This window comes from Bacillus sp. BF2-3 (genome assembly GCF_008368795.1).
Classification (GTDB): domain Bacteria; phylum Bacillota; class Bacilli; order Bacillales; family Bacillaceae_G; genus Bacillus_A; species Bacillus_A cereus.
In genome coordinates, this window is sequence record NZ_QOSA01000001.1 from 57,672 (window position 1) to 288,357 (window position 230,686).

The window sequence follows — 230,686 nt, forward strand, 5'->3', positions numbered from 1 at the left end:
TCAGAGTCTATATTACGTGTTTCATAATTGGATTTCAATCTTTTTGATTGGTCAAAAATTTGATGTGTTAATTGATGAAATAAGTGAATCAAAACGTAAAAAAATTATGATTAAAGCTAATAGAAAGTAAGGATACATATAAAAAAGCAAGAACGTATAACTACGCCTCGCTTTTCTCAAGTACAAAATTAAATATTAGATTCACTTAGCAACATTTACGCTCTTGTCCAATAGCTAAAGCGCTAAAAGATAGTGGGCCAACAACTTCTGCGCTTGCACCACTAGTAAGGTTTTCTACAGTTAATGAATATTCGTGTGTTCCACTGCTAACGTTTTGATCTATAGCTTGAAATGTTTGTACGTAGAATTGTTCAGAATCTGTAGATTCAATACCTACTTGCGCATTAAAAATTTCAATGTTATCACGGAAAATTCGGAATAAAACTTGTGAAGTCTCAGTTATACCTTCTACACCAATTGTAGCGATTAATTCTACTCGATTATTACGTGAATCTCTACTTGAAATTCTCAATTTCAAATTTGCTAAAATTGCTTTATTTGGAGAAGCTGGGATTGCAAAAGTTGTTTCACCAGTTTTACTAATAGGTTGAGTAGCTTGGTAATCAATGATATGAGTCATATTCTTCACCTCCTCATATACTAGAATATGAAAATAGTGAAGAATTAGCTTGGACAAATACTAGATTATTTAATAGAGTCAACAACAATTATTGAAAAGAAGAAATTCACATAAAAGCATTAAGAATATATCACAATAAGATGATATTTTTCTTAATGCTTTTTGTAATTAAGCAGAGTATTCTTCTTTACGTACTTCAAAAAATTCATTACGTCGTAAGTAATTATAAATTTTCTCTGAAACCTCTTCTTCTTCAGACACCAAGAAACGATGGTCAAAAGCGTAGAAAGATTGACCTTTAATTAATTTTACGTAATACATATTAAACGCCTCCTGACACTAGATTATTACTTGCTTCATATTTATGATGGCCTATATGTCTGCTAAAAATACTTGGAGTTTCAAAGGGGATAAGCAGAGGGATGAAAGAGCTTACAATTCTGTAAGGTTTATGTCACCTTTTTCGATAGTTTACATTCGCTAATTTCTTCTATACTACAAATAAGTTACATAAAATAAGGGGGTAAAAAGATGGATGAAGTAATTGGAGAAGTTGTAGCAGGTATTTGTGAATTTGTAGTAGAAGTAACAGCGGATGCTATAGGAAATTTAGTTTCCGGAAATGATGAGGAAAAAGAAACATTATAATAATTTGTAAAAGAATAAAGTTGATCGAATTATAAAGGCTGATTTCTAAAGGGGATTCAGCTTTTTTATTTTTTACATTATATTAACTTAATTTGAATATTCATCTGTTATCATATTTAAGAAGCCTATATAAGGAGGTGAATAAACAAATATGTCGAATTCAGGGCCTGATTTATCTGTTTCTCGTTTGATTGTGGTAAATATAGAGGAAAAAGAATATCATTTTATTGTTCGTGAACATCCGATTGTAGGGAAATTTATATCGCTATTTGAAAATGGAAAAGAATATGGTTTAATAGATAAACAAATCGCTAATAAAGATAAATTTATTACATCGGAGCTTACTAAGTTAGATTATTTTAATATAGATGTTTTATATCTTACACCTGGGTGGATATGGATTGGTATGGATCAATTTGGTTTACATGCTCGTGAGGCTACTTATAACGAAGTAGATGTTATTATGAAGTTGAAAGAGGATTTATATTATATAGATATATATGAAGAAATAAAAATGTAGTAAATATTTAGTCAGGTTAGGGGGCAAGTTCCCGTAGCCTTTTTTGTTTAATGGAAGAACGTATAATCATATTATTTTGATTATAAGGGAACGTGATGAGAAGTGAGATGAAAAGAGGATTTGAAAATACATGAAGAGAATTGTAATAATTATATGAGTCGTATATGTAAATAACAATAGAAAGAAGATGATAATATGAGTAAAGAAGAGCTTGTGAAAAAACAGTTTGGCAGTAATGCAGATAAATATGTAAATAGTAAAATACATGCTAAAGGACTGGATTTACAATATGTAGTTCAACAAGTTGAGTCTCGTCATAATAATCGTCTTCTTGATGTTGCTACTGGTGGCGGACATGTGGCAAATATGTTAGCACCCATGTTTGAAGAAGTAGTTGCACTTGATTTAACAGAACAGATGTTAGAAAAAGCAAAAGTTTTTATAAAGCAGAATGGGCATGAACATGTATCTTTTGTAGCAGGAAACGCAGAGGATTTACCATTTGCAGACCATTTTTTTGATACAATCACATGTCGGATTGCAGCCCATCATTTTACGAATCCGGCTCAATTTATTTATGAAGTAAATCGTACATTGAAGGATAATGGATTATTCATCTTAATAGATAATGTTTCGCCAGAAAATAATGAATATGATACATTTTATAATTTTATAGAAAAAAAGCGAGACCCAAGTCATGAACGAGCTCTAAAAAAGACAGAATGGCTTACTTTATTAGAAAAAAACGGTTTGCAAATGCAGTCATGTCTTACTTTTGATAAGAAATTTGATTTTGACTGGTGGTGTAATATGATGGATGTCCCTTTACAAAAGCGTGAAAAATTAACAGAATGTATGATGAAAGCACCAAACGAAATGAAGGGATATTTTAATATTCAATTTAAAAATAATAAAGTAGAATCGTTCTATACTGAAATGGCTATGTTTATATGTAAAAAAAGTACAACGTTAAAAAGATAAATGTGTTGCAGTCTTTCTGAAGTACGATATACTTAGTACAGAGAAACTGAGAATTGAGGAATAGTTATAATGATTCGTGTACGCATTGAAGGTTCTGAGGAAGAAATGCTTGAATTTATGGGGAAAATGCCAGACATTCCTGGATTTGAAAAGACACATATGAGAGAGCCGAGAAAAGGAAATAACCCGAAATACGATTCAAGTAAAAATGTACTTGCATATTTGTCTTATAAAAAGATTGAAGTCGCCAATAAATAGGCGACTTTTTTAGTTTGCGCTGTTTCACCGCCTTGTCTTTTTCACATAATAATAATAGTAGATTATGCTGAAGAGGGGTGAGAATAGTTAATAAGAAAATTATCTTTTTTGGAGACTTTGGTATTGATGACGCCGTAGCGTTAATTTATGCAAATAAAACATGTAAATTAGATATTCTAGGTATTGTTGCTGAGTACGGGAATGTATCACGAGATATCGTTACGGAAAATGTTTATTTTTTAGAAAGGTACTATGCTACACAAGTGAAAATTATTGAAGGTGCGAGTAGACCGATGACAGCTGAAGAGCCTTTGTTTTTCCCTGAAATCCACGGGGATCACGGTTTAGGTCCTATTATTCCACCTGAGATGAGAATTTGTAAACGAGAAAATTTTTGTGAATTAATCAAATTAATCGAACCTTGTCCAGAAGATATTATAATTGTGGCGACAGGGAGACTAACGACGCTTGCTACGTTATTTTTATTGTATCCAAATATAATGGATCGTATTTGTTCGTATTATATAATGGGCGGCGCTTTCCTATTTCCAGGTAATGTTACACCAGTATCTGAAGCGAATTTTTATGGTGATCCAATTGCAGCAAATATTGTTATGAAATATGCGAAAAACGCTAGCATATACCCGTTAAATGTAACACAGGGCGCGCTTATTACGCCTGAAATGGCCAATATAATAGATAAACAAGGAACTGGACAGGCGAAACTCATTAAACCAATGATTGATTTTTATTATGAGAATTTCTATAAAAAAGAATATCCGGGTATTGGTGGAAGTCCTATACACGATTTACTACCGTTTATCTCGTTTATAAATGACAGTATTTTCGAATATAAAAAATCGGCAGTGTGGATTAGTACGACAAATGATGTGACTAGGGGCCAAAGTGTAGCAGACTTTAGAAAAATAGCTGAGCCAACAAGGTTTGATGATCGGCCGATTCAAAGAATTGCTGTTGGTTTTAACTATGCAGCTTTTAAAGAAGAGTTTATGCGAACAATATTGAAGCCAGATTGTTCTTAATGTGTGTAATAATAAGTCGGATAAATCGTTAGTTCAAAAAAAGGTTTAATCTGTGTGTATTATTCTCAAAAATCTTAAAGTTGAACAACATGAATAACTTATGAAAAATGTCACATAACTAATGGTAAGCAATTGTTTCTAATTATATTTTGATTGGTGAAATGTAAAGGAGGTTATTATATGATTTGGTCTTTAATCGTCGGTGGTATATTAGGATGGCTTGCGAGCTTAATTACTGGAAAGGACGTACCTGGTGGTGTAATTGGTAATATTATTGCTGGTATTATCGGTTCTTGGGTTGGTTCGAAATTACTTGGTAGTTTTGGTCCAGTCATTGGCGGATATGCAATTATTCCAGCTTTAATCGGTGCGATCATTTTAATTTTCATCGTAAGCTTCTTATTACGAGCAATGCGAAAATGAATGTAAGGACTGTTTACATTTGTAAGCAGTCCTTTTTATATGTTATGCTAGTATTATACAATCAGGAGGTGTCAGCATTGAAATCATTTACAGTAAATTTCCATCAAGAAGATAATGCAAAAGCGACAACAGTACATAAATTAAGTGAAGAGGACTTCAATAAAGCAACTGAAAAAGGTACTCGTCATTTATTTGATTTAGATACAAACGTTGGCTTCTTCGTATTCTTTGATGCAGAAGATGCAGAAGGAAATGATCAATACTTAATGTTACAATATGAAGGGGATCATGAGGAACCAACTGCATGCTACGGATTTGATTTAAAACTATACTATCAATTTTTAGCACTATACTTAAACGATCTTGAATTCCAAGGCGAAACAGATGAGGAAGAGGAAGAATACGGTCCAATTCATCATTTAGCGCATTTACTTTATCATATTGTTGAAGATGGTAAATCAATTGAAGTGTAATATACATATTTGAAGCTGCTCTTTTTGGGCAGCTTTTTTATATGACATTGAAATGGTGTACTGTAAGCTAAATAAGGTGAAATTTTAATCAGTGGGGGTTTTGTTCATTCCCACTGATTATCAGCCCTCACTAATTTAGCTTTTACGGGCAGCAGGGCCCCCACCTAACTTCTTTGTTTCCGCTGAATTTTGAGGTGGGATCTTACTGCCCGGCAAATAGCGGGATAAATTAATAATAGAAATTTATTTATTACTTTCATGTTAGCGTCGTAAAACACCTGTTATAATGATTGTAATTAAATTCTTGGAGGCTAATTCTATGCTTGTAGATGTAAAAGCTTTTATTAAAGCTGCAGGTTTAACATGTATTTCATCATTAAGTGGAGATAACACGTTTGCTTATAATTTTGAAACAGTAAAAAACACTATCGCTACATTTTTTAAGAAGCTAAGATTTACCGTTTAATTTCATTTCAACCAGTAGGAAAAGAGTAATCACTTCCTACTGGTTTTTTTGTTTCAAGGAGCTGTTGTGACAGCATGTTTTAAGTTATAGATAGAGGATATTATCATCGAGAAGAGAAGGTTTAAAGAAGGAGATGAATACGATGATTAACAATATAATTCCAAGTTTTTTAAAATTATGGGAAAGTGACGATTTAGAATTAGAAGTCCTTAATTAATACTATACTTCGCATCCGGTTGATTATCGAAATGAATAAAATACAATAGGGGGTAAAAATGATGAAAGTATATTTCAAAATAGTTATGTTATTTCTTGCTTTTACATGCACATTTGCATTAGCAGCATGTAAAGGGACAGACGAAAAAAAGGAAGCAAATCCAGCCTCGGAAAATCATAAAAATGAACAAAGCAATTCTTCAGAAGAAAAGAAAAATCTTGAAGCAAAACCAAGTAATGAAAAAACAACAAAACCATCAGCTGAGCAAGATTCGAAAGATAGAACACTTAATCAAAAATCAATTAACCACGTTAAAGATTTGTTTGAACTAGCAAAAGAAGGAAAGGTACCTAATGTGCCATTTGGAGCCCATACAGGGGATGTTGAAGAAATTGAAAAAGCGTGGGGGAAAGCAAATAAAACCGAATATGCAGGGAATGGAATGTACGCAACTTTTACAAATAAAAATGTTGTTTTCGGATTTAATAAAGGGTCACAAGTTTTTGATGTACGCTCATATCATGCAGAACTAAAATTGATTACATTACAAGAAATTGAAAAAGCATTAGGAAAACCATCTTCAGTTAAAGAGAATGGTGAAGATAAAATATATGTATACAAAGTAAATAACCAGTATGAATTGAAATTTGTCATTCCAAAATCGACTGGTAAGGTCGATCATATTTCCGTATTTTCGCCAGAGGATAGTATTAATAAAATGGCAGGATAAGAAATTAAGTGATTTCAAAAACACCTCACTTTCTTGAAGTGAGGTGTTTTTAGTTGTAAACAAGGAACGTCTCCTGTCATATAAAACATACTTTCATATGCGAAATACTTCACTTTTATTTTTTAGCATTTATCCAATAAGAAATGTTGATCTACTGAAAAAGTAGTAACCTATAAATTATGTGTAGGATGGTTCACGATTTTTTTACGTTCCAAACTTTGAACAAATAGCGCTTGAACAATACCTCCAACTAATAAGAAGCTAGCACAAATATAAAACAGCATACTTCCATTTAACTTACTTAATATAACTGCACCAATAACTGGTCCACACGTTCGAGATATATCCCAGTGTATACCGTAAATTGAAAAATATAAACCACGTTTATCATGAGGTGCAATTTCTGAAACGAATCGTAATAAATGGTTTAGAGCAATACTTTCTCCAATGACTAAAAAGAGTAAGGTGAAGAATAACGACAATATCGTCGTTGAATAACTAAAGCCAACTGCAGCTATTGTATAGCAGGCGTAAGAAATAAGGATGATTTTCGCCATAGAAAATCGTTCAGACCATTTTACGAGGAAGATTTGTAGAATGATTTCCAAAATGGCTTTGCATGTTGAAATAAATGCGAGTATGAATACGAGATTAGGAAATACATGTTCTGCAAAAATACGATAATTCGTCTCAGTTTGTGCATAAAAAAAGCTAATAGGAAGTGTAGAAACCATAAGACCGAATATGGCGTAATGTTTAAAAACAAATTGCTTTGGTGAACTTGCCTCAACTGTTTGTTTCGACTTACTTATAGGTGGAACAGTTTCTGGGAGCTGGGTCCAAACAACAACAGCATATATCGTAAGAGTTACACTTTGCACGATAAATAAATATTCTGGGTGAGTATTATAAAAACTTGCACCGATTAAAGGGCCGACTACGGATCCGATTGCTCCCATCGTTTGTAGGAGAGCAAAAATCTCTGCTTGCTGCTCTTGTTTTGTTAAATCAGCAATTTGTGCACGCTGAGCTGGAATGTATAAGGAACGGCCAATACCATTAATAACATATAACAGTGCAAATATAAAAACGGATTGAGCGAAAACGAAACTACCGATTGCAACACCTTGTAGTAATAATCCGAGTAACATAATCTTTTTTCGGCCATATTTATCAGTAATTCCTCCAGCAATAAGTGTAAATAAAATGTCTGAAAGTGGCTGCAGTCCGAAAATCAGCATAGTTATTATTACATTGCCGTTTAACATTTTATTGACGTAAATAATCATAATGAGAGCTAACATAGATTCAGTCGTTCGGGTTAATAATTCACCACACAATCTAATAAAAATAGGTTTATTGTAACGAAGTAAGAGATAATTCAATATTAATTCCTCCTTTCTATATTGAAATGATAAGATGAAAGGAGAGTTGGAAAAAGGGTAGAAACTATAGGGAGGATTTTTCACCTTTTAGGGGGAGTATGATGTTTATTTTAGATCAATACATTGAACTATGGATTGCTTATGGAAAAGGAAAAAAAGAGGGAGAACGATTGGAAGTAACAGTGCAAAATATATCTGGTACATTATTTTGTACAGAGCGCAATAGTAAATTAATTATAAAAAAATTAGATGAGTTAAATTGGATTAAGTGGTTTCCAGGTCGCGGCAGAGGAAATCGGTCTAAGTTAATATTTCAAAAGCACCCGATATCTTTAATTTTAGATAGAGGAAAAGAAATAACGAAAAAAGGGGATGTGAAAAGCGGAAGTATATTTGTGGAACGCTATAGCTCACATTTTCCATCGATAAAGGGAGAATATCATTCCTGGGTGGATTCAATATTTGGTCATAAGGTTGAAATGACATCTGAAGGGAGAAGAGATGTACTCCGGTTGCAAGTACAAATGAATTTAGATATCACATTAGATCCTGTATACGCTACAATGCGTTCAGAATGCCATATGGTAAAACATATATTCGACACACTCGTGTATGTAGACGGTAATACAAACATTATAGAGCCAAGACTTGCATTTCACTGGGAATATAATGACGCTGAAAAAATATGGACGTTTTACTTACGAAAAGGAGTTCACTTTCATAATGGAAAACAACTTACTGCACATGATGTTATATACTCGTTGAATCGATTTATGAAGCTGGAAAATAATGCACACGCATGGATGTTACAACACGTTGAAAATATCCGTTCAGTGGATGACTACGTTTTCGAAATTCAATTACATACGGAAAATCGAATGTTTTTACATATGCTAAGTGCAGAACAGTGTTCTATCGTGAATGAAGATGAAGCAGGAGGGTTAATTGGAACAGGGCCTTTTCAATTATATAAAAGTAATGAAAATCTGTTCATTTTAGAAGGACATCCTTTATATTTTCGTGAAAGACCTTTTTTAGATCGTATTGAGTTGTGGAATGTAGAACAAGGTGTAAGTACATACGATGTTTTAGTAAAGGCGCAGTATAAAGATAAAGAAAAACATAATAAAGAATTGTCTCGGCTTGAGTCGAACGTGACATATATAACATGTAATCTTACGAAAGAAGGACCAATGCAAGATGCGTTATTTCGGAAAGCGTTATATCAAATCATTCATGGTTATACAATCGTTCAAGAACTCGGCGGAGAACGTGGAGAAGTGGCAAAGAAACTAATATTAGCAAATGAAAGCATAGTAGATATTGACGAAGATATCGAAAGTTTAATTAAAAGGAGTACTTATCATAGTGAAGTGCTACAACTCTACACATTTACAGGACGAGATCATGTTGAAGATGCACAATGGATACAAAAAGAGTGTGCGAAGTACGGGATTCGTGTAGAAAATAATTTTCTTGAGATAGAAGAGCTATTGGAAGTAAGTACGATACAAAAGGCCGATATGATGCATGATAGTGCCACAATAAGTGAACGAATAGAAGATAGTTTATTATATATGTTTCTTACAAAAAATAGTTTTATTCATGGACAAAGCAGCATGGACTTTCATGAAAAGTTGTCTCCTTATTTTAGACAAGAAGAATTAGAGAAAAGAGTTACACTGTTACGCGATATCGAGGATACTTTGTTACGTCAAATTCATATTATTCCTTTATATCGTAATAAACAAGAGGTAAGTACACATGAAAAAGTTCAAAATATAATGATTAATTCACAAGGTTGGATTGATTTTTATAATATTTGGTTTAAATCTTGATATATAAGGGCTTTTGCACATTTTCATAAGATGTGTAAGAGCCTTTTTGTATGTGAGAATAGGTTTGTTTTACACATTGTTACGCTACTTGTGATAAAAGTCTATTTACAGCGTAACAGTGTTATGTTACATTGTTATCAGGAAGGAGTGTTATACAGTTGAGTACAGATTTAATTTCAAAAAAAGATTTATTAGAACTAACTGGTATTTCATACGGACAGTTATATAGGTGGAAAAGAAAAAATTTAATTCCGGAAGATTGGTTTGTACGAAAATCAACGTTTACAGGTCAAGAGACATTTTTTCCGAAAGAAAAGATATTAGAGCGTATCGATAAAATCCAAACGATGAAAGAGGATTTATCACTTGATGAACTAGCGAACATGTTTTCACCGAGTGCGAGAGAAATTCTTTTAACAAAGGAAGAGATTTTACGCAAGGGGATTGCATCAGAACCAGTTTTACAATTTTTCATAGAACAAACGAATAAAACAGCAGAGTTTCAATTTGTAGACATTCTTTATGTGTACATGTTAGAAGAATTACTACAATCAGGAGAGATTAGTTTAGAAGAAGGAAAAATGGTCTTGCAAGTTTTACGTGAAAATTATGAAGCAATGAAACATAAAACTTGTGACTTAATCATTGTCCGAAAGTTAGGTATTTCTACATGTTTATTAGTTTCAAACGTGGACGATTTAATTTTTGAAAAAGGCACCAAAATCGTTTTACGCGAAGCGATTATGAAATATACCGAAGCATTAAAAACTAAATTGTTGTAGTGGAGGAGAAAGTATGCGTACAGATAATTTGATTATAAATGGTTACGGTTCATCGAATGGTGGCGAGTTTCATAAAGTGCAATTAAACGGAAAAGGAACTGTGAATGGAAATGTTGAATGTGAGCAATTTGAATGTAACGGTTACGGTGCAGTTACTGGCGATTTGAAAAGTAGCAGTGCACGAATTAGCGGATCTGGTAAAGTTGATGGCACAGTTCATGCTGAAACGATGCGAATTGATGGAAAAGCAACAATTACGCAAAATGTAAAAGCAAACAGTTTGAAAATTGCAGGAAAAGGTGCGATAGGTGGAAATGTTACTGGTGAAGAATTTAAAGTCAATGGTCAAGCTACAATTGACGGTAATTGTGAAGTGGATACTTTTTCTTCAGAAGGACAATTTACAATCGGTGGTTTATTAAGCGCAGATGAAATTAATATAAATATTCACGGTACATGTCGAGCGAAAGAAATTGGTGGTCAAACGATTAAAGTAAGACATAGATCAGGTACATTTAGTAGGCTATTTAAAACAGTATTTGGCTTGCAGTTAGAAGCTGAACTATTAGAAGGTGACAATATCGATATTGATTATGCTCACATAAGAACGGTAAGAGGAAACAATGTTACAGTAGGAGCAAACTGTGAGATTGAACTGATTGAATATACGGGTGTTCTTACTGTTGATAAAAATGCAAATGTAAAAGAAATTAAGCAGGTTTAACGGAAGGGAGAAATCAATATGGAACATCCACATAGTCTCACAGTAAATGGTTCTGGTAATTCAGCAGGCGGAGATTATAATAAAGTGAAGATTCGCGGTGAAGGAACAATTACGAATGATATGAGTTGCAATGAGTTTAAAACGTACGGAACGAGTGATGTACGCGGTAATGTGAAAGTGAAAAACTATGTCGTGTATGGAGATAACGAAGTACAAGGAAATGTAGATGCGGAATATGTAAAAGTATATGGTAATACACAAATTCATGGTGATGCTCATATTGAAAAAACAAAAGTTAGAGGTATGATAGATATTGCAGGAAAGTTTTTAGGTGATTTCGTAGATGTAAAAGGTGCTTTAAATGTGAAGGGAGATATTGAAATAGAAGATTTATCATTAACTGGTGGTCTTGAAAGTGCTGGATTACTTAATGCTGAAAATATTCAAATCTCACTTCGTTATGAAGGCAGTAAGGTAAGAGAAATTGGTGGCAAAAAGATTACTGTTCGTAAAAAAACGAGATTTATTCCTTTTACTAGTCATGCTGGAAACCTCCAAACTTCGATTGTTGAAGGAGATGATATCTATTTAGAACATACGATTGCTGAAGTTGTAAGAGGGAACAACGTCACAATTGGTCCTGGATGTGAAATTAGTGTTGTAGAATATCATACTAGTTTTAATCAAAAAGGTAATGCAGTCGTAAAAGAACATAAACAAATATAAGTAGTATGAGGGAGAGCAAGAGATATGGTTGAGAAGAATAATAAGCTCGGCTTTGTTGTGGCGGGCTTATTGCTAGGTATTTTAATGGCATCGATGGATAATACCATTGTCGTAACGGCGATGGGAACAATCGTTGGTGACTTAGGAGGCCTCGAAAACTTTGTATGGGTCGTTTCTGCCTATATGGTCGCAGAAATGGCAGGCATGCCGATTTTCGGTAAGCTATCAGATATGTATGGTAGAAAGAGATTCTTTATTTTCGGTTTAATTGTCTTTATGATTGGTTCGGCACTTTGTGGTACTGCTGAAAATATTACACAGTTAGGTATTTATCGTGCCATTCAAGGTATTGGCGGCGGGGCATTAGTGCCAATTGCGTTTACTATCGTTTTTGATATTTTCCCACCTGAAAAACGCGGGAAAATGGGTGGCTTATTCGGAGCGGTATTTGGATTATCTAGTATTTTCGGGCCATTACTTGGCGCATATATTACCGATTACATTAGCTGGCACTGGGTATTTTATATTAACTTACCACTTGGCATTTTAGCACTTATTTTTATTACATTCTTTTATAAAGAATCACGCGTTCATAGAAAGCAAAAGATTGATTGGTTTGGTGCAATTACTTTAGTTGGTGCAGTAATTTGTTTAATGTTTGCTTTAGAACTAGGTGGACAAAAATATGATTGGGATTCTAGCTTTATTTTAAGCTTATTTGGTGGATTCGCCATTTTAATCATCGCATTCATTTTTATTGAACGAAAAGTAGAAGAACCAATTATTTCATTTGAGATGTTTAAGCAGCGCTTATTCGGAATGAGTACAATTATTGCTTTATGTTACGGTGCTGCATTTATGTCAGCAACTGTGTACATTCCATTATTTATTCAAGGTGTATACGGTGGTACCGCAACAAACTCAGGATTATTACTTTTACCGATGATGTTAGGATCAGTCGTAACAGCGCAGTTAGGTGGATTTTTAACAACTAAACTTAGCTACCGAAACATTATGATTATTTCTGCGGTTATTATGCTAATTGGACTATTCTTATTAAGCACGTTAACACCAGAAACAAGTCGTGTATTATTAACAGTTTATATGATTATTATCGGATTTGGAGTCGGTTTCTCATTCTCTGTACTAAGTATGGCAGCTATTCACAACTTCGGTATGGAACAGCGCGGGTCTGCGACTTCAACGAGTAACTTCATTCGTTCGTTAGGAATGACACTAGGCATTACAATCTTCGGAATGATCCAAAGAACAGGTTTCCAAGATCAATTAGAAGAAGCATTTAAAGGGATGAGCGGGGGAATGAATACAAACGCTTTAGGGGATTCAAGAGCTATTCTATCAGAATCGGCAAGATCTCAAATCCCTCCGCAAATATTAGATAAGATTATTGACGCTCTTTCTAGTTCAATTGTTCAAACATTCATGTGGGCATTGGTACCAGCTGGATTAGCATTCATATTCATTTTCTTTATGGGAAATGAGCGCATGGTAATTAAGAAACAACAAACGAATAAAAAGAGTGAAACATCAAAAGCGTAATGAAAAAGCTCCTTTCTAATTGGAAAGGAGCTTTTTCGTATGTACAGATTTAGATTAGCCTTCGATAATTTCGTATTCTTCGTCTGCTAATAGTAAAATTTGTGTTTTCTTACCTTTGTTTTGAACTTCGATTACATCGTAAGCACCTAAGTCTCTTACTTTGCTTTGAGAAGCGTTAACCATAACTTCAATAGAATCAATTAAGATATCTTCTTCAATGTATGATTCAGGCAATGCCATATCTTCAGTATCTAATACACATGCGTATAGATTTTGTAAGTTTTCAGCAGTTGGGTTTTGTTCCTCAACATCAATGATGTTTTTTACTGCTTCCATATTTTCCTCTTTTGCTTGGTATACTTTAATTTTAGCCATTGTTTTAATCTCCTTTATAACGTAATCGTAGAGGCTACACCTTATTATAACGTTTTTTTTATGAAAGATGAAATTGTTATATGTATTTATAGTAAAAATTATGTGTCCTTACTCAAAAATGGTGTGATTTCCATATAAATGTACGAGTAGGTAACGATATTACTACGTTAACGTTATATTGTCCAAGCTTTTCTTATTTTCTTCTCATATATATGTAGTAGCAATTCTATATAGAGAAGGGATGGAGTGTAAGTGGGGTGTGAACCGAAACGTGATTGTGGGTGTTGCCAAAATAGTATATGTGAGTTTTTACAGAGTCTAGAACCGTATACAAAAGTTGAAAGTATCATAATAGCAGGAAACGAAATTGCTGTATCTTATTTTCTTTCATTTAATAAGAAAACAGGTATCGTATCATTCGTACAAGAAGACAATGAGGTTATATTTGTCGATTGTTCAAAGATTGATGCAATTCGAATAGGGAAAGTATGTAGTTGCAAAACAAAAGTTAAATATATTGAAGAGGACTTTAGCTTGCTAGGAAATGTTTGCCCGCATTGTTTAACGGAGGGGAGTACAATCTTTTTCGATTTTAACAATCCTGAATTAAATGTGTCTTTCCAAGCAACAACAATTAATCCACCTAGATGTACTGAATTTACAGATGATCTCGGGAATGTAGTAAAGCAAATTACTATAGTAGGTGAGGCGAGAGTTTCTAGAGATTTTGTTCAAGTACCTGAACTGGTGATGCCGAAATAGAAGAGATGAAAAAAATGATAGAGGATGACGTTAACACGTACAAATCAGTTGTTAAATTGACTAAAGTATATAAGAACGGTGAGACGGAATCTTTTATTTATAAAAATGAGTTATAACACATGTATTTAAATGCACCCTCAAACTATTGTTGAGGGTTGTTACATAATTAATTATGTTGGTCCTTCAAACCGTTTGTTAACGGGTAAGAAATATATTTATTGTTGACTTATTTTATATGTTGATCATTTCATAGTTAGTAGATGTTATAATCATTTTATGTTTACTGATATTTTATAAATATTCGAAGTTTTAATTTAATAGTCAATTGCTTTTATGATGAACAGGTGGGTATGTATATGAATACGAATTATGGAGCGCTCATGAAAATGTTAAGAGTAGTTGATTCTAAAGAAGGCGGGAATGTAAATGATATATGAAGCGAATATACATACAAGAAAAAAACTAGTTTCTATGTTTGAGGATTTCAATAACGTTGTTTTACTTTCTTATTTACAAGGGCATATGGGTACTGCTTGGGTAAATGATCTTGAAAATCCAAAAGTAGCACAAGTTACGGTAGGGATTTTTACATTTTACGCTGGAGACCCAAATACGAAAGAAACAGAAGAGTTATTACGTAATATTCCAGAAAGAATTTTAGTTATCGTAAATAGTGAAGAGTGGAAACAACGCTTAGAAACATTCCATGAAAGAAAAATAGATAAGTTTTTACGTTATAAATTCAAACGAAATCCAGAAGTTTTTAATCGTTCAAAATTAAAATCTTTTATATCAGCACTTCCAAAAGAATATGAGTTAAGAAGAATAGACGAGCATATCGCAAATAGCCCTACATTACATAAGATATCTGAAGATTTCACAAGTCAATTTCATTCGGTAGAAGATTATATAAACCGTGGTATAGGTTATAGCATTTTATATAACGAAGAAGTTGTATGCGGTGCATCCTCGTATAGTATTTATAATGATGGGATTGAAATTGAAGTTGCGACTGATCACAATCATAGAAGAGAGGGCTTGGCAACTGTAGTAAGTGCAGCTCTTATATTGGATTGCTTAGAAAATGGAAAGTATCCAAACTGGGACGCAGCGAATACTACATCTGCTAAACTAGCAGAAAAGTTAGGATATGAATTTGATAAGGCATATGATACTTATTTTGTGGATAATAGATGAGTGAAGGAGTTACATACTAAAAAATAAATGCGCCCTAGTACGTAAGTCTAGGGCGCATTTATTAGTTGGTAAATATCTTCATAACAATCATATCATATTTTATCTTTTGAATGTTTGGAATTAAAGATATTTATGTGACTTTTTGAAAAAATAAAAGAGCAGCTAGCAAAAGCCAACTGCTCCTCTCCAAGGGGAAATGGAGAAGTACAATCATCTTATCTATAGTATTGACGGAACATAGAGTTTTAATCAAAGCCCGATTGGTGAGGGATTTGATTAAAACTCCCACTGATTAAAGTTTCACTTTATTACATTTACAATTTAAATAGTAGAACGTGTTTATCGTAGTTCTCCAAACACCAATTATATTTTTTTAGAATAATTGGATGGACTGCTTCTGTCGTAGTATCGACTTCAGTATATCCATATTTCTTATAAAAGTTTTCTAATTCCTCAAAAGGAAGACAATATACATTTTGTATTTGTGATTTTTTCGCAGTTTCTACTAAAAATGAAACAAGCTCACCAGCTAATTGAAGCCCTCTAAATTGAGGCAGAATAAAAATCCCGCCCATTTCTAAAGTATCTTCATCTATTTGGACTAATCGGCCAACACCTGCATACTCGTTGTTATATGTAATAATTGCAACTTTATCTCTCTTTAAATCACTTCGTACAAATCCTATTGAGTCATATTGACTATTAATCCATTTTAAATCGTTAGATGTGGCCAATTGAATACTCATATATATCCTCCTTCGGAATACTAGCGCTCTCTTCATTATATAGAACATAAGATACTATATCAAAGGAACCTTGAGGTAGCCTATTTGTTTAAGTTATTAGTTAAAAGTGTGGGGTTGCTGGCATTGAATTGATGGCTTCACCAAACATAGGATAATAATCTTGTGAATTTAGTGTTACATAGTCAAAATAAAAATTAATTCATGCGTTCGGTAACGCATGATGGTTTAAGTGTAGAGAAGATCATAGGGGTATTTTAATTAGTAGCTACTATATTCATTGAAGTTATTAAGGAAATGTCGTAATCCCTAGCCTTAGTGATACAAATCATATTAGGGTTTAGTAAAAAAACTCTTCCTGAAAAAGAGGGGGATTAAAGATAAGAGCACTTCGAAAAGTGCCCTTCAGTAAACGACTACTTATTCTAAAAAGAAAGGATGCAATATATTATATGAAGTTTAGTGTATTTAAGTATGGGTCTTTTATATAAAAGTTTTATTTTGTTCCGAATAAAAAGGCGGTTGTTTCCGCAACCACCTTTCAGTAAAACAAAGCACTTTTTATGAAATAAATTATGGATGGTCCCTAAAAAGGTATAGGATATACCCACATTTTTATAACTAAAGTGACGAACTCAGGTTATAAGGAAGGAACAATTATATTGTATGAAATCTATTCTAGAGTAGTCACAAAGAAAGTTGTCTTCTTATTAGAAGGCAGCTTTTTTTATTAGAAAAAGAAGTAGAAGATTAAGTTACTTGTCCAAACAAATTTTAAAAAAATACATAAAATGCTATTAGTTAGTCAATATTTTAATATTGCTAATTTTTAAGACTAAAAGGGGTGATTTTATGTGTGAATGTGAAGTTTGTAGACGAAAGAAAAATCGGGATCCATTAAACCGGGAGTTTGAGCCGAAAAAACGAGTTCCTGAGCCAAAAAAAGAGGATTGTGAGCCAAAAAAAGAGGATTGTGAGCCAAAAAAAGAGGATTGTGAGCTAAAAAAAGAGGATTGTGAGCCAAAAAAAGAAGATTGCGAATCATTAAATGATTATTCGTTTAGTAAAAATGCAAATTTTTTAGAGGAAGCTATACAAACAGATGAAATCGATCAAATTTCTGAGGAATATATTGAAATAGTTGATTCAGCAGATGTACAAGTTACTACTACAGATACAAAAGCTGCGCTATCTATCCAAGCGGCATTACAAGCAGCTATCGTAGTTGTAGTAAGTATTTCTATAGCAGATAGTGAAAAGGCAGATAAAATAACACAAGAATTATTTCAAAAATCAGCTATTAAACAAATTAATAGACAAAAAACATTTATTAAAAATTCTAGAAACGTAACCGTAACAACTACTGATACAGATATTGCAGTGAATATTCAAATTCTTCTTCAAATTTTATTAGCTTTATTAGTTAAACTAAACATTTTATAAAGTGTCTATCCTATTGATATTTAGCTATAAGTTTTCACTCTAAGTAAATGTTTTTTGTTGTAATACGTGGTACAAGCTTGGACTTTTTATTATGACTGAATTAATATTCAAGATTAATGGTAAAGCAAGTGTGGAAAACTACAAATAAAGATAAAATACATGATTTAACAGTAATGAAACTTATATTTATGTGAAGTGAAGGAAAGCTGTCTTCTTATTAGAAGTCAGCTTTTGATTTTATTAGCAAAAAGAAGTGAAAATAGAAGATTAAGTTACTTGTCCAAGCAATTTTTATTTCATTACATATAATGCTCGTAGATATTTAAAATTTTTATAGAAAATTGATTGGAGTGAATATTGTAAATGGATGATTTAAATAAATTTTCTTCCTTTAAGTTTGATAAGGATCAAAAGAATATAATTATAGACCTTTTACTCTCAGATATTTTTAATAGGCATGGGATAAATGAAGAAAAACTAAAAAATTTATCACCAGAAAAAAAGCAGCAAATTAAAAGTATTGTTTCTGAAATACAATCACAAGTTAATAATTATTTAGATTGAAAGGGGGTGAACACATGGACAAAACATGTCATTCAGATGAAAATAAAAAGTGGAGTGCATTAGATTCCTCAAATCCTCATCCATCTTTTAAAAATGCTAGCGTTTCAGAAGCAGCTGCGCAAGAAAGTAAAACGTATCAAATTTCTGAAGAATCTATTACAATTGTAGATTCCGCAGATGTAGAAGTTACTACTACAGATACAAAAGCTGCTTTATCTATTCAAGCAGCATTACAAGCAGCTATCGTGGTTATAATAAGTATTTCTATAGCAGATAGTGAAAAAGCTGACCGTGTAGCACAAGAATTGTTTCAAAAATCATCTATTAAACAAATTAATAAACAAGAAACTGTTATTAGAAATTCTAGAAATGTTACAGTTACGACTACGGATACAGACATAGCAGTAAATGTTCAAATTCTTCTCCAAATTTTATTAGCTTTACTAGTAAAATTAAATATTTTATAAAATGTTTAACTTGTTTTTATCTAGTGATTCTTACAGGTGAATATTCACTGTTTTAATTATAGTACAGGCTATAAATATTTATCATAACTGGACTAATATTCAACATCACCAAAGTATGAATGTAAACAAACAATTTGATGGAAAATAAAGTTTGGTTATTTTATGAAAATGTAAAAGCCATTTCCTTTATTGGATTTGGCTTTTACATTTTAAACAGTATGAATTTGAAAAGATTATATTAAGATAAAGAATTAAAATATAATGATACAAAATACTTATAAAATTATTCGTGTTTTAGAAAAATAATAAGAAAAAGGTGTTTAAAATAGAATCATTTTCATTAATAGTTCAAGTTTTGAAGAATAGTGCATACAATATAAAGTGTTTTCCTTTCTTCATTTAAGTTTTACGTATATAATTTAAAAGTACTATTTTTATTTTATTATTTTATATTTATAACAGAATAGAGGTTTAAAAATGGGTGTTAAAATCATTACGGATAGTGCGGCGGATTTACCAGTAGAATTGCTGCAAGCATATGATATTGATTTAATTCCACTCCGTGTATATGATGAAGCAGAAACAGAGTATTTAGATGGAGTAACATTAGAGTCAGTTACATTATTGCAAAAAATGAGAGAAGGCGCTGTTTATAGAACGTCATTGCCTTCACTTGAAACGTTCCAAGAAAAATTTGTTTCTTATGCAAAAGAAGGTAATCCTTGTATATATTTAGCTTTTTCATCTGAACTGTCTGGTACATATCAATCATCAGTTGTCATTAAAGAGGAAGTAAAAGAAACATATGCTAACTTAGATTTAGAAATTATTGATACGAAATGTGCTTCGCTTGGTCAAGGTCTTGTCGTTTTAGAAGCTGCTAAAATGGCAAAAGACGGCGCATCAAAAGAAGATATTTTAAAGCGTGTTGATTTTCTAATGAGCCATATGGAACATATCTTCACTGTAGCTGACTTACAGTACTTAGTGAGAGGTGGACGTTTAAGCAAAGTCGCAGGATTTATCGGTGGTTTACTAAACATTAAACCGATCTTAAACGTGGAAGAAGGAAAACTTGTACCACTTGAAAAGGTACGAGGGAAAAAGAAAGTATTAAGCCGTATTGTTGATATTATGGAAGAACGTGGTAAAGACCTTAAAGGTCAAACAATCGGTATGACTCACGGTGACGATTTAGAAACAGCGGAAGCATTAAAATCATTAATTACGGAAAGATTTGGCTGTGAAGTATTTATCGTAAATACAATTGGTGCAGCAATCGGTGCACATACAGGACCTGGCGTTATAACGTTATTTTTCTTAAATGAAGTAGAGTAAAGGATTGATCTTTTGATCAATCCTTTTTTATTTTTTAATCTGTGATAATCGGTCGATATGGTATTGATGAAGATAAAATCTTTGAAGTTTTCCTATATCAAATGCAATCTTGTAGAGGAAGTATTTTTTATATGTGTAATGATACTTAATGGTAGAAGAAAAGAGTATAAATAAGAATATATTTATAGGAATTTAAATATTTGAAGATATCAAAATTTTGCCATTTCATATATAATTGTGTGGGGAGAAATATCTGTAACTATTTGTAAAAATAGGAGGCGGCTATAAAAATGCAAGAAAGTGCTAGATGGGATTTAAATCGCTTGTATTTGAATGAGGATATTCTATTTCCGATTTTGGAGTTGAAAGAGCAATATTTTGTAACAAAAGATGTAGAGATTCTTTCAAAGCTTATACAAGTTATTGAAAAAGCAGAATACTATTTGTACTGTCGATCGGTTGAAGAAAGTGTTCCATCTGACCTTACTAAATTGACCGTGAAAGTGAAGGAACTAAAAAGTGAATTACAGCAAGTAATAAAACATAATGAAGTGGAAACTTCAGATAATACTAAGTTAATAAAAGATGAACTTAATGCGTGGGAAAATATGTACATACAATTACGGGATAGGATAGAAATAGAGCACAATAATAAACTATTATCCTTTGGACAAGCAAATACTATTGCAATGAATAGTGATAATGAAAAGGAAAGATTAGAAGTATTCGAGTCATTAACATGTGCTTTACATAAGGAAAAAGAAATCTTTGCTACTGTATTAAATCAAGTAGGGAGATTGCGTAATGCAAAGAGTAATGAAATAGAAGATAGAGAGATTTTAACACAATCTTTTCATGCGAATGGCATTTCAGAAACTGTATTATTCCAAATGTGGAATGCGACAGAAGAAAACCTTGATAAATTAGTAAGTGCTTTAAACGTGTATAAGAAAGGGAAAGCTTCAATTACATGGCATGCACTTATGACGGTAAAGGAAAGTAATGAGGTCATGATTCCTTTTTCAGTAGCAATACAAAACGTTTATGATGCATGGAAGAATATTGATGAAGAATTAGCAGAATTTGCACGTAATGCGATAGAAAGTGGTTGGGTAGATGCTGAACCGAGAGAGAATAAACCACCAGGCGGGTTTTGTGCTCCATTTTTCAGTGAGAAAGAATCGCGAATTTCCATTCGTTATGATGGGAGTATAAATAGTGTAAGAGTGCTCGCTCATGAATTAGGACATGCTTGGCATTTTTATAATATGAGTTTTGAACAATCTACATCTTTTTTAGATGATTATTTGCCAATGAGTACGGCTGAATCAGCATCTATTTTCTTTGAAACGGTACTCTTAAATTATCTAATTGAAACAACGGATAGTAAAGATACGAAAAAGTCATTACTTAGCTGGAAAATAAGAAATAGTTTTAATTATGTAATGGCAATACGAGCATCGTATCAGTTTGAAAAAACATTTTATGAAAAATGTAAAGAGGGTCCTTTAAGTGCTGATGAAATTGAGAAATTATCTATAATTGCACAAAAAGAAGCTTATGGAAATGCTTTAAGTGAATACCAGCCGTTTGTATGGATGAAATATATTCAATTTTATATAGCAGATGTTCCTTTTTACAATTATCCATACACGTTTGGATATTTAGTAAGTTTTAGCTTATTAGAAATAGCTCAAGAAGGTAAAAGTACTTTTCATTTGAAATATAAAGAGTTCTTACGAGAAACAGGAAAGGCTCCAGTAGAGGAGCTTATGAAAAAACATTTTGAAATAGATATAAGAAATTATGAATTTTGGAATAAAGCTTTTATTCAAATTTCTAAAGACATTGATGAATATTTGCAGCTTATGTAAGGGGAGAGTACAGTGGATCAGCAATTTATAAAAGATATACCTTTTTCAACTTTAGAATATGCAAAAGCTATAAGTTTATTAAAAGGTTGGCTACATGAACAACAAGAGAAACCAAGGTTTGTAGTAACTGCAAATCCTGAAATTGTTATGTCTGCAAAGGAAAATACGGAAAAATCAAAGGAGTTTAAAAAGATGTTACTATCTGCGGATTTAATAACAGCGGATGGGATTGGTGTCATAATTGGCTCGAAAATATTAAAAGGAACTTTGAAAGAACGTGTTACTGGGGCGGATTTAACTCACGATTTAATAAAATATTGTAACGACAATGAATATCGTGTCTTTCTTTTTGGAGCTGTGCCAGAAAGTAATAAAAAGGAAATAGAAAAATTAAATGAGCAGTTCCCAGGAGCACAGTTTAAAGGACAGCATGGCTTTGTAAATGGTGAAGAAATAGAAGAAATAAAAATGAAAATTAAGCAATTCAAGCCGCATTTATTACTTGTAGGACTAGGTTCACCAAAACAAGAAGAGTTCATTTATGAAAACATACAAACATTAAACGTTCCGCTATCTATTGGTATCGGAGGAATGATTGATATAATATCTGGTACTGTAAAAAGAGCACCGAAAATAATGAGGGATACTGGAACTGAATGGCTGTATAGGTTACTCTCACAGCCGAAAAGATTAAAGAGACAACTTGTACTTCCGAAATTTTTATTGTCGGTTATGTCAGAGAGGATTAAAGGGATTAATTAATAAAGGGGACTACATACATGAACAGAATCGGCATTATCGGAGCAATGCAAATTGAAATAGATTTACTTTTAGAAAAGCTAGTAATACAAGAAGAACAGACAATAGCGGGAATGCCATTTTATATTGGAGAATTCATGGGAACAGAAGTAATTATTGCACGTTCTGGTGTAGGGAAAGTAAATGCAGCTGCATGTGCGCAAACATTAATTCATAAATTTAATGTAGACTCTATCATCAATACGGGCGTTGCTGGTGGATTACATCCAGATGTAAAAGTTGGTGATGTAGTTATTTCAACTAATGTTACCCATCATGATGTAAGTAAAAATCAAATGAAAAAATTATTCCCGTTTCAAGAGGAGTTTATTGCAAGTAAGGAATTGATAGAGTTAGCACGTAAAGCATGTAACAGTAATAGTTCAAATATTCAAGCTCACGAAGGAAGAATTGTAAGTGGTGAATGTTTTGTTGAAGATTCAAAGTTAAAGGCAAAATTAATAGACGAATACGCACCTCATTGTACAGAAATGGAAGGTGCAGCAATTGGACATGTTGCCTACATAAATGATATACCGTTTCTTGTTATACGATGTATTTCTGACAGTGCAGATGATGAAGCTCAAGTTTCTTATGATGATTTCGCGAAAACTGCTGCAAATTATTGCTCGGAAATTATTATTGAGATTCTTAAAAATATATCTGGTAAAACTATAGTCCAAAAGGAGAGATAAGAATGTTACAAGCATTAATTTTTGATATGGATGGAACATTATTTCAAACAGATAAAATTTTAGAATTATCGTTAGATGATACTTTTGATCACTTAAGATCACTTCAATTATGGGATACGGTAACACCGATTGAAAAATACCGTGAAATTATGGGTGTGCCGCTACCGAAAGTTTGGGAAGCTTTATTACCGGAACATTCTATTGAAATAAGAGAACAAACAGATGCATATTTTTTAGATAGACTAATTGAAAACATAAAAAGCGGAAAAGGCGCTTTATATCCAAATGTAAAAGAAATATTTACATATATAAAAGAAAATAATTGTTCAATTTACATTGCTAGTAATGGTTTGAAAGGATATTTACGAGCAATCGTAACTTATTATGCTTTAGACAAGTGGGTGACTGAAACGTTTAGTATCGAACAAATACAATCGCTAAATAAAGGTGACTTAGTTAAAAGTATTATGAACAAATATGATATAAAAGAGGCAGCCGTAGTTGGTGACCGGCTATCTGATATAAATGCAGCGAAAGACAACGGTTTACTGGCAATTGGATGCAATTTTGATTTTGCGCAAGAAGATGAACTTGCTCAGGCTGATATAGTAATAGATGATTTAATAGATTTAAAGCGGATACTGCCTGCTGTACAGAGATAAATAAAGTGTGTGCATTTTTTTCGAGTCCTATATGTCTTATTTTATGGAGGGGAATATGCTTAAAAATAATTTTAAAATTAGTAATATTCCTGCGGTTTTGTGGGGAGATAAGAGTGAAAAAATTTTTATTGCAGTACATGGAAATATGTCAAATAAGGAAGATGCAGTTATTCAAATATTAGCTGAAGAAGCCGATCGAAAAGGTTATCAAGTATTAAGCTTTGATTTACCTGAGCATGGAGAAAGAAAGAATGATAACACTCCTTGTAAAGTACAGTTTTGTGTTAATGAATTATCTATAATTATGAACTACGCAAAAGAACATTGGAAAGAAATAAACGTGTTTGCATGTAGTATGGGAGCATATTTTAGCCTTTTAGCTTTTCAAAATGATGTGATAGAAAAGGCATTATTTTTATCACCAGTAGTTAATATGGAACGAATTATAGAAAATATGATGAAATGGTTTAATGTAACACCGGAGCTTTTACAAAAAGAAATGACTATAGAGACACCTATTGGTCAAAAGTTATATTGGGATTATTTATGCTATGTAAAAGAGCATCCTATTAGTACATGGAATACAGATACATATATTATGTACGGAGCTAAGGATGAACTGTGCGAATTTGAAACTATTAACTATTTTACAAAAAAACATTGTTGTGAATTAGAAGTTATGGAGACGGGTGAACATTACCTTCATACTGAAGAACAGTTAAAAATATTTGAACAGTGGTTACACAAGCATATCAATTAACAAATTATAATTTAACTTATACCTGCTAGAGAAGAATGGTGAATTTATAAACTGATATTATATTTGAGAGACATTATAAATGTATATGTATTCATTTAAGTAAACAGGTGCTTTAGTTCAATAAGAATTACACAACTTTAAAGAGCCTTACCACATACTAGATTGTAGCAAGGCTCTTATATTTTCATAATAAAATTAATTAACTGTATTATCGATTTACATATGAAGTGAAGTATATGCATACTATGAATTAAATAAAGTAACAACCATAAAAATGCTCAGAATAAATGATTCTCGAGCATTTTTATGTATTTTCGTACTTAGGGGGAATGGACTTGAAAGATATACATATTCAACAAATAGAAAATTTAATGGAATATGAATTCAGTCATCTCGTTCAAGACAGTGAAGAAGAAGGGTTTAATTTCCTTATAAGACTAATAAATGAATATAAAAACAAAGTAAATGTATTCAATAAAACTGGAGAATGTTTATATGGTATTTTTCAAGGTGATATGTTAATTGGAGTTGGAGGTTTAAATGAGGATCCGTACACAAAAGACAATAAGATTGGGCGGTTAAGGAGATTTTATATTTCAAGGGATTATCGGCGTTTAGGGTTAGGGAACTTATTATTAAACCAACTATTATGTCATGCGGAAAAGTATTTTGAAGTGATTGTTTTACATACTGACACGAAGCAAGGGGATGTGTTTTATACTGCGAATGGATTTGTAAAAGGGGGATTATATAAGGGATCGAGTCACTACAAACTATTATAGAAATTGCTATCCAAAGAATAGCTACGAACAGGTTTTTTGTTGGTAAATCGATATATCTTAAAAATCGCTGATATATGAAGTTGCGATCCTTATATTAAAAACCAACTTTTATAATTTCATTTACTAAATTGTTATTATAAAAAAGAGCACCTTAGCTTTTAAAATTTAGCTTATAAGGTGACTCCTTTTCAGTCAATTACGTTTTAACGTTCATTTGTTTCAATAATAATCTTGGTTTACCTTTTACATAATAAAAATGCGGATTATTTTCATCATCATAAAGCATAATATAAGGCTTTTCATTTAGTGGGAGCAGTATAAGTACTTCGTCTATTGTAGTGTGTAACCATTGATTAGTAATAGAAACTGGCTTAGATAAAGGGATTTTTATCATATAGCCATCTTTTGGAACGACATTTAAGTTTTTAAATGGACCAGTTATTGCTTTAGCGTATTGAACTGCTTCTTTTTGGATTACTGGATCTAAAGATTGTTTTTGAATGACCATTTCTTTTTGACAATCAAATACTTCAATTTGTTGATTTGTATTTGCGAACGCATTTGTTGATAATAGAAATAGAAGAAGAGAAATGACCCCGATTTTTTTTATCATAGTACAACACCTCACCATTACTATCCCCTCAAAAGCTTTAAATATTTTTCTGTCACATTCATGTAACAAGGATGTTGTATGATACAATTGGTTTTTGTTTAAAAGCAATGGAGGAAAAAATATGAAAGTTTTAATTGCAGATGACGAACAAGATATGTTAAGGATTTTAAAAGCTTATTTTGAAAAAGAAGGCTTTGAAGTATTATTAGCGAAAGACGGAGAGGAAGCACTTCAAATATTTTATGATGAAAAAATTGATTTAGCTATTTTGGATTGGATGATGCCGAAACATAGTGGTATTACTGTCTGTCAGGAAATAAAAAAGAATTCAAGCGTAAAAGTATTAATGCTTACGGCGAAAAGTGAAAGTGAAGATGAATTAGCAGCGCTTCAAAGTGGGGCAGATGAGTACGTAAAAAAACCATTTCATCCAGGAGTACTAATTACGCGAGCGAAAAAACTTATTCAGCATGATGATATTATTCAAGTACAAGATGTAAAGATAAATTTTGCCAAAAATAAAGTATATAAAAATGATATAGAGTTAGAAATTACAAAAACAGAGCTCGAATTAATAAAATGCTTTTTAAATCATAAAGGAACTATTTTAACTCGTAAAAAATTGTTAGACATTGTATGGGGATTTGACTATTTTGGAGAAGAGAGAACGGTTGATACACATGTAAGAAGGCTGCGTAAAAAAATTGGAGAAAATATTATTAAGACGCATCGTGGGCTGGGTTATAGTTTGGAGGAACAAAGTGAATAAACTTGGGAAAAAGCTATTTCTCAGCATTTCTTTAACCGTTATTCTTATATTTACAATTTCTTTATTATTAATTAACTTTCTCCTGCCGAAATATAATATTTATAAAACACGTGAAAACTTAAATGAATTTACAACTCAAATACAAAATGCGCCAGTCAATGATTTAGAAGATGTTATTCATACAATTGAAAGTGAAAATAACGTTACAATTGTGTATACGCCAATTAATCAGTCAGAAGATGCTATGAACGACGCGTTACGCATGCAACTTACGAAAAAGAAAGTAACGTTAAATAAGCTTTGGATTACGAAAGACGAAGTTATGAAAGTGAAGACGGAAGGGCAATCGAATAAACTGTACGATCAAGGAAAGGTAAAAGCGAGTTTTTTTGCTAAATATATTGCGAAAGATGATACGATAATTTTAATTGGGACTTCCATTGCGAATTCAAATGAAATTATAAATACGTTAAATACATTTTACTTATATATCCTATGTTTCTCGCTCCTTCTTATTATTTTACTTGTGTGGATACTTTCAAAAATAATAACGACACCACTGAAAGAGTTAAGTGATGTGGCTCAGGATATTTCACATTTGCAGTTTAAAAGAACGAAAGTGAAAACGAATGATGAAATAGGAGAGTTGGCCAATAGTATTAATATCATGAGTGAAAAACTACATGAAGCACATCAAGACTTAACTGATCGTAATGAACATTTAAAACGATTTATGGGTGATGTAACGCATGAATTAAAGACACCGATCGCATTAGTAAAAGCATACTCTATGGGGATTAAAGATGGATTAGATGATGGGACTTATGTAGATACAATTATTAAACAAACAGATCAAATATCAAACTTAATTGAAGAACTATTACGATTTTCTAAACTAGAAAGAGATATTTTACAAAAAGAAGAATTCCCCATTGAACCACTGGTTCAGAGTATATTAGATAAGCATCAGATTGAACTGGATTCGAAAGAAATTAACTTGCAAGTAAATTGTAATGCGGGCAATACAATCGTTTATGCAGATTTAAATAAAATGAGAATGGTGTTTCAAAATTTAATTTCTAATGCGATAAAATATACAGCAAATCAAAACATAATAATTACATTAGAAGATAGAAATAAAAGTATATATTTCCAAATAAAAAATGGCATTCCTACGGATAAAATTAAGGATATCGAGAAAATCTGGGAGCCTTTTTACGTACTAGAATCTTCTCGTAGTAAAGAAAAATCAGGTACAGGATTAGGACTAGCGATAGTGAAAAGTATTTTAGAAAGGCATGGTTTTGAATATGGAGTTTCCTCTATAGATGGAGAAATTCAATTTTATATAAATGTGAAAAAGGACTAATGAAAATATTAGTCCTTTTTGCAGCTTTAGAGATTAGCGATATAGGATGAATCACCATAATTTTCGAAATTGATGTATTAAATGGAGAATTAGCAAATGTTCTACTTTCATTAAATTCACGTGAAGTTCACAGGAAAACGTTATATTTACATAGTTATATTTGAATTTAATGAAGTGAGGTATTCAGATTTGAAAAGAAAGAAATTAGTAATTGGTAGCATTTTAATGGGTATGACGTTATCTTTATCTGCATGTGGTTCATCAGATAATATTGTAACGACAAAATCAGGAAGCATTTCAGAAAGTGATTTTAACAAAAAATTAAAAGAAAACTACGGTAAACAGAATTTATCTGAAATGATAGTAGAAAAAGTATTACATGATAAATATAAAGTTACGGATGAAGAGGTAACGAAACAACTAAAAGAATTAAAAGACAAGATGGGCGATAATTTTAATACATATATGGAATCCAATGGTGTGAAAAATGAAGATCAGTTGAAAGAGAAATTAAAGCTTACTTTTGCTTTTGAAAAAGCTATTAAAGCAACCGTAACGGAAAAAGATATTAAAGATCATTATAAGCCAAAGCTTCAAGTTAGCCATATTTTAGTAAAAGATGAAAAGACAGCAAAAGAAATTAAAGAAAAATTAAATAGTGGCGAAGATTTCGCGGCATTGGCTAAACAATATTCAGAGGATCCAGGTTCTAAAGAAAAAGGTGGGGAACTATCTGAATTTGGACCTGGTATGATGGTGAAAGAATTTGAGGATGCTGCGTATAAGTTAGAAGTTGGTCAATTGAGTGAACCTGTTAAATCTTCTTTCGGATATCATATTATTAAGCTAATGGATAAAAAAGAGCTTAAACCGTATGAGGAAGAGAAAGAGAATATTCGTAAAGAATTAGAACAGCAACGTATACAAGATCCTCAATTCCATCAACAAGTTACTAGAGAACTGCTTAAAAATGCAGATATAAAGGTATCTGATAAAGACTTGAAAGATACCTTTAAAGAGTTAGAAAAATAATAAATGGAATGTAAGGCAATCGATAGAAATATCGGTTGTCTTTTTCTCTATTTATCCCGCTATTTGCCGGGCAGTAAGACCCCACCTCAAAATTCAGCGAAAGCAAAGAAGTGGCCCTGCTGATCGTAAACGCCCAATTGGTGAGGGCTGATTAAAGTTTCACGTTATAAAGAAGGAGGAAGTGGGAAAATACTTTCATACCTGCATTAAATTTTACTTAATAAGAAATCTTTGAGTTTCTCAACTTTTATATAAAATAAAACTGAATTTTCAGTTATTTTGTTATATAGTAAAAGAGAACGAATAAGGGGAGGGAACATTTTGAGTAAAAAGAAAATGGCAATTACACTGTCAGCAATGCTATCTGCAACAATTATACCTAGCTTTACTATGGATGTGCATGCAGAGAAGAAGGAAGAGACTAAAAGTACGAAAATTGAATTAGAAAATGGGATGACAAAACCGATTTATTCTCTCGATGAAGCTATTATCGAAAATTTATATGTAGAGACAGAAGTTGATAGTGATCGAGACGGTAAGAAAGACAGAGTATCGATAAAAGTTATGCGTCCAAAGACAGATCCGAATGTGAAAGTTCCTGTTATTTATGAAATGAGTCCATATCGATCTGGATTAAAAGATGTTCCTGTATATAATGTAGATGAAGAATTGTATGCGTATGAAGGAAAACCGTATGGAGCGGTTAATCTTGGTTCGTATGGGAACTATTACGTGCCAAGAGGTTATGCAGTTATTCTAGGCGAAAGTATCGGTACTGGAAAATCAGATGGATGCCCTACAACTGGAGATGAACAAGAGATACTCGGGACAAAATCTGTTATTGATTGGGTAAACGGTCGCGCGAAAGCATTTACAGAACAGGGTGAGGAAGTTCAGGCAAATTGGTCTACAGGAAATGTAGGTATGACTGGAGTTTCCTATAATGGTACATTACCAAATGCTGTTGCGACTACTGGAGTCGAAGGTTTAAAAACAATTATTCCAATCGCAGCAATTAGTAGTTGGTATGATTATTATCGTGCAAATGGTGCAGTCATTGCTCCAGGCGGATATCAAGGGGAAGATACAGATAATATGGCAGAAGCAGTACTGACAAGGGAAAACCCTGAAGTTTGCGGACAAGTTATAAAAGAGTTAACGGCTGGACAAGACCGAAAAACAGGTAATTATAATGGTTTTTGGGATAAACGTAACTATGTAAAAGATGCTAAAAATGTAAAAGCGAGTGTATTTGTTGTTCATGGTTTAAACGATTGGAATGTTAAAACAAAACAGTTCGCGCAATGGTGGGAAGCACTTGGAGAAAATAATGTTCCGCGTAAAATGTGGCTACACCAAGGTGGTCATGGTGGGACATCAAGTAATAGCTGGCAGCAAACACAAAATAAATGGTTAGATTATTGGTTATACGGGATTGAAAATGGAATTATGGATGAACCAATGGTTGATGTGCAAAGAGAAAATAAAACGTGGCAAAAGATAAAAAATTGGCCAGATCCAGCAGCTGTACCTTCAAAAATCCGTATGTATTTAAGCAATAAATCAGTCAATTTGCCACTAAGTATGGGATCGGCTAATAAAGTTTTCTCATTCTTAGATGATGCACAAATAAAATCAAACCAATTAGTAGCAAATCCAGAATTAGAAGTAGCAAATCGATTAGTATATACAATGCCTGTACTGCAAAAAGATACGCGTATAAGTGGTACACCAAAGATTTCAATTACAGGAAATATTGATCGATCTGTATCAAATTTAACAGCGTTACTTGTTGACTATGGAGGAGCGAAGCCGGAAATCGTAACGAGAGGCTGGATGGATCCACAAAACGTAAAGAGTATAGAAAATTCAACAGCGATTCAAGCGGGCAAAGATTATACATTTACATGGGATATGCAGCCAGATGATTATGTATTTAAAGTGGGGCATCAAATCGGAGTTGTTTTAATTGCAAGTGATTATGATTATACAATTAGACCGAAAGCTGGCACGAAACTTACAGTGAAATTAAGTGAAGTGACATTGCCGATTGTGAAATAAATATTTTTTCTAAAGAGCTTACTAAAGTAAGCTCTTTAATTTGTAGTCTGAATTTTTAATTTTTATATTTCAAATTGGAAGGGTATGTAATACAATATCATTATATTCTATGGAAAGTGAGTGATATATTATGATAGTCAGCTCTTTCGAAATCTCATTAAAATTAGAGGTACAGGAAGATTAGTTGAATTGAAATCTTCCGTACGTAAAAACGGAGGAGAAAATAAATGTTTAGTTTTTATAGTACACTTTGTACGGAACTGTATGATTACACAAAACCAGTCGGTTATTCTTTAAATGGTGATATTGAGTATTACAAAGAACGTTTAAAAGATTGTAGAGGAAGAATCCTCGAAGCCGCAGTAGGTTCAGGGCGTGTCATCATTCCGCTTCTAGAGGCTGGTTTTAAAGTGGATGGGATAGATTATTCACCTGAAATGCTAGATTCTTGCCGTAAGCGCTGTAAAGAGAGAGGCTTACATCCTAATTTATATGAAGGAAGCTTGCAACAATTTTCACTTCCGCATAAATATGAAGCAATTATCATTCCTACTGGATCTTTTTGTTTAATTGAAAATCGTTTGGATTCTATAAATGCATTAAAATGTTTTTATGAACATCTTAATCCAGGTGGACGATTAATCGTAGATATTATGCTCCCGCATAAATGGAAGACTGGGGAAATTCATACATCGACTTTCTCTTTGCCAAGCGGAGACGGAATCACATTAGAAAATAAATCAATTGAAATAGATTGGCTGAACCAAGTTACTGTATCATATTTGAAATATGAAAAGTGGAGTAAAGGACAGTTAGTACAAACAGAATTGCAACGCTTTGCGCTGCGCTGGTATGGAATAGAAGAGTTTATACTTCTTTTAGAAAGTATAGGTTTCTCAAACATTACTTGCTCTGCTGAATATGTTTATGAAAAAGAACCGTCAAATGCAAATCAAATGATTACTTTTGAAGCTGTGCGAAAAGAATAGAACTAAAACTATGAATAAAAAATAAGGCAATCGTTTTAAAATCGGCTGTCTTATTTTTTATTTTATGTAATGGTTTATAGAGAAAGATTGGAGGGAAATAAATGAAACTTATATTAATATTTGGCCCACAAGCAGTTGGGAAAATGACAGTGGGACAAGAATTAGCAACATTAACTGGTTTAAAACTTTTTCATAACCACATGACAATTGATTTAGTAAGTCCAATTTTTGATTACAGTACGAAAGAAGCAAAAAGACTAGTAAGTTTATTTCGTAATGAAATATTTGAAGAAGTATCTAAAAGTGATTTATCTGGAATGATTTTTACGTATATATGGGCATTTGACCTCCAAGAGGATTGGGATTATATACATCATGTAGAAAATATTTTTGAATCAAAAGGTGGGACAGTGTATTTTGTAGAGCTGGAAGCGGAATTAGATGAAAGATTAGAACGAAATAAAAGCCCGAATAGATTAGAACATAAACCGAAAAAAAGAGATATTGAGTGGTCTAAAAATAATTTGAAAGAAACGATGAAAATGCATAGATTAAACTCTCTTCATGGTGAAATTGAAAAAGAAGAGTATATAAAAATTAATAACACGTATTTGAGTGCAAAAGAAGTAGCGGAAATGATTAAAGAGAAGTTTCAATTGTAAAATTCCCGAAGTCTATTTCGTTTCTATTGTCCAAGCATTCTCCTACTAATTACATATACTATTTATGTTAAAATCGGTCACTATTTTAGATGGTGCTATTTTAATATATATAACTATGCAGGGAAGAGGGGAGAATAAATTTGGAAAACGTAGAACAAGATAGAATTGAAAATCAAGTGTATTCAAATCGTGTAGTAAGATCAGAATTTGATGCGAATTGGGAAACTTGTATATCAAAGAGTGGTTATGTAATTTATATAGCAACAAGTAATAATGCTGAAGTAATAGTGCTTCTTGCAGATGGTTCAAGTAAATTATTAATTTTCGAAAAAGGCGGTAAAGTAGTTGTAGGTGGCGGTGGAACAAGTCATTACAGTAAGCCGCATATTGCAAGAAATATTTAAGATAGAGCATGTTAATTAAGAAGAAACTAGAAAACGGTTGTCATTCATGTTTAGGGCATGATAGACGAACCGTTTTTTATTTGTTTATAAATTTAGAAGAACTTCATTGATTACCAATACATCGAGATGAGCAGCGAAATTAGAAGAAAACTTGGCGGGTAATGGTACAAAATATTATGTACATTTGCAAGAATCTTACAGCGATATAAAAAAGCATTTCCTATTTGGGGAAACACTACTTCTATGTTATAGTATAATAGTGTTTTTAGATGGTACTATTTTAATATATCTATAATTTTGTTATGTATTATTTTCATATTAAATTAGCACCTAAAGTATTTTTTTATATAAGGAGTAGTAATTAGAGAAATGAAAAATATAGACTTTATACTAGAAAGTGACGAGGCATTAAAACCGTCTGAACGATTAGTACTATTATTATTAGAGAAGCATAGAATGTTATATACGAACGATCTATTGGCATTATCAAATTTATCATATAAAACATTAACAGATGCATTAACGGCGCTAGTTTTAAAATCGTATGTGTTAAAGGAAACAGGTAAGGGAAGAAGACAGAATTGCTATAGATTAGTATGATAAGGCAGCTGTTTTAGAAACTTTCACATATGTTTTTTCAATTGTAAGGTGAAATTGTATTTTTGTTTTCGAACGAAAAACTTACTATAAGAGGGGCTAAGATAGTAGCGTTTCATTTTTGTAAATATAATTATTCTATCATTGAAAATACAAAAATAAAATAAACCGCATAAAACAGAAATAAAAAAACAATCCATTTTTAAAATGGATTGTTTTTTATTGGAATAATATTATTTGATATGTTGAAAGTATAAATAGCAGAATAAACATTACCTGTTTTAGTTCATGCAACTGAACAAATATGATGAAAACTATGTGTATAGTTTTTTGCTTGCTTTTTCAGTCACTCTAATGAAATCATGGTCTTCATTGTTTAAAGGCAGTATTTTTAACAGTATTGCTATTCAGCATTAAGCACAAAAAAGTGATATATAATATTATTATGTAAACTTAAGATTTTAAAAGAAAAATATAATAATGAATAGAACATGTAGAAGGAGATGCTTAAATATTTTGAAGGATGGGAGATTATTATGGAGCATTTACAATCAATAGCACAAGCTGTTATAAGTGGTAATAAGGAAAAAGTAGTGAAGTTTATAAAGGCGAGTCCAAGTATTGTTAACGAATGTAGTGAAGATGGATGGACACCACTTCATTTAGCAGCTTATTTTGGACAGAAAGAAATAGCGAGTTTTCTTTTAGAAAGTGGTGCAGATATACATAGTAGAGCGAAAAACGAAAATGAAAATACGCCTTTGCAAGCGGCAATTGCGAACAAGCAAAGTGAACTTGTCGATTTCTTAATTGAAAAAGGATCAGATATAAATATTATGCAAAGTGGTGGCTGGACAGGACTCCACGAAGCAGCATTATTAGGAAATGAGGAAATAATTATGTTGCTCCTTAAAAATGGAGCTAATAAGATGATTAAGAAAAGTGATGGGAAAACAGCGTATGATATTGCATTAGAAAAAGGATATGATCACCTTTTACATCATTTGAAACAGGAAGTGAACTTATGATGAATAAATGGAGTGTTGGTATATTTTTATTTAATGAAGTAAAAGTGTTAGACTTTGCAGGGCCATTTGAAGTTTTTTCTGTAACTGAGGTGAATGGAGAAAAACCATTTACTGTTTATACAGTTAGCGAGAATGGGGAAATGATTACAGCAAGGAATGGATTGAAAGTACAGTCAGATTATAGTATTGAAAATTTACCACCAGTGGATATTTTAATAATTCCGGGCGGGCTAGGTGCTAGAAAATATGAAATAAAAAATGAAATAGTAATAAAATGGATTCGCCAACAAATGAAAGAAGTAAAGCTGATGACTTCAGTTTGTACAGGAGCGCTATTACTGGCGAAAGCAGGTTTACTAGAAGGTTTAAAAGCAACAACACATTGGGCTAGTATTGAAAAGTTTAAAAATGAGTTTCAAAATGTTGAAGTTATAGAAAATGTAAAGTTTATAGATGAAGGACATATTATAACATCTGCCGGAATTTCAGCTGGAATTAATATGGCATTTCATATTGTGAAAAACTTGTTAGGTGTGCATGTTGCGGAGGACACAGCGAAGCGAATGGAGTATGATATTAGTTTCCCAAATTAAAAAGCCCGGATTGGGCTTTTTATATTGAATGAATATAGTTAAGCTCTTCATCACTCAACATAGGGCGAACAGATGCATTTGCATTTTCTTGTGCTTGTATTCCTGTTTTGGCACCAGGAATTACAACACTTACTGCCGGATGAGAGAGTACATAGCGAAGTGCAAGTTGCCCTAAGGTCTGATTTTTATTTGAGAGCAACCGAAGTTTCTCTACAGTTTGTAAGTCTTCTTGAAACCAAGTTTCATTTGGCCAATCTTTGCGTAAATCTCCATCCGGAAAAATTGTTTTATTTGTGAATTTTCCAGTTAAAATGCCCATTTTTAATGGACCACGAATAACAGCTCCTAAATTTTTCTCTTGTAAAAATGGTAATATATCTTTTTCTGGTTTTCGATTTAATATATTGTAATCAAGCTGTACGATATCAATTTCGTTGTTGTTATTGAAATGATGAATGTATTGTAAATCATGAGTCGAAACACCGACTGCTCTTACTTTGCCATCACGTTTTAATATGTCAAATGCACGTAGAAATGCTTCTGTTTCCCTACGATTATGCCACCAAATATGACAAAAATAAAGATCAATATAATCTGTTTGAAGACGTTGTAAACTTGTTTCGAATACGGCGATGATTTTTTCGGGAGTATCATATACAGGAACTCCATTAGGGTCGTAGTGATGCCCGATTAAACCACCTTTCGTTGATAGGATAATATCATTGCGATGTCCTTTAATCGCGGTAGCCACCAACTTTTCGCTATGTCCTAAACCATACACATCCGCAGTATCAATAAAATTCACACCACACTCAATTGCTTTTTTTATAGCGGTTATAGATTGTTTATCGTTAACAGGTCCCCATTCATCACCACCGATTGCCCATGCGCCAAAACCTATTTCAGAAACAGTTATTCCAGTTTTACCTAATGTGCGGTAATGCATATTCCCCCTCCTTGTAAGCATGTTATAACATGGATATGTGAGGAAGGAATTTTTTGTGTGAAAAAACTCTTCTACAATAGTAGAAAAAGAATTACAGAAACTACTATTTTATAGCAGCATGTATAAAAAAAATCGGTGTAAATATGGAAATGTCGTCGAATGCTATCTTTAATTGGTTAATTTATGGGATATTTTTGTGAAGGAGTTTATTTTATAAGAATAGAATTTAATTTAGTAAGAAAACGTGCCGATGGTAGTGAAAAATATGGGTTAGGGGGATTTGAATGAGGAAACTCGAGCGAGTAAATGTTCCTAATATACCAGAGCAATTATCACAACCTAGTGACAAGCGTAGGGTAAATAAAAAGAAGTTAAGGCGACTTATTTTAATGGTCCTTTTTATTGCGACAACTACTCTGTACGTTCAATATATTTTAACGAAACAACAAGAAGTAATTGATAAAAAGAAAGATACGATTACGGATCAAAAGAAGCAATTAGTATCTTTAAAGAAAGATAAAGATTCTTTAAAGACTAACATAGAAAATTTAACAGACGATGAGGAAGAAATTTTGAAGTTAGCGAGAAAAGAGTATCAATTTTCTAAGTCAAATGAAACTATATTTGTGATGCCAAAGTAATAAAAAACAGTTAGCCATTGAACTGCACCCCCAATTGTTATCTAACAATTGGGGGTGCAGTTTTTCATGTATGAATGTCATGGTACAAGGAACAATCACATCTATATTTGTGATGCCAAAGTAATAAAAAACAGTTAGCCATTGAACTGCACCCCCAATTGTTAGACACCGTCTAACAATTGGGGGTGCAGTTTTTCATGTATGAATGTCATGGTACAAGGAACAATCACATATTGTAGAAATGAAGAGTTTAAGCTGTTTTCATAAATATGGAATATGCACTAAAATAAATGTTGTTAAAATTCTGTCAATTATATTATAATACAAGGTAAGCGGATACATTTTTTAATCAACGTTGAGTTCCTCGCTCATATGACTATTAAGAAACCCGTTATCCTCGTATAAGAAAGGAAGATAGCTGTGTACGCTTCAAATACAATTTATATCGTAGGGGATGCGAAAGCACCTCAAAATAATCCCATTACTGAAAAGTTTAAAAGCTATTTCGTAGCATTTATACTTGTTAAGGATACAGGGGAAATTGTAGATGCAGACTGCTCAGCGACAATTGCATTAACATCTCAATTTGTTAAATATTTATTTCTACATAAAAATATAAATGACCCGGCGTTAGTAATGGAAGTAAAGAACCGATATTTCGGTTCTTCTCAAAAAGCGTTACTTGTAGCGCTAAAAGATGCACAGAAAAAATATAATCAGATTGCTGCTTTGTCTACTCAATCATAGACAAAATCCAGCCGTAAGAATCATTCTTATGGCTGGATTTTTTTATTTCACATTATCGTCCTACATCAAAAGCAAACGAAAATAAAGTAGAGAGATAGGAGAGTAAATGCCCAATGGGTTTACCTAATAATCCGTGGGTATAAATCTCCGGTGGATTAAAATTTCACTTCATTGGAGAACGAAAGGATGAACAAAATGAAAATTACAGATGTAAAAGTAAATCGTAGACGTGTAAAACTGCATACACCGTTTAAAACCGCGCTTCGTACTGTAACCGAAATTGAAAGTATAGATGTTTATATTCATACAGACGAAGGAGTGATTGGTAAGGGGGCTGCAGCCGCAACGCCAGTTATTACGGGGGATTTCACCAGTGGAATGGAAGAAGCGATTTTAGGGCCGATGCGTTCATGTTTAATTGGTCAAAATATCATTCAATTTCAGCAGTTACTACAGCGCATTCAAATGAGTTGTATTGGAAATTCAAGTGCAAAAGCAGCGGTAGATATCGCTTTATATGATGTATATTGCCAATATCAAAATGTGCCGTTATATGCATTGTTAGGCGGGAAGAAAGAAATTCATACCGATATTACAGTGAGTGTGGATGAGCCTGTATTAATGGCAAAAGAAGCGAAGAAACATATAGAAAAAGGATTTCAAACATTAAAGATTAAAGTGGGTAAAGAGGCGCATTTAGATTTGGAACGTATTGAGGCAATTCGAAATGTGGTACCAAGAAATACGACATTACGTTTAGATGCGAATCAAGGTTGGAGTCCAAAAGAAGCGGTTTCTATCATTCAAGAGATGGAAAATCGTAATTTAAATATAGAATTTATTGAACAACCAGTACACGCGAAAGATTGGGATGGGTTAAAGTACGTCAAAGATCGTGTGCAAACGCCAATTATGGCCGATGAAAGTATATTTTCAGCAAGTGACGCATTAAAGCTCGTTCAAGGAAGATATGCAGACTTCATTAATATTAAATTAATGAAATGTGGTGGCATACGTGAAGCATGGCGTATTGCTGATATCGCAGAAACAGCTGGTGTGAAGTGTATGGTGGGCAGCATGATGGAGTCTTCACTTTCCGTTAGTGCTGTTGCGCATTTAGCGGCAGCGCATCCTAATATTCATTATTTTGATCTTGATGCACCGCTTTGGTTAATGGAAGAGCCAGAAGGAATGACTTATTCTGGATCAAAAGTAAACCTTCAATCGACAGTGAATAGTAAATCTTAGGAGAAGAGACAAGTAAACTATCTTTTAAGGGGGATATATATGAAAAAAGTAGGAACTGCATTTTTAACAACTTTATTTATATTTTCATCGTTTACATCGGCAAATGCTGAAGAAAAGAAGGATAATAAAGCATTTATAGATGTATCTGCTGCAACGTTATGGACAGCACCTGATTCATTAAGACCAATCGATACACCGAGTGCAACAAATCCAGTGGATCTATGGAAATGGACGAAATCAATGACACTTGACGAGAAACTATGGTTAACAAATGCAAATAAATTAGAAACACAAGCTTTACTCGGTCAAGAAGTAACTGTTATTGATAAGAAAGGCGAATGGGTGAAGGTATTAGTGCATGGACAGCCAACACCACGAAATGAAGAAGGTTATCCGGGCTGGATGCCTGAAAAACAATTAACATATAATCAAGAATTTGCAGATAAAACAAATGAACCTTTTGTCTTAATAACTAAACCAACAGCGATTTTATATATAAATCCTTCTGAAAAACATAAATCACTTGAAGTCAGTTATAATACAAGACTGCCGCTATTAAGTGAAGACACAATTTCATACCGTGTATTGTTGCCAAATGGTCAGAAAGCATGGCTACGAAAAAATGATGGAACAGTTTACCGATCTCAAACTGATATTCCAACTCCGGCGGCCAATGATTTAATTAACACAGGGAAAATGTTTTTAGGCTTACCGTATATATGGGCTGGTACAAGTGGTTTTGGATTTGATTGCTCTGGCTTCACACATACGATCTATAAATCGCACGGCATTACAATTCCGCGAGATTCTGGACCGCAATCAAGAGCAGGGGTTGCAGTTGATAAAGAAAATCTACAAAAAGGAGATTTAATTTTCTTTGCACATGATCAAGGGAAAGGTAGTGTCCATCACGTTGCAATGTATATTGGTGATGGCAATATGATTCACTCACCAAGAGCTGAAAGGTCGGTAGAGATTATACCGCTAAATACACCAGGATATATAGAAGAATACGCTGGTGCTCGTCGTTACTTACCTTAAAAATAGAAGGGGGTTTTTAAATGAAAAAAGTTGTTCGTTACTCATTAGTTAGTACTCTATTAGTTTCTTCATTTTTAGTTGGTTGCGCAAAAGAAAAAACTGCAACAAAGCCGAAAGATGAGAAGAAAGTATTACAGTTACTAGAAACAGGTGAAATTCCGTCGTTAAATTCAGGGAAAGTAACAGATGCAGTCTCGTTTAACGTTTTGAATAACGTAATGGAAGGACTATTCCGTCTATCGAAAAATGATGAAATAATTGAAGCCGGCGCACAAAAATATGAAGTGAGTAAAGATGGAAAAACATATACATTCCAATTGCGTGATGCGAAATGGTCTAACGGAGAGCCAGTAACCGCTCATGATTACGTATACGCTTGGAAGCAATTGATAAATCCAGATACTGCTTCTCAATATGCATACATTGCGTACGATGTAAAAAATGCTGAGAAGATAAATAAAAAACAACTAGGTCTAGATGAATTAGGAGTAAAAGCGAAGGATGATAAAACATTCGTCGTAGAGCTAGAACATCCTGTACCGTATTTTACGAAATTATTAATTTTACCATCCTTCTATCCAATTAACGAAAAATATGCGAAAGAGCAAGGTGATAAATATGGATTAGAAGCAAATAAAGCGGTATATAATGGACCGTTTACATTATCAGAGTGGAAGCATGAAGCTAGCTTTACAATGAAGAAAAACGATAAGTATTGGGATAAAAAAGAAGTGAAGTTAGATGAAGTAAACTATCAAATTGTAAAAGAAATTTCAACTGCGGTAAATTTATATGAAACAGATAAAGTTGATAGAGCTGTTATTTCTACAGAATTCGTAGATAAATATAAAAATAATAAAGAGCTAAAACAATATACAGATCCAGTTATGTACTTCTTCCGATTTAATGAAAATGTACCGATTCTTAAAAATAAAAATGCACGTCTTGCGCTAAGTACAGTTTTTGATAAGAAGGGACTCGCAGATTCATTTTTAAATGATGGATCGGTTGCAGCAAACTATTACGTACCAAAAGGATTTTTAAAGGGACCAGATAAAAAAGATTTTAGAAGTACGGCAGGTGAGTTTAATAAAACTGATGTAAAAAAAGCGAAAGAATATTGGGAAAAGGCAAAGCAAGAAACAGGTACAGATGAAGTGACGTTAGAACTATTAAATTATGACTTGGAAAACTTTAAAAAAGTTGGAGAGTACATTAAAGAGCAGCTTGAGAAAAACTTACCAGGATTAAAAGTGAATGTGAAATTACAACCACATACGCAAAAATTAGCACTTGAGAAGAAGAAAGAATATGAAATGTCGTTATCACGCTGGTTACCAGATTATCCAGATCCAATGACTTACTTAGAAGTATTCCTTTCTGGAAGTAGCGTCAATAATACAGAATATGCAAACCCGGAATATGATGCGTTAATTAAGAAGATTAAAACAGAATTAGGTAATGATGAAAAGGCTCGCTGGAAAGCAATGCAAGAAGCTGAAAAAATGCTACTTGATGATGCAGTAATTGCACCGGTATTCCAGCGCGGATTATCTTACTTACAAAAACCATATGTGAAAGATTTATATGTACATCAATTTGGTCCAGCTACAAGTTTAAAATGGGCAGATGTACAAAAATAAAAGAATGGAGAAACAGACTTCATGTATGTGATAGTCTGTTTTTCTTATTTAAAGTTAGAAAAATAGTTCATGGTATAATTTATTAGTCTGTAAACAGTATTTGGAGGGGAAATGATGTCTATGTTTGAAGAAGAGAAAGTAATTTATACAAAAAGATTATTTATGAGGAAACCAATTGTAGAAGATATTAATCAGTTTTATAACATATTAAAAAAAGATACTGTTGGCAAATGGTTGGCTAAATCAAGAGGAATGTCGAAGGAAGAAACAAATGATTATATTGGGCAACTTATCTTACATTGGGAACAGTATGACTTTGGGGTATGGTTGTTATTTAATAGTGAAACAGGAAAGCTTTTAGGACATTGTGGTTTAAGAACGGTAGAGGAAACAGGTGAAATAGAAATTATGTATCTCCTTGACCCAGAACATTGGAGGAATGGGTATGCATTAGAAGCAGCAGAGGCTTCCATTAAATATGCAATAGAGACTTTGAATGTAACAAGAATAATTGCTAGAGTTAAAGTAGCAAATGAGAGCTCGAAAAAACTTTTACGAAAGCTCGGGTTTATATATACTCATGAAGTTAATCATAGCGGGCGTTTATTATCATATTTTGAACTTCATACATCATCCGAAGAATTCTAGACATTTCATATGTTTTTTTATTGTTAAAAAATAAAATTATTACTAAAATTCCAGTGTGAAATTTATGTAGAATCTTGTATAATTAACATGTTTCTATGGAAACATTTTCTTGCGCTATTTATATAGGGCTTAATAGAACAAGGAAGGAAATACATACATGTATATAATAGATAAATAGAATGGAACATGTATAGAGACAAAGGAGAGAAAAGATGACGTGTCAAAAACAAGGGTTACAATTTAATAACGATAGAAAGAGGGACAGAAGATGAAAATGAAGCATGCTTTTGGTCCTATAATTTTAGCATGTGTGCTTTTTTTCATTATCATTCTAATCCCATCGAAAAGTTTAGTATCGCTTATTAGTGATAAGAAGGTAGAAGATGCGGCAACTTCTTTACAAAAAGAGAAATTACAAAGTGTTTTCTTACAGCAAAAAATGTTAGAGAATTCACAGTATTTACCGATGTACGGTTCATCAGAATTTTTACGAATGGATGCATATCATCCGTCTAATTATTTCAAAGTAAATCCAGCTGGTTTTACACCGTTTTTAATTGGAACTGGCGGTACACAAAGTTTAGCTCATATTTTAAATATGACATCTACTATGGATGAATTAGAAGGTAAAAAAGTAGTCTTTGTTCTTTCACCACAATGGTTTACAAAGACTGGTGTCTCACAAGGGGATTTCACTAATAATTTCTCCAAACAACAAGCATATCATTTTATTTTTAATGATAAGATAAATCCAGAAATGAAAAAGCAAATCGCGAAACGGCTATTAGATTATAAAGTTGTTCAAGAAGATGATATATTAAAAAATTCATTAGAAGGTATTGTATATAATGATACGAAACATAACATAAAAGCAGGTTTAGTTAAACCACTTGCTTATATGCATCGAAATATTTTAGATCATAGAGATATATTTAACTCTTTATTTAAAATCGAACCGATGAAGGAGAAAACAAATATCGGACTTCGTTCAATTTCTTGGGAAGACGCACGTAAACACGCAGAACAAGAAGGGAAAGCTGAGTCTACTACAAATACATTCGGAATTGAAAATCCGTATTATCATAAGAATAATCTGAAGAAAAAACTAAAAGGTTTAAAAAACTTTAGAGCAAATGAAACATATGATGAATCACCAGAATACGATGATTTACAAATTATTTTAGAGTTATTTAAAGAGAAAAATGTCAAACCACTCTTTATTTCTGTACCTGTAAATGGGCCTTGGTATGATTATACTGGCTTCCCGAAAGAACGCCGTGAAGTGTATTATAAAAAAGTTCGAGAACAGGTTGAGAAAGCAGGATATCCAGTAATTGATTTCTCTGGTCATGAATATGATAAGTATTTCTTAAAAGATACGATTCATTTGGGCTGGAAAGGTTGGATTTATTTTGATGAAGCAGTGCAGAAATTTTATTCTGAGAAATAAAGTATAGAAATCGGAATGGCTATGAGCCGTTCCGATTTTTTTAGTATAGAGGATTTTGGTGAGGACAATTTGGGAATGCATGTATATCTTGAATCTGTCTATAATCATAATGTTTCATTGCAAACTGAGCTTGATAAAGGTATTCATACACATATAATTGACCATCATGCGCTGAACATAATACACCAGAAGTTCCTTGCCCATTTATGAAGGAAATGCCGATAGGGCGTCCGATTAAGTACGGTATTTTTTGCTGCCAATGCATAGGGGAATCACTCCTTTTTGAGATAATATACGAAAGAAATGATCAAATGGTTGCTTATCCATGTAAATGTAGATGGAAAGGTATTATATAATTCCTGAAGATTAATTCATATATAAATAAAAAACCGCTATAATTCCGAATGAATTTATAGCGGTTTTTATTATATTCTTAAGCGAGATTTTTACGCTTTTTTGTCCATTTTTTTATAACGAAGTATAAAAGTATAAGTACGACGCCACCAATTGCGAATGATTTCACATACGGACCAGCAATATCATTTATATTCTCCCAATTTTCACCTAGTTTTTCACCTAAATAAATGAAAATAATAGACCAAGGGATAATCGCAAGTGCTGTTAATGTAGTGAAACGTAGTAATGGCATTTTTGTAATACCAGCAGGAATTGAAATCGCATGACGCACTACTGGAATGAAGCGTGCTGTAAAAATGACGCCAGTTCCGTAACGATTAAACCAATCTTCTGCAGCATCTATTTGTTTTTTATGTATGAAAATATATTTTCCGTAACGTTCTAATATAGGGCGTCCGCCGTATCGTCCAAGCCAATAAATAAAGATTTGAGCAATAACACCGCCAATTGTACCGAATACAACAGCGCCTATAAATGAGATACTTCCATTGAATACTAAGTATCCTGCATAAGCAAGGACAATTTCACTTGGGATAATTTCAATCATAAGTCCAAGCATAATGCCCCAATAACCTAATCCTTCAAAAAACGTTAATACTGAATGAATAAAACTACTTAACATTGTTGCACCTTCTAGTTTATGAATTTTTGAGTATAAGAACCTTTTATTTAATGACGTAAAAGGTTCACTATATGTAGATTATACCTTATTTACATAGGGGATTGCTATTTCAATTCTTTTATGTCTCTCATAATTATTATAGTAAAAGATATAAGCCGCGTTTTCATGAAGAGTTAATGAAAAGATTATTAAAAATTTCTCATATATCAATGATAATAGACTGAAAATTAAGTATAATGGTATAGGTCTTTCATTTACAAAAATAGGAGGAGAACGTATGTATATTACAGATCCGATTTATGGACCAATCTCTATTCGTGATAGAGATATCCTTCGATTGATAGATACAAAAGCATTTCAAAGGTTGGCGAATATTAAACAACAAGGACATACTTATTTTTTACATGAGAACGCAATGCATACGAGGGAAGAACATTCGATAGGTGTATATGTGCTAGTAAATAAAGTGATAGAACATCTTACTGAGATTGGTGACATACATTTATCGAAATATGAACGAAAGCTAGTATCTACTGTAGCCCTTCTACACGATGTTGGACATGGGCCATATTCACATTGTTTTCAGCAAATATCGGGTGAAGATCATGGTGAGTGGACGGTACGAATCATTCAAGAGGACGAAGAAATACGTACGATTTTAAATCAAACACATAGATTATTAGATGATGTAACGAAAGCTTTAACAGAAGATGGAGTTTTTCCAATTATAGATGAGCTCTTATTTAATTCATTAGGAATGGATCAATTAGATTTTTGGAATAGAGATTTATATTACTCATCGCTTGAATTAGAAGGTTTACAGATAGAAGAATTGATTGCTAACATGCGTTTAATTGACGATAAACTTGTTATTGAAGAATCAGGAATCCCCTTCATCGAACAATTAATGAAAATGAAAGAAGAGCTTTACAATAATGGATTTGGCCACCCGTTTGTGATAGGAAAAGACATATTGCTGCAAACAATTTTAAAAATGATAGAGGAGAAAAATCTTTCGTTCTATACTCCTGAACTTCAAAACTTCTTTCATAAAGGAGAGAAGTTAGAAGTAGAAGACTTTCTTCCGTTACAAGATGAAATGATTTTAAATGAAATAAAGTACTTTGCAAAATCAGAGGACGTACAATTAGCGACGTTAATTCACCTTTATTTTTCAGAAGCCAAAAGTTTATCTTTTGAAAAAGGACTAGAGGGTGATTTTAAAAAGGAAAATAGCACCTTAGCAGTAATAACTGAGAAAAAGGCGTACAGTTCATATGTAGGTGGTATTTACGTCTATAGTGAGGGGCAGTTAGAGGACATTTTAGAGAAATCAAATTTCATTCAAGAGATAGTAAAATTGCCTAAAAAAGAATATGCCTATTCAATTTGATTTGGTTCGAAAATAAAAAATGAATGAGATGGAAACGTAAATTTAGAGGAGGGAATAAAATACATGAAACATAAAATTGCTGTACTGGCAGATGTACATGGAAATGCAACTGCTTTAAAAGCAGTTATCGAAGATTCTATGAAAGAAGGTGTGACTGATTATTGGTTTTTAGGAGATTTAATTATGCCTGGTCCTGGATCGAATGATTTATTTGAAATATTAGAAAGTATTAACGTTGATACTTATGTACAAGGAAACTGGGAAGATAGTTTTCTTGACGTTCTTAATAAAAATATTGATATTGATAACGCAACTGATATTTATGTTTCTAGATTAGTTCAGTATCAATGTGAAAACTTGGATGAAAACTATATTAAGCATGTTAAAAATTTACCATTACATATAACAAAACAGGTTAATGATTTATCAATCAGTATTAGTCATAATCTACAAAATAAAAATTACGGTGGAGATTTGTGGCCCACTAATAATCAGGGACAGTTTGATCGGTTATTTGATCGTGATTATGATATTGCGATTTACGCTCATACCCACCATCAATTATTGCGCTATAGTAGCAATGATCAATTAATTATTAACCCAGGAACAGTTGGACAACCTTTTTACAAGTGGAATAAGCTAAACTCTGACTTACGTGCTCAGTATGCAATTCTTGAAATTGATGAGGCAGGGATTACTGATGTGAGGTTTAAAAAGGTTTTTTACGATGTAGAAAAGGAATATAAAAATGCCATAAATAAAAATCTTCCTTATATTGATTTATATCGTGAGCTGTTAGAGACAGGAAAAACTCATACGCATGATATTGAATTATTACAAGAAATTAATGACAAATATAATTATAAAGATGAAGTAATTAAGTTTATTGAGAAAATCTGATGGGAATTTAATAAAAAGAAATGAACATTGTTGAATGTTAGGTTAGTCATGATTTTTACATAATCAAGAGCTATTGTAGAATGAAACTTAGATGTAAAATGATTTTTGTATTTTATATTGATTGAAAACAAGCATCCCCCTGTACTACGTATATGACGGGGGATGCTTGTTTTTTAAGGCTTCACATCTAAGTTCTGTAAAAATAAAGTTGCTGTTACGTAACGTTTTGCTAACATTTGTACATATGCGGTATGTACAGAAAGGGTCGCAATAATAATAGCGTTACGAATTGCTTCGCGTTGTTCGTTATTAATTTGATCGAACTTGCTTGCGATTTTATCAGCTTTTTCTTTTACGATGTTTTCAATTGTATGAACGGTATCTGTTGCATTTAATTGTAAGCAATTCCCTTGATTGAGTTCTTCAAATAGAGAAGAGTATGCTACATATAAATGAACAGGATTGATTAAATCATCACTTCGATCGGCTGGGTCATTTACAATAAGGCGTAATAGCTTACGAATGGATTCAAAATCAAGTGCTGTTTTTAAATCTTCGACAATAAATAGTAAGGCTGCTTGTTCAATTGAATATTTTTTCCCCTTTTGAGGAGAGCCAATCATTTCTTTTATATCTCGTTTCACCCAGTTTTGCATAGCAGTTACAGAGAAACTTGTGTTTTCAATCTGATTGCCAAGCGCAACTATTTCATTTAAAGAAAAACCGACATCAGTATCGTCAATTTTAATCAGCTTTTCAAAAATAGGTGAAAGTGCGGTAGTAATAAAAGCTGTAACGCTTTGTCCGCTTTCAATATCTTTTTTATGTGACTTTGCCCAAGCTTCTTGTAAAATACCGAGAGGCTTTTTCGTATTCCATCCTCTTAGTGATAGAAGAAGGGTAGCCATTTCGTTTCGTGTGAGATGAAATGTTTCCATCTTTTCACCTCCAAAATAATAAAAAGTTCTTATGAACTTATAATATGTTTTGTTTCATTTAAAGTCAATTCTGTTTTGCTTAATTTTTCCTTTGTGACCAAACTGTTGAAAGTAAATAATACTTGCATATTTCGACAAAAGTTCATATAATAAGTTCATAAGAACCTTTAAAATGTTCTTAAAAACAAATCTATCATTCTGAATTTACTAGAAAGATAGATTTCACATATATCTATATAAAAGGAGAATGGATATAATATGTTGAAAAAACTTGTAGCAGTAATGACAGCATTCATGGTTATCTTTGGGGCTAGCAGCTTTATGTTCGTAGATCATGCAGCAGCGAAAAGTTACAAATCTGGTAAAAAATCATTTACACCAAGTTCAGGTCAAAAGTCAAAAGTTGATTTAAACAAAAAAGACTCAAATGTAAATTCTCAAAAAACGACTCCAGATTCAAAAACGAAAGCAACAAACACGGCACCAAAAAGTAATAAAGGAAGCTTTATGAAAGGTTTATTACTAGGTGGTCTTGGTGGTTTACTAATGGGTAGCTTATTTGCAAATATGGGAGCTCTTGGTTCTGTATTAGCGTTTATGGTAAATATGTTAGTAATGGCTGGTATCGTAATGTTAGCAGTTCGTGCATTTAAATACTTCAAAGACCAACGTAAGAAGAAAGCAGATGAAGTAGCATGGAAACAATAAAAATTTCTGAACAAGAGCTTATAAATGCGCTTTGCGTATATATAGCTGAAAAAAGACAAGTGGGTCCAGAAGAAGTGTTAGTTGAACTCATGTATGATGACGACTACGGTTTCTCTGCGGAAGTAGAGGTAAATGGTCGCCAGCAAATTTTAATTCAAGCAAACTTAATCGAAGCTTTACGCTTATTGCTTGACAGAGAATATAATGTCAATCCATTCGCAGCGAGATTACAACTTGAATTAGATGATGAAGAAGGCATTTACGCATTAGCGAAATTTAATAACTCAGATGAGTAGAGAAAAGAGCTGTTGAGAATAATCTCAGCAGCTCTTTTTAGTATGTGCATATGTAGAAGAATAATCACGCCAAATTTCATTCATTTTTCGTCTACCGATATCTACCATCGGATTAAACTGAATTGCAGCTTTCTGACGAACAAAGTGAACGTTTTGCATGGCGTGAGATAATTGTTGGTCGACTATATCACGTTTTTTACTTGCATATTTTGCGATAGATAGACCTGCAACTGTTCCTTGCGCCATCGCAATTTTTCCGCTTTCAATGCCTGTAATATTGCCAGCTACAAATAAACCAGGAAGAGGAGTTTCCATTGTTTCGGAATGGAGAGGAACGTGTCCGCCTAATTCTGAAATGTAATGGAAGGGACAACCGGCTACAGCTGCAAGTTCGGCAAGTGGGTATAATCCCCCGGCAATACATACAAAATCTGCTTCATATATTTTCTCTGTTCCATTAATAACATTTCCTTTAGAGTCAATATTAGCAATACGTACACCTTCAACTTGATCTGTTCCGATAATTTCAAGAGCTGCTTTCCGAAGGTGAAGTGGCGTTCCGTTTATTTTCATTCCGTTGTTTGGATAGAATGTTAATCCAGCTTTTCGAATCCAATCAAATTTCATAAAGTGGCTACCTATTCGCAAGAAAGCAGAAGGAGCGAGGTGAGCTGCATTTAAAAGAGAGTTTAAAACTTCTTCAGGTTCACCAGATTTTTGACTTAACTCGCTTTTCTCAGGGAGTACAATATGATCCACTGTAATTCCCGCTAATTGCAATTCACTTAAAATGGCGAAAGACAAAATGTTAGCACCAATAATAATTCCTTTTTTTCCAACTTGCACGCGATGAACATTTGTCATAACTTGAGCTGCTCCAATTGACATCACTCCTGGAAGTGTCCAGCCAGGAAGGGGAATAGAATATTCCGCAGCTCCAGTAGCAAGTAGTACGAAAGGTGCTTCTAACGTACCGATATTAGTATGTACAAACCAATTGTTTTCATCTCTATCTAAATTATAGACCGAAACACCGCACCTGATATGTACTGAAAGTGATTCTGCTTCTTCATGAAGTCGCTTCGATTCTTCTATTCCGTTCCACCATTCTCCAGTAGGCTCTTGATGCAACTGTCCTAACAATCTCCCGCCCGGCTTCATAAATTCATCAATAACGAGCACTTTTAGTCCGAAACGAGCACAAGAGATAGAAGCAGATAATCCCGCTGGCCCTGCACCTATAATAATTACATCACTCATCGCTTTTTCACCATCTCTCTCACGATATTCGGATGCTGTTTCCCGCTTTCAACAACCATGTTTTCTTCTACAACAGTTAAGCATGCGCGTACATTTGTTTGATTATTTACTGTCACGCGGCATTCGGAACAGTGCCCGATATTACAATAAATACCTCGCGGTGTTCCGCTATCTTCATGAACTCTTAATGTCCGTATTCCATTTGCTAACAGGGCAGCAGCTATCGTTTCATGTTCATATGCTTCGTATTGATGACCGTTAAATTGAAAGGTAATACGCTCACTACTTTGTAAAGTACCTAAAATAGGGTGATGTGTAATTCTACTCATTTACTTTCACCTACTGATCCAAAAGTAACTGCACGTATTGGTGGTTGATATTTTAACGGTAGTTCATTAAGAGTTACGTCAGGATTCACATTTTCAATCATTCGATCTATCATTATTCTGCATGTGCGACCACCGCAAAATCCCATGCCAGCACGTGTTCTTAATTTTAATTCTCTTGCCGAGCAGTTATATTCAGCAATTGTCGATTGAAGTTGCCCATATGTAACCTCTTCACAACGACAAACGATTAAGTTGTTTTTATTTGTCATGTGTATTCCTCCTCTAGTTCGATTTTCACAAATTATATATGCAAAAATCATGCCAATATAGAGGAGGGAGAGAGGGCTACCTGTAAACGCCTGATCGGTGCATACTGATTCTTTATTGAAGTCCAAGTTTCTTTAAACGGTTATATAAAGTAGCCCTTGTTACACCAAGTTGTTTTGCGCATTCTAATTTATTCCCATCTAAAATTCGTAAAGCCCTTTCAATAACTTTTTTCTCATGCTCATCCATCTCTTCTTGTAAAGAAAGGATTGTATTATTGTTGCTGAGTAATAGGGAATGAGCTGTATGGTTGTCTAAAGTTTCAGTCGTATGAAATGGTAAATATTCTTGTTTTATAATTCCGTCTGTTGCGAATACCACAAGCCGTTCAACAACGTTTCGAAGTTCGCGAATATTACCTGGCCAATTGTAATGAAGCAGTTCATGCATAATGCTTGAAGGTAGGTCACGAATTGGTCTGTTGTAGTTGATTGAAAAATCATTTAAGAAAGAATAAGTTAATTCAATAATATCCTCGCGTCTTTCGCGCAGCGGTGGAATCTGCAAACTAACTACATTTAAGCGGTAATATAAATCTTCTCGGAAAGTTCCTTTTCTCATTTCTTCTTGTAAATCACGATTTGTAGCAGCGATAATACGGAAATCAATATTAATTTCTTTTTCACCACCAACTCGGTAATACTTTCGCTCTTGCAGTACACGTAACAGTTTTACTTGCATATCAAGTGGCATTTCACCTATTTCATCAAGAAATAAAGTACCGCCTTGCGCGAGTTCAATTTTACCTTTTTTTCCTTTACTATTTGCTCCAGAAAACGCCCCACGCTCGTAACCGAATAATTCACTTTCAAATAACGCTTCTGGAATTGCCCCGCAGTTAATCGAAATGAAAGGCGCCTTCGCTGCCTCACTTGCTTCATGAATCGCTTTCGCAAATACTTCTTTTCCAACTCCACTTTCCCCAAGTATTAAAACAGTTGATTTTACCGAACAAACTTTTCTAGCTAATTGTATCGTTCTTTGTATAACAGGACTTTTCCCATTCATCGCAAGGAATGGATCGGATTCATCTTTATACTTTGCCACTTCTTGTTCTAAACGGTGCATTTCATGTGACATATTAAATAGTTTTTCATTTAAAGCGACTTGATTTGTAACATCTGTTTCTGAAACGACTGCTCCTATAATTTCATCATTACAATAAACTGGATTTGAATTAATTAATACGAATAAATCGGGACGAGGCTGATGGAACTGAGCGACTATGCTTTTTCCATCATGTAAAGATTGTAAAATTTCCAAGTCTTTATAATCAAAAAAACGAGTAATCGGTTGCCCAATAATCTCATTATGGTTGACTGAAAATATTTTTTCAGCGCCATCTGTCCAAGTTCGAACGTATTCTTTACTATCAATGACTGTAACAGAAGAGTCAGTTGTTTGTATTACAGTGTCATAAAATGACTGTAGTTCATTGTAGGACTTATAAAGAAATGGAATCATTTGCTGAGAAGTTATACAGCATAGCGGCTCATCGTTTTCGTTAAGGATGATAACAGCTAATTCATAAGAAAAAGCGTCAATTAATGCAGTGAATGAGTCATCTACATAAATAATTGCGCAATTATATTCTTCTGTAGTAGAAGGGAGATAATAAAACCTTTCGTTTATTTTCTTAATGCGATCAAGGCTACATGTATGATTGGTTAAAGCGCTTTCCAAAAATTCTTGTATAGTCGGAAATGAAAATGCCATAATGTCCTCCTGTTATGTATAAAAATTTTGACAGTGATAAAAAAATAATACACCTATTTACTATAAATTTAAAATATTTTTACAAATAAAAATATTATTTATAAAAATTGTATATGTACAGAATTGGCACGTCAATTGCATAAAAAGAAAGTGAGAGGGCTAGGAAAGGAGGAGTATATTGTGAGGCACTGCGACGTTTTAATTATAGGTGGTGGAATAATAGGGTGTTCTATCGCTTATTACACTTCAAAATACGGAAGAGACGTAACAATCATTGAAAAAGGGGAATTTGTCAGCGGGACGTCTTCACGGTGTGATGGGAATATTTTGGCCATTGATAAAGACCCAGGATTTGATAGTCAAATGTCTTTAGTAAGTCAAAAATTAGTAACTGATTTAAGTGAAGAATTAGAGCATTCATTTGAATATAGGGCACCAGGAAGTATTCTCGTATGTGAGTCAGACGAAGAGATGGAAGCTGCGCAGCAATGGGTAAATCGGCAAAAAGAAGCTGGATTACCGTTTCGAATGCTTGATAGGCAAGATATAAGAGAAGAGTCGCCTTTTTTTGCTGATGATTTATTAGGCGGTTTAGAATGTGCGACGGATTCAACTGTGAATCCATATCTCCTTGCATTCTCGCTTCTGTCAGAGGCACAAAAGTTTGGCACAAAAGCCTTTAAACAGACCGAAGTAAAGAGTATAAACATAGATACGAATGGTTCATTTGTTGTAGAAACTACGAATGGAACTTTTACAGCACAACAAGTTGTAAATGCAGCGGGTGTGTGGGCTCCTAAGATTGGTCAGATGTTAAATGTAAATATACCAATTGAACCGAGAAAAGGGCATATTATTGTAGCATCAAGACAACAACACGTAGGGTGCCGTAAAGTAATGGAATTCGGTTATTTAATTTCTAAATTTGGCGGAAAACGAAAAGTAGATGCTTTAACTGAAAAATACGGGGTTGCGCTCGTATTTGAGCCTACTGAAAGTCAAAATTTCTTAATTGGAAGTAGCCGTGAATTTGTAGGGTTTCATACGAGAATAAACAATGAAGTCATTAAATGTATTGCAAATAGAGCGATTCGCTTTTATCCGAAAATGGCAGATATGATGGTAATTCGTTCTTACGCTGGTTTACGTCCGTGGACAGAAGATCATTTACCGATTATTTCACGAGTGGAACATATTCCAAATTATTTCATTGCCGCTGGGCATGAAGGGGATGGGATTAGTCTTGCAGCAGTTACTGGGAAAGTAATTGAAGAGTTATTAAATGAAAAAGAGACAATTATTCCTATTGAACCACTTCGTTTGAGTCGTTTTACAGAAAGGGTGTTAAACGGATGAAGTCACAAAGAGTCTTTACGACAATTGATACACATACGGGTGGGAATCCAACGAGGACATTAATTAGTGGACTTCCAAAGTTGATTGGAGAGACGATGGCAGAGAAGATGTTACATATGAAAAAGGAGTATGATTGGATTCGAAAATTGTTAATGAATGAACCGCGTGGTCATGATGTAATGTCAGGGGCATTATTAACAGACCCGTGTCATCCTGAGGCTGATATAGGTGTTATATACATAGAGACAGGTGGATATTTACCGATGTGTGGTCACGATACAATCGGTGTATGTACAGCGTTAGTTGAATCAGGTTTAATTCCGGTAGTTGAACCAATTACTTCTTTAAAACTAGATACACCGGCTGGCTTAGTTGAAGTAGATATTGCTGTTCAAGATGGAAAAGCAAAAGAAGTATCTTTCTGTAACATACCAGCTTTTTTATTAAAAAATATTACTGTACAAGTGAAAGACATTGGAACTATAGAAGCTGATATTGCGTATGGAGGGAATTTTTATGCCATTATTGATGCGAAATCAGTAGATCTAGAATTAGTACCAGAAAATGCATCTACAATCATCGATAAGGCGATTCATATAAGAAACACAATTAATGAGAAGTTTGAAATCACTCATCCAGAGTATTCGTTTATAAGAGGATTAACACATGTTGAATTTTATACAGATCCTACTCATGAATGTGCGCATGTGAAAAATACAGTTGTTGTACCACCAGGCGGAATAGATCGATCTCCATGCGGTACAGGAACATCTGCGAAGCTAGCTGTATTATACGCTCAGAAAGAAATCGAAATTGGTGAAGAGTTCATTCATGAGAGTATCGTTGGTTCTTTATTTAAAGGATATGTCATGAATACGACACATGTTGAAAATATTGAAGCTGTCATAACGAAAATTACGGGATCAGCTTGGCTTATGGGTATGCATAGATTTTTTTACAATGAAATGGATCCACTTAAAGAAGGATTTTTGCTAATTCCGCCGATGGAACATGAAACGGAGGATATAAAATGAACATTCAAAAAATGTATACAGCAGTAGACGTACATGTAAATGGCGAGGCATTTCGTGTAATGAAAGACGTACCATGCAAATACTACTACAGTTTGGAGCAATTAAATGAACAATTTTCGGGTGAATTAGCAGAAGAGATGAAGCTTTTATTAAATGAACCACGTGGTTTTATCGGTTTGAATGGGTGTATTGTCGTTCCATCTATCCATAATGAAGTGGATGCAGCTGTATTATTTTTTAATCATGAAGGTTCGATTCCGCTTCATTATGGAGGCATTGTTGCAGTAATAACGATGTTACTCGAAAGTGGGTATTTAAAAAAGAGAGAGTCCAATCAATACAAAATTGAAACGTTATCTGGAATATTTTTAGTTCATGCGTATGTAGAGAATGATGAAGTTATATCGGTTTCGTTTGAAAGCAAACTATGCTATTTGATTGAGGAAAATTTACAGGTTGGTAATGTAAGTTATTCTCTCATACAAGCAGATAAAGTATATGCAGTTGTAGAAAAAGGTGCGTATTCGCCAGAAATTCGTGTTGAAAACATTTCAGAATTGAAAAGATGGGGAGAAGCTACACTGCAGGCTATACAAAAACAGTCGCTAATAAAAAGGCTTATTTTAGTAGATCCTTCGCAAAAAGAAAAGAACCATATAAAGTCGATTACATTTCATGAAGATAACTTTATCGTACGTTCGCCAGGTTTTGTTTCTACTATCGTTTCCTATGTTCATGCGTTATTTAAAAATGATTATATGGCGGATAAACCTTTTAAAAATGAAAGTATATTTAATAGTTTTATAACTGTGGAAAAAGTGAAGAAGGAGGAACTAGGATACATTTTCCGTTTTGAAAGTAGAGGATTTATTACAGGAATGCAGACGTTTCTATTAGACCCTACGGATCCATTTCCGGCAGGTTTCTTATTAAAATAAAATGTGATAAGGAGAGATAAATATGCAAAAAATTAAAGGGGCATTTCCAGTATTAATAACACCGATGGATGAATTTCAGGAAATTAATTGGGATGGGGTAAAACAAAATGTAAATTACTTTATCGAACAAAAGGTTGCAGGTGTCATCATTAATGGAAGTACAGGAGAGTTTGTAAGTTTATCAAAAGAAGAACGATTTAAAATGGTAGAAACCGTGTTGAAAGAAATTGATGGCCGTATTCCAGTCATTGTTGGAACTGCAGCAGAGACGACGAAAGAAACAATTGAATATACGAAACATGCAGAAGCGCACGGAGCGGATTGTGCATTAATTATAAACTCTTACTATTGTAAACCGAAGGAAGAGGAGATTTATTTTCATTTTAAAGAAATCTCAAATTCTGTAAATATACCAATTATGCTATACAATAACCCATTTACTTCTGGTGTTGATATGAGTACAAAGCTAATGCTCCGTATTGGAAAAGAGTGTGAAAATGTTACACATATTAAAGAATCTAGCGGAGATATTCGAAAAGCGAGAGATTTAGTAAGACAAAGTGAAGGGGCTTTCCAAGTCTTCTGTGGTTCTGAAGATTTAGTTATGGAATCATATTTAGTTGGTGCTTCGGGATGGGTTTCAGTAGCAGGAAATATCGTTCCCGGTCTCGTTACAAAAATGTATGAGCATTTTCAAAATGGTCAATTAGAAAAGGCGTGGGAAATAAACGATGCTATTTTACCACTTTGCGAGTTTCTTGAAGGATCAGGGAAATATGTTCAAATCGTTAAACGTTCCATGGAATTACATGGGCAAGCGGGAGGACCTTCTCGCTATCCAAGACTAGGATTAACTGTTGACGAAGATCAAAAGCTTCAAACGATTTTATCAAATATTGCAGCTCATGTAGCTGTTTAAATAAGGAGGAGAACATAATGTTAAAGACAAATATTGAGCTGAAACCAAAAGTGGAAGCGTTTTTAAATGAAGAAATTAAAATGTTTATTAATGGCGAATTTGTTGCTGCTATTGGGGGAAAGACGTTTGAAACGTATAATCCAGCTACAGAAGATGTTCTAGCTGTCGTATGTGAAGCGCAAGAAGAGGATATTGATGCTGCAGTAAAAGCGGCAAGATCTGCATTTGAATCCGGTCCGTGGGCAGAAATGACTACTGCTGAAAGAGCGCATCTTATTTATAAATTAGCAGATTTAATTGAAGAACATAGAGAAGAATTGGCGCAACTAGAAGCTTTAGATAATGGAAAGCCATATCAAGTAGCACTTGATGATGATATTTCAGCAACTGTAGAAAATTATCGTTATTACGCAGGATGGGCTACAAAAATTATTGGGCAAACAATCCCAATTTCAAAAGATTACTTAAATTACACGAGACATGAACCTGTAGGTGTTGTAGGTCAGATTATTCCGTGGAATTTTCCGCTCGTTATGTCTTCTTGGAAAATGGGAGCTGCACTGGCGACAGGTTGTACGATCGTATTAAAGCCAGCAGAGCAAACGCCTTTATCTTTACTATATACAGCAAAACTCTTTAAAGAGGCTGGATTTCCAAACGGCGTTGTAAACTTTGTACCAGGCTTTGGTCCTGATGCAGGAGCGGCAATTGTAAATCATCATGACATTGATAAAGTTGCTTTTACAGGATCTACTGTTACAGGAAAGTATATTATGCGTCAGTCTGCAGAAATGATTAAGCATGTAACGTTAGAGCTTGGCGGAAAATCACCAAATATCATTTTAGAAGATGCGGACTTGGAAGAAGCAATTAATGGTGCATTCCAAGGTATTATGTATAATCACGGTCAAAATTGTAGCGCAGGATCACGTGTATTTGTTCATCGTAAACATTATGAAACTGTAGTAGATGCACTTGTGAAAATGGCGAACAACGTAAAACTTGGAGCAGGTATGGAGAAAGGAACGGAAATGGGTCCACTCGTATCTAAGAAACAACAAGAGCGTGTGTTACATTACATTGAGCAAGGGAAGAAAGAAGGCGCTACAGTTGCGGCTGGTGGTGAACGTGCACTTGAAAAGGGTTATTTCGTTAAGCCAACTGTATTCACAGATGTTACAGACGATATGACAATCGTTAAGGAAGAAATATTTGGACCAGTTGTTGTTGTACTTCCATTTGATTCGACAGAAGAAGTAATTGAACGAGCGAACAACTCATCCTATGGCCTTGCTGCGGGTGTATGGACGCAAAATATCAAAACGGGTCATCAAGTGGCAAATAAATTAAAAGCAGGAACAGTGTGGATTAATGATTATAACTTAGAAAATGCAGCTGCACCATTTGGTGGATACAAACAATCTGGTATTGGCCGCGAATTAGGTTCATATGCGCTTGATAATTATACAGAAGTGAAAAGTGTTTGGGTAAATATAAAGTAATAGGGTGTTTTACTGACAAAAATTGAGGGATGAAATAATGAAAGATGCGGACAACTAGAAAGTTTGATAATAGTTGTCCGTTTTCTTATATACAAAATTGCTTTTCCAAAGAATGATAAGGGGGATTTGGATGGAGAATTTAGTAGAATGGTTAGTAGGGCAAGTGTGGAGTATCGGTTTAGTTGTTTTTGCATTAGGGGCAGGCGTATATTTCACGATTGCAACACGCTTTTTGCAAATTCGTTATTTTAAAGAGATGATTAAACTATTATTTGAAGGAAAGAGTTCAGAGACGGGAATATCATCTTTTCAGGCATTTTGTTTAGCCTTATCGGGAAGAGTGGGAATTGGTAATATTGCAGGGGTAGCGACAGCAATTGCTTTCGGCGGGCCTGGAGCTGTATTTTGGATGTGGGTAATGGCTTTGTTAGGGGCAGCGAGCGCGTTTGTAGAATCAACATTATCTCAAGTATACAAAAGTAAAGTAGGGAATGAATATCGCGGCGGTACTCCATATTTCATTGAGAGAGGTTTAAAAATGAAATGGTTTGCAGTCATTGTAGCGGTAGTTGTAACACTTTCATATGGCGTGTTATTACCAGGTATTCAATCTAGTAGTATCGCAGTTGGATTCGAAAACTCTAATGGTATTAGCAAATATATAACTGGAATATTTTTAGTCGTGTTACTAGCAGCAATTATTTTTGGTGGTGTAAAGAGAATTGCCGGTGTTTCTCAAATGCTTGTGCCATTTATGGCAATTGGTTATGTAATTGTTACATGTATCATATTAATTGCGAATGTAACGGAGATTCCAAGTATGTTTGCTTTAATTTTCTCTAGTGCATTTGGTGTAAATGAAATGTTTGGTGGAATTGTTGGTGCAGCTATTGCATGGGGCGTAAAACGCGCTGTATTTTCAAACGTTGCTGGTGTCGGAGAAGCGACGTATAGTTCGGCGGCTGCTGAAGTATCGCATCCTGCAAAACAAGGATTAGTTCAAGCGTTTTCCGTATATATCGATACAATTGTCGTATGTACAGCGACAGCTCTTATGATTTTAATAACAGGTATGTATAATGTTATACCTGAAGGGAAAACCGCTATTGTACAAAATATAGGAAATGTGGAAGCTGGTCCAATTTATACACAACAAGCAGTTGAAACTGTGATAACAGGGTTTGGTCCAATATTTATTTCAATTGCGATTTTCTTTTTTGCATTTACAACGTTACTCGCTTATTACTATATCGCTGAAACGACACTTACTTATTTAGATCGTCAACTGAAGTATGGCTGGTTAAAACCAGTTTTAAAATTTGGATTTTTAATTATGGTTTACATTGGTAGTGTTGAATCAGCGTCGCTTTTATGGAATCTTGGAGATTTAGGAATTGGTAGTATGGCATGGTTAAACTTAATCGCAATCTTACTTTTAAGTAAAACCGCATTAAAAGTGTTAAAAGATTATGAAACGCAGAAAAAAGAAGGGAAAGATCCAGTATTTAATCCTAAAAATATAGGGATTGAAGGATTAACATTTTGGGAAGAAAGAAGTAAAGAGGTTGAAAGAAAAAGTTCTAGAGAAAAAGTTATTGTAGATGATAATTTAAAATTATAACTTAAATTAACTGAAAATTCTTAATTTAAAAGAAGGTATATTGCCTCCATTTCATCACATACTACAATAAGTATGGATAATATGACTGGAGGGAATAAGATGGAACAGGAGCAACATAGTTCGATAAATGATATTCTACATCATTATAAAGAAGGTATAGGTAGTTTTACAAATCAAATTCCTGAAATCGCTGAGACATATAATGCGTTCACGCAAGCTTGTTTTCAAGAGGGTGCTTTAACAAAAAGAGAAAAGCAACTTATTGCATTAGGAATTAGTTTAGCAACGCAAGATGAGTATTGTACAATTTATCATACAAAAGGTTGTCTTGATCAAGGATGCTCAGATAAAGAGATTCTGGAAGCATGTGGTGTTTCAGCAGCATTTGCTGGCGGAGCTGCGATGAGTCAAGCGGTAACTTTAGTGCAAGAGTGTTTAACAGAACTGAAAAATCAAAAGCATTGAATAAAAAAACGTTTTAAACTTTATGTTTAAAACGTTTTTTATTTGAAATTAAATTTGTATTCAATTCAATATTCTATATCTTCATAAATAGATTTTTCTACATCAGGAAGAACTGTGTATATACTCTTACCGATTAAAGCTTCTAATTCTTTCTTAATCGCATAAAACCCTTTCCAATGTAAAGATGTATGAGATGTTGTACCATGACGCAAACCAACAGAAATTAATCTTCTTTCCAGCGTAGTAAAGCCACCCGCATCAGCAAGAGCGTCACAAAGAGTAATTACTTTATTGTATAAGTCGTAGTTACAATGTTCATTTAATATTTCAACTAACCGGCTTCTCATATGGTCAGGAACGAGACTCCATTCCGCTGCGATATCTATATGTTCATTTTTGCATGGGAATGAGTGTGTCACACAAATAACAGCGTTTCCTGTATACCCTAAATCATTCATATACATATAACCATCATAGGAATGAATGACCGATTTGGTAAAACCTTTGTATCTTCCGATATCATGCAAAAGGGCAGCGTTATATGCTATGTCAGCATCTAGGTTATACCCATTTTTAATAAGTTCTATAATTATGTTTTCAGTTGCATGAGCAACATGTAGTGAATGTTCAAACCAGGGGCCCGGGTTTTGTTCATATGCCCATTCGAGTAATTCTTTTGCGTACGTTCTATCTAATATATATTTCATATCGTTATCCTTTCACAAAAAATCATATCTTTCTATAAATTCATCTTATTATTTCATTATTCCTTCTTTAAAAATTGTTACAATGAAACAAAAGGGGGAAAAGTAATGCGAAATTTAGTAATTGAAGAAATAAAGCAACTAGAAAATGATATGGAAGAACTTTCGAAACTTTTGAAAATGGTTGTAAATGATGGGGCATCAATTGGTTTTTTGCCTCCACTGGAACAAAAAGACGCAACAAAGTATTGGCAAACAGTATTAGCGCCAGAAGTGATATTGTATGTGGCTAAAATAAACAACGAAGTAGCAGGGAGTATTCAATTACAATTAGTTACTAAGCCTAACGGAATTCATAGAGCCGAGATTTGCAAATTAATGACTCATCCAAACTTTAGACGTAACGGTATTGGACGATCGCTTATGCAAAAAGCAGAGGAACGAGCAAAGCAAGAAAACAGGTCTCTTTTAGTGTTAGATACTAGAGAAGGAGATCCTTCCAATAAACTGTACAAATCACTAGACTACCAAGAAGTTGGAACAATACCAGGGTATGCAATTTCTCCGAATGGTAAGTTAGATGCTACGGTTATTTATTATAAAAACATTTAAGGTATAATCAAACGGGGAGAGTGCTTAATTATTAGTAAGTGAATAATAAACAACTATTTTTAACACAGTCTATATTTTTCTGGCGGTGTTAAAATAGTTAATTATAATCTAATTAACGCACTAAATGAATTTGAGAAATTTTTTAGAGGGTTCTTTTAGTAATGATTCTCGTCTTATAATAAATGTAGAGAAGATGACTAGCCAACTATAGTTATTTTCGCTTTATTATCGGAAGGGGATGAAAGTATGAAAAAGAATAGTTTACAAAAGATGAAGAAAGTTATTTTAAGTGGTGGAGTATTACTTACGGGATTATTAACATTTGGATTTTCAGAAAAGGCTTCAGCTCATGGATATGTAGAATCACCAGCGAGCCGATCTTATTTATGTAAGCAAGGGGTAAATGTAAATTGTGGACCGATTCAATATGAACCACAAAGCGTAGAAGGGATAGGTGGATTTCCGCAACTAGGACCTTCTGATGGACAAATTGCAGGGGCTGGTCATTTTCCCGCTTTAGATGTTCAAACTGTAGATAGGTGGAAGAAAGTTACGTTAAATGGCGGGACGAATACATTCAAGTGGAAACTAACGGCTCCTCATAGTACAAAAGAGTGGAAATATTATATTACGAAAAAAGGTTGGAATCCAAATAAACCTTTAACGCGATCGGATTTAGATTTAGTGCCATTCTATGTGAAAAATGACGGTGGAGCTAGACCAGGGACGACAGTAACGCACGAAGCAAATGTACCAACTGACCGTAGTGGATACCATCTTATTTTAGCTGTTTGGGAAATTGCAGACACTGGAAATGCGTTTTATCAAGTTATAGATGTAAACCTTTTGAATAATGGCTTATCCTCAAATTTCGCTTTTAACAATGTAGTGCAAGCTCCTACACTATTTTAATTGAAACATACATTTCGATCATCTAATTCATTTTAGATGATTTTTTTTATGAAAATGATGAAAAATATAGAAGAAAGTGCAATTATTTATAAAAAAATATGCTTTAAATATTGTCATATTTGCTTCTTTAAGATATCCTTTTCATGAAGAGGTGGAAAACATGGAAAAAGTACTAGTTTTCGGGCATAAAAACCCAGATACAGATGCAATTTGTTCTGCAATTGCTTATGCAGAATTGAAAAAAGAATTAGGAATGAATGCTGAGCCTGTACGTTTAGGCGAAATCAGCGGTGAAACTCAATTTGCGTTAGACTATTTTAAAGTAGAAGGACCGCGTTTTGTTGAGACAGTAGCAAGCGAAGTGGACAACGTTATTTTAGTTGACCATAACGAGCGTCAACAAAGTGCTAACGATATCGAATCAGTTCGTGTGTTAGAAGTTATTGACCATCACCGTATTGCTAACTTTGAAACAAGCGATCCTATATACTATCGTTGTGAGCCAGTTGGCTGTACAGCTACAATCTTAAACAAAATGTACAAAGAAAATGGCGTAACAATTCGTAAAGAAGTTGCAGGTTTAATGTTATCTGCAATCATTTCAGATTCTTTACTATTCAAATCTCCAACTTGCACAGAACAAGACGTAGCAGCTGCTCGTGAATTAGCGCAAATCGCTGGTGTAGATGCAGATAACTACGGCTTAGAAATGTTAAAAGCTGGTGCTGACTTAAGCGGAAAAACAATGGAGCAATTAATCTCTCTTGACGCTAAAGAATTCCAAATGGGTAATGCGAAAGTTGAAATCGCACAAGTAAACGCTGTTGATACAAACGACGTTCTTGTACACCAAGCGGAACTTGAAAAAGTAATCTCTGCAGTAGTAGAAGAAAAAGGTTTAGACCTATTCTTATTCGTTGTAACTGATATCTTAACTAATGATTCTGTCGGTCTTGCGATCGGTAAAGCAGCAAACGTTGTTGAGAAAGCATACAACGTATCACTAGAAAACAACACAGCTACTTTAAAAGGTGTTGTATCTCGTAAAAAACAAATCGTACCAGTATTAACAGAAGCATTCCAAGCTTAATCGTATTGCGTACAGATGAACAGTAAGGACAAGTAGTCAGATTGGCTACTTGTCCTTTTTTATCTCTAAAAAACAGAAAATTAAAAACGGGAGGATTGTGTATGTTTAATGATTTGGAGAGTAAATTACAGTCACTTTTAGAACGAAATATTACGTCGGTTTCAGAATTAGAGAGCTGGCTCTCGGAGGAGCTACGTTTAAACGCTGAAATACAGAAGTTGCGTTTGACTTTTTAGAAGAAAGGATATAAAGTACTGCAAGGGTCATTCTAAATTTGATTAACGAATTAAAATAAGGATAGCGTTAGCTATCCTTATAATCGTTTATTCGTAAGATTTTTTCTTGTTTATATAAAATGTAATTATAGCAGTAATGAAGAAAATAGGTATCGCATACACTTGCCCAACAAATAACTTCCAGCCGACATAATTATAGCCTTCAGATGCTGGGATGATAACGGAAATAACGCAAACAATAAAATAGACTAATAGTGCAGGGATAATATTTTTCATTTTTATGGACCTCCTTCCTAATTTAATTTATAAATCATAATATTTAAATTTAATTATAAAAATTTGAAGAAAAAAATGCAAAAATTTTTATGGTATTATAATATTTGCAATGAGAGTGATCCATAGTGCATATATGGTAAAATGTGTAATTTAAACTTTTCAGAATTATTATATAGTATTTTGAGAGAAAAATGTACAAAATAACGAATTTTATTTACCAAAGTAAAGGGAGTAGAAATATATGAAAAGGATATGTATAATTCCATGTGGAAAAAAGAAAATTTGGGATAAACATTCAGACTACGGACCGATGGAAGCAAAAGATGTGTATATTAGTCCGTTCGGAAAAGCATGTCAGGCGTACGCAACTATGTTTTTCGAAAACTGGGTTATATTATCGGCGAAACATGGATTTTTAAGACCAAATGATATTGTATTAGAAAACTATGATCTTGCATTTGATTCCAAAAGCGATGGGGTAATAAATATAGAGCAATTACAAAACCAGATGGTAGATAAAAGTTTATTACAGTTTGACGAAATCGTCTTACTAGCAGGGAAGAAGCATAAAAAAGTAGTGACAAAGTTATATCCAGAAGAAATGATTACATATCCGCTAGAGGGGTGTAAAGGGATTGGATATATGTTGCAGAGGTTGAAAGAAGCTGTGAAGGAAGGGGAGGAAATATAGGTGTAGTTTCAGTGATTTTAAACTCTATTTATTTAGGGAGCTGAAAAGTAAAATAGAGTTTTTAGGCATCGCCGAAAGGGTGATGCTTTTTTTTGTTCGTGTCGTCATTCATGTAAAAGTAATTTAGAGAATAAATCATTCGATTTATGAAGCGATAGCTTTTTTATATCGATAACAAATTGCTTCACTTCTAGAAAATGTAGGACATATGGGTACAGTTAAGATTGTAAGAGGGAATAGCAATAAGACAAGTTTTGAATAGGATATTAAGAAAGGAGATGTTGATAAATAATGGCCAGATATAGTTTGCACGGAGGACACAATAGTATTGTTCAAGGTGCTAATTTTGGGAATCGGAAAGAACACGTTTTAGATAGGCAAGTTAAAGATGCTGTGGCGGCTAAGTTAAGATCCCTAGGACACACGGTTTATGACGATACGGACGAGGTAGGGGCAACTCAATCACAAAATTTAAATAATATCATTCGGAATAGCAATTCCCATGCTGTGGATTTAGTTATTTCTTTTCATCTTAATGCAAGTGATGGAAATGGACAGGGTGTTGAGGTTTTGTATTATGATCAGAAAGATTTGGCGGCTAAAATCTCAGCTCAACTAGCAAAAGATATTGGATGGCGTGATCGAGGTGCGAAACAGCGTACAGATTTAGCGGTATTAAATGGGACGAAAGCACCTGCTATTCTTATAGAATTAGGATTTATTGACAATGAATCTGATATGGCAAAGTGGAATGTTGATAAAATCGCTAATTCTGTTGTATTTGCTCTTACAGGACAAACTGGAGGAGGTGCAGCGGATTTGCTCAAAGTAAAAACTGGTGGTGTAGCATTTAGTAATTTACAAGCTTTGGCTCAAGCTATGGTAGATGCGGGTATTGATGGACAAATTGTCGTTCAGAAAGATGGCATTGGTTATGCTATAACGAATGGCTATCCGTCCGGGAATATCGATAAATTTACAGCTTGGTTAGATGCACGTAAATGGTACTATGAGTACGTGAGATAAAACGAAAATTGGTTTGATTAAAAACTAAAAATTGTCTTATTTTTAGTTAACAAGTATATTAAGTAACTATAAAAATATGGACAATGTATATGTAAATTAGTACACAAAACCACCTGTCAGAAAGGTGGTTTTATTTATCAAGCTATTTGCGGGAAGTAAAATTCTCACCTCAAAATTCGGATGAAGCTAAGAAATTAAGTGTGAATTTCACTGCTCGTAGCCTCCTACTAATTATAGTTTCACTTTATATAGTTTAGAGCTTTGTAAATCTTTACTTGTTAAACCTGTAATAATATTTTGTTTTCTCAATACATAAGCCGAATTTTAAATTATTACCCAATAATATACTACCTCTCATACTATTTATTAGTTGATAATAGCAAAAAAACAAGCTTTGAATATAATAATGAAAAAGGAGATGTTAAATAATGGGTTATATTGTGGATATTTCGAAATGGAATGGCGACATTAACTGGGATATCGCAGCACCACAATTGGATTTCGTAATTGCACGTGTGCAAGATGGTTCAAACTATGTAGATCCTTTATATAAAAATTATGTACAAGCAATGAAAGCAAGGAATATTCCGTTTGGTAATTATGCGTTCTGTCGTTTCGTTTCAGTAGAGGATGCACGGATAGAAGCAAGAGACTTTTGGAACCGTGGTGATAAAAATGCAACAGTTTGGGTAGCTGACGTAGAAGCAAGAACAATGAACGATATGAGAGCGGGTGCACAAGCTTTTATTGATGAATTACGCAGATTAGGAGCTAAGAAGGCTAGTTTATATATTGCTCATCATATGTATGCTCCATTTGGAATGGCAAATGTCAATTCTGATTTTGTATGGATTCCTCGTTATGGTGGTAACAAACCGGCGTATTCATGTGATATTTGGCAATACACAGAAACAGGGAATGTGGCTGGTATCGGCAAGTGTGATTTAAATAAGCTGATTGGAAATAAGCCGTTAGCTTGGTTTACAAATCCAATTGTTGAGCCGATAAAAAAACAAGAAGGGGTTGGAATTATAGTGAATAAATATAACAAAGTAGTTACTTATGAATTTGGTGTAAATTTAGTTCCTGACATGATTCAAATGATGGATAAGCTTGGATATACTTCTAAAATAATATCTCGTGGAGATAACCAAGGGCTTGTGTATTTCGAAACAGATTATCGTCAAGGGAACGAACTGGACAAAGCAACTGCTTGGTTAGATACGAAAGGAATTAAATATTTTTATACAAAAGAGTAGTTTGCTAAATAAAAAGCCGTCATGTGACGTTTTTTTATTTTTATGTAATCTTTTAACTCTACTTATAATATGGAGAAAATAGACTAATAAACAAGCCTTTGTATACTTTTAAACATAGAATATGATGAATTCTATTAAGGAGGAAGCAGATTCATGGGGAATACTTGTCATTGTGGGCATTCCCAAAATTGTAATACATTTTGGGATAATTTAATGTTTGGGAGATGTAGATGTAAACGCAATGATTTTCACGAATGTTGTTGCAAAGAGAAACCGAAATGTGAATGTGAAAAATGTCATTGTAAAACAAAACCGAAATGCCATTGTATTCATGAAGAGGAAGGGTATTAATAATAAAAAAGAGTACGATACGTACTCTTTTTTTGGGTGATTATATTCCATCTTGAACAGATTTCTTTACAATTACCCATGTGTCTTTCTTTTTAACCGTTATAGCTACATTAGTTCCATTAGATTCCTTATAAAAGATATATCCATTGTTTGAGTTTACATATGTTACTGGTTCGCCTATGCAATCTCGCGAGCAGGATTTGTTGACCAGTTCAATTAGGGATAGTTCACTTGGATCGGTTTTGCTTGCTTCTATAACAGCATCAAGGCTTGTTTTTCGATAACCTTGCAAGTTTATATGAAAAAGCTGCTCTATTTCTCCTGTAATGCTAGTGTTCATTACTTCTACTGAATTCTTTTTTTCTTGAAGAAAGCCGTTTTCATAAAGTAATTTTGTATAGCCAATCCATGCTATTAACACTAGCATGAAAAACATACCCGTCATTTTAAGTATTCGAAGTCGTTTGCTTATAATTGTTTCTGAGTATTTCATTCACTCTAATCCTCCAATGTTTTTAATTTAAAATATGCTTGGATACATACTTTTAGAAGAGGATGAAAGTTAATGAGTTTTCAATAAAAAAGAAAACATCCAGAGTTAGATGCTTTCTTTTTTTGTATTTTTGGCTATCTGTTCGTTACTTGTTTCATAAGTGGTCTTATTTCTTTAACTGGTGGTTTCTTATCATAGGCATCAACGTAAGAAAAGTAGTAGTTTAAGTTTCTTAGAAGACCTTTTCCTATTTTTGCACTTAAGAAAGGAAATACTTGTCCGGTATAATCATCGAGAGATTTACAGTAATATTTTTCATCTAAATATATACTGTATTTACATGTTAGTTCTACTAAAGGATTCCCTTCATCATCAAATACTTCTTTAGAATCAATAATATCTATTAGTGCAAATTTTTCATTTAAGTAAACTTTCTTTTTTTTCTCGTGTTTATTTGTAAGTATAAAAACGAGACCAATTGCGTTAATCAAACTATTTCCTCCTATAAAAAACGGATATTAATAAAATATATCGATATAAGCTAAATGTAAAGAGGAGAGGTGAAATATCATGGAGAGAAAACTAAATAAGCCGATTTATGTTTGGAAACCGACTTATTTTTATCAAGTATTACTTAGTAGTAATACCTACTCTGATTAAAGTTTCACTTTATTGAAATACTTGCGGGAATTGTTTTACGATTGCGTTTGTTATCATGTCGGCCATTTCCAATGCTTCTTTTTCAATTTTATCGTAAAGTTTTACTCCTGCTTCATAATCTTTATTTAGGAAGGCAAGTGCTTCTGCTTTCGTTAGTGCTAAATGTTCATAAAACATTTTTCTAAATTCTTCTTTATCTATATATGGGTTGATACTGTTAAGAAATTCAATAATTTCATCACCATTAGCGTACCATTTTTTCTCTATAGCGGCCGCTGCATTTTGATTACCAGCTTTTGCGGCTTTAACAAGATCCGCTGCAATTACTAAGTGATCTTTAATTAATGCACTATATTTTTTCACTGCATCCTCACCGTAAAATGGTTCAAGTGATAGTCCCATATGTGTTGCGTTTTGTAGAAGTCGTCCAACAGTAACGTTAACATCTGGTAAATTAAAGACTATACTTATAATAGCCAATCTCGTCCAAGCGACGTGTTGTTCCCATAAAGAACGCATATACCCTTTTAAAAAATTCTCATTTTTACTAATTCGGTAGTTCCGTACGGATAAATCATAGTTTACATAAGGGTTATGGTAGGGGGAGTAATACGATTGCCAATAAGAATACATAAATAGTAACACTCCTTTGAACATGTATAACTCAAAGTATGATGAAGATTTATTTTTAGTTACGTGTCCTAGATTATTTTTAGGGAATTTGAAATGGAGAAATTCAATGAATGATGTTGTGGTATATATGAATAAATTGAATATAAAGTAAAAGAGGGTCTGCAAGGGAAGTTGCAGACCCTCAAAAGGGTATTGCCGAGATGTCGGACTCGACTACGTAATGTTATCATAAAATTCTTTTGAAAAAACCTGGTAAATGTGTCCAAATGAAATTAGGACCTTCATACAGTCAAAGGGACCTGCTTCCCGCGGCAGGCCCCAATAACTAGATAATGTCGATGAGCAAAAAACTCATCTGGAGTACTTTTATAGTAACAAGTAAAATGTCTTTTGTGTATTGAGAAAGAAGAATTGCATAATTATATGTGAACAATTTAACTCCCAACAATTCACATGAATTGTTGGGAGTTAAATATGGTTATAAAATGGAGAAAAGACTTGGAAGTGAGATCGAGGTACACAGAAGTATGTAGTAACAAGTAAAATGTCTTTTGTGTATTGAGAAAGAAGAATTGCATAATTATATGTGAACAATTTAACTCCCAACAATTCATGATTATCATGAATTGTTGGGAGTTAAATATGGTTATAAAATGGAGAAAAGACTTGGAAGTGAGATCGAGGTACACAGAAGTATGTAATCATGAAAAAGACCTGCTAATATAAGCAGGTCAACTTAAGGGGTTTATCCAACAGATTATTATATATGGTAACAACTGAATTGTAGTAAGTCTATACATTTAATATTGAGAAAAATTCTGTGAATGATATGTTTTTTGCGCATATATTAACGTCTAAAAAGTTGAGAAAGAAAATTAAAAAGCTTTTTATAAGAGAATAATGGCTGATACTTATAGTATGATTCATATTTCCACGCATCATTATTAGAGAATTGGAGTTTTTGTGTTTTCGTTTTCGCTGTGATGGAACTCATATTACGATGCTTCATATAGTAACCTCCTGAATTTATATGTATACGATTAGTAGTATTCAAGAAAGGGAAATAAAATGAACATTTAAATTGAAACTCTTTCTTCTTGTGTACTGGATTTACGTTATAAATGTTGTAAACATATAAAACACGGATGCTAATTCATATTAAATATAGAATAATGAAAAAACAATAAGCGTTTATCCATCCCTTTCAAGTCGCATAAGTGATTGATATAATAGAAGTAGATGAAAGATAAAGAAAAGCAGGTGACTCTTTTTTGTTTACTAAAGCACAAGAACTTTTAGCGTCCTACTTTGGTTATTCTTCGTTTCGAAGAGGACAAGATGAAACAATTAAAAATGTACTAGATGGGAAAGATACAGTTTGTATTATGCCAACGGGTGGCGGTAAGTCAATTTGTTATCAAATTCCGGCATTAGTATTTGAAGGCACGACGTTGGTTATATCTCCTTTAATATCACTTATGAAGGATCAAGTAGATACATTGGTACAGAATGGCATTTCAGCTACATATATTAATAGTTCTATTTCTATTGCTGAAGCAAATCAGCGAATTCAATTAGCGAAACAAGGACATTACAAATTACTTTATGTCGCGCCTGAGCGTCTTGATTCGATGGAGTTTGTTGACCAACTTATCGATATGAAAATCCCTATGATTGCGATTGATGAAGCACACTGTATTTCACAGTGGGGACATGATTTTCGTCCAAGTTATTTACATATACATCGCATATTAGATTATCTACCAGAAAAGCCGCTCGTATTAGCATTAACAGCAACAGCAACACCGCAAGTACGTGATGATATTTGTAATACACTTGAAATTAATAAAGAAAATACAATTATGACAACGTTTGAGCGTGAGAACTTATCGTTTTCTGTTATTAAAGGGCAAGATCGAAATGCATATTTGGCGGATTATATTCGTCAAAATCAAAAGGAATCTGGGATTATATATGCAGCTACTAGAAAAGTAGTCGATCAGTTATATGAAGATTTAATGAAGGCAGGAGTTTCTGTATCAAAATATCACGCTGGTATGAGTGATATTGATCGAAATGAGCAACAAGAACTCTTTTTACGAGATGAAGTAAGTGTAATGGTAGCAACATCTGCATTCGGGATGGGTATTGATAAATCGAATATTCGTTACGTAATTCATTATCAGCTTCCAAAAAATATGGAAAGTTACTATCAAGAAGCAGGACGTGCTGGTCGTGACGGATTAGATAGTACATGTATATTGTTATATTCTTCTCAAGATGTACAAGTACAGCGTTTTTTAATTGATCAATCAACTGGAGAATCACGTTTTTCAAATGAACTTGAAAAATTGCAAAATATGACCGATTACTGTCATACAGAACAATGTTTACAATCATTCATTTTGCAATACTTTGGAGAAGAACCGAAAGAAGATTGTGGACGCTGTGGTAATTGTACAGACAATCGCGAGAGCATCGATGTGACAAGGGAATCACAAATGGTTTTATCATGCATGATTAGAACGAACCAACGCTTTGGAAAGCAAATGATAGCGCAAGTATTAACTGGGTCGAAGAATAAGAAAGTTATTGAATTTAATTTTCATACTTTACCAACGTATGGGCTTTTATCGAACCGTAGTGTAAAAGAGGTCAGTGAGTTTATTGAGTTTTTAATTTCAGACGAGTTAATTGCAGTTGAGCATGGCACTTATCCGACGTTAAAAGTAACTGAAAAAGGGAAAGAAGTATTACTTGGTAAAGAGAATGTTTTACGAAAAGAAAGAGTAGAGACAAGACAAATTGTTCAAGACCATCCTTTATTTGAAGTGCTTCGTGAAGTACGTAAAGAAATTGCACAAGGAGAAGGTGTACCTCCGTTCGTTATTTTCTCTGACCAAACATTAAAAGATATGTGTGTGAAAATGCCGCAAAGTGATTCCGAATTGTTGACGGTAAAAGGTATCGGAGAACACAAACTTGTGAAATATGGCTCGCACTTCTTACAAGCAGTTCAGCATTTTATTGAGGAAAATCCAAATTATGCTGAAACGATTAAGACAGAAGTAGTTTCAGAGCGTAAAAAGTCAGGAAAAGCGTCCGCAAATTCTCATTTAGAAACGTATGAAATGTATAAACAAGGTATTGATTTGAATGAGATTGCAAAAGAACGTAACTTATCAAGACAAACAATCGAAAACCATTTAATTCGCTGCTATGAGGATGGAATGGAAGTAGATTGGAAAAGCTTTGTTCCAGCAGAGTATGAATCTCTTATTGAAACTGCCGTTCAAAATGCAGATGGTGGTCTGAAATCTATTAAAGAACAGCTTCCGAATGAAGTGAGTTACTTTATGATTCGTGCTTATTTACAAATAAGAAAGTAGAGGCATATAAAGGGGATAAGAATTTATGTATCATGTTTTCGTTTATGGCACGTTAAGAAGAGGACAAACGAATGCTCATTATATGCTAGGTGCAACATGCATCGCAGACAGAGCTTGGACATATGGCAAATTATTTGATACGAACGAAGGATATCCGGCCATGACTTATTCGATTGAAGAACAGGTGTATGGAGAAATTTATGTAGTAAATGATGAGATATTGTGTAAGTTAGATGAACTAGAAGAATATACAGGTAATGCGGAGACTGATTTATATGATCGAATCACGCAAACAGTATATGTTGCTGATAGGGAAATTGAGGCATATGTGTATATCGCTCAAGATAAAAAGATGTTAAAGAAAGTGATAGACTCTGGTGACTGGCTTATGTATCAAAAAATATAATAAGGTAGTTTTAAAAATTGGAAAGCAGATAATGACGAATTCATTATCTGCTTTTTATTGTGTGAATAATTGTCGTTCTCTTTTTATTCTTATAGTTCTTAGTACGATTCCAATTCCGAGAAATAAAACAGTAGCAGCGACCCCGCTAATAGGATTTAACCAAAAATCACTACTGTTTGTAAGGGTAATAATCCCTGTTAGGGTAACTAAAACAGCAGGAACAGCATCCTCAATCGCATGCATGATAACGCATGGCCAGACGGATTTTGTAAGTCTATATATTTCAACATACATAATTGACCAACAAACCATAAGGATACAGCCAGATAGAAGCATATTTAATCTTGAGATAGATTCAAAATATTCATTTGAAGAGCCTCCTTTACTTTTATTTATCCTACTATTTATGGGCAGTAAAACGCCCATTGATTAAAGTCTTTAATTTTTACAATGTTTTTTAATAGATAAATTAAATAGGAGACAAATAGAAAGTAGTATCTTTTGCATGCATCATTATACTATATGTGTATTTGTGTGATTTAGATGTTGCATATTCTTTTTAAATTAGAAAGATGAAAAGTAAGTTTTTTCGGAAAATTTAAATGGAAACTATTGACTTTATGATTGAATTTTTAATACAATGATACTTCGACTGAAAAATTAGAACGGACAGGAGGGAATCGTCGAAATGAGCAACATATTTGAAGATGAGTTACAAAAAATGAAGGATACTTTACATACAATGGATGAGCAATTGGATAAGCTTGAAAAAATCCCAGTTTATTATGGAGAAGATTTTAAAGAGCAAATTCTTGAAAGTATGAGGGAGTCTAATAGACAAAACTTACGTATTGGTGTGCAAGAGCCGTACTTTGGAAGATTAGATTTTCAGGAAGATGGAAAAGAAGAAGTTATGCCGATTTATATCGGAAAAGTAGGGGTTTCGGATATGGACACGATGAAGCCAATCATTATCGATTGGCGGGCACCTGTCGCAAGTATGTTTTATTCATTTACCGGTGGAGACGAATTAGCATTTTATCAATCACCAGATGGATTAGTAGAAGGTGATGTGTATTTAAAACGAAACATTTCCATTCGAAAAAGAGAACTTGAACGTGTTGTTGATACATATGTAAAAGGAAATGAAGATGTATCGCATGCCGATGATTTTCTTCTATATCGATTAGGTGAGAATAAAGATAATAAGCTAAAGGATATTGTTTCAACGATTCAATCGGAACAAAATGATATTATTCGAGCGGAAAGAAATTTACCATTACTTATTCAAGGGGTTGCAGGGAGCGGAAAGACAACAATTGCTTTACATCGCCTTGCTTTTTTAATTTATGAATATCGTGAACAACTAGAAGCAGAAAGAATGATCGTATTTGCGCCGAATAGTCTGTTTTTAGACTATATTTCGAGTGTACTTCCTGAATTAGGTGTAGGGAATATTAATCAAACAACGTTTCCGGATTGGGCATTACGTACGTTAGATGATTCAGTGAAACTAAAGCAGACAGAAGAAAAATTGAAAGAAGCATTTTCAATTAATCGTGATGAAAAGAAGGTAATGCTAGGTAAATTAAAGGGTACGTTGGAATTTAAGACGTTTATTGAAGAGAGAATGATCCAATTTGAAAATGAGTTAGTTCCGACAAAAGATTTTGAGGCGTGGGATAGCGCGATTATTCCAGTAGAAGATATTAAAAAATGGATGCAAGTTGAATATAAACATTATCCTTTACAGAAAAGAAGAGAACGATTAGTAGGACGAATGAAGCGCTGGATTGAAATTGAGCTTAAAAAATTCGGGGAAACAAACGAGAAAAAATTACTAAAAAAAGAAGCGACTAAGAGACTGAACGCATATATGAAGTTTTGGCCGAAAATGAGTGCTCTTTCACTGTATAGTTCAATAGTAAAAAGTAAAGAAATACTTGAGGCATTACCTGAAGAACTTGTTAAAGAAACAGAAAAGAGTTGTCGTAAAAAAGAAGTGTATGTAGAAGATTTACCAGCTTTAATATACATACATCATCGTATAACAGGGATTGAAATCGGGCAGAAGTTTCATCACGTTGTTATTGATGAAGCGCAAGATTTTTCGCCTTTCCAAGTTTATGTATTAAAAGAAATTACATTAGGTAATTCTTTCACTATATTAGGTGATTTATCGCAAGCGATTTATGATTACCAAGGAATTGAAGATTGGAATGCTTTTAAGGAAGTATTCCAAGAAACCGGTTATTATGAATTGACAAGAAGTTATCGTTCTACAAAAGAAATTATTGAATTTGCAAATGAAATAATTAAAAATGCAGAAATCCCAGTAGGACTCGCAACACCAGTCTTCCGCAGTGGAGAAGATGTGAAAGTAATTCATGCAGAAAATCAATTTACTGAAATTGTGAAGACGGTAAAACATTTGCAAAATGCAGATGTGAAAACAATTGCGGTAATCGGAAGAACAGAAGATGAATGCCGTGATATATATGTGAAATTAACAAATGCAGGATTAACGGTCAACGTAATTGAAGCAAACCAAAGTAAATATGAAGGTGGTATATCAGTAGTACCTGTCTATTTAGCGAAAGGTTTAGAATTTGATGCGGTGCTTTTAATTGATGTGGATGAAGAACATTACAAAAACACAAAACATGATGCAAAATTACTATATGTCGGATGTACGAGATCACTTCATGACTTATGGATTTTCCATAGTGGGGAAGCGTCACCTTTAATTAAAGGATTAAAATAAAGTGGAACTATAATCAGTGGGGAGTTTTACTGCAAGCTAATGTGGGATAAATATAAAAAGAGGATTTCTATTACTGTCTACTTAACAGGGAGATGACCATGAAGATCCTCTTTTTATATTGAAATTAATGTTCAATTTTAAACGAATAAAGCCATTAATATTAAATTTTGATAGCTATCATCCAATTTTACACCCTTTGCTTTTCTACCCTCTTCAAAGAAGCCTAGATTCTTATATAACTGGATTGCACCTAGATTATCTTCCATTACCTCAAGACAAACTTTTTCAATCTTACTGTTATTTTTAGCCCAATTGATTAACGTTTCTAGAAGAGCTCTTCCAATACCATAATTTCGATATTCAGGTAGTATGGTCATCGCAAAAGCCCCTTGATGACTAATTTTTTCTTTGTTTCCGTTCTTAAAATCTATTGCACCGACTAACTTACCATCAACTTCAGCAATAAACTGTACATAATTTGGATTTTCATGATAAGCTTTTAACGTTTTTTGAATAGCATCGATACGTACCTTTTTTACATCCTCAACCGTACTTAGCATGTATGGAGCGTTTATTAAAGCTTTTGAAGCAGAATCTAGTATTCTTTCTGCATCCTGTTCTTTAGCTTCTCTAATTATTACTGTTTTTCCATCCTTAGATTTATAAGTAAAAACATTAGTTGATAAGATACTACACACACCCTTTCGGAATATAATTAATTAAAATTTTCAACTGTTTCGCGATTCTTAAGTAAGAAAAAGTCGTATCACCTTTTTCTGCAATCGTTCTGCTTCAACTTAATAACGATTATTTCAAATATTTCTAATTTTTGCAAGGATTCATTCCATTATATAGTCCGATTGTTGAATAACATGACTGGCGTTTTTTAAACAATTTTATTATGTTTTAAACAACTGTATTATCTCTGTACAAGATGAATTAACGACTTGAGCTGTTGTGTAAATAATATACAATGACCATTTCTAATTCCTTAGTTTGTTCTTTTTCCCATATATGAACAGCATCTACTGGAATTTGTGTATGTTTTAACCAATCTAGAATTAAGTGTAGTTGTTCTTGTATTTGACCAATGTTTTGCTCCTTTATGTTCTTATTCTGAATTCTATTAATTAATTGAAGCATATAGGGAAGTTTTTCTATACATTCGCTTAAATCTCCGCAATAACCTGAAGGGAATTCATGTGTACCAAATTCTAAAGTATGGATGTAATTAGAAACTAGGTATATCATAGCTTCTTGTTCGGTATCACCACCTAATTCAATCGCTTTTCGAAGGAATTTTTCTAAATCGTCATCTTTATTGCTAGAGTCCATATAAATTCCTATCCATCTAAAAGGTCTTGAATCAATCGGGTTGTTTTCTGTCCATCTATATAGAATGTCAATTAGAAAACTATTTAGTGAGAAAGTTAAGACCTCATCTTTTTCGTTTAATGCATCTAAAATAGTAAACAACGAAATGGCAAACTCTTCTTGATCTTTTGATTCCCATTTCTTTGCATTTGAAATAAATGTCTCTAAATGTTTATAAGCTAATTTTCGAAGTCCCGCTTCGCGATGCTGACAGTAACAAATAAAATCATGCCAATGTTCATTTGTATTCATATGTATAATAATAGTTTGTAATGCAGTGAGAGGTTTATCCATTATAAGTCCCCAATCTATTAAGCACGTGTTGAAAATTTAGTGTTATTATATCATTACATAAATTAAAGTGGGAAGAATTTAAGATGGATTTTATTGGTCGCGGGATCCAATTGATTGGTAATGTAGCAGTTCTAACAGGACTCATTATAGACTTTGAAGATGAAACGTAAAAAAAATATTATGTTTATCTGGATATTAAGGTAATGAAATATTAGTATTTATTTAATTTTTAGAAAACATAGACTACAACATTAATAAATGGTATAATTTCCTTGTTATTGGAATTAAAATGAAAATATTAGAAGAAAAAGGATAGGGTTGGTTTTAATGGGGGATTCTGATCACAAAGAAACAAAGGCAATATTAAAGTTATGGTTTATTTATATACCACTTGCATTTGGAGAGTTTGTCTTTTCGAATATCATAGATTATTTAAAAAAATAAAGATTTTGCATTTGAAAAACAATTAACCTAATTTAATTGTTTTTTTATTTTTCTCTAATAAACCAAACAAAAATAAAGATTTTGAACAAGATGAAGTTTATGAAGGAAATAACGTTGATTAGGTGCTGAAAACGGGAATCATTCAAGCATGGTAATTCGCCATTTTTATAGCTTCCTATAGTGAAATGTTATGTTCACATCATATGTATACGATATTTGTAACTTAATATAGCATTACTGGAACTTCAAAATTAGTAGTTAAGGTTGCTACCTTTTAGAGTGCTATAGATATATAACTTAGCTAAAAAAGCAAAAATCATATAATTTGCGCTTTTTATTATCCGTTTTTTGGTAAATGATTATAGTTTTTGTCACATTAATACTGTACGATACATAGTATAAAACACATACTGTATGACATATAGTAATGAAAATGAGGTGAGTGAATGGATACTTTATTAAACTCGTTAATTACTGAGTTAAGAAGAGGGACATTAACGTTAGCTGTTTTAAGTCAATTAAGAACGCCGCAGTACGGATATTCACTTGTCCAGTTATTGGAGCAATCAGGGATTACAATTGATCAAAGTACTTTATATCCACTACTTCGCCGATTAGAAAAGCAGGAGTTAGTGACGAGTAGTTGGGATAAAACAGAGAGTAGACCTCGTAAGTATTATGTTTTAAGTGAATATGGATTAGAGATATTTTTACAATTGAAAAAGCAGTGGGTAAAGGATTCGAAAGAACTTTATAACTTATTAAAGGAGGAGGACGAAAATGAGTTTGATTGATATGTATGTCCATGAAGTTGCGAAGAGATTGCCTGAACAAAATCGTGAAGATATTACACTTGAACTACGGTCAACAATAGAGGATATGTTACCGGACGATTATAATGAGGAAGATGTGAAGAGTATACTCGAAAAATTGGGAAGTCCAGTTTCATTGGCTAATGGGTACTTGGATAGACCAATGCATTTAATTGGACCACGTTATTTTGATGTATATACGACGCTATTAAAAATGATTATACCAATTGCAGCTGTTATTGCGCTCATTTCAATGGTTGCAGAAAATTTTATAGGCTATAATGGTGATCAAGCGGTATTAAATGTTATTTTACAATTGATAGGTAAAGGTATAGGGGAAATTTTTGAAGTGGGTCTCCATGTATTTTTCTGGTTAACACTTGTATTTGCTATTTTAGAAAGAACTGATAAAGAAAAGGATCCACACCCATTAACAACAAGCTTAAAAAAATGGACACCAGATGACTTGAAAAATGTTTCGTATATCCCGAAGAAAAAGGCGATTTCAAAGTTTGAAGTTTTTGGAGGTTTAATGTGGACAGCAATATGGGCTACACTTTACTTTTATGCGAATCATCTTGTAGGCGTATATCATGGTACAGAAAACGGATTGAAGTTTGTCGCGCCAACGTTTAATCAAGATGTTTTGCTTCAATACTGGCCCCTAATTTTGGTTATGATCGTTTTCGAAGTAGCTATATCACTTTATAAGTTAGTACAGGGACAATGGACGAAAAGGTTGGCAATTGGAAATGCTATTCTTCAAGTAGTCGGAACAATCATATTCATTGTAATTGTAGTAAATCCACATTTATTAAACGCAGGATTTATTACGTATTTGGCAAATGCATTTACTATTTCCCCAGAGGAGTTTAAAACGTGGCTCATTGGGGGAGGAATTTTCTTCTACATGTTATCTGCTGCAATAAATATACTTGATGGTTTCCGAAAAGCTAGTATTCGTATGTAGATAAAAATCGGAAATTTCGATAAAATAAAACTATTGAAAAGATAGTGAAATAAGATGAACATGATGAAAGGAAGAAAACAATGATAAGGGAAGCAACGAAAAGAGATTTAGCATACATTTTAGATATTTATAACGATGCGATACTTTATACAACAGCTGTATATGCGTATAAACCTGTAACCCTTGAAAATAGAATAGATTGGTATGAACAAAAAAAGGCTGAAGGGTATCCAATTTTCGTATATGAATTAGATAATAAAGTAGTAGGATTTGCGACATTCGGCCCATTTAGAGCGTGGCCTGCTTATAAATATTCAGTTGAACATTCTGTGTATGTAGATAAGGCATATAGAAAAAATGGCATTGGGTCTTCATTAATGAAAGAATTAATCAAAATTGCAAAGGAAAGAGAGTATATGACCTTAATTGCTGGAATTGATGCAGAGAATGAGAAAAGTATTGCCTTGCATCAAAACTATGGATTTATTCATGCAGGAACAATAAAAAAAGCTGGTTATAAGTTTAATAAATGGCTAGATTTAGCTTTTTATCAGCTGGAACTTAACGGTCCTGAAAATCCTATAGAAGAATAAATATTTTTCGGTAGCAAGAAAAAATTCATGCTACCTTTTTCTTATTTTAATAGCTAATGAAAAGTTTTTTTACATTCAATGTTGAAATATTAGAAGTTAATATAACGATATAAAAAGAGGGATGGAAATGGAAACTGTTATAAATAAAATAAAAGAGGTACAATCTAATTATGTGGGAATGGCAATTTATTCTACAAAAGATAATCGGATAGTTGCTTCATATAATAATGAATTAAATATTCCGTTAGCATCAGCAGCAAAATTAGTCATTGGATTTGTAGTAACGCAAATGGTGAAGGAAAATAAACATAATTGGAATGATATACTTCATCACATTAAATTTAATCCGCATGAAGATAGTGCGCAGTTATATCCGCATTTACAAGGAAGAACTTCTTTAACACTTAGTCAAGCGGTAGAGGTAATGATTGCTTGTCATGATAGTTGCGTTGCACAGTCAGTTGTAATGCACTGTGGTGGATGGGATGCTGTGAAAATGTACGCACAAACGTACTTTTCAAAAATTTATATACAAGAGAATGCTAGAGATGAGAAAAATGTTGGAGAATTAAGTGAAGTTCTTGCCCTTTTCATACAAACTTTTCAAGGTTATAAATCAGAACCAGAATTATGGGAACCAATTATTAGCGGCATGGTAAGACAGCAAGGAGAGTATGAAGAAATCCCATATTATCATTTAGCTCATATGACAGGTGGATTACTCACAGCTACAATAAATATTGGTATTATAGGAATGTTTAACGAATTTCCGCTTCTTTATGTGATGGGGGGAAAAGATTTACCGAATCGAAGTGAAAATAAAGAGGTAGATGAAGCTTTTGCAGCAGTTTTAAAGTACATATACAAAGAATATAGTGAAAGCATGCTAGGAGTGAGCGATTGAAAAGAAACTTAAAGACTTCAACAATCATTATTTTAATTTTAACGATTATTGCTCTTGAAGTTGGAATCGCACTATATGATCACAATTTGTCATTAGATACAATTTACTTTGCAGCGATCCTTATTTGTATTGTATTGCTTTTTGGCACACGTGTTTCTGGAGAGAAAGAAAGTACATCGCAACGAGGAAGAAGAAAAACAGCTCTTATATTTTGGCCATCTATTTTATTGTCTATCGTTTGTTTTGCGGTTATAAGTTACATAAGGGTAGGATATGTCTCTGTACCAGGTATAATTGGCTTTTCATGCTTTGTTACATATGGTGGATTCGTATGTATTAGTATTTTAAAGAGAAAAAATAAAATGTAGATTACTAAGCTGAAAGGAAGCAATATAAATGAAACATATAAAGAACGGTACACGTACTGAAGGAGAATATATTAAAAATAAAGTTATTCAATATAATATGTCCATCTTAACAGATGAGGCAAGACAGACGATGGAAGAAGTACGCCTCGTAGTAAAAAATGAAGAAGGAAAAATTTTTGGTGGCGTAACAGGTACGATGTATTTTTATCACCTTCATATCGACTTTTTATGGGTTGATGAATCAGTTCGTCATGACGGTTATGGCAGCCAACTTTTACATGAAATTGAAGGGATTGCGAAGGAGAAAGGGTGTAGATTAATATTGCTAGATTCATTTAGTTTTCAAGCACCAGAATTTTATAAAAAGCACGGTTACAGGGAGTATGGTGTCGTTGAAGATCATCCGAAAGGTCATAGTCAGCACTTTTTTGAAAAGAGATTATAATAATATTATGTATACTGTTTGATAGGAGAAAGAATATGTACACGTATAAATTGCAACAAGAACAACCAATCTGTGCAGAAAAAATAAAGAAGCTTTATGATTCTGTCGGTTGGTGGCCAGAAAGAAAAGAAGTCGATATTGAAAAAATGTTAAAGAATAGTATAGCCATTGGAGTATGGGAAGAAAATGAATTAGTTGGATTTGCTAGAGTCGTTTCTGATGGTGTTTTTCGAGCATACATTGAAGATGTTGTCGTACATGAGAGTGTAAGAAATAAAGGTATTGGAGAGAAGATGCTTACAATATTACTTCGAGAAATATCTCATATTCATATTGTTAGTCTATTTTGCGGAGAGAAGCTAATAAAGTTTTACGGTGAGCAGCAATTTCAAGCAACGAAGCAAATTGTGATGCATCGTAATCAAACAGGGAAAGAATAAGAGGTGCCAATTAAAATGAATGCAACAAGAGCATACTGTTTATCGAAAAGAAAAGCGACAGAAGATTCTCCAGATGGTTGGAGTGCAACATGTATGAGGCTTAATAATAAAATATTTGCGATAGTAAATCATGAAGAAGGCGAAAAAGCTGCGATTACATTGAAGTGTGATCCAGAAGTCGCATTAAGAATAAGAGAAGATTATCCAGAAACCATTATTCCAGGGTATCATATGAATAAAAAACATTGGAATACTGTTTATATTCATAAGGATATAGTGCAGGAGCAAATTAATAAAATGATTGATTGGTCGTATGATTTAGTACTACAATCATTTTCAAAGAAAAAGCAGCAGGAGTTAATGGATTAATATGTATTAGGAGTGTGTGTAATGAAAGATTCGATTAAAGATACGTATGATAAATTAGCGAGTACATATAAAGAAAATCTAGATTTCGCAAATCCATATAACAGTTATTATGAAAGACCGGCGATGATGGAGCTTATTCCAAAGGAACTAGAAGGAAAAAAGATACTAGATGCTGGATGTGCAGCTGGATGGTATACTTCTCAATTCATAAAAAGAGGAGCAAATGTTACAGCAATTGATGTAAGTCCTGAAATGGTAAAAGCAGCAAAAGAAAATATAGGAGAAGAAGCAACGTTCCTTTGTCATGATCTGCAAGAAACATTGCCATTTAAAGATAATACATATGATGTGATTGTAAGTTCATTAACTCTTCATTATATAGAAAATTGGAATCAAGTATTTCAAGAATTTCGTCGTGTATTGAAGCCAGGTGGAGAACTTATATATTCTATTCATCATCCTTTTATGGATTTCACAAAGTTTCCATGTGAAAATTATTTTGAAAAACAGTTATTAATAGATACTTGGGTTAAACCGAATATTACTATTGAAGTCAAGTTTTTTAGAAGATCATTACAAGACATACTAAATGAAACTACAAATTATTTTGTATTAGAAGAGATAGTAGAACCGAAGGCAATTGAAAAAATGAAAGAAGTAGACGAAAAATCATATTATTATCTAAATACGAATCCACATTTTCTTATCATTAAAGCAACTAATAAATAGCTAGTAAAATAACTTTGTTTTACTAGCTATTTACAGTTTTACATTACATATTAGGGGACTTTAAAATGAATACGAAACGAAATAGAGTAGTATATGCACTATTTACTATAGTTATTATTATTTTAGGTCTTAGCTCAAGAAAGTTTTCTTTTGCACTACCACATCTATTAAATAATTACTTAGGCGATGCTTTATGGGCATTAATGATTTTCACTGGCTTTGGATTTTTGTTTCCTAAAACAGAGACGAAGAAGTTGGCTTTTATTAGTTTAATGTTTTGCTACGGGATTGAAGCGAGCCAATTGTATCATGCGGAATGGATAGATAGCATGCGTGCAACGACTTTGGGCGGACTCGTGTTGGGATACGGTTTTTTGTGGAGTGATTTAGTGGCCTATACAATTGGTGTTGGAGTGGGAGTACTGTGTGAGGTTATTTTTCGGAAGACATAAGAATTGTAAAAGGGGTATTTGTAAATGGAACAAGCACTGGAAATTGCAAAGTTTTGGTTTCAAAATGAACATGTCACAGCTACTGTAATTCAACAAAAAGTAGCGAAGGTTATATGCAAGAATAAAGAGTATATTTTAAAGAAAACAGGATCAATAAAGCAACTTCTAGTTGAATTCGATGTTTTGAAGCAACTGTATGAAAAGGGAATTAAAGTACAGAGAGTAGTAAAGACAGAAAATGATGAACAATATGTATTATATAAAGAAAAATATTATTGCTTATATGAGTATGTTGCCGGAAGTGTTTTAGAAATAAAAGATACGAATAAGCTGGAAAGGCTAGCAAGTACAATTGGAGAAGAAATAGCTAATCTGCACAAAGCATTACATTCGGTGAATAGTGACCATGAGTTAATAAAAAGAGATTTATATAGGATGGTATTTGAATGGGCTATACCGATTTTAGAAAAGAATGAGTATGTTCATCGAGAGGTAATTCAAAAGATGGAGCGAATGCACGCAGCTTTCAAGGAAACGGTCCATCCATTACCGAGACAAATTATTCATCGTGATATGCATCTATCAAATGTAATCTTTAAAGATGATAAACTGGAAGGGTTTATAGATTTTGAGATTTTAGAAAATAATGTAAAAATATTTGATTTATGTTATTGCTGTACAAGTATATTAAGCGAGCTATTTAGTGATGAAAGATTAAGAGGGAAAGGGTTACATATCGTTAGCAAAGTCTTTGAAGGTTATTATAAACAAAATGATTTAACGAAAGAAGAACTAAAAGCCATTTGGTATGTTATGCTTTCAATTCAAATTATCTTTATTGCTTATTTTGTCCAGTTACCAGATTCATTAAAGTTAAATGAAGAAATGTTCTTCTGGATTTTAGCTAATAAGGAAACTATTGAAGAAGTTATAGAAGGTATCGTAAAGGTATGAAAAAAATAATATTAATTGGTTCTGGTGGTTCAGGAAAATCTACATTAGCAAGGCAGTTAGGAAATAAATTAAATATTAAGGTGCATCATCTTGATGCATTATTTTGGAAACCGAATTGGGAAGGTGTTCCGAGAGAAGAACAAATAGCAGTTCAAAATAACTTAATTAAAGATGAGAAGTGGATTATTGATGGGAATTATGGCGGGACGATGGGTATAAGACTGAATGCAGCTGATACAATTATCTTCCTTGATATTCATAGAACAATTTGTATTTATCGTGCTTTTAAAAGAATTGTAAAATACCGGAATAAAACAAGACCAGATATGGGCGCGGGATGTGAAGAAAGATTTGATTTGCAATTTTTTAAATGGATATGGGAATATCCTAATGCTAAACGACCTACAATTTTAAAAGGGTTAGAGCAATTGCCGGAAGAGAAAAAGGTTATTGTTTTAAAATCTCCAAATGAGGTTCGGAAATTTTTAGAGCACATATAATTATAGAATGTAACACAAAAATTCTTTGTGAATCTTACCGATTAGTTTAATAAAACTAATCGTTTTTTATTATGAAAAATTTAACGCTTTTTGAAAATTCTATTTTGTAATGAGTATATGACTTTAAGTTCATATAAAATGAACGTTTGGAGGAATAGAAAATGACTAACGATTTAATTCAACTAATCAATTCATTAATGGTCAATATTCCAGCTGGAGAGGTAGTATTAAGAGATGATCGAATAAAAAAAGAATGGCTAGTACAAATTCAACCATTTCTTCTTGCAAAGTATGCTGTAACAATGGAACTATATGATGCTATTACAAATAGTACATTAAATAATTTTGATGAAAATCATAAACCAGTTGTCAATATTTCATGGAACGATGCCATTTCGTTTTGTAATGTACTTTCAAAAAAAGCGGGATTAAAAGAATATTATTCTATTAGTGATGGTGGTCAAATTGTGAAATGTAATTTAGGTTCAAATGGCTACCGATTACCATCTGAGGCGGAGTGGCAATATGCATGTAAAGCAAGTACAACCGGATATACATACGGGAAACTTCATGATATAGCGTGGTATAATGAAAATTCAAATGGAGAGATTCATGACGTTGGCCAAAAAGAACCGAATGCATGGGGACTTTATGATATGCTAGGGAACGTTTGGGAATGGTGTTATGATTTGTATGATGAAACAGTGTACGGATCATACCGTATTTTTCGTGGTGGTAGTTGGGCTGAAACAGCGAGAGGGTGCGGCGCTACTTGTCGTCGTCGAAGCCATCCTACATTTCATATAGATGATCTCGGTTTTAGACTCGCTAGGTCAATTTAGTAGGAACATGATACGAACAGCTAGGAAAAGAGTATGGAGAGAATCCGTACTCTTGCCAACATAGAAATGATTTAACGTAAGGAGTGTTTATTATGGCGCGTGTTTTATTTATTAATGCTGGATCAGAAGGACATATAAATCCAACTTTACAAGTTGTAGATGAATTGATTTCTCGTGGTGAAGAGGTCATTTATTTTTCAATAGAAGCTTTCAGGGAGCGGATTGAGAAGACAGGTGCTACTGTACGAACGATTGATGATCAAAAATTTATAAAAGCGTTTCTATCTGGAGGCAGAAATTATTTACAGGAAAGAATAAATGGCCTTCTACATACAGCGGATATTGTAATACCTAGCGTTTTAGAACAAATTGAAGGTGAACATTTTGATTACATAATTCATGATTCTATGTTTGGCTGTGGCCATTTAATTGCTCAAATCCTTAAACTTCCAGCCATAAATTCATGCACATCTTTTGCGCAGGATGAAAAATCTTTTGAGCAAATGTTAGGTCATCTATCAAAAAATATCCCAGTAGAAATTTATGATAAAATACAGAATGATTTTCAAAACTTAACGAAGGGAATTGCTGAAAAATATGGTGTTGAAATAAAATCATCGTATGAAGTTTTCTGTAATCCTGCACCCCTTACTATTGTATATACAATTAAGGAGTTCCAGCCTTTTGGTGATACTTTTGATGAAATATATAAATTTGTAGGACCATCTATCTCTGCACAAATGAAAAACAGAGACGTTGATTTTACTTCAATTGAAGAAAAAAGTCCGATTTATATTTCATTAGGTACTGTTTTTAATGAAGCGATTGACTTTTATAAACTGTGTATGAAGGCCTTTGAGAATAGTGAGCATACAATTGTTATGTCTATTGGTAGTGAAACAAAAATAAGTGATCTAGGCGAAATTCCTAAAAACTTCATTGTGAAAAACTATGTACCCCAAACTGAGCTGCTTACATATACGAAACTATTTATTACACACGGCGGGATGAACAGTGCGCATGAAGGACTGTATAACGGGGTTCCGCTCGTTGTAATACCGCAAAGTGCAGATCAGCCAGTAGTCGCAAAGCAAGTGGAGAGTCTTGGAGCAGGAATAAAATTACAAATGCAAGGATTAACTGCGGATCAACTAAGTGAAAGTGTAGAAATGGTATTAAATAATCCGTCATTTAAAGAAGTTGCTTTGAATTTGAAGAAATCTTTCCAAAAATCAGATGGATATAAGGAAGCTGTTGATGAAATTTTTATATTTGTAGGTCAGTGAAAAAATGAAATTATACATTAGAAAAGCATCTAAATAGGATGCTTTTTATTTAACTTTATAATTCTTATTTTTAATATCTAGTATGGTTAAAACTAAGGCACTGAGAGATATAAGTATAAGAATAAAAGTTAACTAGTTAAATGTATTGTCAATTATGAAGTAAAGATGATAGATAAATATATTCAAATTTTATTTTAAAATGTTAGGACTTAGTTTTACATGTTAGTAATAATTTCACTGTTTCTGCACAACTTCTGCACATACTCAGGTAATTTCTATGTCATGATATATTCATAAAGTGAAATATTTCACAAGAAAAATATAATTTCACTGCGGTGTATGCATAATTAACACATACATCGGTACAAGTTTGTCTCTTGTTATTCTTTTACATCAAAGCCCACATTCCACTACAAAGTATAACAAGAAGGAGACATGAACATGAATAATCGATTTTTAAAACAACTACAAAATATGAAAATGAACAAAAAAAGTTTAGGAGCTGTAGCATTAACAGCTGGAATTATTAGTACGACACTTATTCCTCAAAATGCTTATGCGCACGGTTTTGTTGAAAAGCCTGGTAGCCGATCTGCTTTATGTAGTCCAACTTATGGTGCGCTAAATGTAAACTGTGGAAGTGTTATGTATGAACCACAAAGTTTAGAAGCTCCAAAAGGGTTCCCACAAGGTGGTCCAGTAGATGGACAAATTGCTTCAGCAGGCGGAAAATTTGGTGGTATTTTAGATCAACAAACAGCAAATCGTTGGTTTAAAAATACAATCACTGGTGGGGAAAATACATTTACTTGGAAGTATACTGCGCCTCACTTAACGAGTAAGTGGCATTACTATATTACTAAAAAAGGATGGAATCCAAATAAAGCGCTAACAAGAGCAGATTTTGAACCAATTGGAACAGTACAACATGATGGTTCTGCAGCTTCAAATAATTTAACTCATAAAATCAATGTACCTACTGATCGTAGTGGATATCATGTGATTTTAGCAGTATGGGATGTAGCTGATACAGCAAATGCATTCTATAATGTAATTGATGTTAATCTTATTAATGATGTGAAACCAGACATAGAAGCGCCAAGTATTCCAAATGGACTTCAGACGCAAAAAGTAACAGCGAATAGTGTAGAACTAACATGGAACGCTTCTACGGATAATGTAGGGGTAAAAGGATATCAAATCTTCCGTAACGGAGAGATGATTGATACAGTACTAGGCACTCATTTTATTGATAAGAAATTACAACCAAGTACAGAATACTCTTATACTGTAAAAGCAATTGATGCAGCTGGCAATGTATCGAAAGAAAGTGCAGCGCTTACAGTAAAAACGACAGTTGAGACTCCTGATACAGAAGCACCAACACAACCAAAAGGATTACATAGTATGGGAACGACAGCGTCAAGTGTGGATTTAATGTGGAGTCCATCTGACGATAATATTGGTGTAGACCATTATGATATTTATAGAGAAACAGAAGGGGCAATGAAAAAGATTGCAACATCCAATACAACTTCTTATTTGGATAAAAATCTGCTCGCTAATACTACTTATAAATATGTAGTGAAAGCTGTTGATGTAGCTGGAAATGAATCCGTACAGAGTGATATATTCACAATTACTACAAAAACTGAAAACGCTTCATATGAAGCGTGGGATGCAAAAAAAGCATATAAAAAGGGAGATAGAGTTCTGCACGAAGGAAAAGTATATGAAGCAGTCCAGAGTTATCAAGGAAATGGTGATCCAAACTGGATTTATGCATTATCATTATGGAAAACAGTGTAAGCTTTACTTAGGTATGAACTAAGAGATGATGGGCTTTGATGCAAAAGGGAATCTTGAGAATTCACTTTTCTATTAATAAAAAAAGGTAGTGTATGAATACATAAGATTCATACACTACCTTTTTATTATGATAATACTTTCGTCATAAGTATATGTGGAATGCCATCTTCCATAAATATATCAGAAGAAGTTTGATAACCTAGTTTTGTATAAAATCCTTCAGCTTGTGTTTGACCGTGTAGTTTCACTTTTGTAACTTGTTTGTTACGAGCAAGTTCTTCTAACGTTTGAATGATGACTTTACCTAATCCGTATGTACGATAATCTTTTAAAATACAAATACGTTCTAATTTTCCGACACCATCAACAAATCGTATACGCCCTGTGCCTACAGGAAGCTCATGATAATAAACTAAAATATGTTTACATTGCTCTCCGATTTCATCGAATGTATCAAATTCATCTGCAAGAGGGACACCTTGTTCTTTTACAAATACTTCTTTTCGAATATGAAAGGCAGTTTCTAAATCAGCAAGTTCTGTTATAAGTTTGGATTGCAAAATGTTCAGTCCTTTCTAATGTAATCAGCTTGTGTTTTCATAGTATATCATAATAAAGCGCTATAAAGAGAAGAACATACTAAAAAGCCAACTTTAAAAAGTTAGCTTTTATTACAATTCCTTTATCCCATTTTTAGCGCCGATAATTACTTTACTCGTCATACTTATAAATAACCCTGTTTCAACTACACCAGTAATCATTTTTAATTGAGTGTGTAAATGGGCAGGATTAGAAATATGATTAGGGAATATACAATCGATAATCATGTTATTGTTATCGGTTATATAGGTTTCATTATTTTTCAAACGTAATGTTGTTTGACATCCTAAAGACTGAATTTTATTTTCGGTTTGTTTCCATGAAAAAGGGATGATTTCAATAGGTAATGGAAAAGTACCTAAATGTGTTACAAGTTTCGATTCATCAGCAATGATAATTAGTTCTTTAGAGGAAGAGGCAACGATTTTTTCACGAAGTAATGCACCGCCACCGCCTTTTATAAGTTGTAAATTTGAATCAATTTCATCCGCTCCATCAATTGTAAGATCAAGACTTTGTACGTCATTTAACGAAATTAGGGGGATATTTAGTTGATGTGCTAATGCTTCAGTTTCCTTTGATGTCGGTACAGCTTGAAATGATAATCCTTCTTTTACACGCTCACCTAATTTTTGTATTGTCCAATATACAGTAGAACCTGTACCAAGCCCAATCTTCATGCCATCATTTACAAAGTTAGCGGCATATTCGCCAGCGAGCTGTTTTAAATTCATCGCTTTACTCCGCCGGACGCGGTCCAGCATCAAGACCTGAATTTTCAACTGTAAGTACCGGACGAACGACTATATCTTTATGTACACGCATTTGACAAGATAATCGTAAATGATCTTCAATCCCTTTTTCCGTCATTGCATGTTTCTCATTCGCACTCGCTTCACAGAAATCACCTGCTAGTATTTCTACTCTACAAGTTGTGCAACGTGCATTCCCGCCGCAACGATGAAGAATGTTGACACCGCTATCTTCAATTGCTAATACTAACTTTGTTCCTTCTTTCACATCAAAAGTTCCCGCACCTTCAATTGTTAATTTTGGCAAATTTGTTCCTCCTCACGTAAAATTGTACATAACATATTTATGACCGCGAATTATTGAACATAAACATTATTTTTTTATATCCCCGTAACTTTTTTTAATGTTGAATCGTTTATTAAGTAAGCGCTGAAAAGGAGTGGTTATTTTGTGCACAAAAGTAACTCATGTTTTAAAGAACCATATCGATATGAATCATTCAAATATAAACTTTTTAATTGAACAATATGGAGAGTTAAAAAGATACTGTACTTTTTTAACGAAAAACAAATGGGATGGGGAAGATCTCGCCCAAGAAACAGTGTGTAAAGTGCTTCAAAAATATAGAAATAAAGATATTTGTATGACACTCGTCTATAAAATAGCAAGAAATCGTTGGTTAGATCAGATAAAGTCTAAGTCTGTTCATGAAAAAATAAGAGAACAAATCACTTTTGAAGAACCACATGAGAACATTGCAGATTTGCATGAAATGGTAGGGAAAGTATTGTCTTCATTAAATGTACAGCAATCCGCAATTTTATTATTAAAAGATGTTTTTCAATATAGTATCGCTGATATTGCTAAAGTGTGTTCTGTATCAGAAGGGGCAGTAAAAGCTTCTTTGTTTCGTAGTAGAAATAGGCTGAAAACTGTAAGTGAAGAAGGGATTGAGATAGTTGAATTCACAGATGATATGGAAGTTGTAGTAACGTCTATTCGAGAGGAGAGACCGGAATTATTAACGAAACTGCTTCCGACAATAGATTTTACTAAGTTACCATCTAAACAGCCAGTCTTATTATTTAATGCGAAAAAACCTTCTTCCTACAGTTGTATGCTTTTAGCAGCATAACAATTATTGGAGGGATATAAAATGAATGCAATTCCATATGTAGTGGAACAAACGAAATTAGGAGAACGTTCCTATGATATATATTCAAGGTTATTAAAAGATCGTATTATTATTATCGGTTCAGAAATAAATGATCAAGTAGCGAGTAGTGTCGTAGCTCAATTATTATTTTTAGAAGCAGAAGATGCAGAGAAAGATATATTTTTATACATTAATAGCCCCGGCGGATCAACGACAGCGGGATTTGCTATATTAGATACAATGAATTTAATTAAACCAGATGTGCAAACGCTGTGCATGGGCTTTGCGGCATCATTTGGTGCATTGCTATTATTATCTGGAGCAAAAGGAAAACGGTTTGCGCTCCCTAACAGTGAAATTATGATTCATCAGCCGCTTGGTGGTGCACAAGGGCAAGCAACAGAAATTGAAATAACTGCGAAGAGAATATTAAAGTTAAAGCATGATATTAATAAAATGATTGCAGAAAAAACGGGGCAACCGATTGAAAGAGTAGCACATGATACAGAAAGAGATTATTTTATGACCGCAGAAGAAGCAAAGGCATATGGGATTGTAGATGATGTTGTTACGAAAAAATAAGTTAAAAACAGGCTAGAGGATATGCGAACCCTCTAGCCTATTTTTATTAATCTTTTACCCATTCATCAACTAGCGCTTGATTGTTCTTAATCCATTTTCGCGCAGCTTCTTCAGGATCTTTTGTTTTATTTAACATGACCATTAACGTACCGAGCTGTTCATCGTTCATTTTCCATTTATCAAAGTATTTTATGATATCCGGGTGATCTTTTTCGAAACCTTTACGAACGGAGTAATAAATGTCATCTTTTTCACCATATACTTTCTTAGGGTCTTTTAAATATTTTAAGTCAAATTCTGAAAAACCCCAATGCGGATTCCAAAGCGTAACAGCGATTGGTTTCTTTTTTGTATATGCTTTCTTTAGTTCACTCATCATCGCAGCTTCAGAAGATTGGACAAGTTTTAGTTTTATATCATATTCTTTCATTGCTTTATTCGTTAAATTCATAAGACTACTACCGGGTTCGATACCGACAATTTTATTATCTAGTTCATCTTTATGAGCATTTAAATCTTCGATACTGTTTATGTTTTTCATATAAGAAGGGACGACTAAACCTAGTCCAGTACCTTCGTACCATTTTGATTTTAAGACAATATCATCTTTATAACGATCGTTTAGCGGTTTATCTGTAACTGGTAGCCATACTTCTAAATTCGCATCAACATCGCCACGAGCGACACCAGTCCAAATTGCGGCTTTTTCTAAATACATGAGCTCAACTTTGTAGCCTTTTTCTTCTAATAAAACTTTCCACATGTTTGCAGTTGCAATATTTTCTTTCCAACTTGTTACACCAAGTTTAATTTTTCCTTTCGAATTTGCATTTGTTGCATTACATGAAGTGAAAATCATAGTAATAAATAATGCAAGGCATATAAACCAAATTTTCTTTCGCATCGAAAACCTCCTAAGTAACGTTTGCCTTATAAAATAAATGTATAAGTAAGCATTCTTATTATGAACGGAAACGAGAATTTTAAAGAAATCTTATGAATGTCATTTTTATGTAATATTTCTTTGTAAAATCGCAACACTATGTGAATAGATGGGTAGAAAAGGAGTAGTGACATGGATAATACAAAGGTGCGTGTTGAAAACGTAACAAAAGTATTCGGGAAACATCCGCAAAGAGCCCTTTCCTTATTAAAAGAAGGAAAAAGTAAATCGGAAATTTTAAAAGAGACAGGAATGAACGTTGGGGTGAAAAAAGCAACGTTTGAAGTTTACTCTGGAGAGATTTTCGTTATTATGGGTTTGTCTGGCAGCGGGAAATCTACGCTAGTTCGTATGTTAAATCAATTGATTAAACCAACTGCAGGTCATATATACATAGATGGTGAAGACATCGCAACGATGGGAAAAGAAGAGTTACGGAGAGTAAGAAGAACGAAAATGAGTATGGTATTTCAGAAATTTGCTCTATTTCCGCATCGTACAGTTATACAAAATGTTGCATATGGTTTAGAAATACAAGGAGTTCCGGTTGAAGAGCGAGAGAAAAAAGCGTTAGAATCGCTACAGTTAGTAGGACTCGATCATCATAAAGATAATTATCCAAGTCAACTTAGTGGTGGTATGCAGCAGCGCGTTGGAATCGCAAGGGCACTAACGAATAATCCAGATGTATTACTAATGGACGAGTCATTTAGTGCATTAGATCCACTTATTCGAAAAGAAATGCAAGATGAATTGTTAGAGTTACAAGATAAAATGGAAAAAACGATTATATTTATTACGCATGATTTAGATGAAGCGCTTCGAATTGGAGATCGTATTGCATTAATGAAAGATGGAGAAATCGTCCAAATTGGAACGCCAGAAGAAATTATGATGAGCCCCGCAAATGAATTTGTAGAAAAGTTTGTTGCGGACGTGAATTTAGGAAAAGTAATTACGGCTGAGTCTATTTTAAAACGACCAGAAACTTTATTAATTGATCGTGGACCTCGTGTGGCTCTTCAAATTATGAGGAATGCAGGCGTCTCAACTGTATATGTTGTAAACAAAAAGTATGAGTTTTTAGGTATATTAACTGCGGATGATGCGAGTAAAGCAGTACAAAAACAGTGGCCGATTGCTGATTTATTACTTAATGATATTCCGCATGTGTATTTGGATACTTTACTGGAAGAGACATATGCAAAAATGGCAGAGATGAAATATCCCTTACCAGTAATCGATGAGAAGAAAAGGCTAAGAGGAATTATTAAACGTGAAAGTGTCATTCAAGCTCTTGCAGGAAACATTGAGGAAGAGGTGAAAGACGATGAATAGTATACCACGTATTCCATTAGGGGAATGGGTCGACTCATTTGTTGCAAGTTTATATGAGCACTTTGAAGGCTTATTCCGAGGATTCTCTTATATTATTGGTGGATTCGTTGATTTACTAACTAATTTTTTAACAATAATACCAGCCATATTGATGATTATTATCTTGTGTTTCTTCATTTGGTACACAACGAGGAAATTATCTTTAGTCATTTTTACGCTTATTGGATTATTATTCATTTTGAATATTAACTACTGGGCACAAACGATGCAAACATTAGCACTCGTACTTACGTCTGTTATTATTTCAATTATTGTCGGAATTCCAATTGGTATATTAGCATCTCAAAATGAACGTTTCTCAAAATTTTTAAAACCAACACTAGATTTTATGCAAACAATGCCTGCATTCGTATACCTTATTCCAGCGATCACATTTTTCGGAGTAGGTGTAGTACCTGGAATTATTGCATCAGTAATCTTTGCAATGCCACCGACAATTCGTTTTACGGACTTAGGAATTAGACAAGTTCCAGAAGATTTAATTGAAGCAGCGAATGCATTTGGATCCACTGCATCACAAAAACTATTTAAAGTACAATTACCACTTGCAACCGGAACGATTATGGCTGGTGTGAACCAAAGCATTATGCTTTCGTTATCGATGGTTGTAACAGCATCACTTGTAGGAGCTCCAGGACTTGGAGTTGATGTATATCGCTCTGTAACACAAGTTAATATCGGAATGGGCTTTGAAGCTGGATTAGCTATCGTAGTAATCGCAATTATATTAGACCGTATTACACAAGGGTTCCATACGAAAAGAAAATAATGACCAAAAAACACACTTTTATAATACAAAGTGTGTTTTTTATTGCATCCATATCACATATGAACGATAACAGAACCTCCAGCTGGCGCACAAACTTGTTTTTTTATTTCATTGATTTAACTCTTCGATGAATAACGATATGTTTGTTTAATAGCGACTTGAAAATCTCTTCTTAAGAAGAGGATTATGTGCTGGAAAAGTATAAGTAATAAAGTACATTTTTTGGAAATTATTAAGTGGAATAGCGAATATATTAGGAGACAGTGAAGTCATGTAAATAGATATTATTTTAGAAGAAATTATGAGAGGAGATGCTATTTTGTCTAAAAAGAAAAAAAGCAATGATGCCTTGGCAATAGGCATCGGTATAGGGGTTGTAATCGGTGTAGTCCAAGGTTATTTTACAAATAATTTAGTAATCGGAATTGTGATTGGGATTGTAATTGGAGTTGTGGTTTTGAAGAAATAATGAGGTTTAAATTCATTTCAAAAATTGCTGTATCAAAAGAGTGAATCTTCGGAATATAAATCCTGTTTTTCCTTTTTTTATGATATTATATATGAAAAGGATGGTGATGAATATGTCAACAAACAATCAAGTAAAACTAAACTGTTTTATTTGTGAAAAGCATAAAGGAAATATTATAGTTCCAGGTGGAGCTATTTACGAAGATGAACTCGTTTACGTTGGACATGTCCACTGGGGTAGTGAAGAAACATACTTGGGTTATGTAATGATAGATATAAAAAGGCATGTACCTGGCCTCGCTGAACTAACAGATGAAGAAGCGAAAGCGTTCGGACTTATAACAAGTAGAGTAAGTAAAGCGCTAAAAGCAAGTGAAGGTGCGGAACATATTTACACTTTTGTTTCAGGAAATGGTGTACCACATATGCATATGCACATCATACCGCGTTATGAAAATACACCAAAAGAGTTTTGGTCACCGACTGAAGTAGCGAAATGGAACGGTGCGCCTTATGGTGACGCAGGAAAAATCAAAAAACTATGCGAAAGATTACGAAAGTATATGGTGAGTGAATATGCATACAACAAATAATAGACAACATTCATGGGTTGGAAGTAGTGAAATGTGTTTAGACGAAGTTTCAGTAAAACAATATGGTGACATCGTGCTCGGTACATATGGTGGGAATATAAGTGCTGGAGCAAAAAAGAACGAAGATGGTGCGTTAGTTTTGTCAAATGGTGATTGGGAATTTGCAGCTATATTAGATGGACATAATAGTGCAGAAAGTGTTGATTTAGTAGTAAATACAATTCAAAAAGAATATGAAAATATAAAAGAAATGATGAATGAATCAATTGATATAGTATTTCGATCTATTGAAAATCATATTCTTACTATCTTTCAATCTTCTTCATTTAAGGAAAAGTGTCAAAGAATTAAAGGTGAAACAGCTTGCTTACTATGTGTAAGAAAAGAAAATTATATATGGTGGCTATCTATTGGAGACTGTTTAGTTTATGTATTTCATGAAGAGTTACATAAGTTAGGACAATATGCATTAAATCAACGTCATTTTTACGAATGGATTGGAAATGTAAACACATTTGATTTACCTGTTCCTTGTTATTCATCAGGTATTCGTGAATTACGTACTGGAAAGAACCGAATTGTAATGGTGACAGATGGAGTATTAGAATGCGGGGAACGCCGATATGAAACACCTGTAAATTTGTATAATGCTATGAACAGAAATGATAAAACACTTAAAGAAAATATTCACAATGTTTTAGAACACGTGCATCATCAGTTGGGACGTGATAGTGCGACAATTATTAGTTGGGACGTAGAAAATAAAAGGAATGCCACGTATCCGAGTGATCAGCCGTAGAAAATGCAAGTAAGAAAATAAAAGGATAGGGTTTTCTGTCAATTATAAAAATAACTCTATTAATTTTATCGGTACTATCTATATTCGTTTTTGAAAAAATAGAAAGAAAAAGGATTAAACATCCCGAAACAAAAGGGATGGGAAATAGATTGTTGTTATACAATACATAAAACATGTCTTGATAAAACTACTACTAAAGAAGATAAAGAAAATGAATACATTATCTACATATTAAAAAATATATAATCCATTTTGTTACGAAAACATAATTAATTTAATAGGAGGGAATGCAATGGGCAACTCTACTATTTGGATTATAGTTATTATTATGATAATTGGAGGATATTTTTTAGAAAAGTTTTTAAGAAAAAAACTAAATATGCCAAAGGGCAATGCTTGGATATATAAGCATGTAAATAGTTTACATGTAAAATTAGAAATAGGTCTTTTTATCGTATATCTTATAGTAAGTTTTATTTATCTGTTCAAAGTAGAAAATGCTAATATAGGAATTGCTGTACTTACTTATTTTGGAGCAATTTCCTTATTACGCGTATGGATGGAATGGAAGTATAGCAGAGAGACAAAGGAATATATTCTTTCTATAATTGGATTCTTTGCATTTGTTTTTATGGTTTCAATGTTACTTTATTTTGATCCTCTTTCTACATACTAATGTCGTTTTGGTTTTTCATGATGAATATTTAAAAAGAGTAGCTACCATTATTTATCTTGATAGTTACTCTTTATATTTACATCTTCTTAAAGCTTCTCAAAACAAGGTATTCCCACAATCTCCAAGGAAGAATCTTCTTCGTAAAGATCATAAATTTTACACCTTTTCCAATAGGATATCGTAAAGTAGTACGCTTTGTTTCAGCAATTTCAACGATTTTATTAGCAACATCTATCGGATTACCAAATGTATCACTACCGCTATTAATATGTTTTTGTATTTTATCCATATATTCTTTGTAAGGAGATGTTGTATCAGATTGGTTTTCAGCTAGTTGTTTACCAACCTCCCATATATTTGTGTTGTAAGAACCAGGTTCAATTAAAGCGACATCTATTCCGAAAGGTTTTAATTCTAAGCGAAGCGATTCACTCCAGCCTTCTAATGCATATTTTGAAGATACATAAGGAGATAAACCAGGGAATCCAACTTGGCCGCTAATGCTGCTTATATTAATGATTTTTCCACTTCTTTGTTTTCTCATATATGGTAAAACAAGCTGGGTAATTGATATAGCTCCAAAAAGGTTCGTTTCAAATTGCTTTCGATATTCGTCTACTTGGATTTCTTCTACAAAGCCCCCATTTGCATATCCTGCATTATTTATAAGGAGATCTATTCTATTAATTTCTTTTAAAAATAATTGGAAATTATGTATAGAATTTTGATCTGTTACATCTAATTGTTGAACTTTTATATTGTGCTGTAAGTTAAGTTGAGTAACTTGGGATAGTAAGGTTCCTTGTTTTTCAAGGTTTCGCATTGTAGCGATAACTAAATAATCTTTTTTTGCGAGTTCGAGTGTAGTTAATAGTCCAAATCCACTTGAGGCTCCAGTAATTATTGCGATTTTTTTATTCATTTTTCGCCAGCTTTCTTTTTCTTTTATCATAACGAGTTATGATAAGAAAATCTATTATTCTTACATTCATTATGAAATCAATTTGTATGTAAAAAAAGGGGATTATAGGGAATCAGCGTATATAGAGTAGTGTATATTAATATGATAATGAAATGAGGGAAGAAAAATGGTCCATGTAAAAGCTGTATTAGCAGATCAGCTATTAGCGAATGCAAATGATCCCAGTTGGTATATGCCATTTTCAGATGCAGTTAAGGATTTATCTGAGAGGGAAGCTTTCTGGAAACCGAATGAAGAGAGTAATAGTATAGCTGAAATCGTACAACATTTACTGTATTGGAACTCTACGTGGCAAACTAGGTATAAAGAATCAAATGTGAATGCAGTACCCGCTATAGGAGATAATAACAAAAGTTTTATGCTCTCAGATAATCAAACTTTCGATGAATTACGGGAAAAACTACTAGAAAAACTGTTACAATGGCAAAATCTCATAAATGAAGAAAAGGTTGAAAGTGATGTAGTGGGATTTCCTGTTTCTGCAAAGTGGTGGGAAGTGCTAGCGAATGTAACAACTCATAATGCATATCATATTGGTCAAATTATTTACATCCGAAAATTACAGAAAAACTTTGATAATGAATAAAGTAACAATTCTCTTATTAAGGGAACAAAGGTGGACAAAACGAGACAAACGTCTCATTTTGTCCACTTTTTTATTGTTAAAAGATAGAGAAAACCTATTAAAACAAGGATTCGAAATTGGCACAATACTTGCAATATAAAGGACGAACAAGAAAATAGGAGGGCTGGACATGTTAAAAACAACTGAAAGTAAAGGGAATGAAATTACGAAAGAACAAGCTCGTTGGATGTACGAAAAAATGTTAGAAATTCGTAAGTTTGAAGATAAGGTGCATGAATTGTTCGCGCAAGGCGTTTTGCCAGGTTTCGTTCATTTATACGCAGGTGAAGAAGCGGTAGCGGTTGGTGTATGTGCCCACTTAACGGATAGTGACAGTATTACAAGTACACATAGAGGTCATGGACATTGTATCGCAAAAGGTTGTGATTTAAATGGTATGATGGCTGAACTTTTCGGGAAAGCGACAGGATTATGTAAAGGTAAAGGCGGTTCCATGCATATTGCCGATTTAGATAAAGGAATGCTTGGTGCGAATGGCATTGTAGGCGGGGGTTTCCCACTTGCTTGCGGTTCAGCATTAACAGCTAAATATAAAGGAACAAAAGATGTAAGTGTTTGCTTCTTCGGTGACGGAGCAAATAATGAAGGAACATTCCATGAAGGGGTTAATTTAGCGGCGATCTGGAAGTTACCAGTTATTTTTATTGCAGAAAATAACGGTTACGGTGAAGCAACTACATTTGAATATGCTTCAAGTTGTGATTTTATCGCTGATCGCGCAAAAGCTTATAATATTCCAGGTGTTCAAGTAGATGGAAAAGATCTTCTAGCTGTATATAAAGCTGCTGCAGAAGCAGTTGAACGTGCGCGTAATGGTGATGGTCCAACAATTATTGAATGTATGACATATCGTAATTATGGTCATTTCGAAGGTGAAGCGCAAACATATAAAACATCAGAAGAAAAAGAAGAACATTTAAACGAAAAAGATGCAATTGTGAATTTCCGTAAGCATTTAATTCATGAAGGTTTATTAACAGAATCTGAACTTGTTGATATGGAAAAAGCAGTAGATGATGCAGTACAAAGATCCATTGAATTTAGTGAAAATAGTCCATACCCAGACGATGAAGAATTATTAAAAGATGTATACGTTTCTTACAAATAAGAGGAGGGTGAAAAATTATGACTAGAACAGTAAGTATGTCAACTGCAATTAATGAAGCGATGAAAATCTCAATGCGTCGTGATGAAAATGTAATTTTAATAGGTGAAGATGTTGCAGGCGGTGCACAAGTTGATCACCTGCAAGATGATGAAGCTTGGGGTGGTGTTCTTGGTGTTACGAAAGGACTTGTACAAGAGTTTGGCCGAAATCGTATATTGGATACACCAATTTCTGAAGCGGGTTATATGGGAGCTGCGATGGCAGCTGCTGCAACTGGGTTACGTCCAATAGCTGAGTTAATGTTTAATGATTTTATCGGTAGTTGTCTTGACCAAGTATTAAACCAAGGTGCGAAATTCCGTTATATGTTTGGAGGTAAAGCAAAAGTACCCGTTACAGTACGTACGATGCATGGCGCTGGTTTTAGTGCAGCAGCTCAACATTCACAAAGTTTGTACGCATTATTTACGAGCATACCAGGTATTAAAGTTATTGTTCCTTCCACACCGTATGATGCAAAAGGCTTATTATTAGCGGCAATTGAAGATGATGATCCAGTAATCTTCTTTGAGGATAAAACACTTTACAATATGAAAGGTGAAGTGCCAGAAGGATACTATACAATTCCATTAGGAAAAGCAGATATTAAACGGGAAGGTTCTGATGTAACAATTGTCGCAATCGGAAAGCAAGTTCATACAGCGCTTGCAGCTGCAAAGCAATTATCGAAAAAGGGGCTTGAAGTAGAAGTAATTGATCCACGATCTTTATCACCACTTGATGAAGATACTATTTTATCATCTGTTGAAAAAACAAATCGTCTTATCGTCATTGACGAAGCGAATCCTAGATGTAGTATTGCAACAGATATTGCGGCAATTGTAGCGGATAAAGGTTTTGATTTGTTAGATGCACCTATTAAACGAATTACAGCACCACATACACCCGTTCCGTTCTCACCACCACTTGAAAAGTTGTATTTGCCAACACCAGAAAAAGTAATTGAAACCGTATCAGAAATGATCGGAGACCAATCTTTATTACATGTGTAATAAAACGATGAGAAGGGAGAGAGAGACATGGCTGTAGAAGTTGTAATGCCGAAGTTAGGTATGGCGATGAAAGAAGGTATTATTACGAGCTGGAATATTAAAGCAGGCGATAATGTAGCAAAAGGAGAACTAATTGCTAGTATTAATTCAGAAAAAATTGAAACGGAAATTGAAGCGCCAGCTGATGGTACAGTACTTGATATAGCTGTAAGTGAAGATGAAGGAGTGCCGCCTGGTACTGTAATTTGCTACATCGGTAAACCGAATGAAAAGGTAGAAATGCAGGAAAGCACACATGTTGTAGAAGAAAAAACATCTAATATAGAAGTACAAAATGTACAAAATCAAGAAGCAAATGGGAAAGAAGTATCGAAGCAAAGAATTAAAATTTCACCTGTAGCCAAGAAAATTGCAAAGTCTGAAAATCTGGATACCAAGGCATTAGTTGGTACAGGTCCTGGCGGAAGGATTACAAAGGCAGATGTATTAAAAGCACTTGAGGTAAGAGTAAACGTTCTGGAAATATCTGAACAAGAAGAAAGTAACGTGATTCCTGTTACTGGTATGCGTAAAGCGATCGCAAATCGTATGCACGCAAGCTTACAAAATAGCGCACAATTAACGTTAACGATGAAAGTAGATGTAACAGATTTAGTTGCTTTACATAAAGAAATAGCGAAAGTTGTACAAAAAAGAGATGATAATAAATTAACCATTACGGATTTTGTCTCGCGTGCTGCTGTATTAGCACTTAGAGAGCATAAAGAAATGAACAGCGCTTATATAGATGATGCAATTCATCAATTTGAACATGTGCATTTAGGCATGGCAGTCGCATTAGAAAAAGGGTTAATCGTTCCAGCTATTCGCTTTGCAAATAATTTATCTTTAGTAGAATTGTCTAAAGAGATTAAGAATGTGGCACAAAAGGCGCGAGCAGGTAGCTTAAGTAGTGATGATATGCACGGAACGACATTTACAATTAGTAATTTAGGTAGCTTTGGTATTGAATATTTCACACCGGTATTAAATACACCTGAGACTGGCATTTTAGGTATTGGCGCAATTGAACATGTTCCTGTATATAAAGGGAAAAAATTAAAAAAAGGTAGTATGTTACCTTTAAGTTTAACATTCGATCATCGTGTACTAGACGGTGCACCAGCAGCTGCATTTTTACGCACAATTAAACATTATTTAGAAGAACCTATAACAATTCTTTTATAAAGAGAAGGTGAGAGAATGAGTAAACTAGTTGTAATGGGAGGCGGACCAGCTGGATATGTAGCGGCAATTACCGCGGCTCAAAATGGCAAAGGTGTCACTCTTATTGATGAAGCTGAACTTGGCGGAACGTGTTTAAATGTTGGTTGTATGCCTACGAAATCACTGTTAGAAAGTGCTGAAATACATGACATTGTGAGAAAAGCGAATGATTATGGAGTTACGCTTAATACAGGAAGTATATCAATTGATTGGGATCAAATACAGGCGAGAAAATCACAAATCGTAATGCAACTCGTCCAAGGAATACAATATTTAATGAAGAAAAATAAAATTAAAGTTGTAAAAGGAAAAGCGAAATTCGAAACGGATCATCGTGTGCGAGTTGTACAAGGAAATAAAGAAGAAGTAGTTGATGGAGAGAGCTTTATTATCGCATCTGGTTCCGAACCTACAGAATTACCATTCGCTCCGTTCGATGGAAAATGGATTTTAAATAGTAGCCATGCCATGTCTCTTGAGAGTGTACCATCTTCATTGTTAATCGTTGGCGGTGGTGTAATAGGATGTGAGTTTGCAAGTATTTATAGTAGACTTGGCACAAAAGTATCGATAGTTGAAATGGCACCGCAATTACTACCTGGTGAAGATGAAGATATCGCGAATATTTTAAGAGAGAAATTAGAAAAAGATGGTGTGAAAATTTTTACGGGAGCAGTTTTAAAAGGATTAAATAACTATAAGAAGCAAGCTTCATTTGAGTACGAGGGAATTACTCACGAAGTAACTCCAGAATTTGTTCTTGTTTCTGTAGGAAGAAAACCACGAGTGCAACAATTAGGATTAGAAAAGGCAGGGGTTCAGTTTTCAAATAAAGGGATTTCTGTGAATGAACATATGCAAACGAACGTATCGCATATTTACGCAGCTGGTGATGTAATCGGTGGGATTCAGCTTGCTCACGTTGCCTTCCATGAAGGAACGACAGCAGCATTACACGCAAGTGGAGAAGACGTGAAAGTAAATTATCACGCTGTGCCTCGATGTATATACACAGCTCCAGAAATAGCTAGTGTCGGGTTAAGTGAAAAAGGTGCAAGAGAACAATATGGTGATATTCTCATCGGAGAATTTCCTTTTACAGCGAACGGAAAAGCTCTTATTTTAGGAGAACAAGTAGGGAAAGTAAAAGTCATTGTGGAACCTAAATACCAAGAAATTGTAGGGATTTCTATTATCGGTCCTTATGCAACTGAACTTATTGGTCAAGGAACCGTAATGATTCATACAGAAGTTACCGCTGATATAATGAGAGATTATATTGCAGCACATCCAACTTTATCTGAGGCGATTCATGAAGCGTTAATGCAAGCGGTAGGACATGCTGTACATGCTTAAATGGAAATATGATAAACCACTATTCTCTAAACGAAAGAGAGAATAGTGGTTTGAATTTTTATAGAAGAAATTAAATATCTTATTACTATTTAATTTCAATCGCTGAAGTAATATCGTTCCAATCAGCAGCTAAATTAGCAGTTTTACCGTACCAATCAGCATGTTTAAATAAAACGCCTTTTCCATATCCTTGTGTTGAAGTGTGCTCCCAAAGTGTCGTTGAATAACTTGCAGAAGGTGACGCTGTACTTACAGAAGAAATTCTGTCATTCCAGCTAGATGGTAAGTTTTTAAAGCCGCTACTCCAGTAAATATATTGGCCACCTTTATCTTTATGTTCATAAAAATCAGTACTACCAGCACCGCTACCTAAAGGATTAATTTTATTTTTAATTGCTTTTTTATCCTTTTCAATATACGCATCTAATGTTTCACGGCTAGTAAAACCATAAGCTAGCCAATCTCCATTTTCATTTTGCTCTGGTAATACCATAGTAATTTGGATATCTTTCTTATCCTGATCACTTAATTTTGCAAATGAATTAACATTTTGTTCATCCACTTTTAAATAATCAAATGACTTAATTGTGTTACTTTTTTCTTCAGCACTTACCGCACCTAGTCCTCCAGTTAGTGCAAAACCCGCTACTAATGTCCCTGCTACTAATTTCTTCAACATATAACCATCCCTTTTTGTTTGAATTTTTGTACAGGTGAATCTTGTACAGCTAAAATGTATTCTAATTTTATACTTTTGTAAATATTCTGAAGTTTTAGAAATAATAGGCGGAATATTTACATTTTTACATTATTTCTTTAGAAAAAATGGTTATTGGAATGATATAATAAGTGGATGTATTGCTTTTACTGGATGTAAAGATATTTTAGGAGAGGTGTCATTGAAATATTTTACAAGAGAATGGTATAAAAAAATGCAAGTTTTAGAATTTGTAAGTTTTATAGAGTCTATAAAAGAATGGTCGGAAATGGATATACAAAGTTTAAAGGAAGAAATAGAGGAAAGGAAAATAGATTTATTAAAATTCCTTCCTGAATCGATATACTCAATTATACAAAACATCACAATTAATTCAGAATATCCATTAGGTGAACTGAAAAAACGTATGCAAGAGTGGACAACAGATTATGAGAAAAGAATGGCACAATTAGATCAATCATACGTAGAATATTTTAATTCCATTGAGAAAAAACTTCCGTCAAATGTCGCTCAGTTACACAAGACATCACTACACGATAGTGTAATTAAAGTAATAAAGAGAGAATCAGAAGATACTTTGTCTATCGTATTAGATTGCAGTGGTACTTTTAGTGAATTTGATAAACTTGAAGTAACCTTTATAGGAGTAACAAATTGTTCTATGCCGGAAAACTTTGAAAATGCTTGGTGGTTATATCATGAAATAGCTATTACTGAAGATGGTTTTGAACTAGGTGTTTTATTTGACTGTCCATTTAGAGAAGTGACGATTTGTGCGACAGATGTATTACTTGTGAATAAATAATTTTTTATGGAGCATTACAAACGTTTGACATAATAAAAAAATAAAGTTATTGTAGATACATGAAGTCTACAATAGGGGCTGTACTATGAAATATTCTAAAGCTACAAATTATGCTCTTCATACAATACTTTTTCTGGCAAAGGCTACACCAAATAAGTTAGTTAGTGTTCACCAATTAGCAGAAATGCAAAATGTTTCACCAACGTACTTGTCTAAAATACTAACTAAGTTGACGAAGGAAGGGATGATACATTCATCATCTGGTCCAAAGGGCGGTTACTCGCTTAGTAAGAATTGGGAAGATATTTCATTTTTAGATATTATACATGCAATTGAAGGTAAAACATCATTGTTTGAATGTTGTTTACATGACAAACCTGGATGTTTAATTAATGAAGTAATGCTTGCAGCAGAAGAGAAAATGGAAGAAGAGTTACGAAATCAAAAAATCGTAGATCTTGCGAAAAAAATAAAAGTGGATTTTTAATCTGCTTTTATTTTTAAATTAATTAAGGATAAAAAGACTCTTTGATATCTTTAATTTTAGTTAGAAAATGATATGAAGAAGGAGAGAAGATGATGACTAAATTTTGGAATGATCGATATAAATCAGATGAATATTTTTACGGTAAAGAACCTAATACATTTATTAAAGAACAAGCATTTCGTTTAGCAAATCACAATAAAGTAATAGCTTTCGCGGAGGGAGAAGGTAGAAATGCTGTATTTCTAGCAAGACAAGGGAACGAAGTAACAGCTATTGATTATTCGGAAGATGGATTAGAGAAGACAAAAAAATTGGCAGAGAAGCATAACGTAAACGTGCATACAAAAAAAGTAGATTTATTGGCTGATAGTTTGGCAGAAAATGAATATGATGCAGCAATTATGGTATTTGGACATTTTCATGATGATTATAAAAAAATGATATTAGGTAAAATGATACAAACGATAAAGCCTGGTGGTTTAATTATGTTTGAAGTTTACTCAAAAAAACAAATAAACTATGGTACTGGTGGACCAAAAGATGTTGATATGCTGTATGATCCAATTGATATCCTTACTTGGTGTGAAGAACATAAGGTAATTCATTTCTTTAATGGCGAACAAGAGCGAATTGAAGGGAAAGGGCACACTGGTTTAGCTGATGTTATTCAAGTTGTTATTAGAAAATGAATATAAGTGTTAATGAAAGTTAAATGTATGAATGTAAAAGACCAGTCATGTAAGACTGGTCTTTCTATTTAGATACTAAATTATCAAGCTTCCAATATGTATCTGTTAACGGCGCTGCTTTGCTATCTATGTATAAATACATATTATTTAAATCTTTTGGTGAAGTTTTCAGTTCAAATACAACGTCAGTAGTTAAAGAGAACTCGTGTGGAACATTTTTATAGTGCTCGTCATCTATCGGATGAGCTTCACCTTCATATTTCTCACCAGTTTTTTCATCTTGTATGAAATATTTTATTTCCGAAAGATCAATAGTTTGTCCATCGTCTCGAACATTATTAATCATAACACGAGTAGTAAGGCGCCGCTCTTTGTCTATTTTTTCAAACTTTGCATTCTCAACTGTCGCTCTATAGTATTCGTTTTTAACTATTTCTCCATAGTGCATTGCATTCTTTTCGAGAGCGCTCTTTTCTTGTTTTGATGTAGTATTGCTATTACATCCTGTTAATATTCCAGTAAATAATAATGCTGTACATGTCGTTTTGATTAATGATTTCATAGTAATCCCTTTCTGTATTAAAAAGTAAAACATAGGAATAATTTTACATCAATAGGAAGGTAAATGGAAGTGTTTTTGCGTAATATACAGATATACATTTATTTGGTTGTCAAGTTAACAGGATAGAAAGAGGGAGAAGACTGTATAAAACGGAATAAATAAGAATTGAAAATATTGTAAAACGGAAGAGGCATGCATATAATTAAAATAAAGTTTAAGTTTCTGAACCTTCAATAACGGTGGTGATAACATGTTTACTGAAGAACGTCGAGAGAAAATTTTAGAACGACTTAATACAGATGGAAGAGTAATAGCAAAGGATCTTGCGGAAAGATTTGATATGTCTATTGATTCTATAAGAAGAGATTTGTCTATTATGGAAAAGGATGGTTTATTAAAAAGAACGCACGGAGGTGCAATTGAACTTACGCGAGTGAGAAACTTAGCTGCGGAACCAACTAAACGTTATAGTGATAGCTCAATATATGAGGACACAATTGCAAGAGTTGCGGTATCTTATATACAAGAAGGTGATTCAATTTTTATTGGCGGGGCTCCCGTTCATAATGCGATGCTGAAATATTTACCGGAAGTATCATTTACGGTTATTACGAATTCTATAGAAATAGCTGGTTATCTACGAGAATATAAGAATATTGATACGTATTTAATTGGCGGAAAAGTAAAACCTTCAGGGAATATTACTGATACACTTGCCTCTGAATTGATAAGTAGATTTTCTATTGACCTTTATTTCTCCACAGGTGGAGGCATTTCATTACAAGGTATTAGTACTGCAACACCTGAAGTTGCTTATTTTAGTAAAAGAGTAAGTGAAATTGCTAGAAGAAATATTTGTTTAGTTCCGCATAATAAACTTGGAATAGATTGTTTTATAAGAGGAGAGTCTCTAAAAGAAATTGACATTATTATAACTGACGAAGAGGCTAGTAAAGAAACTGTTCAGGACTTTGAGAAACAAGGTAAACAAGTTGTAATAGCACCATTATATTCATTTGAAAGGAGTTTGACATGATTGTAAAAGAGCAAGAGTTTTATATAAATGGATTAACTTATACAATTCGTTCTGCAGCTGAGAAAGATGCTGAGCAGTTATCGAAAATTAGAGTTCAGATTGATGGAGAAACTGAAAATATGGATAGAGATGCTGGAGAGGGATTTATAGATGACCTAGGGTTTCAAAAAATAATAAAAACAGATAGTGAAGAGACTAAGAATCTCTTTTTAGTTGCAGAAGTGCACAATCGAATCGTTGGATTTTCAAGATGTGAAGGATCAAATTTTAAGAGATTATCTCATAAAGTGGAGTTTGGCGTTTGCATTTTAAAAGAGTTTTGGGGATATAGAATGGGGAAGAGCCTATTACAACAATCTATTAAATGGGCTGACGAAAATGCAGTAAATAAAATATCTTTACAAGTATTAGAGACAAACGAGAAAGCTATTCATCTGTATAAAAAATTAGGTTTTGAAGTAGAAGGCATTTTGAAAAATGACAAAAGACTATCGGATGGAAAGTATTATAATACGGTATTGATGGGAAGATTTACTAATACTTTTCATGAAAGAGGTGAAGAAGTATGTTTTACAGAAGGAAGTACTATGTAGTGAAAAATGAATTCATAGAAGTATTTAATGATCATTTCAATAATACGAACTTACCTAATCAATTAAAGCATGGTTCTAGGCTAATAGGACGCTGGATGAAAGATAATAAGAATGGTACGTCTGAAGTATTTGCCATATGGGAATATGATAGTTATGAACAGTATAATGAAATAGAATCGAAAATTAGAAGTGACGAGAGGCATATTAAAGGAATACATGAATGGTATGAAAACCATGGCGGGAAAGAATATGTTTTACAGGAGTACATAGTAGAGATGAAAAATGAAGAGTTAGTATGTACTGTAAAGTAACAGAGGGGTGAGGGAAAATAGAAATTAAAACAAAATTATATTTTAGTTTAGCATCCGCTATTTTATTTGCAATAGCCGTGATTGTTTTCTTTATAAATGGTAATCCACAAAAGTGGTTTTGGTTATGTATTTTGTTTGCGTCCATTATACAAAATATAGTGCTACTAAAAAAGAATAAAGAAGTGCATTAGGATATTCAAATTATTAACATATTTGTGTCGTATTGCTAGTTGTATTGAAAACGCTTTTATTCAGTTTTATAATAAAAGTATGTTTTATAAATCTCCAAAACAATTAAAAGGGAGATGATACAATGTTAGCTTCACCGTTTTACTTACATGCATGGAAAAAGTTTGTTAATGAAGGTGTTCTTGATTCAAATCGCATAAATCAAAGAATTTCAGAATCGTGGCATCGATGTAAACAGGCTAATGTTAATCCTCACATGAATAAAGGTCAGAAAGTTTTGTCTTCTAATATTTTTCGAGAACAAAAGAAAAAGAGTGAAATTTTCCTTGATATAGCATTACCCCAAATACAAAATTTGAGAAAAACCATTGATGAACTACAAATGATGGCATTATTAATCGATCCAGATGGTTATGTTCTATCCTTAAGTGGAAATAAACAAACGTTAAAGCGAGCGAAACATATTAATTTTATTGAAGGTGTAAAATGGACGGAAGCAGCTGTGGGGACAAACGCAATAGGAACAGCGCTAGAAATTGAAGAAGCTATTATGATAAGTGGTACTGAACATTACTCCGTGGCATCTCATAGCTGGAGTTGTGCGGCTGCTCCCATTCATAACGATGACGGGAAATTAATTGGTATTCTAGATTTCTCCTGTCCAATTGAATTTTCACATCCATATATGCTCGGTATGGTAACTTCAATTGCACATGCGATTGAACGTGAATGTAGCATAAGAGTTCATCAAAATGAATTACACTTAATCCATCGTTTTTTAGATGTCATTGATAGTGATGAACAAGTAGTTATTTGTAATCATCGTGATGTTATCGTTTCTGCGAGTAAGAGCGTTCGGGAACGAGTAACTAATTGGTCAAGAATGAAACTTGAAGATTTAGTGCACCATGGATTGGAAACTAAATTAGAGATACCGGTATATAGTAATGAAAGAATGATCGGGAAATGTATGTATTTAAAGGAAAACAAACAAATGAATACATATTCTGCTTTCACATTTATAAAAGGAATTACTTTTCCAGGAGTTACCGGGACAAGCAAAGCATTTCAACACACACTAGAAGAAATTAGGCTTGTTTCACCGACTGATGTTAGTGTGTATGTATGTGGTGAGACAGGAGTAGGGAAGGAATATGTCGCGAGAGCGATTCATGAAAATAGTCCAAGAAAAGACGGGCCCTTTATAGCTGTTAACTGCGGTTCTTTGCCTAAAGAATTAATAGAAAGTGAATTGTTCGGTTATGCTGAAGGTGCATTTACAGGTGCGCGACGTCAAGGATATAAAGGGAAATTTGAACAAGCGAATGGAGGAACATTATTTTTAGATGAAATTGGTGAAGTACCACCAGAGATGCAAGTAGCATTATTGCGTGTTTTACAAGAACGTACAATAACTCCAATAGGAAGTTCAAAAGAGGTACCAGTAAATATTCGTATTATTACTGCCACACATAAAGATTTACTACGGTTAGTAGAAGAAGGGAAATTCCGTCAAGATTTATATTATCGTTTGCACGTTTATCCGTTATATGTTCCATCGTTAATAGAAAGAAAAGAGGATATCCCATATTTTATACAACACTTTTGCGAACAGAAGAATTGGAATGTTGTATTTCCGAAGAGTATTTGCAATCAATTTTTACAACATACATGGCCCGGAAATATTCGAGAACTAGTAAATGCATTAGAACGCATTTACATTTTGTCGCAAGGACGGGAAATATGCGAAAAACAAGTCGCTCTTTTGATACAAACAATGATGGGAAATCAACAACAACTTGAGTTACAAGTTAAAAATAAAACCGAACATACATTGAATTTTCGCGAAAAAATAAAGCGTGATAGCATGATTGAAGCATTACAAAAGACAAACGGAAATGTTTCATTAGCTGCAAAACTATTAGATGTACCCCGTAGTACATTTTATAAACGAATGCAAAAATATAAGTTATAAAGTAGATTTTTGTAATCTACTTTTTCTTTGTGGGCTCATGTTCTGTCGGAATGTGCGCTTACCGGGGAAATAATAGAATTGTTAGAAGGGAAATTTCCTAATGGGGGTTAGTGTGTGAAGTATATTGAAATTGGCTTCGGAAATAGGTGGTTCGTTCGAACAGAAACTGAAAATAAAGATGGAACTGAATTTGAAGAACGAGGAATTATAAAACCTATTTATTTTGAGTCTTTATATGTACGAGTGTGGTTTCGGAAAACGTGTTTAATTTTTGATACGAAAGAAAGGTTTAAAAAGGTTAAGAAGAGGAGGATTGAATATAAATTTATAGTTGGAATTGTAAGCAGACTGGATAAAGAAGAAGTGGGCTAACATGCGTAGTTATATTGGACAGGAAATTCTTTTGACTTATATCAAATTCATGAAAAGCACATTTACTAAATATAAATTGTTAATAAAACCACTAAAAATTATTATCAAGACCTAAAAGCTAAAAATCCTAAAAAAATAAAGGTGAGCGCATATTATACATGACTAATATGTACTCACCTTTATTTTATTGTTCAATTAAAGGGCCAGATTGTTGAGGAAACAGGAATAATAAGAATACTCAAAATATTGTTTGTGAAGTGTTACACTTAAACTAACGGGCAGTTTAGCTTAAGTACATTTTTTCACAAATTTAAATGGGGAAATTTCCCCATTTTTTATACCAGCTTAACGTTGATTCGGGAATATTGAACTTCGCTACCTGCTAATTGAATTCTACTTCATCTGGAGACCTTTAAATTAAAATGCTTCCTTTCTTCTGACAGACTTATTAAATTTCGAAAACAATCAATTCAATCATCTTTTCGTATAGAAAAACTTATTAAGAAACATGCACTAGAAAAAATATAAATCATATATAGGAGATATCCCGTTTGAATGCTTGAGGAGGATATTATGAAACCTATGTTACCTAGTGAAAAATATTTCGGTAATTTAGAACTAGTTTATGCATTTTATGGGGCTATGCCTACAGGTGTTACTGTTTCAGAAACCGGTCGTATTTTCATTTGCTTTCCGAAATGGGGAGACGATGTTAAATTTACGGTGGCGGAAATTTTTGAGGATAAATTGCAGCCTTATCCTAATTTACAAACCAATTTGGCTAACCCCGAGAATATCCCAATGACTTTCATCAGTGTCCAAAGTGTAGTTGCTGATGGAAGGGGAACGCTTTGGATATTAGATACAGCGGCACCCAATTTTTCTGAACCTATTAAAGGGGGAGCAAAATTAGTCGCTGTTGATTTAGAAACCAATACAATAAGAAAAGTATATACCTTTACAGAAGATGTTGTCCTGCCTACAACTTATCTGAATGATGTCCGTTTTGATTTTCGTGTTGGAAAAGCAGGTTATGCCTATATAACGGATTCTTCTTCGAGAGGACCAGGAGCTATTATCGTCGTAGATTTATCAAATGGAAACGCGTTTAGACGGTTAAATGGAGCAAATTCAACTTCACCCGATCCCTATTTTTTACCGAAAGTAGAAGGTCAAATTTTAATGAATCGAAACAAAGACGGTTCAACTTCTCCATTTAGGTTGGCGTCTGATAGTCTTGCGATTTCTCCCGATGGAAAGATATTATTTTTTGCTCCACTAACCAGTCGGCATTTGTTCTCGATCTCAACAGAAGCCCTGAGAAACAGAACGATACCGGACATGAATTTACCTTATCATGTGGAGTATTGGGGAGAAAAAGGTGCGTCTGATGGAATGATCACTGATGCAAAGGGAACTGTTTATGCTGGAGATTATGAAAACAACAGTATCCGTAAGATATTGCCAAATGGCATAATGGAAACTATCGCACATGATCCGAGAATTTTGTGGCCGGATACTTTTTCAATTGGTCCGGATCAATATTTGTATGTCATTGTGAACCAATTACATCGACAGCCTAGATTTCATTATGGAAAAGACTTACGACAGAAACCTTATAGTTTACTTCGTATCAAAATTGATGAATTTCCTGCTCCGACCTTTTCATAATAAAAATAGTCAATTAATTGTTTTCATTGATAGAAAATGATCAAACTTTTTTATAAAACCAAAACATAAACCTGCTGGATAAGAATCCATTTTGATCAATCTTTTTCAAAATGGATTCTTTTTATTTACCATAGAATACGGGTTAACACGATATTTTTAATCAAACTTTATTTTAAAATTACGAAGAAACTCATGAATGTTTTAAAAAATATGGTGAAGTAGTAATACCCGAACTTATGAGTGAAATTAATGAAAAGTTAAAATGGGATGTTGTTAGTTATGTAGATCATAAGGAGTATGCTTTATGGCCACTACTAAAATATTTTAAAAAGATAATTAAACAAGATTCACAAGAATGGAAAACGCGAGGTTTAGAACTGTATAAATTATCTAGTGTAGCAGATATAAAGGGGAGTAATTTTCTTATCCTTTCTATATAGAAATTGCTATTGGTATTATTATACAATAGGTGTCAGAAAATACAGTTGTTTATTATTGGAGTGGGAGAGAATTATATGTCGATGTCGCTATATTATAAAAAAATCCGTGAGCAATTAGGCCATGAACTAATTCTAATACCGAGTGTAGCTGCCGTTATAAAGAATGGGCAGGGAGATATTTTGTTTCAATATCCTGGCGGGGAATACTGGAGTTTGCCAGCTGGAGCAATTGAGTCTGGAGAAACTCCAGAAGAAGCGGTAGTTCGTGAAGTGTGGGAAGAAACAGGATAGAAAGTACGAGTAAAAAAACAAAAAGGGGTATTTGGAGGGGAAAGGTTCCGTCATATATATCCGAATGGCGATCAAGTAGAATATATTGTTGTTGTGTTTGAATGTGAAATTACTAGTGGAAAACTGAAATCGATAGATGGTGAATCTTTAAAACTACAATATTTCTCATTTTCTGAAAAGCCTACTTTAGCGCTACCATACCCAGATAATATATTTTTATAGATGTAAAATAACACACCTTACTTATTGACGGTGTGTTATTTATATAACCCGGTCGTATACATCTCCGTTAACGTATACACAATTTCCTCTAAGTTAATCTTTTTATCATTTTGCGTAATAGTCCAAAGAAACGATTCATTCATCGCGAACCAACCGCGTGCTACAATCTCTTTATTTAAATTAGGTTGTGCTAATCCACTTTCTTGAGAGTAAGTAATATCCTGTTTAATACTTGTTATAAAACGTTCCCGAATCTCATCCCATTTTTGCCGTATTTCTCTTGATAATCCTATCGCTTCCTCTACAACTTGCAAAATAGCGCGTTCTACATCTGCTAATTGCAGGAATGCTCTAACTTGATTTTGGATCATTATACGTGCTTCCTCTTTTGTTTGTGGAGAAAAAGAGCGCTCAGCAATATTATAAAATTGATTCATAACATCTTCCATTAAACTAATTAGGAGATCATCTTTGTTTTTGAAGTATACATATGCTGTTCCATAACCAGTTTCTGCATGTTTAATAATTTGTGTAATTGTCGTTTTTTGAAATCCATTATTTATAAAAATAGTGTAACCAGAGTGTAATAGTTTCTTCTTCGTTTCTAAGGAGCGGTGTTTTCTTGATGAAAGAGTAGAGTTTTTCAAAGAATCACCTCTTTATACTGAAATATCTGAAAATATAACTGTATTGTAAAAGAAGTTCATATATAAAGTCAACTGACATAATATCATTGACGTTGTATCAATTAAGGTGATATATTTCAATTAGTTAGAATAAAAAGAAAATTAAGAGAAGGTGACACCATGTATAAAGAACCATTTCAACCAACTTATGAGTATGCGCTTGAATGTGATAAACATGATGAACTGAAAGATTTTCAAACTGAATTCTATAAAAAAGAAGGTACTATATATTTAGATGGAAACTCATTAGGGCTACTTTCAAAAAGAGCAGAGAAATCATTACTTACGTTGCTAGATTCGTGGAAAGAGTATGGCATTGACGGCTGGACAGAAGGTGAGCACCCGTGGTTTTTCCTTTCAGAGAAATTAGGTAAACTTACAGCCCCTCTTATTGGTGCTTTACCGGAAGAAACTATTGTAACCGGTTCTACAACTACAAATATACACCAAGTTATTGCGACGTTTTACGAACCAAAAGGAATACGTACAAAAATACTTGCGGATGAATTAACTTTCCCATCAGATATTTATGCACTTCAAAGTCAAATTCGTTTAAAAGGATTAGATCCAGAGGAGCATTTAGTAAGAGTGAAAAGCCGAGATGGTAGAACACTTTCTGAAGAAGATATTATCCATACGATGGAAGATGATATCGCTTTAATTTTATTACCTTCTGTTTTATATAGAAGTGGTCAAATTCTTGATATGAAACGTTTAACAACGGAAGCTCATAAACGCGGCATTCACATTGGATTTGATTTATGCCATTCAATAGGATCTATTCCGCATCATTTCAAAGATTGGGATGTCGATTTTGCTGTTTGGTGCAATTATAAATATTTAAATGCAGGACCGGGTGGCGTTGCAGGAATTTATGTGAATAATAAACATTTTAATAGACTACCAGGGTTGTCTGGATGGTTTAGTTCTAGAAAAGATAAGCAGTTTGATATGGAGCATACATTAACAGCTGCTGATCATGCAGGTGCTTATCAAATTGGTACACCGCACGTTTTAAGTACAGCACCATTAATTGGTTCACTTGAAATTTTCAAAGATGCTGGTATTGAACGTTTACGTGAAAAATCTTTACATATTACGAGATACATGCTGAATTTAATTGGACATGAATTAAAAGGTTTCGAATTTACAATTGGAAATCCATTAGAGGATGAAAAACGAGGCGGGCACATTTATTTAGAGCATGCAGAAGCAGCACGTATATGTAAAGCACTAAAAGCAAATGGAGTAATTCCAGATTTTAGAGCGCCAAATGGGGTGAGACTTGCGCCGGTCGCTTTATATAACACATACGAAGAAGTGTGGAAATCTGTACAAATATTAAAGAAAATTATGAAAAATGAAGAGTATAAGCAGTTTGAAAATAAGCGAGAGGTTGTGGCATAAATATGAAAACATCAGAGTGGATTGATATTTCACAACCGCTAAATAATAATATTGCAACGTGGCCAGGAGACACACCGTTCTCGTATGAAGTTTCATGGTCAAAAGAAGAAAGTGGCTCAGTAAATGTCGGAAAGTTAACGATGAGTATTCATACAGGCACTCATATTGATGCACCATTTCATTTTGATAATGATGGAAAGAAAGTATTGGATTTAGATGTTCAAGTTTATGTTGGCCCAGCGCGGATTATTGACGTTTCTAATCTTGAAAGCATCGGGAAAAAGGAATTAGAAAGCTTTCATTTAGAAGGTGTAGAACGATTATTATTACGTACATCTTCACATGGAAAAGCTGAAGAATTTCCAGAGGTGATCCCTCATTTACGTGCAGACATAGCGTCGTTTCTTTCAGAGAAAGGTATTCGTTTAATCGGAGTAGATGTACCATCAGTTGATCCGCTAGATGATAAAGAATTAGCAGCGCATCATCAATTATTTAAACATGGAATTCATATTTTAGAAAATGTCGTACTAGATCATGTAGCAGACGGTGATTATGAACTTATTGCATTACCACTTGCATTAACTGATGCAGATGGAAGTCCAGTTCGAGCCGTTATTAGACCAATATAAGTAGAATCATATAAAAGGGGCGTTTGGCTAATATGAAAGAAAATGAAAAAGTAATTATGGAAAAAGGGATTCATACGGATTTTAAAGAGAATATGACGTATGGGGAGTATTTACAATTAGATAGTTTACTATCTTCTCAAAAAAGATTATCGGACCATCATGATGAAATGTTATTTATCGTTATTCACCAAGCAAGTGAGCTTTGGATGAAGCTCATTTTACATGAGCTAAATGCGGCGATTGAATCTATTAAACAAGATAAATTACAACCAGCTTTTAAAATGTTAGCACGTGTATCAAAAATTCAGTCTCAAATTATTCAATCTTGGGATATTCTTGCGACATTAACACCATCAGAATATATTGAGTTTCGTGATTCACTCGGTCAAGCTTCAGGTTTTCAATCGTATCAATATCGTATGATTGAGTATGCACTTGGCTATAAAACGCCACACGCATTAAAAATTTATGAAAAGGATCCAGAATTACATGCACGACTTCATAAAGCGCTACATGCACCAAGTCTATATGATGTCGCGATTCAAGCATTAGTAAAAGAAGGATTCCCTATTCATAAAGATGTGTTAAACCGTGATATTACGCAGCCTTATGAAGAAGATGCAACAGTAGAAGCAGCATGGTTGGAAGTGTATGCGGATGTGAAAAAATATTGGAATTTATATCAGCTTGCTGAAAAATTGATTGATATTGAAGACTGGCTACAACAATGGCGTTTCCGTCATATGAAAACAGTAGAAAGAATTATTGGACATAAAATGGGTACAGGTGGATCCTCCGGTGTTTCTTATTTAAAGCGAGTACTTGATCAACAATTCTTCCCAGAGCTTTGGAATGTTCGTACGAAATTATAAAAATAAACCTGTCAGTTCATTATGGCTGACAGGTTTATTTTTATTTGAACACAATTATGTTTAAAATGAAGGAACAAGATATAATAAATGGAGTAACTATTTAAATGGAGGTAAAGTTTTTGGATTTCAAGCAACTAGAAAATAAATTCGAAAAGAAAAAAGTGAATACATTTCTTGTTTATCAAAAAGGGGAATTAACAACGGAGTATTATAAAACACCCGAATGTGCAAATAACTTATATAAAATAAATTCGATTACAAAAAGTATCGTATCTTTATTAATTGGTATTGCAATTGATAAGGGCTATATAAATGATATACATACATCAATTACAGAGTGGATTGAAAATGTACCTGGGGAAAAACATGATTTAACGCTATATCACTTATTAACAATGACTACTGGTGAGGACTGGAAAGAGTTTGGGAATGGAGTAGTATTCCCAAATGACTTTGTAGAATCAGAGAACTGGGTACAGTACATATTAGAAAAGCCAATAATTGAAGAACCTGCTACAAAAATGAATTATAATTCAGGTTCTTCTCATTTACTGAGCTATATTATTCAAGAAGCTACTGGAATGTCGACAGAGCGGTTTGCAAAGAAATATTTATTTGATCCATTAAAAATTAACGAATACGAGTGGCAACAAGATCCGCAGGGTATATATGTAGGTGGCTTCGGTATGAAAATGAAATCTACCGATTTATTAAAATTAGGAAAATTATGTTTGCAAAATGGATATTGGAATGAAAAAGAAATTGTATCAGCGAAATGGTTAAAAGAGTCAAGTAGGGCGCAATTTGAAACATATGAACATGTCGGCGCATATGGATATCACTGGTGGGTATTACATAACGAAAGATTTCACATACCGTATTGTATATATTTCGCTATGGGATACGGCGGACAATACATCGTTATCATTCCTCAATTAGAAGTAGTATCTATTATAAGTAGTCATATGCCAAAACGTGGGCTCGTTCCGTTAAAATTATTTATTGAGCATGTACAGGGAAATTCTAATTATATATAAGAAAAGGAGGGAATGTATGAAGGATGAAAAAATTTTATCTTTATTTAGACTATGTTTAAGCCTTCTAGCATTTAGTGCAATCATTACGCAATTTATAATACGGGCACAAGTGAAACCGTTCAATCCAGTTAACTTTTTTAGTTTCTTCACGATCGAAAGTAACATTTTAGTTGCATGTATTCTCCTTTTAAGTAGTATCGGAACAGCTACATTTGGTCGATCAGAACAGTTTGGTATACTTCGTGGTGCAGCAACGGTATACATACTTACGACTGGACTCATTTATTTTTTATTATTAAGAGGGTTAGAAGAATCACTTCAAACGGCAATACCATGGGTAAATACGGTGTTACATTATATCATGCCAATTGCTATGCTTTTAGATTGGATATTAAATCCACCAAATAAGAAAATCACTTGGAAACAAGCTTCAAGTTGGCTCTTATTCCCGTTTTTTTACGTTGTATATAGCTTAATTCGTGGTCCAATCGTGAATTGGTATCCTTATCCATTTTTAGATCCGAGAATAGGTGGATATGGTAGAGTACTTTTATACAGTATAGGGATAGCAGTTGTAATTGGCACTATTTGTATATTGGTAAGATTTTTAGGGAATCGATATTTTAGAAAAGAATTTTAGAAATGAAAGAAACCCGGCTGTTATGAATCTAAATAGCCGGGTTTCTTTCATTTTATCTACTCGTCTTCTGAAACGACATTTTAATAAATTTCTCCGTCTTCGTTTCAAATTCCACATCAACAAAAACACCATATTCTTTTCCGTCTTCACGTAGCCACAATTTGAATTTTTCAACTGTTATTTGAACGGTTTTTGGTTTTCTACCTATATGAAGGTAATCAATAATCTCTGCTTTTGGGTACTGTTCTTTCGTTTTCTCTACAGCAAGCTTACCCCATTTTGCATACGGCGGCTGCGCCTGAACAATTGATGAGCCTGTATATACATTTGAACATGTTGTTAGGAACAGAAGGACGAGTGCGACACGCTTTAACAAATTCTTCATGATGAACTCCTTTTATCCTTTTTTTATATTGTTTACATTTTCTTTCTACGATATTAGTTTGGATTTTTTGTCTTCTTTACATAAAAGCGAGGCTTTTACAAAACATAACCAAGAAATCATTTACATAATTAAGGAGGGAAAATTATGCGCCAAAAAGCTATGTTTAAAATAGCGGTTTTACTTGCGTTCATAGGACTGTCTTTAATGGTCAGTAGTATACAACTAAAGAATGTAGAAGCATTTTCTAATCAAGTCATTCAAAGAGGAGCATCGGGCGAAGATGTCATTGAACTGCAATCTCGTTTAAAATATAACGGATTTTATACGGGAAAAGTAGATGGTGTTTTCGGATGGGGTACATATTGGGCACTTCGGAATTTTCAAGAGAAATTTGGATTACCCGTTGATGGTTTAGCTGGAGCTAAAACGAAGCAAATGCTCGTGAAGGCAACGAAGTATGACAAATCAACTGCTAATAAAGGAACGACAACGAATAAAGGAAATAGTGGTGGCACTGCACAAGAGAATAAACCACCTCAAAATAAAGGGACAAATGTTCCGAACGGTTATTCTCAAAATGATATTCAGCTGATGGCAAACGCAGTATACGGAGAATCACGTGGTGAACCGTATTTAGGACAAGTTGCAGTAGCTGCTGTTATTTTGAACCGTGTTACAAGTGCGTCATTCCCAAATACTGTTTCAGGTGTAATCTTTGAACCTAGAGCATTTACAGCGGTAGCCGATGGACAAATATATTTAACACCAAATGAAACAGCAAAAAAAGCAGTTTTAGATGCGATTAACGGATGGGATCCAACAGGAAATGCTTTATATTATTTCAATCCAGATACTGCGACTAGTAAATGGATTTGGACTCGTCCACAAATTAAAAAAATCGGTAAACATATTTTCTGTAAATAGAGCGGAGGTGGGACAATGTTACGAGGTATTATCATTGTATTATTAACAGTCGGTGTAGTAGGAACAGGCTATTGGGGCTATAAAGAGCACCAAGAGAAAAATGCGGTTTTAATTCGAGCGGAAAATAGCTATCAACGTGCATTCCATGATTTAGCATACGAAGTCGATTTATTACACGATAAAATTGGCACAACACTTGCGATGAATTCACGATCATCTTTATCACCTGCATTAGCGGATGTATGGCGTTTAACATCTGAAGCTCGCTCAGATGTAGGACAACTACCTTTAACATTAATGCCATTTAATAAAACGGAAGAATTTTTAGCGAATATCGGTGATTTCAGTTACCGTGCAGCCATTCGTGATTTAGAAAAAGAGCCGTTAAATGAGCAAGAATATAAAACGCTACAAACTTTATATTCAAATGCAGGAAATATACAAGATGAACTAAGAAAAGTACAACATCTTGTTTTGAAAAATAATTTACGCTGGATGGATGTAGAAATGGCACTTGCATCAAATCGCGATCCAGCAGATAACACAATTATTGATGGATTGAAAACTGTAGAGAAAAACGTAACATCATATTCTTCTACAAACTTCGGACCGACCTTTACAAGTGCACAAAAAAATAAAAAAGGTGGATTTGAAGCGGAAGGAAAGGCAATTTCTAAAGATAAAGCGGCGAAAATTGCAAAATCGTTTTTGAATTTAAAAGGAAATGAAAAAGTAGATGTTGAGAAAAGCGGAAAAGGTGCGAAAGAATCCTTCTATAGTGTGAAAATTAAAGATGAAGCAACGAACAATGAGTTCTATATGGATATTACCGGAAAAGGCGGATATCCAATTTGGGTTATGAATAACCGCGAAATTAAAGAACAGAAAGTTAGTTTAAACGATGCAGGTAGCAAAGGTTTGAAATTTTTAAAGGACCATAAGTTTAATAATATGGAGCTTTATGATAGCTCTCAATATGATAATGTTGGTGTATTTACGTATGTAGTAAATGAAAATGGAGTACGAATTTATCCAGAAGCAATCCAAATGAAAATTGCTTTAGATGATGGTTCTATCGTTGGGTTCTCCGCAAAAGAATACTTAGCGTCACATCAAAAGCGAACAGTTCCATCGGCAAAGCTAACTGCAGCAGAAGCAAGAAAGAAAATCAATCCGGATGTAAAAGTCATGGAAGAACGTAAAGCTTTAGTAGTCAATGATTTGCATAATGAAGTGCTTTGCTATGAATTTGTAGGCACTTTAGGAAAAGATACGTACCAAATATTCATTAATGCTAATAGCGGGGCCGAGGAAAAGGTAAAGAAAATGCAAGCTGTTGAAAAAATTTATGATTAAACCTTAATAGTGAAGTGGTGAAAATAATGAAAACTCTAATATATATATTGATGCTTTGCTTCGTTATAACTGGATGCAGTATTGGAAAAAAAGACAATCCAAACGAAAAGCCGGAACAAAAAAATGTTTCAATGAAAAATGTTAATTATACGAATAAATCAAATAAGCCAAATGAAAAAGCAGCAGATCATTTAGCATCTTTAGCAGCAAGTGTGCCAGGTGTGAATGATGCAACAGCGGTCGTTGTTGGAAAATATGCTATTGTAGGTATTGATGTAAAAGCAAAACTTGATCGAACTCGAGTTGAATCAATTAAATACTCTGTTGCAGAAAGTTTAAAAAATGACCCTGACGGTGCTAATGCAGTCGTTGTAGCAGATGTTGATACGTATGAACGCCTCAAACAAATCGGAAAGCAAATTAAAAAAGGAAAAACAGGTGAAGGTATACTAGATGAATTAGCCGCTATTGTGGGCCGAGTAATGCCACAAGTTCCAAATGATATGATAGAAAATAGAGAAACGAATCCAATTAAAGATAATGATAAACAATTACCAAAAGATGAAGAACAAGAGTTAAGAAAAGAACAGGATGATCAATCAAATAATCATTTGAATAAATGAAATTAGCCTCGTACTTAATTGTACGAGGTTTTTAAATACAATATTAAATATTCAGTTTATTTTTAAGGGAATATATGGTTTAATTATCATGGGAGGGACAACTGTTATGATGAAAAAAAGCGCATGTATATTGTTTAGTTTATGCTTAGGTTTCAGTATGACAGCGTGTGAACAGAGAAAAGAAGTGAAAAACCAAACAGCAACTTCTTCTACTGTGATGGAAAGGCAACAGAAAGAGTCTATCAATATAAATCATTTCTCGAGTATAAATGAAGGAATGACTTATACAGAAGTGAAAGATTTAATTGGTTTTGAAGGAGATTTACTTATAGAAGAAGGGGTAGAGCATTCTACACAAATTAAACAAATTTTTGCTTGGAAAGGGAACGATCCAAATTCATTTGTTGAAATTACCTTTTTAGATGGAAGAGTGCATTCAAAAGCACAGCAAGGTATAAGTTAATAAGCTAAAAAATGGGAGAGTTTAGCATGAACATACACACAGGGGAAATTCAATTAGCTCCGTATAAGGAGAAATATAAAGAAGTTATACAAACATTTACTTTACCAAGTGAACAAGTTCAGTTTACATCAGATCCAAGCGCATTACTGGAGAAAGCAAAAAGTGATCATACAAAAAATGTGATTGTTATTTTAGATCACAATGGGGTACCGGTGGGTCTTTTCGCATTGGAAACGGGAGATAGAGTAAAGGAGTTCACAGATAATGAGGATGCTTTACTTTTAACGTCATTTTCTATTAATCACAATAGACAAAGAAAAGGATTCGCTAAAAAGTCATTGATATTATTAGAAGAGTTTGTAAAACGTTATTTTCCAATAAAAAATGAAGTTGTACTTGCTGTGAATGAAAGAAATATTCCTGCACAAAATTTATATGCAAAAGTTGGTTTCCAAGATAAAGGTTTTAGAAGAATGGGACCAATTGGCCAACAAATAATAATGCATTTATCTATAATGAAATAATGAGATAGAAAACTTACTCTTGAATATTCAAGTAGTAGGTTTTTTATTTTAACAATATATAATATATATATATAAAATGAAACAGGAATGAAGGATATAAAAAATGAATCAAGATAGAAAATGGAATATCGTTGGAGGAAGAGTGATTAAAACTGGAATTGCAGTTTTTCTTACAGTGTTAGTTTGTGATTTTTTTAACATCCCAACTATTTTTGCTGTAATAACAGCAATTGTTACAATTGAACCAACTGCAACAGACTCAATAAAAAAAGGACTTATTCGCTTTCCGGCCTCAACAATTGGATCGGCATATGCCATGACTTTCACATTTTTCCTAGGCCACCAAGCAATTTCTTATGCATTAGCTGCAATGTTTACGATCGTTACATGTCAAAAACTAAGGTTACATGCGGGAACTTTAGTTGCAACTTTAACTGCCGTAGCAATGATTCCAATTACGGCAAATCATTATTTTACTGCATTTTTAATTCGTTTAGCTACTACATCTACTGGTATTATAGTATCTACTTTAGTGAATTTTTTCATTTTTCCACCCCACTACACGAAAATGATTTTTGGATGTACAGAGGATCTATTTGCTAAAACAGCAAATATTATGAAAGAATGGATTACTGCATTAGTTGCAGGAAAAGGTGTGAAAAAGGAGACTGCTCAGGATTTATCTAAATTGACTTTATTATTGCATAAGGCGATACAATTTGTTCAATATGAGCAGAAAGATTGGAAATATCATCAACATACAAAGAAGGAAATGAGAAGCTTTTTAACGATGCAGAAGCAACTTCATATATTACAGCAAATCATTTACCATATAGATAATTTAGCTCGGGTATCAATTGAGACTTGTGACTGGTCACAAAGTGAAAGAGAAATATTACAACGAACAATTCATTCTATAATTGCTATATTGAGAAACCGTTGTAATGAAATTGATGAGGAACATTTCAAACTTATTGCTGAATTAGACAAGCAATTTTGGAGTTATAAAAATGATTTAAAAGATTATAAACCAAATCATTATCATCACCATTTTTCAAGTGAATCTATTATTTTATTTGAGGTATTATCTATTCATGATATGTTAGAAGAATTAAAACAATTAAAACAAATATCCGAGAAATATGAGTGGGAAAACCGATTCAATTGATAAGTTCATTTTACTGTGGGGGGGATAATATGACACTTTATATTGCATTACTAAGAGGAATCAATGTCGGTGGCCATAAAGTAATCAAAATGGCTGATTTAAAACGAGTGTTTGAATCAAAAGGGTTAAAACAAGTGAAAACATATATACAAAGTGGTAATATTGTGTTCGAATCTGAGGAAGGTATAAACTTTCTAAAGGACCGAATACAATCTGAAATAAAAAAAGAATTTGATTTCGATGTTCCAGTCATGCTAAGAACACATGATGAATTTATAAATATTATTAAACAATGTCCATATGAAGTTCATTCATTGTTAGAAGGAGAAAGTGTTCATATTGCTTTTTTAGCTAATGTACTTTCTGAAGAAGAGAGTAGTCAATTGCTTACATTTAAAAGTGAACTTGAAGATTGCTATATAGATGAGAAGGTCGTTTATTTATTTTTCAAAAATAGCATTCGAAATTCTAAATTAATGAACCAGTTTCAGAAGTTACATACACCAGCTACAGTTAGGAATTGGCGGACTGTGAATAAATTAAAAGCAATTGTAGAGAGTATGTAAATATAAAAAGATGAGGTTTTCTACATGTAGAAAACCTCATCTTTTTACTTATATTGTTTTGCAACTATGAGTTCGACAATAGGATAAATAAAGAATGAAGAGCAAATTGCGATGAACAGGGGGAGGTTTTTTACTCCATCTAAATTAGCCCCCATAGAAAATCCTTCGGAGAAGATTAATAAAAGGAACATTACAACTACAAGCACAAAATACGCAATTTTAAAGCTTTTATATGTAATTTGTTGTCCCATCTCATCTTGACTTTCTTCTGACACACCGTGGGGATCTCCCCAAGTAATGTGATTAATTAAATTACTAAGTATTAACGAAATAGCAAAAATCGTACCACCTAAAATAGAACCTTCAGTTATGTATTTATATGTGCCATGTACTAGTATTGCAATTAATGCTAAAACAATGATTATAAAAATAGTTTTTTTAGTATTCAATAAATAATTGCCCCCTCGATTGTAAAAAACTCTTTACAAATATAAGTATAAAATTGGAAAAGTGTCATGTCAAATATTTTTTACATACAATATGTAAGTATGCAATATTTTGTTTTTATGATAAATAAAAAATTACAATACATTTGAATGTAAAAGAATGGGCTCGCATATATTTGGAAGGGATGTCAGATTAATTTAGGGGGTAGTTATGTCTATACTTTTAAAAGCTGGTGCAGATGCAGGAAACAACGGTTTGAAGTTAATGGTGAAAGGGCAAGACCCTATTTTTATTCCGAGTATTTATTCTTTATATATAGGTGAGCCTACAGGACTCTTAGATGAGGTAGATGTTTCATTATCTGAATTAGAAAACCACATTGATGTGACTATAAGTTCGCCATCGTTAATGCTAAATAATGTACGATATATCGTTGGAGAAAAAGTTATTCAAGATCAATTAAAAGGTACTGAGGTAGAGAAGAAATCGAATAAGTCAACGGATGAGTTAATGGTTATTACAATACTATCAGGTTTGGCGGTAAGCGCTATGCGTCAAAGTCCAACTTCTAGCCATATTAATATTCGTTATGATTTATCTGTCGCTCTTCCTATGCAGCTTATTACACAAGAAATAGCTGCTGAAAATGCAAAACGTTATATGGGAAATCATAAGGTTATTTTCCATTATCCGAACGGACGCGATGTGACAATTAATGTTTCAATTGAGTATTGTAAATGCCTGCCTGAGGGCGCTTCTGGTACGTGGGGCATTGTATACGATGAAGAAGGAAATGTTGTGAAACATAAAATAGAATGTGAGCAAAATCAAGTTTCTGAAATTGATTTTGTAGATAAAACTCTACTCTCTTTTGATATTGGTGCAGGGACGACAGAAGAAGTCGTTTCATTAGGGGTGAATTTCCGTCCGCAACTAAGTAAAGGTTTATCTTATGGTGTAAAAGAGACGTTACTACAAATCATTACGAGATGGAACCGGAAGTATCCAACTAAAACGATTGATAGTATTACAGAATTCAATCAAATTTATTTAAATGATAAGCATCCGAGAAATACCTTATTAGTTGAGGAATCACAGCCAGCGCTATTAGGTTTAGCAGCACGTGTTGCAACAGATATTATAAATAAAATTGATGATATGAAAGACGATCCATACGTGTTTATTTATGGCGGGGGTGCAGTAATTATTAAAAATAGTTTAAAAATGATTTTAAAGCAAAAAGGACGACTCAAAAATGTAATCTTTGTAGATAATCCGTTATTTACAAATGCACGAGGATTATTAGTTTATACTTGTTCGCCAAAATATAGAGAGCATAAGCAAAAAGAGTTAGGATTTACAAACTTAACGATAAGTTAGTTGGTGGAAGTATGCGATCTAGGCGATATAAACGTGGTGATCGAGTAAAAATCAATATTCATAAATCGGTATCACCTGAAATGCTTGCGTGGCTGAATAAACAATCAAATCCAACTAATTTCTTCTTTTTTGCTGCGCAGCAACTATTTAAACAAGTTGGAGATATTGACGTTTCAAAAGCTTTACCAAGCAGCCATGTTTTCTCATTATATGTGGAGCCTTCATCCTTATTAAAAGTCGAAGTAAACCCTTTTAAAAACATGACACTAGACACAAATACATCCACCGAAAATGCAAAAAAAAAATTATGGGAATCTGTTGATCAATTAGATTGTCCATTTTTTTAAACATAGAAAAATATAAAAAGTCCCCATCACTATACATACGAATACAGTGATGGGTTTTTGTTTGTAACTAGAAGGGGGCACAATTTGTGCCCCCTTCCATTAGTTATTTATCTAAATTTTAGATGTATGTTTAGAAACAGCGTTAATTATGCTTTCCCAGTCATCTGGATGGTTTTCATGGCCTGCCCCTTTAAGAGTTAATAGTACTGAGTTTGGAATTTCATCAATTAGTGCGAGGCCATGTTCAAATGGGAGTGCTGTATCGTCTGTTCCGTGAATAACCAATGTTGGTGCTTGTATGGAGTGAAGTACACCTTCATATGCATCATCACCTTGAAGTAAAGCGTGATTAAACATACTTAATAAATTGTTTGCGCGTTCTATTTCTTGTTTTACTTGTGTATAAACTCTATTTTCATCAAATATTCGTTCTGATCCACATAATAGACGAGATCCTGAAACTAAATATTCTGCCACATCATTTTTATTTGTCCAATCTATACTTGCGCTCTTTACATGATGTTTTAAAATCCTTTCATCCATTGGGGGTAAATCGCGAGTATTATTATCAGATCCTATTACACTAGTCGCTAGTAAAGTTAGCGTCAAAATTCTTTCGGGATGTTTTACAGCGGCAATTTGAGCAATCATACCACCTAATGACATACCAAAAAGATGGGCTTTATCAATATGATAAGCGTCTAATACTCCGATTGCATCTTCAGCCATATCTGTTACTGAATAATTTGAAGTGCCAGGTTCATATGTAACAGAGCGTCCAACATCGCGATTATCAAAGCGAATAACAAATTTTCCTGTGTTCGCCAACTGTTCACAAAATTCTTCATCCCAATATATCATTGAACAAGTAGCTCCCATAATTAATAAAATAGCGGGATCATTAGAGTTACCGAAGCTTTCTGTACATATATCAATACCGTTTATTTTAAATATCTTTTCACTCATAAAGTTAGCCCCATTTCTTTTGAATTTAATTAATAATACAGTTTTGAATAATTCTAAGATGTGTGTAAGATTCTTTTTGAAATTCATCCCGCTATTTGCCGGGCAGTAAGAGCCCGATTGGTGAGGAATGATTAAAGTTTCACTTTATAATGCTTTTTGCATAATTACCCCCAAAAATAAGTATATGGTAATTCAAGGCAAAAAATTTTGAGAAATAATTGTATGTTATTAAAATAAACAGCAAGGAGGAGAGGAAATGAAAGCAATCGTTATTGATCGATATGGCAGTGTTGAAGAATTGAAAGAAAGACAAGTTTTAAAACCGGTTGTTAAGAATAATGAGGTATTAATACGTATTTATGCAACATCTGTTAATCCAGTTGATTGGAAAATAAGAAAAGGTGACTTACAAGAACAGTTACGCTTTTTATTTCCAATCACTTTAGGATTAGATGTAGCTGGAGTTATTGAAGAAGTTGGAGAAGATGTAGAGTGTTTCAATATAGGAGATAAAGTGTTTACGAAACCTGAAAATATAGGAAGCGGCTCTTATGCTGAATTCATTGCAGTACAATTAGATTTAGTATCACATATGCCTAATAATATTAGTTACGAAGAAGCAGCTTCTATTCCTCTTGCAGGACTTACAGCGTGGCAAAGTCTTGTAGATTACGCAAAAATAAAAGAGAATGACCGTGTATTCATTCATGCTGGAGCTGGTGGCGTTGGAAGTTTGGCAATCCAAATCGCAAAATCATTTGGAGCTTTTGTTGCCACGACTGCTAGTAGTAAAAATAAAGAATTTTTACAGTCTTTAGGAGCGGATCTCGTTATTGATTATAAAAAAGATAAATTTGAAGAACTAGTATCAGATTTTGATATTGTGTTAGATACAATAGGTGGCGAAGTGCAAGAAAAAAGTTTTCGAATTATTAAACCTGGTGGTGTTCTAGTTTCCATTGTTCATGAACCACTACAAAAAGTAGAAGGAATAAAATCAGGATTTTTATGGCTAAAACCAAATGGAAAACAATTAGAAGAATTATCAGCTTTAATTGTAAACGGAAAAATCAAACCAATCATAAGTAAAGTGGTGCCATTTAATGAAGCAGGAGTTCGAGAAGCTCATATTTTGAGTGAAGGACAACATGTTAGAGGAAAGATTGTAGTTAAAGTGGAATGATAATAAAGATTACAGCTTATAGAGTAACTAGATTTGAATAACGAAAAAGCTCAACAATAGATAATATCCCATACTATACATTTTCATTTGCGGGCATTATTTATTGTTGGCTAATGTGATATTGCTTCTAACAAATACTTTTTCGTATTGTATCATGTAATTTCTCTAATCCAATTTCCATATCTTTCTCGTTTAACATTGAATAGCTAATTCTTAATTGGTTATCATTTGTTTCGTAGTTTAATAGACAAGCTGTTCCTGGTAAAAAAGAGACATCTACTTCATTTGCTTTTTGTAATAAGGTAAAGGGATCTATCGAATCAGGTAGTGTCACCCATAAATTAAAACCTCCATTTGGTATTTCAAAGTGTAGTTCTTTTAATGGCGATAATATATCAATTGTTAAATCACGTCTCATTTGTAAAGCTGTACGTAATTTTTCTAAATGGTTTTTCATACGTTCTGCACGTAAAAACGGTAGAAGTGCCTTTTGTGTTAATAAAGGACTACCGATATCCATTGAACCTTTTACTGCATATAGCCATTCAAAAATAGGACCATCGGCAATAAGCGCCGCGATACGCAGTCCTGGTGCTAACGTTTTACTAAATCCTTTTATATATATTACGTGGCCATCCTTATCAAAACTTTTGATTGGGGGCGGGATTATAGCATCTTCAAAATATATTTCTCCGAAAGAATCATCTTCAATGATAAAAAATTGATATAGCCCCGCTAGTTCTATAAGTTCCATTCTTCGTTCTTTACTCATTACTGTACCTGTCGGGTTTTGGAAGGTCGGATTCGTATACAATAAAACGGGATTTTTACTTTGACAAATATCATCAATTAAGTCGGAGCGAACTCCATGATTATCAAGAGAAACAGGAATGATTTGAACACCTTTATTGATGAAAACATCAAGCGCGGCACTGTAACACGGACTTTCTACTAATACAGTATCTCCAGGTTTTAATAATGTTTGAGCAATTAAATCAATTCCTTGTTGTGCTCCGCTTGTAATTAATAATTGAGATGGGTCCGTCACTAATTTCTGGTGTTCATTTAAGTAATTTGCTATTTCAACTCGCAATTCATAATCGCCTTGAACTGGCCCATAAGTTGCTAACAACATCGGATTTTTATCCAGCAATTTATGCATTTCGTCTGCCAAAAATGGATTTGGTAACAGACGGGGATACAGAATTGCTTGTGAAAAATCATAATATTTACGGTGTTTATTCATTGCATATTGAGAACGCATAACATTAATAGATCTTGATAGTTGCCATTTATACGGTATCGGTTTGAAATCTTTCTTTACACGTTTATATATGTAAGCACCTTTTCCTTGTTCGATGCGTATATACCCTTTCGTTTCTAACTGTTTATAAGCTTTACGAACAGTTAATACATTGATTTGTAAATCTGTGGCCATACAACGTAAAGAAGGAAGGGATTCACCATGTGAAAGCATACCACTTTGTACTCTTTCAACAATTTGCATATATATTTGCTTGTAATACGGTATGTTTGATTCTTTACGCAATACAATCTTCATAGGTTCACCTATTTTTCTTTTTAATTTAATTAAAGCGAAAAATATATAGGGAATCAACTACAACTTGAAGTAACTGTTATATGTACCGATACACTGTTATACACCATAGCCTCTATACTCATTTTAAGAGTAAAAAGGAGGAAGTAAAATGGTCATTTTTAATTACATTTTAGTATGTATTATTTTCGGGACAACATTTTTAACGATTAAAATTGGAATTGAAGCAGGAGCGCCACCGTTGTTTTCAGCAGGAATTCGCTTCTTTTTAGCGGGTATAATCCTTATGATTATTTTTAAATTAAAGCGAAAAGAAATTATGCCACATATATTTTCAAAACGTATTATGTATGCTGGATTTTGTTTAACATTTATGACATTCGCAAGTTTATATTGGTCAGAACAATATATTTCTTCGGGATTAGCTGCTGTTCTTTCTGCTACGGGACCAATGATGATTTTATTAATACAAGCAAAGAGGAATAGGGAGAAATTACAAAAGGAACAACTCGTTGCTTTAGTTATTGCACTGATAGGTGTTATATTTGTTTCTTTACCAGGAATGCATCAACAAGTAAGTTTCATATGGAGTATTGCTTGTATTGTTTTAGTTATAGGAGAGTTATTTTACGGAATAGGCTCTATTCGTTCGAAAGAAATACTTTCAGATTTATCAAATGTATCACCATTTCTTATTAACGGAATTCAAATGTTTTATGGAGGGATTTTACTACTAATCGCATCTATTATTGTAGAACAACCAAATGTAACTGTATTAACTTCATGGAGTGTGCAATGGCCTATTTTATATCTCATATTTATCGGATCGATTGGTGGACACGGATTATATTACTGGCTCTTATCAAAAACAAATCCAGTATTTCCATCGACGTGGTTATATGTATCACCATTAATTGCAATAATTGTGGGATATATCATTTTAGGAGAGCCTTTAAATCCTACAATGGGAATGGGGGCTTGTCTTATATTGATTGGTGTATTTTTGGCCAATCGTTCAACGCTACGGACTTATTTCAAAAAAGGGCGGTTATTAGAGAAGGAGATGTAGTTTAATAAAGCAACAGCCCTGTATATTACAGGACTGATAAAATCAAAAACACAGTTGGAAAAATAACCAACTGTGTTTTTGATAATTAATTCACTTTTTTAATAAAGCCTTTATAATGACGTTTTACAAGCTGGCTTTCTAACGTCTTCATAGTTTCTAGTGCTACACCGACAATGATAAGTAAGCTTGTACCACCAATTTGAGCAGAAGGTGGTAACGTAGCAATTTTCGTGAATACGAGCGGTAATATAGAAATAGCACCTAAGAAAATTGCACCGATAAATGTTAAACGGTATAAAATTTTAGTTACATATTGTTCAGTTGCTTTACCAGGACGAATACCAGGAACATATCCATTTTGCTTTTTCAAATTCTCAGCCATTTGTTCAGGATTTACTTGAATAAATGCGTAGAAGTATGTGAAAGCAACGATAAGACCGACATAAAGTGTCATTCCAATTGGATGTGCGAAATCAAGATTTGCAACTAACCATTTTGATACGCTTGAATCAGGGAAGAGCTGCGCAATTGTACGCGGCGTCATTAAAAATGCAGAAGCAAAGATAACTGGTATAACACCAGCACTATTTACTTTAAGCGGTAAATGAGTGTTTTTTGCTCCTTGATATTGATTGTTTCCTGAAACAGCTTTTGCATATTGGATCGGTATTTTACGTACAGCTTGTTGAATGTAAATAACACCAACAACTATCGCTAAAATTACGAGTCCAATTAAAACAATTTTTATTATGTGCATAAATAGCTGATCGCCAGCATTTTGGAATTGTTGTAAATAAATTTGATTTGCAACATTTGGAATCGCGGCAACGAGACCTGCGAAGATAATCATCGAAATACCATTACCAACTCCGTTAGCGGTAATTTGTTCGCCTAACCAAAGTAAAAATGCAGTACCTGCAGTTAAAACTGTCGCAATAAATAAGTATGTAGTCCAGCTTTGATCTGTTATTAATTGTCCACCTGCTATATTATTAAAGCCATAAGACATTCCGATGGCCTGTATGAATGCGAGAATGATTGTAAAGTATCGAGTGAATTGAGCTGATTTCTTACGGCCCATTTCTCCTTGCTTTGCCCATTCCGAAAACTTAGGTATAACATCCATTTGTAGTAATTGTACTATGATGGAAGCTGTAATATATGGTGTAATACCTACAGCAAAGATTGAGAAATGTTGCAATGCTCCTCCACCAAATACGTTTAACATACCTAGAACGTTAGCTTGATCTTGTACTTTTAATACCTCTGCGTTAGTATGAGGAACTGGAATAAACGTGCCAATTCGAAAAACGATTAACATCGCTAGTGTAAAAAGGATTTTCCTTCTTATCTCAGCTACTCTCATGAAATTTGAAATCGTACGAAACATTATGTCGCCTCCTATATTTTTATCAGTAAAAAACTGATTATTATACCCTATGAAGTAACCACAAACCTCCTTCCGCACTAAATTCATTTGACAAATGGATTTTCATACACTTTGTAGTTTTCACGGATATAAAAATATAAGGTGTTATATAAGCGACCTATACACTTTACGTAATCATTCAATACCCATAATATATCGAATAAATTAACAAATGTACATACATACGCATTAAAAATGAATAAATAGGGTCATTTTTTACATTTATTTAATGATAAATTGATAGGACATTATTATTCAAGATTGTTATACATGTTATAAAAATAAAAGCGAGCCATTATGATTTATAACTAATATTCATTCAAATGTGTCAGCTAATAGCGTCTCCCAATCTTTAAAGGATAATTTATCAGTTATATGTTTTAGTGCGTTAGGTACAACAATATGACAAATAAGTTCTAAGCTATTACCATCTGGATCAATAAAATAAACAGATGCATTACCTTGATGTGGACGGACAAAGGGTTCAATAGATTCATTACTCCCAAACGGAACAGCTTTAATTTGAAGTGAGTGTAACCAATGTAATGATTCTTTTAAATCCTCATAGGAAACTCTAAATGCAATATGACGTAAAGAAGGATGATATTTTGTTTCGTATTCAGAGCCCGCCCATAATCCTAGCCAACTTTTCCCTTCCTCAATCCAAAAGAATGCTGTTGATTCATCGCTCCAGGCTAACTTCAGCCCTAGTTTTTCATAAAATTCGATAGATTGTTGTAAATTACTCACTGGTAAATGCGCTTCGTATATTCCTTTAATCAATTAAAATCCTCCACCTTTTTATTTTCTTACAATTAATATATCGATTTAAAAAGAATGTAAAATCAAATAAAAGTATGAAAGTACATACTACTTTAGTAGTAATAGTAATCAATTATATTTCAATTCAAATTCATCTCCCGCTGATTAAAGTTTCACTTTATATGATTAGAGAATTCTTTTTATTTAAGAAGGAATAAATGTTAAAGAAAGCTAATTAAACAGTGTACATATTTATAGGGGAGAAGATATAAATGAAAGTTGTTATAAAAAAATTACCACCATTAGAAGTAGCGTATATAAGACGAACTGGTAGCTACTTTGAACCGCAAGATCACTGGGGAAAGTTACTGAATTGGTCAATTGAAAATAAACTGTATCCACCAGAGCAATCATTTATCGGAATATCATTGGATAATCCTGAACTTGTTGCAAGTCATAAGTGCCGGCATGATGCATGTGTTACGATTCCTGAAAACTTCGATAAAGAAAAGTATCATGATGTGCAATTTAAAAAATTAGATGGAGGTACATATGGTCTATACCAGTTCTATGATGAACCTCATAAATTAAGTGAAGCGTATCAATACATGTATGTAGAGTGGCTACCAAATAGTGAGTATGATGCAGATTATGATAGAGATAATTTAGAGTTTTGCTTAAATAATGTTGCTGAAGATCTAGACGGAAAGTTAAAGGTTGATTTATTTGTGCCAATTAAAAAGATATAAAAAAACAAATAAGTTCATTTGTGGCTTTAAAATAAAATTGGAATAGTAGTGAAAGAAAAACTTTTTTTGAAGATAATATCTCTAGCGTAGAAATTTAAGTATGTAGGTTGCAATGAAAGGAGAATCCACATGGATACATTTGTAAATGACAAGTTTTATGAAACGAGAGATCAATTATTTGAGGAAATTACTTTGTTGAGTGATGCTCAATTTAATAGGAAACCAGATAAGGATAAATGGAGTATTGCACAAGTTTGTCATCATTTAGTTTTATTAGATGAGAGAGTGATAACAGTTATTTCCTCAGGGTTAAAAAAGTTAGATAGTACCCAAAATGAGCGTAAAGAAATTCACACTATTTTATTAGATAGAACGAAAAAGTTTATAGCTCCAGAAATGATTGAACCAAGTATAGAACCATTTGAAGTGGAGCAAATGCTCAATATGCTAAACGAATCAAGAAAAGAATTGATGCGTTTCCTGAGTACAATAGAAGATGAGTCTATATTAGCGAAAAAATCAGTGATGCATCCAGCTCTTGGAGAATTATCCCTTGATCAGTGGATAGAATTGATCTATTTACATGAACAGCGTCATATTTCACAAATAAAAGAGATAAAATTGCTTTGTGAAATTGAAAAGTAAAAATTATTCCCTATTTATTGATACGTATTATAAACAGGGGAAACGGTTGATTCATATTGATTCAGAAGAAAACAAAAATAGAATAAAATTAGTTGAAAGTGACCAATAAGCTTAAGAAAATATGAAACTATCCGATTTTCTGTATAAGTGTAACCCCGTCTTAAATGAAGAGCGGGGTTATTTTTTTGAAAGTACACTTCACACGCTTAAGGAAGGAGTATTCTGTCAGAAAACGATAAAATACAATTCTGTTAGGGGATGTATGCAATTTATTCTCTTTATTTTTGCAACAGAACCACCTTCAAAATTATCTTTTGTAGTTGAAGTTTCTTGAATAATAAGTTACATTTTTAAAGTTCAAGCAACTTTATGAAAGTACAAAAAGGGGAGAAATATAATTATTATGCAAAAAATGAAATGGAAGAACTATGTATGTTACTTTGTAATTTTATTACTGCTTGGAACGGCAGTAATAGTCAAACCATCTATCTCTAAGGCTGAGGAATCTGAAGTTAATATTACATTGTTAGGTACTGCAGATATTCATGGTAGATTTATGCCTTGGGATTATGCGCTTGATGGAGCAAATATGAGTGGAAGTTTGACGCAGCTTTATACGGTTATAAAGAAGATCCGTCAAGAAAATCCAAATACCATATTAGTAGATGCCGGGGATACAATTCAAGGAAACTCAGTAGAATTATTCAACGATAAGCCACAATCGCCAATGATGGTAGCGATGAATACAATGGGATATGATGCCTGGGCATTTGGAAATCATGAATTCAACTTTGGATTAGATACATTGAAAAAAGTTAGTGAGCAATATAAGGGAAAAACGTTAGCAGGAAATATTTATAAGGAAAATGGAGAGCGCTTTCTTCCTGCATATACAATTGTAGAAAAAGGTGGAATTAAAGTTGGGATTATTGGTATGAATACACCAATGATTAGTGATTTTGAAAAAGGGACAGATCACTTAAATGGTTTAGTGGTGAAAAATCCGGTAGAAGAGACGAAAAAGGCAATTAAGGAATTAGAAGGTAAAGTAGATGTAATGGTAGGAGTTATGCATATGGGACTAGAAAATGAGAATGGTATCCCTGGTACTGGTGTTCAAGATATTGCAAATGCTTGTCCGGAACTAAGTGCTATTTTTGCGGCTCATATGCATAAACTTGTAAAAAAAGAAGTTGTAAATGGCGTAATTATTACAGAACCAGATAAATATGGAACACATATTTCACGTATTGACCTTACTTTTACAAAGCAAGATGGTAAGTTGGCTTTAAAAAATAAAACTGCTACCGCTATACCTGTAAAAAATGCTGATGGGACAACGATATTATCCGATCCTACACTTGAAGAAACATTAACACCTTTTCACGAATATGCGAGAGGAGATGCAAATGTTGTAGTCGCTCAATTAAAGGGTAGAAATCTTGTTCCTGAAAATGAAATAAAGGGTATTCCAAGTGTTCAGATTCAAGAAACACCTTTATCAGATTTCTTTCATGAAGTTATGCTCTACTACAGTAAAGCAGATGTAGTAGCCCATCAAATTGATAATGATTATGCCCGTTTAGATACAGGCCCTATTAAGAAAAAAGATATTGCGTACAATTACCAATATGCCTTGGGAGAAATTACAGTATATAAGATTTCTGGAAAAGATTTAAAAGACTATATGGAATGGGCAGCAGGATATTTTAACTCATCTCGTGCCGGAGATGTAACCGTTAGCTTTGATAAAACCCGCCGTGCATCTAAATACAGTACGAACGATTTCTTTGGAGGCGTAAAATACGAAATTGACTTAACAAAACCATATGGAAGCAGAATTACAAATTTACGCTCTATTCGTACAAACAAACCAATCAAAATGAGCGATGTTATGACGTTGGGAATGAATGCATATAGAATGGAGGCTCTTCAGGCAAAAGGTGGAGCTTTAGAGGGGCGTAAGTTTGAACAAATTTGGTCATCTAAACAAGAGAATGCATTTGGAGAAACAGGCGGAACCATTCGTAACCTTGCTATTACATATTTAAAAGAGGTAAAGAACGGTGTATACACACCAAAAGTTATGCATAATTGGAAAATTACTGGTGTAGATTTACATTCTTCAGAGCATAAGGCGGTAGTTGATCTTGTGAATAAAGGGATTTTAGAAATTCCAAAAACAGAAGACGGAAAATACACAAATATAGCATCTATAAGTACGAAAGACTCAATTTCAAAAGAAGAGATTATATTACTCTCACAAAAAGCAAATATTAATCCAAATCAGTTTAATCATGTAAAGACAAAAGGTGAATTTTACAAAAAACTTAGTAGGATTACTAAAAGAATATAAATTATAAAATTTCTTATAGTAATTGTTATTTTAATAACATTAAACCCACTCTTACAATAGTAAAGAGTGGGTTTTTATGTTGTTATTTAGAGGTAAGTATACTTTTATTACAATGAATATAGATAATTAATAACTAACCAATTGGGTGAGCACCTATAAGGACTCTCTTTTATTCAAATTAATGTACATATGTGTTCCGTTCATTATTTATAATATTGACCACAATTTATGTAATTTTGCATAATGTTACATAAATTGTGTATTTTCTCTTTTTTTAGACATTAATAGACAGTATACTTTGTACAAGCTTTTTATTTCAAAAATTATACGAGGTGAAATAATGAAAAACAAAAAGACATTAACTAAGGTAGCATTAACAACAGGATTAGCTTTAACAGCTGTGGCACCATATGGGGTAGGTCATGCAGAGGAAACAGATCAACTACAAGTTCAAATTCAGGAGGAATCGTTCCGTTCGGGTGAACTTACACAGCCGTCACAAAAGGCACCAGAAAATGTAGTAAAGGATGCACTTAAGGAGAAAACAGAACAAGCTCTGTCCCAAAAACAAGTCAATGGAGAAGCAGGAGTAGATTATAAAGTCCTTCAAAAACGTGGTTCGTATGATGGAACTACACTTGTGCGTATGCAGCAAACATACGAAGGAAAAGAAGTATATGGACATCAATTAACTGCACACGTAGATAATAAGGGTGTTATTAAAAGTGTTTCAGGTGATAGCGCGCAAAATTTAAAACAAGAAGAATTGAAAAAACCTATTAATCTATCAAAAGATGAAGCAAAACAATATATTTATACGAAATACGGGAACGATATCAAGTTTATTTCTGAGCCAGAAGTTAAAGAGGTTATTTTTGTTGATGAAAATAATGGACAAGCTAGCAATGCATACCAAGTTACCTTCGAAGCTGCAACACCAAACTATGTTTCTGGTACTTATTTAGTAAATGCACAAAATGGTGATATGTTAAAAAATATGGTACAAGAATCTAACTTAAAGGCCAGTGACAAACTAGTTGGAGCTTTAAAGAAAAGTAAACAAAGCAGTCTTACATCATTAACCGGAACAGGAAAAGATGATTTAGGTATTAATCGTTCATTTGGTATCTCTAAACAAAGTAATGGCAAATATGCTCTTGCTGATTATACAAGAGGGCAAGGCATTGAAACATATGATGTGAATTACAGAGATATTACTAAAGAAGAAAGCTATTATCCTGGTACATTAGCGACAAGTACTTCGGCAACATTTAACGATCCAAAAGCAGTAAGTGCTCATTACTTAGCAACAAAAGTATTTGATTTTTATAAAGATAAATACAAGCGTAATAGCTTTGATAATAAGGGACAAAAGGTAGTTTCAGTTGTACACGCTTGGGATTCTGAAGAGACGAATGATCCGAAAAATTGGCAGAATGCATTAAGTGCTAATAATGGAAGTATGCTTGTATATGGCGATCCTATTGTTAAAGCATATGACGTAGCTGGACATGAATTTACACATGCTGTTACTTCTAGCGAATCTAATCTTGAATATTACGGGGAATCCGGTGCGATTAATGAGGCGCTATCTGATATTATGGGAACATCTATTGAGAAATACGTAAATAATGGAAACTTTAACTGGACAATGGGAGAACAAACGGGATCTGTTTTCCGTGATATGGAAAACCCAGCTTCTGTTCCATCTTCACTTGGAGTGCCTTATCCAGATGATTACAGTGAATTTAACGATTTTAATGGATGGGATCAAGGCGGTGTTCATTTTAATTCAAGTATTATTAATAAAGTTGCGTATCTGATTGCAAAAGGCGGAACTCATAACGGAGTAACTGTTAAAGGAATTGGTGAAGATAAAATGTTTGATATTTTCTATTATGCAAATACAGATGAGTTAAACATGACTTCTAATTTCAAAGAATTGAGATCAGCATGTATTCGAGTGGCAACTAATAAATATGGTGCGAATACAGCTGAAGTTCAAGCAGTTCAAAAAGCATTTGATGCAGCAAAAATTAAGTAATTTAGAAATATAGTTATCATTCATATATTAATACATTATGAAAAACAGCTAATGTCATTTTAAGGATATTAGCTGTTTTTTACGTGGCAATGTATCGTTGAAAATAAACTGACTAAGCAATAATGAGGCACTTTATCTGTAAGAAGTTGTGACAAATAAATAAGGTTTAAAATATATAAAAACAGAAAATTAATAATATATTGACCTCTTGATAGAAAGTCTATAAAATGAAAGCGATAACAAACGATTGCTTTAAAATGTTTTCCCTGATCTTTTAGTATTTACAAATATATGAAGGCATAAACAAATCTATTTTTTTAAGTACTAATGCAAACGTTTTCGTATTAAAAGGTCATTGAAATACATACGTGAAAATAGCCGATATGGAGGTGAAGTAAAAGAGATTTCTAGATTAATTTAAGCAGTGTTATTCAGTGTAAGCATAATAAATCGTTAGTAATATTTGAAGAAAGGGTGTATGTGATGCAAATTACAAAAAGATTAATTAACAAAACAGTTTTATTACTTACTTTAATCGTTATGTTATCATCTGTTTTCTCCTTTCAGAGTGTGAAGGCAGTTTCAAATTCGAAAACAACTGAAATTATCATTCATTACAAAGAAAAGCTTGGAAATACAAAAGACTGGAATCTTTGGTTATGGGGAGAAAATGCAAATGGTACATCTTATCAATTTACTGGTGAAGATGAATTTGGAAAATACGCTAAGATAAAAATAGACGGTGACTATAATCGTGTAGGATTTATAGTTCGAACAAATGAATGGGAAAAAGATGGTGGGGATCGTTGGATTGAAAATATAAAGGACGGTCGTGCTGAAGTATGGATCCTTTCGGGTGATGAAAAAGTATATAACTCTAAGCCTTCATCGGATCTCTCAATTCAAAAAGCAACTATTGATGGTTTCCATGAAATTACTGTAACGACTAATGTCCCGTTTAATATTAAGGAAAAGAAAATTGAAATTGAAGGCATTAAAATTAAGAATATTACTCCTTATGATATAAACAGTGGCGATATTACTAATAAGGTCAAAATAATTACGGAACAGAAAATTGATTTAAAACAAACATACAAAGTTAAAATAGAAAACTTAGCTGATACGAATACTGAAATTGGTAAAGTCATTCGTAGCGAAGAATTTGATAATTTATTTTATTATGGTGGTAACGATTTAGGAAATACATATACTCCGCAACATACAAAGTTCCGTTTATGGGCTCCTACTGCAAGCGAAGCGAAGTTAGTTACATATAAAAAATGGAGCGATAAAATAGGTGCTGAAATAAACATGCAACAAGGTGAAAAGGGAACTTGGACATCAGAACTAAAGGGGAACCAAAAAGGGCTCTTTTATACGTATAAGGTCAAAATTGGTGATAAGTGGACTGAAGCGGTTGATCCATATGTGCGTGCTGCTTCTGTAAATGGGGATAAAGGTGCAGTCGTTAATTTAGAAGAAACAAATCCGAAAAAATGGAAAGCAAACAAAAAGCCAAAATTTAAAAATCCGGAAGATGCTATTATTTATGAGTTACATGTACGCGATCTTTCCATTCAACCTGAAAGTGGTATTAAACAGAAAGGGAAGTATTTAGGTGTAACAGAAAAAGGAACAAAAGGGCCAGAAGGTGTAAAAACAGGACTTGATCATATAAAGGATCTCGGTGTTACTCACGTTCAGTTTTTACCGATATTTGATTATGCTTCTGTAAATGAAGAGACTTTAAATGAACCGCAATATAACTGGGGATATGATCCTAAAAATTTCAACGTTCCAGAAGGCTCCTATTCTACAAATCCTTATGAGCCAACTGTGCGAATAACTGAATTAAAGCAAATGGTTCAAACACTACATGATAATAATCTTCGAGTGGTGATGGATGTAGTATATAACCATATGTATAACGCTGCTGAATCTAATTTCCATAAGTTAGTTCCAGGTTATTATTATCGTTACAATGAAGATGGAACATTTGCAAATGGAACTGGAGTAGGAAATGATACTGCTTCAGAAAGAAAAATGATGAGGAAATTTATGATAGATTCCGTCACATATTGGGCAAAAGAATACAATTTAGATGGATTCCGTTTTGATTTAATGGGTATTCATGATTATGAAACGATGAATGAAATACGTAAAGCTGTTAATCAAATTGACCCTTCTATTATACTACACGGAGAAGGATGGGATTTAAATACACCTCTTGCAGCTGAGCTGAAAGCAAATCAAAAAAATGCAGAGAAAATGAAAGGGATTGCTCATTTTAACGATAATATACGTGATGGGTTAAAAGGTAGTGTATTTGAGGAAAAAGAAAATGGTTTTATAAATGGAAAGGAAAATATGGAAGATCGTATTAAAAAAGGTATTACGGCAGGTATTGACTACGATACAAATTCGTCTACCTATCAAGATCCGGAACAGGTGCTAACTTATGTGGAAGCACATGACAATCATACATTATGGGATAAACTTGAGTTAACTAATCCAGGTGACAGCGATGAAGTGCGAACACAAATGCACAAATTGTCTTCTTCGATTTTATTAACATCACAAGGAATTCCATTTTTACATGCAGGGCAAGAGTTTATGCGGACGAAATACGGTGATCATAATAGTTACAAATCTCCAGACTCAATTAACCAGATGGATTGGCTGCGCCGTGCAACGTTTAATAATGAAGTAGATTATATGAAGGGTTTAATAGAATTACGCAAAAAGTACTCAGCTTTTCGAATGACATCTGCAGAGCAAATAAAAACACACGTATCATTTATTGATGCTCCAAAAAATACTGTAGCTTATATAATAGAGGGGAATAAACATGAATACTTTACAGTGGCTCACAATGCAAATAGAGAAGCTGTTGAAATAACACTTCCATCGAAAGGGCCTTGGAAAGTACTAGTAGATGGCAAGCAGGCGGGAAGTAAACCACTTTATGTTGTCCATGACAATAAAATTAAAGTTCCTGCATTAAGTTCCATTGTTTTAAAATCAGAAAAACCAATTAAATAAAAGCGAAGAGTGTGGAAATAAATACTGAATTGAGCAAAGTTAATAAGGATTGCAAATGAAAAAAGCGAAGTGAAGATTATTCTCACTTCGCTTTTAAAGTTAATGTAATATAATTTCACATACTGTAATTATATTACAATTTAATAAAAGAAATAAGCAATAGATTATTTCTTTTATGACAGTAGGAGGAGAAGATATCTTTGAGTTTATTTATAAAATTACCTGAAATACATTCGTAATTCATATAATGTTTATTATATATTCGAACATATAACGAACTAGATGTTCGAGTTGTATTAACTCCTACAAATCGTTTAAAAATAACAAAGGCGTAAAAAGTATATGGAATTAAAATAGAGAAAAGACACCATTCAAGGTGTCTTTTCTCTATTTTGAATATGAAATGTAAGTAACTCGATTGTATGTAATAGTATGTGATATTTTCACACTAACTGATTAAGAAAAATTTAAAACTCTTTTCTTAATCTATTTGTAATAAATTACATCATAAAATTTTATTGATATAATAAATAAAACTTTCTCAACATTATTTGATTTAATAACTATATTCAACCGCTCTCCAATCCATTACAATAATTTCACATTGGAAATACATGAATATTCTCAATGTTATAAATGGTTTATACCTTATAGGATTACTATGGGAAAGGATGTGAAATATCCAAAAAGAAATCATTTTTTATGATGAAATAAAAAATTTTAATGAAGAAAAAGTTATTTCATTATTTTCAAGTTTCGTTAAAGTGCATGTATTTATAATCACTATGAGACAAGGAGCAGAATCCGAAAAAATTTTTGTAAATTAGAAAATTGCATTTCAAAAATAAGTTAAACGTTTATGGAGGGTTATATGAGCGAGAAAATTTATTACTGGTCTCCGATTAAGCATTGGGAGAAGTTGCATAATGAAGTTTTGATAGGGGAAATGAGATTTACAGGTATTCTGTCTGAGTGGTTTCCAGATTTTTATTTTATGGCTCAAAAAGGTGTGAAAATTAGTGAACTAGTAGAGCGCTTTTCGTTAGGAAATGTAGAAGAGACACAAAAAAACATAGAGCTCATGATAAAAAATCGTGTGTTAGTAAGTAATATATTACACCCAAGAGAAGTATTTTCTTCACAAGAAAAGATTTTTTCAAATCCATATAGCAACCAGATTCGCTTTTCTAAAGAAAAGTTAGATAAGTATATGAGTAAACAATTAAATCGCACGCACGTTGCTGCACGGTCGACCGAAATTCAACTTGAAACAACAAATGAGCTACCTACTATAATCAAGGAACGTAGGTCTTGTCGTCAATTTGATATGGAAAAACATATTAGTTTTTCGGAATTTTCCCGATTCTTATCAACTCTAAAACAGGTTAGGGAAGAAAAAATATACTATCATTACGCAAGTGCAGGCGGGCTCTATCCCATTGATATCTTTGTTTATGTAAAACCAAAACGTATAGAGGATATGAAAGCTGGATTTTATTATTATAACCCATCAAAAAATAGTCTTGTGATTGTAAACAACATTGATCAAGTAATCAAAAGTGATCATGAGTTAATTAATCAGGATTTATTTACTCAATCTGCCTTCTCAGTTTATTTGGTTTATAATGCGAACGCTTCCATCCCGAAATACGGTTCAGATGGATATTTATTTGCTTGTATTGAGTCAGGCATTATCACTGCTACCTTAAACATGGTTGCTGAGACATTAAATTTAGGGGTTTGTTCAGTCGGTCATATGAAATTTGAAGAGATTCAGCAATTTTTATGTTTGGATAATTATCAAGTGTTTCTCCATGGGCTTGAAGTTGGCTTGAAAATTAACGAGTAGAAGAAATGAATATTAGGGGGATAAAGATAAAAATGCACATTAAAGATCGAAGTTCGATTCATGAAAATAAAGAAGTAGAAGCGTTTTGGAAGGAGCAATTATCTTCCGAGATTCTCGATTTTTCTGTATTTAAATTTAATAGCGATTACCGACTAAATAAAGAAACACCTTGTGAATACGTTCAAGTCATAGTGAATGTAGAATTTAGTAAAAGTATACAAAAAATAAGTAAGTCTCAAGATTTATTATTATTTAGCTGGTTTCAAGCCGCTTTAAGGGTTTGTTTGGCACATTATACAGATCAAGAAAGAATTACTATTGGTATTCCTATAATTGAAAAGAATCTTGAACAAAGTGAGAATCTTAATAAGTTGATTCCTTTAGGAAGTGAAATCCAGCCGCATCACACCTTTAAACAATTAGTAAATGAGATTGAACAAACGACTTTATTCGGGTATGAAAATCAGGAGTATCCGCTCTCTGAATTATTAGTTAAACACAATTTAACTCCTTTTCAAATTGTAATCGGGATGGAAGGATTACATAATGAAAATTCGCTAGAAGAATACGCAGAGAATAATTTAGCCCTATGGATACGAAGAAAATGGAATGAAATACATAATGAATTTGAATTTCAAATTTCTTGCAAGTCCCGTTCATTCTCTTCTTTGCAACAGTTTGCCAATTCGTATTGTTATGTTTTAAAGCAAGTTTCACAAAATCCGAATTTGGCATTGAAAGATATTTGTATTATTGCAGAAGAAGAAAAAGAGTTGTTAGAAGGATTGAATACTTTTCAAACGGGCATAGACTTGTTTCAATCATTTCAAGATTTGTTTGAAGCGCAAGTATTAAAAACTCCAGAACAAATTGCTGTTGTTTGTAATGATCAATCTTTGACATATAGAGAATTGAATAAGAAAGCGAATCAATTGGCTTCTATTCTTCAAAGTAAAGGTGTTTCAAAAGAAAGTATTATTGGCGTTATGGTAGATCGGTCATTAGAAATGATTATTGGTATGATGGGGGTTTTAAAAGCAGGAGCAGCGTATTTACCAATCGACCCTAACTACCCAACTGAACGAATTGAATATATGTTACAAGATAGTCAAGCAAAATATTTACTTAGTAAGCGAACAGAGGAAGTATTGCCACAATTTGCAGGTGAAGTACTGTATCTTGATAAAGAATATCTTTTTCAAGGTGAAGAAAGTAATTTAGTACGAGAACATAATCCTAATGATTTAGCTTATGTTATTTACACATCAGGATCGACAGGAAATCCAAAAGGGGTAATGATAGAACAAAAATCACTAGTTCATTTTTTAAATGTAATGAGAGAAAAAGTAAAAGCTAATCAATCATTCTTGTTTCTTGCTAGTGTATCTTTTGATATTTCCTTGTTAGAAATATGTCTTCCTTTAACGCAAGGTTCAAAAGTAGTAATTGCTACAGAGGACCAGTTTGCAACAAAAGAATTGGCTCATTTGGTCAAAAAACATAAGGTGGATTTATGGGAATCAACGCCATCGCGAATGGAAGTGATTTTGAGTGATCCAGAAGGGGCGATTTTTCTAAAAGATTTAAAATCTATTTTATTAGCAGGAGAATCATTTTCCATTGATTTGGTTGAAAAAATTCGTTGTATCAGTGAAGCAACAATTTTAAATATTTATGGTCCCACAGAAACAACCATTTGCGCAACAGTAAAAGACTTGAGCACTTCCAAAGAAGTTACGATTGGCAAACCTAACCCGAATTATCATTCCTATATATTGAATAAGTATGGCCAATTAAAACCATTTGGAATTCCCGGTGAACTCTGCATTGCTGGCGTAGCGGTAGCACGAGGGTATCTTGGTAAAAATAAACTGACAGATGAAAAGTTTGTACCGAGTCCTTTTGCGGCAGGGGAAATGATGTATCATACAGGTGATCTCGTTCGTTGGTTGCCTGATGGAGAACTTGAATATTTAGGTAGAATGGATCATCAAGTGAAAATTCGGGGGTATCGGATTGAATTAAGAGAAATCGAAACTCAATTAAGGGAATATCCAGAAATAAACCAGGCTATCGTTGTTGATCAAGTGTATGGAAATAGGAAATTATTAGCTGCCTACTATGTATCGGATAACAAGGTGTCTTTTGATGAAATCAGAAAATATTTAAGTGATAAATTACCTGAGTTTATGATTCCTGAAAAAATGATTCAGGTAGAAGAGATTCCATTGAATCCAAATGGAAAAGTGGATAGAAAAAGATTGTTGGATATAACACAAACGGATTATGTATCAATTCCATACGTTGCTCCGCGCAATGAAATTGAACAAAAATTAGTGCGTGCATGGGAAAAAGTTATGGAGATCGAGGGAATCGGTATTCATGATAATTTTTTTGCATTAAAAGGAGAATCTATTAAAGCACTTCAGGTAATTAATTTATTAAGAAAAGACGGCTTAAAAATAAGTACAACAGATTTTTTTAAGCACCCCACAATCGCTCAACTGAGTTCTTGTGTAAAGCTAGAGCATAAAGAGGAAAACCTTGAAAGTAGACCAACTCATGTTAAAGATTTGTCTAAGCCATTTTCCTTAACAGAAGTTCAGACAGCGTATATGATAGGACGGAATTCACAGTTTGAATTAAGTGGTATTTCCCCTCAAACATATTTTGAATATGAAACAGCTTTGGATATCAATCGTCTTTCAAAAAGTTTTCAAAAGGTAATTCATCGTCATCCAATGTTGCGAGCTGTAATTTTACCAGAGGGAAAACAGCAAATATTACAAAGCGTTCCTGATTACGAGATTGAAATAGTGAGTCTCATAGATTTAGATGATAGGAATCAACATGCTCGCTTACAAGAAGAGCGTTCTCGAATGACTAACCATGTATTCCCTTTGGGGCAATGGCCTTTGTTTGAATTGAAAGCTTTTCTTTTAAAAGAAGACACGTATTTATTATGTTTTCGATACGATGCTTTATTAATGGACGGAGCAAGCATGAACATTGTTGGACAGGATTTGTTGCATTATTATTATAAACCAAATCAAAAATTAGAATCTTTATCTTTTGATTTTCAAGATTATATGTTTATCTATGATGAAATGGAACAAAGTGAAGAATATAAAACAGCAAAAGATTATTGGACAAGTAAGCTTCCTGACTTTCCGTTTGCACCTTCTTTGCTGTTAAAAAAGGATCCAGCAGAGATTGCTACTCCTAAATTCCAATCACTTACAAAAATCCTGGATAATAAAAAATGGACAAAGCTACGAAAGTTAGCACAAGAGAAAGAGGTAACGCCTTCCGCTCTACTTTGTACAATATATGGTGATGTGTTGGCACATTGGAGTAATCAACGTCGATTAGCAATTAACTTGACTGTATTTAACCGTTATCCTGTTCATGATGAAGTAGAACAGATTGTTGGAGATTTCACATCACTTATTTTATTGGATGTTGATGTAAAACCAGAGCAAACTTTCTTTACTAGAGTAAAAGAAACGCAAGCTACTTTATTAGATGGCCTTGAACATCGTCATTACGATGGAGTTAACTTTATTCGAGATTTTACTCGATATCATCAAATGACGCCAAAAGCAGTTATGCCAATCGTTTTCACCTCGATGTTAGCAGGTGCAGGTGCTTTCTCTTGGGAACAACTTGGTTCTCTTCGCTATATTCATGCTCAGACTCCACAAGTGTATTTGGATAATGTAGTAATTGAAAAAAATGGAGAGTTATTAATTAGCTGGAACTATGTTGAAGAGTTGTTTGATGTTGATGTAATAGAAGCAATGTTTTCCCAATTTGTTGACTTATTGGAACAATTGGTGAAACAAAGCGATATAACATCTTTGCAGATGAAAGAATCGGATCAAACTTTAATTAAGCAATACAATGAAACAACAGAAAAAATACCTTCAACTACTCTGTATCAATTATTTACAGACCAAGTAAAACGTACACCGGATGAAGTAGCAGTGGTATTTGAACAAGAATGGTTAACATACTCGGAACTTCATAAACGTTCTAATCAAATTGCCCACTTCTTAAAAGAGCAAGGTATTGGTCTAGGTGACAAAGTGGGTCTTTTAGCAAAAAGGCGAGTTGACACAATTGTTAATATGTTAGGTGTTTTAAAATCAGGTGCCGCTTATGTTCCGATTGATCCCGATCATCCTTTAGATCGCCAAACATATATTTTAAAAAATAGCTCATGCAAGCTTTTATTAGAACCTAGTCTTTATGAAGAAAATCATTTGTCATTTTATACAACAGAAGATATGCCCGCTATTGCTGGTCCAGAAGATATTGCCTATATTATATACACTTCAGGAAGTACAGGAAAACCAAAAGGAGTAATTATTACTCACCAAGCGGTTACAAATACTATTCAAGACATAAATCAAAAATATGAGGTGAATGAAGATGATCGTATTATTGGTATCTCTTCCATGTGTTTTGACCTATCTGTATACGATATTTTCGGAGCTTTAAGCACAGGTGCAATGTTAGTAATGATTCGTGATCCGAGAGACATGCAAGAATTAATCCGCACTGTCGAACGTAGAGGGATTACAATTTGGAATACAGTGCCTGCAATCATGGATTTGGCATTGGAGCAAGTAGGTTCTCATTTTGAATATCCTTCTTTACGTTTAGTTTTACATAGTGGAGATTGGATTCCGCTTTCTTTACCAGAAAAAATAAAACGACATTTTCCGATTGCAGAAGTAGTCTCACTAGGAGGGGCAACAGAAGCATCGATTTGGTCAATTTATTATCCGGTCAAACAGGTGGAATCACATTGGAATAGTATTCCATACGGGATGCCCTTGGCAAACCAAACGTATTATGTGTTGAACTATGAAAAGAAAATGTGCCCTGTTGGTGTAATTGGAGATTTATATATCGGGGGAGTGGGCCTTGCTAAAGGATATTTAAATGATGAAAAGAAAACAAATGAAGCGTTTGTGTCACATCCTGATTTTGGTCTTATATATAAAACAGGGGATTGTGGAAAAATGCATTCTGAGGGATATATTGAATTTTTAGGCCGCCAAGATTACCAAGTGAAAATTCAGGGATATCGAGTAGAGTTAGAAGAAATCTCTCATTGTCTTCTAACTTATAAACAAGTCGAACATGCTGTCGTAATTGATCAAACAGATGAGAACGGAATAAAATTTTTAGTTGCATATGTGGTAACTGAGCAAAATATTAGTACAACAGAACTACGAAAGCATTTGCAAGATCACTTGCCAGATTATATGATTCCTTCTTATTTTGTTTATTTGGACCAATTACCCCTGACTCCAAACGGGAAATTAGATAGAAAAGCGCTCCCTACTCCGGAGAAACAAAAAAATGAAGTATTTATTGCCCCAAAAACTGAAATGGAAAAAATATTAACTAGTATTTGGCAAGAAGTACTCAAAATAGATCAAGTTGGAGTAAATGATCATTTCTTCGCCTTAGGTGGAGATTCGATAAAAGCGATTCAAGTGTCCGTCAGACTGTATCGACAAGGATTCGAGCTTGAACCAAAAAATATATTTTCATTTCCTATATTAAGGGACATGGTTCAATTTGTTAAAAAGCTAGACCAGTTTTCAAGTTCACAAACAAATGATGTAAACATAATGAACGATAATAAAGCTACATTACTAAATGTTAAAGATAAACAACTTAATCAACATACACTTAACAAAATACAAGAAAAAATGCCGGATATAAAAATAGAACGTATTTACCCGTTAGCACCTTTCCAGGAAGTTATTTATGAGCATGCTACGAATGAACCTGATACAAATGCATATTTTGAACAAACAATTTGGGCACTTGAGGGGGAGCTGGATATTAAACTCTTTATTCAGTGTTTCCAACAATTAGTTGATCGTCATGATTCTTTAAGAACAATAATTGTGCAAGATGAACAAGCAAAACCTTGGCAAGCTGTTCTATATGATGTTCAAATAAATTCAGAAATAAAAAACTTGATTGAGATGACGAAACAAGAACAGCAAGAATTCCTAAAACAGTGGATGAATGAAAATTTAAGTCGAGGATTTAAAAATGATGAACTTATGACACGTCTCTGTATATTCCAACTAGGTAATAACGAGCATAAAGTAATTTGGAGTTCCCATCATCTATTATGTGATGGTTGGAGCGTCAGCATTTTGATAGACGAATTATTCCAGCTCTACGAAACTACAAATGCCGGAACTACGGCGGGGTTACCCATAGTAAAACCTTTTGAAACATTTATAGATTGGACTTTGGCACAAGATCATGAGAAAGCACGTCATTTTTGGCGAGATTATTTATCAGGATACAATCAGAAAATTAGTATTCCTAAAAAGAAAGTCCCATCTAAAAGTGAAGGGTTAAACTTCACTTTTATGGATTTAACATTAGACAAGGATTTGACTGATCAGTTACAAACATTTGTAACTAAAAATAATATAACTATGAATACGGCATTACTAGCTGTATGGGGAATATTGCTTGGCAAATTCAACGGAACGAGAGAAGTAGTATTGCCTAACCTAGTATCAGTCAGACCTCCCGAAGTAGAAGGAATTGAAAATATGTTCGGTCTGTTCACAAATGTTTTGCCTATCCGATTAGCATGGACAGAAACGCAATCTTTTGTGGACTTCCTGCAAAAGGTACAACTAGAGACATTGAAATGTAATGAGTATGCATACTATTCATTTGTTGATATACAAAAGCAAAGTGAATTAAAAACTGAGTTGACTGACCATCTTTGGGTTTTTGAAAACTATCCAACTAATCCAGCAATCTTTTCTTCAAATGAAAACAGACATTTTGCTATCACGGATTACGAAGTTGTTGATGAGCCACATGTAAAGTATGGAATTATGTGCTTCCCTGAAGAAAGACTTACAATAAAGTTTGGATATGATCAAACGGTATATGAAACAGAGAAAATACAGGAAATATTAAATCACATCCAGGGGTTAATCAACACGATTCTTCAAAATCCAATACAAACAATTTGTGATTACAAATTATAAAAAATGAAAAGGCGAGCAAGAACTCGCCTTTTTAAATAGAATAGGAGTAAATCAAATGACAAAAAAATTACAGTTATCAGCCGAAGAAATGCGTCAGTTAGGATATCAAGCGGTTGACTTAATTGTTGATCATATGAATCATTTAAAAAGTAAACCAGTTTCAGAAACGATTGATAGTAATATTTTTAGAGACAAGCTAATTGAAACGATTCCGGAAAACGGATCTAATCCAAAAGAATTACTTCATTTTCTTAATAACAATGTGTTTAATCAAATTACTCATGTGGATCATCCTCATTTTATGGCTTTTGTGCCAGGTCCTAATAATTATGTTGGTGTATTAGCAGATTTTTTAGCAAGTGGGTTTAATGTATTTCCTACAGCTTGGATAGTAGGTGCAGGTGCCGAACAAATTGAATTAACGACAATTAACTGGTTAAAATCAATGCTAGGATTCCCTGATTCAGCTGAAGGATTATTTGTCAGTGGTGGTTCCATGGCTAATTTGACTGCACTTACTGTAGCGAGACAGGTCAAGCTGAATAATGACATAGAAAATGCGATTGTTTATTTTTCTAACCAAACTCATTTTTCTGTAGATCGAGCACTTAAAGTATTAGGTTTTAAACAGCATCAAATTTGCCGAATTGAGACAGATGAAGACTTAAAAATTTCAGTTAGTACTTTAAGAAAACAAATAAAAGAAGATCGATTAAAAGGGAAAAAACCATTCTGTGTTATTGCTAATGCAGGGACAACGAATTGCGGAGCGGTGGACTCCCTCGATGAATTGGCTGATGTATGTGGTGATGAAGATATATGGCTACACGTGGATGGGGCTTATGGGGCTGCAGCAATTCTCAGTGAAAAAGGAAGGGAGTTATTAAGTGGAATTCATCGTGCCGATTCTTTAACGTTAGACCCGCATAAATGGCTTTTTCAGCCTTATGATGTTGGTTGTGTACTTATTCGAAATAGCCAATATTTAAGTGAAACATTCCGTATGATCCCAGAGTATATTAAGGATACAGAAACTAATATAGAAGAAAAAGTGAATTTTGGGGAGCGTGGAATTGAACTTTCTCGTAGATTTAGAGCATTAAAGGTATGGCTTTCTTTTAAAGCATTCGGAGTTACAGCTTTTCGTGAGGCAATTGATCATGGCATTATGCTAGCTGAACAAGTTGAAGAGTTTTTAAGGAAAGAAAAAGATTGGGAAGTAGTAACACCTGCCCAATTAGGAATTGTTACTTTTCGTTATATTCCATGTGAGCTAACATCTACAGATACAATTCATGAAATAAACAAAAAATTGGTGGAAGAAATTAATCAAAGAGGATTTGCTATGCTAAGTACGACTAAATTAAAAGAAAAAGTAGTAATTCGACTTTGCTCTATCAACCCAAGAACAACAAAAGAAGAAATACTTCAAATCATGATGAACATAAAAGCATTAGCAGAGGAAATAAACACATCGCCTAAACATCTTATATCTGTTTCTCAACCTTGATATATTAGGCGGATTTTACATATTAATAGCCGATTCTTATTTAGAATCGGCTATTATATTTAAATGATAAATACATATATACTATTTATAAGTGTTTCTCTTGTAATGGGATTAAGCCTCAACCTTGGATACTCGTTTGAAACCAGTCTTTATTGCTTGTACTATTTCGTTCACAGCATAAATAGATACATCGGCATTTGGATTTAACCCTTCAAACCAGTGATAGGCATTTGGATATAAATGAAACTCCACATCAACACCAGCTTGTGCTAGTTTGCTTACATAGGTTAATGTTTCGCTGCGGAATGGATCTAATTGACCAACAAATGTGTAAGTATACGGTAAGTCACTATAATCCTCAGCTCGAGAAGGTGCTGCATAGGCAGGGATTTGATCCGTTCCATACATTTCTCCTAAATACATTTTCCAGCCAGCTTCATTTGCCTTTTGGTTCCAAACAAATCCCTCTTTAATTTCATTCGCTGAAGGTGTATCATTTCTGTCATCAATCATTGGATATAGTGGCATTTGTAAACAAATTGAAGGATATTTTCGATCTCGTGCTAATAATGATAATGCTGCTGTTAGTCCACCGCCAGCGCTTACTCCTGCAACCCCAATTCGATTCGAATCAATGTTTAATGACTTTGCATTATCAGCAATCCATTTTAAAGCTGAATAACAATCCTCAATTGGTGCTGGGTAAGGGTGTTCAGGTGCTAAGCGGTAGTCTACAGACACGACCACACAGCTAGCTTCTTTTGCAAACCTCATACAAGTATCATCGTTATCATCTATAGACCCTAAGATATAACCTCCACCATGTATCCATAATAAGACAGGTAAAGATTCATGATTTGATTTTGGACGATAAATTCGTAATGGTAACAGATTATCATCAGGCCCAACAATGACTTTATCTGTTAAAGAAAGAGAGTCATCAACAACGGTAGGTGGTCTCATTTGAGCTATTCCTTCTCTGATTGATTGCAAATTTTCTGGGCGTAAATCGAGATCCGGAAACATCTCTAACCCTTGTAATAATTCTGGATTTACTCTAGTTTTCATTTTAGCACCTCTATTTGTAATTGTTTTCAAATAAATGAAGTGTATTCTAAGTAGTTTAATTGTGAAAGAACACCACAATTAAATTGTAAATTGGATATGTTATAACGGTCAACAGAATATTCGGAAATTAAAACCTTTCTCAAGAAGGAGTTTCATGCAATCAATAATACAAGTAGTGGATTTAAGAGCAAAGAGGTTTAATGTCGTTGTAATTATGTACATTAGAAAAATTTCTTTTCTAGACTCATGAAGAATTATGAAAAGCAAAATTTTATAGATGGTTATCTTAAAAATAAACAAAAAGAGAAGAACTAACCAATGTTCTTCTCTCTTTTTCATATGTAATTAGGGTATCCATAACTGTAAATATGGATGGTATAGATTAATGGATGAATAATTTATTTTTAAATTAATAACGTAATACATAAAGATTTTTGTATGTAATATTTCATATACAGGGACCACTGGTGAAAATGCTGAGCAATGTTTTTCCATATGGTAAATTAGTTCCTTAGTTATTTATTTTATTTTATTTTCAATCGTGTAAGGCTTGGGGCTAAGATTTACAAAGGTGACTAGTAAAAAATATAACAATACAAGTATAAGATTTTGTACTTAGTAATCTCGCGATTTAAGGCATGACATTGATAAGTGTGGGGAGTTCAATCGATTTTGAATAAAATCAATAGTATCAGTTGCAATTTTTTTACGTTTAAGAACGATCCCGGCATGCCCGCATGTATAAATATATCGTGGAGGTCTTTCCCAAGATTCCCACAAGTAGTCTGTATCCTCAGAATGCACATATAGATCATGCTTACCTGAAATTAATAAAATATTTTCTTTTTTTACTTTTGGCAATGCTTGACTCGGTTCAGTGATTTTCCAATAATCTATTAAATCATCATACGTAACACCATGATGTTCCAAGTCTTCTCTAATAAATTTACCCGGAATTGTATTCCAAATAGAATAAGAAAGTCGATTTGCATAGAAAATGGATGCTAACACATCAATTTCTTCTTCAACAAGAGAGGTTAAGTTAGTAATAAATCCGCCTAAACTAATCCCTATTAGAATCAGGGGACCATTTTTATTTGCTTTAATCCATTTAATCAAAGCTCGTAAATCAGCTATCGCTTGTCTAGTTGCTTGTACTGTTCGTTCAATATTTGCACTTACCATATACTCTCCACTGAATAAGGATTGATCGGGTTTTCTTTCAAAATGATAGGGTAGAGTGAAATAATACATATTCCACTTCAGGTTGGTCATATGGTCGTGGAATATTTTTTTTACACGTTCGTTAGAATCCATTCTCCAACCGTGAACAAAGATAATATGAGGTGCATTTTCATTTTTATGTAAGAATAATTCCCCAGTTACAGAGTCGTTGCGTGAATCACCGGATTGAACTGAGCTTTTATATTTGAATTGCCCAGCCATGTATTCCTTTTCCTGTTTTGAATGCTTAATGTCAAAATGAATATGTGATGGTTTTACTTTATAAAAAGATTCTATGTCCTTTATATTTAATGAAGTGTTAGAAAGGGAAGTATACTGAAACGCTACACTTCTTTTTTTGTGTAAATCATATAAGGCGTACCGATCAATGAGTTTTGAAAAAATCAAATTAACCTCCTCCAAAATACATATTGTTTAAAACATGGACAAAATTTATGGTGTAAATTAATTATAAAATATTCTCTTTTCCTAATAGTAGGTGATAAATTTGCATATCATATTATAAAGCTTGCAATAAAATAAAACTATAAATAAATTATACTAAAATCTAAAAAGTAATTTAATATTCTTATTCATATAAAAGAATATTAAATTGCTTATTTTCGTATTAAAAGATGCACCTTTTAAAGTGACGTGATTTGTATGAGATACAGTAACTATATTAAAATCCCTATTATAGATATCCAAATAGGTTTCTCTATATTTATTGTATAGAAATTACACAGTAAATATTTTTTGTGCTACATACATTAAATTAATCTTAACCTTTTCTTTTATATAAATTTATTAAACGGAATAACTCCTTACCAATATTCAAAAACGGCTGCGTTTTTGAATTTGTGTTCTAGCTTTTCTGAAACAGGTAAATAACTACACATAAACTCCTTATATCTCTAGTTAAACTACCGATTAGCTCCATATAAACTCTAGATAACCTATATAGAATACAAGATATCAAGGAGGTAAGAAAAAATGAATTTTATGAAACGAGCAATTCTCAGTATGAAAAAAAGGATAGGAACATCATTAATTTTGATGGCAGTTTTTCTGATTGTTACAAATTTGGTTCTTTCAGGTTTCACAATCCAAAATGCATCAAAAAAAGCAGCGGATGCTGCAAGAAAAAAACTTGGTGCAGATGTTACTTTAGGTCTTGATTTCGACAAATTAGGTCAAAAAGCTAAGGAAACTGGAGAAATGCCAAATCCGCCGCAGTTCGATACAAAAGAAACAGATCAATTAGCAAAGTACAAGTATGTAAAAGACTATAATTACATAGCTAACACTTTCGGTATTTCTGATGGACTTAAACTAGTAGGAGCTTCAGAAGGAAAAGAAGAAGGTAAAGCGGGAATGGCGGCTGTGCGAGGCGGTTCAAGCTCTGGTACAGAAATAGATATGAATGCTTCTTTTATGATTGAGGGAGTTCGCAAGACTGCATTACAAGAAAGCTTTAAAAACGGAAAAAGTAAAATCATTGATGGAAAACCAATTACAGAGCAAATGAAAGATCAGAATGTAGCTTTAATGGAAAAACGATTAGCGGAATTAAACAATTTGAAAGTAGGAGACAAAGTTAAAGTACAATCAGGGGATAAGAAGGAAACCCTTGAGGTTGAAATTATCGGTATTTACGAAACCAATGAGCAAGCAATGAGTCAACAGGCTCCTCCTATAATGGATCCGGCTAATAAACTATATATGCCACATTCAACTATGAAAAAATTAGAAGTGGATCAAGGTATAAGTAGTGTTCAAGTCGTGTATTTCTTGAATGACCCACAATATATTGATGCATTTAAAAAAGAAGCAAAAAAATCTAATATTGATTTTAATTATTATAAATTAGATGCGCATGATTCATTGTACAAGCAAATGATTGGTCCTATCGAAAATATCTCTTCGACTTCTCAAATGATTATTTATATTGTATCGATTGCAGGTGCGATTATTTTAGGATTAATCATTATGCTATCAATTAAAGGACGTCGTAAAGAAATGGGAATTCTATTGTCCATTGGAGAGAAAAAGTGGAAACTGATGGCACAGTTCGTAGTAGAAGTAGTATGTGTCGCTATTTTAGCATTTGGATTATCCATAACAACAGGAGCTAAAGTTTCTCAATATATCGGGGATAATTTACTTTCGAATGAAATAGCTACTGCGAGCGAAGAAACAGATACCTCGCAACATGGTACTGTAATGATGGCTGGACCTGGTGGTACTCTACAAAATCAAAAAGAAGATCCAATTGATAAAATTGATGTAAGTGTAACAGGAGAAGATGTAGGGAAAATGGGGGGGATTGGACTAGGTATTGCTATAATAGCAACGCTTCTTCCAGCATTATCTATTCTACGTTTAAACCCAAAACAAATTCTTTTAAAAGATGAATGAGGAGGCTCGATATGGAGACGATTTTACAGTTTAAAAATTTGGATTATTATTATGAAAGTAATGGGAAAAATGTAGCGATACTAGATAATGTTAACTTTTCTTTTCAAAAAGGACATTTCTACACGATTTTAGGACCATCTGGATCTGGTAAAACCACAACTCTGAGCTTAGGTTGTGGACTGGATGTCCCTAAAAATGGTTATGTACTGTATAATGGCAAAGATATTAGAAAAATTGGTTTGGATCGATACCGTAATCAAAATGTATCTGTAATTTTCCAATCTTATAACTTAATTACCTATATGACCGCTCTTCAAAATGTCTTAACAGCAATGGAAATTACAGGTGTTAAAGTGCAAAATAAAACAGCAAGAGCATTAGAATTATTAAAGAGGGTAGGACTCACAGAACTTGAAGCGAAACGAAACGTATTGCAACTAAGCGGTGGACAACAACAGCGTGTAGCAATTGCTCGAGCACTATCTTGTAATGTTGATTTACTGATTGCAGATGAGCCGACAGGAAACCTCGACGAGGAAACCGCAATGGATATAATAGAACTGTTTCAAGAACTTGCACATAAAGAGAATAAATGCATTATTGTTGTGACTCACTCACAGGAGGTTGCTAAAAAATCAGATCGTGCAGTGTATTTAAGTAAGAAGAAGTTAGTCATAAATGAAATCTAATATAAACATCGTAGCTGTTTAATTCACATATTTTTCAAAAACTAGACCTTTCAAAAGCTTATATTTGATTTATAATAAAATCAAGCCATAATCAAAATGGTCTCCCTGTACTGAATGTTAAAATAGTTTGTCGTTCCCGTTTTAATAATATTTTTAAAAGAACTTGTAGGATATTCTACAAGTTCTTTTTATTATAATTGGTTACCTATCATGGGATAATTACACATAAAAAACGGGACAATACCTAGATATATAATCTAAATGCTGTCCCATTTACCTGTGTATCTGTATAGTTATTGTAGAATCAAACCTACAATCATAATTAAACTAAATACTATCATCCAACCAAAGGCACAATAGCCAAAAATACTAATCCATTTAGGTAATTGATTCATGTTAATTTTATTTGTGGGAACTCCTTGCATAGAAAACATCATTTTTTGATCTCTATCTCTATTATTTTGTTGTTCATACATAATATCATCACCTTTCCAGAACTATTGTGTTTATAGTATATCAGCCTAAATAAAATTATGTACAGAATAAGAGGGGATAACATATATATTATGTGGTGAATTTTATAAATAAAGACATTTAATTGCCATGGTTCTAAGCGCTAATCCGTTATAAATTCTGAAAAAGAGCCCTACATAAATAGGACTCTTTTTCTTCAAATATTAAGTTGCTGGATATACATCAGAACCAAGGTAACGTTCTTTTATAATTTGAAGATGATGAAGCTCATGACCAGCAATGATGTATGCTAATGCACGAACTGTAACTTCAGAATTATTCGCATTTCCTCTTTGTGACCAAGCTTCTTTATCTAAGCTTCTAAGTAAATACAGGGTAGATTGGCGAACAACTATTAAATTCTCAAGAAGATCGCATAGATTGCTTATCAAAAGCAGCTCTAAGAACATAGATATCATCATTATAGCCTGGAAGTTCTGCTGTCTCGCCTCGAGCGATAGATAGCAATCGATACGCCATAATCCGTTCTGTATCTGCTATATGACCCATTACTTCTTTTATACTCCATTTAGTAGGAGCATACCGGAAAAGTCCCTCACTATCAGAAATTTCCTTTAATAAGAGATTCGTTTCCTTCATTTGTTGTTCTAGAATATGTATGATATTTCCGTCTGATACCAAGTTGGTATACGTTGCATAATAGGAGTTATATTCACTTACTTGTGGCCTTATTTGCATACGAATCATCCTTTATGTTTTATGTTTAATCTTTACATATAGCTTACCATAAAAGAATTTTAAATTAATCTGAAAAATGGAGGGAAATATGCATTTTTCATCTTCCTTTTCAGTTTCATAGATGAAATGCATCTCAAATAAGAGAATCTAATTTGCTGCTAAGCGGAATTTCGTTTTTGCTGTTATAGTAAAAGATAAATATGTAAATTGAATACAGTTTGTCACCACTTATGATAATTACCATTTAAGAAGCAATATATATCATTAAACGAAAAACCTGTTAATAAGTTTATACTTACCACAAAAACAAACAAACTCGTCCTATTTAAAGGAGAGTTTGTTTGTTTTTGTGTTTAGATAATGGAATACTCATGCAAAATTGTACACTATGTTCCATATTTTTTATTGAATACTTTATATCTAGCGTTTCAAGAATTTGTTTAACAATATATAGCCCCAAACCATTTCCTCCAGTATTTCGATTCCTTGATTTTTCAATTCGATAAAATGGTTTGAAAATTTGTTGTATCTCTTCATCTTTAATATTGACACCTGTATTTATAATTTGCATTTCGATTTGACTTTGTTTAGAATCCTCACTTAACTTTATATAGACTTTTTCATTATGTGGTGAATACATAACCGCATTATGGACAATATTTTTACATGCTTTTTCTAAAAGGGCACAATCTGTATAAATAGCAAGGCCAAAATCAATTTCTTTTATTATTTCGATGTTTTTTTGAGAAGCAAAAAATTCGAGATCTTTTGTAATTGTCCCTATTAATTTTGAAAGATTAACTTTCTCTACTTTTAGTTTGAAGGTGTGTTGTTCTAATTTCGATACGCTTAAAATTTCACGAACTAATTGTTCCATACTTTCAATAATTTGATGATTCTTCTTTAAATATTGATCGCGATTTTGATAAGGGCCAATATTGTATATCATTCCTTCTAAGTATCCTTTCATTACAGTAAGAGGGGACTTTAATTCATGTGCTACAATCGCAAAAAACTCTCTGCGTTTTGTTTCTATTTCTCTTTCTTTTTCAATATCATTTTTTAATTGTTCATTTGCTTTTTTTAAATCAAACATAGCTTGTTGCAAGTTAATAGACATGTCATTCAAACTATTAGATAATTCTCCTAACTCATCTGTAGAGCGAACCTCAATTTTTTCGGAGAAATCTAAATTTGCCATCTTTTGTGCACCTTCATTAATATAAATAAGTGGCTTTGTAATAAACCTGGAATAAAAATAAGCACTCCCTATACCAATAACGAGCACAATGATACTAATATAGGGGAGAAAGCGTACTAAAACCTGTGAAGCTTCATCAATCGGTTGAAATGTAGCAAACACTACAAGCGTTAAACTACCATCTTGAAATTGAATTGGTTTCGTAGCGTTATATGAATTGCTAAGGGTACTTGCATTCTCGAATCGTGTTGCTTTAGTAACTACTGTTTTTTGCGTACCACTTTGAATAAAAGAAAATGAAGGAGAGTAAATAATTACTCCTTCTTTATTTTGAAGATAAAGCATCGCATTATTTTTTTTTGCGTATTCATCAAAAAGTGGTATCGCATCTTGAAACGTAAGATTTTTAGATTTATCAATGATTTCGTTTATCCCTGTTTGAAGTTGATCTGTTTTATATTGCTCATAAAACGTAGGGAGAAAGAAGTATAAAGTTAAATAAATCAATACTGCAAAGGATAACAAAATGAGAGATGTAGTCATAAAGAGTTTGTAAGTAATTTGCTTCATCTTCATGAGTTTCACAATACTATTCATCAATTTTATAACCAATACCCTTTATTGTTTTAATATAAGGGATAGCTAATTTTTTACGTAGATTTTTAATATGTGTATCAATTATTCGTGTTTCTCCAAAATAATCGTACCCCCAAACCTTCTCTACGATATTTTCTCTTGTAAGTACTTTTCTCTCATTTTGAAATAGTAGTTGTAGAATTTCAAACTCTTTTGTCGTTAATATAATTTCAACGTCATTTACATATACTCTATATGCATCCACATCGATACGCACTTCTTTAAATATCAAATGATTATTTACATTTTTATCATAACTTCTTCTAAGTACAGCTTCGACTCGTCTAATCAAAACATGAAATGAAAAGGGCTTTGTTATATAATCATCGATCCCAAGGTCGAATCCTTTCATTTGATCTTCCTCTTCTTCCAACGCAGTTAGCATAATAATTGGTACGTTTGACTGACTTCGAATCATTTTAGAAACTTCAAACCCATTAAGATTGGGCATCATGACATCTAGAAGAATTAAATCAAATGATTGCTTATTAAATTGTGTCATACCCTCTAGTCCATCTGAAGCGACTACCACTGTATAATGCTGTGTCATTAAAAATTGTTTAATTAATTCCTGAATTTCTTGATCGTCCTCTACCACGAGAATATGATAGTTTTTCATAATATCACCTCTGGTAGTCATTATAGCCGTACTATCTGGAGTTTATGTGGAGATACAGTAGTAAACTTCATAGGACGTTTACTACTAAAAAATATTATTAGCTATATTACTTTTTTATGGAGAAATAATTGTTTTAAAAAACTTATCGTATGAATTGATGTACGATTAATATTTACGAAAAACTAATGTATAATAACGTGAATTGTATGTAGTTTCTTAAAATTCGCGAAAATATACTTTTGCTTCTTTACCAAAAGAGGAAAAGGAATTTCAATATAGAAGAAGCTACCGTAATACTAGAGTGTGCGCCGAGAACTTTGGATTTCTTTCATCTAGTTTCTATTTAATCGTTAATCACTACATAACAATGTTCTTGCTAAACCAAAAGTTTAAAGGTACAAACTTGGAGAGATTTATATAATGCTAGAAAGGTTGTGAAATGATTTGATGGGTTATAAAGCGATGCTGTTTGATTTAGATGATACATTACTTGATAGGGATAAAGCAGTAGAGGCATTATTTTTAATTGTTTTAGAAAAGTGTTATGAAAATGTAGATGGTGCGGCTAAAAGCAACATGTTACAGAAATTCAAAGAATACGATAAAAGAGAATATGGCATAAGTAATAAAACGACAGTTTTAGAATCATTGTTTGATGAATTCACGCCAAGGTATAGATTGCCACGCAATTACATCCAAGATTTTTGGAATAATAATTTCCCTAGATGTTTTTCAATAGACCAAAATACTATTCATTTCTTAAATCAAATAAAGAAGCACTGTAAAGTTGGAATTATAACAAATGGCTCAACTCAGAGGCAAAAAGCTAAAATATTTAACACGAATTTAAATAAGTATTTTGAAACAATCATTATTTCTGAAGAAGTGGGATTTAGTAAACCTGATAAACGTATATTCGAACTAGCATTAAATAAGTTAAATTTACAACCGGAAAATACTTTATTTGTTGGGGATGACTTAGAAAAGGATATTGCTGGTCCTCAAAATGCAAATATAAAAGGTGTGTGGTTTAACCCTCAGAAAATCAAGAATACTACCAAAATACAACCATATGCCGAGATTAACACTTTGGATAGTTTGTTAAGTTATGTTACTCCACAATATTTTTATAACAAGTAAAAGTAATCCCATATATATATTAAAAAATATAAAAAAGAGAAACTATCATTAATTTCATTGACCGTATTAGTAATAAAAAATAGATATTTACAACAAAAAATAGAGGCGATTTTAATAGCTGTGGCTAATTTAATCTATGATTAATACGAAGTTTTGTAAAACAATTTTACTCATACTGTGTAAATTATAAAGGGGTGGTGTATAGTGATAATAAAGTTATTGAATTTTGATTAAAAAAGATAAGAGCCTTACTACATTCTATATGCAGCAAGGCTCTTTAAAGTTGTTTCAAATTATATCCATCTGCTTATGTAATGCTTAAAAAATGAATAATAAAGTTGTTTACTTCTTATTAAACTAACGCCCCCGTTAGTTTAAGTGTAACTCTTCACAATTATTTGATATTATATAGATAAATAGAAATATAAATCAGAATTTAGTTTATAGTTATAAAAATAAGTTATTTATACCCTTATAATTCTTCAGAAAGGAGAGTGTATGAAAAAGACTATTGTTTTTGTATTAACGATATTTATATTATTCTCAGGATTCGCAACACAAAGTTATGCGTTGTCAGATTCGAAATCTGTGGCAATACAAGCATTGCTAGATGATGCCTGTCGTACGTCAGGTGTGCCTGGAATGTCACTCTCAATACTTGCTGATGGTGAAGTGTTCTACTTTTCTTCTGGGTATGCAGATCTTGAAAAGGGACTGTCTGCAAGTGAAAATACACTCTATGAGTTGGCCTCGGTGAGTAAAGCTTTTACTGGTATGGGGATTTTGCTATTGGAAGAGCAAGGGCTGCTATCAATGACTGACCCTATCCAAAAATATTTACCTTGGTTTACGTTAAAGTATCAAGGTAAACCTGTTGATATGCAAAACCTTACACTAAATAACTTTCTTCACCATACCAGCGGCCTAACAAATATTAGACATCTTCAAAATATTCCACAAGGTAATACGCCTGATATGTTGCAAAAGACTGTGGAAACGCTGGTAGATGCAGAATTGGCGTTCTCTCCTGGTGAACAATATAACTATGGAACCGTTAATTATGACGTATTGGGTTTGGTTATTGAGATTGTATCACGACAAAGCTATGAAGACTTTATGAAGGAGCAAGTATTTCTACCCTTAGGTCTTCACCAGACGTATGTTTATAAAGAAGATGCTCAAGCCACTGGACAGTTAGCACAGGGTTACCGTTCTTCCTTTTTTATAACAACTCCATTTAACGCTCCGTATTATACCGGGAATAAACCTGCCGGCTATATCATTTCTAATACAAAAGATATGGCGCGTTGGATGGGCATACAGATGGGTATCGTGCAGGACATACCCGAAATATTTCACAGGGCCATCGAAAAATCACATAGAGGTGATATGTCTGTTTCGGCTGTCAATGATATGTATTATGCGGCAGGTTGGTCGGTAAACGCCGAACAAACGTTTATAGAACACACTGGGGGTAATCCAAATTTTAGTACCAAAGTAGCCATACTGCCAAATGAAAGAACAGCCATCTGCTTACTGAGCAACGGCGCAAATACCAATATAAACCTGGTACTACAAGTTAAAAATATATTAAACGGCAATCTAACTCAGTCATATGAGATAAGTGGCACACAGCTTTTGGACATCATTTTGTCGTCTACCACAATTATTCTTTGCCTATTAGCCGTTCTGTTATTTTTCTTAGGATTAAGAAAAGGGAAAACGAATGAGCAGCAGCCAATGACAAAAAAGAGAACAATCGTAACAATTATTTTCCTAATCGCTACTATTGCCCAGTGTATAATGTTTTTTGCCTTCGATTGGTCAACGATACTTATTTGGCAAACATATAGTGTTCTTACAGCTTTAATTTCGTCAACATTATTAACAGCAAGCATTACTTGGTTTGTATATACTCACCGATTAGATGCCTCGGTCCGAAAATAAGTACAATGTTAAGTAAATAAATCTTAATTTATCGATATCCTTAATTTAAAAAACAGAAGACACCTCGGTGTCTTCTGTAATGTCATCGACACTTCTCCTAGTTAAACCCACTTGCTATTTCTTCCACTAACCTGCCTCGTTAGTAGAAGAAGGATTTTTAAACTACTATATTATTTTTTAAATGACTTTATTGTAAATTAAACAACTTTATTATCTCTGTACAGGTGGGACTATGGAAATAAAGAAAGTAGTAATCGATGGAATCAATATTGCGGTCATTAGGAACGATAAGGTATTAATATCGGATGTTCAGCCTGCATTAGATACTATGGCAACAGTTCAATATGAGGTAGATGCGAAAAATATTATTATCCATAAATCTTTAATAAGTGAAGATTTCTTTGACCTAAAAACACGGCTTGCGGGCGATATCCTTCAAAAGTTTATAAACTACAAGGTAAAGATTGCTATTGTTGGAGATTTCTCTATGTATACTAGTAAAAGCTTAAAAGATTTTATTTATGAATGTAATAAAGGGAATGACATTTTTTACTTAGCAACTGAACAACAAGCAATTGAAAAACTAAGTACATTAAAGTAATAATTATATCCTGCTAAATTCCCCCATTTCACTTAGTTCATAATTATATACAATATAGAAGAACTGATGTTTGTGGTAAACTAAGAGATGAATAAAGGGGGAGTTTTTTTGAACAATTTTAATAATATAATCCAAAATTTAAATAATATAGTTTACAAACCTAACAACTTAATGATTACGAATCTAAAAGAAGAAAAGCAAAACGCAGAATATGTCGGATGTTTATTCCACTTAAATAACAAAACCATTCGTTTTAGAAAATCAAAAGTTACACCTAATAAAATTGGTCAATTTGTTTCTTTTTGGGAGAAAGATGAAAATATGCGAAATAGAGCTTTCTCTTATGAAGCTGCTCCTGATTTATTAGTAATCACTTGTATTGCTGATAATAAACTAGGGCAATTTATTTTTCCTAAAGAGATTCTTCTTAAAGAAAAAATATTGAGAACACAAAGTCAAACAGGGAAAATGGCAATGAGAATTTATCCTGTTTGGGATACCACTGTTAGTAATCAAGCTAAAAAGAGCCAAACGTGGCAACTTCAATATTTTGTTGATTTAAGTGATAGTAATAATTTGCCTATAGATAAACTATTAAATTTATATTCGTAGCTTTTGATTTGCCCCAAAAAGAAGTGATTACAAAAAACATGTGTAATGACACCTCCTATGTGAATCGTAATTTTTGTACCGGTACAGTTAAATGAAATGTAGATTGTTACAGTGCCCCTTAAAATTTACAATCAGCATATATTATTTAAACTTATAAATTTTTAAGGGGTGCTAAATATGACAAGTTTACAAGATCAGCTTTTCACAAGATTAAATCTTAAAAAACGTAATGATGTAACGTTTGAAGAATTACCTACCATACTCTTTTCGTTTGCGCACACTATACCATTTGAGAATTTAGATGTTATAGCACGAAATACGAATCAAATCTCTCTGGAAAACTTACGAGAGAAAATTTTAACTAGTTCCCATGGTGGACTTTGCTACGAATTAAATACTCTTTTTTACTATTTCTTAAGAGACTGTGGCTATGATGTACAACTGGCATTAGGTACGGTTTATAAAAACGATATAAATGCATGGGCACTTGAGGATGGCCATATAACAATTATTTTAACTTATGATAATGTACAGTATTTAATTGATGTAGGTATAGCTTCGTTAGTACCTCTTGTTCCTGTACCTTTTACGGGCGAGTCGGTTTCTTCAAAAAATGGTTCGTACCGGGTGAGACGGAAAGATACGAATAAAGGAAATTATGTTTTAGAAAGAATAGATGCTGCTGGGGAATGGAAAGTTTGTCATGCTTTTTATAAACATATTATTGATGAGATAGTAGTAAATGATGTTCAAAGAAGAGTGATAGAAGATGAGAAGTCTATTTTTAATAAAGGACCAATTGCAGTAAAGTTGACGAACTCTGGCCATATTTCATTAACGAATACAAGTTTAACCGAAATTATTCATGGGGAAAAAACTAAGCGTGAAATTACAGAAGATCAATATAAAGAGTTTTTATATACTTTATTTGCTATTAAGTTATGAATAATAAAGATAGCCGGTTCTTATTCAGAAGCGGCTATCTTTATTATTTTTGGTGTAAATGGTTTTCTTCTAATATGTTTCGGAAACTGCGGTATAGTTAATGTTTTTAATGTTTCCTCAGCTTCTTCATATGTATGAAAAATTGGTTCTTTTCCATCATCCCCTTGTAAAACTAGCCCTTCATCTCGGATTACATATGGCATAAAACCACCCCATCTAGTAAAGAATTATGTTCTTTTGCAGCAGAATAATACGATTTAAAGTTTGATTTTCTTAATACATATAATACACTAGAACAGTACGAAAAAGTATGTACAATGAATTTTGAATGTAAAGGAAGATTATTATGTCAGTTATTGATAAATTGAAACTTAATAAGTATACAAATATGGTCGTTATTAACGAACCAAGTGATTATGACATTTTTACAGGTAAAGAAACTGCATTCTCAAAAGAACACGATGCTATCTTTATATTTGTAGAAACGCTTGATGAAATGGTGAAACAAACGAATTTTATTATTAGTAATGAAGAATTACTAATTGAAAAAGGTTACGTATTCTTCGCATATCCGAAAAAAGGTAATGCGCGTTATAGTACGTTTATTCACCGTGATGAAATGTTTCCGGCATTAAACGTTGGAGAAGATGGTTATGTGGGAGAAAGCGATATTAAATTTGCACGAATGGTAAGTATGGATGAAGTCTTTACTGTTGTTGGTTTAAAACGTGAAAAGAAAAAAACAACAAAAACATCTGCTATGAGTCAATGTGTTGCCGATTATACCGATCGAATTAAAGATGTTGAAGCATTATTAGCTAATCATCCGAATGAACTTAAGTTTTATCAAAGTTTAACGCCTGGATACCAAAAAGATTGGGCACGTAATCTTTTTTCTGTGAAACAAGAAAAAACACGTGAAAAACGTCTAGAGAAAATGATAGAAATCCTTTCACAAGGCTATAAAACAATTGAATTATTCCGTAAGAAGAAAAAATAATGATTAAGGAAGTCACAATGCTGCAACAATTAATTGTGATGAGTACATTGAAAAAAGCATTCCTTCCATTATACTAAGGAATGTTCTTATATTTATATAATTAGCAAAAGAGAAAAGGTGTTTGAAATGAAATCGTATATTGTAGTTGGATCAGGAATTTTAGGAGCGTCTACTGCTTATCATCTTGCTAAGGCAGGTGCGAATGTTACTATCGTGGATCGCCAACAATTAGGGCAAGCAACCGATGCAGGAGCAGGTATTGTATGTCCATGGCTATCACAGCGCCGTAATAAAGCATGGTATAAAATCGTTAAAGGTGGTGCACGTTACTATTCTTCGTTAATTCAGCAATTAGAAGAAGACGGTGAAACTGACACAGGATATAATCGTGTAGGTGCAATTAGTTTACATACTGACGAGAAAAAGTTAGATCAAATGGAAGAGCGAGCTTATAAACGACGTGAAGATGCCCCGGAGATTGGTGAAATAACTCGCTTATCAGCTGAAGAAACAAAAAAATTATTCCCAGCATTATCAGACGAATATAGTTCTGTTCATATTAGTGGTGCTGCACGAGTAAATGGAAGATTATTACGCAATGCATTAATAAGTGCTGCGAAAAAACATGGTGCAACTTTCATAAAAGGCGATGCTATATTAGTCCGTGAAGGAAATCATATTACGGGAGTTACAGTAAACGATGAAACAATTTTAGCGGAAAAGGTTATTGTAACTGCAGGCGCATGGGCGAATGAAATCTTGAAACCATTAGGAATTAATTTCTTAGTTACATTCCAAAAAGGACAAATTGTTCATCTGCAAATCGAGAATACAGCAACAGAAAATATGCCAGTTGTTATGCCACCGAACGATCAATATATTTTAACGTTTGACAATGGGCATGTCGTAATTGGTGCAACACATGAGAATGATACTGGTTTCGATCATCGTGTAACAGCAGGTGGTTTACATGAAGTATTTCATAAGGCATTAACAGTTGCACCTGGCTTAGAAAATGCTACAATGCTTGAAACGAGAGTTGGATTCAGACCATTTACACCAGGATTCTTACCTGTTATCGGACCGCTACCTAACTTTGAAGGAATTCTCGTTGCGAATGGATTAGGAGCTTCGGGTTTAACAGCTGGTCCATATCTAGGAGCGGAACTTGCTAAACTAGCGCTCGGACAAACGATTGAATTAGATTTAAATGATTATGATGTTGCTGGCGCAATTGAATAATATAGGGTACTGCTAACATTTAGGAAAAACCATGCTAAACAAATTCGACAAGAAATAATCAGTTTTTCCTCTGTTAAGAGTAAGCCTGTTTATGAAAAATAAAATTATTTAAAAATAGAGGGCCGACATTATAAACCTGCATTAATAATGTAGAATTGTGATGGCGGCTCTTTATTCATATTGATTTAAAACTTATTTTCGAGAGGAGGTTAAGTAATGAGAGCACCATATCAAGTATTGATATTTCCTTATATAAAAACTGCCGATTCTATTCAATATGCCATTTTTAACCGAAGTGATTATGGTTATTGGCAAGGAATAGCTGGTGGCGGAGAAGACGGTGAGATTCCTATTGAATCAGCAAAACGGGAAGCGTTTGAAGAGGCTCGTATTACAAGAGAATGTCCATATATACAATTAGATTCTGTGTCTTCACTATCAGTAGAAGATGTAGTTGGAGGATTCCTTTGGGGAGAAGAGGTTTATGTAATAAAAGAATTTTCTTTTGGAGTTAAAGTCCCTACAAAAAACATATCATTATCTAAAGAACACTTCAATTATAAATGGTTATGCTTTGAGGAAGCAGTAACGTTTTTGAAATGGGATAGCAACAAAACAGCATTGTGGGAATTAAACAACAGACTATTAAAACAATAAAAGTTTTAGCTAACAAAGATAGTAGTGGAACAAGAATTGAACCATTAACAAACCTTTGCTACACTTCTAAACAATGTTTTATAGATTTGGCATGGGTAATGAACGAAGAGAACTTGTACTAAGAAAAGCCCTATACAGTTGACTCTGAAAAAATGAAAATAATTAGAAATATTTTTATATCGTACGGTTTTTGGCTATGAATAACGGAATAAATATTAAGTATTCAACAGTTTAAATAAAACGAGTTAGCTTTTTATTTTAAGAAGAAAGATGACTCGTTTTATGCTAAAATTCGCTTAGTGTATATTTTCGTTAAAATGTGGGTGGGCCCCCTTTTAGCAAAACCGGAGTGGGAATGATGAGTATAAATAGTTTTGTGGGATTGATAAATGACGAATTATTAAAAGAGGTAAGCATCCGAAGTGAGGATGAATTCGAGCCTGTAGTAGTTAAAGATATTCCTAGACTTTGGAAGTGTTTAGGAACAGGTAATTATGCCGCAGTATTCATGCACAGAGAATACAAAGATTGGGTAGTGAAAGTTTACGTGCGAGAAGGAGAAGGAATTGAAAAAGAGTCAGAAGTATACCGAAGAATTGGAAATCATCCTTCTTATTCAAAGCTTATATATAAAGGAGAAAATTTCATAGTATTGAAACGTTTAAAAGAAATTACCTTATACGATGCTATTCATAAGGGTATTAAAATTCCTAAGCAAGTAATACTTGATATTAATGAGGCTTTAGAGTATGCGAGGGAACAAGGGTTAACTCCTTGTGATGTTCACGGGAAAAATGTGATGATGGAAAAAGGAAGGGGATATGTAGTCGATGTATCTGATTTCTTAAAAACAAAAGAAGATAGTAAGTGGAGAGACCTAGAAAAGGCATATTTCACCTTTTATTTTCCTTTCATATATAAATTACCTTTCCCGGTTAAAATACCGTATTTTATGTTAAACATTGTTAGACGTTCGTATAGAAAATATAAGAAGCTTAAAAAGAAATTCAAATTGTAAAAGGACCACATACTTATCTTTAAGTTAGATAAGTGAATCAATAGTAAAATTAGTACCGTATATTTCAGATATGTCTAATATGTACGGTACTAATTTTATAACTTCATGAAGTAATCAGTAGGCTTTATTTTCTTCTTCAAACTCTTTATTCTTTTTCTCTAACTTTTCAATTATTGACTTTAATGTAAAATCAGCGGTAGTCTTTGACAAAAAAATAAAGTACTAGATTGCTGCTGGTTAACTAGACTAGCGTAATCACTTATCACTTATCATTGTTTCACATTCATTATTTTATCTTCCATATCCTTATCCCGAGTATTGGTATAAGCGACATAACTGTATTCTATTTTGCTCATTTTTAGCTCCGTGTTATGTTTAGTCTGCTCCTCTCTCTTTGACGAACATCCATAATCCAATTGCAAAGAAAAACAAAATATAGGTGATATCTATCGCTAACGACATAAGTAAGCCAACTAATTCCGATTTATATTGTGACGTGCTCCAATAGACACTTAAATCATCATGATGAATGAATAGAATGTGTGTCCATGATGTAGATAAGAGACTACCTCCAAATATCATTTGTAAAAAGTATAGCACTAAGCTACTGCCTACTGCGATAGCAGCTGATCTCGTCCACACGCCAATCAAGGATGCTAGACTTGCATATAGGCAACATTGCAATGCGATTGCTCCAATAGAATATATAACATCCGTCATGTCGCCCCATTGTATGTTTTGGGGAGCCATCAGAAGATTCGCTAACAAAGAAACAATGCATATATTAACAATACCCGTAATGATGAGCAAAATCATCGCAGCAATTTTTGCAACATACAACCGTGAGCGCGAGGACGTATGCAGGAACAGTTGTTTCAAAGTTCCATATTGATACTCATCCGTCCAAATAAGAGGTGACAAAACAATCGCCCAAGGTAGAATAACAAGCATTCCCGATAGGCCAAGCAAAGCATTTACTATTTGAGCCACCGTATCATCAGCCTTGAGATCACTGGTGTATGCCCAAGATAACAGTACCGTCATCACAATAAAACCAATGTGTGAAAGAATAAAGATTCTTTTATTCACTATCTTCAAACATTCATTCCATAACAACTTAACTCACCTCACCACGCGCAGTTGTCCATTTTAAAAACTTATCCTCTAAACTCGTATGTGTCGACAACACCCGATGAACTTCCACCCCGGGAGCACACAATGCTCGAATCAACATTGGAACTTGCCCTTCATCAATAGCTACTGTTATAGTATGCACACCGTTAGATAATTTCTCTGTCTGCATATAATCCAATGCATGATGATCTTCCCCAAACAAGTTAACCAAAACTTCGCTTGTAAGCTCAACATTATCAATGTGAAGAGTGATACAGAATTCCCCATCATTTAAGCCATCATCAATCCTTTGCTCTGTCACTAAGCAGCCATTCTGCATAATAACCACTCGACGTGCCATCTGCTCAATCTCAGACAGTTGATGACTGGAAATCACAATTGCTACGCCCAAATCTGTCGCAATTCTATTTAAATAGTTCCGGGTTTCACGGACACCAGCAGGATCAAGTGCATTCATCGGCTCATCTAACACAAGCAACTTTGGCTTTCGCAGTAGTGCTTGTGCAATTCCCAAGCGTTGTTTCATTCCCATGGAATACGTGCCTACTCGCTGATCAAGCGCATGTTCTATGCCGGTTAGACTGGCTACCTCCAGCAACCAGTCCTTACTTGCATTTTTGTGCAAACGCTGATATTGTCGTAAATTTTCATACCCACTCAAATAAGGATAGAATGCAGGTGCTTCAATCACAGCCCCTACATTGAGGATTGCTTTAGAAAACTGACTTTTAATACTGTAACCTGCAATTTGCACGTCCCCGGCACTTATTGTGCTTAGACCAACTATCATCTTCATCGTGGTTGTCTTGCCCGCTCCGTTCGCACCAAGTAGTCCAATAATTTCTCCCGCTACCATATCGAACGATATGTCTTGTACAATCAACTTGCCCTTGATTTCTTTCGTTAGGTGTTGCACCGATAGTACTGTTTTCAATAGTCCCACTCCTTACAATATAAGTACAATCCCATTTCATGAATTCATTAAGAACAGCCTGTAAAGAAAAATCAGATTTGTCGCAACCGCACCTTTTGATTGATAAAATTTCGTTAAACCTTTTACTTCATTAACACTCATTTTCATATCATCTTATTTGTTTTCTTCTTATCCTTACTATAGAAAAAATTGGCGAATGAAACGAGTGATTTCCCTTACAAAATAGTTCGTTATCTTACAGTTTTGTCATTTTTCACATCATTTTGTGATACCTGGGATACTATCCACATCGTCATCAACTTAAGAAATTGATTCTTCCCCAAAACGGAAAAACGAGCCGAATTCTCATAAATAATTGTGAAAATGTAAAGTTCTCGTTAAGGGGGTGTCTTAAAATCTTAGCTTACTGGGCATATGGTGCTACCTCAAAATATAAAAAGATTAGGAGTGAATCCTAATCTTTTTATTTATACATATTTTTGTTAGTTATATCACTATCAATTCCAAAACGGGATATTTTGAATAAATGAAACCGTTAAAATAAGTGTTGATACGGAACCAGCAGTTACTAAAGTTACTATTTTTCGTCCATTCTGTTCTTTTGAAGGTTTTATAAGTTCTGTAATTAACAAAATCCATATTATGATAGATACTATTGAAATAATATTTATAGACATATGTAACACATCCCTTCGTGTTTTTACATAAATATTTCTGCTTTTATAAAATAAAAGCAATTTAACAAGAAAATATGTAACGCATTAAAAATCAATATTTCCCTGTTAAACCACCTTTTTTAAATAGAAATACGACTGATAAAACGATAACAACAGCCTTCAAACTGCCCCAATATGGATAAATAGCATGATCTGTTAGACTAGCATATTGAAAAATATTCTCTAAACCGAAAATTCCTATCATGACTGCTAAAATGAATGAAGCTGATCCATACGTCCCGTTATGATAGAGGGTAAATAAATAGACTGCGAAAATTAGTGGTAAGATGATTTGTAGTACGATTATCATAGTTCGTCCCCCATATTATTTATAATTATATTATATACAAAATTGTAATAAAAAGGAATACGACTTATTTGATACTAACAGAACTACTCTAATCATATTCTTCTATAAAAAGAAGAAAAAGGGGTGTACAGTTAATTGACAAAAGTTAAAGTTAGTTTACGACCCATTGTTCATAATATAAATTTACCAACCGTATTGAAAACAACAATACTTCCAGGCGAATCGACCGAAAGACTATTTATCGCAACCCAATTAGGAGAGATTTTTTACATAGGGAATGGAGTTATAAAGATATTTTTAGATATTCGTCACCTAATTATTAAATTAGGTACATTTGAAGAAGGTGTTTCTAGTAGCGGTTATGATGAACGCGGATTGCTTGGACTTGCGTTCCATCCACAATTTTATCAAAATGGGTTATTTTATCTTCATTATTCAGTAGCTGGAACTCAAGGACCAGGTGCATTTTCTGAGCAATTTAAACCGAATCCTTGTGACCCTAAAACGTTAAATTTAAAGTGGGTTAATAGAAATACGCAATATGATCACATTGATACAGTAGAAGAATGGACTTTACAATCTAATGGTCAAGCTCAAAAGCGACGAACATTACTGAATGTAAGAAGACCATTTTTTAATCATAACGGAGTCAATAGTTTAAACTTTTCACCTGAGACTGGAAAACTTGTTTTTACAAATGGAGATGGCGGATCAGGTTATGATCCATTTAATTTAAGCCAAGATGATTTAGAAATAGCAGGTAAAATAATTGAAATCGATGTAAGTAAAAATACATTTATAAATAACCCTCCTGTAGTTACACGCTTTAATGAACTCCCTTTATCTATACAAGAAACACTTACAGTAATTGCAAAAGGAGTACGTAATATAACCGGCATTTCATTTCAAAGGTTTTATAATCAATATATCAAATACGCCGGAAATGTCGGACAAGATATTGTAGAGTCTATTTTTTCATTTATTCAATATAAACCTATACCGGTTACAGAACTTGTTCAAATGCATTTTATGAGGTTAACTCCCAATCAAGATGGGGTTATCAATTTTGGGTGGCGAGGATGGGAAGGGGATTTACCTACTTCTTTTATACGGCATTGTTCCGAAAATCAGACTTTGGATGAAAGAACAATGACTTATTATGATGAAACAATACAAACTTCAGCGAGGCGTATTCTGCCTCTACTTAGTTATTTTCATAAAGATTCTAGAACAGATAAGTTTGGAGGAACTTCACTTACAGGAGTTCAGCCATATATGGGAAATGCAATTCCAAATTTAACAGGTAGCGTTGTTTTTACTGACCTTGCCAAGAAAGGAGAATCTCAGTCTCCAATTAAGGGTGTTTTAGCCTATACTAGAGCAGGTACAGACGGTAAACACGCTGACTTTCATGCTATTGAAACCAATTATGATTTTGGTACGCAAGCAGCTTATTATATGAGTTTAGGAACAAATTTGAATCAAACTAAATTATATTTAGGAGTTTACGGTTCTATGAAAGTAACTGATTTTAATAAAGGTACCATTTTTGAAATTATTCCCTGATACGATATACACTCGTAGTTTAATAATCCAAGGAATTTATTTTGTTTTAAAACGCACAATTTATCCCCCTAAAAGCCTTTTATTATATAGTAATTCATAACAAGTAGAAAGCAGCTCATAAACCACTAGTGTATGAATAATATAGAAAGTAATGAATGAGGCATCTTTAGGGGGAGATATTGATGAATTGGTTTGTACGTTATTGGTATCAACTGATGATAGAGCATGATACGAGCTTTGTTCATAAAAGAAAATTGTCCCTTGCGAATAAGTTAGTACTTACAGCTTTGATGAGTACATTAGCCACCATGTTTCAAGCAGCAGGAAACCTAGTTCCTGGTATAGGTTTGCTCATTAGTCCATTTTCGACATTACCGATTTTTTTTGCTATTTTCTATTCTATTCGTGAGGGAATACTTTCTTATATTCTTACTATTTTTCTATTATTTATTATTGAGCCAAGTGAACTAATTGTCTTTCCTTTTACTACAGGCTTATTAGGTCTAGCCTTAGGAGTATCCTTTTTAAAATTAAAGAGGAGAATTTGGATTGTTTCCTTTTCAGCAACTTGTCTAATTATTGGTATTATGATTGTTCTCGATGTTTTCCGTTTTCCGGTACTTGGTCCTGCTGTTCATACAACTATGGATATAAAAATTATTTTATCAATATCTATAATGAGCTTTCTATACTGTTGGATTTATGCAGGTTTTTGCAGAATAATGATGAATAGATTATATAAAGTGTTGTATTGACAATGGCATAATGAGGATTGGAGATTGAATTCATGACTAACGTTGCAGTTAGAAGACCGAATTTGAATGATGTAGATGAACTATATTTATTTTTCCGTATCGTTATTACGAATACATACAAAAATGAAGGATTGTCACAATCATTGGATGACATAGAAAATGAAATTAACTCAAAAAAGCAGTATTTGAAAAGTGATTTTGATAGTAACGGAGAAGGTCGTTACTTTTTATTAGCAATTGATACAAGTAACGATAAAATCATTGGAACAATCGAAATCGGTCCAGCAAGTACATTGATTAATAGTTGTACAGGTGGTGTACTTAAAAATTTGTATGAAATAGGAACTGTATTCATACTTCCGGAGTATCAGAGAAAGGGAATAGGGAGTTTATTACTACATACAATGTTTCTTACATTACTTAGCAGAGGGATAACAGAATATTGTTTAGATAGTGGATATAAAGATGCGCAAAGTATATGGACGAAAAAGTTTGGAAAACCTAGCTATGTATTGAAAGATTACTGGGGAGAATCCAGCGATCATATGATTTGGAAGAAAAGTTTACATGATACACCTATAATATTTGAATTATAAAATGAAATATGCCTCTGAACATAGCTTTTCTTACTTATGTATGCTATTATTTATCTTTATAATAAAAGAGGACGTGAATGAACTTGATTAAAATTAATATTCCTGAAGCTGATGTTTCAATTACTGAACGTAAACAAGTTATTAAAGGAGACGAGCCAATCATTACTCCAATTAATGGATTTATCGATTTCCACTTGTTCCCTAGAGATAAAGGCGGCATTTTTATGTTTTACAATATTAATGACGAACTTCTTTTCGTAGGTAAAGCTCGTAAAATTAGACAACGTATTAAGAAGCATTTTGAAGATAATGTTTCACCAATTAAAAATCACCGTGATGAAGTATACCGCATTGATGCATGTATCGTAGAAGATCCAACAGAAAGAGAAATTTACGAAACATATATCATTAATGAATACAAAGCGAAATATAACGTTGATAAAGTATTCTACAAATAATCAACATTAATAAAAAGCAATCCTAGCTAATATGCCAGGATTGTTTTTTATTTAGATTTATTCTTCATATCTTTCTCCTTTTTTCAAATGATTAGCAGCAACAAAACAGATTACACCTATAAATATAAGTACAATACCAACCGTTTTATGTTTTCCCTCAAAGAAAGGAATATCTGAAATAACCTTTGTCATACATAGTCCTAAAAATACAAGGATAGGGCCCACCCAAAGTAATACATTACCGAATTTTGTGTGCTTCCACATAATAACCCTCCTTAACCCTCTTTACATATATATCCATAAATGAAAAGTAAATTCATAGAGAAATATAGTTTTTTTCATATCGAAAATTTAACCCTCATATATTGGTACAAGCAAAAGAGAAAGGAGACCATCATGAATTGGTTAGAAGCTTTCATACTAGGTATAATTCAAGGTTTAACAGAATTTTTACCAATCAGTAGTACCGGACATCTTTATTTAGGAAGGCATTTGTTCCGATTAGATGAGGCTGGCTTATTTTTAGATACGATGCTGCATATTGGGACTTTACTTGCGGTTTTTATTTATTATAAAAAAGAATTTATATATTTAATTAAAAACCCATTTTCAAAGCTCATGTTATTACTTATCGTTGGGACAATACCCGCAGTTGTAATTGGTTTATTGTTTAAAGATTTCTTTGAAGATATTTCAAAAACAGGAATCACGATCGGTTGGGAGTTTTTAGTGACCGGATTCTTTCTTTACACGGCAGATAAACAAAAGAATGGTCGTAAAAAAATGGATGACATAACATATAAAGACGCATTAATTATCGGTTCATTTCAAGCTGCTGCTATTTTTCCAGCCATTTCCCGTTCTGGAATGACAATTGTCGCTGCATTATGGAGAAAATTAGACCGTGAAACTGCTGCTTACTTTTCTTTTTTACTATCGACACCAGCCATTGTTGGAGCTATCATTTTGCAATTTGTAGACGTTTTTCAAGGGAAAGCAGAATCTATTTCTAGTACATCTTTAATTGTCGGAACGTTATCAGCAGCATTTTTTGGATACATAGCCGTTTCATGGATGATTCAATATTTAAAACGTCACTCTTTAAAAGTATTCGCGTATTACGTATGGGGATTAGGTATTTTAATTTTAATGTTGCAATTTACTGATGTATTTTAAGTATAATGATAAAGAAGTTAATTAGTTTAAGATCCTGTTTCATTCATACAAGGCAGGATCTCTTTTTATTAAGGGGGAAAATATGTTTAATAAGGCTATCGTTATTGGTGGAAGTATAGCAGGAAAGTTTGCAGCAAAAGCATTATCAACTTCTTTTAAAGAAGTAATCATTATAGAAGCTGGTGAAAGGTGGGATGGAAAGTCTTCGAGAAAAAGAGTTCCACAAAGTAATCATCCTCACGTGTTATTAAAAGGTGGAGAAAACGCAATTGAAGAATTGTTTCCTAATATTACGAATGAATTAATAGAAGCAGGTAGTATCGTAAATAACTTTACTCGTGATTTAAAATGGCATCAATTTGGTTTATGGAAACAGCCATTCATAGGGGAAGTACATATGATTCAACAAAGTCGTCCTTTGCTAGAATGGCATATTCAAAAACGAATACATCAAATTTCAAATATTACTATTAAATATGAAACATTGGTTAAAGGGTTATTGGTAGATGCAAAGCTTAACAAAGTGTGTGGAGTAAAAGTTAAATATTTAGAGACAGACATACAAGAAGAAGTTCATGCAGACCTTGTAGTTGATGCGAGTGGATTTGGCTCAAAAAGTATAGAGTGGTTACGAGAATACGAAATTGAAGTACAAGAAGAGAAAGTTCGTATTGATTTATTTTACGCAACGAAAATGTTCAAACTTAAAGAAAATGAGAAATTAGACTGTTGCAATGTGCTAATGTCTCCGAGTTTCCCTGATAACCCTTATGGCGTTCTTATTCAAACGATAGAAGATAATCGTTATTTTGTTACTTTCAGTGGATACGCAAACGAGAAAGCACCACAAACAGATGATGAGTTTTATGATTTTGCTGAAAACCTATCAATTTCTAATGTTACAGACTTCCTAAACAAGGCTGAGGGAATTACTGATATAAAGACATACAAAATTCCCTATCAAGTACGCCGGCGATTTGATTTAGTGAATAATGTACCAGAAGGCTTATTAGTTGTTGGAGATGCGCAATGTCGTTTTGATCCCGTTTTCGGCCAAGGCGTATCAGTTGCTGCTATGGAGGCTCACCAGTTGCAATTACTTCTGCAAGGTAGAAAACAACTTGATAAAACATTTACACAACAATTTTATAAAAAGGCAGCTAATATAATAGAAACCCCATGGGATATGACAACAACGGAAATATCACGTCATCCGCAACTAAAGAGAGAATTAACTACAAAACAAAAATTTCAGCTATGGTATACGAAACAAATATATCGACTATCCGCAAGTAATTCTGATGTTTATATTCGGTTAGTACGAGTGATGAATTTAATTCGTAGTCCATTTCATCTTTTTCATCCGAAAGTGCTACTATCTGTATTACTTAATCGAAAGTAATAGCAGGAATATAATTGATTAAAAAAGAATGTATAACAGTTAGTAAATCTAGAAGGAGAATACGGGATGGAAATATACATAGAGCAACTAAAGAAACAAGATGCTAAGGATTTATTTACGTTTGAACTTACGAATAAATCTTTTTTTGAAACAATGGTGCCAAATCGTGGCTCAAAATATTTTGAATTTGAATATTTCCAAAAACTACTAGACGATTTATTAATAGAACAAGCAGATGGAGATTCTTATTTTTATTTAATTCGTAATGAAGAAAAAGAAATTATAGGGCGAATTAATTTAGTAGATATAGATACGGAAACTCAAATTAGTTCGCTAGGGTATCGGGTCGGAGAAAAATTTACTAAAAAAGGAGTTGCTACAGCAGCCGTAAAATTAATTTTAGATGTAGCGAAAAATAATGAAATTACTGAAGTTCATGCTAAAACAACGACTAATAATCTCGCATCACAAATTGTACTAGAAAAAAGCGGATTTTCTTCTTATCAAAACGAATCAGATACAACTTCTGTAGAATTAAATGGAGAACATGTGAAGTTTGTACACTATATTTGGAGAAATACTTCACGCTTATAATAAGGAGGACTTATTCATGAATGATTTACGTTATCCAATTGGCCAATTTACATACAAACGTCCTATAACTGAAGAAATGATTGATACATGGATTCAAGAAATTGAAGATTTACCAAATGAACTAACAAAGGCAATTAAAGATTTAGATCAGAAGCAGTTAGATACACCATATCGCGTTGGAGGTTGGACTGTACGTCAAGTAGTTCATCACGTCGTTGATAGTCATATGAATAGCTACATACGCTTTAAATTAGCACTGACAGAAAAGAATCCCACTATTAAGCCGTATAAAGAAGAGAAGTGGGCAGAGTTACCCGATTCAAAATTACCGGTAGATGTTTCACTAGTAATGCTAGATTCATTACATAAAAGATGGGTTAACCTTTTATATTCTCTAGAAATTGAAGATTTAGAAAAGACATTTAACCATCCTGAAACTGGTGAAACAAAACTTGCTGTTGCAATAGGACTATACGCATGGCATGGTCGTCATCATACCGCTCATATTACCTCGTTAAGAAAGCGACTAAATTGGTAACATGGAGATTACATTAGAGAAGGCGACAGAAACTGATGCAGAAGTTATATTTCAAATGCAAATAGACTCATTTAGCTCTTTATTACATAAATATAAAGACTATGAAACAAATCCAGCAAATGAAACTATTGAAAAAACTATTTTTAGAATAAATAATCCCAGCAGTAATTTTTATAAGGTGATAATAGATTCGAAACTTGTTGGAGCGATATGTATATCCGCAAAAGAACTACCTTATAAATTTTGGATTAGTCCAATGTTTATTCATCCAATCTATCAAGGGAAAGGAATTGCTCAGAAGGTACTTATTTTAATTGAAGAAATGTTTCCAGAAGCACGAAGTTTTGAACTTGCTACGATTTTAGAAGAAGAAAGAAATTGTTTTCTATACGAGAAAATGGGGTATAAAAGAACAGAAGTAATAAAGAAATTAAATGATAAAACTACACTTGTTTATTACAAAAAAGAAAGGTAAAGCATTTAAAATACGCTTTACCTTTTTATGTTATTTTAGATTAAATATACAAAAACAATGTATGTTCTTCCAAAATACTCGGGTTAGTAATTTTAAAAAATGAATAAAAATACAAAAACCACTACTTTGTCGTAAAGGTTACTAACGCTTTTTGAATGCTTAAAATACTATCGTCACCTTTAAATTCTTTCGTAATTGGATCCTCCATACTAGACACCCAAATTTTAAGTTCTGCATCTAAATCAAAATGCCCAGCCGTTTCGATGCTATATTGTGTAATACTTTTATAAGGAATAGAATGGTATTCTGTTTTTTTGCCAGTTACTCCTTGTTTATCTACTAAAATAAGACGACGATTTGTAAATACGATTAGATCACGAATTAATTTATAAGCATGCTCTACTTTTTCATCATCTAGCATAATCTTCTCTAAATCACGTTCTACACTTTCAGAACTCGTATTTGATGCATTTCCTAAAATACCGCTAAATAAACCCATATTAAATTCCTCCTTTAATATATGTGGAATGAATTACTTATATTGTAACATGTTACTCACAAAGATATTATGACATTACTTTAGTAGTTTCTGGTTATTGTTGTAATTAGTTTATATAACCTCATCTTAAAATCTTATGCTAATATGAAATTAAGAAAAAAGAAGCAGAGGGATATAACATGAAGAATATTGGTTTAGTATTAGAGGGCGGAGGAATGAAAGGTTTATATACTGCAGGTGTACTCGAATATTTCATGGAAAAGAACTTATTCTTTCCGTATGTAGTCGGCGTATCAGCTGGAGCCTGTATGGGAGCAACCTATTTGTCACGTCAAAAAGGTAGAAATAAGAAAGTAAATACAGAGCTAGTATCAGATTACAGGTATATATCTTATCGAAACTTAATTCGAAAACGTGAATTATTCGGAATGGATTTTTTATTTGATGAAGTACCTAATAAAATTGTACCATTTGATTTTCAAACTTTCTTAAAATGTAATGAACAGTTTGTCATAGGGACGACTGATTGCGAATCAGGACAAGCCATTTATTATAATAAAGCAGAACATGGAAATGATATTTTAAAAATCATTCGCGCCTCAAGCTCTGTACCGTTTATAGCACCTGCTGTAGAATATAATAATCGAAAATTATTAGATGGAGGGATTATAGACCCTATACCAGTTTTGAAAGCCCAAAAGGATGGTTATGAAAAGAACGTTGTCATTATGACAAAGCCAGAAGGATATGAGAAGCAGCGAAATAAATTTTCAGGCCTGGCTAAAATTTTATATAGAAAATATCCGAAAATCGCAGAGAATTTAGTAGACCATTATCGTTTTTATAATGAGACGATATCTTATATGAATCGAGAAGAACAAAAAGATAATTTTTATGTAATTCAACCAAGTGTACAGCTTCCTATAAGCGGAATAGAAAGAAATAAGGAAAAGCTCGTTAATCTATATAATCTTGGGTATATCGATGCTCAATATCATTATGAAAACTTATTAAATTGGATAGATAAATAAAGGGGTGGAAAGTTGAAGTTAGGAAAACGAATTATTTTTAAGGAATTGCAGAAAATGCATAGTCCACTTCATAAACCGTTTCCTTATCGTGCTACAGCAAAATTGCAGCGAGACTTAAAAAGTAAATTTACCGAAGATGACTGTATAAACGCTGATTTTAATCATTATTGGATGCATACAGCAGCTACTTTAAATTCTATACTAAATGGAAACGAACAGAACATTACGTTTCAACAAATAAAGTGGTTAAGAAAATCGTTTTTTGAGTGGTTTCCGCAATATCGTTTTCTAGAAACAGAAATTGTGAATTATCCCATTTTGTATAGAGATTTCATAAGTTATGAGAAGACCAGGAAGCTATTACTTTATTACCTTATTGAATAAAAGCGAAAACGTACAGGTTACATTACTTGTACGTTTTTTTGTTCATAAAACATTCAATATTAACAACTAGTTTATATAGGAATTCTAATGAGAAGAAAGAAGTAAAGATAATAGAATGATACAGGGGAGGAGAGAGGAATAGCTGTTTTACTTTAAGTTATTGTCCAACTCGAATACAGTTAGTTATTTATGTTAAAATATTTCGAGTGAAATCAAGCTTTTAAGGATTTCATTAAACATTAAACAAAACAAGTTAGCAACGTAGAAGGGATAACATTAACATGAAAAACGTATCAAATATAGATAAAGTAGAATCAATAAAATCTTTACAGTCAACAATTAGTAAACTTGAAAATGCCTTATCACAGATGACTCAAAAAGGATCAAATACTACTTTAGTGAAAAAAAGACTCAAAGTAGCTAGTATCGGCTTAGCTATGTTAGAAAGTGTTTGGAAGCAAGAAACTCATCATTATACTCAGGAAGATTTAGCAGAAGCTCGTAATGTTCTAATTGGTTTGCTTCCATCAATTGAAAAGATTTACGTTAAGTCAAAGCTTGGGAGTCCTCAAAGAACGCTTTTAGAAAGAAGAATAAAATCATTAGAACTTTCTATTCAGGCAATTGATTATTTTTCTAATAAATAACTTCGCTAAACAAATAACTTACGACTACTTTTATATAGGGATTCTAATGAAAAAAACTACATATAGAATACTACAAAGGAGGAAGAGAGGTGACTACAATAATCAGTCCTAAGTTAGAGAAGCTTAAAAATCAATTAAAGAATGGAAACGAAAAAGCTCTTTATACTTTTTTGCATGAAATAAAGTCAAATCACACGCCACTAATAGAACAATGCCCTGCAGATAATCAGTATAAGCTTATAACGTATATATGGTTAGGGGATCAAAACACTGAAAACGTTTATGTATTCGGTAGTTTTCCTGGTTGGGATTTGTCTGTAAATCAATTACAACGATTGTTACAGACAGATATTTGGTATGTTACGTTTAGAACAAATAAGAGTTTTATTTCAACTTATTATTTTACAGTAAATGATTTTTTCGAAAATAATTGGATAAAGCGTAGTGAACAGTATCGATTAGACCCATTTAATAAAAATACATTTGGAGAAGGTACCAATAAAGCGTCTGTGTTAAAAATAAGTATGGACATGCAGTATAGCAGTCGTTTCCCTTCAAATCATTATCCATCTGGGAGAATTGAAACATATTCTTTTCATAGTTCGATTTTAAATAACACACGTAAAATTCATATTTATACGCCTCATGATTATTCTCACACTCCACATCTTCAAGAACTTCTCATTGTATTTGATGGGAATTCATTCAGAGCCTTTCAATTGAAAAAACACTTAATTATTTAATTTACGAAAAAGAAATCCCATCTTGCATTGCTGTTGCTATAGATCCTGTCGATCGATTAGAAGAGCTAACTTATAACGATAAAATGAATGCATTTTTAACGAAGGAATTACTTCCGTGGATTCAAGCTAAGTATCACGTTTATCAAGAAAAGAATCATACAACAATTGCTGGTTTCAGTCTTGGTGGCTTAGCAGCTTTTTATGCAGCACTTCAAAATCCACATATTTTCGGAAATGTGTTGTCAATGTCTGGATCCGTACATTGGAAAAAGGATAATTATGAAAATACAATTCCTTGGATTGAAAATCAAATTTCATCAATAAATTCTAATGCGACTCATCTACATTCTTACATAGCAGTAGGCGAACTCGAAAACGAACCTCTTTTAACGGCTATATAAAGCTTTAGAAGCAAAGAAATACCAAACCACTTACGAAGAGTTTCAAGGTGGACATGATAGCGTATGGTGGCGAGAAAAGCTATTCGATGGATTAAGGGCATTAGAATTTACAAAAACGACATTAGAAAATAAAAAGGAGAGAGAATCTATGAATCAAGAAGAACTAGATAAAAAACTAAAAAAACAAGAGATTTTAGTAAAAGATGAGAAAGTTTGGTCTTATACGTATGAGGATCATATTAGTTCTATCGTTAAACAAGCAGAACAGAAAGGAGCTTTTGATCATTTACCTGGTAAAGGGAAACCTCTTAATCTTGATAAAGATCTTTCGTACAATCCTGAAAAGCAACTTTATAGAACTTTAGCAAATAATCACGTTTTACCTAGGTGGATTGAGCTTTCAAAAGAAATTGATGATTTAAAAGAAAAGCTAAAAGAAAATACAAATACTGCAGAAGCAGCGGATTTAATTCGAACTATTAATAAAAAGGTATTAGAACATAATCTACTTTGTCCACCAAGCGCGCAAAAAATGAGGGTGAAAATGGATTTTTAACGATTTTCAATTAAGCTATCGCTTACTATATAATTAAGTTAGGCATTTTCAATTCATTACTAAAAGGAGGCAAATATAGTGAAGAATACGTATCAACTTCAAATTCCGAAAGAACTAGAACAGTATCGTAGTATTTTAGAAGAAAGTGTGAAACCGTATGTTAAAGTGTCTGGAACATTAGCAGAGACAACGCTTTTTGAAAGTAAGTTTGGTGGATATCCGTATTTACCTATAGATCAAGAGCATCCTAAAGACTCAAACGGACAACCTATGATGCTACTTGCGCAGTTAAACCTTGAAGAAATACCAAACATTGAACATATGCCTCAACATGGAATGTTACAGTTTTTCATAAGTGCTGAAGAAGATCTTTTTGGAGCAGATTTTGATCATCCCACAACCCAAAAAGACTTTCGAATTGTTTATCATTCTACAATCACAGCGGATTTAACTAAGGTGATTACTGATTTTAGTTATTTAAACACTTTAGATTTAGAGAATTTTATCATACCCAAAGCAGCAAAACTAAAGTTTGAGTTGGCATATCAACCAGTAACACCAAGAGATTATCGATTTGAAATGATTTTTAATGATAACATTGATTGGGAAGAAATTGTTGATGAAGAAAATAATACAGAATTAGGCGAACTGTATGATGATTTATGTAAGGATCAAGGACATAAAATTGGTGGTTATCCATTTTTCACACAGACAGATCCAAGGGAATGGGAAGAAAAATACCAGCAACATGACATATTATTGATGCAAATCGATACAGACGATTCATTAAATATTATGTGGGGTGATTCTGGGGTTGCTAATTTCTTTATACGTAAGGAAGATTTGTTAAATCTAGATTTTTCCAATGTCATTTACAATTGGGATTGTTACTAGAAGATATAAATAAAATAATAGCAAACAAAAAATCTTCCTGAAGGTGAGGAGGATTTTTTTATGTTAAAAATAAGCGTTATGTTAACTAGAATAAAAAACAATGAGTGTAATGAAAGTCAAGTCTAAATGACAGAAATAACAACAAATAATGTAAAGTTGTAAAACATGTGCAAATAGCAATTAATTCATTAAGTAAAACATAAAATAGAATTACTAATTTATATTTTGTATAGAAATAATTTTTCTGTATAAAAATTTCTTGCCAATCAAAAATGTTTTTAATTCGTTAAATCTTAAGCGATTATTGATTAAGATTTGCTGTGATGAATTTATAACAAATAAAAACGATAAAAACTGAAGAAATTTGTTTAGATAAGATTTAATGTAAATCTCACCAAAAATCTCCGTTTCGTCTCATTAAGTATAGTTTACTTGGGTTTTGATACCTGGTATTGCTTTGTTTCTACAACTGCCTATAATATATATTATGTTAACTAACTTTAAATAATAAACTTATTATAGGTAAGTTAGTTTTTGTGATTAGCCTCCCCTCGTTCTTTTTAATCATTCTGTGTGATGGATTGTTTAGTTATTTGTTTTATAAGTTGTTGATGAAAATGTCTCCAGATATAAATTATATTTAAGACAATAAAAAATGCAATTCGTTTAATGTGTTCAGTTAAAACGAATTGCATTGATATGATTCATAATAAGTTTTTAAAATTAGTTTGCTACAGCAATTGCTTCGATTTCAATTAAAAAGTTATCGTTAATTAACTTTCTAACTTCTACAGCTGAACTTGCTGGTGGATTTTTAGTATCAATGTATTGATCTCGTATATCTCTAACAGTGGCCATTTGAGAAATATCTGTTAGGAAAAATGTTAATTTTACTACATCATTAAATCTTAATTCCGAAGTTTCTAATGCACTTTTAATATTTTCGAAAACTTGTCGCGTTTGTGTAGCTAAATCACCAATGCCAACTATTTGACCATCAGTGTTAATCGCTACTTGTCCAGATATGTAAATTGTTCGTTTAGCGTTACTAACTTCCACTACATGTGAATATCCAGAAGTTGGTGGCATCGTTTCTGGATTGATAAATTTCTTTTGCAAGGTGTCTCTCTCCTTTTTTATCAAGACAATTGTAAAATCTATGTATTTACTATATTCAATCAATAAAATTAAGAATCCTTTATGATTTAAAAATAAAAAACCTTAGAATAGCTATCTTCATACCTATTCTAAGGTTTTTTAGGATTTTATATTTAGTTATCGCTAGTGGACATTGTTAAATTAATCTTTTCATAATCTCTTTTAAATTGATTATCATTTTTTAGCCAACGTTTGAAAGCCGATTCGCTTATTTCTAAATTTGAACAAGTTATAGCATTACATTTATTTTTCATATATTCTTCAAGGAAACTTTGTTTTCTTTGCTTAACAGCAGTTTGAGTTTGTTTTAATTTTCGATCTTGTAATTGATCTAAACTCAGACTTTCTTTCTGAAACACTTCATATTTTCTATGCAAATAAATATCTTTGTCTTTATAAATCCAATTTGAAAATAGTTGTATTGATTTTCTTCCAGATAAAATAACACGATAATGTTTGTTTTGATTTAGTAAATCGGCTCGTAAATTGCGATTTTGAAGAATTTGATGTAAAGAATTCATAAAGTTATATGATCCACCTACGAAATTAACTGTATAAGTTTCATACTTGACGTAACCATCCCCATCAAAATATCCACGAACAAAATGATGTAAATATTCTTCTGGTACTAAAGGAAATTCAATGTTAAAAGATTTACATGGCATGATTCCGTGAATATTCATTAGATCGTCTTTTATTACTTTACTATTAATGTTTAGCATATATACGCCTGTTTTTTTGTTTTGATAAAGTGGCTGGTTTGTTTTTAGTTCTTTTTTTATATCTTCTAAAATATAACTTTCTTTTTGAGATATACTGACACATTGATTTTCTTTCTGTATAACACCATCTGCTGCTATAAACCCTAAAATATAAGCCATATTGTTTGACCACGTTTTAAAATAATCTTCTGTTATGTCATACTTTCTCTTCCAACTCCCTATAGCGCGTCTTGGTACGTTATTGTCTGATAAAACCATACGAATATACCTTGCAGACACATTAGCAAGCATGGCGATTTCTGAGGTGCTCTTCCCTTCAGTATACAAATGCATGATTTCAGATTTTGATAGTTTACATTTTGATTTCTTTTTTCGCTCTATGTGCACTTACATCCTCTCCTTCCTTTCTTTTATTAGAGACATATTTTCTTCTATAACATACAACGAAACGTATGTTCTTTGTTGCGTATAAGAAGGAATTTACTAAATAAAAACAATTTACATGTACTTAATATTTGTTTTAGCTGCCACTGTGCAATTTGTACTTTATAGATACAAATAATGAATTTGACGAATTTATGAAATACAAGGCAATTTAGATGAAAGGTAAAATAATATAGTTTAAACTACAAATAGCTACAATAACAACATACATAAATTGTTAATCGTAAAAAGGAGAACGAATGAATAAGAAATATACAAATCAAATTCATACTGATATGAGTTTTAAACCGAAAGATATTATAAGTTTAATGACGGATTACTTTAAAATAAAATCAAAGCTGCGTCCTATAAAGGATTTGCCTATCGTTTTATCAAATAAAGATAATGAATCGTTAGAGAGTGTTACATGGTTTGGCCATTCTGCTTCTCTTTTGAAAATAGAAGGTAAAAAACTATTATTAGACCCTATGTTTGGAGATGCCTCTTCCCCATTTCCTTTGTTTAATAGTACACGCTATAGTGGTACTTTTTCTTTAGAACGTGATGACCTTCAAGAAATTGATGCGATTATCATTTCTCATAATCACTATGATCATTTGAATTACAAAAGTATTATGCAGTTAAAAGATCGCGCAAAGCACTTTTATGTTCCAACTGGAGTTGCACAATATCTTATTAAATGGGGTGTTTCGCCTAGTAAAATTAGTGAACATAATTGGTGGGACGAAATTACGTTTGATAATATTAAGTTAGTATGTGCGCCTGCAAGGCATTTCTCGGGACGTGGTATGACAGATAGAGATCGTTCATTATGGTGTTCATGGCTTATTCTTGGTCAAGAGACTAAAATTTTCTTTAGTGGTGATAGCGGTTATGCCCCTCACTTTAAGGAAATTGGTGATAAATACGGTCCATTCGATCTTACATTAATGGAATGCGGGCAATATGATCCGAGGTGGTCTGCTATTCATATGTTGCCTGAAGAAACGGTACAAGCTCATATTGATGTTAAAGGAGAATTACTTCTTCCGATTCATTGGGGTGCCTTTACGTTAGCATTACACGAATGGAGTGACCCGATAGAACGTGTTACGAAAGAAGCTAACCGTTTAGGAGTTAAAATTACAACGCCTCAAATTGGTGAATCTATTACGTTAAAATCTACAAATTATCCTTCATCCGCTTGGTGGAAGGAAATTTAATTTTAAAATATAAAAAGAGCGAATCCTCTTATAAAGAATTCGCTCTTTTTTCTGTATTTAAACTTATTTCACAATATTGGATTTCCCACTATCTAAAACTCTATTTGCTGGTACACTGGACATTTCAACCACTGTATTCATACTCTTATCAGTCAGTTCAATGAGTTCGGTTTCATGTTTTATTTTATTTAAATCCCACACCATCCCATGAAATTCATTATGCTGACCACTTACCTGTATAATGCTTTTTGTTTTATTTGAAGGCTGTATTTGAAGATTTGTAAATTGATTCCCACTAATTTCATTTGGCGTAGTTACTTGACTATCCATATAAATCATATTTACACAGTCTTCTAAAGAAAAGTTCATAAAACGATTGGCATTTATCCAAGCTTGTCCGGTGCTCGGTTTTTTTGCTACTAATTTTAGTCCGGTTTCCATTCCTACAATTTTAATATTTTCGAAGTTAACAAACGAAATTTCATTTTCTTTTCCAGCAGAGTATAAAGAAATTCCGGTACCTTTATTCGTTTCCGTCCAATTAATAATATTTATATCTTTTATTTGTGTTTTGTTCCAAGTGTTATAATATTTATTTTTACCGTCTAAATAAATAACTTCAGAGTTAAATTTAGGATCGTCAATAGCTATATACGCTCCTTCAATGGATGCGTTGTTCTCCAGTTCTAGAACTCTAAAGTTTCCCTCAACTACAAATTGGGATCCATAACCAAATAATAATTTCACACCTTTTTTAACAATGATTGGTGACGTAATTTTATACTTCTTATCATCAAGTAATACCGTTTTAATTTTACTAGATTCTGCTTTATTAATAGCAGATTGTATTTTTATTGAATCATTTTCCCCTTTAAAGTTTTCTACATACAAGTTAGTACTTTTAGCTGCATAGTCTTTTTTGTTGTATTGATAAAAAGCAAAAGTAATTAAAACTATACCAATGAGTAAAACAATTATTTTCTTCATCATACTCACCCCATATCGATTAATCTATGGCTTTTATATTGAGGTTATTATTATTTTGCTTTGTATTTCAGATTATCATTGCTGCTTTGTCTATGATTGAATTATATTATGTAGGATTTAGTAAACTGTTTGCTTTACTAATACATCATTCTTATAATGTATTGATTTATGATTTCATAAATCAATAGTCTGCTTGTACATAATGTAATTCCTTCCTCTATCCCTAATACGCTCTTACTGGTGATATAAGATGTACTGCTGCAGATTGTTCTCCTGCTTCAATCAATATCGGTCTCATAGAACCGCCAAAGCTTAAAGTAATCGTTTCTTCTTTTATTGCTCGTAAAGCATCAACCATAAAACGCCCATCGAAAGATATATTTAATTGTTTTTCACCTTGAATCGCATCTATTTGTTGCGTTTCGGATATTTGCCCAATTTGAGAAGCATTTGAAGAAATTTTAATTGTAGATTCGTTTATGATTTCTAAGTTAACATTGTTATTGGCCCATTCACTTGCTAATAAACTTGATCGGTCTACACCTTGTAATATCTTTTTTCTATCTATGTTAATAATCGTTTTAAAGTCATTTGGAATAAGGTTAGAAATATTAGGATATTTCCCTTCAATTAGTCTTGAATATAATGTAGTTGTTCCAAACGTAAATATAATATGACTCTCTGAAAGGTAGATATATACGAATTTCGAATTGCTGTTCATTAATTTTAGAAGTTCATTAATGGTTGCGCTTGGTACAATACAATTTGCTTTTACATCTGAGGAAAGTCGCGTTTCACGTATCGCTAGTCTATGTGAGTCAGTTGCAGCACAAATAAACTTATTATTAGATAACTCTATATGCACCCCAGTAAGAACAGGTCTAGATTCATTTTTTGCTACCGCAAAGACTGTTTGTTTAAATACTTCAATCAATTGCTCTGTTTCTACTTTGATTTCTGCATGATTGTCTATAAGCGGTACATTCGGAAACTCATCTGCAGGAAATCCATTTAAACTTAATGTGATTTCTTCTGATTGTATCTTAATAATTTGCTCATTCTTACTTTTTATTGCTATATCACTTGGCATTTTCTTTATTATTTCAATAAAATACTTTGCAGGTACAACAATAGTTCCTGCCTTTAAAATAGTTGCAATCTTTTCGTCTTCAATTAAAACAGGAATGAATTTTTCAATAAAAATATTCGAGTTACTTGCAATTAAAGTAATTCCAGATTGATCTGCAGTTATTTTTATACCAGATAATATAGGAATTAAAGATTTTGTTGATATTGCTTTGTTGACTTCTGAAAGTGCTTGAGTGAATTGTTTGTGATTAACGATAAACTCCATTTTTTCCCCGCCTTACATGAGATAATATTTTTATGAAGATTGATGAACGATTGTTCCGTTAAAAAAATAAGGTACTGTTTCTTTCTTTTGTAATAAATCTAGTAAATGTTCTGGTATGCGTAAATATGGAGCTGCTATATGTAATTCCATCCAAGTAATCTCTTCAATTTCTTTCGGCCTTGATATATATGTCTCTCCGCCAATTATTTCACCTAGAAAATTAAAGAAAATTGCATGATGATCTCTTTCCTCGAAAAAGGCTTCGCTGATAGAACAAATCCCTTTTACGTTTATATGTAATCCTGTTTCTTCTTTTACTTCTCGAATTACTGCTTCTTCCAATGTTTCTCCTAATTTAACTGCGCCACCTGGTAATGTATAATAAGAACCATTTTCCCCTTTGTTTTTTACCATTAAAATCTTTTCATTAGTTTTATCGTACAAAATCGCGTATGTAACATTAACTTTTTTCATATGTACCTCCTCTATTTTTAATAAAAGGAATTTTCTGTCTTCTATTCATTCTACCATTAACTCCTTTTAATATATATAAGTTAGTTAAGTCTTGCCTTTACCACTATTAGTGGAGTTAATAAGAATAGGCTACTGATATAAAAAAAGAACGTACCTTAGGAAGATTATCCAAAGTACGTTCTTGCAGTTTTAGAATAAAGTATCTAAATTAATTAACCTACACCCTTTTTCAATTGCAAATTCTTCAATAAGTTTTATTAACTTGGTTCCATAACCTTCGTGTCTATATTCTTCAGAAACCCACAGGAAATCAACATGTACGTGGTGCCAAAATGTAATTGCAGTTATTCCACCTACAATTTTTCCCTTTTCATTTCTCACTATAAAACTAATTTTTTCTGAAGGCTTTTTCTCTTCATCTGAAATATGTTTTTGGTTATATTCAATTACTTTTTCTCTTATGTAATCACTATCTTCTTGGACCCATTGCTTTACTATTTTCATTTTAATTATCACGTTCCTTTTAAAGTATCTATTCAATTTAATAATCGTAATATCCTGTCTAACTTAATAGTCGTAGTGCACTGTTTCATTTCACTAAAATTTTAAAAAACCGTACTACATTTTATCTGTAGTATGGCTTTTTACCGCGTTTGATTCTTTTTAATTCAAGTTTCAACATATTAGTACAATAATTCAATTGTATCACTGCGAAAAAGAATGAACATTCCTAAACCAATTAGAACAATTGGAACAATAATATGACAATTGTTCTCAAGTACTTTAACTAGAATAGGAGTTCTTATCAATTTGTAGCTAATAAAACACCATATCGCTATCATGGAAAAAAAGATTATTAATGTAACGATATTTGCTTCCAAGGATTGACTAGCGAACATTGGTATATAAATTGAGATATTGTCAGCTCCATTAGCCAATGTAATCGTAGCTACTTTAAATAATGACTCAGAAGTGTTATCAATGACTTCATTACTTTTGTTAGAACGAATCGAGGCTTCTCAAATCATTTCATTTTAAATTAAATAACTCTATTCTCTCTATACTAAAAAGAGCCCTATATTAGGACTCTTTTTAGTATTACGCCACTTTCCGATGTAGATGTTTTAGTTCTTTTGTCTTCTCTGCAGTTGGTGGACGGATTAATATTGAAATAATGAAGGAAATAACACTTAAAACACCAATTATAATGAAAGTTGGTTGAAATCCTCCAAGTATCGCTCCAATGAATGATCCTGCAAGCGCACCAAATCCGAAACCTTGGTAGACAATCCCGTAATTTGTACTATGGTTTTTTAATCCAAAGAAATCTCCGACAATAGCTGGGAATATAGTTATATTACCGCCGAAGCAAAAGGCGACACTTGCTACACAAGCAAAATAGATTCCGTAATTTAGCGGAATAAAACTTAAAGTAAAGACTGACAAACCTATAATAATAAACGTTGCAGAGACAATTTTCATTCGGCCGATTTTATCTGATAACGTCCCAAGAATGATTCTACCTACTGTATTAAAGATCGCAATCATAGCAACGGCGTTTGCAGCGGTTGCTGCGCTAAGTCCAACGAGTTGTACACCGATATCTTTTACCATACTGATTAAATACAAACCACCCATACACGAGGTGAATAACATAAAAAATAGCAGATATACTTGTTTCGTTCGCATCATTTCACGCGGAGTATAGTCATTGTGTAATGTTTCAGTTACAGCATTACTTACAATTGCCTCGCGTAAGAAGAACGATCCGATTAACACTAAAAGTAACACGATAATACCCCAATATAAGAATGCTTGTGATACACCAAGGTTATCGATAAGATTTCCGTTTATATATCTAAAGATTAAGCTGCCCATTCCATACGCTGATACAGATATACCTGAAATAAGCCCTTTCCGATTTGGAAACCATTTAATTAAATTAGATAGTGATGTAATGTAAGCTGTTCCATCCGCATAACCAACAACGACACCAGCTAATAAATATAATAGTGGTAAAGAAGAAACTTGAGAACTAAGTATTAAGCCGAGTCCTAAAACAATTCCTGCAGTAGCAATAAGTTTCCGAAGTCCTAATTTTTTCTGTAACTTTGCTGCAAATAAAGTTGAGAATGATAAAGAAAAACTTGTTATAGAGAAAGTTATCGCTACTGCATTAAGATTCCATCCAAACTTACTTACAAGGGGTTGATTAAATAAACTCCATGTATAAATTGTTCCAAGTCCAATTTGAACAATGATTGTACCTAGAACAATTAGTAACGGATTTATAGAAGTTTGTTTCATGCTAACTGTCCCCTTCTTTTATCTTGACATGAATTTTCACAGTTAGTATATCCATCATAAATTGCAAGATACTGTACGGAAAATGGTAATTAAGTTCATATACACAAAAAGACACTTCATAAAGAAGTGCCTTTTGCAGGTTATATCAGATATTTCTAAAGAAAGCTTTGTTAAGATAAGACATTTTCAAATGCTTATGTATATATGTTATCAAATAATTTCTTAAATGTTATGAGACTTAAGACGTATTTTTCATTCATCATATAGTCGGATGAAAAATTAATATTCGATTTCATCAAAATCTTTCGGCTGCGGTACAGTTTGCATATTAGCTGCATCTTTAGGATCGCTATAAATTGCATTTTGCTCTGTATTTACATCTTTTATATTTTGCTTTTTATTTTTGTTCACTTTATCTTTCACTTCCAATCACTCCTTTTCGTTATAGGAGTAATTATGCCCTATTACCGTTACTAAATGTATCTGCGACTAAATTACTAAATTCACGTAAATAATATAAGTAATTATCACCACCGTAGTTATATCTTTTATTATACATTTTTGCAACAACTACATTATATTCAGGTATTACTAAAATGGTCGATCCAGTAATCCCTAATATTTGATACGACCCTTTTGGAACACGTTCACCAAGTTCGCTTAATTGCGCAGGCTCATTTTGGATGAACCAAAACAATCCATTTTGTGGTAGCTCTTTGTTTATATATGTTGGACTCTGCAAACTCGTAGCGATTTTTATAACTTCTTTTGGAACAATTTGTTTACCATCTATCCCACCTTGATTTAAATGAAGATTGCCCCACTGCGCAAATTCTCTAGCTGAGACAAACAAATTTTTTTCAGTACCGTCATCTACCGTACCAATTTCACTAATTGCGTCTTCATTTGGATTATTAACAACGTCAACTAAATTTTCATCTCGCTGAACTCTCCAACCTGTTTCTTGAAAATTAGCAGGCTTAAACACACGCTCCTTTAACAATTCAGGAAAACTTTTGTTATATAGCTGATAAATAAGACGTGTCATCATTCTTACATTAATATCTCTATACGCCCATGATTGCCCCGGTGCAAATTCACGAAAAATTGTCCTGTCATTCGTTTCTTCTAATCCATGCGAATGTGTTACTAAATGTCTTATCGTCGTTTTACTAAGCAATGCAGGATCAAAGTCTTTAAAATATTTTATCGCTTCATCATCAATAGAGTTTATTTTCCCCTCATAAAGCGCATACGCTATCATTAATCCTAAATAACTTTTTCTAGCAGAAGCAACGTTAAATTGTGAAGATGCTGTTACTCTCTTGGTTGTAGATGTATTTGAGTGATAACCACTATAATGCTCTAGTACGATTTTATTATCTTTTATAATACAAAGTGCTGTAGCAGAACTATGATTTTTTTCTTTTATATCCTCTACCCAAGAAATCAACTTATCATATGTATACAAATAAATCCCCCTTAATACACATCAAAATTACAGCATGAAAGAAAAGTGCAAAATAGTTTTTACACCTTTCTTTCATATAAAATAACTTGAATTTTCTATACTTAAATAATCCACCAGTTCCAGCAATTAAAGCAACTGAAACATCCTGCGCATCCTATGCATCCGCCGCAACGACCTGCACAACCACCACATCTACCGCCACATCCACCGCAACGTCCACCACAACCGCCACATCCGCCGCAACGACGTGCATCGTCTTGAATGTAATAGTATGGATATTGACTTTGTTGTTGATCCCAATACACAACATTGCCAGTTTGATAATCATTAAGGTTTAATGATTGTAGTTCTTGTTGAAACTGATTCATTATGAAACCCTCCATTTATAAATGTAAATTCCGTCCAAATATTAAAGTTAATAAATTCTTTTAAACAAAGTAGAAACAAGACTATAGACTAAATGCGTACATCAACAAAATATGAACTTACACTAGGTGATGTACCTTGTTTTTCAGCCTATTTTCTTTATATTCATTCGATGGACGTATTTACTATAAATAAAGTGATTTAAAAATTACTAATCCAACAATTTAGTAGTTCATCACTTAACTTTCTTTCTAGTAATTCCTTCACTAAAGGCATTGGCATGATTTCATAATGATTTAAGGCTTCTTTATTATAATCTATCCAGTGAAATGCTAAATGAGACTCGCTAGATTTCGGTGTTAAGTCCGTATGTAAATCTTGTGACTCTACTTCAAAAATGTGGTTAATTTCATGATGAAGCACTTCTTTATCTTGCCATTGATTTTCTATGACGCCTAAAAATTGTTGTATACTACAGTTTACTCCAAGTTCTTCTCTTAACTCTCTTTTTAATGCATTCTCTGCTGATTCTCCAATTTCAACATGGCCACCAGGTAAAAAATAATGATGGCCGATATATTCAGCAACTAATAATTTTTCATCTTTTATCATGACTGCTCGTACAATATGATGAAATTTACTTTTCAATTGATATTCCTCCTAGTTATTTAATGTATAGTTTCTCAAAATAGTCATTTAGTATTGGTATAATATAAATCATAGGTGTTTCATACGGATGAATATCATTAATAACTTCAAGAGCATCTTTTACAAGTTCTCGTTTACACTTTATTTCAACTTTACATTCTTGTCCTTCGCATATTTGACCAATTTCTCCATTAAAAGGAGATGCCTCTTCTAAAGGTCTCCAATATCCTTTCACTGAACTATAGGAAAGACAATGGTCATATTCGCCCGTTTTACATGCTCCAATTTTATTTAATTCATCCCTTAATGTTTCAATATATTCTTCAGGAATGAACACTTCAATTTTCACTTCAGTAAATTGCATATTTCATTTCACACCTTTACTTCTTAATAGTTAAACAAATAAACGGTATACTTGCTCACCATCATACTCCTGTCCTAATGATATGAAACCATATCGTTCATATAATTTCTTTGCAGAGAGATTATCTTTATGTACGGTTAATCTTATTTCTTTACACGATTTAAAAGTATTTTTTATTATATCAATACTTTCTTGTAATGCTGCTTTTCCATAACCATTACCTTGTTGCGATTGATCAATAATAAATCCGTTAATCCAATACATATCCGATGTCTCTATTACAACAGCATGCATAACAAAACCAACCATAAGGTCCCCATCGTATATAGCGAATGGTATGTACTCTACATTGTCACCATCTGGTTTTATATATACTTTAGCAAGTGAAACTGCTACAGCGGGGACAAATTTTCTTTGATCTTCTTTAACTTGTAACTTTAATGCATCTTCCCAATTGTCTCTCGTAACAACCTTTAACTGGACATTCAATATTGTAAGCTCCTTTATCTAGAGGATGTATTTTTATATTCAACGCATTGAAATAATTCCCTTTTTCGACAGCAACTTATAACATAATTTTTATAAAATCTTGAATGAATTTTTCTGCATCTATTTCTAAAGCTATACGGGCTCCTTCAGATTTAGAGTTAGGGCGAAAATCAGCAAATGTTTGTCCTTTCGTATCTCCGTATGTATCTACATTTACTGTACGATGCACAAATTCAAAAAAACTTGGATTTACTAATCCGCTTATTGCAACCACATCATGTAGCAAAGGTCCTTCCATAGATGGATTAAGTTTTTGGTATGCGGATAGATAGTAGTCATACATTGGTTTCATTATCATATGAAATGGATTCTTTGCATTAGCTTGAATATAGTTAAATACATTTGGTGTTAACACAGCTTTGTTTGTTACATTTAAAGGGAATATGAATAAATTCTTTGCTTGATGGAAAACAATTTTACTTGCTATCGGATCTCCATACACGTTTGCCTCTGCTAATGGCGTAACGTTTCCTACTTCTAAAAAAACACCACCCATGAAATAGATTCCTTTTACATTTAGCATTAAATCATTCCATAAATTAAAAGCAATTGCTAACGAGGTAGATCTTCCTACATCAACAATCGTTAAATCTTTTCCGTACTTTATAAGAATCGCAGCAATACTGCCGAAATTATATATTGGAATAGATAATATATTTCCTGGAACATGGATGGGCCCTAATCCTTCTGCTCCGTGAATTTCAGGATAGTACGTAGTGATTTCTTCTGTCAGTGGTTTTGTTGCACCACTAATGACAGGAATGTCTTGTCTATTTGCTAACTGTAAAATATACGCTGCATTATGTGCAGCATGTATATGCTCAACATTTCCGTATCCGGTTACAATACCGACAATTTCAATTTCGGGATGCAGTAAACCATACATAATGGCAAATGAGTCATCAATACCTGGATCTCCGAAAAATAATACTTTTTCCAAGAAATACTCTCCCTTCATAAAAACATAGAGTCATCAATAACTATGTATATGAAAAAAGCAAGTATATCTATGCGAATTTTAGAATGGATAATGTTTTACAAAACATTAAAAAGGAACTAGCGAATGCTAATTCCTTTCTTCAGTAACCATTCTCAAATTTAATTAATTATCGTATCCTTCATAAATCGCATCATTTGTTAGATTTTGTGTTTTTTTATCATCAGGTACAGGCTTCCACCAATTTCCTGTAATAAATAACATAGTTAATAAATTATAACTATCACTAAAATAACTTTCTCTCTTATTCTTCATCCAATCCCAACCACTATTTACCCACTTTTGATTATTGCTACTCGTTATACTTGCAGCAATAAACGGTGAAACAAATACAGCAGTTGAATAACTACCAATATTGGATCCGTTTAATTGATAACCATCCACAATTTTAGAAGGATTTCCATTCGTTTTATTTTGAATCCATGAAGAGACTTTATCAGAAATGACTTTACTTCTTTTCTCGCCGTACATCGCATAGTCCATTACAATTCTCAATGGTACCCGACTAGCATTGTAATAATATGCATTTGTATATTCTGACTCATCTAAGAAGTCTTTAGGTGCGGGTTGTGGTGGGTTTTTTACAACGAAATCTGAAATAAGTCCTGTATTTGGAGAGTACTTATTACTAAATTGCGTATAAACATCGTACAAATTATTAATAACAGTAAGCCAAGTTTTATCACCTGTAAATTCATAAAATGCTCTAAGGTGTGACATCATCCAATCAGATGGTCTCGTATCAAGTGAACTTTTAGAATCCCAATCTCCTAAATTTAGTCGATTATTATTTGTAACATTACTAGCTTTAATACCTTTTGTAATCATGTCTTGTGCTTCTTTCAAATAATTAACTGTTCCATTAGATCCCCACTGCTTATGAGCAAGAAGAAGAGAATACGCAATATCTAAATCTCCATCAGTAGCAGAATCAAAATGACCTTGTGCTTTTTTACTATCTGCGACAACCCATCCCATTAAATTAGGATTTTGAGAACTTTTAAAAGTTCTTGCTGTTTTAAATAAACCGTCATAGATTTTTTGAGCATTCGAATCATAACCAGCCATTAATACTGTAATTATCATCCCATACCCTTGACCTTCTGAAGTTCCAAGTGGCTTAAACCCATCAGCATCACCTGTAATCTCTCCTTTTACATAATAACCACCAGGTAAAGAAGATAAATCATTTTTCAAATATTTCTTTTTCCAATTATCGTAGTAACTTCTTACAGAAGCATTTAAACTTTCCTGTGTAACATGATTCGGTTTTATAACACCTGCATAATTAACTTGCTGGGGAAATGGTTTCATTTCCTTTGCAGCAGCTACTTGTTGATTAACTACGGGAATAGAATTTTGTATTGAATTGTCCGTTACACTTGCTGCGAAACTAGAATTAGAAAAACTAGCTAGTCCGATTCCTACAATAGAAATACATGTAAAAATATTTCTTTTTCCATTCATTATGTTGTCAGCTCCTTTTAAAATGCTTACTACATAAAATGTAACATACAATATTTAACTGAAATACAAAATATTATATTTATCAACATAAGAAAGAAACTATATAAAAAAGTATCATAAAATTATTATTGAATTACATTATACGGATTGATTATTTGCTAAATTCCTATGTTTTTCTTTTCTTAATATTGGTATATGAGCAATCACAATTCCAAGTATAGTAATTCCTCCGCCAATTATCGAAACTAAAGTTGGCACTTCTCCTAACCATATCCAAGCAATGAAACACGCAGTTATTGGCGTTAAATATAGAGAACTTGTTGCTTCAGAAGCACCAGCACGAGATATAATATAGGCCAATGCAATATACGGGAGTACTGTTGGAAAGACACCTAAATATATAACGCTCAAGTTAACTTCAAGAGGAGCTGCTAGTATTTCTTGATAAACTCCGGGTAAGAAAATAAGCATACATACAGTACTAGACAAAATTGTATATATGGTAAATGGTAAGAAGCCGTATTTTTCTAAGTAAGATGTTTGGAAAACGAAAAATAGACTTTCTGAAATCGCCGCTAATAATATAAATAATCCCCCGCTATTCAATTGAATAGCATCGCCCTGGCTAAATGAAATTAAGGCAATTCCTGCAAAACTAATTACACCACCAAGCCAACCATTTAATTTCATTTTTTCATTCAAAAAAACAGAAGCAAGAATTGCCGTTACTATTGGAGTGACTGAAATTATTAAACTTGCAGATCCAGCATTTACTGTTTTTTCGCCGTAATTTAATGCGATGTGATAAATAGTAAACCCTAAAGCACCAAATATAAAAATTGCTGGGATATCCTTTAAATCCGGTAGTCGTAGTTTGTATATAAATGAAAATAACAAAAGTATAAATGAAGCGATTAATAAGCGTAGTAAAGTAAGGTGTTCAGGCGTATAAGATTCAAGCCCCATACGAATTGCTGGAAAAGCAGTTCCCCATATAAGAATTGTAAAAGCGTGAGCACATATAATGCGTAAATCCCATTTTTTATTATGCATATTTTTTCTCCTTCCCTAAAAAACCAACCAATTTTAAATTACCAATTATTTCTTTTCATCATATTTAATAGTTGATACAATGTCTTCAACCAGTTATTTATCGGAAAAACCAACCACTTTGAATCTTTTAAATAAACGAAGGAGTTTTTTATATGACGACCGATAAAAAAGTGCCCAAATATCAGCAGATAATAGACTATATGAAAGAAAAAATTGAAAACGGAGAATGGCCAATTGGAAGTAAAATCCCTAGTCAGCGGCAGTTAGCAAAATTATTTCATGTAAATCGAAGTACTGTAATTACTGCGCTAGATGAACTTATAGCAGATGGTTTAATTCAAGGACAAATCGGAGCAGGAACAATTGTAATGAATAATACATGGTCATTATTAGCAACTAATCCTCCGCCCGATTGGAGTGAATATGTAAAAGCCGGTATTCATAAACCAAGTAAGTTAATGGTGCGAGAAATAAATGAAGCAGAAGCAAATAAAACGCTTATCCATCTTAGTAAAGGTGAACTTGCACCTCATCTTTTCCCGCTCGAAACTATGCAATCTATAATAAAAAACGTCAGTGAGGAATTAGATTATTTCGGATACGAAGAACAAAAAGGTATTTATCCGTTACGTGAAGCAATAAGCAAATATGTAAGATCATTTGGAATACATGCATCACCGGATTCTATATTAATAGTCTCTGGTGCACTCCAAGCATTACAATTAATATCGATTGGTCTTTTACATAGAAAATCAACTGTTTTACTTGAACAACCTTCTTACTTATATTCACTTCATGTTTTTCAATCAGCAAATATAAATTTATCCGGTATATCAATGGATCATCACGGTATTTTACCTAACGACTTATTAAAACGAATTAAATATAGTCAAAAGAATAATATTTTATATTCAATCCCTTGTTTTCAAAATCCAACGGGGATATTGATGTCCAAAGAGCGAAGAAAAGAAATATTAAAAATATGTGGAAAAGAGCAATTGCCTATCATCGAGGATGATATATACCGAGAGTTATGGCTTGATGAATCACCTCCAGCTCCTTTAAAGTCGATGGATAAACATGGACATGTATTATATATTGGTAGTCTCTCTAAAACACTTAGCCCAGGACTTAGAATTGGATGGATAATCGGACCAGAACCTGTTATTGATAGATTGTCAGATATAAAAATGCAAACAGACTATGGATCCAGCTCTTTATCTCAAAGAGTAGCTGCTGAATGGATAAATGAAGGTTTTTATGAAGAACATGTAGCAAACGTAAGAATGAACCTGAAAGAACGAAGACAAATAATGATACGAGCTTTAAATAAATATTGTGCAGATATTGCATCATGGGATATTCCTAGTGGTGGATTTTTTATATGGCTAAAGGTTATACATAACATTCCGATGAAAAAACTATTTTCAGAGGCACTATCAAAAGGAATTCTTTTAAATCCGGGACGTATTTATGAAGAAGAATCAAATCAGTACATTCGTTTATCATATGGATATGCTACTCCAGAACAAATGACTAACGGAATTAAATTGCTCAGTGAATTAATTCGGAAGTTAACGGCATAAAAAAAATCCTCTTTTGTTTTTGGAGGATTTTTTTATGTATCTTATTTACCACAATTTCATTTCCTGCCCTAATAAAATAAGCTCTTCATAAGGATCTCCGTCAATATTTAATACTTGAGCAAAAGCAGGTTCTGTTTTTAAACCTTGTTCCTTTAAGCGAATAACTTCTTCCCTTATATGGGGATGCTGCATTAATAGCATGTGCTCCACTATCATGTGTCTATATGCATTTTGATTACGCACTGGCTTCGGTTGAGCAAATAATTCAAATTCAAAACCTTCGAATTCAAAATTCACCTTTATCGATTCAGTACCTTTAATTTTTTTCTTTTTTATGTTGAACCCTCCATAAGAACCATATAAAGATCTCATTTCCTGCTCAAAAACATCAAAATTATATACTTCCATTACAATATCTAAGTCAGATTGAGGAGTATCAATTCTTATAGGGATTGTCCCGCAAAGAACGGGATTATATAAAGCTAAATCCTCCATTATGTTTAGGCTATTCAAAACATCATATATTTTTTGTTGTTTCTCATTGCCAGATTGTAAATATGTAATAGATGTAAACATAGAAGTCTCTCCTTCATTTAACATAATAATCATCTCACTAAATATTTAAATCATTGGGTTTTGTTCTAGGAGTACCTTTATTTCAATATATTAAGCCGAACTAACTATATTTTTCAACTTTTCTCCTATACTGCAATACTATAAAAATAAAAAAGGAGGAATTATTATGAGCATTTTTAACATTCTTTTAACCATACACATCCTATTTGGAACAATATGCTTAATCACTGGTATTGTAGCGATGGTTGCCCAAAAGAAGAAAGGAAAACATACCGAATGGGGCGAAATATATCATGCATCCTATGTTGTCATTACCCTTACGGCAATAATATTATCCATTATCAACTGGGATAAAATCGCATATTTATTTTATGTAGCAATCTTCTCTTATTCATTTGCGATTTATGGATACCTTGCACGAAAAAAACGTTGGAAAAATTGGCTCCATCACCACATTAGAGGCATGTTAGGTTCTTATATTGGTGCAGTCACCGCACTTTTAGTAAATGTCGGCATCCATATTCCCATTATAAATTTACTTCCGCCAATATGGTTTTGGTTTTTACCGACCTTAATTGGTATCCCCCTCGTAGCCAGTGTATCAAAAAAATATAAAAAGCGTAGTTGAAATTAATTACATTTTGATTACTTTCTGATTATTAGAATGAAAAATTATACTCTATGCATCACGAATGATATTATAAGTGCTCGCCCTATGAATATTTAAAATAAAGTGCCGCCCAACTGGACGGCTCTTATTTTCACTTTACAAACGTAACATATTCACCAGAAACCCATTGATTTCCACCAACATTATACCAACCATCTTTATATCCAAACGATTGATATTTTTCACCTTGATACACGTTTTTCACAATGCCGTAATTTGTTCCAGGGCCGGTACGAACACGCAATACATCCGCGATTATAGTAACTACACCTACACCATCATTTGATGATTGTGAAGTTGCTGGTACATTTCCTCCCGTATAACGGATGTATGATGGATCGTTATAAACCCACTGATCGCCACCTAGATTTAACCAACCATTTGTTTGTCCAAATACTTTGTAGGACTCTCCTTTCCCTAATTGACGAATAACGCCATATCCAGTACCAGGTCCTTTTCGTAAATTTACATTACTACCGTTAATATAAGCAACCCCTACATTATCATTCGACGTAGGAGGAGTCACTACGTTTTGAGCACCTTTTCCAAAAGTATCCGTTCCATACCCTTTGTAGTTATATTGCAAATGCGGGCTATCCACAAATCCTTTCCAGTCACCGCCCCATTCGAAACCAATTTGTTTAGCATAACGAATTGCTGAAGCCCACGGTTCTTTATTATAGCCATTCCAATCTTCTGTACCATTCGACTGAATTGGAACAAAATCTAATGCCTGTCCTACTAAGTGATATGAGCGCATCGTTTGTGATGCTCCTTTACGAACATATTCACGTTGTTGCTCGACTGTACGGATTGTTTCATAAATTAATACTTCAATTCCATTGTCGATACAGTACTGATACCACTTAAAAGCTGCAGCTTTCGTATTATCCGCTAATTTATTCAGATTACTTACATTTCTATTGTGGTATTTCAATATGCAACATCTCCTTTTCTATTATCCTATGCAAAACTCGTCTCACGGGTTGTACATATACCTAGAACGATACGAAGTACAAATACATAGGAAGCCAATTCAGCTAAAAAGGTTTTCACTTCTAGCTTCAAACTTTGTAAGTTGAAATCGAAGCAATAAAAAAACCACAACCTAAGTCTTCAAGTTGCGGTTTTTGGTATTTTCTTTTTATATGCTACATGCCTTCTTGCATTGATAATCCTAATATGCAGGTTTTGTAAATTTTCCCTTTATGAATAACACTTCTTATTCATGACTTTTCAAATCCAATAATATTGAATGTAAACGATCTGGATAATTAGTAAACATCCCATCGACTCCCCATGAAAGTAACTTTTTCATATCTTTTTCATTATCTACTGTAAATGGATGAACTTCTAATCCGCTTTTCTTTATTTTCTTTACATAATCTGAATCAATATATTTGTAATTCATACCAAGACCTATGCAGTACGTTTTATACTTTTCTATCTCTAATTCTGTTAATTGAACTGCTTTTTTATAAGATAATAATTGTACTAAGGATATATTACTATTTAAGCCATGAATCTTTTGTAGACTTTCTTCACTAAACGATTGAATAATAACTTTATCCTGTATTTCATAATGATTAATAATTTCTAATAATTTTTCTTCCATTCCTGGATATTCATTAGGTGATTTTGTTTCGATATAATAGTTCGCATTATGCCCAAACGTTTTAATAATTTCTGTTAATGTTGGGACTTTAACATTTTCAAATTCTTTCTTTGCTAAGTTCGGATATTTTTCATTAAAAAAAGAACCTGCATTTAGTTGCTTTACTTCTTCTAATGTATGCTCTTTCATTAGCCCTGTACCATTTGTTGTATGGTTTAAGGTTTCGTCATGCATAGCCACTAAATGTCCATCTTTTGTCATTTGGAGATCAATTTCTATATAATCTCCATTCATTTGTTGGCCTAATCGATATGCTGCTATTGTATGTTCAGGCGCGAACGCAGAAGCACCTCTATGTGCGATATTTTTTATATGATTTGATTGATTCATAGCTTTAGTATACTTATGTTCATTTATTTTCTGAAAAACAAAGATACTTATTACTATAAATGCACAAATTATTGTAACGAGATATATCTTTTTCATAACGATTTATAAGCTCCTATATAAAGACGATTTAACTTGAATGATTTACTCAATTAAATGTCGATTTTCCAATACAGTCATTTTGCCGATATCTTGAAATCCCGATTTTTTATAAATATTGATTCCATCGGGTGAAGCTTGTAATACACAATACGTATTTTTAAATTTATGTGCTTCTTGCAGCAGGAAATTGAAAATAGCAGATCCGAACCCTCGTCCTCTCATTCCTTCTTTCGTTGCTATGTCATAAATACCAATACTATCTTTTGAACATATCAATGAACCAACAGTTACGACTTCACCTTCATATAACCCTAAAAATAATTTCAGATTCTCACTGTTACATATATCAAGATTAGAAATTTGATTATAGAATGCTTGTACATGTATACCTTCTTCTGATGTACCGAATAGATCAGCTAACGTTTCTCCAAATTTATTTATTTGTCCAGGTGAAGATGCTTGTTGAATAGTAAAACTTACTGGCATGTTTATTGTTGGGGAAATTGTTTTTAAGTCTGCTACCATCGCAATATTCTGTTCCACTTCTTTTAAACCAATTTTAATTAACTCACTTTTTATATCCCGCTCTTGCTCCTCATCCCATAACCAAACACTCATTGGAAATTTCTTTTGATTATAGTATTCTACCTCCTTATATAATTTCTCGACCCCTTCCGTTAAATTATTGTTTAGTAGAGTGATGATATTAAATGTATCGGCAGGTAATCCACAATCAACAGCAATATAATCTTTCGTTTTTTTTATACTCATTCCGGGCACAAATTGTGCAACATATGAAGTTTTAAATGCAAAGTTATCTAGTAGTAGTTGTTTATAATTCATCAATAGTTCTCCTTTTCATAAAAAGTAACACTCGAATTTTTCTATATTAAATATAACATATTAGAAATTTACCATTTTCTATAAAAAGTACCTCTTTAAATTGTGCTCTATAGTTTAAAATAATTAAAAATGATATAACGTTGTCGGAATGAAAAAAGTGGTATATAATAAATATTAACATTACTAGTAATTATTTTAGGTATTCCTAGAATAAAGGAGCGATACATATGAAAATTACTATTTATTTCGGAAGTCATGAAGATCAAGATGTTCGTACTATGGACTGTCATTTAGATGTAGAAGATACAGAAGAGATTGTTTCTGTATCATAATATAAATAGTTAGGGTAAACCCTATCCCTTACAGCGTTTAAGGCACCTTTTATAAGGTGTCTTTTTTGTTATATTTTCATCAAAAACCCTTTACTTTATAGCGTTTTAATAGTAAAATATAAATATACGAACAAATGTTCTTTTTTATTTTAAACGTACATGAAGGGATGATTTTAACAATGGCTCCATTAAAGCGCAGAGGAAGAAAAAAGCAAGCACCTATTATTTCAAATACAGGCTTTATCGGCTCTGTCTTTATTGATACATTGGAGTTACAAAAGAAATCCTATTATTTCGCTCGTAAAAAACTTCAAATTGTTCATCACGTACTAGATGGTCTCTCTGGAGCAACAAGTGCTTTATTTAAAGAACATAACATTTCAGCATACATGTCATGTGTGTATTTACATAAACAAAAGAAAATTGGTTTTGTTCTTTCAACGAAACCATTTGAACAAAGTGATGGCGTTGCTTATTTTGTAAATTATTTAATCGAAAAGAATTTTTATGGCGGCCATGATGAAGATGTAGAATATCAAGAAGTATTTAATACAGGTTTTATCGGTGTAGTATTCGCTGATTTATCTAGTATAGATCGCTTTAATTTCGAGTTTGAAATGGGTATGCTAACGAAATTAATGAAAGATATGATTATTCCAGTTAAAGAACTCTTTTTACGCCATAATGTACCGGCTTACATCTCCACTTCTCACTTAGAAGAACAAAACAAATTAGGTTTCGTTCTCTCTGTAAAGCCATATGACGAACGTGCTGAAGCAGATTTATATTTTGAAGCATATTTAAAAGAACGCGGATTATTTATTGGTGATGAAGAAGATGATATTGATAAGATTGTCATTAGAAAAACCGCTGAATTACGATAGAAAAGCGCAGGATGCTAATCCTGCGCTTTTTATAATTTATGAAACTGATTTACCAAATAAACGGTATTAATTTTTTTGTTTTCTGTTTATAGACTGTAAATTGTTCTCCATACTTTTTCTGTAAGTAACCATCAGATTTTGGAATATATTCAAAAACGAATACAAAGAACAGGCCTAGAGGTATAAATAAACTATAAATATTGCTAGCGATAAATGCTAAACCTAACACCCAAAGGCAATCCCCCAGATAATTAATATGAATCGCATATTTAAATAAACCACCTGTATATAGCTTACCTTGATTTACAGGATTGTCTTTAAAGGATTTTCTAAGTAGCTCTGAAACTGTGTTTAACATACTTCCTCCTAAAAACAATATCCAACCTATTGTAAGTAATATTAAATTAGGATCCTGATTACTAGTAATCATTAAGATTGGAAAACCTAAATAATAAATTCCAAAAGCAATACTGTTCATAATGGCTTCTTGCCATGAAATCCCTCTAGGCAACCATATAAACATCATAGCCGTTAATCGTAAAGCGGTGATAATTAAAGCTATAAACAGCCCTATTGAAATGCCTGGTTTGAAATAAGTAATGAAAAGTAAGTAATACGCAATGATTAGATAGATAATCTCAGTAACTAAAATTAATATTTTTTCTTTTATTGTTGGCCGGTTTATACCATACATTGTGATACGCTCCTCCCTTTATTCATTTTATAGGAAAATAAACTTCTATGATATTATTCTCCTCCTGTGTGCTATAAGGATTCGTTTTATAAACTTCAAACGGAGCTCCATTCAGTTTATAGTTATTTTCTTCAATCCAAACGTGTAGCTTTGTATGAATAAAAGGTAATTCTTCGTAAGAACCAATAAGCGTAGCCATTGCGCAAAGACCGGGATTAAACACTTTTGTTTTATTTGTGGCTTCTGCAAGGGGAATCGCAATTTCCACATCATAATTTTCAGGTACATATTCTGAACTATGGAAAATAGCAAGTGGTTTTGCAATAGGTAATAAATTTTCAAATGAAATTTTACTAAACAACTCATTAAAGTGTGTTAGGAAATCAACGGTATTAATTTGTTTTCGCTGAGATGATATATTATAGGTTAAGTGATTTACAAGATTAATCTCAATATGATTTAAGTAACCTATGATACTTTCTTCTTCATCTAATTGTTGAATATCACGCTTTAATTTTTTTAATAAAGAAGAATAATATGTTATCTGCTGTGTTAGATTTTCTTGTTTGGTTTTCATTTTAGAGTTAAGCAATTCAGTTTTCTCCCGATTTTCTAAAATATCCTTAATTTCTTCCAGCGAAAATAAATAAGTTTTTAATCGTGTAATCAATAAAGCTATTTCTAATTGGAAAATATCATAGTAGCGATATCCATTCTTAGGGTCTATGAAAGCTGGTTTTAAAAGCCCAATTTCATCATAATAGCGCAGCGTCTTCATTGTAAGATGAGATATTTTTGAAAACTCTCCAATTGAAAGCATAACACTCACCTCCTGTAATTAATTATTTTAAATATACTGCTTCCTGTAAGGGGAAGGTCAATCAACAAAGTTAAATTTTCTTATTGTATTTAGAACGATATTCATCCCCCTCAACCTACAATTTTAAAGTAGTCTCCAAAACGAATATGTAATCTTTTCAAAATTGTTCATGGGAAATCAGCCGATTTTTTCATTTTATAGTATTTGCATTTCTTATCTTGAAAAATGTAGCAGTATCCATTATATAAATAATCTAAGATCTACTAAGCGCTATAATCTTTCGAATGAACTTCTAATATGAAACAATTCGATGAAACTTTAATTACTATTAAATATAAGATTCCCCCTACAATTGTAATCATGTAGGCTGGAATATAATTTAATAATAGACCGGATAGCACCATTGCTATAGGAAGCATCATTTTACTTATACTTAATCCAATGCTGAGAACCCTCCCTCTATATTCATCAGGAATCTCTTTTTGCATGAAATAAGCTATAGGTATATCAATAAGCACTATAATTAGTCCTAAAAAGAACATAACAACACAATAGGTAATAACGTATACAAAATCATTTACCTCAAAACTTTTGAATAAAACTGGAATTCCTGAAATAATCATAAAAACCGCCAACATAAAGCTTAACTTTTTCAAAAGATAAGCGTAAGAAAAACGATCGGTTATCTTTTTTACTAAAATCGCACCAATTATCATGCCTACTGGAAAAGTCCCTTGAATCATACCAAATTGTTTAGAACCAAGATCGAGAACTGTATTAATAATGTATGGCAATGGAACAGTTACAGCAAACCCTAAGAAGAAATTAAGTGAAATTAAAATACTGAACGTATTTTTTAAGCTTTTCCGCTCCATTAAGTAAGAGTATCCCTCCTTTATATCTTCAATAAAATTAATTTTTCTAATTGAACATTCCTCATTTATGTTTTGCTCAAACAATTTAAAGTTAATAAATAATATGGAAATAGCCGAAAGGATAAATGAAATACCGTTTATAATTATAAAAATTTTAATATCAAAGACTGCAAAAACAATACCACCTAACATAGGACCTAGAATTAAAGATATAGAATCGATAATTTTACTTATAGAGTTAATACTCATTAGCCTCTCTTTGGAGACGATATTTGGTTTTGCAGCTTCTAATCCTATTCCAAAAAATGTTGTAAATACCGTTATAAGAAAGGTAGTAGCATAAATGGTGAATAAGTCTAATCCATAATTACTGCTAAATATATAAACAGTAATTAATAAGCTTCCACTTAGTAAATCCATACAAATGACCAATTTCTTTTTATTAACTTTATCTGCAATTACACCAGCAAATGGATTCATAACAATCATCGGAATAGTTCCTAAAATAAGCGTAATGGCAAAATTTAATGCTGATCCGGTTATATGTAAAACATATAATCCTAATGCAAAACTATAAATAGAGCTACCAAATATTGATACTGTTTTCCCGAATGAATAGAGACACATATTTCTTAGTTCTTGGTTTCTTTTTTTATTTTCTATATGTAATCGTAAACTTCCCATCACTTTTCCCCCTACCTAACTTTGTGTTACGTACATTGTAAGTTCTTGGGTCAACCCAATAGCAATATGTACGATTTGAAAAGTTTTAAGGGGAAATAAATAAAAGATGGGGTTAACCCCATCTTTTTTCGAAAAATGAATATGTATAAATTTCTTCTCCTTGAACAAAGAAATCCTCGTACCTTCCCCCTCGTATCAAATAATTTGAAGTACTTTCATCAATAGATTGAAACTGTAAATTTTCGATTTCTTTTGTTACTTTTGCAGATGTAAAATTCTCTCTGAGTCTAGGTGCAATTTGGCTATTTATGCTGAATTTATTAAATAAAATAAATGAACTTAATAAATAACAATTGTGTTTAAAAAGGGAATTTAATTCACACAATAAGAACTCCTCATATTCAAAACTATAATTACTTGTACCTGATTGATCGATTACAATATCAACAGAATTATTCTGAATAGGTATGTTTAGAAAGTCGGCACAGATAAATACAATATTTCTTTTCACATTTCTTCTCTCAATTACATCTTTTAAAAGTAAAAGTTTATTCAAATCTCGATCAACAGCAATATATAAACACTCTTCCGGTAGTTCTTCATAAATATTTCGTAAAAAGAACCCAATACCAGACCCTAAATCAAGTAGTATTTTTTCATTTAAATCTAATTGCATTAGTTTCTTTTTCGCCCATTCTCCTCCTCTTTGAACATTTTCCAAAAAAGCAGTATCCGTTTCATGGATATAATCTGAAATAGAATCTTCAAGTGATTTCCTCTTATACACCTCAAATAATTTTCCAGCTGTTAAAACTCCGGAAGTAATCGCGTATTCTTCACCACAATTACAAATTAATTTCCCCTCAACAATTTGATTTTTATTAATAATGCCATCTTCAAGAATTAAATTTCCGTTACACTTAACACATTTAAATAAATGAAGTACTTTTAAATCTACCCCTAAAATTGAACTCGAAATTTCAGTTTCTATAGATAAATTATTTAACGTTTTCTTTAATTTATCTTTTCGTTCCTTTAAGGTTTTTATCTCTTGCTCAATCTTTTCATATTTTACTTTAAATAAAGATTGATAAAAAATATCCTTTTCATAGTCTAAGGATTTCCCTAAATTTTTATAAAGAAACAGTTCTTTAATTTCATTCAAGCTAAACCCTATCCATTTGTACTCTAATATAAGTTCTATATCCTTTTGACAATACTCGTCAAAAAAATAGTGACTTCCTTTTTTCTCAGGAATAACGAGTCCGAGATCCATATAATGTCTAATCGTATCTACACTTACATTATTTACTTCTGCAAACTTACTGATTTTCATCCTAATCACTACCATTTATATATTTGTTTATACATACTTCTTTATTACTTTAAAAAATCCTTTCATCTCCCTATACAAAATTATTTATGCTATGAAAAAGATGTAATTAATTTTAAAGTTCCGCCACATCCCCATTAAGCTAAGCTTATATAAGTTTAGCTCCTCTTTTTTAATCTTGAATTTAAAAAAGAGGCGCAGGTATTACGTTTATGTCTATATATCTAAAAACTGTGAGTTCATGGATGAATTTAAAACTGCGGCGTAAGTACTGCAGTTTCTTCCTTTTTCATTGAGTTGAAATATGTAAAGTTACGTACTTTAACTGTAGCGGACTTGTACTACGCGTTCATATTAATTTTATAGACGTTTAAGGATTTTGTTTTATGGTAAGTATTCTTGCTGTGAAATCAGGATTGTAAATATAGATGAACGTGATTCAAATCAAAAAAAGGTACTCCTAGAAGTACCTTTTTTACTATTCTACATGTGCGAACGCTTTCAAAATTATTGGATATAAATTGATGTACGCATTGTATTAAATGGGGCATTTATAGATGTCTTTTGGTACTCAAAAGTTCCTTGTTGGTGTCCAGACGCATCCCATTTATAATACCAGCCAACGATTGGTCTTCCGCCAATTATAGTGGAATCAATACTTTTTACATTAGAACCATTCATTTTAGCAAATGGGTTTTGGCCATAGCCCATTTCTTTCGTTGTAATATATAAGTATTTTCCCCCGTGGTTACGCGATGTACTGAAGCTGTTCTGATTAATTGTTTCTACCCCGCCTAGCTCAGACTCTACTTGTACGACGTTTAGTGAAGTAAGTGGTGCTGCTGGTCCAGCTAAAGCTTCTGTTGCCATTCCTAATCCGACGAACGCTGTGATTGCTAACGATGAAATCCCTAGTGCTGCTTTTTTAAACATAAAAAACATCCCCTTCCATCTATTGTTTTCTCTTTCATTTTCAATATAATCCTAATAACCTTATATGTAAATAGATTGTAGTTTTATAAATATTAGTGCGAATATTCTATTATATATTTCTACAATTCCATTACTCAATATGAATGATTTACAGTGCAAAACGAAATACACACATGTCAAGTTTGTAGTGTTGACATAAAAATTGTAAACTGGCTTACGCCTCGTATTTATCATATTTTATATCCAACATTCCTAAGATTCTGTATTCTAGAATGTTTTTACTACAGCTATTCATTTTTTCTTTGCAGGAACAACTGTGATAACATCTCCTTTATCATTTAAAGTCAGAGAATGTAGAAATTATAGCTAGCTATTGATATGTTACCTACTACGTACTGGAGCGCAACCTATCTGATAGGTAAATGATTCATGTGAAAAAGGAGACGCTACCAGTTCTATAGCATCTCCTTTTTATTTAATAAGTTAGACAGAAAGAATAGAAATAATGTTTTTCTTGTTTCACTATCCTTTTGTTTGTAAATGAACTGAGTTTTGAAAAACTATCCTATATAGTATGAATCGGGTATAGACATTAAATAATAGAATAGGGCACCTATTACTCCACAAGTAAAAATAGTAACTCCCATATTTCTTATGCCTTTAATTTTTGACCAAAATCCAATAAATCCTGTTATTAACCCACTTAAAGAGAATAGTGAAAAGTTGGAAACGGGTGTAAGAAGAAATTCCGCATTAATCCCTGTCCCCCAACAAACAATAGGTAACACGACAAGGGTAAGACAAAGTAATCCCATTACACTTACAAGTAATTTAAGATATTTGATACCTGCAATAATTAAATAGATTCCACCTATAAATCCACATAACCAGTAAATTGGCATAAAGTAAATCCAAAGAAAATGCAAGATGATCATATGTAATTTCCTCCTATTTATTTTCGCTCATTGTAGTTCTGGTTATTTGATGTTCTGAATTCGTTGCTAATTTATTAAGTTGATTTAGCGTTTCTTCTAAATCAAACGAATTAAACCAACGGTAATCCTGTCTGTCTAGAATACGATAATGCTGACTAATTAGATTTTGTTGTAAGCGAAAATTCCCTTTTTCTTGAATCTGTTTCCACCAGACTTTTCCTCCCAATGTTTTTTCTTTGAAGTTGTTAGTGCTATTGTGGGCCATTGTTTCGATTACTACTAATGGATCATCCCCAAGAGTATTCTGTAAAACTTCACTATCTCTAAACAATGCACAAATAGCAACAGTGTTGGTCCAACCTGCATTCGTTCTCCCTTTCTCAATTTGAACAAGCGTTTTTTTTGATATGCCGAGAACTTCAGCCATTTTATCTTGTGTATATCTTTTTTCAGTGCGTATTAACTTTATTTTCGTTGAAATAAGTTCAATTGCATGCTCCTTATTCACTTTACCTCCCCCTCAAAAAGTAACTAATGTGTTATTTAGTGTAATTTTACACTTTAATCAATTCATTTTCAACTCAATCCTCCTTAAATCTTGTAAGAAATAATTGGATAAGTCATAAAAAAGGCATTCCACAGTTATCTATGAGAAGGTAGCTCGACCATCGATTTCTAACCTCGATGGAGATATGTCGAGATCACATTTCATTTTAATTAAATAAAAAACCCGTGAATTATTCACGGGTTTTACTTTAATAACTAATTGCAATTGTACCTTCACCTGCATGAACCGCAAATGAAATTGGTAATGGATATAATTTGAAATCCATTTCAGGGAATGCTTGTCTAATATCTGCAATCCATTCCTCGGCTCCATCTTTATCATTAGCATGGAACATATGAAGTACTTTTGGTAATTCTTTTTCAAGTTCATTTTTAATATATTCTCGACATTTTTGGATTTTACGAACTTTCTTTTCAAGTAAAAGCTCTCCACCTTTTACTTCTAATATTAAGTTAACACTTAATAAACTTCCAAGTAAAAATTGAATGCCCTTTACACGACCACTTGCATAAAGGCCTTTTAAACTTTTCGGGAATACGTGGAAAGGTCTTCTTTTTTCATCTACTAATGTTTTGTGTATATCTTGTAAAGTCATACCATCATTGTATAACGATTTCGCTTTTCTAATTAGTTCATCCATTGGATAACTTGTTGTTTCACTGTCTAATACCGTTAATGGAAAACCTGCCATTTCTGCAGCTAGCTTCATATTTTGATAGGTTCCACTTACTTTTCCGCTAATAGCAACTGCAAATCCCTCTTCATATTCTTCTTTGCATTTCGAAAATAAATCTACCATTTCCCCTATGTTAGGCTGTGATGTAGTGACAGTTTTACCTTCATTCAAAGCATTATAAACGCGCTCACGCACACCTTCTTCACAATCTTTGTACGACACACCATCAATAATAACTTCAATTGGGATAACAAAGTTATCTCCTTCTGTTTTAAAACTCGCAGTTGTACTATCAGTAATCCAAGCAACACGCTTCATGTTGTTCCTCCCTTAATTCAATTCCTCTTTTCTGACTTTTCTATATATTTATGTTACGAAAAGAGAATATCCCTGTAATAGTAACAGGACTTTATTGTTTTGGCTATAGTAGATGCATATTAATTGTGACTATTTCTTGTCTATTTCACAAATAAAAAAGAAAATCAAGGAATTTGCTCGATTTTCTTCTTATCATATACTATTTAAAAGTTTCATTATCTAAAATTACTACATAATCATTCGTTAATCGTCCAGCTTCTTTTGTATAACTAACAAGCCTTTGTATATTATCACAGCAAATTTTTGCTCCCCATACGAGTAACGGTACGCCAATAAAATCAATATGGAACCTTCTAGAAAACAGCCCACCGAAAGTCATCGGTAAAGGCACTGTTGGTGATGTATTAGAAAATATAATCTTTTCATGGCTTTGATAATGTTTTTGCAAGATTTCTCCTAAATGCTTCATCGCAGGTACAACAACTTTTGATGCGCCGCATCCAATCGTATATACAGGATGACCATGTTCATCGATTCCATGAAAAATAATTTTTCCCATATCTTCTGTTTTCAATTTATTAAAGTAATCTACATTCAAAATTTCTTCTTTCGTTAACTTACGATCCGTTGGTAGTTTATTTAAATGATACGCTGCAGCTAGTGAGGTAGTATGTGTTCCACCAAAATCTGTGTAAATGTATATCATATTATCATCCCTTGTTGTAAAAGTTCAATGTTAATTAGTATTACCGTTCTTAGCAATGTTAAACAAGGGATGTTATTTGTCCCATATGAATAATGGACTGGATTGTTACAAAGCACAACAAAGCCGGAATGAGCCAAATACGGTTTATTTTCACTTTTCGTTCTTTACTTTGCATCAAAACAATAATAAGAACAACAAGTAAAATATCCATTTAGAATCCTCCTATAAACTTGCTTATCTTTAAAGATTATATTCTCCTCTTTTCACTCCATACTTGAAATACGATAGCTACTTTCAAGTGTAAGATGGAAAATGTGATTTCTCATCAGCCTTAAGCATTATTTATAAAAATAAAAAAGACGTACTTTTTACTCGTACGCCTTTAATAACTCGTTTAAACTCCTATTTATCAACTAATTCCACACCTTTAGAATTAGTTTTATCCAACACTCGAATGTTAAATTTATTAATGGCTTTTAAAAAGATATTATAAATACAATATCCAAAAATAGAACCTAGAACATTACAAATCACATCATCAATATCAGTAATACGTCCCACTCCACTAAATAAAGACTCAATTAATTGTAGCAATTCAATACTAGCTGATATAGAAAATCCTAATAAAATTGTATTTTTGAATTTCTTATATTTATCCCATAGGATAGGTGCTAAAAATCCTAAAGGCATTAATAATAAAATATTCCCGCCTACATTTCTTACAATTAGCCCAATCATAAATAGGGCATCTCCATCATAAGCACTACCAATTTGATTGATGTCTTTAATAATTGATGCAAATGGTATTATATTGACCGAGCGATTCAGATTTTCAATATTAGAAGGAAAACCGATTGGTAAAGGGAATAAAGTTACTGCAACAACCATACAAATGTAAACCACGAATAAAAAACTTACTATTTCTTTCCACCAAATCACATGTTTTTTATTTTTGGTACCAATTAATATTCCACGTACAATTAAATAACAAATAACCCCTAAAATAATAAACAAACTACCGTTGATCATATACAAATTGTTAACACATCCTTTCATATGAATTAATAATTTAAATTTACAATTATATAGTAATATTTTTTAATTTAAAAATCCATATAAACATATGTAATTGTGCAGAATTACAAAACCCCTTATTTAATAAATAAAGGGTTCCTCGTTAACTAAAATATTTTTCAGAACAGAAACAATCATAAACCCGTTTAAATTATTTTCGTATCTCTTCTTTTATATCCATATAATTAAAAAGCTCTTTCTATTTCTGTCATTAATTTTTCAGGTCCTGCCTCTTTATTCGATGGAATAACTAAAGTGATTCCTAATTCTGGATATATGGCCGAGCGAAAACTGACGCCTGGATCATATCCCATTACATGATATTTGAATACCTTGTTTTCTCGTGTTTCAATCCATATTCCATATCCGTAAGACTGTTTATCATTTACATAAATGTGGGGAGTTAAAAGTAACTTTGTATATTCCTTTCCTAAAATTTCATTATTAAATAGTGCCGCCCAAAATTTCAACATGTCTGGTGCAGTAACATATGCACCTCCATCAGCCCCTCCTTTTATTGGTATAGAGTAAGCGTTTGTTCTCCAATTTTGGTTGGTTTCGTCCTTTATATATCCTAGAGCTGTATGTCTTGGTAATTTATCTAATGAAAAATAGCCAGAATCATTCATGCCAATCGAATTAAAAATGTTTGTTTCTATATACTCCGTAAATTTAAGTCCCGTCTGTTCTTCTATTATTAATCCAAGTATGATAAAACCTGCGTTGTTGTAGTGAAACTTACTCCCAGGTGCAAACATCATATTATTGTTTTGAAATAATGGTAAAAAGTCTTTTAAGCTCTTTAATAGATACATAGGTGTTTGTTTCCAAAGATCCTCGAAGTTATCTATAATACTTTCATCAAAATAATCTGGTATACCAGAGCTATGCGTTAGTAGTTGATGTATTGTAATATCTTCATCGAAGTTTGGAAGTTTTATCTCTAGACAATCCTTTAATTTTGTATGAAAAGAAATAACACCTTTTTCAACAAGTTGACAGATTCCAATTGCAGTGAAAATTTTACATCCTGAGGCAATGCCGAATCTTGTTTGTATCGTATTGTTTATACATTCACTTTTGTTTGCGTAACCCATTGCTTTTTCATAGATTAAGTCTTTTTCTTTTTTTACTAAAACTACTCCAGAGAAATCTATTTTCTTTTGTATTTCTTTTACAATTCTATTAATTTCATCTTTTGTTTTTATCACGACAACCACCCTTGTCTTTCGGTATTGTTCTTTACCCTTATTAATTTTTCCATATAAAGGGGAAAGAACCCTTTTATTAAATACGATAAATTGTTAATGAGAACACAAAGTTCATTTCGAATGTACTCCGCTATTTGTGGGCAGTAGGACCCCCATCCCAAAATTCAGCGAAAGCAAAGAAGTTAAGTGGGGACACTGCTGCCCGTAAAAGCCCGATTGGTGAGGGCTGATAATCAGTGGGGGATGCTCCCCTGATTAAAATTTCACTTTATTGACTCAGTAGAATACAACTTAGATTGTGATGGGAATAAAGTAAACACACACAAGACGATAGTAATAAATAACATTATTAATGACCCTACAATAACTACAAGTTGTATAGAAATGAACTGAGTCGCAACACCAGATAGTATTGTAATAAAGATTGTTACTAACGCAATAACAAGTCCATATATGCTCCCGATCCGTCCCATTATATGAACGGGAACGTTATTTTGGTAAAATGTATAAAATCCTGTATTTGCATATGCCATAGAGAAAGATAAAATAAAGAATCCAATAGCAGCTATTAAAAATACATTTGAAAAAGCATAAATTAAATAACCAATTGCGATGAATAATGATCCTATTCCAATTAGAAATGAAGGTGCTAATTTCTTTGATAAAATTGTATTTGTTATGGCACCTAAAATAAATCCTGCACCAGCTATACTAACTAGAAAACCGTATTCACTATCTGTTAGTAGTAATACCTCTTTCGCAAACGATAGTTCAAGTGAATCAGTAGCAGTTGCTAATACGAACATACTTTGAAATAAGAAATACACACATACGACATACACATGTTTTCTACTAAAATTTATAACAGTGTTCCAATCTTTTTTTAATACTGTAAGTGATAATGTATTACTAGTTGTATCCGAATCTTCTTTCTTATCAAGATTCGGTAAAAGTAATGTAATGAATCCTGATAAGAGAAATGCTATAGCATTCATATATATAGCAAACTCTGGTGTACCTGCAATTAATAATCCCCCCGCTACTGCTGGTCCAATTAATGATGCACCAGATCCTATTAAAGTACGTAATGAGTTGAAACGTTGTCTTTGCTCTACTGGAATTAATTTCGTCATATACGTCATAGCAGTTGGCTCATAAATTGCACTGGCCATACTTATAAAGAATACGAATACATAAACAATCCAAAGTGACGGAAGTAAAGGTAAAATAGCGATAAATAACGCACGATATATATCGAGGTGAATCATTAATTTCCGTTTATTTAAACGATCAATCATACTCCCAGACCAAGCGTTTGTAAATAAAGTGGCTAATGGTTTTATTACATATAAAGTAGCAACAGCTAAGGCTGAGCCACCCATATTATAGACAAGTACATTCAGTGCTATTAAGTAAATCCATGCCCCTAAATTCGCAATACCAACTCCGGACAATAGTAATAAAGGATATTTCCAATCTTTAAGTAAATTTTTCATTTTTGGCCCCCGCTTTCAAAATTGTTTTACAACAATAAAAAAATCCCACCCCCAAGACTTTTAATCTTAGGGACGAGATTTATCATCGCGGTGCCACCCTAGTTTGTTAATATGTCACCATACTAACCTTATCAGGTACTGCATTCTAATTCATGCTTATACCATAGCTCTATAACGGGAGCTCCCGTCACACCATCCCCTAATAATAGGTTCCGATGTGCTGCTCAGAGGCTTGGTTCAATAAAGAATTTTTACTCCTTTTCAGCTACATGGAGCTCTCTGTGAAAAATTCATTTTATTTACTCTTCTCTTCACTGCATTTATTTTTTCCATATTATCACATATAAATTTAACTGTAAATAAACAATAATCAGATATTTAACAACGTGTCACTGTTAGTTCTTTTATTTATTATTTTTTCTAAAAATTACGGTGCGTGAAATTACTCGCAACTCTAAAGAAAGAGCTATTTGCATATAACTCTTTCCAAATGCCTGGATTAATTCGTATTCGCCTCTGTTAACGGTTGTAACGGCGGTTCTAATTCTAGTTCTAGTGTATCTCCTTCTTGTAAATCTTGTCCTTTTTCAATACTTTGACTCGTTACATAACCCGTACCAGAAGTTTTCAAATCTAATTTCAAAAGTTTAGAGAAATGCATAACATCACGCATGGACCACCCTTTTACATTTGGCATTTGTGCGTTATTCCCTAATAAAAATATACGATCACCTTCACTCATTACCTCGCCAGACTGTGGATATTGTTTTATTATTTTTCCTTCTCCTAAAATTACCGGCTGTAGCTTCTCTTTTTCTACACTTTTCTCTATTGTATCCATCGATTGATTTACATAATTTTGTACTTTTAATTGAGATTGTTTCGCTGCATCAGCTATTTGTTTTTCTGTATACGGTTTCACCTTTAAATATTCAAGGCTGTTTTTTATAACAGGTTTAAATATTTCAGCAAGAGGCTGAGCTCCATACTCATCTCCTTTTAACTTTGGCTGCTTAATAGCTAAGTATACGATTAACTCCGGATCGTCAATTGGAGCCATTCCTAAAAAGGAGAAAATGTAATTCTCTTTCCCTTCCATATATCGGCCATTTTCAGGATTCGGGATTTGTGCTGTTCCTGTCTTACCTCCAATTGGATAACCATCCACTTTATACATTGTACCAGTTCCTTTTGAAGATGTTATAACACGCTCCATTAAGCTTCTAACCTTGTCCGCTGTTTCTTTTTTTATCGGATTCCCAATTTCTTTCGGTTGATTTTCCATAATAACTTCTTTGTTTGTTGGATTTACAACTTTATCAACGATATATGGTTGCATCATTTTCCCGTCATTTGCTATAGCAGTAGCCGCTTGGATTAATTGAATCGGAGTTACTGTAGAACCTTGACCGAAAGAAGTTGTAACCTGTTGAATTTGTGTATTTAATAATAAAGTATTTTTCCTTTCTCCAGGTAAATCTATCCCTGTTTTTTGATTGAATCCAAATTTATTCATATATTGCTTAAATTTATTTGGTTTCAGTAACTGATCTTCTAAAATAGAAAAAGCTACGTTTGATGACCTTTCAAATCCTTCATCAAATGTAATTGATCCCCATCCAAATCCACCATTATGGTCTTTTATATCAGATGAACCAACGGAATATTTTCCAGATTGAAAATATTCTTTTCCGTTATATACACCTTCATTAATGGCAGCTGCTAATGTAAAAACTTTCATTGTTGAACCTGGTTCATATGCATTTGCAATCGGGTCATTTAAAAAGTATTCGATATCACCTACATTAGGATTGTAACTAGGTTTACTAGACATCGCTAAAACCTTTCCTGTTTTTGGATCAGCAATAATGCCAATTAACATAGAAGGATCATAATGTTCTTGCGCTTTGTTCATCGCTTCTTCTAAAAAACTATTAATTTGTTTATCAAGCGTTAAATATACGTTATTCCCATTTTTAGCTGGTTCTACTTTACCTATATCATTTGTAAGCGGAATTCCCCTTCGTGTACCCACATATTCTATATTTCCGTTTGTAGAGTGCAAATATTTATCCAAACTCTTTTCAAGCCCAAACTTCCCTTCCGTATTCCCTTTATCATCTGGTCTAGCAAAACCAAGTATATAGGATGCAAAGTCTTCATTCGGATACACTCTTGCTTTTTCCGACATAAAAGATACACCTGGTATTTTTAAATCATTAATTTTTTCCTTCTTTTCCCTAGATAAGTTCCGACCAATTTTCCCAATTTCAACTTGCGTACGCCCTTCATGAAAGTTTTTTAATACTTCTTCTTTATCAATTTCAAGCGCATCGGCTAATTGTTGTGCGGTTTCATCTTTATTTTTCACTTTATCTTTTCCTTTTAAATTCACAACAACTCGATACGTTGTAGAATCTTGTACTAACACCTTTCCGGTTTGATCATAGATAGTGCCACGATTCGCTTCTAAAACACCTTTTTTATTATGTTGTTCATTCGCGAGATCCTTTACATTCACATTATGCACGACTCCTACTGCCTGAATATAGAATATACGCAAAATCATAATAAGAAACAAAACAATAAAAGCAATCATCATATATCGAGCGCCTTTATTCGTTTGGAGTTTTTGCATACTTATCTCCTCTCTTTTGGAATGGATTCGTACGAAGATCCGTTTTAAAATTTGTAGTTTTTGTTTACGATACTATATGTTTCGAAGTTTTCTTTTTAATTCCTTTAAAACAATGCAAAACTAACTGTTGTTATTTTGTGTTATTATTTTATATATTTAAAATACGGTGCGTGAAATTTCAGAATATTAATTAGTACAACTTGATTACAGAGCACTCTAAACTCTTTTCGTATTTCCTATAAAAAAATTCCCCTCTGGATGTCCAAAGGGGAACTTTTTATAGGAAAATTATGCGATATGTTTATATTTCGCTAAGAAAGGAATTCGTCTCGCTACTAATGCATACATTTTGAATACAAGTTTCGCTATTGGTTCAAACATACGTGTACTTTGCATTACTAAAGCACTCGTAATAAGTGTTAAGAATGCTGCACCAAGTATATCTAAAGGATAATGAACACCTACGTACATACGTGATATACCGACTAGTACTGCCCATAATAGCGCGATATATTTCAGTTTTTCTCCTCTAAGAATAAATACGAAGGCGATTGAAAATACAAGTACAGAATGATCACTAACGAATGATGAATCTGCTGCATGTGGTACTAATTGATGTACATCATGTGATACGAACGGACGCGGATGGTAATATACCGCGTGTATAAGAACATTTACTAATAATGCAATAATAACCGAAAGCGTCGTATATAAAACTGTATATTGTTTTCTAATTGCCTTTTCTTTCTTTCCATTATTAAACCATAAGATAAACATAAATAGAACGGCTACGTATGCAGCGCTATTTGTAATAGCAATCATTAACGTATCTAATAGTTTGGATGAATCAGCAAAATTATTAAACCACTGAAATACTGTGTAATTCATTAAACTCTCTCCTTACATACAAGTGTTCTTGATTTACACAGTATACAATACCATTATGAAAATAGGCTTAAACTTTTTTCATCTAATTCTCATTTTACTATTACTCATGTGACAATTATTAAACAAATTTTATACGCTATTTATGTATAAAGCCGGTAAGCCTTTATAATAAGGCGGTTCGTATTTTTTTCATGTTTGAAATACATAACATATTCATTTAAATATACTAATTGCAAAATCATATTTTTTAATTCATTTGAAGTACAATATTTCCGAATTGTTCCCCATGTTCCATACGGCTTAGTGCTCGAATTGCTTCTTCTAACGAGTAAACCTTATCAATAATTGGTTTAATTTGATATTTTTCAATAAACTTTATCATCTCATTAAATTCCTCACGGCTACCCATGGATGTTCCCATAATATCAATTTGATTATAAAATAATGCGCGTAATGGTAATTCAATTTTATCTCCTGAGCTTGCACCAAAATTCACGATTCTTCCATTTGGTTTTAATACATCAAAATATTTCAAGAAAGTTGCCGGGCCTATACTATCTATTATTAAATCTACTTTTTCACCTTGTAAGCTCTCTTCCCAATTTCCGGTACTATTAAAAGAAATATCTGCACCATATTTTTCAGCAAGTTCCCTTTTATTCTCTACCCTTGAAGTAACACTCACTTTTGCGCCGATTGCTTTCGCGAATAACATGGCAAATGTAGCAACACCACCGCCTATTCCCGGAATTAAAACGTGTTCACCGCACTTCAATCTCCCTTTTGTAAAAAGCGCTCTATATGCAGTTAATGCAGATAAAGATAAAACACCTGATTCTTCCCAAGTAAGATATGACGGCTTTTCTACTACATTTTCAGCTGGTACAATTACATATTCAGCAAACGTTCCATCTTTCGGCCCACCTAGTACTTCCGGTAACTCCGGTACTTCAGTAGCATGTTCCCATCCAATACTAGGATTAATAATAACTTCTGTATGTAGTGTAATATTTGAAACTCCTTCTCCTATTTCTGTAACAATTCCTGAGCCATCTGAACCTATTACTAATGGTAGATCCATTTCTTTTCTATTGTTTATAATAAATAAATCCCTATGATTCAACCCTGCAGCTTTTAACTTTATTTTCACTTCACCTGCATTAGGACTTATCTCAGGTGAAAATTTATATTCTAACCCCTCTAATCCTTTTTCATATTGATGTACAATAGCTTTCATTGCTTAATTCCCCCTTAATATTTCCAATGTACTAGAAATATCAAAATAAATAAAATAGTTTGCCTCCAATAATTAGAAATTATATATTTTGTTATGAAAAAAATCCTCTCCCTATAAAAAGTATAGGAAGAGGTTTCAAAACTAGTTAGATAAGAATCTATAAATTTATTGAATTCTAGCCAATTCTAATATTTTTCGAATAAACGGCGCTTTTGCCTTTGTATATGAAACACGATCAAAAGCATATGTAATAGCAAGCCTCTCTTTTAATTCTCTATATTCTTTACGTGCCCATTCATGGCTTATTAGAAAGTCACGAAATAAAATATTGTTTCTCCACTTATCACTATTATAAATATAAATATGCAAATGATGAGTACCCGCTCTCCATTTTCCCTTTCTAAAAAAACGCCAATTCGTTGCATCTTTTGGAACATACTCATATCCAATTTCCGATAGAACTTCAATCCACTTTTCAGCTATTTGCAATCCTGTTACGCCAATCATCATATCAATAAGAGGTTTAGCTCCTAATCCTTCTACTGCTGTGCTCCCTATATGTTCAACAGCAATTATTTCTTGTCCTAACAAGGAACAAAATTTCTCTTTTTCTTTTATATACTCTTCACCCCAGTCTTTTTGATATGCTTTAATAACAATTTGTTGATCCATTGTATTCACCTCTTTATAAGTGTTTATCATTATATTTATAAAATTTTATATTATTAGCATAGGATTTCCATAAAATATGTCGAATAGTGGAATGTACAACTTAATTATATTAAATGTGAGGTAATCTATGAAAGATAATTCAGTCGAAATTCAGTTAAATAACGTAACATTCCAATTAAAAGAATATCATAATTTTGATTGGCTTATTAAATTAGGGACCGTATTTGCAGTTTTTGATCAGCAAGATTCAGGGAATATAAGTTTTGGTGTAGAAAAAGATGGGCATAAGAAATTTATCAAATACGCAGGAGCACAAACAATTACATATGAAGGAACAACGGGTGATGCTATTAAAAGGCTAAAAAATTCAGTTACTATCTATGAAGATTTAAAGCATGAATCGCTCATAAGACTAATTGATCATTTTCCAGTTCAATCTGGATATGTATTAATTTTCGATTGGTTTGATGGTGAATGTCTTCATTCGCATTGGAGTTTCCCACCTCCTGAAAAATATAAAAATCCAAACTCTCCATTTTATAAATTTAGACATTTATCTGCTATAGAACGAATTCATTCCTTACATTCCATTTTTTCTTTCCATACTTATGTAGAAAAGAAAAACTATGTAGCAATAGATTTTTATGACGGTAGTATTTTATATAATTTTAATACAAACGAGACAAAAATTTGTGATATAGATTTATACAGTAAGAAACCTTACATAAATAGAATGGGCCGGCTATGGGGTTCCTCCCGTTTTATGTCACCAGAGGAATTTGAACTAAACGCAACAATTGATGAAAGAACAAATGTATTTAATATGGGAGCAATGGCTTTCTCACTTTTAGGCGGCGAAAAAGATCGTTCTTTTATAAAATGGGAAGCAAGTAAGGAATTATATGAGGTAGCGTATCGTGCTGTAAATAAAGGTCGCGCAGAACGGTATGCATCAGTTACAGAATTCTACGAA

General features: G+C 33.0%; 237 protein-coding genes, 7 pseudogenes and 1 other annotated feature (1 of these 245 running past the window's edge). Of the genes and pseudogenes, 156 read left to right on the top strand and 88 right to left on the bottom strand.

Annotated elements, in window-relative coordinates:
* Positions 1–205: 205 nt before the first annotated feature.
* Positions 206–640, bottom strand: a complete 435-nt coding sequence (exsC, locus tag DN401_RS00330) for an exosporium protein ExsC (RefSeq protein WP_000148797.1) — start codon at positions 638–640, stop codon at positions 206–208.
* A 168-nt stretch (positions 641–808) separates the two neighbouring features.
* Positions 809–961, bottom strand: coding sequence for a YqbF domain-containing protein (locus tag DN401_RS00335; RefSeq protein WP_000291905.1), 153 nt, complete (start codon positions 959–961; stop codon positions 809–811).
* 478 nt (positions 962–1,439) lie between these two features.
* Here DN401_RS00335 and DN401_RS00340 point away from each other — a divergent pair, with 478 nt between their 5' ends.
* From DN401_RS00340 to DN401_RS00375, 8 genes are all read left to right on the top strand, one after another.
* On the top strand, positions 1,440–1,808 hold the full coding sequence (locus tag DN401_RS00340; protein ID WP_000071478.1) for a hypothetical protein: 369 nt from the start codon (positions 1,440–1,442) through the stop codon (positions 1,806–1,808).
* 195 nt (positions 1,809–2,003) lie between these two features.
* On the top strand, positions 2,004–2,789 hold the full coding sequence (locus DN401_RS00345; protein ID WP_127064010.1) for a class I SAM-dependent methyltransferase: 786 nt from the start codon (positions 2,004–2,006) through the stop codon (positions 2,787–2,789).
* A gap of 69 nt (positions 2,790–2,858) precedes the next feature.
* On the top strand, positions 2,859–3,047 hold the full coding sequence (locus DN401_RS00350) for a DUF3970 family protein (RefSeq protein ID WP_000621873.1): 189 nt from the start codon (positions 2,859–2,861) through the stop codon (positions 3,045–3,047).
* 77 nt (positions 3,048–3,124) lie between these two features.
* On the top strand, positions 3,125–4,090 hold the full coding sequence (locus DN401_RS00355) for a nucleoside hydrolase (RefSeq protein WP_001223682.1): 966 nt from the start codon (positions 3,125–3,127) through the stop codon (positions 4,088–4,090).
* Between the two features lie 180 nt (positions 4,091–4,270).
* On the top strand, positions 4,271–4,513 hold the full coding sequence (locus DN401_RS00360; RefSeq protein ID WP_000638306.1) for a GlsB/YeaQ/YmgE family stress response membrane protein: 243 nt from the start codon (positions 4,271–4,273) through the stop codon (positions 4,511–4,513).
* A 77-nt stretch (positions 4,514–4,590) separates the two neighbouring features.
* Positions 4,591–4,986 (top strand): hypothetical protein, encoded by a 396-nt coding sequence (locus DN401_RS00365; protein WP_000834883.1) that lies wholly within the window; start codon positions 4,591–4,593, stop codon positions 4,984–4,986.
* Between the two features lie 319 nt (positions 4,987–5,305).
* Complete coding sequence (locus tag DN401_RS00370; RefSeq protein WP_000959548.1) at positions 5,306–5,452, top strand: hypothetical protein; 147 nt, start codon at positions 5,306–5,308, stop codon at positions 5,450–5,452.
* Between the two features lie 275 nt (positions 5,453–5,727).
* Positions 5,728–6,399, top strand: coding sequence for a YjgB family protein (locus DN401_RS00375; protein WP_149287428.1), 672 nt, complete (start codon positions 5,728–5,730; stop codon positions 6,397–6,399).
* A gap of 170 nt (positions 6,400–6,569) precedes the next feature.
* On the opposite strand, the gene DN401_RS00380 is transcribed toward DN401_RS00375, so the two are convergent.
* A complete protein-coding gene (locus DN401_RS00380) occupies positions 6,570–7,784 on the bottom strand; it encodes an MDR family MFS transporter (RefSeq protein ID WP_001108464.1) in 1,215 nt (404 codons plus the stop codon).
* Positions 7,785–7,885: 101 nt separating this feature from the next.
* On the opposite strand from DN401_RS00380, the gene DN401_RS00385 reads away from it, so the two are divergent.
* The 5 genes from DN401_RS00385 (at position 7,886) to DN401_RS00405 (ending at position 13,414) form a co-directional block, all read left to right on the top strand.
* Positions 7,886–9,622: an ABC transporter substrate-binding protein gene (locus tag DN401_RS00385; RefSeq protein ID WP_149287429.1), complete on the top strand. Its 1,737-nt coding sequence runs from the start codon at positions 7,886–7,888 to the stop codon at positions 9,620–9,622.
* Positions 9,623–9,780: 158 nt separating this feature from the next.
* Positions 9,781–10,404 carry a YhbD family protein gene (locus DN401_RS00390; protein ID WP_149287430.1) on the top strand — a complete coding sequence of 208 codons (624 nt, stop codon included), beginning with the start codon at positions 9,781–9,783 and terminating at the stop codon, positions 10,402–10,404.
* Between the two features lie 13 nt (positions 10,405–10,417).
* The gene (locus DN401_RS00395) at positions 10,418–11,128 is read left to right on the top strand and encodes a bactofilin family protein (protein WP_149287431.1); all 711 of its coding nucleotides are present in this window, start codon (positions 10,418–10,420) and stop codon (positions 11,126–11,128) included.
* An 18-nt stretch (positions 11,129–11,146) separates the two neighbouring features.
* Positions 11,147–11,854: a cytoplasmic protein gene (locus DN401_RS00400; protein ID WP_086404898.1), complete on the top strand. Its 708-nt coding sequence runs from the start codon at positions 11,147–11,149 to the stop codon at positions 11,852–11,854.
* 24 nt (positions 11,855–11,878) lie between these two features.
* Positions 11,879–13,414 carry an MDR family MFS transporter gene (locus DN401_RS00405; RefSeq protein ID WP_078385869.1) on the top strand — a complete coding sequence of 512 codons (1,536 nt, stop codon included), beginning with the start codon at positions 11,879–11,881 and terminating at the stop codon, positions 13,412–13,414.
* Positions 13,415–13,468: 54 nt separating this feature from the next.
* Here the strand turns inward: DN401_RS00405 and DN401_RS00410 are convergent, their stop codons facing one another.
* Positions 13,469–13,789 carry a hypothetical protein gene (locus DN401_RS00410; RefSeq protein WP_001062733.1) on the bottom strand — a complete coding sequence of 107 codons (321 nt, stop codon included), beginning with the start codon at positions 13,787–13,789 and terminating at the stop codon, positions 13,469–13,471.
* Between the two features lie 252 nt (positions 13,790–14,041).
* Between DN401_RS00410 and DN401_RS00415 the strand changes: the two are divergent.
* Positions 14,042–14,667, top strand: a pseudogene (locus DN401_RS00415) (BC_2878 family exosporium-associated protein).
* A 310-nt stretch (positions 14,668–14,977) separates the two neighbouring features.
* Positions 14,978–15,748 carry a GNAT family N-acetyltransferase gene (locus tag DN401_RS00420; protein WP_075677156.1) on the top strand — a complete coding sequence of 257 codons (771 nt, stop codon included), beginning with the start codon at positions 14,978–14,980 and terminating at the stop codon, positions 15,746–15,748.
* Between the two features lie 314 nt (positions 15,749–16,062).
* On the opposite strand, the gene DN401_RS00425 is transcribed toward DN401_RS00420, so the two are convergent.
* On the bottom strand, positions 16,063–16,494 hold the full coding sequence (locus tag DN401_RS00425) for a GNAT family N-acetyltransferase (RefSeq protein WP_000027166.1): 432 nt from the start codon (positions 16,492–16,494) through the stop codon (positions 16,063–16,065).
* Positions 16,495–17,343: 849 nt separating this feature from the next.
* Here DN401_RS00425 and DN401_RS00430 point away from each other — a divergent pair.
* The 10 genes from DN401_RS00430 to DN401_RS00475 all read left to right on the top strand — a co-directional run bounded on the left by DN401_RS00430 (position 17,344) and on the right by DN401_RS00475 (position 25,874).
* Positions 17,344–17,934, top strand: coding sequence for a spore coat protein (locus tag DN401_RS00430; protein ID WP_000333032.1), 591 nt, complete (start codon positions 17,344–17,346; stop codon positions 17,932–17,934).
* A 363-nt stretch (positions 17,935–18,297) separates the two neighbouring features.
* The gene (locus DN401_RS00435) at positions 18,298–18,498 is read left to right on the top strand and encodes a spore coat protein W (RefSeq protein ID WP_000342253.1); all 201 of its coding nucleotides are present in this window, start codon (positions 18,298–18,300) and stop codon (positions 18,496–18,498) included.
* 14 nt (positions 18,499–18,512) lie between these two features.
* Positions 18,513–18,965, top strand: a complete 453-nt coding sequence (locus DN401_RS00440; protein WP_000361676.1) for a spore coat protein — start codon at positions 18,513–18,515, stop codon at positions 18,963–18,965.
* A gap of 477 nt (positions 18,966–19,442) precedes the next feature.
* A complete protein-coding gene (locus DN401_RS00445; protein ID WP_000538278.1) occupies positions 19,443–20,303 on the top strand; it encodes a DegV family protein in 861 nt (286 codons plus the stop codon).
* 290 nt (positions 20,304–20,593) lie between these two features.
* A complete protein-coding gene (locus tag DN401_RS00450; RefSeq protein ID WP_001158173.1) occupies positions 20,594–22,177 on the top strand; it encodes a M3 family metallopeptidase in 1,584 nt (527 codons plus the stop codon).
* Positions 22,178–22,189: 12 nt separating this feature from the next.
* Positions 22,190–22,939, top strand: coding sequence for a WecB/TagA/CpsF family glycosyltransferase (locus tag DN401_RS00455; protein WP_149287432.1), 750 nt, complete (start codon positions 22,190–22,192; stop codon positions 22,937–22,939).
* 17 nt (positions 22,940–22,956) lie between these two features.
* Positions 22,957–23,670, top strand: a complete 714-nt coding sequence (locus DN401_RS00460) for a 5'-methylthioadenosine/adenosylhomocysteine nucleosidase (RefSeq protein ID WP_001079719.1) — start codon at positions 22,957–22,959, stop codon at positions 23,668–23,670.
* A 2-nt stretch (positions 23,671–23,672) separates the two neighbouring features.
* Positions 23,673–24,332 (top strand): HAD hydrolase-like protein, encoded by a 660-nt coding sequence (locus DN401_RS00465; RefSeq protein ID WP_078187705.1) that lies wholly within the window; start codon positions 23,673–23,675, stop codon positions 24,330–24,332.
* Positions 24,333–24,387: 55 nt separating this feature from the next.
* Positions 24,388–25,092: an alpha/beta hydrolase gene (locus DN401_RS00470; RefSeq protein ID WP_000916862.1), complete on the top strand. Its 705-nt coding sequence runs from the start codon at positions 24,388–24,390 to the stop codon at positions 25,090–25,092.
* A gap of 287 nt (positions 25,093–25,379) precedes the next feature.
* Positions 25,380–25,874 (top strand): GNAT family N-acetyltransferase, encoded by a 495-nt coding sequence (locus DN401_RS00475; RefSeq protein WP_121868280.1) that lies wholly within the window; start codon positions 25,380–25,382, stop codon positions 25,872–25,874.
* A gap of 196 nt (positions 25,875–26,070) precedes the next feature.
* Here DN401_RS00475 and DN401_RS00480 read toward each other — a convergent pair whose 3' ends face one another.
* Positions 26,071–26,487, bottom strand: coding sequence for a hypothetical protein (locus DN401_RS00480; RefSeq protein ID WP_078421243.1), 417 nt, complete (start codon positions 26,485–26,487; stop codon positions 26,071–26,073).
* Positions 26,488–26,608: 121 nt separating this feature from the next.
* On the opposite strand from DN401_RS00480, the gene DN401_RS00485 reads away from it, so the two are divergent.
* The 10 genes from DN401_RS00485 (at position 26,609) to DN401_RS00530 (ending at position 35,991) form a co-directional block, all read left to right on the top strand.
* Positions 26,609–27,256: a response regulator transcription factor gene (locus tag DN401_RS00485; RefSeq protein ID WP_000865979.1), complete on the top strand. Its 648-nt coding sequence runs from the start codon at positions 26,609–26,611 to the stop codon at positions 27,254–27,256.
* Positions 27,249–28,625 carry a sensor histidine kinase gene (locus DN401_RS00490; RefSeq protein WP_001037260.1) on the top strand — a complete coding sequence of 459 codons (1,377 nt, stop codon included), beginning with the start codon at positions 27,249–27,251 and terminating at the stop codon, positions 28,623–28,625. Before DN401_RS00485 ends, DN401_RS00490 begins: the two co-directional genes overlap by 8 nt.
* Positions 28,626–28,814: 189 nt before the next feature.
* Positions 28,815–29,657: a peptidylprolyl isomerase PrsA gene (locus DN401_RS00495; RefSeq protein ID WP_149287433.1), complete on the top strand. Its 843-nt coding sequence runs from the start codon at positions 28,815–28,817 to the stop codon at positions 29,655–29,657.
* A 321-nt stretch (positions 29,658–29,978) separates the two neighbouring features.
* Positions 29,979–31,718 (top strand): Xaa-Pro dipeptidyl-peptidase, encoded by a 1,740-nt coding sequence (locus tag DN401_RS00500; RefSeq protein ID WP_000038306.1) that lies wholly within the window; start codon positions 29,979–29,981, stop codon positions 31,716–31,718.
* A gap of 227 nt (positions 31,719–31,945) precedes the next feature.
* Positions 31,946–32,707, top strand: a complete 762-nt coding sequence (locus DN401_RS00505; protein WP_000490913.1) for a class I SAM-dependent methyltransferase — start codon at positions 31,946–31,948, stop codon at positions 32,705–32,707.
* Between the two features lie 101 nt (positions 32,708–32,808).
* Positions 32,809–33,369, top strand: coding sequence for an AAA family ATPase (locus DN401_RS00510; protein ID WP_000767066.1), 561 nt, complete (start codon positions 32,809–32,811; stop codon positions 33,367–33,369).
* A gap of 140 nt (positions 33,370–33,509) precedes the next feature.
* On the top strand, positions 33,510–33,773 hold the full coding sequence (locus DN401_RS00515; RefSeq protein WP_000432421.1) for a hypothetical protein: 264 nt from the start codon (positions 33,510–33,512) through the stop codon (positions 33,771–33,773).
* Between the two features lie 369 nt (positions 33,774–34,142).
* Positions 34,143–34,373 carry a hypothetical protein gene (locus DN401_RS00520; RefSeq protein WP_000789029.1) on the top strand — a complete coding sequence of 77 codons (231 nt, stop codon included), beginning with the start codon at positions 34,143–34,145 and terminating at the stop codon, positions 34,371–34,373.
* A gap of 533 nt (positions 34,374–34,906) precedes the next feature.
* On the top strand, positions 34,907–35,398 hold the full coding sequence (locus DN401_RS00525) for an ankyrin repeat domain-containing protein (RefSeq protein ID WP_002182823.1): 492 nt from the start codon (positions 34,907–34,909) through the stop codon (positions 35,396–35,398).
* Positions 35,395–35,991, top strand: coding sequence for a DJ-1/PfpI family protein (locus DN401_RS00530; protein ID WP_149287434.1), 597 nt, complete (start codon positions 35,395–35,397; stop codon positions 35,989–35,991). The genes DN401_RS00525 and DN401_RS00530 overlap by 4 nt, the downstream gene beginning before the upstream one ends.
* Before the next feature lie 19 nt (positions 35,992–36,010).
* On the opposite strand, the gene DN401_RS00535 is transcribed toward DN401_RS00530, so the two are convergent.
* Positions 36,011–36,937: an aldo/keto reductase gene (locus DN401_RS00535; protein ID WP_000559357.1), complete on the bottom strand. Its 927-nt coding sequence runs from the start codon at positions 36,935–36,937 to the stop codon at positions 36,011–36,013.
* Positions 36,938–37,221: 284 nt separating this feature from the next.
* On the opposite strand from DN401_RS00535, the gene DN401_RS00540 reads away from it, so the two are divergent.
* The 7 genes from DN401_RS00540 (at position 37,222) to dltD (ending at position 44,355) form a co-directional block, all read left to right on the top strand.
* Positions 37,222–37,578 (top strand): FtsB family cell division protein, encoded by a 357-nt coding sequence (locus tag DN401_RS00540; protein WP_059303743.1) that lies wholly within the window; start codon positions 37,222–37,224, stop codon positions 37,576–37,578.
* 420 nt (positions 37,579–37,998) lie between these two features.
* Positions 37,999–38,325, top strand: a complete 327-nt coding sequence (locus DN401_RS00545; RefSeq protein WP_000271312.1) for a DUF3870 domain-containing protein — start codon at positions 37,999–38,001, stop codon at positions 38,323–38,325.
* 186 nt (positions 38,326–38,511) lie between these two features.
* Positions 38,512–39,573 (top strand): dipeptide epimerase, encoded by a 1,062-nt coding sequence (locus DN401_RS00550; RefSeq protein ID WP_001038463.1) that lies wholly within the window; start codon positions 38,512–38,514, stop codon positions 39,571–39,573.
* A gap of 39 nt (positions 39,574–39,612) precedes the next feature.
* Positions 39,613–40,614, top strand: coding sequence for a C40 family peptidase (locus DN401_RS00555; protein ID WP_000755417.1), 1,002 nt, complete (start codon positions 39,613–39,615; stop codon positions 40,612–40,614).
* A gap of 20 nt (positions 40,615–40,634) precedes the next feature.
* On the top strand, positions 40,635–42,257 hold the full coding sequence (locus tag DN401_RS00560) for a peptide ABC transporter substrate-binding protein (protein WP_025688400.1): 1,623 nt from the start codon (positions 40,635–40,637) through the stop codon (positions 42,255–42,257).
* Between the two features lie 114 nt (positions 42,258–42,371).
* The gene (locus DN401_RS00565) at positions 42,372–42,905 is read left to right on the top strand and encodes a GNAT family N-acetyltransferase (RefSeq protein ID WP_025688399.1); all 534 of its coding nucleotides are present in this window, start codon (positions 42,372–42,374) and stop codon (positions 42,903–42,905) included.
* A gap of 268 nt (positions 42,906–43,173) precedes the next feature.
* Entirely contained in the window at positions 43,174–44,355 is a 1,182-nt protein-coding gene (dltD, locus tag DN401_RS00570) for a D-alanyl-lipoteichoic acid biosynthesis protein DltD (RefSeq protein WP_000782309.1), read from the top strand.
* A 40-nt stretch (positions 44,356–44,395) separates the two neighbouring features.
* Here the strand turns inward: dltD and DN401_RS00575 are convergent, their stop codons facing one another.
* Both DN401_RS00575 and uptA read right to left on the bottom strand, forming a co-directional pair.
* The gene (locus tag DN401_RS00575; RefSeq protein ID WP_000558689.1) at positions 44,396–44,620 is read right to left on the bottom strand and encodes a hypothetical protein; all 225 of its coding nucleotides are present in this window, start codon (positions 44,618–44,620) and stop codon (positions 44,396–44,398) included.
* A gap of 168 nt (positions 44,621–44,788) precedes the next feature.
* Positions 44,789–45,394: an undecaprenyl phosphate transporter UptA gene (gene uptA / locus DN401_RS00580; RefSeq protein ID WP_000952913.1), complete on the bottom strand. Its 606-nt coding sequence runs from the start codon at positions 45,392–45,394 to the stop codon at positions 44,789–44,791.
* Positions 45,395–45,671: 277 nt separating this feature from the next.
* On the opposite strand from uptA, the gene DN401_RS00585 reads away from it, so the two are divergent.
* Positions 45,672–46,787, top strand: a complete 1,116-nt coding sequence (locus DN401_RS00585; RefSeq protein WP_000275992.1) for an HD domain-containing protein — start codon at positions 45,672–45,674, stop codon at positions 46,785–46,787.
* Positions 46,788–46,850: 63 nt separating this feature from the next.
* Entirely contained in the window at positions 46,851–47,687 is an 837-nt protein-coding gene (locus DN401_RS00590) for a metallophosphoesterase family protein (RefSeq protein ID WP_000680868.1), read from the top strand.
* A gap of 173 nt (positions 47,688–47,860) precedes the next feature.
* Here DN401_RS00590 and DN401_RS00595 read toward each other — a convergent pair whose 3' ends face one another.
* Complete coding sequence (locus tag DN401_RS00595) at positions 47,861–48,625, bottom strand: DUF1836 domain-containing protein (RefSeq protein ID WP_000447231.1); 765 nt, start codon at positions 48,623–48,625, stop codon at positions 47,861–47,863.
* Positions 48,626–48,883: 258 nt separating this feature from the next.
* Here DN401_RS00595 and DN401_RS00600 point away from each other — a divergent pair, with 258 nt between their 5' ends.
* Positions 48,884–49,333, top strand: coding sequence for a hypothetical protein (locus DN401_RS00600; RefSeq protein ID WP_000914478.1), 450 nt, complete (start codon positions 48,884–48,886; stop codon positions 49,331–49,333).
* Entirely contained in the window at positions 49,321–49,629 is a 309-nt protein-coding gene (locus DN401_RS00605; protein WP_063245515.1) for a YxcD family protein, read from the top strand. Before DN401_RS00600 ends, DN401_RS00605 begins: the two co-directional genes overlap by 13 nt.
* 24 nt (positions 49,630–49,653) lie before the next feature.
* Here the strand turns inward: DN401_RS00605 and DN401_RS00610 are convergent, their stop codons facing one another.
* The 4 genes from DN401_RS00610 to DN401_RS00625 all read right to left on the bottom strand — a co-directional run bounded on the left by DN401_RS00610 (position 49,654) and on the right by DN401_RS00625 (position 53,261).
* On the bottom strand, positions 49,654–50,889 hold the full coding sequence (locus tag DN401_RS00610) for an NAD(P)/FAD-dependent oxidoreductase (RefSeq protein ID WP_149287435.1): 1,236 nt from the start codon (positions 50,887–50,889) through the stop codon (positions 49,654–49,656).
* A complete protein-coding gene (locus DN401_RS00615) occupies positions 50,886–51,218 on the bottom strand; it encodes a (2Fe-2S)-binding protein (protein ID WP_000087065.1) in 333 nt (110 codons plus the stop codon). The genes DN401_RS00610 and DN401_RS00615 overlap by 4 nt, the downstream gene beginning before the upstream one ends.
* Entirely contained in the window at positions 51,215–51,487 is a 273-nt protein-coding gene (locus DN401_RS00620) for a (2Fe-2S)-binding protein (protein ID WP_000182620.1), read from the bottom strand. Before DN401_RS00620 ends, DN401_RS00615 begins: the two co-directional genes overlap by 4 nt.
* 112 nt (positions 51,488–51,599) lie before the next feature.
* Positions 51,600–53,261, bottom strand: a complete 1,662-nt coding sequence (locus DN401_RS00625; RefSeq protein ID WP_078404951.1) for a sigma-54 interaction domain-containing protein — start codon at positions 53,259–53,261, stop codon at positions 51,600–51,602.
* Positions 53,262–53,441: 180 nt separating this feature from the next.
* On the opposite strand from DN401_RS00625, the gene DN401_RS00630 reads away from it, so the two are divergent.
* The 7 genes from DN401_RS00630 (at position 53,442) to DN401_RS00660 (ending at position 61,096) form a co-directional block, all read left to right on the top strand.
* Positions 53,442–54,617, top strand: a complete 1,176-nt coding sequence (locus tag DN401_RS00630) for an NAD(P)/FAD-dependent oxidoreductase (RefSeq protein WP_025689383.1) — start codon at positions 53,442–53,444, stop codon at positions 54,615–54,617.
* On the top strand, positions 54,614–55,651 hold the full coding sequence (locus DN401_RS00635) for a proline racemase family protein (protein WP_000842048.1): 1,038 nt from the start codon (positions 54,614–54,616) through the stop codon (positions 55,649–55,651). Before DN401_RS00630 ends, DN401_RS00635 begins: the two co-directional genes overlap by 4 nt.
* Complete coding sequence (locus DN401_RS00640) at positions 55,648–56,589, top strand: proline racemase family protein (protein WP_001025560.1); 942 nt, start codon at positions 55,648–55,650, stop codon at positions 56,587–56,589. Before DN401_RS00635 ends, DN401_RS00640 begins: the two co-directional genes overlap by 4 nt.
* A gap of 22 nt (positions 56,590–56,611) precedes the next feature.
* Positions 56,612–57,508 (top strand): 4-hydroxy-tetrahydrodipicolinate synthase, encoded by an 897-nt coding sequence (gene dapA, locus DN401_RS00645; protein WP_149287436.1) that lies wholly within the window; start codon positions 56,612–56,614, stop codon positions 57,506–57,508.
* Positions 57,509–57,525: 17 nt separating this feature from the next.
* Positions 57,526–59,010: an aldehyde dehydrogenase family protein gene (locus tag DN401_RS00650; protein WP_000920970.1), complete on the top strand. Its 1,485-nt coding sequence runs from the start codon at positions 57,526–57,528 to the stop codon at positions 59,008–59,010.
* A gap of 130 nt (positions 59,011–59,140) precedes the next feature.
* Positions 59,141–60,631 (top strand): alanine/glycine:cation symporter family protein, encoded by a 1,491-nt coding sequence (locus DN401_RS00655; RefSeq protein ID WP_000429528.1) that lies wholly within the window; start codon positions 59,141–59,143, stop codon positions 60,629–60,631.
* Positions 60,632–60,703: 72 nt separating this feature from the next.
* Positions 60,704–61,096, top strand: coding sequence for a carboxymuconolactone decarboxylase family protein (locus tag DN401_RS00660; RefSeq protein WP_134266430.1), 393 nt, complete (start codon positions 60,704–60,706; stop codon positions 61,094–61,096).
* A gap of 65 nt (positions 61,097–61,161) precedes the next feature.
* Here DN401_RS00660 and DN401_RS00665 read toward each other — a convergent pair whose 3' ends face one another.
* Positions 61,162–61,803, bottom strand: coding sequence for an HD domain-containing protein (locus DN401_RS00665; RefSeq protein WP_000875112.1), 642 nt, complete (start codon positions 61,801–61,803; stop codon positions 61,162–61,164).
* A gap of 105 nt (positions 61,804–61,908) precedes the next feature.
* Between DN401_RS00665 and DN401_RS00670 the strand changes: the two genes are divergently transcribed.
* The 4 genes from DN401_RS00670 to DN401_RS30050 all read left to right on the top strand — a co-directional run bounded on the left by DN401_RS00670 (position 61,909) and on the right by DN401_RS30050 (position 64,650).
* Positions 61,909–62,412, top strand: a complete 504-nt coding sequence (locus DN401_RS00670) for a GNAT family N-acetyltransferase (protein WP_001245258.1) — start codon at positions 61,909–61,911, stop codon at positions 62,410–62,412.
* Positions 62,413–62,658: 246 nt separating this feature from the next.
* Positions 62,659–63,324: a lytic polysaccharide monooxygenase gene (locus DN401_RS00675; protein ID WP_000742279.1), complete on the top strand. Its 666-nt coding sequence runs from the start codon at positions 62,659–62,661 to the stop codon at positions 63,322–63,324.
* 160 nt (positions 63,325–63,484) lie between these two features.
* A complete protein-coding gene (ppaC, locus tag DN401_RS00680; protein ID WP_000416873.1) occupies positions 63,485–64,414 on the top strand; it encodes a manganese-dependent inorganic pyrophosphatase in 930 nt (309 codons plus the stop codon).
* A 101-nt stretch (positions 64,415–64,515) separates the two neighbouring features.
* On the top strand, positions 64,516–64,650 hold the full coding sequence (locus DN401_RS30050) for a hypothetical protein (RefSeq protein WP_000481362.1): 135 nt from the start codon (positions 64,516–64,518) through the stop codon (positions 64,648–64,650).
* An 87-nt stretch (positions 64,651–64,737) separates the two neighbouring features.
* Here the strand turns inward: DN401_RS30050 and DN401_RS00690 are convergent, their stop codons facing one another.
* Positions 64,738–64,926 (bottom strand): DUF4017 family protein, encoded by a 189-nt coding sequence (locus DN401_RS00690; RefSeq protein WP_000789485.1) that lies wholly within the window; start codon positions 64,924–64,926, stop codon positions 64,738–64,740.
* Positions 64,927–65,167: 241 nt separating this feature from the next.
* Between DN401_RS00690 and DN401_RS00695 the strand changes: the two genes are divergently transcribed.
* The 4 genes from DN401_RS00695 (at position 65,168) to DN401_RS29660 (ending at position 68,293) form a co-directional block, all read left to right on the top strand.
* On the top strand, positions 65,168–65,617 hold the full coding sequence (locus DN401_RS00695) for a DUF6884 domain-containing protein (RefSeq protein ID WP_000820905.1): 450 nt from the start codon (positions 65,168–65,170) through the stop codon (positions 65,615–65,617).
* A 291-nt stretch (positions 65,618–65,908) separates the two neighbouring features.
* Positions 65,909–66,643, top strand: coding sequence for an N-acetylmuramoyl-L-alanine amidase (locus tag DN401_RS00700; RefSeq protein ID WP_000135290.1), 735 nt, complete (start codon positions 65,909–65,911; stop codon positions 66,641–66,643).
* Between the two features lie 428 nt (positions 66,644–67,071).
* Complete coding sequence (locus DN401_RS00705; RefSeq protein ID WP_149287437.1) at positions 67,072–67,902, top strand: GH25 family lysozyme; 831 nt, start codon at positions 67,072–67,074, stop codon at positions 67,900–67,902.
* 217 nt (positions 67,903–68,119) lie between these two features.
* Positions 68,120–68,293 (top strand): hypothetical protein, encoded by a 174-nt coding sequence (locus DN401_RS29660; protein WP_000503000.1) that lies wholly within the window; start codon positions 68,120–68,122, stop codon positions 68,291–68,293.
* Here DN401_RS29660 and DN401_RS00710 read toward each other — a convergent pair whose 3' ends face one another.
* From DN401_RS00710 to DN401_RS29665, 4 genes are all read right to left on the bottom strand, one after another.
* Positions 68,294–68,746 carry a hypothetical protein gene (locus tag DN401_RS00710; protein ID WP_000877572.1) on the bottom strand — a complete coding sequence of 151 codons (453 nt, stop codon included), beginning with the start codon at positions 68,744–68,746 and terminating at the stop codon, positions 68,294–68,296.
* 134 nt (positions 68,747–68,880) lie between these two features.
* Positions 68,881–69,237: a hypothetical protein gene (locus tag DN401_RS00715; RefSeq protein ID WP_000606231.1), complete on the bottom strand. Its 357-nt coding sequence runs from the start codon at positions 69,235–69,237 to the stop codon at positions 68,881–68,883.
* Between the two features lie 178 nt (positions 69,238–69,415).
* Positions 69,416–70,039 (bottom strand): hypothetical protein, encoded by a 624-nt coding sequence (locus DN401_RS00720; RefSeq protein ID WP_000287728.1) that lies wholly within the window; start codon positions 70,037–70,039, stop codon positions 69,416–69,418.
* An 847-nt stretch (positions 70,040–70,886) separates the two neighbouring features.
* Positions 70,887–71,048: a hypothetical protein gene (locus DN401_RS29665; protein ID WP_000682743.1), complete on the bottom strand. Its 162-nt coding sequence runs from the start codon at positions 71,046–71,048 to the stop codon at positions 70,887–70,889.
* A gap of 262 nt (positions 71,049–71,310) precedes the next feature.
* Here DN401_RS29665 and recQ point away from each other — a divergent pair, with 262 nt between their 5' ends.
* Entirely contained in the window at positions 71,311–73,428 is a 2,118-nt protein-coding gene (gene recQ / locus DN401_RS00725) for a DNA helicase RecQ (protein ID WP_000494261.1), read from the top strand.
* A 25-nt stretch (positions 73,429–73,453) separates the two neighbouring features.
* On the top strand, positions 73,454–73,834 hold the full coding sequence (locus tag DN401_RS00730) for a gamma-glutamylcyclotransferase family protein (protein ID WP_000274904.1): 381 nt from the start codon (positions 73,454–73,456) through the stop codon (positions 73,832–73,834).
* A 54-nt stretch (positions 73,835–73,888) separates the two neighbouring features.
* Here the strand turns inward: DN401_RS00730 and DN401_RS00735 are convergent.
* Positions 73,889–74,203, bottom strand: a pseudogene (locus DN401_RS00735) (CPBP family intramembrane glutamate endopeptidase); the annotation flags it as partial.
* Between the two features lie 319 nt (positions 74,204–74,522).
* Here DN401_RS00735 and DN401_RS00740 point away from each other — a divergent pair.
* A complete protein-coding gene (locus DN401_RS00740) occupies positions 74,523–76,598 on the top strand; it encodes a HelD family protein (RefSeq protein WP_000065173.1) in 2,076 nt (691 codons plus the stop codon).
* A gap of 137 nt (positions 76,599–76,735) precedes the next feature.
* Here the strand turns inward: DN401_RS00740 and DN401_RS00745 are convergent, their stop codons facing one another.
* Positions 76,736–77,296: a GNAT family N-acetyltransferase gene (locus DN401_RS00745; protein WP_000337118.1), complete on the bottom strand. Its 561-nt coding sequence runs from the start codon at positions 77,294–77,296 to the stop codon at positions 76,736–76,738.
* Between the two features lie 241 nt (positions 77,297–77,537).
* Entirely contained in the window at positions 77,538–78,266 is a 729-nt protein-coding gene (locus DN401_RS00750) for a hypothetical protein (RefSeq protein ID WP_149287438.1), read from the bottom strand.
* 890 nt (positions 78,267–79,156) lie between these two features.
* Between DN401_RS00750 and DN401_RS00755 the strand changes: the two genes are divergently transcribed.
* The 15 genes from DN401_RS00755 to DN401_RS00825 all read left to right on the top strand — a co-directional run bounded on the left by DN401_RS00755 (position 79,157) and on the right by DN401_RS00825 (position 90,183).
* Positions 79,157–79,504 carry a PadR family transcriptional regulator gene (locus DN401_RS00755; RefSeq protein ID WP_000380296.1) on the top strand — a complete coding sequence of 116 codons (348 nt, stop codon included), beginning with the start codon at positions 79,157–79,159 and terminating at the stop codon, positions 79,502–79,504.
* Positions 79,491–80,492 carry an HAAS signaling domain-containing protein gene (locus tag DN401_RS00760; RefSeq protein WP_098771352.1) on the top strand — a complete coding sequence of 334 codons (1,002 nt, stop codon included), beginning with the start codon at positions 79,491–79,493 and terminating at the stop codon, positions 80,490–80,492. Before DN401_RS00755 ends, DN401_RS00760 begins: the two co-directional genes overlap by 14 nt.
* Before the next feature lie 80 nt (positions 80,493–80,572).
* A complete protein-coding gene (locus DN401_RS00765; RefSeq protein WP_000617522.1) occupies positions 80,573–81,085 on the top strand; it encodes a GNAT family N-acetyltransferase in 513 nt (170 codons plus the stop codon).
* 127 nt (positions 81,086–81,212) lie between these two features.
* Entirely contained in the window at positions 81,213–81,989 is a 777-nt protein-coding gene (locus DN401_RS00770) for a serine hydrolase (protein WP_065212630.1), read from the top strand.
* Positions 81,986–82,357 carry a hypothetical protein gene (locus tag DN401_RS00775; protein WP_000827997.1) on the top strand — a complete coding sequence of 124 codons (372 nt, stop codon included), beginning with the start codon at positions 81,986–81,988 and terminating at the stop codon, positions 82,355–82,357. The genes DN401_RS00770 and DN401_RS00775 overlap by 4 nt, the downstream gene beginning before the upstream one ends.
* A 28-nt stretch (positions 82,358–82,385) precedes the next feature.
* Positions 82,386–82,802, top strand: coding sequence for a GNAT family N-acetyltransferase (locus DN401_RS00780; protein WP_000680537.1), 417 nt, complete (start codon positions 82,386–82,388; stop codon positions 82,800–82,802).
* 35 nt (positions 82,803–82,837) lie between these two features.
* Complete coding sequence (locus DN401_RS00785; protein ID WP_000288973.1) at positions 82,838–83,242, top strand: GNAT family N-acetyltransferase; 405 nt, start codon at positions 82,838–82,840, stop codon at positions 83,240–83,242.
* 15 nt (positions 83,243–83,257) lie between these two features.
* On the top strand, positions 83,258–83,611 hold the full coding sequence (locus DN401_RS00790; protein WP_000994621.1) for an MmcQ/YjbR family DNA-binding protein: 354 nt from the start codon (positions 83,258–83,260) through the stop codon (positions 83,609–83,611).
* A gap of 21 nt (positions 83,612–83,632) precedes the next feature.
* The gene (locus DN401_RS00795; protein WP_000655262.1) at positions 83,633–84,340 is read left to right on the top strand and encodes a class I SAM-dependent methyltransferase; all 708 of its coding nucleotides are present in this window, start codon (positions 83,633–83,635) and stop codon (positions 84,338–84,340) included.
* A gap of 65 nt (positions 84,341–84,405) precedes the next feature.
* Entirely contained in the window at positions 84,406–84,792 is a 387-nt protein-coding gene (locus tag DN401_RS00800; protein ID WP_001093458.1) for a ribosomal maturation YjgA family protein, read from the top strand.
* Between the two features lie 24 nt (positions 84,793–84,816).
* Positions 84,817–85,746 carry a phosphotransferase enzyme family protein gene (locus tag DN401_RS00805; protein WP_000434080.1) on the top strand — a complete coding sequence of 310 codons (930 nt, stop codon included), beginning with the start codon at positions 84,817–84,819 and terminating at the stop codon, positions 85,744–85,746.
* Positions 85,743–86,246: a DNA topology modulation protein gene (locus DN401_RS00810; RefSeq protein ID WP_000720556.1), complete on the top strand. Its 504-nt coding sequence runs from the start codon at positions 85,743–85,745 to the stop codon at positions 86,244–86,246. The genes DN401_RS00805 and DN401_RS00810 overlap by 4 nt, the downstream gene beginning before the upstream one ends.
* Before the next feature lie 161 nt (positions 86,247–86,407).
* Entirely contained in the window at positions 86,408–87,088 is a 681-nt protein-coding gene (locus DN401_RS00815) for a formylglycine-generating enzyme family protein (RefSeq protein ID WP_000180354.1), read from the top strand.
* Between the two features lie 92 nt (positions 87,089–87,180).
* Entirely contained in the window at positions 87,181–88,374 is a 1,194-nt protein-coding gene (locus DN401_RS00820) for a macrolide family glycosyltransferase (protein WP_098212918.1), read from the top strand.
* 441 nt (positions 88,375–88,815) lie between these two features.
* Positions 88,816–90,183, top strand: coding sequence for a lytic polysaccharide monooxygenase (locus tag DN401_RS00825; protein WP_001065145.1), 1,368 nt, complete (start codon positions 88,816–88,818; stop codon positions 90,181–90,183).
* Between the two features lie 125 nt (positions 90,184–90,308).
* Here DN401_RS00825 and DN401_RS00830 read toward each other — a convergent pair whose 3' ends face one another.
* The 3 genes from DN401_RS00830 to DN401_RS00840 all read right to left on the bottom strand — a co-directional run bounded on the left by DN401_RS00830 (position 90,309) and on the right by DN401_RS00840 (position 91,842).
* Complete coding sequence (locus tag DN401_RS00830; protein ID WP_001190865.1) at positions 90,309–90,743, bottom strand: GNAT family N-acetyltransferase; 435 nt, start codon at positions 90,741–90,743, stop codon at positions 90,309–90,311.
* A 111-nt stretch (positions 90,744–90,854) separates the two neighbouring features.
* Positions 90,855–91,517, bottom strand: coding sequence for a ribose 5-phosphate isomerase A (gene rpiA, locus DN401_RS00835; protein ID WP_001049982.1), 663 nt, complete (start codon positions 91,515–91,517; stop codon positions 90,855–90,857).
* A gap of 4 nt (positions 91,518–91,521) precedes the next feature.
* Positions 91,522–91,842, bottom strand: a complete 321-nt coding sequence (locus tag DN401_RS00840) for a 2Fe-2S iron-sulfur cluster-binding protein (protein ID WP_001125388.1) — start codon at positions 91,840–91,842, stop codon at positions 91,522–91,524.
* A 142-nt stretch (positions 91,843–91,984) separates the two neighbouring features.
* Between DN401_RS00840 and DN401_RS00845 the strand changes: the two genes are divergently transcribed.
* Both DN401_RS00845 and clpP read left to right on the top strand, forming a co-directional pair.
* Positions 91,985–92,671, top strand: a complete 687-nt coding sequence (locus DN401_RS00845) for an RNA polymerase subunit sigma-70 (protein ID WP_000337507.1) — start codon at positions 91,985–91,987, stop codon at positions 92,669–92,671.
* Positions 92,672–92,692: 21 nt separating this feature from the next.
* Positions 92,693–93,274 carry an ATP-dependent Clp endopeptidase proteolytic subunit ClpP gene (gene clpP, locus DN401_RS00850; protein WP_000991610.1) on the top strand — a complete coding sequence of 194 codons (582 nt, stop codon included), beginning with the start codon at positions 92,693–92,695 and terminating at the stop codon, positions 93,272–93,274.
* A gap of 46 nt (positions 93,275–93,320) precedes the next feature.
* Here the strand turns inward: clpP and DN401_RS00855 are convergent, their stop codons facing one another.
* Positions 93,321–94,178 (bottom strand): glycine betaine ABC transporter substrate-binding protein, encoded by an 858-nt coding sequence (locus DN401_RS00855; protein ID WP_098212921.1) that lies wholly within the window; start codon positions 94,176–94,178, stop codon positions 93,321–93,323.
* 171 nt (positions 94,179–94,349) lie between these two features.
* Here DN401_RS00855 and DN401_RS00860 point away from each other — a divergent pair, with 171 nt between their 5' ends.
* From DN401_RS00860 to DN401_RS00885, 6 genes are all read left to right on the top strand, one after another.
* Positions 94,350–95,555 carry a quaternary amine ABC transporter ATP-binding protein gene (locus tag DN401_RS00860; RefSeq protein WP_000370606.1) on the top strand — a complete coding sequence of 402 codons (1,206 nt, stop codon included), beginning with the start codon at positions 94,350–94,352 and terminating at the stop codon, positions 95,553–95,555.
* Positions 95,548–96,384 (top strand): ABC transporter permease, encoded by an 837-nt coding sequence (locus DN401_RS00865; protein ID WP_001084759.1) that lies wholly within the window; start codon positions 95,548–95,550, stop codon positions 96,382–96,384. Before DN401_RS00860 ends, DN401_RS00865 begins: the two co-directional genes overlap by 8 nt.
* Before the next feature lie 301 nt (positions 96,385–96,685).
* Positions 96,686–96,853 carry a glycine zipper domain-containing protein gene (locus DN401_RS00870; RefSeq protein WP_002197850.1) on the top strand — a complete coding sequence of 56 codons (168 nt, stop codon included), beginning with the start codon at positions 96,686–96,688 and terminating at the stop codon, positions 96,851–96,853.
* Positions 96,854–96,953: 100 nt separating this feature from the next.
* A complete protein-coding gene (locus DN401_RS00875) occupies positions 96,954–97,445 on the top strand; it encodes an HIT family protein (protein ID WP_149287486.1) in 492 nt (163 codons plus the stop codon).
* Positions 97,429–98,244 (top strand): PP2C family serine/threonine-protein phosphatase, encoded by an 816-nt coding sequence (locus DN401_RS00880; protein ID WP_121868272.1) that lies wholly within the window; start codon positions 97,429–97,431, stop codon positions 98,242–98,244. The genes DN401_RS00875 and DN401_RS00880 overlap by 17 nt, the downstream gene beginning before the upstream one ends.
* A 292-nt stretch (positions 98,245–98,536) precedes the next feature.
* Positions 98,537–98,920 carry a DUF4181 domain-containing protein gene (locus DN401_RS00885; protein WP_000528448.1) on the top strand — a complete coding sequence of 128 codons (384 nt, stop codon included), beginning with the start codon at positions 98,537–98,539 and terminating at the stop codon, positions 98,918–98,920.
* A 76-nt stretch (positions 98,921–98,996) separates the two neighbouring features.
* On the opposite strand, the gene DN401_RS00890 is transcribed toward DN401_RS00885, so the two are convergent.
* Positions 98,997–99,842, bottom strand: a complete 846-nt coding sequence (locus tag DN401_RS00890) for an oxidoreductase (RefSeq protein ID WP_001034794.1) — start codon at positions 99,840–99,842, stop codon at positions 98,997–98,999.
* A gap of 166 nt (positions 99,843–100,008) precedes the next feature.
* Here DN401_RS00890 and DN401_RS00895 point away from each other — a divergent pair, with 166 nt between their 5' ends.
* The 5 genes from DN401_RS00895 (at position 100,009) to lpdA (ending at position 105,330) form a co-directional block, all read left to right on the top strand.
* Positions 100,009–100,488, top strand: a complete 480-nt coding sequence (locus DN401_RS00895) for a DinB family protein (RefSeq protein ID WP_060852067.1) — start codon at positions 100,009–100,011, stop codon at positions 100,486–100,488.
* 169 nt (positions 100,489–100,657) lie between these two features.
* A complete protein-coding gene (gene acoA, locus DN401_RS00900) occupies positions 100,658–101,656 on the top strand; it encodes an acetoin:2,6-dichlorophenolindophenol oxidoreductase subunit alpha (protein ID WP_060852068.1) in 999 nt (332 codons plus the stop codon).
* 17 nt (positions 101,657–101,673) lie between these two features.
* Entirely contained in the window at positions 101,674–102,708 is a 1,035-nt protein-coding gene (gene acoB / locus DN401_RS00905) for an acetoin:2,6-dichlorophenolindophenol oxidoreductase subunit beta (protein ID WP_149287439.1), read from the top strand.
* A 27-nt stretch (positions 102,709–102,735) separates the two neighbouring features.
* The gene (locus DN401_RS00910) at positions 102,736–103,935 is read left to right on the top strand and encodes a dihydrolipoamide acetyltransferase family protein (RefSeq protein WP_149287440.1); all 1,200 of its coding nucleotides are present in this window, start codon (positions 102,736–102,738) and stop codon (positions 103,933–103,935) included.
* A 15-nt stretch (positions 103,936–103,950) separates the two neighbouring features.
* Positions 103,951–105,330: a dihydrolipoyl dehydrogenase gene (gene lpdA / locus DN401_RS00915; protein ID WP_000041232.1), complete on the top strand. Its 1,380-nt coding sequence runs from the start codon at positions 103,951–103,953 to the stop codon at positions 105,328–105,330.
* Between the two features lie 85 nt (positions 105,331–105,415).
* Here the strand turns inward: lpdA and DN401_RS00920 are convergent, their stop codons facing one another.
* Positions 105,416–106,009: a hypothetical protein gene (locus tag DN401_RS00920; protein WP_000914434.1), complete on the bottom strand. Its 594-nt coding sequence runs from the start codon at positions 106,007–106,009 to the stop codon at positions 105,416–105,418.
* Positions 106,010–106,229: 220 nt separating this feature from the next.
* Here DN401_RS00920 and DN401_RS00925 point away from each other — a divergent pair, with 220 nt between their 5' ends.
* The 3 genes from DN401_RS00925 (at position 106,230) to DN401_RS00935 (ending at position 108,029) form a co-directional block, all read left to right on the top strand.
* On the top strand, positions 106,230–106,853 hold the full coding sequence (locus DN401_RS00925; protein WP_000873447.1) for a DUF4085 domain-containing protein: 624 nt from the start codon (positions 106,230–106,232) through the stop codon (positions 106,851–106,853).
* Between the two features lie 85 nt (positions 106,854–106,938).
* Positions 106,939–107,340 (top strand): Rrf2 family transcriptional regulator, encoded by a 402-nt coding sequence (locus tag DN401_RS00930; protein ID WP_000877642.1) that lies wholly within the window; start codon positions 106,939–106,941, stop codon positions 107,338–107,340.
* An 89-nt stretch (positions 107,341–107,429) separates the two neighbouring features.
* On the top strand, positions 107,430–108,029 hold the full coding sequence (locus tag DN401_RS00935; RefSeq protein ID WP_002204770.1) for a class I SAM-dependent methyltransferase: 600 nt from the start codon (positions 107,430–107,432) through the stop codon (positions 108,027–108,029).
* 64 nt (positions 108,030–108,093) lie between these two features.
* Here DN401_RS00935 and DN401_RS00940 read toward each other — a convergent pair whose 3' ends face one another.
* Positions 108,094–108,591: a hypothetical protein gene (locus DN401_RS00940; protein ID WP_000838466.1), complete on the bottom strand. Its 498-nt coding sequence runs from the start codon at positions 108,589–108,591 to the stop codon at positions 108,094–108,096.
* Between the two features lie 250 nt (positions 108,592–108,841).
* Here DN401_RS00940 and DN401_RS00945 point away from each other — a divergent pair, with 250 nt between their 5' ends.
* The 7 genes and pseudogenes from DN401_RS00945 (at position 108,842) to DN401_RS00980 (ending at position 115,691) form a co-directional block, all read left to right on the top strand.
* Positions 108,842–109,627, top strand: coding sequence for a DeoR/GlpR family DNA-binding transcription regulator (locus DN401_RS00945; protein ID WP_000493652.1), 786 nt, complete (start codon positions 108,842–108,844; stop codon positions 109,625–109,627).
* Positions 109,624–110,220 (top strand): GNAT family N-acetyltransferase, encoded by a 597-nt coding sequence (locus DN401_RS00950; RefSeq protein ID WP_000635680.1) that lies wholly within the window; start codon positions 109,624–109,626, stop codon positions 110,218–110,220. Before DN401_RS00945 ends, DN401_RS00950 begins: the two co-directional genes overlap by 4 nt.
* On the top strand, positions 110,193–110,531 hold the full coding sequence (locus DN401_RS00955) for an NIPSNAP family protein (protein WP_000499992.1): 339 nt from the start codon (positions 110,193–110,195) through the stop codon (positions 110,529–110,531). Before DN401_RS00950 ends, DN401_RS00955 begins: the two co-directional genes overlap by 28 nt.
* A gap of 313 nt (positions 110,532–110,844) precedes the next feature.
* Positions 110,845–112,695: a sigma-54-dependent Fis family transcriptional regulator gene (locus DN401_RS00960; protein WP_149287441.1), complete on the top strand. Its 1,851-nt coding sequence runs from the start codon at positions 110,845–110,847 to the stop codon at positions 112,693–112,695.
* A 114-nt stretch (positions 112,696–112,809) separates the two neighbouring features.
* The gene (locus tag DN401_RS00965; protein WP_000873830.1) at positions 112,810–113,067 is read left to right on the top strand and encodes a DUF3977 family protein; all 258 of its coding nucleotides are present in this window, start codon (positions 112,810–112,812) and stop codon (positions 113,065–113,067) included.
* A 573-nt stretch (positions 113,068–113,640) separates the two neighbouring features.
* Complete coding sequence (locus tag DN401_RS00970) at positions 113,641–114,738, top strand: L-dopachrome tautomerase-related protein (protein ID WP_000803865.1); 1,098 nt, start codon at positions 113,641–113,643, stop codon at positions 114,736–114,738.
* Between the two features lie 515 nt (positions 114,739–115,253).
* Positions 115,254–115,691 (top strand): annotated as a pseudogene (locus tag DN401_RS00980) (NUDIX hydrolase).
* A 35-nt stretch (positions 115,692–115,726) separates the two neighbouring features.
* Here the strand turns inward: DN401_RS00980 and DN401_RS00985 are convergent.
* Complete coding sequence (locus DN401_RS00985) at positions 115,727–116,338, bottom strand: TetR/AcrR family transcriptional regulator (protein ID WP_149287442.1); 612 nt, start codon at positions 116,336–116,338, stop codon at positions 115,727–115,729.
* Positions 116,339–116,497: 159 nt separating this feature from the next.
* Here DN401_RS00985 and kynU point away from each other — a divergent pair, with 159 nt between their 5' ends.
* The 5 genes from kynU to DN401_RS01010 all read left to right on the top strand — a co-directional run bounded on the left by kynU (position 116,498) and on the right by DN401_RS01010 (position 120,965).
* Positions 116,498–117,784, top strand: coding sequence for a kynureninase (kynU, locus tag DN401_RS00990; RefSeq protein WP_075677120.1), 1,287 nt, complete (start codon positions 116,498–116,500; stop codon positions 117,782–117,784).
* 2 nt (positions 117,785–117,786) lie between these two features.
* Positions 117,787–118,416, top strand: a complete 630-nt coding sequence (kynB, locus tag DN401_RS00995) for an arylformamidase (protein ID WP_000858074.1) — start codon at positions 117,787–117,789, stop codon at positions 118,414–118,416.
* 32 nt (positions 118,417–118,448) lie between these two features.
* Positions 118,449–119,288 carry a tryptophan 2,3-dioxygenase gene (kynA, locus tag DN401_RS01000; RefSeq protein WP_000661957.1) on the top strand — a complete coding sequence of 280 codons (840 nt, stop codon included), beginning with the start codon at positions 118,449–118,451 and terminating at the stop codon, positions 119,286–119,288.
* A 119-nt stretch (positions 119,289–119,407) separates the two neighbouring features.
* The gene (locus DN401_RS01005; RefSeq protein WP_000346251.1) at positions 119,408–120,325 is read left to right on the top strand and encodes a serine hydrolase domain-containing protein; all 918 of its coding nucleotides are present in this window, start codon (positions 119,408–119,410) and stop codon (positions 120,323–120,325) included.
* Between the two features lie 16 nt (positions 120,326–120,341).
* On the top strand, positions 120,342–120,965 hold the full coding sequence (locus DN401_RS01010) for a Pr6Pr family membrane protein (protein WP_000650955.1): 624 nt from the start codon (positions 120,342–120,344) through the stop codon (positions 120,963–120,965).
* Positions 120,966–121,017: 52 nt separating this feature from the next.
* Here DN401_RS01010 and DN401_RS01015 read toward each other — a convergent pair whose 3' ends face one another.
* Positions 121,018–121,350, bottom strand: coding sequence for a DUF3889 domain-containing protein (locus DN401_RS01015; RefSeq protein WP_000793375.1), 333 nt, complete (start codon positions 121,348–121,350; stop codon positions 121,018–121,020).
* 144 nt (positions 121,351–121,494) lie between these two features.
* On the opposite strand from DN401_RS01015, the gene sleB reads away from it, so the two are divergent.
* The 7 genes from sleB to DN401_RS01050 all read left to right on the top strand — a co-directional run bounded on the left by sleB (position 121,495) and on the right by DN401_RS01050 (position 126,974).
* Positions 121,495–122,274: a spore cortex-lytic enzyme gene (sleB, locus tag DN401_RS01020; RefSeq protein ID WP_001249063.1), complete on the top strand. Its 780-nt coding sequence runs from the start codon at positions 121,495–121,497 to the stop codon at positions 122,272–122,274.
* A gap of 15 nt (positions 122,275–122,289) precedes the next feature.
* Positions 122,290–123,630: a germination protein YpeB gene (gene ypeB / locus DN401_RS01025; RefSeq protein ID WP_149287443.1), complete on the top strand. Its 1,341-nt coding sequence runs from the start codon at positions 122,290–122,292 to the stop codon at positions 123,628–123,630.
* A 26-nt stretch (positions 123,631–123,656) separates the two neighbouring features.
* The gene (locus tag DN401_RS01030; protein ID WP_000854053.1) at positions 123,657–124,253 is read left to right on the top strand and encodes a YhcN/YlaJ family sporulation lipoprotein; all 597 of its coding nucleotides are present in this window, start codon (positions 123,657–123,659) and stop codon (positions 124,251–124,253) included.
* A 106-nt stretch (positions 124,254–124,359) separates the two neighbouring features.
* Positions 124,360–124,716, top strand: coding sequence for a hypothetical protein (locus DN401_RS01035; protein WP_000976446.1), 357 nt, complete (start codon positions 124,360–124,362; stop codon positions 124,714–124,716).
* Positions 124,717–124,727: 11 nt separating this feature from the next.
* The gene (locus DN401_RS01040) at positions 124,728–125,240 is read left to right on the top strand and encodes a GNAT family N-acetyltransferase (RefSeq protein WP_121868266.1); all 513 of its coding nucleotides are present in this window, start codon (positions 124,728–124,730) and stop codon (positions 125,238–125,240) included.
* A gap of 103 nt (positions 125,241–125,343) precedes the next feature.
* A complete protein-coding gene (locus DN401_RS01045; protein WP_098212924.1) occupies positions 125,344–126,408 on the top strand; it encodes an aromatic acid exporter family protein in 1,065 nt (354 codons plus the stop codon).
* A gap of 29 nt (positions 126,409–126,437) precedes the next feature.
* A complete protein-coding gene (locus DN401_RS01050) occupies positions 126,438–126,974 on the top strand; it encodes a DUF1697 domain-containing protein (protein ID WP_098212925.1) in 537 nt (178 codons plus the stop codon).
* Between the two features lie 44 nt (positions 126,975–127,018).
* On the opposite strand, the gene DN401_RS01055 is transcribed toward DN401_RS01050, so the two are convergent.
* A complete protein-coding gene (locus DN401_RS01055; protein WP_001093141.1) occupies positions 127,019–127,423 on the bottom strand; it encodes a hypothetical protein in 405 nt (134 codons plus the stop codon).
* A 208-nt stretch (positions 127,424–127,631) separates the two neighbouring features.
* Here DN401_RS01055 and DN401_RS01060 point away from each other — a divergent pair, with 208 nt between their 5' ends.
* A complete protein-coding gene (locus tag DN401_RS01060; protein WP_000025622.1) occupies positions 127,632–128,801 on the top strand; it encodes a ParM/StbA family protein in 1,170 nt (389 codons plus the stop codon).
* An 11-nt stretch (positions 128,802–128,812) separates the two neighbouring features.
* Complete coding sequence (locus DN401_RS01065; protein ID WP_001257760.1) at positions 128,813–129,148, top strand: hypothetical protein; 336 nt, start codon at positions 128,813–128,815, stop codon at positions 129,146–129,148.
* Positions 129,149–129,259: 111 nt separating this feature from the next.
* Here DN401_RS01065 and mle read toward each other — a convergent pair whose 3' ends face one another.
* Positions 129,260–130,114, bottom strand: coding sequence for a BCA family alpha/beta fold macrolide esterase (mle, locus tag DN401_RS01070; protein ID WP_001290783.1), 855 nt, complete (start codon positions 130,112–130,114; stop codon positions 129,260–129,262).
* A gap of 256 nt (positions 130,115–130,370) precedes the next feature.
* On the opposite strand from mle, the gene DN401_RS01075 reads away from it, so the two are divergent.
* Positions 130,371–131,297: an NADP-dependent oxidoreductase gene (locus DN401_RS01075; protein ID WP_098212927.1), complete on the top strand. Its 927-nt coding sequence runs from the start codon at positions 130,371–130,373 to the stop codon at positions 131,295–131,297.
* 127 nt (positions 131,298–131,424) lie between these two features.
* On the opposite strand, the gene pdxR is transcribed toward DN401_RS01075, so the two are convergent.
* Positions 131,425–132,858 carry a MocR-like pyridoxine biosynthesis transcription factor PdxR gene (gene pdxR, locus DN401_RS01080; protein ID WP_017673309.1) on the bottom strand — a complete coding sequence of 478 codons (1,434 nt, stop codon included), beginning with the start codon at positions 132,856–132,858 and terminating at the stop codon, positions 131,425–131,427.
* A gap of 148 nt (positions 132,859–133,006) precedes the next feature.
* Between pdxR and DN401_RS01085 the strand changes: the two genes are divergently transcribed.
* Entirely contained in the window at positions 133,007–133,924 is a 918-nt protein-coding gene (locus DN401_RS01085; protein WP_000234337.1) for a DMT family transporter, read from the top strand.
* Positions 133,925–134,009: 85 nt separating this feature from the next.
* Here DN401_RS01085 and secY read toward each other — a convergent pair whose 3' ends face one another.
* Both secY and DN401_RS01095 read right to left on the bottom strand, forming a co-directional pair.
* Positions 134,010–135,314, bottom strand: a complete 1,305-nt coding sequence (secY, locus tag DN401_RS01090) for a preprotein translocase subunit SecY (RefSeq protein WP_000490135.1) — start codon at positions 135,312–135,314, stop codon at positions 134,010–134,012.
* 354 nt (positions 135,315–135,668) lie between these two features.
* Positions 135,669–136,136, bottom strand: coding sequence for a VOC family protein (locus DN401_RS01095; RefSeq protein WP_000589640.1), 468 nt, complete (start codon positions 136,134–136,136; stop codon positions 135,669–135,671).
* Positions 136,137–136,387: 251 nt separating this feature from the next.
* Between DN401_RS01095 and DN401_RS01105 the strand changes: the two genes are divergently transcribed.
* The 8 genes from DN401_RS01105 to DN401_RS01140 all read left to right on the top strand — a co-directional run bounded on the left by DN401_RS01105 (position 136,388) and on the right by DN401_RS01140 (position 155,359).
* Positions 136,388–136,864, top strand: coding sequence for an AraC family transcriptional regulator (locus DN401_RS01105; RefSeq protein WP_000869612.1), 477 nt, complete (start codon positions 136,388–136,390; stop codon positions 136,862–136,864).
* 129 nt (positions 136,865–136,993) lie between these two features.
* Entirely contained in the window at positions 136,994–137,509 is a 516-nt protein-coding gene (locus DN401_RS01110; RefSeq protein ID WP_000379366.1) for a DinB family protein, read from the top strand.
* Between the two features lie 403 nt (positions 137,510–137,912).
* Complete coding sequence (locus DN401_RS01115; RefSeq protein WP_149287444.1) at positions 137,913–139,865, top strand: bifunctional metallophosphatase/5'-nucleotidase; 1,953 nt, start codon at positions 137,913–137,915, stop codon at positions 139,863–139,865.
* A 340-nt stretch (positions 139,866–140,205) separates the two neighbouring features.
* Positions 140,206–141,909: a M4 family metallopeptidase gene (locus tag DN401_RS01120; protein WP_000791447.1), complete on the top strand. Its 1,704-nt coding sequence runs from the start codon at positions 140,206–140,208 to the stop codon at positions 141,907–141,909.
* A gap of 483 nt (positions 141,910–142,392) precedes the next feature.
* The gene (gene pulA, locus DN401_RS01125; protein WP_121868265.1) at positions 142,393–144,951 is read left to right on the top strand and encodes a type I pullulanase; all 2,559 of its coding nucleotides are present in this window, start codon (positions 142,393–142,395) and stop codon (positions 144,949–144,951) included.
* 871 nt (positions 144,952–145,822) lie between these two features.
* Complete coding sequence (locus DN401_RS01130; protein ID WP_149287445.1) at positions 145,823–146,800, top strand: SagB/ThcOx family dehydrogenase; 978 nt, start codon at positions 145,823–145,825, stop codon at positions 146,798–146,800.
* Between the two features lie 32 nt (positions 146,801–146,832).
* Positions 146,833–153,849, top strand: a complete 7,017-nt coding sequence (locus DN401_RS01135) for a non-ribosomal peptide synthetase (protein ID WP_000547602.1) — start codon at positions 146,833–146,835, stop codon at positions 153,847–153,849.
* Between the two features lie 55 nt (positions 153,850–153,904).
* Positions 153,905–155,359, top strand: coding sequence for a pyridoxal phosphate-dependent decarboxylase family protein (locus DN401_RS01140; protein WP_000162820.1), 1,455 nt, complete (start codon positions 153,905–153,907; stop codon positions 155,357–155,359).
* A 111-nt stretch (positions 155,360–155,470) separates the two neighbouring features.
* On the opposite strand, the gene DN401_RS01145 is transcribed toward DN401_RS01140, so the two are convergent.
* Together DN401_RS01145 and DN401_RS01150 are read right to left on the bottom strand one after the other, a co-directional pair.
* Positions 155,471–156,427 carry an alpha/beta hydrolase gene (locus DN401_RS01145; protein WP_000857937.1) on the bottom strand — a complete coding sequence of 319 codons (957 nt, stop codon included), beginning with the start codon at positions 156,425–156,427 and terminating at the stop codon, positions 155,471–155,473.
* Positions 156,428–157,042: 615 nt separating this feature from the next.
* Positions 157,043–158,059, bottom strand: a complete 1,017-nt coding sequence (locus DN401_RS01150) for an alpha/beta hydrolase (protein ID WP_121868263.1) — start codon at positions 158,057–158,059, stop codon at positions 157,043–157,045.
* 585 nt (positions 158,060–158,644) lie between these two features.
* Here DN401_RS01150 and DN401_RS01155 point away from each other — a divergent pair.
* A complete protein-coding gene (locus DN401_RS01155) occupies positions 158,645–160,069 on the top strand; it encodes an ABC transporter permease (RefSeq protein WP_149287446.1) in 1,425 nt (474 codons plus the stop codon).
* Positions 160,070–160,080: 11 nt separating this feature from the next.
* Complete coding sequence (locus tag DN401_RS01160; protein ID WP_000447856.1) at positions 160,081–160,758, top strand: ABC transporter ATP-binding protein; 678 nt, start codon at positions 160,081–160,083, stop codon at positions 160,756–160,758.
* 293 nt (positions 160,759–161,051) lie between these two features.
* Here the strand turns inward: DN401_RS01160 and DN401_RS01165 are convergent, their stop codons facing one another.
* The 4 genes and pseudogenes from DN401_RS01165 to DN401_RS01180 all read right to left on the bottom strand — a co-directional run bounded on the left by DN401_RS01165 (position 161,052) and on the right by DN401_RS01180 (position 164,426).
* On the bottom strand, positions 161,052–161,234 hold the full coding sequence (locus DN401_RS01165; RefSeq protein WP_000273239.1) for a hypothetical protein: 183 nt from the start codon (positions 161,232–161,234) through the stop codon (positions 161,052–161,054).
* Positions 161,235–161,435: 201 nt separating this feature from the next.
* Positions 161,436–161,970, bottom strand: a pseudogene (locus DN401_RS01170) (DinB family protein).
* A 325-nt stretch (positions 161,971–162,295) separates the two neighbouring features.
* Positions 162,296–163,747 carry a sensor histidine kinase gene (locus DN401_RS01175; protein WP_033695141.1) on the bottom strand — a complete coding sequence of 484 codons (1,452 nt, stop codon included), beginning with the start codon at positions 163,745–163,747 and terminating at the stop codon, positions 162,296–162,298.
* Between the two features lie 13 nt (positions 163,748–163,760).
* Positions 163,761–164,426, bottom strand: coding sequence for a response regulator transcription factor (locus DN401_RS01180; RefSeq protein WP_000800727.1), 666 nt, complete (start codon positions 164,424–164,426; stop codon positions 163,761–163,763).
* A 447-nt stretch (positions 164,427–164,873) separates the two neighbouring features.
* On the opposite strand from DN401_RS01180, the gene DN401_RS01185 reads away from it, so the two are divergent.
* From DN401_RS01185 to DN401_RS01205, 5 genes are all read left to right on the top strand, one after another.
* Positions 164,874–165,566, top strand: a complete 693-nt coding sequence (locus DN401_RS01185; protein ID WP_000540712.1) for an HAD family hydrolase — start codon at positions 164,874–164,876, stop codon at positions 165,564–165,566.
* A gap of 498 nt (positions 165,567–166,064) precedes the next feature.
* Positions 166,065–167,513 (top strand): serine hydrolase domain-containing protein, encoded by a 1,449-nt coding sequence (locus DN401_RS01190; protein WP_025687846.1) that lies wholly within the window; start codon positions 166,065–166,067, stop codon positions 167,511–167,513.
* 232 nt (positions 167,514–167,745) lie between these two features.
* On the top strand, positions 167,746–168,114 hold the full coding sequence (locus tag DN401_RS01195; RefSeq protein WP_127063990.1) for a DUF4180 domain-containing protein: 369 nt from the start codon (positions 167,746–167,748) through the stop codon (positions 168,112–168,114).
* A 108-nt stretch (positions 168,115–168,222) separates the two neighbouring features.
* Positions 168,223–168,726: a MepB family protein gene (locus tag DN401_RS01200; RefSeq protein WP_001058868.1), complete on the top strand. Its 504-nt coding sequence runs from the start codon at positions 168,223–168,225 to the stop codon at positions 168,724–168,726.
* Positions 168,727–168,903: 177 nt separating this feature from the next.
* Positions 168,904–169,671 carry an arylamine N-acetyltransferase family protein gene (locus DN401_RS01205; RefSeq protein ID WP_000202744.1) on the top strand — a complete coding sequence of 256 codons (768 nt, stop codon included), beginning with the start codon at positions 168,904–168,906 and terminating at the stop codon, positions 169,669–169,671.
* 20 nt (positions 169,672–169,691) lie between these two features.
* On the opposite strand, the gene DN401_RS01210 is transcribed toward DN401_RS01205, so the two are convergent.
* Positions 169,692–169,874, bottom strand: a complete 183-nt coding sequence (locus tag DN401_RS01210) for a hypothetical protein (protein ID WP_001147158.1) — start codon at positions 169,872–169,874, stop codon at positions 169,692–169,694.
* Between the two features lie 143 nt (positions 169,875–170,017).
* Here DN401_RS01210 and DN401_RS01215 point away from each other — a divergent pair, with 143 nt between their 5' ends.
* From DN401_RS01215 to DN401_RS01230, 4 genes are all read left to right on the top strand, one after another.
* On the top strand, positions 170,018–170,671 hold the full coding sequence (locus DN401_RS01215; protein WP_000110847.1) for a YdeI/OmpD-associated family protein: 654 nt from the start codon (positions 170,018–170,020) through the stop codon (positions 170,669–170,671).
* 126 nt (positions 170,672–170,797) lie between these two features.
* Positions 170,798–171,913: an NAD(P)/FAD-dependent oxidoreductase gene (locus DN401_RS01220; RefSeq protein ID WP_000844381.1), complete on the top strand. Its 1,116-nt coding sequence runs from the start codon at positions 170,798–170,800 to the stop codon at positions 171,911–171,913.
* A gap of 216 nt (positions 171,914–172,129) precedes the next feature.
* A complete protein-coding gene (locus DN401_RS01225) occupies positions 172,130–172,570 on the top strand; it encodes an NUDIX hydrolase (protein ID WP_149287447.1) in 441 nt (146 codons plus the stop codon).
* A 358-nt stretch (positions 172,571–172,928) separates the two neighbouring features.
* Positions 172,929–173,588, top strand: coding sequence for a protein kinase family protein (locus tag DN401_RS01230; protein ID WP_000026539.1), 660 nt, complete (start codon positions 172,929–172,931; stop codon positions 173,586–173,588).
* A 375-nt stretch (positions 173,589–173,963) separates the two neighbouring features.
* On the opposite strand, the gene DN401_RS01235 is transcribed toward DN401_RS01230, so the two are convergent.
* The 4 genes from DN401_RS01235 to DN401_RS01250 form a co-directional block, all read right to left on the bottom strand.
* Positions 173,964–174,704 carry an ABC transporter permease gene (locus DN401_RS01235; protein WP_000964516.1) on the bottom strand — a complete coding sequence of 247 codons (741 nt, stop codon included), beginning with the start codon at positions 174,702–174,704 and terminating at the stop codon, positions 173,964–173,966.
* Between the two features lies 1 nt (position 174,705).
* A complete protein-coding gene (locus DN401_RS01240; RefSeq protein WP_149287448.1) occupies positions 174,706–175,656 on the bottom strand; it encodes an ABC transporter ATP-binding protein in 951 nt (316 codons plus the stop codon).
* Positions 175,657–176,153: 497 nt separating this feature from the next.
* On the bottom strand, positions 176,154–176,333 hold the full coding sequence (locus DN401_RS01245) for a hypothetical protein (RefSeq protein ID WP_000026315.1): 180 nt from the start codon (positions 176,331–176,333) through the stop codon (positions 176,154–176,156).
* A 91-nt stretch (positions 176,334–176,424) separates the two neighbouring features.
* Positions 176,425–176,682 carry a hypothetical protein gene (locus DN401_RS01250; protein ID WP_000587696.1) on the bottom strand — a complete coding sequence of 86 codons (258 nt, stop codon included), beginning with the start codon at positions 176,680–176,682 and terminating at the stop codon, positions 176,425–176,427.
* 135 nt (positions 176,683–176,817) lie between these two features.
* Here DN401_RS01250 and DN401_RS01255 point away from each other — a divergent pair, with 135 nt between their 5' ends.
* From DN401_RS01255 to DN401_RS01270, 4 genes are all read left to right on the top strand, one after another.
* Positions 176,818–178,248 (top strand): PQQ-dependent sugar dehydrogenase, encoded by a 1,431-nt coding sequence (locus DN401_RS01255; protein ID WP_149287449.1) that lies wholly within the window; start codon positions 176,818–176,820, stop codon positions 178,246–178,248.
* Positions 178,249–178,430: 182 nt separating this feature from the next.
* Positions 178,431–179,003 (top strand): YybS family protein, encoded by a 573-nt coding sequence (locus DN401_RS01260; protein WP_001103998.1) that lies wholly within the window; start codon positions 178,431–178,433, stop codon positions 179,001–179,003.
* A 32-nt stretch (positions 179,004–179,035) separates the two neighbouring features.
* A complete protein-coding gene (locus DN401_RS01265; protein ID WP_136363442.1) occupies positions 179,036–179,599 on the top strand; it encodes a GNAT family N-acetyltransferase in 564 nt (187 codons plus the stop codon).
* Between the two features lie 77 nt (positions 179,600–179,676).
* Complete coding sequence (locus DN401_RS01270) at positions 179,677–180,057, top strand: nucleotide excision repair endonuclease (protein ID WP_001048941.1); 381 nt, start codon at positions 179,677–179,679, stop codon at positions 180,055–180,057.
* Between the two features lie 57 nt (positions 180,058–180,114).
* Here DN401_RS01270 and DN401_RS01275 read toward each other — a convergent pair whose 3' ends face one another.
* The gene (locus DN401_RS01275; protein WP_000265473.1) at positions 180,115–180,321 is read right to left on the bottom strand and encodes a hypothetical protein; all 207 of its coding nucleotides are present in this window, start codon (positions 180,319–180,321) and stop codon (positions 180,115–180,117) included.
* A 132-nt stretch (positions 180,322–180,453) separates the two neighbouring features.
* Here DN401_RS01275 and DN401_RS01280 point away from each other — a divergent pair, with 132 nt between their 5' ends.
* The 5 genes and pseudogenes from DN401_RS01280 to DN401_RS01300 form a co-directional block, all read left to right on the top strand.
* Positions 180,454–181,233, top strand: a complete 780-nt coding sequence (locus DN401_RS01280) for an undecaprenyl-diphosphate phosphatase (protein WP_001104304.1) — start codon at positions 180,454–180,456, stop codon at positions 181,231–181,233.
* A gap of 82 nt (positions 181,234–181,315) precedes the next feature.
* Positions 181,316–182,635, top strand: a complete 1,320-nt coding sequence (locus DN401_RS01285; RefSeq protein WP_000482021.1) for an FAD-dependent oxidoreductase — start codon at positions 181,316–181,318, stop codon at positions 182,633–182,635.
* 66 nt (positions 182,636–182,701) lie between these two features.
* Positions 182,702–183,229 carry a GNAT family N-acetyltransferase gene (locus DN401_RS01290; RefSeq protein ID WP_000409234.1) on the top strand — a complete coding sequence of 176 codons (528 nt, stop codon included), beginning with the start codon at positions 182,702–182,704 and terminating at the stop codon, positions 183,227–183,229.
* A 16-nt stretch (positions 183,230–183,245) separates the two neighbouring features.
* Entirely contained in the window at positions 183,246–183,767 is a 522-nt protein-coding gene (locus DN401_RS01295; RefSeq protein ID WP_000999070.1) for a YfiT family bacillithiol transferase, read from the top strand.
* Between the two features lies 1 nt (position 183,768).
* A pseudogene (locus DN401_RS01300) lies at positions 183,769–184,242 on the top strand (GNAT family N-acetyltransferase); the annotation flags it as partial.
* Between the two features lie 121 nt (positions 184,243–184,363).
* Here DN401_RS01300 and DN401_RS01305 read toward each other — a convergent pair.
* Positions 184,364–184,741, bottom strand: coding sequence for a PH domain-containing protein (locus DN401_RS01305; protein ID WP_000522472.1), 378 nt, complete (start codon positions 184,739–184,741; stop codon positions 184,364–184,366).
* A 179-nt stretch (positions 184,742–184,920) separates the two neighbouring features.
* Here DN401_RS01305 and DN401_RS01310 point away from each other — a divergent pair, with 179 nt between their 5' ends.
* The 5 genes and pseudogenes from DN401_RS01310 (at position 184,921) to DN401_RS01335 (ending at position 189,397) form a co-directional block, all read left to right on the top strand.
* Positions 184,921–185,772, top strand: a complete 852-nt coding sequence (locus tag DN401_RS01310) for a patatin-like phospholipase family protein (protein WP_000789276.1) — start codon at positions 184,921–184,923, stop codon at positions 185,770–185,772.
* A gap of 12 nt (positions 185,773–185,784) precedes the next feature.
* Entirely contained in the window at positions 185,785–186,156 is a 372-nt protein-coding gene (locus DN401_RS01315; protein ID WP_000765935.1) for a YxiJ-like family protein, read from the top strand.
* A 281-nt stretch (positions 186,157–186,437) separates the two neighbouring features.
* Complete coding sequence (locus DN401_RS01320) at positions 186,438–186,803, top strand: hypothetical protein (protein ID WP_000800308.1); 366 nt, start codon at positions 186,438–186,440, stop codon at positions 186,801–186,803.
* Between the two features lie 89 nt (positions 186,804–186,892).
* A pseudogene (locus DN401_RS30435) lies at positions 186,893–188,503 on the top strand (DnaJ family domain-containing protein).
* A gap of 78 nt (positions 188,504–188,581) precedes the next feature.
* Positions 188,582–189,397, top strand: a complete 816-nt coding sequence (locus DN401_RS01335; RefSeq protein WP_000799806.1) for a YwqG family protein — start codon at positions 188,582–188,584, stop codon at positions 189,395–189,397.
* Positions 189,398–190,120: 723 nt separating this feature from the next.
* Here the strand turns inward: DN401_RS01335 and DN401_RS01340 are convergent.
* A complete protein-coding gene (locus tag DN401_RS01340; RefSeq protein ID WP_001169716.1) occupies positions 190,121–190,516 on the bottom strand; it encodes a RidA family protein in 396 nt (131 codons plus the stop codon).
* A 152-nt stretch (positions 190,517–190,668) separates the two neighbouring features.
* Positions 190,669–191,664, bottom strand: a complete 996-nt coding sequence (locus DN401_RS01345; RefSeq protein ID WP_000546829.1) for an LAGLIDADG family homing endonuclease — start codon at positions 191,662–191,664, stop codon at positions 190,669–190,671.
* A gap of 296 nt (positions 191,665–191,960) precedes the next feature.
* Between DN401_RS01345 and DN401_RS01350 the strand changes: the two genes are divergently transcribed.
* Positions 191,961–192,923 (top strand): MBL fold metallo-hydrolase, encoded by a 963-nt coding sequence (locus DN401_RS01350; RefSeq protein ID WP_001037068.1) that lies wholly within the window; start codon positions 191,961–191,963, stop codon positions 192,921–192,923.
* Between the two features lie 63 nt (positions 192,924–192,986).
* On the opposite strand, the gene DN401_RS01355 is transcribed toward DN401_RS01350, so the two are convergent.
* The 15 genes and pseudogenes from DN401_RS01355 to DN401_RS01420 form a co-directional block, all read right to left on the bottom strand.
* Positions 192,987–193,910 carry a hypothetical protein gene (locus DN401_RS01355; RefSeq protein WP_000721081.1) on the bottom strand — a complete coding sequence of 308 codons (924 nt, stop codon included), beginning with the start codon at positions 193,908–193,910 and terminating at the stop codon, positions 192,987–192,989.
* Positions 193,911–194,133: 223 nt separating this feature from the next.
* The gene (gene dnaN / locus DN401_RS01360) at positions 194,134–195,264 is read right to left on the bottom strand and encodes a DNA polymerase III subunit beta (protein ID WP_121868632.1); all 1,131 of its coding nucleotides are present in this window, start codon (positions 195,262–195,264) and stop codon (positions 194,134–194,136) included.
* A 30-nt stretch (positions 195,265–195,294) separates the two neighbouring features.
* Positions 195,295–195,738 carry an NUDIX hydrolase gene (locus DN401_RS01365; protein ID WP_000757601.1) on the bottom strand — a complete coding sequence of 148 codons (444 nt, stop codon included), beginning with the start codon at positions 195,736–195,738 and terminating at the stop codon, positions 195,295–195,297.
* 189 nt (positions 195,739–195,927) lie between these two features.
* Positions 195,928–196,242 (bottom strand): GNAT family N-acetyltransferase, encoded by a 315-nt coding sequence (locus DN401_RS01370; RefSeq protein ID WP_075677086.1) that lies wholly within the window; start codon positions 196,240–196,242, stop codon positions 195,928–195,930.
* A gap of 179 nt (positions 196,243–196,421) precedes the next feature.
* Positions 196,422–196,751, bottom strand: a pseudogene (locus DN401_RS01375) (cadmium resistance transporter); the annotation flags it as partial.
* Positions 196,752–196,836: 85 nt separating this feature from the next.
* Positions 196,837–198,045 carry an L-lactate MFS transporter gene (locus DN401_RS01380; RefSeq protein ID WP_000815119.1) on the bottom strand — a complete coding sequence of 403 codons (1,209 nt, stop codon included), beginning with the start codon at positions 198,043–198,045 and terminating at the stop codon, positions 196,837–196,839.
* A 279-nt stretch (positions 198,046–198,324) separates the two neighbouring features.
* Entirely contained in the window at positions 198,325–198,468 is a 144-nt protein-coding gene (locus DN401_RS29670) for a hypothetical protein (protein WP_000653680.1), read from the bottom strand.
* A 31-nt stretch (positions 198,469–198,499) separates the two neighbouring features.
* Positions 198,500–199,516: a serine hydrolase domain-containing protein gene (locus DN401_RS01385; protein ID WP_000288895.1), complete on the bottom strand. Its 1,017-nt coding sequence runs from the start codon at positions 199,514–199,516 to the stop codon at positions 198,500–198,502.
* A 101-nt stretch (positions 199,517–199,617) separates the two neighbouring features.
* A complete protein-coding gene (locus DN401_RS01390) occupies positions 199,618–199,884 on the bottom strand; it encodes a heterocycloanthracin/sonorensin family bacteriocin (protein WP_001071389.1) in 267 nt (88 codons plus the stop codon).
* A gap of 199 nt (positions 199,885–200,083) precedes the next feature.
* Positions 200,084–200,530 (bottom strand): NUDIX domain-containing protein, encoded by a 447-nt coding sequence (locus tag DN401_RS01395; RefSeq protein ID WP_000836832.1) that lies wholly within the window; start codon positions 200,528–200,530, stop codon positions 200,084–200,086.
* Positions 200,531–200,546: 16 nt separating this feature from the next.
* On the bottom strand, positions 200,547–200,894 hold the full coding sequence (cutA, locus tag DN401_RS01400; RefSeq protein WP_001160791.1) for a divalent cation tolerance protein CutA: 348 nt from the start codon (positions 200,892–200,894) through the stop codon (positions 200,547–200,549).
* Positions 200,895–200,924: 30 nt separating this feature from the next.
* Positions 200,925–201,383: a GNAT family N-acetyltransferase gene (locus DN401_RS01405; RefSeq protein ID WP_001102671.1), complete on the bottom strand. Its 459-nt coding sequence runs from the start codon at positions 201,381–201,383 to the stop codon at positions 200,925–200,927.
* 76 nt (positions 201,384–201,459) lie between these two features.
* Positions 201,460–202,383: a nucleoside hydrolase gene (locus DN401_RS01410; RefSeq protein ID WP_000416786.1), complete on the bottom strand. Its 924-nt coding sequence runs from the start codon at positions 202,381–202,383 to the stop codon at positions 201,460–201,462.
* 162 nt (positions 202,384–202,545) lie between these two features.
* Positions 202,546–203,907: a family 8 glycosyl hydrolase gene (locus DN401_RS01415; protein WP_121868630.1), complete on the bottom strand. Its 1,362-nt coding sequence runs from the start codon at positions 203,905–203,907 to the stop codon at positions 202,546–202,548.
* 138 nt (positions 203,908–204,045) lie between these two features.
* The gene (locus DN401_RS01420; RefSeq protein ID WP_000551622.1) at positions 204,046–204,960 is read right to left on the bottom strand and encodes a DMT family transporter; all 915 of its coding nucleotides are present in this window, start codon (positions 204,958–204,960) and stop codon (positions 204,046–204,048) included.
* A gap of 152 nt (positions 204,961–205,112) precedes the next feature.
* On the opposite strand from DN401_RS01420, the gene norG reads away from it, so the two are divergent.
* Complete coding sequence (gene norG, locus DN401_RS01425; protein WP_121868629.1) at positions 205,113–206,546, top strand: efflux pump transcription regulator NorG; 1,434 nt, start codon at positions 205,113–205,115, stop codon at positions 206,544–206,546.
* Between the two features lie 45 nt (positions 206,547–206,591).
* Here the strand turns inward: norG and DN401_RS01430 are convergent, their stop codons facing one another.
* Entirely contained in the window at positions 206,592–207,122 is a 531-nt protein-coding gene (locus tag DN401_RS01430; RefSeq protein ID WP_000495197.1) for a DUF4269 domain-containing protein, read from the bottom strand.
* A gap of 166 nt (positions 207,123–207,288) precedes the next feature.
* On the opposite strand from DN401_RS01430, the gene DN401_RS01435 reads away from it, so the two are divergent.
* Positions 207,289–207,750 carry a DUF2306 domain-containing protein gene (locus DN401_RS01435; protein WP_000021744.1) on the top strand — a complete coding sequence of 154 codons (462 nt, stop codon included), beginning with the start codon at positions 207,289–207,291 and terminating at the stop codon, positions 207,748–207,750.
* 133 nt (positions 207,751–207,883) lie between these two features.
* Here DN401_RS01435 and DN401_RS01440 read toward each other — a convergent pair whose 3' ends face one another.
* From DN401_RS01440 to DN401_RS01450, 3 genes are all read right to left on the bottom strand, one after another.
* Positions 207,884–208,729 carry an SH3 domain-containing protein gene (locus tag DN401_RS01440; RefSeq protein ID WP_000873738.1) on the bottom strand — a complete coding sequence of 282 codons (846 nt, stop codon included), beginning with the start codon at positions 208,727–208,729 and terminating at the stop codon, positions 207,884–207,886.
* 285 nt (positions 208,730–209,014) lie between these two features.
* Complete coding sequence (locus DN401_RS01445) at positions 209,015–209,893, bottom strand: glycerophosphodiester phosphodiesterase (RefSeq protein WP_121868628.1); 879 nt, start codon at positions 209,891–209,893, stop codon at positions 209,015–209,017.
* A gap of 45 nt (positions 209,894–209,938) precedes the next feature.
* Entirely contained in the window at positions 209,939–210,739 is an 801-nt protein-coding gene (locus tag DN401_RS01450) for a GNAT family N-acetyltransferase (RefSeq protein ID WP_127063984.1), read from the bottom strand.
* A gap of 511 nt (positions 210,740–211,250) precedes the next feature.
* On the opposite strand from DN401_RS01450, the gene DN401_RS01455 reads away from it, so the two are divergent.
* On the top strand, positions 211,251–211,955 hold the full coding sequence (locus DN401_RS01455; RefSeq protein ID WP_000035355.1) for a hypothetical protein: 705 nt from the start codon (positions 211,251–211,253) through the stop codon (positions 211,953–211,955).
* A gap of 49 nt (positions 211,956–212,004) precedes the next feature.
* Here DN401_RS01455 and DN401_RS01460 read toward each other — a convergent pair whose 3' ends face one another.
* From DN401_RS01460 to DN401_RS01540, 17 genes are all read right to left on the bottom strand, one after another.
* Positions 212,005–212,649 (bottom strand): methyltransferase family protein, encoded by a 645-nt coding sequence (locus DN401_RS01460; RefSeq protein WP_000274258.1) that lies wholly within the window; start codon positions 212,647–212,649, stop codon positions 212,005–212,007.
* Positions 212,650–212,671: 22 nt separating this feature from the next.
* Complete coding sequence (locus DN401_RS01465; protein ID WP_000948769.1) at positions 212,672–213,469, bottom strand: MerR family transcriptional regulator; 798 nt, start codon at positions 213,467–213,469, stop codon at positions 212,672–212,674.
* A 263-nt stretch (positions 213,470–213,732) separates the two neighbouring features.
* On the bottom strand, positions 213,733–215,028 hold the full coding sequence (locus DN401_RS01470) for an MFS transporter (RefSeq protein WP_149287450.1): 1,296 nt from the start codon (positions 215,026–215,028) through the stop codon (positions 213,733–213,735).
* 112 nt (positions 215,029–215,140) lie between these two features.
* The gene (locus DN401_RS01475; RefSeq protein WP_149287451.1) at positions 215,141–216,364 is read right to left on the bottom strand and encodes a MerR family transcriptional regulator; all 1,224 of its coding nucleotides are present in this window, start codon (positions 216,362–216,364) and stop codon (positions 215,141–215,143) included.
* 504 nt (positions 216,365–216,868) lie between these two features.
* On the bottom strand, positions 216,869–217,294 hold the full coding sequence (locus DN401_RS01480) for a DUF4879 domain-containing protein (protein WP_000472909.1): 426 nt from the start codon (positions 217,292–217,294) through the stop codon (positions 216,869–216,871).
* A 560-nt stretch (positions 217,295–217,854) separates the two neighbouring features.
* Positions 217,855–218,229: a hypothetical protein gene (locus DN401_RS01485; RefSeq protein WP_000584711.1), complete on the bottom strand. Its 375-nt coding sequence runs from the start codon at positions 218,227–218,229 to the stop codon at positions 217,855–217,857.
* A gap of 13 nt (positions 218,230–218,242) precedes the next feature.
* Positions 218,243–218,737, bottom strand: coding sequence for a helix-turn-helix transcriptional regulator (locus DN401_RS01490; protein WP_001031007.1), 495 nt, complete (start codon positions 218,735–218,737; stop codon positions 218,243–218,245).
* A 247-nt stretch (positions 218,738–218,984) separates the two neighbouring features.
* Positions 218,985–219,791, bottom strand: coding sequence for a DegV family protein (locus DN401_RS01495; RefSeq protein WP_000831929.1), 807 nt, complete (start codon positions 219,789–219,791; stop codon positions 218,985–218,987).
* A gap of 199 nt (positions 219,792–219,990) precedes the next feature.
* Positions 219,991–220,497: a DUF3189 family protein gene (locus DN401_RS01500; protein WP_000639421.1), complete on the bottom strand. Its 507-nt coding sequence runs from the start codon at positions 220,495–220,497 to the stop codon at positions 219,991–219,993.
* 58 nt (positions 220,498–220,555) lie between these two features.
* Complete coding sequence (locus DN401_RS01505) at positions 220,556–220,708, bottom strand: hypothetical protein (protein WP_000353713.1); 153 nt, start codon at positions 220,706–220,708, stop codon at positions 220,556–220,558.
* A 191-nt stretch (positions 220,709–220,899) separates the two neighbouring features.
* Positions 220,900–221,532, bottom strand: a complete 633-nt coding sequence (locus DN401_RS01510) for a VanZ family protein (RefSeq protein ID WP_121868626.1) — start codon at positions 221,530–221,532, stop codon at positions 220,900–220,902.
* Positions 221,533–221,756: 224 nt separating this feature from the next.
* On the bottom strand, positions 221,757–222,782 hold the full coding sequence (locus tag DN401_RS01515) for a serine hydrolase domain-containing protein (protein WP_000598059.1): 1,026 nt from the start codon (positions 222,780–222,782) through the stop codon (positions 221,757–221,759).
* 263 nt (positions 222,783–223,045) lie between these two features.
* A complete protein-coding gene (locus DN401_RS01520) occupies positions 223,046–224,278 on the bottom strand; it encodes an MFS transporter (RefSeq protein ID WP_000793348.1) in 1,233 nt (410 codons plus the stop codon).
* A 65-nt stretch (positions 224,279–224,343) separates the two neighbouring features.
* Positions 224,344–224,602, bottom strand: a binding site (T-box leader).
* 175 nt (positions 224,603–224,777) lie between these two features.
* Positions 224,778–226,916 carry a penicillin-binding protein gene (locus DN401_RS01525; RefSeq protein WP_001170943.1) on the bottom strand — a complete coding sequence of 713 codons (2,139 nt, stop codon included), beginning with the start codon at positions 226,914–226,916 and terminating at the stop codon, positions 224,778–224,780.
* A gap of 288 nt (positions 226,917–227,204) precedes the next feature.
* Positions 227,205–227,804, bottom strand: a complete 600-nt coding sequence (locus tag DN401_RS01530; RefSeq protein WP_121868625.1) for an undecaprenyl-diphosphatase — start codon at positions 227,802–227,804, stop codon at positions 227,205–227,207.
* 247 nt (positions 227,805–228,051) lie between these two features.
* The gene (locus DN401_RS01535) at positions 228,052–229,041 is read right to left on the bottom strand and encodes a zinc-binding dehydrogenase (RefSeq protein ID WP_000644512.1); all 990 of its coding nucleotides are present in this window, start codon (positions 229,039–229,041) and stop codon (positions 228,052–228,054) included.
* 165 nt (positions 229,042–229,206) lie between these two features.
* The gene (locus tag DN401_RS01540; protein ID WP_127063983.1) at positions 229,207–229,713 is read right to left on the bottom strand and encodes a GrpB family protein; all 507 of its coding nucleotides are present in this window, start codon (positions 229,711–229,713) and stop codon (positions 229,207–229,209) included.
* Between the two features lie 127 nt (positions 229,714–229,840).
* Between DN401_RS01540 and DN401_RS01545 the strand changes: the two genes are divergently transcribed.
* A protein-coding gene (locus DN401_RS01545) for a protein kinase domain-containing protein (protein WP_121868623.1) crosses the window boundary here: on the top strand, positions 229,841–230,686 show its 5' portion. 36 nt of this gene lie beyond the right edge of the window; only the first 846 of its 882 coding nucleotides appear in the window; it begins with the start codon at positions 229,841–229,843; its stop codon lies beyond the right edge, outside the window.

Excerpts from the sequence above, each read along its gene's own strand:
- exsC (WP_000148797.1), bottom strand. The coding sequence starts at position 640 with ATGACTCATATCATTGATTACCAAGCTACTCAACCTATTAGTAAAACT.
- DN401_RS00335 (WP_000291905.1), bottom strand. The coding sequence starts at position 961 with ATGTATTACGTAAAATTAATTAAAGGTCAATCTTTCTACGCTTTTGAC.
- DN401_RS00340 (WP_000071478.1), top strand. The coding sequence starts at position 1,440 with ATGTCGAATTCAGGGCCTGATTTATCTGTTTCTCGTTTGATTGTGGTA.
- DN401_RS00345 (WP_127064010.1), top strand. The coding sequence starts at position 2,004 with ATGAGTAAAGAAGAGCTTGTGAAAAAACAGTTTGGCAGTAATGCAGAT.
- DN401_RS00350 (WP_000621873.1), top strand. The coding sequence starts at position 2,859 with ATGATTCGTGTACGCATTGAAGGTTCTGAGGAAGAAATGCTTGAATTT.
- DN401_RS00360 (WP_000638306.1), top strand. The coding sequence starts at position 4,271 with ATGATTTGGTCTTTAATCGTCGGTGGTATATTAGGATGGCTTGCGAGC.
- DN401_RS00370 (WP_000959548.1), top strand. The coding sequence starts at position 5,306 with ATGCTTGTAGATGTAAAAGCTTTTATTAAAGCTGCAGGTTTAACATGT.
- DN401_RS00375 (WP_149287428.1), top strand. The coding sequence starts at position 5,728 with ATGATGAAAGTATATTTCAAAATAGTTATGTTATTTCTTGCTTTTACA.
- DN401_RS00385 (WP_149287429.1), top strand. The coding sequence starts at position 7,886 with ATGTTTATTTTAGATCAATACATTGAACTATGGATTGCTTATGGAAAA.
- DN401_RS00395 (WP_149287431.1), top strand. The coding sequence starts at position 10,418 with ATGCGTACAGATAATTTGATTATAAATGGTTACGGTTCATCGAATGGT.
- DN401_RS00400 (WP_086404898.1), top strand. The coding sequence starts at position 11,147 with ATGGAACATCCACATAGTCTCACAGTAAATGGTTCTGGTAATTCAGCA.
- DN401_RS00405 (WP_078385869.1), top strand. The coding sequence starts at position 11,879 with ATGGTTGAGAAGAATAATAAGCTCGGCTTTGTTGTGGCGGGCTTATTG.
- DN401_RS00410 (WP_001062733.1), bottom strand. The coding sequence starts at position 13,789 with ATGGCTAAAATTAAAGTATACCAAGCAAAAGAGGAAAATATGGAAGCA.
- DN401_RS00420 (WP_075677156.1), top strand. The coding sequence starts at position 14,978 with ATGATATATGAAGCGAATATACATACAAGAAAAAAACTAGTTTCTATG.
- DN401_RS00425 (WP_000027166.1), bottom strand. The coding sequence starts at position 16,494 with ATGAGTATTCAATTGGCCACATCTAACGATTTAAAATGGATTAATAGT.
- DN401_RS00430 (WP_000333032.1), top strand. The coding sequence starts at position 17,344 with ATGTGTGAATGTGAAGTTTGTAGACGAAAGAAAAATCGGGATCCATTA.
- DN401_RS00435 (WP_000342253.1), top strand. The coding sequence starts at position 18,298 with ATGGATGATTTAAATAAATTTTCTTCCTTTAAGTTTGATAAGGATCAA.
- DN401_RS00440 (WP_000361676.1), top strand. The coding sequence starts at position 18,513 with ATGGACAAAACATGTCATTCAGATGAAAATAAAAAGTGGAGTGCATTA.
- DN401_RS00445 (WP_000538278.1), top strand. The coding sequence starts at position 19,443 with ATGGGTGTTAAAATCATTACGGATAGTGCGGCGGATTTACCAGTAGAA.
- DN401_RS00450 (WP_001158173.1), top strand. The coding sequence starts at position 20,594 with ATGCAAGAAAGTGCTAGATGGGATTTAAATCGCTTGTATTTGAATGAG.
- DN401_RS00460 (WP_001079719.1), top strand. The coding sequence starts at position 22,957 with ATGAACAGAATCGGCATTATCGGAGCAATGCAAATTGAAATAGATTTA.
- DN401_RS00465 (WP_078187705.1), top strand. The coding sequence starts at position 23,673 with ATGTTACAAGCATTAATTTTTGATATGGATGGAACATTATTTCAAACA.
- DN401_RS00470 (WP_000916862.1), top strand. The coding sequence starts at position 24,388 with ATGCTTAAAAATAATTTTAAAATTAGTAATATTCCTGCGGTTTTGTGG.
- DN401_RS00475 (WP_121868280.1), top strand. The coding sequence starts at position 25,380 with ATGATTCTCGAGCATTTTTATGTATTTTCGTACTTAGGGGGAATGGAC.
- DN401_RS00480 (WP_078421243.1), bottom strand. The coding sequence starts at position 26,487 with ATGATAAAAAAAATCGGGGTCATTTCTCTTCTTCTATTTCTATTATCA.
- DN401_RS00485 (WP_000865979.1), top strand. The coding sequence starts at position 26,609 with ATGAAAGTTTTAATTGCAGATGACGAACAAGATATGTTAAGGATTTTA.
- DN401_RS00505 (WP_000490913.1), top strand. The coding sequence starts at position 31,946 with ATGTTTAGTTTTTATAGTACACTTTGTACGGAACTGTATGATTACACA.
- DN401_RS00510 (WP_000767066.1), top strand. The coding sequence starts at position 32,809 with ATGAAACTTATATTAATATTTGGCCCACAAGCAGTTGGGAAAATGACA.
- DN401_RS00520 (WP_000789029.1), top strand. The coding sequence starts at position 34,143 with ATGAAAAATATAGACTTTATACTAGAAAGTGACGAGGCATTAAAACCG.
- DN401_RS00525 (WP_002182823.1), top strand. The coding sequence starts at position 34,907 with ATGGAGCATTTACAATCAATAGCACAAGCTGTTATAAGTGGTAATAAG.
- DN401_RS00530 (WP_149287434.1), top strand. The coding sequence starts at position 35,395 with ATGATGAATAAATGGAGTGTTGGTATATTTTTATTTAATGAAGTAAAA.
- DN401_RS00535 (WP_000559357.1), bottom strand. The coding sequence starts at position 36,937 with ATGCATTACCGCACATTAGGTAAAACTGGAATAACTGTTTCTGAAATA.
- DN401_RS00540 (WP_059303743.1), top strand. The coding sequence starts at position 37,222 with ATGAGGAAACTCGAGCGAGTAAATGTTCCTAATATACCAGAGCAATTA.
- DN401_RS00550 (WP_001038463.1), top strand. The coding sequence starts at position 38,512 with ATGAACAAAATGAAAATTACAGATGTAAAAGTAAATCGTAGACGTGTA.
- DN401_RS00555 (WP_000755417.1), top strand. The coding sequence starts at position 39,613 with ATGAAAAAAGTAGGAACTGCATTTTTAACAACTTTATTTATATTTTCA.
- DN401_RS00560 (WP_025688400.1), top strand. The coding sequence starts at position 40,635 with ATGAAAAAAGTTGTTCGTTACTCATTAGTTAGTACTCTATTAGTTTCT.
- DN401_RS00565 (WP_025688399.1), top strand. The coding sequence starts at position 42,372 with ATGTCTATGTTTGAAGAAGAGAAAGTAATTTATACAAAAAGATTATTT.
- dltD (WP_000782309.1), top strand. The coding sequence starts at position 43,174 with ATGAAAATGAAGCATGCTTTTGGTCCTATAATTTTAGCATGTGTGCTT.
- DN401_RS00575 (WP_000558689.1), bottom strand. The coding sequence starts at position 44,620 with ATGCATTGGCAGCAAAAAATACCGTACTTAATCGGACGCCCTATCGGC.
- uptA (WP_000952913.1), bottom strand. The coding sequence starts at position 45,394 with ATGTTAAGTAGTTTTATTCATTCAGTATTAACGTTTTTTGAAGGATTA.
- DN401_RS00585 (WP_000275992.1), top strand. The coding sequence starts at position 45,672 with ATGTATATTACAGATCCGATTTATGGACCAATCTCTATTCGTGATAGA.
- DN401_RS00590 (WP_000680868.1), top strand. The coding sequence starts at position 46,851 with ATGAAACATAAAATTGCTGTACTGGCAGATGTACATGGAAATGCAACT.
- DN401_RS00595 (WP_000447231.1), bottom strand. The coding sequence starts at position 48,625 with ATGGAAACATTTCATCTCACACGAAACGAAATGGCTACCCTTCTTCTA.
- DN401_RS00600 (WP_000914478.1), top strand. The coding sequence starts at position 48,884 with ATGTTGAAAAAACTTGTAGCAGTAATGACAGCATTCATGGTTATCTTT.
- DN401_RS00605 (WP_063245515.1), top strand. The coding sequence starts at position 49,321 with ATGGAAACAATAAAAATTTCTGAACAAGAGCTTATAAATGCGCTTTGC.
- DN401_RS00610 (WP_149287435.1), bottom strand. The coding sequence starts at position 50,889 with ATGAGTGATGTAATTATTATAGGTGCAGGGCCAGCGGGATTATCTGCT.
- DN401_RS00615 (WP_000087065.1), bottom strand. The coding sequence starts at position 51,218 with ATGAGTAGAATTACACATCACCCTATTTTAGGTACTTTACAAAGTAGT.
- DN401_RS00620 (WP_000182620.1), bottom strand. The coding sequence starts at position 51,487 with ATGACAAATAAAAACAACTTAATCGTTTGTCGTTGTGAAGAGGTTACA.
- DN401_RS00625 (WP_078404951.1), bottom strand. The coding sequence starts at position 53,261 with ATGGCATTTTCATTTCCGACTATACAAGAATTTTTGGAAAGCGCTTTA.
- DN401_RS00635 (WP_000842048.1), top strand. The coding sequence starts at position 54,614 with ATGAAGTCACAAAGAGTCTTTACGACAATTGATACACATACGGGTGGG.
- DN401_RS00640 (WP_001025560.1), top strand. The coding sequence starts at position 55,648 with ATGAACATTCAAAAAATGTATACAGCAGTAGACGTACATGTAAATGGC.
- dapA (WP_149287436.1), top strand. The coding sequence starts at position 56,612 with ATGCAAAAAATTAAAGGGGCATTTCCAGTATTAATAACACCGATGGAT.
- DN401_RS00650 (WP_000920970.1), top strand. The coding sequence starts at position 57,526 with ATGTTAAAGACAAATATTGAGCTGAAACCAAAAGTGGAAGCGTTTTTA.
- DN401_RS00655 (WP_000429528.1), top strand. The coding sequence starts at position 59,141 with ATGGAGAATTTAGTAGAATGGTTAGTAGGGCAAGTGTGGAGTATCGGT.
- DN401_RS00660 (WP_134266430.1), top strand. The coding sequence starts at position 60,704 with ATGGATAATATGACTGGAGGGAATAAGATGGAACAGGAGCAACATAGT.
- DN401_RS00665 (WP_000875112.1), bottom strand. The coding sequence starts at position 61,803 with ATGAAATATATATTAGATAGAACGTACGCAAAAGAATTACTCGAATGG.
- DN401_RS00670 (WP_001245258.1), top strand. The coding sequence starts at position 61,909 with ATGCGAAATTTAGTAATTGAAGAAATAAAGCAACTAGAAAATGATATG.
- DN401_RS00675 (WP_000742279.1), top strand. The coding sequence starts at position 62,659 with ATGAAAAAGAATAGTTTACAAAAGATGAAGAAAGTTATTTTAAGTGGT.
- ppaC (WP_000416873.1), top strand. The coding sequence starts at position 63,485 with ATGGAAAAAGTACTAGTTTTCGGGCATAAAAACCCAGATACAGATGCA.
- DN401_RS30050 (WP_000481362.1), top strand. The coding sequence starts at position 64,516 with ATGTTTAATGATTTGGAGAGTAAATTACAGTCACTTTTAGAACGAAAT.
- DN401_RS00690 (WP_000789485.1), bottom strand. The coding sequence starts at position 64,926 with ATGAAAAATATTATCCCTGCACTATTAGTCTATTTTATTGTTTGCGTT.
- DN401_RS00695 (WP_000820905.1), top strand. The coding sequence starts at position 65,168 with ATGAAAAGGATATGTATAATTCCATGTGGAAAAAAGAAAATTTGGGAT.
- DN401_RS00700 (WP_000135290.1), top strand. The coding sequence starts at position 65,909 with ATGGCCAGATATAGTTTGCACGGAGGACACAATAGTATTGTTCAAGGT.
- DN401_RS00705 (WP_149287437.1), top strand. The coding sequence starts at position 67,072 with ATGGGTTATATTGTGGATATTTCGAAATGGAATGGCGACATTAACTGG.
- DN401_RS00710 (WP_000877572.1), bottom strand. The coding sequence starts at position 68,746 with ATGAAATACTCAGAAACAATTATAAGCAAACGACTTCGAATACTTAAA.
- DN401_RS00720 (WP_000287728.1), bottom strand. The coding sequence starts at position 70,039 with ATGTATTCTTATTGGCAATCGTATTACTCCCCCTACCATAACCCTTAT.
- DN401_RS29665 (WP_000682743.1), bottom strand. The coding sequence starts at position 71,048 with ATGAAGCATCGTAATATGAGTTCCATCACAGCGAAAACGAAAACACAA.
- DN401_RS00730 (WP_000274904.1), top strand. The coding sequence starts at position 73,454 with ATGTATCATGTTTTCGTTTATGGCACGTTAAGAAGAGGACAAACGAAT.
- DN401_RS00740 (WP_000065173.1), top strand. The coding sequence starts at position 74,523 with ATGAGCAACATATTTGAAGATGAGTTACAAAAAATGAAGGATACTTTA.
- DN401_RS00750 (WP_149287438.1), bottom strand. The coding sequence starts at position 78,266 with ATGGATAAACCTCTCACTGCATTACAAACTATTATTATACATATGAAT.
- DN401_RS00755 (WP_000380296.1), top strand. The coding sequence starts at position 79,157 with ATGGATACTTTATTAAACTCGTTAATTACTGAGTTAAGAAGAGGGACA.
- DN401_RS00760 (WP_098771352.1), top strand. The coding sequence starts at position 79,491 with ATGAGTTTGATTGATATGTATGTCCATGAAGTTGCGAAGAGATTGCCT.
- DN401_RS00765 (WP_000617522.1), top strand. The coding sequence starts at position 80,573 with ATGATAAGGGAAGCAACGAAAAGAGATTTAGCATACATTTTAGATATT.
- DN401_RS00770 (WP_065212630.1), top strand. The coding sequence starts at position 81,213 with ATGGAAACTGTTATAAATAAAATAAAAGAGGTACAATCTAATTATGTG.
- DN401_RS00780 (WP_000680537.1), top strand. The coding sequence starts at position 82,386 with ATGAAACATATAAAGAACGGTACACGTACTGAAGGAGAATATATTAAA.
- DN401_RS00785 (WP_000288973.1), top strand. The coding sequence starts at position 82,838 with ATGTACACGTATAAATTGCAACAAGAACAACCAATCTGTGCAGAAAAA.
- DN401_RS00790 (WP_000994621.1), top strand. The coding sequence starts at position 83,258 with ATGAATGCAACAAGAGCATACTGTTTATCGAAAAGAAAAGCGACAGAA.
- DN401_RS00795 (WP_000655262.1), top strand. The coding sequence starts at position 83,633 with ATGAAAGATTCGATTAAAGATACGTATGATAAATTAGCGAGTACATAT.
- DN401_RS00800 (WP_001093458.1), top strand. The coding sequence starts at position 84,406 with ATGAATACGAAACGAAATAGAGTAGTATATGCACTATTTACTATAGTT.
- DN401_RS00805 (WP_000434080.1), top strand. The coding sequence starts at position 84,817 with ATGGAACAAGCACTGGAAATTGCAAAGTTTTGGTTTCAAAATGAACAT.
- DN401_RS00810 (WP_000720556.1), top strand. The coding sequence starts at position 85,743 with ATGAAAAAAATAATATTAATTGGTTCTGGTGGTTCAGGAAAATCTACA.
- DN401_RS00815 (WP_000180354.1), top strand. The coding sequence starts at position 86,408 with ATGACTAACGATTTAATTCAACTAATCAATTCATTAATGGTCAATATT.
- DN401_RS00820 (WP_098212918.1), top strand. The coding sequence starts at position 87,181 with ATGGCGCGTGTTTTATTTATTAATGCTGGATCAGAAGGACATATAAAT.
- DN401_RS00825 (WP_001065145.1), top strand. The coding sequence starts at position 88,816 with ATGAATAATCGATTTTTAAAACAACTACAAAATATGAAAATGAACAAA.
- rpiA (WP_001049982.1), bottom strand. The coding sequence starts at position 91,517 with ATGAATTTAAAACAGCTCGCTGGCGAATATGCCGCTAACTTTGTAAAT.
- clpP (WP_000991610.1), top strand. The coding sequence starts at position 92,693 with ATGAATGCAATTCCATATGTAGTGGAACAAACGAAATTAGGAGAACGT.
- DN401_RS00855 (WP_098212921.1), bottom strand. The coding sequence starts at position 94,178 with ATGCGAAAGAAAATTTGGTTTATATGCCTTGCATTATTTATTACTATG.
- DN401_RS00860 (WP_000370606.1), top strand. The coding sequence starts at position 94,350 with ATGGATAATACAAAGGTGCGTGTTGAAAACGTAACAAAAGTATTCGGG.
- DN401_RS00865 (WP_001084759.1), top strand. The coding sequence starts at position 95,548 with ATGAATAGTATACCACGTATTCCATTAGGGGAATGGGTCGACTCATTT.
- DN401_RS00870 (WP_002197850.1), top strand. The coding sequence starts at position 96,686 with ATGAGAGGAGATGCTATTTTGTCTAAAAAGAAAAAAAGCAATGATGCC.
- DN401_RS00875 (WP_149287486.1), top strand. The coding sequence starts at position 96,954 with ATGGTGATGAATATGTCAACAAACAATCAAGTAAAACTAAACTGTTTT.
- DN401_RS00880 (WP_121868272.1), top strand. The coding sequence starts at position 97,429 with ATGCATACAACAAATAATAGACAACATTCATGGGTTGGAAGTAGTGAA.
- DN401_RS00885 (WP_000528448.1), top strand. The coding sequence starts at position 98,537 with ATGGGCAACTCTACTATTTGGATTATAGTTATTATTATGATAATTGGA.
- DN401_RS00890 (WP_001034794.1), bottom strand. The coding sequence starts at position 99,842 with ATGAATAAAAAAATCGCAATAATTACTGGAGCCTCAAGTGGATTTGGA.
- DN401_RS00895 (WP_060852067.1), top strand. The coding sequence starts at position 100,009 with ATGGTCCATGTAAAAGCTGTATTAGCAGATCAGCTATTAGCGAATGCA.
- acoA (WP_060852068.1), top strand. The coding sequence starts at position 100,658 with ATGTTAAAAACAACTGAAAGTAAAGGGAATGAAATTACGAAAGAACAA.
- acoB (WP_149287439.1), top strand. The coding sequence starts at position 101,674 with ATGACTAGAACAGTAAGTATGTCAACTGCAATTAATGAAGCGATGAAA.
- DN401_RS00910 (WP_149287440.1), top strand. The coding sequence starts at position 102,736 with ATGGCTGTAGAAGTTGTAATGCCGAAGTTAGGTATGGCGATGAAAGAA.
- lpdA (WP_000041232.1), top strand. The coding sequence starts at position 103,951 with ATGAGTAAACTAGTTGTAATGGGAGGCGGACCAGCTGGATATGTAGCG.
- DN401_RS00920 (WP_000914434.1), bottom strand. The coding sequence starts at position 106,009 with ATGTTGAAGAAATTAGTAGCAGGGACATTAGTAGCGGGTTTTGCACTA.
- DN401_RS00930 (WP_000877642.1), top strand. The coding sequence starts at position 106,939 with ATGAAATATTCTAAAGCTACAAATTATGCTCTTCATACAATACTTTTT.
- DN401_RS00935 (WP_002204770.1), top strand. The coding sequence starts at position 107,430 with ATGATGACTAAATTTTGGAATGATCGATATAAATCAGATGAATATTTT.
- DN401_RS00940 (WP_000838466.1), bottom strand. The coding sequence starts at position 108,591 with ATGAAATCATTAATCAAAACGACATGTACAGCATTATTATTTACTGGA.
- DN401_RS00945 (WP_000493652.1), top strand. The coding sequence starts at position 108,842 with ATGTTTACTGAAGAACGTCGAGAGAAAATTTTAGAACGACTTAATACA.
- DN401_RS00950 (WP_000635680.1), top strand. The coding sequence starts at position 109,624 with ATGATTGTAAAAGAGCAAGAGTTTTATATAAATGGATTAACTTATACA.
- DN401_RS00955 (WP_000499992.1), top strand. The coding sequence starts at position 110,193 with ATGTTTTACAGAAGGAAGTACTATGTAGTGAAAAATGAATTCATAGAA.
- DN401_RS00960 (WP_149287441.1), top strand. The coding sequence starts at position 110,845 with ATGTTAGCTTCACCGTTTTACTTACATGCATGGAAAAAGTTTGTTAAT.
- DN401_RS00970 (WP_000803865.1), top strand. The coding sequence starts at position 113,641 with ATGAAACCTATGTTACCTAGTGAAAAATATTTCGGTAATTTAGAACTA.
- kynU (WP_075677120.1), top strand. The coding sequence starts at position 116,498 with ATGTATAAAGAACCATTTCAACCAACTTATGAGTATGCGCTTGAATGT.
- kynB (WP_000858074.1), top strand. The coding sequence starts at position 117,787 with ATGAAAACATCAGAGTGGATTGATATTTCACAACCGCTAAATAATAAT.
- kynA (WP_000661957.1), top strand. The coding sequence starts at position 118,449 with ATGAAAGAAAATGAAAAAGTAATTATGGAAAAAGGGATTCATACGGAT.
- DN401_RS01010 (WP_000650955.1), top strand. The coding sequence starts at position 120,342 with ATGAAGGATGAAAAAATTTTATCTTTATTTAGACTATGTTTAAGCCTT.
- DN401_RS01015 (WP_000793375.1), bottom strand. The coding sequence starts at position 121,350 with ATGAAGAATTTGTTAAAGCGTGTCGCACTCGTCCTTCTGTTCCTAACA.
- sleB (WP_001249063.1), top strand. The coding sequence starts at position 121,495 with ATGCGCCAAAAAGCTATGTTTAAAATAGCGGTTTTACTTGCGTTCATA.
- ypeB (WP_149287443.1), top strand. The coding sequence starts at position 122,290 with ATGTTACGAGGTATTATCATTGTATTATTAACAGTCGGTGTAGTAGGA.
- DN401_RS01030 (WP_000854053.1), top strand. The coding sequence starts at position 123,657 with ATGAAAACTCTAATATATATATTGATGCTTTGCTTCGTTATAACTGGA.
- DN401_RS01035 (WP_000976446.1), top strand. The coding sequence starts at position 124,360 with ATGATGAAAAAAAGCGCATGTATATTGTTTAGTTTATGCTTAGGTTTC.
- DN401_RS01040 (WP_121868266.1), top strand. The coding sequence starts at position 124,728 with ATGGGAGAGTTTAGCATGAACATACACACAGGGGAAATTCAATTAGCT.
- DN401_RS01045 (WP_098212924.1), top strand. The coding sequence starts at position 125,344 with ATGAATCAAGATAGAAAATGGAATATCGTTGGAGGAAGAGTGATTAAA.
- DN401_RS01050 (WP_098212925.1), top strand. The coding sequence starts at position 126,438 with ATGACACTTTATATTGCATTACTAAGAGGAATCAATGTCGGTGGCCAT.
- DN401_RS01060 (WP_000025622.1), top strand. The coding sequence starts at position 127,632 with ATGTCTATACTTTTAAAAGCTGGTGCAGATGCAGGAAACAACGGTTTG.
- DN401_RS01065 (WP_001257760.1), top strand. The coding sequence starts at position 128,813 with ATGCGATCTAGGCGATATAAACGTGGTGATCGAGTAAAAATCAATATT.
- mle (WP_001290783.1), bottom strand. The coding sequence starts at position 130,114 with ATGAGTGAAAAGATATTTAAAATAAACGGTATTGATATATGTACAGAA.
- DN401_RS01075 (WP_098212927.1), top strand. The coding sequence starts at position 130,371 with ATGAAAGCAATCGTTATTGATCGATATGGCAGTGTTGAAGAATTGAAA.
- pdxR (WP_017673309.1), bottom strand. The coding sequence starts at position 132,858 with ATGAAGATTGTATTGCGTAAAGAATCAAACATACCGTATTACAAGCAA.
- DN401_RS01085 (WP_000234337.1), top strand. The coding sequence starts at position 133,007 with ATGGTCATTTTTAATTACATTTTAGTATGTATTATTTTCGGGACAACA.
- secY (WP_000490135.1), bottom strand. The coding sequence starts at position 135,314 with ATGTTTCGTACGATTTCAAATTTCATGAGAGTAGCTGAGATAAGAAGG.
- DN401_RS01105 (WP_000869612.1), top strand. The coding sequence starts at position 136,388 with ATGAAAGTTGTTATAAAAAAATTACCACCATTAGAAGTAGCGTATATA.
- DN401_RS01110 (WP_000379366.1), top strand. The coding sequence starts at position 136,994 with ATGGATACATTTGTAAATGACAAGTTTTATGAAACGAGAGATCAATTA.
- DN401_RS01115 (WP_149287444.1), top strand. The coding sequence starts at position 137,913 with ATGCAAAAAATGAAATGGAAGAACTATGTATGTTACTTTGTAATTTTA.
- DN401_RS01120 (WP_000791447.1), top strand. The coding sequence starts at position 140,206 with ATGAAAAACAAAAAGACATTAACTAAGGTAGCATTAACAACAGGATTA.
- pulA (WP_121868265.1), top strand. The coding sequence starts at position 142,393 with ATGCAAATTACAAAAAGATTAATTAACAAAACAGTTTTATTACTTACT.
- DN401_RS01130 (WP_149287445.1), top strand. The coding sequence starts at position 145,823 with ATGAGCGAGAAAATTTATTACTGGTCTCCGATTAAGCATTGGGAGAAG.
- DN401_RS01135 (WP_000547602.1), top strand. The coding sequence starts at position 146,833 with ATGCACATTAAAGATCGAAGTTCGATTCATGAAAATAAAGAAGTAGAA.
- DN401_RS01140 (WP_000162820.1), top strand. The coding sequence starts at position 153,905 with ATGACAAAAAAATTACAGTTATCAGCCGAAGAAATGCGTCAGTTAGGA.
- DN401_RS01145 (WP_000857937.1), bottom strand. The coding sequence starts at position 156,427 with ATGAAAACTAGAGTAAATCCAGAATTATTACAAGGGTTAGAGATGTTT.
- DN401_RS01155 (WP_149287446.1), top strand. The coding sequence starts at position 158,645 with ATGAATTTTATGAAACGAGCAATTCTCAGTATGAAAAAAAGGATAGGA.
- DN401_RS01160 (WP_000447856.1), top strand. The coding sequence starts at position 160,081 with ATGGAGACGATTTTACAGTTTAAAAATTTGGATTATTATTATGAAAGT.
- DN401_RS01165 (WP_000273239.1), bottom strand. The coding sequence starts at position 161,234 with ATGTATGAACAACAAAATAATAGAGATAGAGATCAAAAAATGATGTTT.
- DN401_RS01175 (WP_033695141.1), bottom strand. The coding sequence starts at position 163,747 with ATGAAGATGAAGCAAATTACTTACAAACTCTTTATGACTACATCTCTC.
- DN401_RS01180 (WP_000800727.1), bottom strand. The coding sequence starts at position 164,426 with ATGAAAAACTATCATATTCTCGTGGTAGAGGACGATCAAGAAATTCAG.
- DN401_RS01185 (WP_000540712.1), top strand. The coding sequence starts at position 164,874 with ATGGGTTATAAAGCGATGCTGTTTGATTTAGATGATACATTACTTGAT.
- DN401_RS01190 (WP_025687846.1), top strand. The coding sequence starts at position 166,065 with ATGAAAAAGACTATTGTTTTTGTATTAACGATATTTATATTATTCTCA.
- DN401_RS01195 (WP_127063990.1), top strand. The coding sequence starts at position 167,746 with ATGGAAATAAAGAAAGTAGTAATCGATGGAATCAATATTGCGGTCATT.
- DN401_RS01205 (WP_000202744.1), top strand. The coding sequence starts at position 168,904 with ATGACAAGTTTACAAGATCAGCTTTTCACAAGATTAAATCTTAAAAAA.
- DN401_RS01210 (WP_001147158.1), bottom strand. The coding sequence starts at position 169,874 with ATGCCATATGTAATCCGAGATGAAGGGCTAGTTTTACAAGGGGATGAT.
- DN401_RS01215 (WP_000110847.1), top strand. The coding sequence starts at position 170,018 with ATGTCAGTTATTGATAAATTGAAACTTAATAAGTATACAAATATGGTC.
- DN401_RS01220 (WP_000844381.1), top strand. The coding sequence starts at position 170,798 with ATGAAATCGTATATTGTAGTTGGATCAGGAATTTTAGGAGCGTCTACT.
- DN401_RS01225 (WP_149287447.1), top strand. The coding sequence starts at position 172,130 with ATGAGAGCACCATATCAAGTATTGATATTTCCTTATATAAAAACTGCC.
- DN401_RS01230 (WP_000026539.1), top strand. The coding sequence starts at position 172,929 with ATGAGTATAAATAGTTTTGTGGGATTGATAAATGACGAATTATTAAAA.
- DN401_RS01245 (WP_000026315.1), bottom strand. The coding sequence starts at position 176,333 with ATGTCTATAAATATTATTTCAATAGTATCTATCATAATATGGATTTTG.
- DN401_RS01250 (WP_000587696.1), bottom strand. The coding sequence starts at position 176,682 with ATGATAATCGTACTACAAATCATCTTACCACTAATTTTCGCAGTCTAT.
- DN401_RS01260 (WP_001103998.1), top strand. The coding sequence starts at position 178,431 with ATGAATTGGTTTGTACGTTATTGGTATCAACTGATGATAGAGCATGAT.
- DN401_RS01265 (WP_136363442.1), top strand. The coding sequence starts at position 179,036 with ATGACTAACGTTGCAGTTAGAAGACCGAATTTGAATGATGTAGATGAA.
- DN401_RS01270 (WP_001048941.1), top strand. The coding sequence starts at position 179,677 with ATGAACTTGATTAAAATTAATATTCCTGAAGCTGATGTTTCAATTACT.
- DN401_RS01275 (WP_000265473.1), bottom strand. The coding sequence starts at position 180,321 with ATGTGGAAGCACACAAAATTCGGTAATGTATTACTTTGGGTGGGCCCT.
- DN401_RS01280 (WP_001104304.1), top strand. The coding sequence starts at position 180,454 with ATGAATTGGTTAGAAGCTTTCATACTAGGTATAATTCAAGGTTTAACA.
- DN401_RS01285 (WP_000482021.1), top strand. The coding sequence starts at position 181,316 with ATGTTTAATAAGGCTATCGTTATTGGTGGAAGTATAGCAGGAAAGTTT.
- DN401_RS01290 (WP_000409234.1), top strand. The coding sequence starts at position 182,702 with ATGGAAATATACATAGAGCAACTAAAGAAACAAGATGCTAAGGATTTA.
- DN401_RS01295 (WP_000999070.1), top strand. The coding sequence starts at position 183,246 with ATGAATGATTTACGTTATCCAATTGGCCAATTTACATACAAACGTCCT.
- DN401_RS01305 (WP_000522472.1), bottom strand. The coding sequence starts at position 184,741 with ATGGGTTTATTTAGCGGTATTTTAGGAAATGCATCAAATACGAGTTCT.
- DN401_RS01310 (WP_000789276.1), top strand. The coding sequence starts at position 184,921 with ATGAAGAATATTGGTTTAGTATTAGAGGGCGGAGGAATGAAAGGTTTA.
- DN401_RS01320 (WP_000800308.1), top strand. The coding sequence starts at position 186,438 with ATGAAAAACGTATCAAATATAGATAAAGTAGAATCAATAAAATCTTTA.
- DN401_RS01350 (WP_001037068.1), top strand. The coding sequence starts at position 191,961 with ATGAATAAGAAATATACAAATCAAATTCATACTGATATGAGTTTTAAA.
- DN401_RS01355 (WP_000721081.1), bottom strand. The coding sequence starts at position 193,910 with ATGAAGAAAATAATTGTTTTACTCATTGGTATAGTTTTAATTACTTTT.
- dnaN (WP_121868632.1), bottom strand. The coding sequence starts at position 195,264 with ATGGAGTTTATCGTTAATCACAAACAATTCACTCAAGCACTTTCAGAA.
- DN401_RS01365 (WP_000757601.1), bottom strand. The coding sequence starts at position 195,738 with ATGAAAAAAGTTAATGTTACATACGCGATTTTGTACGATAAAACTAAT.
- DN401_RS01370 (WP_075677086.1), bottom strand. The coding sequence starts at position 196,242 with ATGAAAATAGTAAAGCAATGGGTCCAAGAAGATAGTGATTACATAAGA.
- DN401_RS01380 (WP_000815119.1), bottom strand. The coding sequence starts at position 198,045 with ATGAAACAAACTTCTATAAATCCGTTACTAATTGTTCTAGGTACAATC.
- DN401_RS01390 (WP_001071389.1), bottom strand. The coding sequence starts at position 199,884 with ATGAATCAGTTTCAACAAGAACTACAATCATTAAACCTTAATGATTAT.
- cutA (WP_001160791.1), bottom strand. The coding sequence starts at position 200,894 with ATGCAATTTACTGAAGTGAAAATTGAAGTGTTCATTCCTGAAGAATAT.
- DN401_RS01415 (WP_121868630.1), bottom strand. The coding sequence starts at position 203,907 with ATGAATGGAAAAAGAAATATTTTTACATGTATTTCTATTGTAGGAATC.
- DN401_RS01420 (WP_000551622.1), bottom strand. The coding sequence starts at position 204,960 with ATGCATAATAAAAAATGGGATTTACGCATTATATGTGCTCACGCTTTT.
- norG (WP_121868629.1), top strand. The coding sequence starts at position 205,113 with ATGACGACCGATAAAAAAGTGCCCAAATATCAGCAGATAATAGACTAT.
- DN401_RS01430 (WP_000495197.1), bottom strand. The coding sequence starts at position 207,122 with ATGTTTACATCTATTACATATTTACAATCTGGCAATGAGAAACAACAA.
- DN401_RS01435 (WP_000021744.1), top strand. The coding sequence starts at position 207,289 with ATGAGCATTTTTAACATTCTTTTAACCATACACATCCTATTTGGAACA.
- DN401_RS01445 (WP_121868628.1), bottom strand. The coding sequence starts at position 209,893 with ATGAAAAAGATATATCTCGTTACAATAATTTGTGCATTTATAGTAATA.
- DN401_RS01450 (WP_127063984.1), bottom strand. The coding sequence starts at position 210,739 with ATGAATTATAAACAACTACTACTAGATAACTTTGCATTTAAAACTTCA.
- DN401_RS01455 (WP_000035355.1), top strand. The coding sequence starts at position 211,251 with ATGGCTCCATTAAAGCGCAGAGGAAGAAAAAAGCAAGCACCTATTATT.
- DN401_RS01460 (WP_000274258.1), bottom strand. The coding sequence starts at position 212,649 with ATGTATGGTATAAACCGGCCAACAATAAAAGAAAAAATATTAATTTTA.
- DN401_RS01465 (WP_000948769.1), bottom strand. The coding sequence starts at position 213,469 with ATGCTTTCAATTGGAGAGTTTTCAAAAATATCTCATCTTACAATGAAG.
- DN401_RS01470 (WP_149287450.1), bottom strand. The coding sequence starts at position 215,028 with ATGGGAAGTTTACGATTACATATAGAAAATAAAAAAAGAAACCAAGAA.
- DN401_RS01475 (WP_149287451.1), bottom strand. The coding sequence starts at position 216,364 with ATGAAAATCAGTAAGTTTGCAGAAGTAAATAATGTAAGTGTAGATACG.
- DN401_RS01480 (WP_000472909.1), bottom strand. The coding sequence starts at position 217,294 with ATGTTTAAAAAAGCAGCACTAGGGATTTCATCGTTAGCAATCACAGCG.
- DN401_RS01485 (WP_000584711.1), bottom strand. The coding sequence starts at position 218,229 with ATGATCATCTTGCATTTTCTTTGGATTTACTTTATGCCAATTTACTGG.
- DN401_RS01495 (WP_000831929.1), bottom strand. The coding sequence starts at position 219,791 with ATGAAGCGTGTTGCTTGGATTACTGATAGTACAACTGCGAGTTTTAAA.
- DN401_RS01500 (WP_000639421.1), bottom strand. The coding sequence starts at position 220,497 with ATGATATACATTTACACAGATTTTGGTGGAACACATACTACCTCACTA.
- DN401_RS01505 (WP_000353713.1), bottom strand. The coding sequence starts at position 220,708 with ATGGATATTTTACTTGTTGTTCTTATTATTGTTTTGATGCAAAGTAAA.
- DN401_RS01520 (WP_000793348.1), bottom strand. The coding sequence starts at position 224,278 with ATGAAAAATTTACTTAAAGATTGGAAATATCCTTTATTACTATTGTCC.
- DN401_RS01525 (WP_001170943.1), bottom strand. The coding sequence starts at position 226,916 with ATGCAAAAACTCCAAACGAATAAAGGCGCTCGATATATGATGATTGCT.
- DN401_RS01530 (WP_121868625.1), bottom strand. The coding sequence starts at position 227,804 with ATGAATTACACAGTATTTCAGTGGTTTAATAATTTTGCTGATTCATCC.
- DN401_RS01535 (WP_000644512.1), bottom strand. The coding sequence starts at position 229,041 with ATGAAAGCTATTGTACATCAATATGAAAAAGGATTAGAGGGGTTAGAA.
- DN401_RS01540 (WP_127063983.1), bottom strand. The coding sequence starts at position 229,713 with ATGGATCAACAAATTGTTATTAAAGCATATCAAAAAGACTGGGGTGAA.